This window comes from Actinomycetospora lemnae (genome assembly GCF_028737315.1).
In the GTDB taxonomy this organism is placed as follows: domain Bacteria; phylum Actinomycetota; class Actinomycetes; order Mycobacteriales; family Pseudonocardiaceae; genus Actinomycetospora; species Actinomycetospora lemnae.
Window position 1 is genome coordinate 57,268 of record NZ_JAQZAO010000008.1, and the last position, 225,485, is coordinate 282,752.

At 75.5% G+C, this 225,485-nt stretch carries 227 protein-coding genes and 1 tRNA gene (2 of these 228 only partly in view); 86 read left to right on the forward strand and 142 right to left on the reverse strand.

Annotated elements, in window-relative coordinates; all coding sequences use genetic code 11:
• The 5 genes from PGB27_RS18600 to PGB27_RS18620 all read right to left on the reverse strand — a co-directional run.
• A protein-coding gene (locus PGB27_RS18600; protein WP_274201884.1) for a GAF and ANTAR domain-containing protein crosses the window boundary here: on the reverse strand, positions 1-321 show its 5' end (the start). Its footprint begins 417 nt before the window's first position; the window shows 321 of its 738 coding nt (coding positions 1-321); it begins with the start codon at positions 319-321; its stop codon lies beyond the left edge, outside the window.
• Between the two features lie 280 nt (positions 322-601).
• Entirely contained in the window at positions 602-1,417 is an 816-nt protein-coding gene (locus PGB27_RS18605; protein ID WP_274201885.1) for a GAF and ANTAR domain-containing protein, read from the reverse strand.
• A gap of 58 nt (positions 1,418-1,475) precedes the next feature.
• Positions 1,476-1,772, reverse strand: coding sequence for a hypothetical protein (locus tag PGB27_RS18610; RefSeq protein WP_274201886.1), 297 nt, complete (start codon positions 1,770-1,772; stop codon positions 1,476-1,478).
• 136 nt (positions 1,773-1,908) lie between these two features.
• Positions 1,909-3,012: a mandelate racemase/muconate lactonizing enzyme family protein gene (locus tag PGB27_RS18615; RefSeq protein WP_274201887.1), complete on the reverse strand. Its 1,104-nt coding sequence runs from the start codon at positions 3,010-3,012 to the stop codon at positions 1,909-1,911.
• A gap of 151 nt (positions 3,013-3,163) precedes the next feature.
• Positions 3,164-3,934 (reverse strand): SDR family NAD(P)-dependent oxidoreductase, encoded by a 771-nt coding sequence (locus PGB27_RS18620; RefSeq protein ID WP_274201888.1) that lies wholly within the window; start codon positions 3,932-3,934, stop codon positions 3,164-3,166.
• A gap of 119 nt (positions 3,935-4,053) precedes the next feature.
• On the opposite strand from PGB27_RS18620, the gene PGB27_RS18625 reads away from it, so the two are divergent.
• Complete coding sequence (locus tag PGB27_RS18625; protein WP_274201889.1) at positions 4,054-4,728, forward strand: TetR/AcrR family transcriptional regulator; 675 nt, start codon at positions 4,054-4,056, stop codon at positions 4,726-4,728.
• A gap of 2 nt (positions 4,729-4,730) precedes the next feature.
• On the opposite strand, the gene PGB27_RS18630 is transcribed toward PGB27_RS18625, so the two are convergent.
• A tRNA-Thr gene (locus PGB27_RS18630) sits at positions 4,731-4,806 on the reverse strand.
• Between the two features lie 323 nt (positions 4,807-5,129).
• Here PGB27_RS18630 and PGB27_RS18635 point away from each other — a divergent pair.
• Positions 5,130-6,518, forward strand: a complete 1,389-nt coding sequence (locus tag PGB27_RS18635; RefSeq protein WP_274201890.1) for a threonine/serine exporter family protein — start codon at positions 5,130-5,132, stop codon at positions 6,516-6,518.
• Positions 6,484-7,914, forward strand: coding sequence for an alpha,alpha-trehalose-phosphate synthase (UDP-forming) (locus PGB27_RS18640; protein WP_274201891.1), 1,431 nt, complete (start codon positions 6,484-6,486; stop codon positions 7,912-7,914). The genes PGB27_RS18635 and PGB27_RS18640 overlap by 35 nt, the downstream gene beginning before the upstream one ends.
• Here the strand turns inward: PGB27_RS18640 and PGB27_RS18645 are convergent.
• A complete protein-coding gene (locus PGB27_RS18645) occupies positions 7,911-8,999 on the reverse strand; it encodes a LacI family DNA-binding transcriptional regulator (RefSeq protein ID WP_274201892.1) in 1,089 nt (362 codons plus the stop codon). The two genes, PGB27_RS18640 and PGB27_RS18645, sit on opposite strands and share 4 nt — an antisense overlap.
• 168 nt (positions 9,000-9,167) lie before the next feature.
• Here PGB27_RS18645 and PGB27_RS18650 point away from each other — a divergent pair, with 168 nt between their 5' ends.
• The 4 genes from PGB27_RS18650 to PGB27_RS18665 are packed head-to-tail and all read left to right on the forward strand — an operon-like array spanning position 9,168 to position 13,466.
• The gene (locus PGB27_RS18650; protein ID WP_274201893.1) at positions 9,168-10,127 is read left to right on the forward strand and encodes a metal ABC transporter solute-binding protein, Zn/Mn family; all 960 of its coding nucleotides are present in this window, start codon (positions 9,168-9,170) and stop codon (positions 10,125-10,127) included.
• A complete protein-coding gene (locus PGB27_RS18655; RefSeq protein WP_274201894.1) occupies positions 10,105-10,947 on the forward strand; it encodes a metal ABC transporter ATP-binding protein in 843 nt (280 codons plus the stop codon). Before PGB27_RS18650 ends, PGB27_RS18655 begins: the two co-directional genes overlap by 23 nt.
• The gene (locus PGB27_RS18660) at positions 10,944-11,789 is read left to right on the forward strand and encodes a metal ABC transporter permease (protein WP_274201895.1); all 846 of its coding nucleotides are present in this window, start codon (positions 10,944-10,946) and stop codon (positions 11,787-11,789) included. Before PGB27_RS18655 ends, PGB27_RS18660 begins: the two co-directional genes overlap by 4 nt.
• A 42-nt stretch (positions 11,790-11,831) precedes the next feature.
• Positions 11,832-13,466, forward strand: a complete 1,635-nt coding sequence (locus PGB27_RS18665; protein ID WP_274201896.1) for an adenylate/guanylate cyclase domain-containing protein — start codon at positions 11,832-11,834, stop codon at positions 13,464-13,466.
• 31 nt (positions 13,467-13,497) lie between these two features.
• Here the strand turns inward: PGB27_RS18665 and rlmB are convergent, their stop codons facing one another.
• Together rlmB and cysS are read right to left on the reverse strand one after the other, a co-directional pair.
• Positions 13,498-14,529, reverse strand: a complete 1,032-nt coding sequence (rlmB, locus tag PGB27_RS18670; protein WP_274201897.1) for a 23S rRNA (guanosine(2251)-2'-O)-methyltransferase RlmB — start codon at positions 14,527-14,529, stop codon at positions 13,498-13,500.
• 4 nt (positions 14,530-14,533) lie between these two features.
• Positions 14,534-15,934, reverse strand: a complete 1,401-nt coding sequence (gene cysS / locus PGB27_RS18675) for a cysteine--tRNA ligase (protein ID WP_274201898.1) — start codon at positions 15,932-15,934, stop codon at positions 14,534-14,536.
• Between the two features lie 163 nt (positions 15,935-16,097).
• Here cysS and PGB27_RS18680 point away from each other — a divergent pair, with 163 nt between their 5' ends.
• Genes PGB27_RS18680 through PGB27_RS18690 form a run of 3 tightly spaced genes read left to right on the forward strand, consistent with a single transcriptional unit; the run spans position 16,098 to position 19,251 of the window.
• Positions 16,098-17,222, forward strand: coding sequence for an NDMA-dependent alcohol dehydrogenase (locus tag PGB27_RS18680; RefSeq protein ID WP_274201899.1), 1,125 nt, complete (start codon positions 16,098-16,100; stop codon positions 17,220-17,222).
• 14 nt (positions 17,223-17,236) lie between these two features.
• Positions 17,237-18,262, forward strand: a complete 1,026-nt coding sequence (locus PGB27_RS18685) for an AAA family ATPase (RefSeq protein ID WP_274201900.1) — start codon at positions 17,237-17,239, stop codon at positions 18,260-18,262.
• Between the two features lie 59 nt (positions 18,263-18,321).
• Positions 18,322-19,251 carry a VWA domain-containing protein gene (locus tag PGB27_RS18690; protein WP_274201901.1) on the forward strand — a complete coding sequence of 310 codons (930 nt, stop codon included), beginning with the start codon at positions 18,322-18,324 and terminating at the stop codon, positions 19,249-19,251.
• A gap of 136 nt (positions 19,252-19,387) precedes the next feature.
• Here the strand turns inward: PGB27_RS18690 and PGB27_RS18695 are convergent, their stop codons facing one another.
• The 5 genes from PGB27_RS18695 to PGB27_RS18715 form a co-directional block, all read right to left on the reverse strand.
• Positions 19,388-20,209: an ESX secretion-associated protein EspG gene (locus PGB27_RS18695; protein WP_274201902.1), complete on the reverse strand. Its 822-nt coding sequence runs from the start codon at positions 20,207-20,209 to the stop codon at positions 19,388-19,390.
• Positions 20,206-21,885 (reverse strand): PPE domain-containing protein, encoded by a 1,680-nt coding sequence (locus tag PGB27_RS18700; protein WP_274201903.1) that lies wholly within the window; start codon positions 21,883-21,885, stop codon positions 20,206-20,208. Before PGB27_RS18700 ends, PGB27_RS18695 begins: the two co-directional genes overlap by 4 nt.
• Positions 21,886-21,948: 63 nt before the next feature.
• Positions 21,949-22,413, reverse strand: a complete 465-nt coding sequence (ispF, locus tag PGB27_RS18705) for a 2-C-methyl-D-erythritol 2,4-cyclodiphosphate synthase (RefSeq protein ID WP_274201904.1) — start codon at positions 22,411-22,413, stop codon at positions 21,949-21,951.
• Positions 22,410-23,114, reverse strand: coding sequence for a 2-C-methyl-D-erythritol 4-phosphate cytidylyltransferase (gene ispD / locus PGB27_RS18710; protein WP_274201905.1), 705 nt, complete (start codon positions 23,112-23,114; stop codon positions 22,410-22,412). The genes ispF and ispD overlap by 4 nt, the downstream gene beginning before the upstream one ends.
• A gap of 19 nt (positions 23,115-23,133) precedes the next feature.
• Positions 23,134-23,616, reverse strand: coding sequence for a CarD family transcriptional regulator (locus tag PGB27_RS18715; protein ID WP_116707106.1), 483 nt, complete (start codon positions 23,614-23,616; stop codon positions 23,134-23,136).
• Between the two features lie 218 nt (positions 23,617-23,834).
• On the opposite strand from PGB27_RS18715, the gene PGB27_RS18720 reads away from it, so the two are divergent.
• Both PGB27_RS18720 and radA read left to right on the forward strand, forming a co-directional pair.
• On the forward strand, positions 23,835-24,377 hold the full coding sequence (locus PGB27_RS18720) for a copper chaperone PCu(A)C (RefSeq protein ID WP_274201906.1): 543 nt from the start codon (positions 23,835-23,837) through the stop codon (positions 24,375-24,377).
• 49 nt (positions 24,378-24,426) lie between these two features.
• Positions 24,427-25,842 carry a DNA repair protein RadA gene (gene radA / locus PGB27_RS18725; protein WP_274201907.1) on the forward strand — a complete coding sequence of 472 codons (1,416 nt, stop codon included), beginning with the start codon at positions 24,427-24,429 and terminating at the stop codon, positions 25,840-25,842.
• On the opposite strand, the gene PGB27_RS18730 is transcribed toward radA, so the two are convergent.
• A complete protein-coding gene (locus PGB27_RS18730) occupies positions 25,826-26,794 on the reverse strand; it encodes a DUF4232 domain-containing protein (RefSeq protein ID WP_274201908.1) in 969 nt (322 codons plus the stop codon). The genes radA and PGB27_RS18730 overlap by 17 nt on opposite strands.
• Positions 26,795-26,905: 111 nt before the next feature.
• Here PGB27_RS18730 and PGB27_RS18735 point away from each other — a divergent pair, with 111 nt between their 5' ends.
• The 3 genes from PGB27_RS18735 to PGB27_RS18745 all read left to right on the forward strand — a co-directional run bounded on the left by PGB27_RS18735 (position 26,906) and on the right by PGB27_RS18745 (position 29,123).
• On the forward strand, positions 26,906-27,898 hold the full coding sequence (locus tag PGB27_RS18735) for an HhH-GPD family protein (protein WP_274201909.1): 993 nt from the start codon (positions 26,906-26,908) through the stop codon (positions 27,896-27,898).
• A 5-nt stretch (positions 27,899-27,903) separates the two neighbouring features.
• Positions 27,904-28,224 (forward strand): antibiotic biosynthesis monooxygenase family protein, encoded by a 321-nt coding sequence (locus PGB27_RS18740; RefSeq protein ID WP_274201910.1) that lies wholly within the window; start codon positions 27,904-27,906, stop codon positions 28,222-28,224.
• Positions 28,225-28,337: 113 nt separating this feature from the next.
• Positions 28,338-29,123 carry an SIR2 family NAD-dependent protein deacylase gene (locus PGB27_RS18745; RefSeq protein ID WP_274202152.1) on the forward strand — a complete coding sequence of 262 codons (786 nt, stop codon included), beginning with the start codon at positions 28,338-28,340 and terminating at the stop codon, positions 29,121-29,123.
• Positions 29,124-29,178: 55 nt separating this feature from the next.
• Here the strand turns inward: PGB27_RS18745 and PGB27_RS18750 are convergent, their stop codons facing one another.
• The gene (locus PGB27_RS18750) at positions 29,179-30,327 is read right to left on the reverse strand and encodes a DNA glycosylase AlkZ-like family protein (RefSeq protein ID WP_274201911.1); all 1,149 of its coding nucleotides are present in this window, start codon (positions 30,325-30,327) and stop codon (positions 29,179-29,181) included.
• 60 nt (positions 30,328-30,387) lie between these two features.
• Here PGB27_RS18750 and PGB27_RS18755 point away from each other — a divergent pair, with 60 nt between their 5' ends.
• The 3 genes from PGB27_RS18755 (at position 30,388) to PGB27_RS18765 (ending at position 33,671) form a co-directional block, all read left to right on the forward strand.
• Positions 30,388-31,473 (forward strand): YihY/virulence factor BrkB family protein, encoded by a 1,086-nt coding sequence (locus tag PGB27_RS18755; protein ID WP_274201912.1) that lies wholly within the window; start codon positions 30,388-30,390, stop codon positions 31,471-31,473.
• Positions 31,474-31,506: 33 nt separating this feature from the next.
• Positions 31,507-32,502 carry a helix-turn-helix transcriptional regulator gene (locus PGB27_RS18760; RefSeq protein ID WP_274201913.1) on the forward strand — a complete coding sequence of 332 codons (996 nt, stop codon included), beginning with the start codon at positions 31,507-31,509 and terminating at the stop codon, positions 32,500-32,502.
• Positions 32,503-32,654: 152 nt separating this feature from the next.
• The gene (locus PGB27_RS18765) at positions 32,655-33,671 is read left to right on the forward strand and encodes a hypothetical protein (protein WP_274201914.1); all 1,017 of its coding nucleotides are present in this window, start codon (positions 32,655-32,657) and stop codon (positions 33,669-33,671) included.
• Positions 33,672-33,793: 122 nt separating this feature from the next.
• Here PGB27_RS18765 and PGB27_RS18770 read toward each other — a convergent pair whose 3' ends face one another.
• Entirely contained in the window at positions 33,794-36,331 is a 2,538-nt protein-coding gene (locus PGB27_RS18770; RefSeq protein ID WP_274201915.1) for an ATP-dependent Clp protease ATP-binding subunit, read from the reverse strand.
• Positions 36,332-36,694: 363 nt separating this feature from the next.
• On the reverse strand, positions 36,695-37,954 hold the full coding sequence (locus tag PGB27_RS18775; protein WP_274201916.1) for a M23 family metallopeptidase: 1,260 nt from the start codon (positions 37,952-37,954) through the stop codon (positions 36,695-36,697).
• Positions 37,955-38,154: 200 nt separating this feature from the next.
• Between PGB27_RS18775 and PGB27_RS18780 the strand changes: the two genes are divergently transcribed.
• Entirely contained in the window at positions 38,155-38,847 is a 693-nt protein-coding gene (locus PGB27_RS18780) for a Crp/Fnr family transcriptional regulator (protein WP_274201917.1), read from the forward strand.
• 5 nt (positions 38,848-38,852) lie between these two features.
• Here the strand turns inward: PGB27_RS18780 and PGB27_RS18785 are convergent, their stop codons facing one another.
• The 4 genes from PGB27_RS18785 to exaC form a co-directional block, all read right to left on the reverse strand.
• Complete coding sequence (locus PGB27_RS18785) at positions 38,853-39,221, reverse strand: histone-like nucleoid-structuring protein Lsr2 (protein WP_274201918.1); 369 nt, start codon at positions 39,219-39,221, stop codon at positions 38,853-38,855.
• Positions 39,222-39,345: 124 nt separating this feature from the next.
• Entirely contained in the window at positions 39,346-39,957 is a 612-nt protein-coding gene (locus PGB27_RS18790) for a cysteine hydrolase family protein (protein ID WP_274201919.1), read from the reverse strand.
• Between the two features lie 122 nt (positions 39,958-40,079).
• A complete protein-coding gene (locus PGB27_RS18795; protein ID WP_274201920.1) occupies positions 40,080-40,517 on the reverse strand; it encodes a DUF779 domain-containing protein in 438 nt (145 codons plus the stop codon).
• 37 nt (positions 40,518-40,554) lie between these two features.
• A complete protein-coding gene (gene exaC, locus PGB27_RS18800) occupies positions 40,555-42,078 on the reverse strand; it encodes an acetaldehyde dehydrogenase ExaC (RefSeq protein ID WP_274201921.1) in 1,524 nt (507 codons plus the stop codon).
• Between the two features lie 234 nt (positions 42,079-42,312).
• On the opposite strand from exaC, the gene PGB27_RS18805 reads away from it, so the two are divergent.
• Positions 42,313-43,803: a helix-turn-helix domain-containing protein gene (locus tag PGB27_RS18805; RefSeq protein ID WP_274201922.1), complete on the forward strand. Its 1,491-nt coding sequence runs from the start codon at positions 42,313-42,315 to the stop codon at positions 43,801-43,803.
• On the opposite strand, the gene PGB27_RS18810 is transcribed toward PGB27_RS18805, so the two are convergent.
• The 21 genes from PGB27_RS18810 to dacB form a co-directional block, all read right to left on the reverse strand.
• Positions 43,800-44,633 carry a type III pantothenate kinase gene (locus tag PGB27_RS18810; RefSeq protein ID WP_274201923.1) on the reverse strand — a complete coding sequence of 278 codons (834 nt, stop codon included), beginning with the start codon at positions 44,631-44,633 and terminating at the stop codon, positions 43,800-43,802. The genes PGB27_RS18805 and PGB27_RS18810 overlap by 4 nt on opposite strands.
• 24 nt (positions 44,634-44,657) lie before the next feature.
• Positions 44,658-45,242 carry an aspartate 1-decarboxylase gene (gene panD, locus PGB27_RS18815; protein ID WP_274201924.1) on the reverse strand — a complete coding sequence of 195 codons (585 nt, stop codon included), beginning with the start codon at positions 45,240-45,242 and terminating at the stop codon, positions 44,658-44,660.
• Between the two features lies 1 nt (position 45,243).
• Positions 45,244-46,143, reverse strand: a complete 900-nt coding sequence (panC, locus tag PGB27_RS18820) for a pantoate--beta-alanine ligase (RefSeq protein WP_274202153.1) — start codon at positions 46,141-46,143, stop codon at positions 45,244-45,246.
• Between the two features lie 14 nt (positions 46,144-46,157).
• Positions 46,158-47,132: a Rossmann-like and DUF2520 domain-containing protein gene (locus PGB27_RS18825; protein WP_274201925.1), complete on the reverse strand. Its 975-nt coding sequence runs from the start codon at positions 47,130-47,132 to the stop codon at positions 46,158-46,160.
• Positions 47,133-47,347: 215 nt separating this feature from the next.
• Complete coding sequence (locus tag PGB27_RS18830; protein WP_274201926.1) at positions 47,348-48,580, reverse strand: PrsW family intramembrane metalloprotease; 1,233 nt, start codon at positions 48,578-48,580, stop codon at positions 47,348-47,350.
• A gap of 135 nt (positions 48,581-48,715) precedes the next feature.
• Positions 48,716-49,642 (reverse strand): hypothetical protein, encoded by a 927-nt coding sequence (locus PGB27_RS18835; RefSeq protein ID WP_274201927.1) that lies wholly within the window; start codon positions 49,640-49,642, stop codon positions 48,716-48,718.
• Positions 49,643-49,713: 71 nt separating this feature from the next.
• Positions 49,714-50,196, reverse strand: a complete 483-nt coding sequence (locus PGB27_RS18840; protein ID WP_274201928.1) for a DUF3180 domain-containing protein — start codon at positions 50,194-50,196, stop codon at positions 49,714-49,716.
• A complete protein-coding gene (gene folK / locus PGB27_RS18845) occupies positions 50,193-50,690 on the reverse strand; it encodes a 2-amino-4-hydroxy-6-hydroxymethyldihydropteridine diphosphokinase (RefSeq protein ID WP_274201929.1) in 498 nt (165 codons plus the stop codon). The genes PGB27_RS18840 and folK overlap by 4 nt, the downstream gene beginning before the upstream one ends.
• Positions 50,687-51,043 (reverse strand): dihydroneopterin aldolase, encoded by a 357-nt coding sequence (gene folB, locus PGB27_RS18850; RefSeq protein ID WP_274202154.1) that lies wholly within the window; start codon positions 51,041-51,043, stop codon positions 50,687-50,689. Before folB ends, folK begins: the two co-directional genes overlap by 4 nt.
• Positions 51,044-51,114: 71 nt before the next feature.
• Positions 51,115-51,933 carry a dihydropteroate synthase gene (gene folP / locus PGB27_RS18855; protein WP_274202155.1) on the reverse strand — a complete coding sequence of 273 codons (819 nt, stop codon included), beginning with the start codon at positions 51,931-51,933 and terminating at the stop codon, positions 51,115-51,117.
• 60 nt (positions 51,934-51,993) lie between these two features.
• Entirely contained in the window at positions 51,994-52,578 is a 585-nt protein-coding gene (gene folE / locus PGB27_RS18860) for a GTP cyclohydrolase I FolE (RefSeq protein ID WP_274202156.1), read from the reverse strand.
• 160 nt (positions 52,579-52,738) lie between these two features.
• Positions 52,739-55,360: an ATP-dependent zinc metalloprotease FtsH gene (gene ftsH, locus PGB27_RS18865; protein ID WP_274201930.1), complete on the reverse strand. Its 2,622-nt coding sequence runs from the start codon at positions 55,358-55,360 to the stop codon at positions 52,739-52,741.
• A 182-nt stretch (positions 55,361-55,542) separates the two neighbouring features.
• Entirely contained in the window at positions 55,543-57,108 is a 1,566-nt protein-coding gene (locus tag PGB27_RS18870) for a helicase HerA-like domain-containing protein (RefSeq protein WP_274201931.1), read from the reverse strand.
• 20 nt (positions 57,109-57,128) lie between these two features.
• Positions 57,129-57,791 carry a hypothetical protein gene (locus PGB27_RS18875; RefSeq protein WP_274201932.1) on the reverse strand — a complete coding sequence of 221 codons (663 nt, stop codon included), beginning with the start codon at positions 57,789-57,791 and terminating at the stop codon, positions 57,129-57,131.
• Between the two features lie 19 nt (positions 57,792-57,810).
• The gene (locus tag PGB27_RS18880; protein ID WP_274201933.1) at positions 57,811-59,022 is read right to left on the reverse strand and encodes an ABC transporter permease; all 1,212 of its coding nucleotides are present in this window, start codon (positions 59,020-59,022) and stop codon (positions 57,811-57,813) included.
• Positions 59,019-59,786: an ABC transporter ATP-binding protein gene (locus PGB27_RS18885; protein WP_274201934.1), complete on the reverse strand. Its 768-nt coding sequence runs from the start codon at positions 59,784-59,786 to the stop codon at positions 59,019-59,021. The genes PGB27_RS18880 and PGB27_RS18885 overlap by 4 nt, the downstream gene beginning before the upstream one ends.
• Positions 59,783-61,396, reverse strand: a complete 1,614-nt coding sequence (locus tag PGB27_RS18890; protein ID WP_274201935.1) for an efflux RND transporter periplasmic adaptor subunit — start codon at positions 61,394-61,396, stop codon at positions 59,783-59,785. Before PGB27_RS18890 ends, PGB27_RS18885 begins: the two co-directional genes overlap by 4 nt.
• A 73-nt stretch (positions 61,397-61,469) precedes the next feature.
• A complete protein-coding gene (hpt, locus tag PGB27_RS18895; RefSeq protein ID WP_274201936.1) occupies positions 61,470-62,015 on the reverse strand; it encodes a hypoxanthine phosphoribosyltransferase in 546 nt (181 codons plus the stop codon).
• Between the two features lie 14 nt (positions 62,016-62,029).
• On the reverse strand, positions 62,030-63,079 hold the full coding sequence (tilS, locus tag PGB27_RS18900) for a tRNA lysidine(34) synthetase TilS (RefSeq protein ID WP_274201937.1): 1,050 nt from the start codon (positions 63,077-63,079) through the stop codon (positions 62,030-62,032).
• Between the two features lie 21 nt (positions 63,080-63,100).
• On the reverse strand, positions 63,101-64,180 hold the full coding sequence (locus tag PGB27_RS18905) for a zinc-dependent metalloprotease (RefSeq protein WP_274201938.1): 1,080 nt from the start codon (positions 64,178-64,180) through the stop codon (positions 63,101-63,103).
• A gap of 38 nt (positions 64,181-64,218) precedes the next feature.
• Positions 64,219-65,685, reverse strand: a complete 1,467-nt coding sequence (dacB, locus tag PGB27_RS18910) for a D-alanyl-D-alanine carboxypeptidase/D-alanyl-D-alanine endopeptidase (protein WP_274201939.1) — start codon at positions 65,683-65,685, stop codon at positions 64,219-64,221.
• 189 nt (positions 65,686-65,874) lie between these two features.
• Between dacB and PGB27_RS18915 the strand changes: the two genes are divergently transcribed.
• A complete protein-coding gene (locus tag PGB27_RS18915) occupies positions 65,875-66,375 on the forward strand; it encodes an inorganic diphosphatase (RefSeq protein ID WP_274201940.1) in 501 nt (166 codons plus the stop codon).
• A gap of 48 nt (positions 66,376-66,423) precedes the next feature.
• Here PGB27_RS18915 and PGB27_RS18920 read toward each other — a convergent pair whose 3' ends face one another.
• On the reverse strand, positions 66,424-69,141 hold the full coding sequence (locus PGB27_RS18920) for an MFS transporter (RefSeq protein ID WP_274201941.1): 2,718 nt from the start codon (positions 69,139-69,141) through the stop codon (positions 66,424-66,426).
• Positions 69,138-69,647 carry a MarR family winged helix-turn-helix transcriptional regulator gene (locus tag PGB27_RS18925; RefSeq protein WP_274201942.1) on the reverse strand — a complete coding sequence of 170 codons (510 nt, stop codon included), beginning with the start codon at positions 69,645-69,647 and terminating at the stop codon, positions 69,138-69,140. The genes PGB27_RS18920 and PGB27_RS18925 overlap by 4 nt, the downstream gene beginning before the upstream one ends.
• A 185-nt stretch (positions 69,648-69,832) precedes the next feature.
• Between PGB27_RS18925 and PGB27_RS18930 the strand changes: the two genes are divergently transcribed.
• The gene (locus PGB27_RS18930) at positions 69,833-70,612 is read left to right on the forward strand and encodes an enoyl-CoA hydratase/isomerase family protein (RefSeq protein WP_274201943.1); all 780 of its coding nucleotides are present in this window, start codon (positions 69,833-69,835) and stop codon (positions 70,610-70,612) included.
• A gap of 788 nt (positions 70,613-71,400) precedes the next feature.
• On the opposite strand, the gene PGB27_RS18935 is transcribed toward PGB27_RS18930, so the two are convergent.
• The 3 genes from PGB27_RS18935 to PGB27_RS18945 are packed head-to-tail and all read right to left on the reverse strand — an operon-like array spanning position 71,401 to position 74,142.
• Entirely contained in the window at positions 71,401-72,612 is a 1,212-nt protein-coding gene (locus PGB27_RS18935) for an acetyl-CoA C-acetyltransferase (protein ID WP_274201944.1), read from the reverse strand.
• A gap of 10 nt (positions 72,613-72,622) precedes the next feature.
• Entirely contained in the window at positions 72,623-73,075 is a 453-nt protein-coding gene (locus PGB27_RS18940; RefSeq protein WP_274201945.1) for a MaoC family dehydratase, read from the reverse strand.
• An 11-nt stretch (positions 73,076-73,086) separates the two neighbouring features.
• The gene (locus PGB27_RS18945) at positions 73,087-74,142 is read right to left on the reverse strand and encodes an LLM class F420-dependent oxidoreductase (protein WP_274201946.1); all 1,056 of its coding nucleotides are present in this window, start codon (positions 74,140-74,142) and stop codon (positions 73,087-73,089) included.
• A 57-nt stretch (positions 74,143-74,199) separates the two neighbouring features.
• Between PGB27_RS18945 and PGB27_RS18950 the strand changes: the two genes are divergently transcribed.
• Positions 74,200-74,637 carry an acyl-CoA thioesterase gene (locus PGB27_RS18950; protein WP_274201947.1) on the forward strand — a complete coding sequence of 146 codons (438 nt, stop codon included), beginning with the start codon at positions 74,200-74,202 and terminating at the stop codon, positions 74,635-74,637.
• On the opposite strand, the gene PGB27_RS18955 is transcribed toward PGB27_RS18950, so the two are convergent.
• The 3 genes from PGB27_RS18955 to PGB27_RS18965 form a co-directional block, all read right to left on the reverse strand.
• Positions 74,601-75,236, reverse strand: coding sequence for a flavin reductase family protein (locus PGB27_RS18955; protein WP_274201948.1), 636 nt, complete (start codon positions 75,234-75,236; stop codon positions 74,601-74,603). The two genes, PGB27_RS18950 and PGB27_RS18955, sit on opposite strands and share 37 nt — an antisense overlap.
• Before the next feature lie 4 nt (positions 75,237-75,240).
• Entirely contained in the window at positions 75,241-76,074 is an 834-nt protein-coding gene (locus tag PGB27_RS18960) for a hypothetical protein (protein ID WP_274201949.1), read from the reverse strand.
• Between the two features lie 803 nt (positions 76,075-76,877).
• A complete protein-coding gene (locus PGB27_RS18965) occupies positions 76,878-77,048 on the reverse strand; it encodes a hypothetical protein (protein WP_274201950.1) in 171 nt (56 codons plus the stop codon).
• A 229-nt stretch (positions 77,049-77,277) separates the two neighbouring features.
• On the opposite strand from PGB27_RS18965, the gene PGB27_RS18970 reads away from it, so the two are divergent.
• The 4 genes from PGB27_RS18970 to PGB27_RS18985 are packed head-to-tail and all read left to right on the forward strand — an operon-like array spanning position 77,278 to position 79,319.
• A complete protein-coding gene (locus PGB27_RS18970) occupies positions 77,278-78,366 on the forward strand; it encodes a sulfite oxidase (RefSeq protein ID WP_274201951.1) in 1,089 nt (362 codons plus the stop codon).
• A 57-nt stretch (positions 78,367-78,423) separates the two neighbouring features.
• Entirely contained in the window at positions 78,424-78,591 is a 168-nt protein-coding gene (locus PGB27_RS18975) for a hypothetical protein (RefSeq protein WP_274201952.1), read from the forward strand.
• An 18-nt stretch (positions 78,592-78,609) separates the two neighbouring features.
• Positions 78,610-79,002, forward strand: coding sequence for a YidH family protein (locus PGB27_RS18980; protein ID WP_408630094.1), 393 nt, complete (start codon positions 78,610-78,612; stop codon positions 79,000-79,002).
• A complete protein-coding gene (locus tag PGB27_RS18985) occupies positions 78,999-79,319 on the forward strand; it encodes a DUF202 domain-containing protein (RefSeq protein ID WP_274201954.1) in 321 nt (106 codons plus the stop codon). Before PGB27_RS18980 ends, PGB27_RS18985 begins: the two co-directional genes overlap by 4 nt.
• On the opposite strand, the gene PGB27_RS18990 is transcribed toward PGB27_RS18985, so the two are convergent.
• The gene (locus PGB27_RS18990) at positions 79,291-80,202 is read right to left on the reverse strand and encodes a DMT family transporter (RefSeq protein WP_274201955.1); all 912 of its coding nucleotides are present in this window, start codon (positions 80,200-80,202) and stop codon (positions 79,291-79,293) included. The two genes, PGB27_RS18985 and PGB27_RS18990, sit on opposite strands and share 29 nt — an antisense overlap.
• Before the next feature lie 53 nt (positions 80,203-80,255).
• The gene (locus tag PGB27_RS18995; RefSeq protein ID WP_274201956.1) at positions 80,256-81,536 is read right to left on the reverse strand and encodes an acyl-CoA dehydrogenase family protein; all 1,281 of its coding nucleotides are present in this window, start codon (positions 81,534-81,536) and stop codon (positions 80,256-80,258) included.
• Positions 81,537-81,706: 170 nt separating this feature from the next.
• On the opposite strand from PGB27_RS18995, the gene PGB27_RS19000 reads away from it, so the two are divergent.
• Together PGB27_RS19000 and PGB27_RS19005 are read left to right on the forward strand one after the other, a co-directional pair.
• The gene (locus PGB27_RS19000; RefSeq protein WP_274201957.1) at positions 81,707-82,687 is read left to right on the forward strand and encodes an MSCRAMM family protein; all 981 of its coding nucleotides are present in this window, start codon (positions 81,707-81,709) and stop codon (positions 82,685-82,687) included.
• A complete protein-coding gene (locus PGB27_RS19005; protein ID WP_274201958.1) occupies positions 82,684-83,523 on the forward strand; it encodes a YceI family protein in 840 nt (279 codons plus the stop codon). The genes PGB27_RS19000 and PGB27_RS19005 overlap by 4 nt, the downstream gene beginning before the upstream one ends.
• Before the next feature lie 9 nt (positions 83,524-83,532).
• On the opposite strand, the gene PGB27_RS19010 is transcribed toward PGB27_RS19005, so the two are convergent.
• Positions 83,533-84,624, reverse strand: a complete 1,092-nt coding sequence (locus tag PGB27_RS19010) for a DUF1275 family protein (protein ID WP_274201959.1) — start codon at positions 84,622-84,624, stop codon at positions 83,533-83,535.
• 90 nt (positions 84,625-84,714) lie between these two features.
• Positions 84,715-86,736 carry an MFS transporter gene (locus tag PGB27_RS19015; RefSeq protein WP_408630097.1) on the reverse strand — a complete coding sequence of 674 codons (2,022 nt, stop codon included), beginning with the start codon at positions 86,734-86,736 and terminating at the stop codon, positions 84,715-84,717.
• Positions 86,737-86,905: 169 nt separating this feature from the next.
• On the opposite strand from PGB27_RS19015, the gene PGB27_RS19020 reads away from it, so the two are divergent.
• The gene (locus PGB27_RS19020; protein ID WP_274201961.1) at positions 86,906-87,418 is read left to right on the forward strand and encodes an FBP domain-containing protein; all 513 of its coding nucleotides are present in this window, start codon (positions 86,906-86,908) and stop codon (positions 87,416-87,418) included.
• A 14-nt stretch (positions 87,419-87,432) separates the two neighbouring features.
• On the opposite strand, the gene PGB27_RS19025 is transcribed toward PGB27_RS19020, so the two are convergent.
• The 6 genes from PGB27_RS19025 to PGB27_RS19050 form a co-directional block, all read right to left on the reverse strand.
• Positions 87,433-88,092, reverse strand: coding sequence for a hypothetical protein (locus tag PGB27_RS19025; protein ID WP_274201962.1), 660 nt, complete (start codon positions 88,090-88,092; stop codon positions 87,433-87,435).
• A gap of 110 nt (positions 88,093-88,202) precedes the next feature.
• Positions 88,203-88,607 carry a 4-carboxymuconolactone decarboxylase gene (gene pcaC / locus PGB27_RS19030; RefSeq protein WP_274201963.1) on the reverse strand — a complete coding sequence of 135 codons (405 nt, stop codon included), beginning with the start codon at positions 88,605-88,607 and terminating at the stop codon, positions 88,203-88,205.
• Positions 88,604-90,019: a lyase family protein gene (locus tag PGB27_RS19035; RefSeq protein WP_274201964.1), complete on the reverse strand. Its 1,416-nt coding sequence runs from the start codon at positions 90,017-90,019 to the stop codon at positions 88,604-88,606. Before PGB27_RS19035 ends, pcaC begins: the two co-directional genes overlap by 4 nt.
• Before the next feature lie 22 nt (positions 90,020-90,041).
• A complete protein-coding gene (locus PGB27_RS19040) occupies positions 90,042-90,626 on the reverse strand; it encodes a type 1 glutamine amidotransferase domain-containing protein (RefSeq protein WP_274201965.1) in 585 nt (194 codons plus the stop codon).
• A gap of 86 nt (positions 90,627-90,712) precedes the next feature.
• The gene (locus PGB27_RS19045; protein WP_274201966.1) at positions 90,713-91,180 is read right to left on the reverse strand and encodes a DUF309 domain-containing protein; all 468 of its coding nucleotides are present in this window, start codon (positions 91,178-91,180) and stop codon (positions 90,713-90,715) included.
• A gap of 9 nt (positions 91,181-91,189) precedes the next feature.
• Positions 91,190-92,329, reverse strand: a complete 1,140-nt coding sequence (locus PGB27_RS19050) for a TerC family protein (RefSeq protein WP_274201967.1) — start codon at positions 92,327-92,329, stop codon at positions 91,190-91,192.
• A 248-nt stretch (positions 92,330-92,577) separates the two neighbouring features.
• Between PGB27_RS19050 and PGB27_RS19055 the strand changes: the two genes are divergently transcribed.
• The gene (locus PGB27_RS19055) at positions 92,578-93,804 is read left to right on the forward strand and encodes a phosphodiester glycosidase family protein (protein ID WP_274201968.1); all 1,227 of its coding nucleotides are present in this window, start codon (positions 92,578-92,580) and stop codon (positions 93,802-93,804) included.
• A 346-nt stretch (positions 93,805-94,150) separates the two neighbouring features.
• On the opposite strand, the gene PGB27_RS19060 is transcribed toward PGB27_RS19055, so the two are convergent.
• The 3 genes from PGB27_RS19060 to PGB27_RS19070 form a co-directional block, all read right to left on the reverse strand.
• Positions 94,151-94,717 (reverse strand): DUF4190 domain-containing protein, encoded by a 567-nt coding sequence (locus tag PGB27_RS19060; RefSeq protein WP_274201969.1) that lies wholly within the window; start codon positions 94,715-94,717, stop codon positions 94,151-94,153.
• Between the two features lie 239 nt (positions 94,718-94,956).
• On the reverse strand, positions 94,957-96,957 hold the full coding sequence (locus tag PGB27_RS19065) for an acyl-CoA dehydrogenase family protein (protein WP_408630095.1): 2,001 nt from the start codon (positions 96,955-96,957) through the stop codon (positions 94,957-94,959).
• An 80-nt stretch (positions 96,958-97,037) separates the two neighbouring features.
• On the reverse strand, positions 97,038-97,766 hold the full coding sequence (locus PGB27_RS19070) for a TetR/AcrR family transcriptional regulator (protein ID WP_274201970.1): 729 nt from the start codon (positions 97,764-97,766) through the stop codon (positions 97,038-97,040).
• Between the two features lie 120 nt (positions 97,767-97,886).
• Here PGB27_RS19070 and PGB27_RS19075 point away from each other — a divergent pair, with 120 nt between their 5' ends.
• The 4 genes from PGB27_RS19075 to PGB27_RS19090 all read left to right on the forward strand — a co-directional run bounded on the left by PGB27_RS19075 (position 97,887) and on the right by PGB27_RS19090 (position 102,116).
• The gene (locus tag PGB27_RS19075; protein WP_274201971.1) at positions 97,887-99,218 is read left to right on the forward strand and encodes an acetyl-CoA C-acetyltransferase; all 1,332 of its coding nucleotides are present in this window, start codon (positions 97,887-97,889) and stop codon (positions 99,216-99,218) included.
• Between the two features lie 20 nt (positions 99,219-99,238).
• Positions 99,239-100,612, forward strand: coding sequence for a 3-oxoacyl-ACP reductase (locus tag PGB27_RS19080; protein WP_274201972.1), 1,374 nt, complete (start codon positions 99,239-99,241; stop codon positions 100,610-100,612).
• Entirely contained in the window at positions 100,612-101,514 is a 903-nt protein-coding gene (locus PGB27_RS19085; protein ID WP_274201973.1) for a MaoC family dehydratase, read from the forward strand. Before PGB27_RS19080 ends, PGB27_RS19085 begins: the two co-directional genes overlap by 1 nt.
• 146 nt (positions 101,515-101,660) lie before the next feature.
• Positions 101,661-102,116: a winged helix-turn-helix transcriptional regulator gene (locus tag PGB27_RS19090; protein WP_274201974.1), complete on the forward strand. Its 456-nt coding sequence runs from the start codon at positions 101,661-101,663 to the stop codon at positions 102,114-102,116.
• A gap of 71 nt (positions 102,117-102,187) precedes the next feature.
• Here the strand turns inward: PGB27_RS19090 and PGB27_RS19095 are convergent, their stop codons facing one another.
• Together PGB27_RS19095 and PGB27_RS19100 are read right to left on the reverse strand one after the other, a co-directional pair.
• Positions 102,188-103,024 (reverse strand): MBL fold metallo-hydrolase, encoded by an 837-nt coding sequence (locus tag PGB27_RS19095; RefSeq protein WP_274201975.1) that lies wholly within the window; start codon positions 103,022-103,024, stop codon positions 102,188-102,190.
• A gap of 28 nt (positions 103,025-103,052) precedes the next feature.
• Complete coding sequence (locus tag PGB27_RS19100) at positions 103,053-104,234, reverse strand: zinc-dependent alcohol dehydrogenase (protein WP_274201976.1); 1,182 nt, start codon at positions 104,232-104,234, stop codon at positions 103,053-103,055.
• Between the two features lie 188 nt (positions 104,235-104,422).
• Between PGB27_RS19100 and PGB27_RS19105 the strand changes: the two genes are divergently transcribed.
• On the forward strand, positions 104,423-106,474 hold the full coding sequence (locus PGB27_RS19105) for a PhoX family protein (RefSeq protein WP_274201977.1): 2,052 nt from the start codon (positions 104,423-104,425) through the stop codon (positions 106,472-106,474).
• Positions 106,475-106,544: 70 nt separating this feature from the next.
• Here the strand turns inward: PGB27_RS19105 and PGB27_RS19110 are convergent, their stop codons facing one another.
• A complete protein-coding gene (locus tag PGB27_RS19110; RefSeq protein WP_274202158.1) occupies positions 106,545-107,570 on the reverse strand; it encodes an NADP-dependent oxidoreductase in 1,026 nt (341 codons plus the stop codon).
• A 207-nt stretch (positions 107,571-107,777) separates the two neighbouring features.
• Between PGB27_RS19110 and PGB27_RS19115 the strand changes: the two genes are divergently transcribed.
• The gene (locus PGB27_RS19115) at positions 107,778-110,339 is read left to right on the forward strand and encodes an ATP-dependent Clp protease ATP-binding subunit (RefSeq protein ID WP_274201978.1); all 2,562 of its coding nucleotides are present in this window, start codon (positions 107,778-107,780) and stop codon (positions 110,337-110,339) included.
• 115 nt (positions 110,340-110,454) lie between these two features.
• On the forward strand, positions 110,455-110,790 hold the full coding sequence (locus PGB27_RS19120; RefSeq protein WP_274201979.1) for a DUF1918 domain-containing protein: 336 nt from the start codon (positions 110,455-110,457) through the stop codon (positions 110,788-110,790).
• A 71-nt stretch (positions 110,791-110,861) separates the two neighbouring features.
• Here the strand turns inward: PGB27_RS19120 and PGB27_RS19125 are convergent, their stop codons facing one another.
• Positions 110,862-112,298 carry a hypothetical protein gene (locus tag PGB27_RS19125; RefSeq protein ID WP_274201980.1) on the reverse strand — a complete coding sequence of 479 codons (1,437 nt, stop codon included), beginning with the start codon at positions 112,296-112,298 and terminating at the stop codon, positions 110,862-110,864.
• 243 nt (positions 112,299-112,541) lie between these two features.
• On the opposite strand from PGB27_RS19125, the gene PGB27_RS19130 reads away from it, so the two are divergent.
• A complete protein-coding gene (locus tag PGB27_RS19130) occupies positions 112,542-112,832 on the forward strand; it encodes a hypothetical protein (RefSeq protein ID WP_274201981.1) in 291 nt (96 codons plus the stop codon).
• 3 nt (positions 112,833-112,835) lie between these two features.
• Here PGB27_RS19130 and PGB27_RS19135 read toward each other — a convergent pair whose 3' ends face one another.
• The 3 genes from PGB27_RS19135 to PGB27_RS19145 are packed head-to-tail and all read right to left on the reverse strand — an operon-like array spanning position 112,836 to position 115,920.
• Positions 112,836-113,600 carry a DUF1707 SHOCT-like domain-containing protein gene (locus tag PGB27_RS19135; protein ID WP_274201982.1) on the reverse strand — a complete coding sequence of 255 codons (765 nt, stop codon included), beginning with the start codon at positions 113,598-113,600 and terminating at the stop codon, positions 112,836-112,838.
• Positions 113,597-115,165 carry a sensor histidine kinase gene (locus PGB27_RS19140; RefSeq protein ID WP_332843833.1) on the reverse strand — a complete coding sequence of 523 codons (1,569 nt, stop codon included), beginning with the start codon at positions 115,163-115,165 and terminating at the stop codon, positions 113,597-113,599. Before PGB27_RS19140 ends, PGB27_RS19135 begins: the two co-directional genes overlap by 4 nt.
• Positions 115,166-115,176: 11 nt before the next feature.
• A complete protein-coding gene (locus PGB27_RS19145; RefSeq protein ID WP_274202159.1) occupies positions 115,177-115,920 on the reverse strand; it encodes a response regulator transcription factor in 744 nt (247 codons plus the stop codon).
• A gap of 180 nt (positions 115,921-116,100) precedes the next feature.
• Between PGB27_RS19145 and PGB27_RS19150 the strand changes: the two genes are divergently transcribed.
• Positions 116,101-117,642 (forward strand): alkaline phosphatase D family protein, encoded by a 1,542-nt coding sequence (locus tag PGB27_RS19150; RefSeq protein WP_274201984.1) that lies wholly within the window; start codon positions 116,101-116,103, stop codon positions 117,640-117,642.
• Positions 117,643-117,674: 32 nt separating this feature from the next.
• On the opposite strand, the gene PGB27_RS19155 is transcribed toward PGB27_RS19150, so the two are convergent.
• From PGB27_RS19155 to PGB27_RS19195, 7 genes are all read right to left on the reverse strand, one after another.
• On the reverse strand, positions 117,675-118,682 hold the full coding sequence (locus tag PGB27_RS19155) for a hypothetical protein (RefSeq protein ID WP_274201985.1): 1,008 nt from the start codon (positions 118,680-118,682) through the stop codon (positions 117,675-117,677).
• A complete protein-coding gene (locus PGB27_RS19160) occupies positions 118,679-119,704 on the reverse strand; it encodes a hypothetical protein (protein WP_274201986.1) in 1,026 nt (341 codons plus the stop codon). The genes PGB27_RS19155 and PGB27_RS19160 overlap by 4 nt, the downstream gene beginning before the upstream one ends.
• Positions 119,701-120,267 carry a UGSC family (seleno)protein gene (locus tag PGB27_RS29550; RefSeq protein ID WP_456298478.1) on the reverse strand — a complete coding sequence of 189 codons (567 nt, stop codon included), beginning with the start codon at positions 120,265-120,267 and terminating at the stop codon, positions 119,701-119,703. Before PGB27_RS29550 ends, PGB27_RS19160 begins: the two co-directional genes overlap by 4 nt.
• Complete coding sequence (locus PGB27_RS19175; RefSeq protein WP_274201989.1) at positions 120,267-121,091, reverse strand: NAD(P)/FAD-dependent oxidoreductase; 825 nt, start codon at positions 121,089-121,091, stop codon at positions 120,267-120,269. The genes PGB27_RS29550 and PGB27_RS19175 overlap by 1 nt, the downstream gene beginning before the upstream one ends.
• Positions 121,088-122,797: a UGSC family (seleno)protein gene (locus PGB27_RS19180; RefSeq protein ID WP_456298479.1), complete on the reverse strand. Its 1,710-nt coding sequence runs from the start codon at positions 122,795-122,797 to the stop codon at positions 121,088-121,090. The genes PGB27_RS19175 and PGB27_RS19180 overlap by 4 nt, the downstream gene beginning before the upstream one ends.
• Positions 122,798-122,807: 10 nt before the next feature.
• Positions 122,808-124,127: an MFS transporter gene (locus PGB27_RS19190; RefSeq protein ID WP_274201992.1), complete on the reverse strand. Its 1,320-nt coding sequence runs from the start codon at positions 124,125-124,127 to the stop codon at positions 122,808-122,810.
• 104 nt (positions 124,128-124,231) lie between these two features.
• Positions 124,232-124,906, reverse strand: a complete 675-nt coding sequence (locus PGB27_RS19195; protein ID WP_274201993.1) for a GntR family transcriptional regulator — start codon at positions 124,904-124,906, stop codon at positions 124,232-124,234.
• A gap of 139 nt (positions 124,907-125,045) precedes the next feature.
• On the opposite strand from PGB27_RS19195, the gene PGB27_RS19200 reads away from it, so the two are divergent.
• Genes PGB27_RS19200 through PGB27_RS19225 form a run of 6 tightly spaced genes read left to right on the forward strand, consistent with a single transcriptional unit; the run spans position 125,046 to position 131,626 of the window.
• Positions 125,046-127,175, forward strand: coding sequence for an acetate--CoA ligase family protein (locus tag PGB27_RS19200; RefSeq protein ID WP_274201994.1), 2,130 nt, complete (start codon positions 125,046-125,048; stop codon positions 127,173-127,175).
• On the forward strand, positions 127,175-127,924 hold the full coding sequence (locus PGB27_RS19205; protein WP_274201995.1) for an enoyl-CoA hydratase-related protein: 750 nt from the start codon (positions 127,175-127,177) through the stop codon (positions 127,922-127,924). The genes PGB27_RS19200 and PGB27_RS19205 overlap by 1 nt, the downstream gene beginning before the upstream one ends.
• The gene (locus PGB27_RS19210) at positions 127,921-129,066 is read left to right on the forward strand and encodes an acyl-CoA dehydrogenase family protein (RefSeq protein WP_274201996.1); all 1,146 of its coding nucleotides are present in this window, start codon (positions 127,921-127,923) and stop codon (positions 129,064-129,066) included. Before PGB27_RS19205 ends, PGB27_RS19210 begins: the two co-directional genes overlap by 4 nt.
• On the forward strand, positions 129,063-130,133 hold the full coding sequence (locus PGB27_RS19215) for an acyl-CoA dehydrogenase family protein (RefSeq protein ID WP_274201997.1): 1,071 nt from the start codon (positions 129,063-129,065) through the stop codon (positions 130,131-130,133). Before PGB27_RS19210 ends, PGB27_RS19215 begins: the two co-directional genes overlap by 4 nt.
• A 16-nt stretch (positions 130,134-130,149) precedes the next feature.
• On the forward strand, positions 130,150-130,935 hold the full coding sequence (locus PGB27_RS19220) for an enoyl-CoA hydratase/isomerase family protein (protein WP_274201998.1): 786 nt from the start codon (positions 130,150-130,152) through the stop codon (positions 130,933-130,935).
• Between the two features lie 52 nt (positions 130,936-130,987).
• Entirely contained in the window at positions 130,988-131,626 is a 639-nt protein-coding gene (locus tag PGB27_RS19225) for an NAD(P)-dependent oxidoreductase (protein ID WP_274201999.1), read from the forward strand.
• A gap of 4 nt (positions 131,627-131,630) precedes the next feature.
• Here the strand turns inward: PGB27_RS19225 and PGB27_RS19230 are convergent, their stop codons facing one another.
• The 4 genes from PGB27_RS19230 to meaB all read right to left on the reverse strand — a co-directional run bounded on the left by PGB27_RS19230 (position 131,631) and on the right by meaB (position 134,253).
• Positions 131,631-132,008, reverse strand: coding sequence for a hypothetical protein (locus PGB27_RS19230; RefSeq protein WP_274202000.1), 378 nt, complete (start codon positions 132,006-132,008; stop codon positions 131,631-131,633).
• A gap of 128 nt (positions 132,009-132,136) precedes the next feature.
• Entirely contained in the window at positions 132,137-132,514 is a 378-nt protein-coding gene (locus tag PGB27_RS19235; protein ID WP_274202001.1) for a hypothetical protein, read from the reverse strand.
• Between the two features lie 20 nt (positions 132,515-132,534).
• Positions 132,535-133,176 (reverse strand): SRPBCC family protein, encoded by a 642-nt coding sequence (locus PGB27_RS19240; RefSeq protein ID WP_274202002.1) that lies wholly within the window; start codon positions 133,174-133,176, stop codon positions 132,535-132,537.
• 33 nt (positions 133,177-133,209) lie between these two features.
• Entirely contained in the window at positions 133,210-134,253 is a 1,044-nt protein-coding gene (gene meaB, locus PGB27_RS19245; protein ID WP_274202003.1) for a methylmalonyl Co-A mutase-associated GTPase MeaB, read from the reverse strand.
• 131 nt (positions 134,254-134,384) lie between these two features.
• On the opposite strand from meaB, the gene PGB27_RS19250 reads away from it, so the two are divergent.
• Entirely contained in the window at positions 134,385-135,590 is a 1,206-nt protein-coding gene (locus tag PGB27_RS19250) for a MarP family serine protease (protein WP_274202004.1), read from the forward strand.
• 18 nt (positions 135,591-135,608) lie between these two features.
• On the opposite strand, the gene PGB27_RS19255 is transcribed toward PGB27_RS19250, so the two are convergent.
• The 4 genes from PGB27_RS19255 to PGB27_RS19270 all read right to left on the reverse strand — a co-directional run bounded on the left by PGB27_RS19255 (position 135,609) and on the right by PGB27_RS19270 (position 141,985).
• Positions 135,609-137,105, reverse strand: a complete 1,497-nt coding sequence (locus PGB27_RS19255) for a carotenoid oxygenase family protein (protein WP_274202160.1) — start codon at positions 137,103-137,105, stop codon at positions 135,609-135,611.
• 65 nt (positions 137,106-137,170) lie between these two features.
• Entirely contained in the window at positions 137,171-139,372 is a 2,202-nt protein-coding gene (gene scpA / locus PGB27_RS19260; protein ID WP_274202005.1) for a methylmalonyl-CoA mutase, read from the reverse strand.
• The gene (locus tag PGB27_RS19265; protein WP_274202006.1) at positions 139,369-141,279 is read right to left on the reverse strand and encodes a methylmalonyl-CoA mutase family protein; all 1,911 of its coding nucleotides are present in this window, start codon (positions 141,277-141,279) and stop codon (positions 139,369-139,371) included. Before PGB27_RS19265 ends, scpA begins: the two co-directional genes overlap by 4 nt.
• 124 nt (positions 141,280-141,403) lie before the next feature.
• Positions 141,404-141,985: a helix-turn-helix domain-containing protein gene (locus PGB27_RS19270; RefSeq protein ID WP_274202007.1), complete on the reverse strand. Its 582-nt coding sequence runs from the start codon at positions 141,983-141,985 to the stop codon at positions 141,404-141,406.
• 58 nt (positions 141,986-142,043) lie between these two features.
• On the opposite strand from PGB27_RS19270, the gene PGB27_RS19275 reads away from it, so the two are divergent.
• Together PGB27_RS19275 and PGB27_RS19280 are read left to right on the forward strand one after the other, a co-directional pair.
• The gene (locus PGB27_RS19275; protein ID WP_274202008.1) at positions 142,044-143,000 is read left to right on the forward strand and encodes an NAD(P)/FAD-dependent oxidoreductase; all 957 of its coding nucleotides are present in this window, start codon (positions 142,044-142,046) and stop codon (positions 142,998-143,000) included.
• On the forward strand, positions 142,997-143,629 hold the full coding sequence (locus PGB27_RS19280) for an SAM-dependent methyltransferase (RefSeq protein WP_274202009.1): 633 nt from the start codon (positions 142,997-142,999) through the stop codon (positions 143,627-143,629). The genes PGB27_RS19275 and PGB27_RS19280 overlap by 4 nt, the downstream gene beginning before the upstream one ends.
• A gap of 49 nt (positions 143,630-143,678) precedes the next feature.
• Here PGB27_RS19280 and PGB27_RS19285 read toward each other — a convergent pair whose 3' ends face one another.
• From PGB27_RS19285 to PGB27_RS19305, 5 genes are read right to left on the reverse strand one after another with little or no spacing between them, the layout of a single operon-like run.
• Positions 143,679-145,106: an acyl-CoA synthetase gene (locus PGB27_RS19285; protein ID WP_274202010.1), complete on the reverse strand. Its 1,428-nt coding sequence runs from the start codon at positions 145,104-145,106 to the stop codon at positions 143,679-143,681.
• 39 nt (positions 145,107-145,145) lie between these two features.
• The gene (locus PGB27_RS19290; RefSeq protein ID WP_274202011.1) at positions 145,146-145,355 is read right to left on the reverse strand and encodes a hypothetical protein; all 210 of its coding nucleotides are present in this window, start codon (positions 145,353-145,355) and stop codon (positions 145,146-145,148) included.
• 59 nt (positions 145,356-145,414) lie between these two features.
• Complete coding sequence (locus tag PGB27_RS19295; RefSeq protein WP_408630096.1) at positions 145,415-146,287, reverse strand: ABC transporter permease subunit; 873 nt, start codon at positions 146,285-146,287, stop codon at positions 145,415-145,417.
• Positions 146,284-147,240, reverse strand: coding sequence for an ABC transporter ATP-binding protein (locus tag PGB27_RS19300; RefSeq protein WP_274202012.1), 957 nt, complete (start codon positions 147,238-147,240; stop codon positions 146,284-146,286). The genes PGB27_RS19295 and PGB27_RS19300 overlap by 4 nt, the downstream gene beginning before the upstream one ends.
• On the reverse strand, positions 147,237-148,307 hold the full coding sequence (locus tag PGB27_RS19305) for a LolA family protein (RefSeq protein WP_274202013.1): 1,071 nt from the start codon (positions 148,305-148,307) through the stop codon (positions 147,237-147,239). The genes PGB27_RS19300 and PGB27_RS19305 overlap by 4 nt, the downstream gene beginning before the upstream one ends.
• 93 nt (positions 148,308-148,400) lie before the next feature.
• Here PGB27_RS19305 and PGB27_RS19310 point away from each other — a divergent pair, with 93 nt between their 5' ends.
• Both PGB27_RS19310 and PGB27_RS19315 read left to right on the forward strand, forming a co-directional pair.
• Positions 148,401-149,063: a response regulator transcription factor gene (locus PGB27_RS19310; RefSeq protein ID WP_274202162.1), complete on the forward strand. Its 663-nt coding sequence runs from the start codon at positions 148,401-148,403 to the stop codon at positions 149,061-149,063.
• Positions 149,060-150,370: a sensor histidine kinase gene (locus PGB27_RS19315; protein ID WP_274202014.1), complete on the forward strand. Its 1,311-nt coding sequence runs from the start codon at positions 149,060-149,062 to the stop codon at positions 150,368-150,370. The genes PGB27_RS19310 and PGB27_RS19315 overlap by 4 nt, the downstream gene beginning before the upstream one ends.
• A 274-nt stretch (positions 150,371-150,644) precedes the next feature.
• Here the strand turns inward: PGB27_RS19315 and PGB27_RS19320 are convergent, their stop codons facing one another.
• Positions 150,645-151,778 carry a DMT family transporter gene (locus PGB27_RS19320; RefSeq protein ID WP_274202015.1) on the reverse strand — a complete coding sequence of 378 codons (1,134 nt, stop codon included), beginning with the start codon at positions 151,776-151,778 and terminating at the stop codon, positions 150,645-150,647.
• An 80-nt stretch (positions 151,779-151,858) separates the two neighbouring features.
• On the opposite strand from PGB27_RS19320, the gene PGB27_RS19325 reads away from it, so the two are divergent.
• A complete protein-coding gene (locus tag PGB27_RS19325; RefSeq protein WP_274202016.1) occupies positions 151,859-152,347 on the forward strand; it encodes an Lrp/AsnC family transcriptional regulator in 489 nt (162 codons plus the stop codon).
• Positions 152,348-152,366: 19 nt separating this feature from the next.
• On the opposite strand, the gene PGB27_RS19330 is transcribed toward PGB27_RS19325, so the two are convergent.
• Genes PGB27_RS19330 through pcaH form a run of 4 tightly spaced genes read right to left on the reverse strand, consistent with a single transcriptional unit; the run spans position 152,367 to position 156,285 of the window.
• Entirely contained in the window at positions 152,367-153,743 is a 1,377-nt protein-coding gene (locus PGB27_RS19330; RefSeq protein WP_274202017.1) for a glycosyltransferase, read from the reverse strand.
• A gap of 51 nt (positions 153,744-153,794) precedes the next feature.
• Positions 153,795-154,988 (reverse strand): 4-hydroxybenzoate 3-monooxygenase, encoded by a 1,194-nt coding sequence (locus PGB27_RS19335; protein ID WP_274202018.1) that lies wholly within the window; start codon positions 154,986-154,988, stop codon positions 153,795-153,797.
• Entirely contained in the window at positions 154,985-155,593 is a 609-nt protein-coding gene (gene pcaG, locus PGB27_RS19340) for a protocatechuate 3,4-dioxygenase subunit alpha (protein WP_274202019.1), read from the reverse strand. Before pcaG ends, PGB27_RS19335 begins: the two co-directional genes overlap by 4 nt.
• Positions 155,593-156,285: a protocatechuate 3,4-dioxygenase subunit beta gene (gene pcaH / locus PGB27_RS19345; RefSeq protein ID WP_274202163.1), complete on the reverse strand. Its 693-nt coding sequence runs from the start codon at positions 156,283-156,285 to the stop codon at positions 155,593-155,595. Before pcaH ends, pcaG begins: the two co-directional genes overlap by 1 nt.
• Before the next feature lie 134 nt (positions 156,286-156,419).
• Between pcaH and PGB27_RS19350 the strand changes: the two genes are divergently transcribed.
• Positions 156,420-157,247, forward strand: coding sequence for an IclR family transcriptional regulator (locus PGB27_RS19350; protein WP_274202020.1), 828 nt, complete (start codon positions 156,420-156,422; stop codon positions 157,245-157,247).
• Between the two features lie 2 nt (positions 157,248-157,249).
• Here the strand turns inward: PGB27_RS19350 and PGB27_RS19355 are convergent, their stop codons facing one another.
• Positions 157,250-157,534: a DUF6343 family protein gene (locus PGB27_RS19355; RefSeq protein ID WP_274202021.1), complete on the reverse strand. Its 285-nt coding sequence runs from the start codon at positions 157,532-157,534 to the stop codon at positions 157,250-157,252.
• A 94-nt stretch (positions 157,535-157,628) separates the two neighbouring features.
• Here PGB27_RS19355 and PGB27_RS19360 point away from each other — a divergent pair, with 94 nt between their 5' ends.
• The 3 genes from PGB27_RS19360 (at position 157,629) to PGB27_RS19370 (ending at position 160,095) form a co-directional block, all read left to right on the forward strand.
• Complete coding sequence (locus tag PGB27_RS19360) at positions 157,629-158,510, forward strand: Rieske (2Fe-2S) protein (protein ID WP_274202022.1); 882 nt, start codon at positions 157,629-157,631, stop codon at positions 158,508-158,510.
• 78 nt (positions 158,511-158,588) lie between these two features.
• Positions 158,589-158,876 carry a hypothetical protein gene (locus PGB27_RS19365; RefSeq protein WP_274202023.1) on the forward strand — a complete coding sequence of 96 codons (288 nt, stop codon included), beginning with the start codon at positions 158,589-158,591 and terminating at the stop codon, positions 158,874-158,876.
• Positions 158,877-159,228: 352 nt separating this feature from the next.
• Complete coding sequence (locus tag PGB27_RS19370; protein WP_408630098.1) at positions 159,229-160,095, forward strand: acyl-CoA desaturase; 867 nt, start codon at positions 159,229-159,231, stop codon at positions 160,093-160,095.
• 16 nt (positions 160,096-160,111) lie between these two features.
• On the opposite strand, the gene PGB27_RS19375 is transcribed toward PGB27_RS19370, so the two are convergent.
• The 3 genes from PGB27_RS19375 to PGB27_RS19385 all read right to left on the reverse strand — a co-directional run bounded on the left by PGB27_RS19375 (position 160,112) and on the right by PGB27_RS19385 (position 162,547).
• Positions 160,112-160,987 (reverse strand): DUF1206 domain-containing protein, encoded by an 876-nt coding sequence (locus tag PGB27_RS19375; RefSeq protein WP_274202025.1) that lies wholly within the window; start codon positions 160,985-160,987, stop codon positions 160,112-160,114.
• Between the two features lie 62 nt (positions 160,988-161,049).
• Positions 161,050-161,373 (reverse strand): YrhK family protein, encoded by a 324-nt coding sequence (locus tag PGB27_RS19380; RefSeq protein WP_274202026.1) that lies wholly within the window; start codon positions 161,371-161,373, stop codon positions 161,050-161,052.
• A gap of 34 nt (positions 161,374-161,407) precedes the next feature.
• On the reverse strand, positions 161,408-162,547 hold the full coding sequence (locus PGB27_RS19385) for a hypothetical protein (RefSeq protein WP_274202027.1): 1,140 nt from the start codon (positions 162,545-162,547) through the stop codon (positions 161,408-161,410).
• 155 nt (positions 162,548-162,702) lie between these two features.
• On the opposite strand from PGB27_RS19385, the gene PGB27_RS19390 reads away from it, so the two are divergent.
• Complete coding sequence (locus PGB27_RS19390; RefSeq protein ID WP_274202028.1) at positions 162,703-163,929, forward strand: FUSC family protein; 1,227 nt, start codon at positions 162,703-162,705, stop codon at positions 163,927-163,929.
• A 198-nt stretch (positions 163,930-164,127) separates the two neighbouring features.
• Positions 164,128-164,313, forward strand: coding sequence for a hypothetical protein (locus PGB27_RS19395; RefSeq protein ID WP_274202029.1), 186 nt, complete (start codon positions 164,128-164,130; stop codon positions 164,311-164,313).
• Positions 164,314-164,395: 82 nt separating this feature from the next.
• Here PGB27_RS19395 and PGB27_RS19400 read toward each other — a convergent pair whose 3' ends face one another.
• The 5 genes from PGB27_RS19400 to PGB27_RS19420 all read right to left on the reverse strand — a co-directional run bounded on the left by PGB27_RS19400 (position 164,396) and on the right by PGB27_RS19420 (position 171,057).
• Positions 164,396-165,979, reverse strand: coding sequence for an FAD-dependent oxidoreductase (locus PGB27_RS19400; protein ID WP_274202030.1), 1,584 nt, complete (start codon positions 165,977-165,979; stop codon positions 164,396-164,398).
• A gap of 79 nt (positions 165,980-166,058) precedes the next feature.
• A complete protein-coding gene (locus PGB27_RS19405) occupies positions 166,059-167,174 on the reverse strand; it encodes an FUSC family protein (protein WP_274202031.1) in 1,116 nt (371 codons plus the stop codon).
• A gap of 29 nt (positions 167,175-167,203) precedes the next feature.
• Positions 167,204-167,995, reverse strand: a complete 792-nt coding sequence (locus PGB27_RS19410) for a SigB/SigF/SigG family RNA polymerase sigma factor (protein WP_274202032.1) — start codon at positions 167,993-167,995, stop codon at positions 167,204-167,206.
• A gap of 177 nt (positions 167,996-168,172) precedes the next feature.
• The gene (locus PGB27_RS19415; RefSeq protein ID WP_274202033.1) at positions 168,173-169,045 is read right to left on the reverse strand and encodes an alpha/beta fold hydrolase; all 873 of its coding nucleotides are present in this window, start codon (positions 169,043-169,045) and stop codon (positions 168,173-168,175) included.
• Between the two features lie 320 nt (positions 169,046-169,365).
• The gene (locus tag PGB27_RS19420) at positions 169,366-171,057 is read right to left on the reverse strand and encodes a CocE/NonD family hydrolase (protein WP_274202034.1); all 1,692 of its coding nucleotides are present in this window, start codon (positions 171,055-171,057) and stop codon (positions 169,366-169,368) included.
• 142 nt (positions 171,058-171,199) lie between these two features.
• Here PGB27_RS19420 and PGB27_RS19425 point away from each other — a divergent pair, with 142 nt between their 5' ends.
• Positions 171,200-172,168 (forward strand): patatin-like phospholipase family protein, encoded by a 969-nt coding sequence (locus tag PGB27_RS19425; protein WP_274202035.1) that lies wholly within the window; start codon positions 171,200-171,202, stop codon positions 172,166-172,168.
• Here the strand turns inward: PGB27_RS19425 and PGB27_RS19430 are convergent.
• From PGB27_RS19430 to PGB27_RS19460, 7 genes are all read right to left on the reverse strand, one after another.
• Positions 172,158-172,487, reverse strand: a complete 330-nt coding sequence (locus tag PGB27_RS19430) for a glycerol dehydratase reactivase beta/small subunit family protein (protein ID WP_274202036.1) — start codon at positions 172,485-172,487, stop codon at positions 172,158-172,160. The two genes, PGB27_RS19425 and PGB27_RS19430, sit on opposite strands and share 11 nt — an antisense overlap.
• 101 nt (positions 172,488-172,588) lie before the next feature.
• Entirely contained in the window at positions 172,589-174,448 is a 1,860-nt protein-coding gene (locus PGB27_RS19435) for a diol dehydratase reactivase subunit alpha (RefSeq protein ID WP_274202037.1), read from the reverse strand.
• 103 nt (positions 174,449-174,551) lie between these two features.
• The gene (locus PGB27_RS19440; protein WP_274202038.1) at positions 174,552-175,145 is read right to left on the reverse strand and encodes a propanediol/glycerol family dehydratase medium subunit; all 594 of its coding nucleotides are present in this window, start codon (positions 175,143-175,145) and stop codon (positions 174,552-174,554) included.
• Complete coding sequence (locus tag PGB27_RS19445) at positions 175,142-176,854, reverse strand: propanediol/glycerol family dehydratase large subunit (RefSeq protein ID WP_274202039.1); 1,713 nt, start codon at positions 176,852-176,854, stop codon at positions 175,142-175,144. The genes PGB27_RS19440 and PGB27_RS19445 overlap by 4 nt, the downstream gene beginning before the upstream one ends.
• A 1-nt stretch (position 176,855) precedes the next feature.
• Positions 176,856-177,281 (reverse strand): diol dehydratase small subunit, encoded by a 426-nt coding sequence (locus PGB27_RS19450; protein WP_274202040.1) that lies wholly within the window; start codon positions 177,279-177,281, stop codon positions 176,856-176,858.
• A 73-nt stretch (positions 177,282-177,354) separates the two neighbouring features.
• Positions 177,355-177,759, reverse strand: a complete 405-nt coding sequence (locus tag PGB27_RS19455; RefSeq protein ID WP_274202041.1) for a GlcG/HbpS family heme-binding protein — start codon at positions 177,757-177,759, stop codon at positions 177,355-177,357.
• Positions 177,760-177,963: 204 nt separating this feature from the next.
• Positions 177,964-178,617 (reverse strand): GntR family transcriptional regulator, encoded by a 654-nt coding sequence (locus PGB27_RS19460; protein ID WP_274202042.1) that lies wholly within the window; start codon positions 178,615-178,617, stop codon positions 177,964-177,966.
• A gap of 94 nt (positions 178,618-178,711) precedes the next feature.
• On the opposite strand from PGB27_RS19460, the gene PGB27_RS19465 reads away from it, so the two are divergent.
• Positions 178,712-180,139: a LuxR C-terminal-related transcriptional regulator gene (locus PGB27_RS19465; RefSeq protein WP_274202043.1), complete on the forward strand. Its 1,428-nt coding sequence runs from the start codon at positions 178,712-178,714 to the stop codon at positions 180,137-180,139.
• A gap of 70 nt (positions 180,140-180,209) precedes the next feature.
• Here PGB27_RS19465 and PGB27_RS19470 read toward each other — a convergent pair whose 3' ends face one another.
• The 5 genes from PGB27_RS19470 to PGB27_RS19490 are packed head-to-tail and all read right to left on the reverse strand — an operon-like array spanning position 180,210 to position 184,416.
• Positions 180,210-181,202 carry an aldo/keto reductase gene (locus PGB27_RS19470; RefSeq protein ID WP_274202044.1) on the reverse strand — a complete coding sequence of 331 codons (993 nt, stop codon included), beginning with the start codon at positions 181,200-181,202 and terminating at the stop codon, positions 180,210-180,212.
• 9 nt (positions 181,203-181,211) lie between these two features.
• Complete coding sequence (locus PGB27_RS19475) at positions 181,212-182,207, reverse strand: glycosyltransferase family 9 protein (RefSeq protein ID WP_274202045.1); 996 nt, start codon at positions 182,205-182,207, stop codon at positions 181,212-181,214.
• Positions 182,204-183,370 (reverse strand): glycosyltransferase family 4 protein, encoded by a 1,167-nt coding sequence (locus PGB27_RS19480; protein WP_274202046.1) that lies wholly within the window; start codon positions 183,368-183,370, stop codon positions 182,204-182,206. Before PGB27_RS19480 ends, PGB27_RS19475 begins: the two co-directional genes overlap by 4 nt.
• A 25-nt stretch (positions 183,371-183,395) precedes the next feature.
• On the reverse strand, positions 183,396-183,557 hold the full coding sequence (locus PGB27_RS19485) for a hypothetical protein (protein ID WP_274202047.1): 162 nt from the start codon (positions 183,555-183,557) through the stop codon (positions 183,396-183,398).
• Entirely contained in the window at positions 183,550-184,416 is an 867-nt protein-coding gene (locus PGB27_RS19490; RefSeq protein ID WP_274202048.1) for an MBL fold metallo-hydrolase, read from the reverse strand. The genes PGB27_RS19485 and PGB27_RS19490 overlap by 8 nt, the downstream gene beginning before the upstream one ends.
• Before the next feature lie 38 nt (positions 184,417-184,454).
• Between PGB27_RS19490 and PGB27_RS19495 the strand changes: the two genes are divergently transcribed.
• The 3 genes from PGB27_RS19495 to PGB27_RS19505 are packed head-to-tail and all read left to right on the forward strand — an operon-like array spanning position 184,455 to position 186,363.
• Positions 184,455-185,546, forward strand: a complete 1,092-nt coding sequence (locus PGB27_RS19495; RefSeq protein WP_274202049.1) for a glycosyltransferase family 9 protein — start codon at positions 184,455-184,457, stop codon at positions 185,544-185,546.
• The gene (locus tag PGB27_RS19500; RefSeq protein WP_274202050.1) at positions 185,546-185,863 is read left to right on the forward strand and encodes a hypothetical protein; all 318 of its coding nucleotides are present in this window, start codon (positions 185,546-185,548) and stop codon (positions 185,861-185,863) included. The genes PGB27_RS19495 and PGB27_RS19500 overlap by 1 nt, the downstream gene beginning before the upstream one ends.
• A 53-nt stretch (positions 185,864-185,916) precedes the next feature.
• A complete protein-coding gene (locus tag PGB27_RS19505) occupies positions 185,917-186,363 on the forward strand; it encodes a DUF2267 domain-containing protein (protein WP_274202051.1) in 447 nt (148 codons plus the stop codon).
• A gap of 78 nt (positions 186,364-186,441) precedes the next feature.
• Here the strand turns inward: PGB27_RS19505 and PGB27_RS19510 are convergent, their stop codons facing one another.
• Both PGB27_RS19510 and PGB27_RS19515 read right to left on the reverse strand, forming a co-directional pair.
• Positions 186,442-187,122: a hypothetical protein gene (locus tag PGB27_RS19510; RefSeq protein ID WP_274202052.1), complete on the reverse strand. Its 681-nt coding sequence runs from the start codon at positions 187,120-187,122 to the stop codon at positions 186,442-186,444.
• A gap of 67 nt (positions 187,123-187,189) precedes the next feature.
• Positions 187,190-188,578, reverse strand: a complete 1,389-nt coding sequence (locus PGB27_RS19515; RefSeq protein WP_274202053.1) for an aldehyde dehydrogenase family protein — start codon at positions 188,576-188,578, stop codon at positions 187,190-187,192.
• A 105-nt stretch (positions 188,579-188,683) separates the two neighbouring features.
• Between PGB27_RS19515 and PGB27_RS19520 the strand changes: the two genes are divergently transcribed.
• The 4 genes from PGB27_RS19520 to PGB27_RS19535 all read left to right on the forward strand — a co-directional run bounded on the left by PGB27_RS19520 (position 188,684) and on the right by PGB27_RS19535 (position 191,041).
• Positions 188,684-189,430 (forward strand): SDR family oxidoreductase, encoded by a 747-nt coding sequence (locus PGB27_RS19520; protein ID WP_274202054.1) that lies wholly within the window; start codon positions 188,684-188,686, stop codon positions 189,428-189,430.
• Between the two features lie 116 nt (positions 189,431-189,546).
• Positions 189,547-189,972 carry a helix-turn-helix domain-containing protein gene (locus tag PGB27_RS29375; RefSeq protein ID WP_332843836.1) on the forward strand — a complete coding sequence of 142 codons (426 nt, stop codon included), beginning with the start codon at positions 189,547-189,549 and terminating at the stop codon, positions 189,970-189,972.
• 99 nt (positions 189,973-190,071) lie between these two features.
• Positions 190,072-190,461, forward strand: coding sequence for a hypothetical protein (locus tag PGB27_RS19530; protein WP_274202055.1), 390 nt, complete (start codon positions 190,072-190,074; stop codon positions 190,459-190,461).
• A gap of 199 nt (positions 190,462-190,660) precedes the next feature.
• Positions 190,661-191,041, forward strand: a complete 381-nt coding sequence (locus tag PGB27_RS19535; protein WP_274202056.1) for a hypothetical protein — start codon at positions 190,661-190,663, stop codon at positions 191,039-191,041.
• On the opposite strand, the gene PGB27_RS19540 is transcribed toward PGB27_RS19535, so the two are convergent.
• The 4 genes from PGB27_RS19540 to PGB27_RS19555 are packed head-to-tail and all read right to left on the reverse strand — an operon-like array spanning position 191,032 to position 193,637.
• Positions 191,032-191,727 carry a CPBP family intramembrane glutamic endopeptidase gene (locus PGB27_RS19540; RefSeq protein WP_274202057.1) on the reverse strand — a complete coding sequence of 232 codons (696 nt, stop codon included), beginning with the start codon at positions 191,725-191,727 and terminating at the stop codon, positions 191,032-191,034. The genes PGB27_RS19535 and PGB27_RS19540 overlap by 10 nt on opposite strands.
• On the reverse strand, positions 191,720-192,124 hold the full coding sequence (locus PGB27_RS19545) for a ChaB family protein (RefSeq protein WP_274202058.1): 405 nt from the start codon (positions 192,122-192,124) through the stop codon (positions 191,720-191,722). The genes PGB27_RS19540 and PGB27_RS19545 overlap by 8 nt, the downstream gene beginning before the upstream one ends.
• Before the next feature lie 29 nt (positions 192,125-192,153).
• Positions 192,154-192,933, reverse strand: a complete 780-nt coding sequence (locus tag PGB27_RS19550) for an HAD-IIA family hydrolase (RefSeq protein ID WP_274202059.1) — start codon at positions 192,931-192,933, stop codon at positions 192,154-192,156.
• Positions 192,930-193,637 carry a dienelactone hydrolase family protein gene (locus tag PGB27_RS19555; protein ID WP_274202060.1) on the reverse strand — a complete coding sequence of 236 codons (708 nt, stop codon included), beginning with the start codon at positions 193,635-193,637 and terminating at the stop codon, positions 192,930-192,932. The genes PGB27_RS19550 and PGB27_RS19555 overlap by 4 nt, the downstream gene beginning before the upstream one ends.
• Positions 193,638-193,725: 88 nt before the next feature.
• Between PGB27_RS19555 and PGB27_RS19560 the strand changes: the two genes are divergently transcribed.
• From PGB27_RS19560 to PGB27_RS19575, 4 genes are all read left to right on the forward strand, one after another.
• A complete protein-coding gene (locus tag PGB27_RS19560; RefSeq protein ID WP_274202061.1) occupies positions 193,726-194,142 on the forward strand; it encodes an organic hydroperoxide resistance protein in 417 nt (138 codons plus the stop codon).
• A 24-nt stretch (positions 194,143-194,166) separates the two neighbouring features.
• Complete coding sequence (locus PGB27_RS19565; RefSeq protein WP_274202062.1) at positions 194,167-195,135, forward strand: alpha/beta hydrolase; 969 nt, start codon at positions 194,167-194,169, stop codon at positions 195,133-195,135.
• A gap of 84 nt (positions 195,136-195,219) precedes the next feature.
• A complete protein-coding gene (locus PGB27_RS19570) occupies positions 195,220-195,870 on the forward strand; it encodes a hypothetical protein (RefSeq protein ID WP_274202063.1) in 651 nt (216 codons plus the stop codon).
• Positions 195,810-196,439, forward strand: coding sequence for a copper resistance CopC family protein (locus PGB27_RS19575; RefSeq protein ID WP_274202064.1), 630 nt, complete (start codon positions 195,810-195,812; stop codon positions 196,437-196,439). Before PGB27_RS19570 ends, PGB27_RS19575 begins: the two co-directional genes overlap by 61 nt.
• A gap of 117 nt (positions 196,440-196,556) precedes the next feature.
• Here PGB27_RS19575 and PGB27_RS19580 read toward each other — a convergent pair whose 3' ends face one another.
• On the reverse strand, positions 196,557-197,021 hold the full coding sequence (locus PGB27_RS19580) for a L,D-transpeptidase (protein ID WP_274202065.1): 465 nt from the start codon (positions 197,019-197,021) through the stop codon (positions 196,557-196,559).
• 224 nt (positions 197,022-197,245) lie between these two features.
• Positions 197,246-197,770 (reverse strand): O-acetyl-ADP-ribose deacetylase, encoded by a 525-nt coding sequence (locus tag PGB27_RS19585; RefSeq protein ID WP_274202164.1) that lies wholly within the window; start codon positions 197,768-197,770, stop codon positions 197,246-197,248.
• Between the two features lie 57 nt (positions 197,771-197,827).
• On the opposite strand from PGB27_RS19585, the gene PGB27_RS19590 reads away from it, so the two are divergent.
• Positions 197,828-198,277 carry an SRPBCC family protein gene (locus tag PGB27_RS19590; protein WP_274202066.1) on the forward strand — a complete coding sequence of 150 codons (450 nt, stop codon included), beginning with the start codon at positions 197,828-197,830 and terminating at the stop codon, positions 198,275-198,277.
• A gap of 52 nt (positions 198,278-198,329) precedes the next feature.
• Here the strand turns inward: PGB27_RS19590 and PGB27_RS19595 are convergent, their stop codons facing one another.
• Both PGB27_RS19595 and PGB27_RS19600 read right to left on the reverse strand, forming a co-directional pair.
• Positions 198,330-199,037 (reverse strand): RluA family pseudouridine synthase, encoded by a 708-nt coding sequence (locus PGB27_RS19595; RefSeq protein ID WP_274202067.1) that lies wholly within the window; start codon positions 199,035-199,037, stop codon positions 198,330-198,332.
• Positions 199,034-200,209 (reverse strand): isochorismate synthase, encoded by a 1,176-nt coding sequence (locus tag PGB27_RS19600; protein WP_274202068.1) that lies wholly within the window; start codon positions 200,207-200,209, stop codon positions 199,034-199,036. The genes PGB27_RS19595 and PGB27_RS19600 overlap by 4 nt, the downstream gene beginning before the upstream one ends.
• 183 nt (positions 200,210-200,392) lie before the next feature.
• On the opposite strand from PGB27_RS19600, the gene PGB27_RS19605 reads away from it, so the two are divergent.
• From PGB27_RS19605 to PGB27_RS19635, 7 genes are all read left to right on the forward strand, one after another.
• Entirely contained in the window at positions 200,393-201,778 is a 1,386-nt protein-coding gene (locus tag PGB27_RS19605) for a cytochrome P450 (protein ID WP_274202069.1), read from the forward strand.
• A 20-nt stretch (positions 201,779-201,798) separates the two neighbouring features.
• Complete coding sequence (locus PGB27_RS19610; RefSeq protein ID WP_274202070.1) at positions 201,799-202,194, forward strand: VOC family protein; 396 nt, start codon at positions 201,799-201,801, stop codon at positions 202,192-202,194.
• Positions 202,195-202,383: 189 nt separating this feature from the next.
• The gene (locus PGB27_RS19615; protein WP_274202165.1) at positions 202,384-203,061 is read left to right on the forward strand and encodes an energy-coupling factor ABC transporter permease; all 678 of its coding nucleotides are present in this window, start codon (positions 202,384-202,386) and stop codon (positions 203,059-203,061) included.
• Complete coding sequence (locus tag PGB27_RS19620; RefSeq protein ID WP_332843837.1) at positions 203,058-203,489, forward strand: PDGLE domain-containing protein; 432 nt, start codon at positions 203,058-203,060, stop codon at positions 203,487-203,489. Before PGB27_RS19615 ends, PGB27_RS19620 begins: the two co-directional genes overlap by 4 nt.
• A 2-nt stretch (positions 203,490-203,491) precedes the next feature.
• Positions 203,492-204,256, forward strand: a complete 765-nt coding sequence (gene cbiQ / locus PGB27_RS19625) for a cobalt ECF transporter T component CbiQ (protein ID WP_274202071.1) — start codon at positions 203,492-203,494, stop codon at positions 204,254-204,256.
• Between the two features lie 35 nt (positions 204,257-204,291).
• Positions 204,292-205,023 (forward strand): energy-coupling factor ABC transporter ATP-binding protein, encoded by a 732-nt coding sequence (locus PGB27_RS19630; RefSeq protein ID WP_274202072.1) that lies wholly within the window; start codon positions 204,292-204,294, stop codon positions 205,021-205,023.
• A 21-nt stretch (positions 205,024-205,044) separates the two neighbouring features.
• Positions 205,045-205,476: a TIGR03618 family F420-dependent PPOX class oxidoreductase gene (locus PGB27_RS19635; protein WP_274202073.1), complete on the forward strand. Its 432-nt coding sequence runs from the start codon at positions 205,045-205,047 to the stop codon at positions 205,474-205,476.
• A 50-nt stretch (positions 205,477-205,526) separates the two neighbouring features.
• Here the strand turns inward: PGB27_RS19635 and PGB27_RS19640 are convergent, their stop codons facing one another.
• Both PGB27_RS19640 and PGB27_RS19645 read right to left on the reverse strand, forming a co-directional pair.
• Positions 205,527-206,039, reverse strand: coding sequence for a hypothetical protein (locus PGB27_RS19640; protein WP_274202074.1), 513 nt, complete (start codon positions 206,037-206,039; stop codon positions 205,527-205,529).
• A gap of 31 nt (positions 206,040-206,070) precedes the next feature.
• Positions 206,071-206,808 (reverse strand): Clp protease N-terminal domain-containing protein, encoded by a 738-nt coding sequence (locus PGB27_RS19645; RefSeq protein WP_274202075.1) that lies wholly within the window; start codon positions 206,806-206,808, stop codon positions 206,071-206,073.
• Positions 206,809-206,897: 89 nt separating this feature from the next.
• On the opposite strand from PGB27_RS19645, the gene PGB27_RS19650 reads away from it, so the two are divergent.
• Positions 206,898-208,118: a MerR family transcriptional regulator gene (locus PGB27_RS19650; protein ID WP_274202076.1), complete on the forward strand. Its 1,221-nt coding sequence runs from the start codon at positions 206,898-206,900 to the stop codon at positions 208,116-208,118.
• On the opposite strand, the gene PGB27_RS19655 is transcribed toward PGB27_RS19650, so the two are convergent.
• Positions 208,040-208,873 carry a GNAT family N-acetyltransferase gene (locus tag PGB27_RS19655; protein ID WP_274202077.1) on the reverse strand — a complete coding sequence of 278 codons (834 nt, stop codon included), beginning with the start codon at positions 208,871-208,873 and terminating at the stop codon, positions 208,040-208,042. The genes PGB27_RS19650 and PGB27_RS19655 overlap by 79 nt on opposite strands.
• A 28-nt stretch (positions 208,874-208,901) precedes the next feature.
• On the reverse strand, positions 208,902-209,486 hold the full coding sequence (locus tag PGB27_RS19660) for a GNAT family N-acetyltransferase (protein ID WP_274202078.1): 585 nt from the start codon (positions 209,484-209,486) through the stop codon (positions 208,902-208,904).
• A gap of 118 nt (positions 209,487-209,604) precedes the next feature.
• On the opposite strand from PGB27_RS19660, the gene PGB27_RS19665 reads away from it, so the two are divergent.
• Together PGB27_RS19665 and PGB27_RS19670 are read left to right on the forward strand one after the other, a co-directional pair.
• Complete coding sequence (locus PGB27_RS19665) at positions 209,605-210,351, forward strand: tyrosine-protein phosphatase (RefSeq protein ID WP_274202079.1); 747 nt, start codon at positions 209,605-209,607, stop codon at positions 210,349-210,351.
• 131 nt (positions 210,352-210,482) lie between these two features.
• Entirely contained in the window at positions 210,483-210,737 is a 255-nt protein-coding gene (locus tag PGB27_RS19670; RefSeq protein ID WP_274202080.1) for a hypothetical protein, read from the forward strand.
• Here PGB27_RS19670 and PGB27_RS19675 read toward each other — a convergent pair.
• Both PGB27_RS19675 and PGB27_RS19680 read right to left on the reverse strand, forming a co-directional pair.
• Positions 210,727-212,652 (reverse strand): homocysteine S-methyltransferase family protein, encoded by a 1,926-nt coding sequence (locus PGB27_RS19675; protein ID WP_274202081.1) that lies wholly within the window; start codon positions 212,650-212,652, stop codon positions 210,727-210,729. The two genes, PGB27_RS19670 and PGB27_RS19675, sit on opposite strands and share 11 nt — an antisense overlap.
• Complete coding sequence (locus PGB27_RS19680) at positions 212,649-213,968, reverse strand: PucR family transcriptional regulator (RefSeq protein ID WP_274202082.1); 1,320 nt, start codon at positions 213,966-213,968, stop codon at positions 212,649-212,651. The genes PGB27_RS19675 and PGB27_RS19680 overlap by 4 nt, the downstream gene beginning before the upstream one ends.
• 125 nt (positions 213,969-214,093) lie before the next feature.
• Here PGB27_RS19680 and wrbA point away from each other — a divergent pair, with 125 nt between their 5' ends.
• Positions 214,094-214,711, forward strand: coding sequence for an NAD(P)H:quinone oxidoreductase (wrbA, locus tag PGB27_RS19685; RefSeq protein ID WP_274202083.1), 618 nt, complete (start codon positions 214,094-214,096; stop codon positions 214,709-214,711).
• A 50-nt stretch (positions 214,712-214,761) separates the two neighbouring features.
• The gene (locus PGB27_RS19690; protein WP_274202084.1) at positions 214,762-215,370 is read left to right on the forward strand and encodes a maleylpyruvate isomerase N-terminal domain-containing protein; all 609 of its coding nucleotides are present in this window, start codon (positions 214,762-214,764) and stop codon (positions 215,368-215,370) included.
• Positions 215,371-215,423: 53 nt separating this feature from the next.
• Here the strand turns inward: PGB27_RS19690 and PGB27_RS19695 are convergent, their stop codons facing one another.
• The 6 genes from PGB27_RS19695 to PGB27_RS19720 form a co-directional block, all read right to left on the reverse strand.
• A complete protein-coding gene (locus PGB27_RS19695; protein WP_274202085.1) occupies positions 215,424-216,137 on the reverse strand; it encodes a DUF2267 domain-containing protein in 714 nt (237 codons plus the stop codon).
• Positions 216,138-216,181: 44 nt separating this feature from the next.
• The gene (locus tag PGB27_RS19700) at positions 216,182-216,751 is read right to left on the reverse strand and encodes a dimethylsulfonioproprionate lyase family protein (protein WP_274202086.1); all 570 of its coding nucleotides are present in this window, start codon (positions 216,749-216,751) and stop codon (positions 216,182-216,184) included.
• 149 nt (positions 216,752-216,900) lie between these two features.
• Positions 216,901-217,707 (reverse strand): ABC transporter permease, encoded by an 807-nt coding sequence (locus PGB27_RS19705; RefSeq protein ID WP_274202087.1) that lies wholly within the window; start codon positions 217,705-217,707, stop codon positions 216,901-216,903.
• Positions 217,704-218,717, reverse strand: coding sequence for an ABC transporter ATP-binding protein (locus tag PGB27_RS19710; RefSeq protein ID WP_274202088.1), 1,014 nt, complete (start codon positions 218,715-218,717; stop codon positions 217,704-217,706). The genes PGB27_RS19705 and PGB27_RS19710 overlap by 4 nt, the downstream gene beginning before the upstream one ends.
• Positions 218,718-218,859: 142 nt before the next feature.
• The gene (gene mdlC, locus PGB27_RS19715; protein WP_274202089.1) at positions 218,860-220,476 is read right to left on the reverse strand and encodes a benzoylformate decarboxylase; all 1,617 of its coding nucleotides are present in this window, start codon (positions 220,474-220,476) and stop codon (positions 218,860-218,862) included.
• 105 nt (positions 220,477-220,581) lie between these two features.
• Entirely contained in the window at positions 220,582-220,809 is a 228-nt protein-coding gene (locus tag PGB27_RS19720) for a hypothetical protein (protein ID WP_274202090.1), read from the reverse strand.
• Positions 220,810-220,987: 178 nt separating this feature from the next.
• On the opposite strand from PGB27_RS19720, the gene PGB27_RS19725 reads away from it, so the two are divergent.
• Positions 220,988-222,163, forward strand: a complete 1,176-nt coding sequence (locus PGB27_RS19725) for an epoxide hydrolase family protein (protein WP_274202091.1) — start codon at positions 220,988-220,990, stop codon at positions 222,161-222,163.
• Positions 222,164-222,216: 53 nt separating this feature from the next.
• On the opposite strand, the gene PGB27_RS19730 is transcribed toward PGB27_RS19725, so the two are convergent.
• On the reverse strand, positions 222,217-223,278 hold the full coding sequence (locus PGB27_RS19730) for a zinc-binding dehydrogenase (RefSeq protein ID WP_274202092.1): 1,062 nt from the start codon (positions 223,276-223,278) through the stop codon (positions 222,217-222,219).
• Positions 223,279-223,346: 68 nt separating this feature from the next.
• Here PGB27_RS19730 and PGB27_RS19735 point away from each other — a divergent pair, with 68 nt between their 5' ends.
• On the forward strand, positions 223,347-223,913 hold the full coding sequence (locus PGB27_RS19735) for a TetR/AcrR family transcriptional regulator (protein WP_274202093.1): 567 nt from the start codon (positions 223,347-223,349) through the stop codon (positions 223,911-223,913).
• Between the two features lie 32 nt (positions 223,914-223,945).
• Here PGB27_RS19735 and PGB27_RS19740 read toward each other — a convergent pair whose 3' ends face one another.
• Entirely contained in the window at positions 223,946-225,301 is a 1,356-nt protein-coding gene (locus tag PGB27_RS19740) for a DNA polymerase IV (RefSeq protein ID WP_274202094.1), read from the reverse strand.
• 4 nt (positions 225,302-225,305) lie between these two features.
• A protein-coding gene (locus PGB27_RS19745; protein WP_274202095.1) for an HAD family hydrolase crosses the window boundary here: on the reverse strand, positions 225,306-225,485 show its 3' end. It continues 288 nt past the right edge of the window; only the last 180 of its 468 coding nucleotides appear in the window; its start codon lies off the right edge, out of view — the gene reads right to left on this strand; it ends in the stop codon at positions 225,306-225,308.

The window sequence follows — 225,485 nt, forward strand, 5'->3', positions numbered from 1 at the left end:
CCACCGCGCGCCGTCCGATCCGGCGAAGTCCGCGGCGACCACGGTGCCGTCGGGCGGGGGGTCGTCGAGGACCTCCATCGCCGGCCCCTCGTGCAGCTCCCGTTGCAGCGCGTCGAGCTCGCCGATCGGCGCGGTGACACCGTCGAGGGTGGAGGGGTGGGTGTCGGCCGGGGTCAGACCCACGGTCGACGCCTCGGGCACCGCAGCGACCGCGGCGGCCACGATCCGCTCCACGGCCTCGGCGTGGTCGCGCACACCGGACCGGCAGTTGAGCTCGCGGCAGGCGCGGCGCAGGTGCGCGACGAGGGCATCCGCGGTCATCGTGACCGCCTCCGTCCGCTGGGAGCGGCGGACCACGCGGGGTGGTCCCGGCAGAGCCGAGCGACATGCGCTGCGTTCTGCCCCAGGCCGTCTGTCGGCGGTCGAGGACGCACATGAAGGACGATCTGTCGGGGCGACGGCCCCAGTACGCCGTGCGCCCCGCCCTGATGGTCGAGACATCGAACGAACGCCTTGTTCATTCGCCGATGGGAACCGACTGTCCTCGGCCCGTGACGGTCGGGTCAAGGGCCCGCGCGGGCTGTTCATCGCCCCGTGGGCCTCAGCGTGCCCGGCCGCGCTCGTCCCCGAGACCCCCGCGCGCGCCCCCGCCGCCCGCCGAGCGCGTCGAGGCCGGGTGTCCTCGACGGTGGCTGCGCGGCGCCCGGGCGCGGCGGCGCTCGACGGCCTCGCTCGTGAGCCACGCGGCGACGTCGACGAGCTCCGTCTCCGTGTCCCGGGACGAGCGGACCAGCATGCGGAAGGCCTCCTCGCCGTCGACGGCGAAGCGTTCCATGAGCATGCCCGTGGCCTGGCCGATGACGTCGCGGGTGTCGATCGTCCGCTGCAGGTCGGAGGCCTGCCGGCTGCCGTGGAGCAGCAGGGCGGCCTGGAGACCGAAGAGGCCGGCGGTCAGGCGCGCCGCGTCGTCGAAGGTGTGCGGGCGGCCGGCGTAGAGGTTGAGCGCGGCCCGGGTGTCCTCGACGCCGACGAGCTGGGTCGACAGGACCGAGCAGTAGCCGGCCTCGACCGCCGCCGGGGCGAAGTGCGGCCATCGGGACGCGTCGGGTCCGGCGAGGTCCTCGGCGGTGACGACACCGTCGTCCGGGGCGTGCTCCATGGCGTCGATGCACGGACCCTCGTGCAGCTCGCTCTGCAACCGGTCGAGCTTGCTGATCGTCTCGGTCGTGGGGCTGCGGGAACTGGTCCTGCCGTCCTCGGTCATCGAGATGCCGCCGGCGTCGGCGCCGGGCACGGTGGCGACCGCGGTGAGGACGATCCTGGTCAGGGTCGTCTCCAGGTCGCGGATGGAGCACCCGCCCACCAGGTCGTGGGCGGCGGTGCGCAGGGTGACGACGAGCCGGTCAGGGCTGGACACGACGGGCCTCCAACGGCCAGGCGGAGCACACGGGACGGCCGATGACGATCGCCCGCTCCTACCCGGGCGGCCGCCCGCCCAACCGTCGTCGCAGCGCGGCCTCGGTGGCGTCGTCGAGGGCGACGACCTCCCGGGCGGGCACGAGGAGCGGGGCCTCGCCCCTCTGCGGTGGGGGCTCGTGGTCGCCCGCGGCCGCCGGTGCGCCCGTCGGGAACCGGCCCAGCGCGAGCCGCCGCTGGAGCGCCAGGCGTCGCCGCCGGTCCCGCGAGCACTCGCGGACCAGCTCGGCCTCGGCGACGGTGTGGCGCGCCGCCTCGAGCGCGTGGTCGACGTCCGCGAAGTCGGCTCGGTGCACGGCGGGTGGTCCTTCCCTGAGCGTGTCGTCGCGGGGTCACCGGGATGGTGCAGCACCGCGACGCTCCGCGCTGACCGGTCCGCGCGCCACCGCGCGGCTCGCTCGACGAGTCCCCACCCGGACAGGCTCGGCCGGCCTAGGCGAACGAGGCGACGGGATCGCCGACGGCGCCGTCGTCGGGGACCACGCCGAGCCCGGGACCGGTCGGCACCCGGATGCGGCCGCCCTCGACCCGGACCGGGTTCGCCGAGTCGTAGTGCAGGCCCACGTAGGGTTCGGCGAGCCACACGCCCTCGAGCAGGCGGGGGTGCACGGTCGCGGCGACGTGCACGCAGGCCGCCGCGATGAGGTCCCCGCCCCAGGAGTCGTCGCAGGTGTGGGGCAGCGACCGTGCCTCGCAGACGTCGCGGACGGTGGCCATGGTCCCGAGGCCGCCCAGCCGGGTGACCTTGAGGCCGAACCCGTCGCACACCCCGAGCGAGATCGCCCGCAGCACCTCGCCGAGGCCCTCGGCGCTCTCGTCCAGGTAGACCGGGTGGTCCAGCTGGGCGCGGATCGCGGCGATCTCCTCCACGGTGTGGCAGGGCTGTTCGAACACGAACGGGATGTCGGCGCACTCCCGGTCGATCCGCAGGACGTCGCGGGTGAGCAGCGCCCGGTTGGCGTCGACGACGAGCCGTGGGCAGCCGGTCGCCTCCCACACCTTCCGGATCACCTCGATGTCGATCTCGACCGGCCGTCCACCGATCTTCACCTGGAGCCGGGGGTAGCCCTCGGCGATCTTCTGCGCGGCGACGCGGGCGGTCTCGTCGGGGTCGTCGAGCGTCAGCGACCAGTACGAGTCGACCCGATCGGTCGTCGCGCCGCCGAGCATGTCGCACACCCTCAGGCCGTGGGCCTTGCCGAGCAGGTCGTGCACCGCGATGTCGATCGCGGCCTTCGCGTAGTCGTGGCCGTGGAGCAGCCCGTGCAGCGCGCGCCGGACCGCCGCGGGCCCGGTCACCGTCCGGCCGATCAGCCCCGGGGCCATCTGGGTCAGGGCCGCGCGGGCGCCGAGGGCGTGGGCCGGGGCGTGGGTCGGGCCGATGGGGCACGTCTCGCCCCATCCGGAGAGCCCGGTGTCCGACACGACCTGCACGACCGTCGAGTCCAGGGCGGTGGGGGCGCCCTCGGACATCCGGTAGGCGGGGCCGTTCGACGGCAGGTCGACCTGGTAGAGGTGGATCTCGGCGATCCGCACGGTGCTCCTCCCGATCCGCGTGTCGGTGTCGTCGATCGCCGGCGAGGCGTGACGCCGGTCCGGTCACTCGACGCACGCCTGATGGCCCCTGTGCCCCGAGGCGTGGTCCCAGGACCTCGAGAGCGAGGCCGACCAACACACCCTTCCGTGTTCAGGCGCGCAGTGCCGGGCCGAGCAGTAGCCCGCCGTCGATGACGAGCTCGGAACCGGTGACGAAGGCGGCGTCGGGGGAGGCGAGGAACAGGAGTGCGCGGCTGATCTCGTCCGGCTCACCGAGCCGCGGGACGGCGAACGGCTCGGGGTCGAAGACCTCGGCGATGGCCGGCACCCCGTCGGCGAGCGGCTCGGTGATCAACGGTGTGGCCACCACTCCCGGCGTCAGCGACACGACGCGGATGTCGTCGCGTCCCAGCTCCAGCGCGGCGGTCCTGGTCAGTCCGCGCACGGCCCACTTCGCGGCGACGTACGGTCCGAAGGCAGCCGTGCCGACGTGGCCCATCGTCGAGGCGACGGTGACGATCACCCCGCCGCCACCCCGGCGCATCGAGGGTGCGACGGCTCGGATGCCGAGCGCGGTGCCCGTGACGTTCACGGCGGTGACGGTGTCCCACAGCCTGCGGCCGGCGTCCTCGAGCAGCGTCGGCGGGTGCTGCACCCCGGCGTTGGCGACCAGGACCGAGACGGGCCCGAATCGCTGCTCGGCCGCCGCGACCGCGGCCGCCCACTGCTGCTCGTCGGTGACGTCGAGTCGGACCGCGAGCGCCCTCTCCCCGAGCTGCTCGGCCAGCGTGACCCCGGCCGCCTCGTCACGCGCAGCGATCACCACGGCCGCACCCTCGCGGTGGAACGCCTGCACGTGGCTACGCCCCATCCCGCCGGTCGCCCCGGTCACGAGCACCGTCCGTCCCTCGAAGCGTCGCATCGTGCCCTCCTCGATCCACGAGGTGAGTCGGTCCGCTCGCCTCATGTCGAGGCAACCATGCCCAGAGAGGTGAGTCAAGCGGCTCGCCTCTCGGGCCGGCTCCCGGCAGGATGGTCGCCATGCACGGGAACGAGTCGGCGCCGGCAGGATCGTCGGGAGCGGCGCGCTACCACCGTGACCTGGCCCGGAGGAATCGGGAGGCGCTGCTGGGCGCTGCTCGTCGGCTCTTCCTCGATCTCGGTTACGACGGCACCTCGCTGGCGAAGGTGGCTGCCGAGGCCGGGGTCTCGCGGGCCACGCTGTTCAAGCAGTTCCCGACCAAGGCCGAGCTGTTCAGCGCCATGGTGACCACGTCGTGGGCCATCGAGGACGAGCAGGCCCCTCCCGTGCCCGGTGACCCCGTGGCCGCGCTGACGACGCTCGGCACCCGGTACGCGGACCTGTTGACCCGGCCCGGCATGGCCGACCTGTTCCGCATCGTCATCGCCGAGCTCCCGCGCTTCCCCGAGCTCGGGCGCACGCACTTCGACCTGGGCAAGATGCCGTTCTTCGACTCGGTGCGCGACCACCTGCTCGCCGAGCAGCACGCCGGCACCCTGCAGTTCGAGGACGCCGACCTGGTGACCACCCAGTTCCTCGGCATGATCGCCAACTACGTCCTCTGGCCCCGGATGTTGCTGCTCGACTGGGACCCGGACGCGGCGAGCGTGGCGCGTGCGGTCGAGGAGGCCGCCCTGACGGTGCACGCGCGGCACGCGGTGCCGGAGGAATCACGCAGCGCGTCTCCCCGTTGACCTGGAGCCGGCGCGGGGAATCGAACCCCGGACCTTTCGCTTACAAGGCGAGCGCTCTGCCGATTGAGCTACGCCGGCACGCGGGCCATGGTACGGAAGCCGGGCCCGCACGGAGACCCCGCCCACAGGGGCGGGGCCGTAGCCTCGTGCGTCGGTCGGTGGGTGGGCGGGGGCCCCGGCGGGCCGGGTCGGGTGGGACGTGACGCACGCTCCCGCCCGGCAACCACGATCCACTCCCACACGTCTGCGCAGGTGGCTGGATGAGGATTCCCGGCGTGCACCGTCCGCGGCCCGAGCACACCGGAGAGCAAGGAGAGGAAGGTCCGCCCGTGGGGGTGGCCCAGCGAGCACGAGGCTCGCTCCGTCGACAGTTCCCCGTCACACCCGACCTGCGGCGCGCCGTGGACGCGCCGACGGTCCGCGACAACCTCCTGCCGGCCGTCCCCGGCCCGCAGGTCGCCGAGGACGCGCTGGTCCTGCGCGTGCTCGACCTCGCCCTGCGCATCGGCGAGGTCCAGCTCGCGACAGGCGCCGGCGCGGCCGTCGCGCACGACACGATGCTCGCGATCGCGCGCGCCTACGGTCTGCCGACCTGCGACGTCGACATCGCGTTCTCGACGATCACCATGTGCTGTCACCGCGGCAACGAGGCCGGCCCGGTGACGACGATGCGCAACGTCCGCTACCGGACGCAGGACTACACGCGCCTGACCGAGGTCGACGACATCATCACCGCCATCGTCGACCGCGAGGAGCCCACGCCCGTCGAGGAGGCGAGCACCCGCCTCGGCAACGCCGTGCGCGCGAACCACCCGTACCCGCGCTTCGTCGCCGGGATCGCGCGGTCGCTGTTCGCGGGCGCGGTCGCGTTCTTGCTCGGTGGCGGCTTCGTCGTCGCCGCGCTCGCCACCGTCGCCACGGGCGTCATCTGGGCGGTCGCGCGCTGGCTGGGCCGCCGTGGGGTGCCGATGTTCTTCCAGCAGATGGTCGGCGCGGCCATCGTGACGCTCAGCGCGACGTCGCTGGCCTGGACCGGCACGCTCGACGACTCACCGGTGTTCGTCATCGCGGCCGGGATCGTCGTGCTGCTCTCGGGCCTGTCGCTCGTGGGTCTCGTGCAGGACGCCATCACGGGCTTCCCGTTGACGGCCGCGGGGCGCGTCGTCGAGGTCGTCATCGCGTCGGCGGGACTGCTGGTCGGCGTCGTCGTCAGCATCAAGCTCATCGGCACGGTGCTGGGGACCGACGCGGGCGCCTACGCCGCCGTCGTGCCGCCGGGGCCGCTGCCGTCGCTGCACCCGCTCTCGCTGGTCGCGGCCGCGGCGGCCGGGATGTTGTTCGCGCTATCGGCCTACGCGCCGTGGCGGTCGCTGCCGCTCGCGGCCCTGGCCGGGGCGACGGCGTGGGCCGCCTACGCGGTCCTCGGCCTGGTCGGGGCCGGCGAGGTCGTCGCCGCCGCCCTCGCCGCCGCGGCGCTGGGCCTCGTCGCGATGCTGCTGCCCCGCGCACTGGGTACACCCCCGCTGGTGCTGGTGATTGCCGGGATCACGCCGCTCCTCCCAGGTCTGACGATGTACCGCGGGTTCTCGCAGCTCGCGTACGGCAGCGTCGCCCAGGGGGCGGTGACGATCCTGCTGGCCCTGACCTTCGGTCTCGCCCTCGCGGCCGGGGTCTCGGTCGGGGAGCAGATCGGCTGGCCCCTGCAGCGGCTGGTCCGCCGTCTGCTGTTCGGAGTCACCGCGGAGGACAGAGCACGTGACGCACACCGAGGACGCCCCCGGGTCTTCTGACCTGCTGGTGGTGGCCAACCGGTTGCCCTTCGACCTCGACGACGACGGCGAGTGGCGCCGCGCCCCGGGAGGCCTGGTCACCGCACTCGAACCCACGCTGCGCTCCCGTGGCGGCGCGTGGGTGGGGTGGCCGGGCAAGCCCGACGCGGCGCCGGCGCCGTTCGACGACGAGGGCATGGCCATCCGCCCGGTGTCGATCAGCGCCGACGAGGTCGCCGCCTACTACGAGGGCTTCGCCAACGCGACGCTCTGGCCGCTCTACCACGACGTCGTGGCCCGGCCACGCTTCGAGCGCTCGTGGTGGGAGGCCTACCGGACGGTCAACGAGCGCTTCGCGGAGGCCGCCGCCGACGCCGCCGCGGAGGGGGCGACGGTGTGGGTGCAGGACTACCAGCTCCAGCTCGTCCCGCGGATGCTGCGCGAGCGGCGCCCGGATCTGCGGATCGGCTTCTTCCTGCACATCCCCTTCCCGCCCGCCGAGCTGTTCGCCCAGCTGCCGTGGCGGCGCCCGGTGGTCGAGGGCCTGCTGGGGGCCGACGTCGTCGGGTTCCAGACGGTCGGGGGCGCCGAGAACTTCCGCCGCGTCGCCGCCCTCCTCACCGACGCGACGGCCGACGACGCCCCGATCACCGTCGACGGCTCGGCGGGGCACGTCACCGCGCCGGACGGGCGCACGATCACCATCGGCGCGCACCCCATCTCCGTCGACGCCGGGCACCTCGACGAGACCGCCCGCGACGAGGCGGTGGCGCAGCGGGCCGAGGCCCTGCGCCACGAGCTGGGCGACCCGCGCACGGTCCTGCTCGGCGTCGACCGCCTCGACTACACCAAGGGCATCGACGTCCGCCTGCAGGCGTTCGCGGAGACGCTCGAGGACGGGCGGCTCGACCCCGCCGAGACGGTGCTCATCCAGGTGGCGACGCCGAGCCGCGAGCGCGTCGAGCACTACGCCGAGATGCGCGACGACATCGAGCTCACCGTCGGGCGCGTCAACGGCGAGTACGGCTCGATCGGGCACCCGGTGATCCACTACGTGCACCAGTCGACCCCGCGCGACGAGCTCGTCGCCTTCTACCGGGCCGCCGACGTCATGCTCGTGACGCCCTACCGCGACGGCATGAACCTCGTCGCCAAGGAGTACGTCGCGTCCCGCCCCGACGGCGACGGCGCGCTGGTGCTCTCGGAGTTCACCGGCGCCGCGGACGATCTGGGCGCGGGCGCGTTCCTCGTCAACCCGCACGACATCGACGCCGTCGGCGACGCGATCGTCACCGCGGCGTCGCTGGACCACGAGGAGGCCCGCCGGCGCATGGGCCTCATGCGCGAGCAGGTGCTGACGCACGACGTCGAGCGCTGGGCCGCCGGGTTCCTCGAGGCGCTGGGCGTCGGGTCCTAACCCTCGCGGGCCGGGCCCGACGTTGCGCGGGCGAGCAGCTCGGTGGGCAGCAGGAGGGTCCGGGAGCGCTGGCGGTCGCCGCGGTCGAGCAACAGCTCGCCCGCGGCGCGGCCCTTGTCCAGGGTCGGCTGGCGGATGGTCGTCAGCTCGGCGCGCTCGGCGGCCGGGACACCGTCGAAGCCGGTGATGCTGAGGTCGCCGGGCACGGAGCGGCCGGCCTGGCGGGCGTGGCGGAGCGCGCCGAGGGCCAGGATGTCCGACGTGCACACCAGCGCGGTGACGTCGTGCTGGGCGAGCAGCTGCTCGGCGGCCGAGGCGCCGGCCGACTCGCTGTGGTCGTAGCGCTCGACCACCGGGACCGTCGACCAGTCCACGCCGGCCTCGCCGAAGCCCTCGCGCAGGCCCGCGAGGCGGCGGCGCTGGACCTCGTAGCGGGCGCGCTGCTGGCGCTCGACGCTCGCGAAGCCGTCGTTGCGCTCGGTGGACAGGCGCATGCAGAGCACGCCGATCCGCCGGTGGCCCAGCCCCGCGAGGTGGCGGGCCATGTCGACCATCGCGGCGTGGTCGTCGATGCCGACGCGGTCGACGTCGGGGACGGCCGTCGGCTGGTCGCAGACGACGACGGGGACCGGGCGCTCGAGCACCGCGTGGAAGTTGTCGTCGTCGTCGGGCATCGAGTACACGACGAACCCGTCGACGCCCGCGCGCGCGACCGCGCCCGGGTCGTCGGCCTCCGGGCTCACGGGGACGAGCAGCAGGCCCGAGCCGTTGTCCTCGCAGGCCAGCGCGAGCCCCTCGAGGAACTGGACGGCCACCGGGTCGCGGAACGCGTACGACAGCGCCTCGGTGAGCAGCAGGCCGACCGCGCCGGCCTTGCGGGTGCGCAGCGAGCGGGCGACGGGGTCCGGACCGGGGTAGCCGAGGCGGCGCGCGGTGTCGAGCACGCGGCGGCGCAACGCCGGCGAGAGCTGGTCGGGGCGGTTGTAGGCGTTCGACACCGTCGTGCGCGACACGCCCAGCTCCGCGGCCAGCGAGGCCAGCGTGGCGGTCCGCCGCGAACGGCGCCCCTCGAGTGCCTCGGCCACCACCCGACGGTAGCGACTGTTTCGATCTAGGGCCACTCCACGCGACCGATGGGCGCCCCGATGCGCCGGGTGTGACCTGCTCGGAGGACACCGAGGGTCCCACCCGCAATCGATAACCGTTATCGTTTGCGATCGACCGACCCGGTTCCGACCGATGAGGAGCGCCCCGTGCCCGTCCGTGCCCGTCCCGTGTCCCTGGTGGCCGCACTGCTCGGAGCGTTGCTGGTGCTGGTCGCCTGCGGCGGCGGGTCCGGAGGGAGTGCCCCCGCGGCGGCACCCGCGCCGGCGCAGACTCCGGGGTCGCCCGCACCGGCCCCGGGGCGCACGCTGACGGTCGTGGCCACGACGAACGTCTGGGGCTCGGTGGCGAGCGCGATCGCCGGCCCGGGCGTCGAGGTGCGGTCGATCATCCAGGACCCGGCCGCCGACCCGCACTCCTACGAGAGCACCCCGGCCGACGCCGCGGCCCTGGCGAACGCCGACCTCATCGTGGTCAACGGCGGGCACTACGACGACTGGGTCGAGCAGATCCTCGCGTCCGACCCGGCCCTGCAGGGCCGCGCGATCGAGGCGTTCGCGCTGCGCGGCGACCAGGCGCAGGAGAACGAGCACGTGTGGTTCGACCCGACCGCGGTGAAGGGCGTCGTCAGCCAGGTGGCCGAGCGCCTCGCCGCCGCCGAGCCCGCTCAGGCCGCCGCGCTGCGCGAGCGGGCGACCGCGTTCTCGGGTCGCGTCGACGAGCAGGCCGCGCGCCTCGCCGCGATCGGGCAGGCGCGCCCCGGCACCCGCGTGGTCGCCACCGAGCCGATCGCGCAGTACCTGCTGGCCACCGCGGGCGTCGCCGACGCCACCCCGCCGGCGTTCAGCGAGGCGATCGAGAACGAGACCGACCCGCCGGCCGCCACCCTCGCGGAGACGAACCAGCTCGTCGCGTCGCGGGGCGTGGACGCGCTGGTGTTCAATCCGCAGACCGAGACCCCGATCACGACCCAGCTGCGCGACGCCGCAACGGGTGCGGGGGTGCCGGTGGTGAACGTGACCGAGACACTGCCCGCCGGGCAGGACTACCTGACCTGGCTCGACGCCACCCGCGCCGAGCTCGCCCGTGCCCTGGGGGCCCCTGCGTGACCTGTTCGTCGAGGTACTGCTCGTGACGCCGTCGATCCGCCTGACCGACGCAGAGGTCCGCCGCGGGGGTCGCACGCTCTGGACCGGGCTCGACCTCGACGTCGAGCCCGGGGAGTTCGTCGCCGTGCTGGGCCCGAACGGCTCGGGCAAGACGACGTTGCTGACCGTGCTGCTGGGGCTGCTGCCGCTCGCGGTGGGGACGTGCGAGGTGGCCGGGCGCGCCCCGCACCGGGGCAGCGCGGACGTCGGCTACGTCCCGCAGCAGACGAGCATGGACGCGCTCACCCCGCTGCGCGGACGCGACCTCGTCGGGCTGGGGCTCGACGGGCACCGCTTCGGCCTGCCGTTCCGCGGCCGGGCCGAGCGGGCCCGGAAGGTGCGCGAGGCGTTGCTGCAGGTCGACGCCCTGGACCTCGCCGACGCGCCGGTCGGCGCGCTGTCCGGCGGGGAGCAGCAGCGGCTGCGGATCGCGCAGGCGCTCGTCGGGGACCCCGGCCTGCTGCTCGCCGACGAGCCGCTGCACTCGCTCGACCTGGCCCGCCAGCGCGCCGTCGTCGAGCTGCTCGAGCGCCGCCGCCGCGAGCACGGCACCGCCGTGGTGTTCGTGACCCACGAGCTCAACCCGGTCCTGCCCGTCACCGACCGGGTGCTCTACCTGGTCGACGGCCGGTTCCGGATCGGCACGCCCGACGAGGTCATGACCTCCGAGACGCTCTCCGAGCTCTACCGCACCGACGTCGACGTGGTGCGCGTGCGCGACCGCATCGTCGTCGTCGGCGCCGAGGACCGCCTCGTGCACACGGGGGGCGGGCCGCGGTGACGTACTCGCTGCTCGACCTGCTCGCGCTCGACTTCGTCCGCAACGCCCTCGTCGCGGGCGTCGTCCTGGCCGTGCTCGCGGGGCTCCTCGGGCCGCTCGTCGTCGGCCGCGGGATGGCGTTCTCGGTGCACGGCACGGCCGAGCTCGCGTTCGCCGGCGGGGCGGGGGCGCTGCTCGTGTTCGGCACCGAGGCGATCGGGTGGGGCGCGCTGATCGGTGCGGTGCTGGTCGCGCTGCTCTTCGGCGCGCTCGGGCGGGCGCAGCGCGAGCGCGACTCGGTGATCGGCGTGCTGCTCTCGTTCGGCCTCGGGCTCGGCGTGCTCTTCCAGGCGCTCTACACGGGGCGGTCGGCGAACAAGTTCGGCCTGCTCGTGGGGCAGATCGTCGGGGTCGACGTCGGCGACGTGCTGACGCTGACCGTCGTCGGGGTGGTCGTGCTGGTGGTGCTGGCGGTGGTCCGCCGGCCGCTGCTGTTCGCGAGCCTCGACCCCGACATGGCCGCCGCCCGCGGGGTGCCGGTGCGGGCGCTGTCGATCGTCTTCGCGGTGCTGCTGGGCGTCACGGTCGCGCTCGGCGTGCAGATCGTCGGCGCCCTGCTCGTGCTCTGCCTGCTCATCACGCCCGCGGCCGCGGCCGCCCAGGTGACCGCCTCGCCGACGCTGGCCTCGGTGCTCGCGGTGGTGTTCGCCGAGATCGCGGTGGTCGGCGGGATCGTGGCGTCGCTCGACGCGGGGCTGCCGATCAGCCCGTTCGTCGCCTCGATCGCGTTCGTGATCTACCTGGTCTGCCGGGCGCTCGGCGCGCTGCGGACCCGGCGACGCGTCGCCGTCGCCACACCGTGAGCTGCGCTGTCCGGGTGACACCGCGCCGCTAGAGTCCGCCGCATGTCCCAGGGCGGCCGGGGTGCCGAGGACGCCGAACACACGCGTCGCACCGCACGCGCCGGGGGATCCGAGGACCGCGGCCTGCGGCTGGTGACGCGGGTGGCGCTCGCGCTCGTCGTCGTCACCCCCAACATCGTCGGCGCGGGCGTCGTGCTCGTCGTCGCGGCCTGGGTGCTCCCGCTCGGCGAGCTGGTCGAGGACGACCCGGGCGCGCTGATGCGCAACCTCGTCGCGTTCGGCGCCTACCTGCTCGCCGCCGTCGTCGTCGGCTCGATCTGGGGTCACCTCCGGATGCGCGTGCCCCGCGCGCCCGGACCGGGGGCCGACGACGCCGCCGTGCGCCGCCACCGCAAGCGTGTGCGCCGCGTGGTGCTGCGCGGGCCGCTGCGGCTCGCGACGGTGCAGACGGTGCTGTGGATCGCGGCGCTCGTGCTGTTCGTGCTCCTCAACGTCTTCTCGAGCCCGCGGCTGGGGCTCTCGGTGGGCATCACCGTCGGGCTGGGCGGCGTCGCGACCGTCGCCGTGACCTACCGGCTGGTCGAGCGGGTGCTGCGCCGCGAGGTCGCGCGCGTGCTCAACGACAAGCCGCCGGCGGGCCGCGTGCTGCCCGGCGTCGCGCTGCGGTCGGTGGGCTCGTGGGCGCTCGGCACCGCGGTACCGCTGGTCGGCGTGCTGCTGGCGGCGGCGGCGTCGCTGGCGTTCGGCGGCTACACCACCGAGCGGCTGGCGCTGGTGGTGCTCGTGCTGGGCGGGGTCGCGCTCGTCGTCGGCTTCCTCGTCACCGTGCTCACCGCGGCCTCGACCGCCGCGCCCGTGCTCGCCGTGCGCCGCGCCCAGCGCCGCGTCGAGGACGGCGACTACGACGCCGAGGTGCCCGTCTTCGACACCACCGAGCTCGGGCTGCTCCAGGCCGGCTTCAACACCATGGTCTCGGGCCTGCGGGAACGGGAGCGGGTGCGCGACCTGTTCGGCCGCCACGTCGGCGAGGACGTCGCGCGCACGGCGCTGGAGAACGACGTCGAGCTCGGCGGCGAGGTCCGCGAGGTCGCGGTGCTGTTCGTCGACCTCATCGGGTCGACGCGCCTCGCCGCCTCCCGCCCGCCGCAGGAGGTCGTCGAGATGCTCAACGCGTTCTTCGCGGTGGTCATCGACGTCGTCGAGCAGCACGACGGCTGGATCAACAAGTTCGAGGGCGACGCGGCGCTCGCGGTGTTCGGGGCGCCGACCGCGCTCGACGACGCCGCCGGCTGCGCCCTGCGCGCCGGGCGGGAGCTCTCGCGGCGGATCGCCACCGAGCTGGACGGGATCGCGGCGGGCATCGGGGTGTCGGCGGGCGAGGCGGTCGCGGGCAACATCGGCGACACCCGCCGCTACGAGTACACGGTGATCGGAGACCCGGTGAACGAGGCGGCCCGGCTCACCGAGGCGGCGAAGGAGATCGACGGCTGCGTGGTGGCCTCGGGCGCGGCACTGTCCCGGGCCGGCGACGAGGCCCAGCGCTGGCGGGTCATCGACGCCCGCGTCCTGCGCGGCCGCGAGGGCGAGACCGACCTCGCCGTGCCGCGCGAGCACGCCGGGGCCTGCGCGGACGAAGGTGGCGAGCTGCTCGAGCGAACGGGGAGTTCGGGCGCGTAGAAGCAGCGAACAGCACGTTCGCTGCTCCTGGTCAGGCGCGCCGGCGCCGCGCCACCTCGGCCAGGGCCACGCCCGCGGCCACCGAGGCGTTGAGCGACTCCACGTCGCCCGCCATGGGGATGGACACCACGCCCGTGCAGGTCTCGCGCACGAGGCGCGACAGGCCCTTGCCCTCCGAGCCCACGACCAGCACCAGCGGACCCCGGGCCGCGTCCGGGCCGGCGACGTCGTCGAGGTCGTCGATGTCGGTGCCCGCGTCGCCGTCGAGGCCCACCGCGACGAGGCCCTCGTCGAGCCAGCTGGTCAGGGTCCGCGACAGGTTCGTCGCGCGCCCGACCGGAATGCGCGCGGCAGCCCCCGCCGAGGTGCGCCAGGCCACCGGCGTCACGCCGACCGACCGACGCAGCGGCAGCAGCACGCCGTGCGCGCCGAACGCCGCCGCCGAGCGCAGCACCGCGCCGAGGTTGCGGGGGTCCTGCACGCCGTCGAGCGCCACGAGCAGCGGCTCGACCCGCGCCAGGTGCGCCCGCTGGCGTGCCTCCTCGAGGAGGTCGTCGGGGTGCCGGTACTCGAACGCCGGCACCGCGAGCGCGAGCCCCTGGTGCAGGGCGCCGTCGGCCATCCTGTCGACGTCGCCGCGCGGCACCTCGAGCACCGAGACGCCCCGCTCGGAGGCCATCTTGATCGCCTCGCGGACGCGGTCGTCGACGTCGATGTTCTGCGCGACGTAGAGCGCGGTCGCCGGGCTGTGCGCGCGCAGGCTCTCGACCACCGGGTTCCGCCCGAGCACGGTCTGCGGGCCGTCCGGGTCCTCCCGCCGCGACGGGCCCCGGCGCGCGGTCCCGCGCTCGTCACCCGCGGGACGGCGGGCCCCCGGGCTGCGCGACGTCGACGCCGACGCGCCGTCCGAGCGGTAGGCCTTGTGGTTCGGGCGCTTCTCGGCGGGCGGCGTCGGGCCCTTGCCCTCGAGGCTGCGGCGGTTCTTGCCGCCGGAACCCTTCGTCGGGCCCTTCTTCGAGCCCGGGTTGCGACGGGCCCCCGGGCGGCGGGAGTTGCCGGCCATGGCGCTACGCACCGTCCTTGAGGGTCCAGGTGGGTCCGTCGGCGGTGTCCTCGACGACGACGCCGGCGGCGGTCAGTTCGTCGCGCAGGGCGTCCGCGCGGGCGAAGTCGCGCTCGGCCCGCGCGCGGGTGCGCTGCTCGAGCAGCGCGTCCACCAGCGACCCGAGGGCCTGGCGGGCGGCGTCGCCCGAGCCGCCGGCGCCGGAGGTCTCCGCCCAGACGACCGGGTCGAGCCCGAGGACGCCGGTCATCGCCCGGACCGCGCCCGCGAGCGCCAGCGCCTGGTCGCGCGCCCCGGCGTCGAGGGCGGCGTTGCCCCGGCGCACGGTCTCGTGGACCTCGGCGAGCGCGGCCGGCGTCGCGATGTCGTCGTCGAGGGCGGCGGCGAACGCGTCGCTCACCCGGCCGACCTCGACCGCGCCGACCCGGTCGTGCACGCGGTGCACGAACGACTCGATGCGGTGGTACGCCGCGGCCGCCTCGGCCAGGGCCTCCTCGGAGTACTCCAGCGTCGAGCGGTAGTGCGGCGCGACGAGGTAGTAGCGCAGCTCCACCGGGCGCACCCGCTGGAGCACGGCCGGGATGGTCAGCGTGTTGCCGAGCGACTTCGACATCTTCGCCCCGGCCATCGTCACCCAGGCGTTGTGCAGCCAGTACTCGGCGAACCCGTCGCCCGCGGCGCGCGACTGCGCGAGCTCGTTCTCGTGGTGCGGGAAGACGAGGTCGAGCCCGCCGCCGTGGATGTCGAAGCGCGGGCCGAGGTAGCGCGTGGCCATCGCCGAGCACTCGAGGTGCCAGCCGGGGCGTCCGCGTCCCCACGGCGTCGGCCAGTCCGGCTCGCCCGGCTTGGCCGCCTTCCACAGCGTGAAGTCGCGGGGGTCGCGCTTGCCGCGCGGGTCGCTGCCCTCGCCCTGCTCCATCTCCTCGAGGCGCTGACCGGACAGCTCGCCGTAGGACGGCCACGTCGACACCGCGAAGTAGACGTCGCCGCCGGCCGAGTAGGCGTGCCCGCGCTCGATGAGCCGCTCGATGAGCTCGATCATCTCGGTGACGTGGCCGGTCGCGCGCGGCTCGATCGACGGCGGCAGGCAGCCCAGCGCGTCGTAGGCCGCGGCGAACGCCCGCTCGTGCGTCGCCGCCCACTCCCACCAGGGCCGGCCGGCGGCCTCGGCCTTGGTGAGGATCTTGTCGTCGATGTCGGTGACGTTGCGGACCAGCAGCACGTCGTAGCCGCTGTGCGTCAGCCAGCGGCGGAGCACGTCGAAGTCGAGACCCGACCGCACGTGCCCGACGTGGGGCACGCCCTGGACGGTGGCCCCACACACGTAGATCGACGCCGTGCCGGCGCGCTGCGGCCGGAACTCCCGCAGCTCGCGTCGTGCGGTGTCGTACAGGTGCAGGCTCACCGCCCGGATCCTACGGAACGCTGGATCCGCCCTGACCGGCCCGTCGGGGGAGCGCTCCTCGCCAACCGATCGATCGTTCGGGAAGCCCCTTCCCAAGGTGTGAGGACGGACATAGAGTCGCGCCAGTCATTCGACGATTTCGCTACGCGAGGAGTGGTCAGCGTTGTCCATCACGTGCCGGACGTCTCTCGTCCGTCAGGCCCCGGGCAAGTACGAGACGGCGACGGTCGAGGTCGACGACCCGCGTCAGGGCGAGATCCGGGTCAAGATGGTCGCGTCGGGTCTGTGCCACTCCGACGACCACATCGCGACCGGTGACATCCCCGTCGGCACCTACCCCTTCGCCGGGGGCCACGAGGGTGGCGGGGTCGTGGAGTCGGTCGGCCCGAACACCCCGGGCTGGGAGGCCGGCGACAAGGTCGTCTTCTCCTTCCTCCCCGCCTGCGGCAAGTGCCGCTGGTGCGCCACCGGCCACTCGAACCTCTGCGACCTCGGCGCCGGCCTCCTCGCGGGCACCCGCTGGACCGACCCGTCGACCCGTCTGCACCTCGAGGACGGCAGCAACGTCGGCCAGATGTGCGGCATCTCGACCTTCTCCGAGTACACGACCGTCGCCGTCGACTCGGCGATCAAGGTCCCGCAGGACACCAAGCTCGAGGTCGCCTGCCTGCTCGGCTGCTCGGTGGGCACCGGCTGGGGCACCGCCGTCAACACCGGCGACGTGGCCCCCGGCGACACCGTGATCATCCAGGGCATCGGCGGCATCGGCGCCAACGCCGTCCAGGGCGCCGCGCACGCGGGCGCCGCCAACGTCATCGCCGTCGACCCGGTCGCGTTCAAGCGCGAGAAGGCCCTCGAGCTCGGCGCGACCCACGCGGTCGAGTCGATGGAGGAGGCCACGGAGATCGCCAAGGGCTTCACCAACGGCCAGGGCGCCGACGTCGCGCTCGTGACCATCGGCATCACCAAGCCCGAGCACGTCGGCGAGGCGTTCGCCGCGATCCGCAAGCAGGGCACCGTCGTCGTCACCGGCCTCGGCGACATCACCGAGATCGGCGTGCCGATCCCGATCGGCGAGCTGACCCTGTTCGAGAAGAAGCTCAAGGGCTCGCTGTTCGGGTCGTCGAACCCGCACGCCGACATCCCGAAGATGCTCGACCTGTACAACCACGGGAAGCTCAAGCTGGACGAGCTCGTCACCAAGCAGTACAAGCTCGACGAGGTCGCCCAGGGCTACGAGGACATGCACGCGGGCAAGAACATCCGCGGCGTCCTGATCTTCGACTGAGGTACACACATCCCGTGACGAACGGTTCCGCGGCCCCGGTGTCCACCGAGCCCGAGGGCGCAGCTCCGCTGCGCTCCGTGCACCAGGACACCGGGGCCGCCCCCGGTCTGCCCACCGCCGGCCCCCTCCCGGTACGCGCGATGATCGACGCGTCCCGCGCCCGCGTCGTCGGGCGCGTGCGCGAGTCGGAGGTCATCGCCGCTGCGCTCGCCGCCGGGCGCAGCATCCTGCTGGAGGGGCCGCCGGGCACCGGCAAGACGACCCTGCTGCGCGCGCTCGCCGAGGGCGCCGGCGTCGGCCTCGAGCTCGTCGAGGGCAACGCCGAGCTGTCCCCGGCGCGCCTCGTCGGCCACCACGACCCCTCCCGCGTGCTGACCGAGGACTACCGGCCCGAGAACTTCGTGCCCGGCCCCCTGGTGCGCGCGCTGACCTCGGGGGCCCTGCTCTACGTCGAGGAGCTCAACCGCGTCCCCGAGGAGACGCTCAACGTGCTGCTCGGCGTGCTCTCCGAGCGACGCCTGCACGTGCCGCGCCTCGGGGTCGTCGACGCCGCGCCGAGCTTCCGGCTGGTCGCGGCGATGAACCCCTCGGACGCCGTCGGCACCGGGCGCATCACCCCGGCGCTCTACGACCGCTCGTGCCGCGTCGGGTTCGCGCACCAGAGCGCCGACGAGGAGACCGCGATCGTGCGCCGGGACCACGGCGTGGTCGACGCCGCGTTCGTCGAGCGGGCCGTGCGCGCCACGCGGGCGACGCGCGAGCACCGCGACCTGCGGCTGGGCTCGTCGGTGCGCGGTGCGCTCGACCTCGTCGCCGTCGCGGCGTCGCTGGCCGAGCTGCGCGACGTGCCGCTCGCGGGCCGGCTCGCCCCGGCCGCCGAGACGACGGGCACCGACGCCGCGCTGGCCGCGCTGTCCGGGCGCGTGCAGATGCTCGAGGGGTCGACGCGGACGGTCGAGGAGGTCGTCGCCGAGCTGTGGGCGGCGAGCGCCCCGGTCGACGAGCCCGGCGCCGAGGACGGTGACCCGGGAAAAGCCTGAGCCCCGACGGGTCGCCGCCCCCGCCGGGGTCGGGACGCTCGCCCGGGGCCCCGCCGCGCGTGGTCACCGACCCCAAGGAGGTCGAGCAGCTCCTGCGCGACCAGGCCCGGCGCACCGAGACGCGCGCCGACCTGCAGCGACGTCACGACGACCTCGAGCAGGTCACCCCGACGGTCGGGGTGCTGGACGAGGCCGCCGTGTCGGGCGCCTACGAGGAGGACCCGGACGCGACCGTCGACCTCCTCGCCGACCTCGCCCGCGCCACCGATCCCGCCCTGCGCGCGGCGGCCCGGAGGCTCGCGGTGCGCCTGCTCGTGCCGCCGGCGCGCGCGGGCGAGACCGAGCGGCGGGGCTCGAGCCGGCTCGCGACCGTCGCCGGCGACGGCCTCGACCTGGACCTCGACGCCACCCTCGAGCGCTCCCTCGAGCACCGCCCGATCCGCGCCGAGGACCTCCGCTGGCGCGGCTGGCGCTCCCCGGGGCGGGCGATCGTGCTGCTCGTCGACGCGTCGGGGTCGGTGGCCGGCAAGCCGCTCACCACCGCCGTGACGACGGCCGGCGCCCTCGCCGCGGGGCTGCGCACCGACGACGAGCTCGCGGTCGTGGCGTTCTGGTCGCGGGCGGTGCTCCTGCGCCACCTGCACTCCCCCGCGCCGGCGTCGCAGGTGCTCGACTCGCTGCTCGACCTGCGCGGCGGGTCCACCACCGACCTCGCCCTCGGCCTGCGCACCGCGCTCGCCCAGGCCACGGCGGCCCGGGTGCCGCACGCCGACGTCATCGTCCTCACCGACGGGGCGTGGAACGAGGGCGAGGACCCGGCACCCGTCGCCGGCGCGTCAGGGCCCGCGCGCGTGCACACGCTCGTGACGGTCGACGACGACGAGGCCCGGATCTCCTGCGCGCGCCTCGCCGCGGCCGGGGGCGGGCGGTCGGTGCCGCTGTTCAAGCCTTCCGACGCCCCGGCCGCCGTGCGGGCGGTGCTGCGGTAGAGCCTGCTGCTCGCCGCGGGGCGGACTCTTCGTGGTGGATGCTTCGGCTTTCGAAGCATCCACGGTGGGGCCACCTCCCGACCCGACCCACCGCCGCAGATCACCCGACACTTCGGGCGCCGCGACGGCCGACGCCCTACGCGGAGCCGCGACGCCGCGCGACATCCGTGGCGTGGCCGTCGAGCAGGGCCGCGAGCTCGTGGCGCAGGCGCGACCGGTCGATCGGGTGGACGAGGACCCGGCGCCCCGTGCCGTCGAGGCCCCACGCGACGCGCCCGACCTCGGTGTCGAGCACGGTGACGGTGCGCGGGCCGCGCCGCGGCACGCCGTCGGCGTCGCGAGCGGTCACCCCGAAGGTCATCGCGCGGTCCGGGGTGCGCGCCCACATCGCCCGCAGGCGCTCGACGTGGTGCGCGGACGCGCCGGCGCGCCGGACCCGGCGGCAGCGGTCGCCGAGGGTCAGGCCCCGGCCGAACAGGGCGTCGGCGGGCAGCGACATCGGCACCCCGGGCGCGGCGCGCACGTCGGGGAGGCGGGCGAGGAGGGCACCGGCGAGGTCGTGGGGGTCGACGGTCTCGAGGAGCAGGCCCTCGGTGTCGAGACGGGCGACGACGCCGAGCGTCCCGCGGGCGGCCGCGAGCGTCGGCTGGGGCGCGCGCCTGTCGGCGAGCACGACGACGTCGAGCTCGCAGGCCGGGCGCGCGAGGACCCCGAGGGCGTCGGCCAGGCCCGGGTCGGGCGCACCGCGGTCGTCGAGCAGCCCCTGCGCGGCGAGGCCTCGCCAAGCCGCGGCGTCGAGGGCGTCGCGCTCGGCGTAGGTGCGGCCGTGGTCGAGGACGTGCAGGGCGGCCGGGCGCGCGTCGAACCCGAGGTGGCGCCAGAGCGCGACGTACTGACCCACGTCGAGCCGGGCGCCCGCGAACCGCGAGCCCAGCGTCATCGGCAGGACGCCCCTCACTCGCCGATCACCGGAGGCGTGGTGGCGGGGAGCGCGCCGGCGATGGCGTCCGGGTCGTCCTCGGAGAGGTAGTCGGGCCGGCGTCGCTGACCGTCGCCGCCCTGCCCACCGACGACGCCCGCCGGCGGGATCATCGGCACCGCGCCGCCGCGACCTTCGGCCGCGGCCGCCCCGGCCGTACGGGCGACGGCGGCCTCCGCGGCTGCCCCGCCACCGGCGCCGACCCGCGCGCCCGGTCCCGGCTCGCCGCCCCCGGCGCCGCCGCCCACCCCGCCGGCTCCACCACCCGAGCCGCCGAGACCTCCCCCGAGCCCACCGCCGGGGCCACCGCCCAGACCTCCCCCGGGACCACGGCCGGACCCCCCGCCCGCTCCACCGCCCAGGCTGCCGGCGCCGCGGCCGCCGGGCGCCTCGCCGGCGCCGACCGCCGTACCCGGTCGCGGACCGCCGACCCCGCCCGAGCCCCCGACCCCGCCCGACCCCGCAGCTCCGCCCGACCCCGGCACGCCGGCGCCCGGCGCGCCGCTCGTCCCCGGGAGACCGTTCGCACCCGGGACCACGCCCGATCCACCGGGGCGCCCGGCGCCCGTCTCGCCCGGCGTCCCCGGCAGACCCGGCACGCGACCGGCGCCCGTCGACCCCGGCGCGCCCGGCCCGCGCCCGGCACCCGTCGGCCCCGGGACGGCGCCCGGCGTCGCCCCGGGCCGTGCCCCCGGCGGCACGCGTCCCGCGCCCCCGGCACCACCGCCCGGCACGGCACCCCCGGGCGGCACCACGCCACCCCCGGCCCCTGCGCCACCCGTTCCCGCGCCGCCGGGACCAGCACCGCCGGGACCAGCACCGCCGGGACCAGCACCGCCCGGCACGCCGGCCGAGCCGGCGCCGCCGGTCGCGGGGCTCCCCGGCGCGCTCGGGCTGCCGGGCACGCCGGTCGTCGTCGCGCCGGGAGGCACGCCCCCGGCCCCCGCACCCGCCCCACCACCGGCCCCGCCGGCCCCGACGGGAACGCCGAACACGCCCTCCGCGCTGGCCGCGACCGGCGGCGCGGGCGGCAGCCCGGCCGGCGTCACACCGGTGCCCTGCGGTCCTGCGAACTGGGGCAGCGTCGCCATCGAGCCGCCGCTCGCGCCCTGGTACTCCTCCATCGCCTGTTGGGCCCGGCGCTCGGCGATCTGCTGCTGGGCGATCTGCGCGAGCGCGTCGGCGCCCCCGAGGGGCACCGAGAGCGGGGAGGCGATCCCGACGTCGGGCACCGTGCCGAACAGGGTCGAGCCCTCGAGGTAGCCGTCGACCCCGGCCTCCCAGGCCGACCCGAACTCGGGGCGTTCCTTGCCCGCCAGGACCTCGCGCTGGGCGACCTCGAGGTGCGCCCCCTGCTGGTCACCGATGCCCCGCACCGCCGTGGCGAGTCCCCGCGCCTGGTCGACCCACGGCCGCAGCGGCTCCACGCGCTCCTGCGCGGACGACGCCGAGTCCCCCGTCCACGCGACGCCGAGCGTGGTGTTGGCGCGGCCGACGGCGTCGGTGACCGCGACCATCCGGTCGGCCAGCTCGTGCCAGCGCGCGCCCGCGTCGTGGAAACCGGGTGAGCCGGGGCCCGTGCTCAGGGCGTCCCAGATCGCCTGGTGCGGCACGCCGTACCAGTTGGTCTGGAACGGTGGGTCGGACTGGGCCACCGGTCACCTCCTCGCGGCGATCGTAGGAAGACGCCGCGCGGCGTGGGTGCCGTTCCGCAGAACTCAGGCAGGCCGCAGCATCGCCGTCGCGACGGCCGCGAGACCCTCGCCGCGCCCGGTGAGCCCCAGCCCGTCGGACGTCGTCCCCGAGACGGCGACCGGACCGCCGAGCGCCGCGGACAGCGCCGCCTGCGCCTCATCGCGGCGCGTGCCGATCTTCGGGGCGTTGCCGATCACCTGGACCGCGGCGTTGCCCAGCACCCAGCCCTCCGCGCCGACCAGCGCGCGGACCTCCTCCAGCAGCCGCACCCCGGACGCGCCGGCCCACTCCGGGCGGCCCGTGCCGAACACCGCACCGAGGTCCCCGAGCCCGGCGGCCGAGAGCACCGCGTCGCACAGCGCGTGCGCGGCGACGTCGCCGTCGGAGTGCCCCGCGCAGCCGTCGACGCCCTCCCAGTACAGCCCGGCCACCCAGCACGGCACGCCGGGACTCACCGGGTGCACGTCGGTGCCGATGCCGACCCTCACGAGGGCGAACCCGTCGCGACCGTGCCCACCAACGCCTCCGCCATCGCGAGGTCCAGCGGCGTCGTCACCTTGAACGCCCGCGGGTCGCCGGGCACCGTGACGACGCCCACCCCGAGGTCCTCGGCGAGGCCGGCGTCGTCGGTGGCGACGACCGGCCCGCCCGCCGCGCGCTGCTCGCCCGCGCGGGCGTGGGCGGCGCGCAGCGTCGCCCGGTCGAAGCCCTGGGGCGTCTGGACGGCGGCGAGCCCGGTGCGGTCGACGAGGCCGGTGACGACGCCCGCCCGGTCGGTGCGTCGCAGGGTGTCGGCGACGGCGGTGACCGGTACCACCGCGCGGTGCCCGGCGCGCACGGCGTCGACGACGGCGCGCACCACCTCGGGCGGGCACAGGCACCGGGCGGCGTCGTGCACGAGCACCACGTCGGCGTCGACGGGCAGGGCCTCGAGACCCGCGGCCACGGAACCGACGCGGTCGTCGGCGCCGGGCACCACGACGGCTCGCCGCGACCCGAGCGCCGCGCGCATCGCGTCCTCGTCGCCGGGCGGGGCGACGACGACGACCGTCTGCACCCCGCCCTCGACGAGCCCGTCGACCGCGCGCGCCACCAACGTCAGACCACCCACGACCGCGAGCGCCTTCGGCCGGCCGAGACCGAGCCGTTCACCGCGTCCCGCCGCCGGCACGATCGCCGCGACGGTCACCGCCCCGGGACGCCCGTCGTCAGGAGGCCAGGACCTGGTCGAGCAGCGACTCGGCGGCCACCTCGTCGGTGCCCTCCGCCAGCGCCAGCTCGCTGACCAGGATCTGGCGTGCCTTCGCCAGCATCCGCTTCTCGCCCGCGGACAGGCCGCGGTCCTTCTCGCGGCGCCACAGGTCGCGCACGACCTCGGCGACCTTGTTCACGTCACCCGACGCGAGCTTCTCGAGGTTCGCCTTGTACCGGCGCGACCAGTTGGTCGGCTCCTCGGTGTGCGGCGCACGCAGCACCTCGAACACCCGGTCCAGACCCTCCTGGCCCACGACGTCGCGGACACCGACGATCTCGGCGTTGTCCGCGGGGACCCGGACGGTCAGGTCGCCCTGGGCAACCTTGAGGACGAGGTACTTCTTCTCCTCGCCCTTGATCGTCCTGGTCTCGATGGCCTCGATGAGTGCGGCACCGTGGTGCGGGTAGACGACGGTCTCGCCGACCTTGAAAACCATGTGTCCCGAGCCCCTTTCGCTGCATCCAGATTAACACGTCCGACGCACGGGCATTGCAGGGGATTGCGCCGTCTTCGCAGGTCAGGGACTTGACAACTCGGCGGGGGCCGTGCATGTCCAGGTCACGGCCCGCGCCCGGACGGCCGGGGCGCGGCGCGGGTACTAGGGTGTCGCTCGCCGTCTGGAGACCGCCCCCACCCGAGAGGACACCCGGACCCATGAGCCGCCGCCCGCGCGGGCCCCGACCCGGGCTCGTCGTCGCGACCCTGCTCACCGCGGCGCTGGCGCTCGCCGGGTGCAGCGCCGGGGCCGTCACCCAGACCGACACGATCGTCTCCCAGGCCGCCGGTGCGCGCGGCCAGGTGGGGGACATCGTGCTCCAGGACGTCTCCCTCGACGCCGGCCCGGCCGAGTCCGTGCCGGCGGGCGGCGAGATCTTCGTCCGCGGCACGATCATCAACCAGGGTCCGACGGCTGACCGCCTGGTGTCGGTGTCGACGCCGTACGCGGTCGGCGCCCGCCCCGAGGGCCAGCTCGCGATCCCCGCCGAGAACGCCGTCCGGATGGTCGGTGCCGAGCCGGTCCCGGTCGGCCCCGGCAGCATCGACGCCCGCGTGGCCGGCGCGATGCGGGTGGCGCTCACGGGCGTGACCCAGCAGCTGCGCCCGGGCCCGACCTACGCGGTCACCTTCACCTTCGAGCGCGCCGGGGCCGTCACCGTGCCGACGATCGTCGTCGGCGTCGGCCCGTCCGTGGGCTGACACCCGCGCGCCGTCCGGCGCTGTCGGGGCCCCGTCCTACGGTGCGCTCGTGACGTCACGCGCCCGCGCCGCCCGCTTCGAGTGCACCGCCTGCGGCCACACCGCCGCCAAGTGGGTCGGCCGCTGCCCGGACTGCGGGGGCTGGGGCACGGTCGAGGAAGCCCCCGACACGTCCCCCGCGGCGGGGCGCAGCGGACGCCCCGGCGTCGCGCCGACGCCCGCGGCGCGTCCGGCCAGCCCGGTCCGCCAGATCGGCCAGGTCGATCTCGAGACCGCCACGGCCCGGCCGACGGGGGTCGGCGAGCTCGACCGCGTGCTCGGCGGAGGCCTGGTGCCCGGCGTGGTGGTGCTGCTCGCGGGCGAGCCGGGGGTGGGCAAGTCCACGCTGCTGCTCGAGGTCGCGGCCCGACGGGCGCGTGACGGGGCCACGGTGCTGTACGTCACGGGCGAGGAGTCGGCGGGTCAGGTGCGCCTGCGCGCCGAGCGGACCGACGGTCTCGCGCCGCACCTGTTCCTCTCCGCCACCGGCGACCTCGAGGAGATCGCGGCGCACGTCGAGGCCGTCGACCCCGAGCTGCTGGTGGTCGACTCGGTGCAGACGGTCGGCACCGCGACGGCGGAGGGCTCGCCCGGCGGCGTGTCCCAGGTGCGCACGGTCACGACGGCGCTCGTCGCCCTCGCCAAGCAGCGCGACCTGCCCGTGGTGCTCATCGGCCACGTCACCAAGGACGGCGCGGTGGCCGGGCCGCGCACGCTCGAGCACCTCGTGGACGTCGTGCTCTCCTTCGAGGGCGACCGGCACTCCCCGTTGCGGCTGGTCCGCGGCCTGAAGAACCGCTTCGGCGCCACCGACGAGGTCGGCTGCTTCGAGATGAACGACCGCGGGATCGCCGAGGTCGCCGATCCGTCCGGGCTGTTCACCGGCGGGCTCGAGCGCACGGTGGCCGGGCAGGCGGTGACCGTGGCGATGGAGGGCCGCCGCCCGCTCATGGCCGAGGTGCAGGCGCTCGTCGCCACCCGGCCGTCGGACACCCCGCCGCGCCGCGTGGTGTCCGACCTCGACAGCGGCCGCGTCGCCAAGATCCTCGCGGTGCTCCAGGAGCGCTGCAAGCTGCGCCTGCACGACAAGGACGTCTTCGTCGCCACGGTCGGCGGCATGAAGCTGCGCGAGCCGTCGGCCGACCTCGCGGTCGCCATCGCGATCGCCTCGGCCTACCACGGCGAGGCGGTGCGCTCCGGGCTCGTCGCCATCGGCGAGGTCGGGCTGGGCGGCGAGGTCCGCCGGGTGGTCGCCCTCGAACGTCGCCTCGCCGAGGCCGGCCGGCTCGGCATCAGCCGCGCGATCGTGCCGCCGGGCGAGGTCCGCACGCCGAAGGGCCTGACGGCGGCGCCGGTCGACGACCTCCGCGGCGCCCTGATGCGCACCACCCTCGAGAAGGACCCGGACCTCAGCCTGCGAGGGTGAACGACACCGGCTCGCTGATGATCCCGTCGAGTCGCGCGAGCAGCTGGTAGGTGCCCGGCGGCACCACCGTCCGCTCCCCCGCGCAGCCCGGCATCGACGTCTTCCCCGACCAGCGCACCGAGAACACCGCCTCCTCGCCCGGGGCGAGGGTGCGGACGTCGTCGGTGTCTCCGGGCGAGCAGTCGTTGCTGCCCCACAGGCCGTCGCCTGGCGTGCGGACCACGGCCACCGCCTGCTTCGCGGCGTCCAGGTCGCGCACGCAGGGGGCGTCGCCGGTGTTGGTGACGACGAGGCTGAGCACGGGCTTGCTCCCTGCCGGGTAGCTCGTCGCGTCGGTGCGGGCGGTGATGCTCAGGTCGCCGTCGGCGCACGGTCCGGGCTCCGGGGCGCTCGCGGTCGACGACTCCGGAGGCGTGGTCGTCGGCGTGGTCGTGCTCGGGGGCACCGAGGTGCCGGGGGCGGGCGTGGTCGTCGGGGTGGCGAGCAGCGGTCCGGCGGAGCCCGTCGGGACGCCGGGCGGCAGGAAGCCGCGGAAACCCGTGCCGCCCGGGGGCACGAGCAGCGCGCCGTCGGGCACCGGCGTGGGCGCGAGCCCCGGCCCGTCGCCGGGCGGGACGACGGTGGGTGGCGCGCCGGGCTGCCCGACCGTCGGGGGCGCGGGCAGGGCGCCGGGCGGGGTGTCGGGGAGCGCGGCCTCGATCGGCCCGCGCGTGTCCGTGTCGGCGCCGGCCGGTGCGGCGCGGCTCTCCGGGTCCGCCCCGGCCATCGCCGCGGCGCGGGCGCGGGCCTCGACGGTGGCGGGCTCGGGCTCGCCGCCGGCCAGACCGACCAGACCGACCAGACCGACCAGGGCCCAGACGAACCCCCCGAGCACGAAGGTCACGACGCCGAGCGCGAGGACCCGGCGCCGCCAGTAGACCGACGGCGCGAGCGGTCCGACCGGCTCCCACACGTCACGGAAAGTAGGTTCGCGATCGCGCTGGGCGATCCTCCACCACGCGGTCGCCGGTCCGTTTCACCCGACGGTGGCGACGGCGGGGGGCCGGGGCAGGATCGGCGGTCGATGGGCACCACCACGTCCGCCGGCGGCACGCCGACCGCCGTCGACACCACGCTCGCCGACGTCCTCGTCCCCTGGTTCCGCGCGCACGCCCGCGACCTGCCCTGGCGCCGTCCGGGCACGACGCCGTGGGGCGTGCTCGTGTCCGAGATCATGCTCCAGCAGACGCCGGTCGCGCGGGTCGAGGACCCGTGGCGCACGTGGCTCGAGCGCTGGCCGCGGCCCTCGGCGATGGCCGCCGCACCCGCCGCCGACGTGCTGCGGGCCTGGGGCAGGCTCGGCTACCCGCGGCGCGCGCTGCGCCTGCACGCGGCCGCACAGGCCATCGCCGCCGACCACGACGACGTCGTCCCCGCCGACGTCGAGACCCTCGAGTCGCTGCCCGGGATCGGGACCTACACCGCCCGCGCGGTCGCGGCGTTCGCGCACGGGCAGCGGGTGCCGGTCGTCGACACCAACGTCCGTCGCGTCGTCGCCCGCGCCGTGCACGGGCGCGCCGAAGCCGGCCCGGCGGCGTCGCGGGACCTGGCGGACGTCGAGGCCCTGCTGCCGGGCGGCGACCCGGGAGCGAGGGACGCCTCGGCTGAGTCGGACGCGGCGGCGGTCACCCTCGCCGGACACCACGAGGACGCCGCCACGATGTCGGCGGCGCTCATGGAGCTCGGGGCGACGGTCTGCGTGGCCCGCGGGCCGCGGTGCGGGGGCTGCCCCGTGGTGGAGCTGTGCGCCTGGCAGCGGCTCGGGCGCCCGGCGTGGGACGGTCCGGTGCGCAAGGCCCAGACCTGGGCGGGCACCGACCGCCAGGTGCGCGGACGGCTCCTCGACGTCCTGCGCGGCGCGCCGGGCCCGGTGACCGCGGAGGCGCTCGAGAAGGCCTGGCTCACCGATCCGGCGCAGCGCGCGCGCTGCCTCGACTCGCTGCTCGTCGACGGCCTCGTCGAGCAGATGGCCGACGGTCGCTTCGCGCTGCCGGGCGAGGCGGGCGACGTAGGCTGACGGCCATGGCCGTCGTGAAGATCAACGCCATCCACGTCCCCGAGGGCAGCGGCCCCGAGCTCGAGAAGCGCTTCGCCGCGCACGGCGACAGCATGCTCGACACCCCGGGCTTCCTGGGCTACGAGCTGCTGCGCCCCATCGAGGGTGAGCACCGCTACTTCGTCTACACGCGCTGGGAGTCCGACGAGGCGTTCGAGGCGTGGCGCGGTGGCGGTGCCGCCGAGGCCGCGCACGCCGGGCAGCGCCAGCAGCCCGTCGCGACGGGTGCGGATCTGCTGCAGTTCGAGGTCGCGCTGTCCGTCGGCAAGGGCGGCGGCGAGTCCTGAGCCCGGCCTCCGATCGCGGGTCGCTGCTCGCCCAGCCCGATCCGGCCGCCGTCTCCGCGGCGGCGGAGGCGGTGGCCGGCGCCGGCGCGCTGCTCGTGTGCGCGGGTGCGGGGATGGGCGTCGACTCGGGGCTGCCCGACTTCCGCGGCCCCGAGGGCTTCTGGCGCGCCTACCCGCCCTACCGGCGCCTCGGGCTGCGGTTCGAGGAGATCGCCGACCCCGAGCACTTCGACGCCGACCCCGAGCTGGCGTGGGGCTTCTACGGCCACCGCCTGGCCCTCTACCGGCGCACCGTCCCCCACGCCGGGTTCGCGGTGCTCCGCCGCTGGGCCGGATCGCCGGACACGCAGCGGAGCGGAGCCGGCCCACCGGGACTGCCGATGCGCGTCTTCACGTCGAACGTCGACGGCGCGTTCCAGGCGGCGGGGTTCGCCGACGCGGTCGTCACCGAGTGCCACGGGGCGATCGGGATGCTCCAGTGCACCCGGCCCTGCCACGACGGCACGTGGCCGGCCGACGACGTCGACGTGGTGATCGACGAGGACACCATGCGTGCCCGCCCGCCGCTGCCCGCGTGCCCCCGCTGCGGCCGCGTCGCGCGGCCCAACATCCTCATGTTCGGTGACGGCGCCTGGGTGCCCGGCCACCACGGCGACAAGGCGGCCGAGCACCGGGCCTGGCTGCGCGCGCAGGACGCGTCGCGGCTCGTCGTCCTCGAGCTCGGCGCGGGCACCGCGGTGCCGACCGTCCGCCGTCACGCGGAGCTCGCGTCCGCGGCGTCGGGCGCGCTGGTGAGGATCAACGTCCGCGAGCCGGACATCCGCCACGGCCGCGGGATCGCCCTCGCGGCCGGCGCCCGCGCGGCCCTCGAGGCGATCGACGCCGCGCTCCACGGGTGATCAACGGGGACTTTGCGCGCGTAGAAGCAGCGAACAGCGCGTTCGCTGCCACCCGTCAGACGCCCGTGATCCCCGCCAGCCGCAGGCCCCGGGCGGCGGCGACGCGCTCCGCCTCGTCGTCGAGGCGCGCCCGCACGTCCGGGGCGAGCGGCACCACCGGCGCGACCTCGAGCGTCAGCTTCTTCCCCGACGCGCGGGGCCGCCAGGTGCCGACGACCTCGCCGTCCGCCAGCAGCGCTCCCGGGTTGCCGATGATCTTGTACAGGTCCTTGCGCAGCGCCTCGTCGGGCACGAGGAGCGGGCGGTCGCGGGCCTGGAGCATCGGGTCGAGCGGGGGCAGGAAGCGCACGACGTCGGGGTCGGGCGCGCCCAGCGCGGCGTCGAGCTCGTCGGCGGGCAGCCACGCCGGGTGGACATCCCGGGTCGAGCTCCGCTGCGCTCCGTCGCCCGCCTCCACCTCCACCTCCACCAGCCCCGGCAGCGCCGCCTCCCACGCGGGCGCGAACGCCGCGGCCGACGTCCCGACGAAGTCGGCGACCTCCCGCGGCCCGGCCGGCCCCAGCACCCGCAGGTAGTCGAGCACCAGGCGCGCCGCCCGGCCCGGGTCGCCCTCGACGGGGCGCTCCCATCCCGCCGGCGGTGGGATCAGCAGCAGCGTCCGGCCCGTCGGGTCGAGCCCGACGCCGACCGGGAACGCCGAGAGCCGGAAGAGCTGCTCGTTGACGTGGACCGTCGCGCACCCGCGACAGTCGCGCAGCAGGGCGTCGGGCAGCAGCTTCGTCACGGCGCCGCTGGCCGCGCCCTTGGTCAGGGGCTCGGTGACGACCTCGGCCAGCGCGTCCGCCGCCCGGTCGATCGCCTCGCGGGCGGGGATGCCCACCCGGCGCTGCTCGGGCCCGCTCCAGTTCAGGCGCGCCGCGGCGTCGGCGTCGTCGAAGGGACGCGCGGCGGCGGCGATGGCGTTGCGCTCGTCCGGCGGGTGGTGGTGCGGCGCCCCCCGGTGGGTCCAGCCGTCGACGAGCCCGCGCGCCACGGGGTCGGGGTCGCCGTCGCTGCGCGCCGCGAGGGCGAGCCGGGCCGTCGGACCCGCGTCCTGCAGGCCCAGCGAGGCAAGCGCGGCGATCGCCGCGGGGCGGTCGCGGTGCAGCCCCTGCGCCGCGATGCGGTGCGCCATGACCTGCTCGCGGGTCAGCGTCTCGACCATGCGGTGAGCCTGCCCTACCGACGCTGACATCCTCGGTCAGGATCCGGGGAAGATGACGTCGTGAGCTCGGTGCGCGCGGTCCCCGTCACCACGGACATGGACGGAGACCTGCTGTCGGCCGACGACGCCTGGCACACCGCACGCCGGATCGGGCTCCGGACGCTGCTGCGCGACGCGCTGATGCGCTTCCGGTACGGCGACGGCTTCAGCCACGCACGCGGGTTCGCGCTGCAGCTGGCGCTCGCCGTCGTCCCGCTCGTCATCGCCGGCAGTGGGCTCGCGACGGCCGTCGGCGCCGAGTCCGTGGCGCAGGTCGTGGCGCGCACCGTCGTCGCGGTCTCCCCCGGCGCGGGCGACCAGCTGCTCGCCGACGTCGTCGCCCGCGGCCCGGCCGAGCTGCCCGACGAGGCGGGCGACGACACCGACGGGGACACCCGCAACGAGAACGTCGGCGAGCTCGCCGTCGCCCTCGGCCTGACGACGGCGTTCCTGGCCATGACGAGCGCGATCGCCCAGCTCGAGCGCGGCACCAACCGCATCTACGGCACCGAGCGCGACCGGCCGTTCGTGCGCAAGTACGCCCGCGCGGCCGTGCTGACGCTGACGGCGGGGTCGGCGCTCGGCCTCGGCCTGGTGCTCATCATCGCGGGCGGTCCGCTCGGTGACGCCGTGGAGGACGTCTACCGCTGGGGTGACGTGGCCGAGACGGTGTTCGACGTCCTGCGCTGGCCCGTGGGCCTGGCCTCGCTCGTCATCGCCGTCACCGTGCTCTTCCGTTACGCACCCCGGCGCCACCAGCCGGGCCTGTCGTGGCTCGCGCTCGGTGCCGGGCTGACGGTCGTCCTCTGGCTCGCGGCGTCGGGGTGCGTGGCGCTCTACGTCGCGGTCTCCGGCGACTTCAGCCAGACCTACGGCCCGCTCGCCGGGATCATGGCGCTGCTGCTGTGGGCGACGGTCACGGGCGTCGCGCTGCTGCTCGGGGTCGCGGTCGCGGCGCAGCTCGAGGGCGCGCGGGCGGGCATCGGCGATCCGCTGCTGCGCGACGAGGACGCCGACGGCATCCCCGACGAGCTCCAGCCCGAGCAGCCCCAGCAGACCGACGAGCAACCGGTTGAACCCGTCGGCCCGGACGGGGGACGTGCCTGACAGCTCCTGTCAGGGATGGGGTACGACTGACCTGTGCGCGCCAGCCGGCTCCTCTCCGTGCTCCTGCTGCTGCAGAACCGCGGCCGTCTCACGGCGCGGGAGCTCGCCGACGAGCTCGAGGTCTCGATCCGGACGATCTACCGCGACATGGACGCGCTCTCGGCGTCCGGGGTGCCCGTCTACGCCGACCGCGGCCCGGACGGCGGTTACTCGCTGCTGGAGGGCTACCGGACCCACCTGACCGGGATGACCGCCGAGGAGGCCGACGCCCTCGCGCTGTCGGGGATGCCCGAGGCGGCCGCGGAGCTCGGCCTCGGCCGCGTCCTCGCGGCGGCGCAGCTCAAGGTGCAGGCGGCGCTGCCCACCGAGCTCTCCGACCGTGCCGGGCGGATCGCCGAGCGCTTCCACCTCGACGCCCCCGGCTGGTTCCGCGAGGCCGACCACGTCCCGACGCTGACCGGGGTCGCCGACGCCGTGTGGAACCAGCGGGTGCTGCGCGTGCGCTACCGCCGCTGGGCGACCGGCGGGCGGGAGCCGGAGGTGGACCGCGAGCTCGAGCCGCTCGGGCTCGTGCTCAAGGCCGGCACCTGGTACCTCGTCGCCGTGCCGAGCGGGGAGCCCGGGGCCCAGCCCCGCACCTACCGCGTCGCGCGCATCCTCGACCTCGAGACCCTCGACGTCCGCTTCGAGCGCCCCGAGGGCTTCGACCTGTGGAAGTACTGGCACCAGCGCACCCAGGAGCTCACCGACGCGCTGTACCAGGCCGAGGCCACCGTGCGCTTCTCGCCGCGGGCCCTCGAGCTCGCGCCCGTGGTCCTCACGCCCCACACCGCCCGCGCGCTGGCCGAGGGCACCTGGCCGACCGACGCCGACGGCTGGGTGGAGGCCGTGATCCCGATCGAGTCGATCGCCCACGCGCGCCACGAGCTGCTCGCCCTCGGCGCCGACGTCGAGGTCCTCGCCCCCCTCACCCTGCGCGAGCAGATGGCCGGCGTCGCCCACGCCCTCGCCGGGATGTACGGCGGCTGAGGTTGTCAGCGAAGTGCCGTTGCAGACGTTGAGTGTCCGTATCGGTACTTCGATCACCGCGCCGCGACGGATTGGTCGCCGGCCAAGGCAGGCGAACGTGCCGCGCGTCCGTCCACAACGGTCTCGTCGATCCACAGGTGAGCGACGGCGGCGTGACCGTGGACGGGACCCACCGGATGCTCCTGGCCATGCGACGGGGGATGTGGGCGCGGGACCTCGAGGCGCTCCGGATCGCCAGCTGGGAGGACGTCATCTCGGCGCGGCACCTCGTCGAGCTCGGGGTGCCCGAGCGAACCGTCTATCGACGAACGCAGCAGGACGGGCCCTGGACGCTCCTGCTGCCGGCCACGATCATGCTGACCAAGGGGACGCCGACGCCCCGCCAGTGGGAGATCGCTGCGCTCGTGTACGCCGGCAACGGCGCGATGCTCACCGGCCTCAGCGGGATGCGCCACCACGGAATGCGGCGCGGCGGAGACCCGATCTTCGACCACGTCCTGATCACGCTCGGCCGACGGGCGCAGAGCTCGGGACGAGCCACGATCGAGCGCACGGTCCGGCTGCCGTGCCCCGTCGCACGCGACGGACTGCCGGTGGCGCCGCTCGCGCGGTGCGTCGTCGACCACGTCAGGCGGCTCAAGGACCCGGAGGCGATCGCGGCCGTCGTCACCGAGCCCGTCCAACGCCGCATGGTGACGGTCGAGGCGCTGTGGCGAGAGCTCGAGGTCGGCACCCGCAAGGGGACGGCCGCGCCGCGACGTGTGCTCGAGGCAGCGCGCGCCGGTGTCCTCTCCCCGGCCGAGTTCAACGCGCGGTCGTTGTGGGAGTCGTTCGACGACCTGCCGCCGATCGAGTGGAACGTCGACGTGTTCGACGAGCGCGGCCGCTTCGTCGCCACCGTCGACGGCCTCGTGCGGGAGCACGACTTCGTCTGGGAGATCGACTCCGTGGAGCAGCACTTCGCCACCCCGGAACAGGTACGAGCGACCTCGGAGCGCCAGCGTCGACTCCGTGCGGTCGGGCTACATGTCCTCAGCACCCGTCCGACGCAGGGTCGCGAGGACCCCGACGGGGTGCACGACGACATCTGCGCGAACCTCCGGATCGCCGCGGCCCTACCCCAGGCGCCGGTGGTCTACGGCGTCGGCATCGGGCGCAGCCCGCAGTGATCGAAGTACCGATACGGACACTCAACGTCTGCAACGGCACTTCGCTAACACCCCGGACACGCCGAAGCCCCGGCCCCCTTGCGAGGAGGGGACCGGGGCTCCGGTGACGTGCAGCGGGCGGATCACTCCGCCGCGGCGACCTCCGGGGTGTCCGGCACCGGGGTCGGCTTGGCCTCACCGCGGAAGGTGAAGGTGGCCGACTCGGGAGCGGGCTTGGTGACCCCGTTCTCGTCGGGCTCGGGCGTCCAGCCCTCGACGTCGACGAGCACGATCTGGCCGGACTCGACCTCGCCGAAGAGGATCTTCTCGGAGAGCTGGTCCTCGATCTCGCGCTGGATCGTGCGGCGCAGCGGACGGGCGCCGAGCACCGGGTCGAAGCCGCGCTGCGCGAGCAGCTTCTTCGCGGCGTCGGTGAGCTCGATCGACATGTCCTTGTTCTGCAGCTGCTTCTCGGTGCGGCCGATCATCAGGTCGACCATCTGCACGATCTCGTCCTCGCGCAGCTGGTGGAACACGATGATGTCGTCGATGCGGTTGAGGAACTCGGGGCGGAAGTGCTTCTTCAGCTCGTCCGTCACCTTGTTCTTCATGCGCTCGTAGTTCGAGCCCGAGTCCTGCCCGGACTGGAACCCGAGGCCGACCGCCTTCGAGATGTCCTGCGTGCCGAGGTTCGACGTGAACACGATGACCGTGTTCTTGAAGTCGACGATGCGGCCCTGACCGTCGGTCAGGCGGCCGTCCTCGAGCACCTGGAGCAGCGTGTTGTAGACCTCGGAGTGGGCCTTCTCGATCTCGTCGAAGAGGACCACCGAGAACGGCTTGCGGCGCACCTTCTCGGTGAGCTGGCCGCCCTCCTCGTAACCGACGTACCCGGGGGGCGCGCCGAAGAGCCGCGAAGCGGTGTAGCGGTCGTGGAACTCGCCCATGTCGATCTGGACGAGCGCGTCGTCGTCGCCGAAGAGGAACTCCGCGAGCGCCTTGGTGAGCTCCGTCTTCCCGACGCCCGAGGGGCCGGCGAAGATGAACGAGCCCGACGGACGCTTCGGGTCCTTGAGGCCGGCGCGCGTGCGCCGCATGGACTGCGACACGGCCTTGACCGCGTCCTCCTGCCCGATGATGCGCTTGTGGAGCTCGTCCTCCATGCGCAGCAGGCGGGTGGTCTCCTCCTCGGTCAGCTTGAACACCGGGATGCCGGTCCAGTTGGCCAGCACCTCGGCGATCTGCTCGTCGTCGACCTCCGCGACGACGTCGAGGTCACCGGACTTCCACTGCTTCTCGCGCTCGGTCTTCTGCCCGATGAGGTTCTTCTCCTCGTCGCGCAGGCGCGCCGCCTTCTCGAAGTCCTGCGCGTCGATCGCGGACTCCTTCTCGCGACGGACGTCGGCGATCTTCTCGTCGAACTCGCGCAGGTCCGGCGGCGCGGTCATGCGGCGGATGCGCATGCGGGCGCCGGCCTCGTCGATGAGGTCGATGGCCTTGTCCGGCAGGAAGCGATCGTTGATGTAGCGGTCGGCCAGGGTGGCCGCCGCGACCAGCGCCGGGTCGGTGATCGAGACACGGTGGTGCGCCTCGTAGCGGTCGCGCAGCCCCTTGAGGATCTCGATGGAGTGGGCCACCGAGGGCTCCCCCACCTGGATCGGCTGGAAGCGGCGCTCGAGCGCGGCGTCCTTCTCGACGTGCTTGCGGTACTCGTCGAGCGTGGTGGCACCGATGGTCTGCAGCTCGCCGCGGGCCAGCATCGGCTTGAGGATCGACGCGGCGTCGATCGCGCCCTCGGCGGCACCCGCGCCGACGAGCGTGTGGAGCTCGTCGATGAACAGGATGATGTCGCCGCGGGTGCGGATCTCCTTGAGGACCTTCTTGAGGCGCTCCTCGAAGTCACCGCGGTAGCGCGAGCCCGCCACGAGCGACCCGAGGTCGAGCGTGTAGAGCTGCTTGTCCTTCAGCGTCTCGGGGACCTCGCCCTTGACGATGGCCTGGCCGAGGCCCTCGACGACGGCGGTCTTGCCGACGCCGGGCTCGCCGATGAGGACCGGGTTGTTCTTGGTCCTCCGGGAGAGGACCTGCATGACCCGCTCGATCTCCTTCTCCCGGCCGATGACCGGGTCCAGCTTGCCCTCGCGGGCCGACTGGGTGAGGTTGCGACCGAACTGGTCGAGCACCAGCGAGGACGACGGCGTCCCCTCGCCGCGCTGGCTGCCGGACTCCGCGGGCTCCTTGCCCTGGTAGCCCGAGAGCAGCTGCAGCACCTGCTGGCGCACACGGTTGAGGTCCGCGCCGAGCTTGACGAGCACCTGGGCGGCGACGCCCTCGCCCTCGCGGATGAGCCCGAGCAGGATGTGCTCGGTGCCGATGTAGTTGTGCCCGAGCTGCAGCGCCTCGCGCAGCGACAGCTCCAGCACCTTCTTGGCGCGGGGGGTGAAGGGGATGTGGCCGGAGGGCGCCTGCTGCCCCTGGCCGATGATCTCCTCGACCTGCTGGCGCACGCCCTCCAGGGCGATCCCCAGCGACTCGAGGGCCTTGGCGGCGACGCCTTCGCCCTCGTGGATCAGCCCGAGCAGGATGTGCTCGGTGCCGATGTAGTTGTGGTTGAGCATCCGGGCCTCTTCCTGGGCCAGGACGACCACCCGCCTCGCGCGGTCGGTGAACCTCTCGAACATTCGTCACTCCTGACTGCTGCGCCGGCGGTCCTCCACCGAGTGTCCCCGAGGGAACGGCCCGGTGGCCCCTTGGCTGGTGCCCGATGACGGATCGGGACCCCCACGGTGCCCGAACTGCCCTTGCACCGTAAGGCCATCCTAGTCGTCGCGCGTGACGTCACGGGACGGCGACGGTTGCACCACCGTGACGGCGGACACGCAGCGACGGTCCGTCGTGGGACCTCCACGTTCCGTCCTGTCCAACCATCCACGACGCCCGGGTCATCCCGCCGAGGTGTTCGCCACCGGTGAACCACCCGGCCGGGCAGAGCCGGGTGGTCCACCGCGGCTCCCCCCGGTCGGGTGGGCGGGCCGAGACCCCGCTCAGGGCGCGGCCGGATAGCCCATGACGTCGAGGCTCAACGGCGAGACCCCGGTCCGCGGGCCCGCCCCCGCCCGGTCCATCGGGAACGGCACGGGCTGCTCCGATGCCTGGACGACCGCCTCGTCCGAGGTGACGCGGGCCTCGAGGGTGAAGGCGTCGAACGCGAACGGCACCCCGTTCGCGGCCAGCGGGTCGGTCCGGTCCATGACGTGGAAGTGCAGGTGGGGGGCGCTGGTGTTGCCGGAGTTGCCGAGCTTGCCGATCACCTGGCCCCGGCGCAGCTGCTGCCCGATCGCGAGGCCCATCGGGTTCCCCGGCTGCAGGTGGGCGTAGAAGGCGTAGCGCCCGCCCCCGAGGTCCTGCACCACGTGGTTGCCGCCGTACTGCTGGAGCGTGAGGCCGCTCGGGTTGGCGCCCGGCGGCTGCTCCGGCAGGTCGCTGACCAGGCCGACGACCGGGCCGTCGGCGACGGCCAGGACGTCCGCCCCGTGGTACGGGTAGCTGGCCATGTCCGTGGCGGGCCCGACCAGCATCCGGCCCGAGGCGTCGGCCTGCACGTAGTCGATCGCGAACCGCTCCGGCGCCCACAGCCGCCCGTCGATGGGGCTGACCGCGCCCCGGTGTGCGCCGAGGGTGCAGCAGCTGTCGCCGTCGACCCACCCGGACCCCGCGAGCGGCGGGGAGATGCGCATCGGCGGTGTCCGGTCCACCGTCGTCGGGGCCACCGTGGCGGACAGGGTCGGCGGGACCAGGGGCGGGGACGGCTGGGCGAACGCCACGTCGAGGCGGTGCTCGAGGCGCGCCGGCACGGGATCGGTCGCCGCGAGCGACACGTCCAGCCAGATCAGCCCGCCCTGGCCCGCCTGGAGGTCTCGCGTACCGGGGCTCCCGCCGAACGGCTTGACCCAGGCGGCGAGGGCCTCGCCGTCCAGCCGCAGCAGCGACCGGCCGTCGCCGACGACCTCGACGGCGGTGAGCGTGGCCGGCGAGCTCAGGATGTTGTCCACCTGGAGCTCGTAGGCCAGGTGGACACGGCCGTCCGTGGCCGGCACCGGGATCGGCGCGGCGAGGACGGACGCCGCGACCGGCGTGAACACCGACACACCCCCGGCCGGGGCGTCGGCGGCCGAGGGGCCGCCGAAGGGGCCCTCGGCGGTCGCGGCGCCGGCCGCGGTCGACGCGGACGGGGGTGGCGTGGCCCCCGCGCCCGACCCGCCGCAGGCCGTCAGGACCGTCACCGCCACGAGCAGGGCGCCCACGACCGCCGCCCGCCCACCTCTCCGCACGCCCACTGCCGTCTCCCGGGGCTCGATCCGTGCGGCCCGAGATGTCGGAGTTCCGACCGGACCGTCGACGGCGGACGCTAGGCCGCCACATGATCGACGCGCTGTCATGGCGACGACAGCACGGCTGGGCCGGACAGGTGAACCACGGAGCTGAAGCACCAGGGGGTCGCGGGATGACGGTGACGGTCTCCGCTCCGGACGCGCGCGCCGAGCGGGTCCTGCGGGCGTGCCCGCAGCTGCGCGACCTCGACGACGCGACGATCCGGGCGCTCGGCGCCGCCTCGGTCGTCCGGCACTACGCCGCCGGCGAGCCGGTCTTCCTCGAGGGTGCGCCCGGCGACGCCATGTTCGTCCTGCGCCACGGCTCGGTCGTCGCGCGCATCAGCTCGGTGGCCGGCGACGTCATCGACCTCGGCGTCGCGGCGGAGGGGCACGCGTTCGGCTACTTCGAGGTCCTCCGGCCCGGTCCGCGCACCGAGGACGCAGTGGCTGTCCGCGACTCGACGGTCGTCGTCGTCCCGGCCGCGGCCGCTCTGCGCGCCTTCCGGTCCAGCCCCGACACCCTGCTCGCCCTCGCCCGTGACCTCGTCCGGATCGTGAGCCTGCAGAACCGCGCGCGCAGCGGGCTGCGCCGGCCCGTCGACCGGCGCCTCGCCGCCCTCCTGCTCGAGCTCGCGGCGGGGCGCCACGTCGTCGACTTCGGCGGGCCGCAGACCCTGCTCGCCCAGCGCCTCGGCATCGCCCGCCAGACGTTGAACACCGCGCTGCGCACGCTGGCCGACCGGGGCCTGGTCACCGTGCACCCCGGCGGCCGCGGCGTGACGCTGGACCGCGCGGCGCTCACCGCCTACGCGGGCGACGCCTGAGGATCTCAGTGGGCCTTGTGGTAGGCCTCACTGACCTCGCTGGGGATGCGCCCGCGCTCCGAGACCGTCATGCCCTGCTTGCGCGCCCACTCGCGGATCGCCTGGTTCTGCTCGCGGTCGACCGCGGCGCGGCCGCCGCCCCCACCGCCGCGGCGGCCACCGGAGGACGACGAGCCCGTCGACGACGACCGGCGCCGGCCGCCGCTACGGCGGGCGTGGGCGACGTAGTCGGCGAGCTTGTCCCGCAGCGCCGAGGCGTTGGCCTCGGACAGGTCGATCTCGTACGTGGCGCCGTCGATCCCGAACTCGACGGTCTCGTCGGCTTCCGACTGGTCCAGATCGTCGACGAGCGACACCACGACTTTCTGCGCCATCACGCGACCTCCGCACACCGACCGGGAATGTGGCCGGACCCTATTTCCGCGATCACGCGTTTGTCGAGTGATCCACGCCGCGATTTTCCGACCTCACACGGGTCACATCCGCGACAATTGCGCGTCAGTCCGGTATCGCGGCGCTGTCGGGGACCACGACGGCGAACATGTCCGCGAGTGCCGCGAGGCTCGCACTCTGCAGTGCGGAGGCGGACACCGTGCCGTCGGGACCGGGCAGGGCGCGGGTCGCGGTCGCCCCGGCCACCACCGCGGGTGCGAATCCGGCATTGAACGCGCCGCGCGCGGTGGAGTTCACACACATGTGTGTCATGAACCCGGCCAGCACCAGGTTCGACGCCCCCACCCCGCGCAGGTGCGCCTCGAGGTCGGTGCCGACGAACGAGTTCGGGAAGTTCTTGACGACGACGTGCTCGCCGGAGCGCGGGGCGACGCGGTCGACGATCGCCCCGATCTCGGCGCGCACGTCGTAGGGCGTGCCCTCCCCCGCGTCGTGCTGCACGTGGACGATCGGGATGCCGGCACTGCGCGCGCGGTCGAGCAGGGCGGCGGCCTCGTCGATCGCCGGCTCCACGTTCTCGAGGGCCATGACGCCGCGCGTGTAGGTGTTCTGGAGGTCGATCATGACCAGGGCGGAGTCGCGCAGGGACGCGGGCGTGGCGGGCATGCCGGTCAGCTCGCGCAGGGTCGTCGAGGGTGTGGTGGACGGGGTGCTCATCGTCGGCTCCTTCGCCGCCGGGTGGACTCGGACGGACGTGCGAGGGGCGCCCCCGCTGCGTCGTGCGCAGCCGGGGCGCCCCTCGGTCCTACTCGGTCGAGCTCGAGCCGTACAGCGACCGGTTACCGGTCGCCCAGCTCGCGCATCTCCTCGTCGGTGAACAGCCGCGAGCGGATGATGAAGCGCACGCCCTCCGGCGCCTCCACCGAGAACCCGCTGCCGCGACCCTTCACCACGTCGACGGTGAGGTGCGTGTGCTTCCAGTACTCGTACTGCGAGGCGGACATGTAGAAGCCGATCGGCTTCTCCAGGCCCTCCACGCTCAGGTCACCGAGGTGCACGTCGGAGCCCCCGATCTTGAAGTCCCCGTCCGGGTAGCACATCGGCGCGCTGCCGTCGCAGCACCCGCCGGACTGGTGGAACATCAGGGGCCCGTGGATCCCGGTGAGCGACACCAGGAGCTCGGAGGCCTGCGGCGACAGGGCGACGCGCCCGGTGCCCGAGCACGGCACCTCCGGCACCTGCTCGGTGACGTCGGTGCTGGTGCTGATCTCGCTCATGGCGACACCTCCACTCCCGCGTCCGACCGCGGACCGATCAGAAGAATCCCAGGGCGTTGTCCGAGTAGCTCTGGAGGATGTTCTTGGTCTGCTGGTAGTGGTCGAGCATCATCTTGTGGTTCTCGCGGCCGATGCCCGACTGCTTGTAGCCGCCGAAGGCCGCGTGGGCCGGGTAGGCGTGGTAGTTGTTCACCCAGACCCGGCCGGCCTGGATGTCGCGGCCGGCGCGGTAGGCGGTGTTCGTGTCGCGCGACCACACCCCGGCGCCGAGGCCGTAGAGGGTGTCGTTGGCCTGCGTCATCGCGTCGGCGTAGTCGGTGAACCGCGCCACCGAGAGCACCGGCCCGAAGATCTCCTCCTGGAAGATCCGCATCGAGTTCTGGCCCTCGAAGACGGTCGGCTGGACGTAGTAGCCGCCCGAGAGCTCGCCGCCCAGGTCGGCGCGCTCCCCGCCGGTGAGGACCTTGGCGCCCTCCTGCCGGCCGATGTCGATGTAGGACAGGATCTTCTCGAGCTGGTCGTTCGAGGCCTGGGCGCCCATCATCGTCTCGGTGTCGAGCGGGTTGCCCATCTTGACCTGCTCGGCGCGCTTGACGCCCTGCGCGACGAACTCGTCGTAGATGCCGCCCTGGACGAGCGCGCGCGACGGGCAGGTGCAGACCTCGCCCTGGTTGAGGGCGAACATCGCGAAGCCCTCGAGGGCCTTGTCGTAGAACGCGTCCTGCTGCGCGGCGACGTCGTCGAAGAAGATGTTCGGGCTCTTGCCGCCGAGCTCGAGGGTGACCGGGATGAGGTTCTCGGAGGCGTACTGAGAGATCAGGCGCCCGGTCGTCGTCTCGCCGGTGAACGCGATCTTGCGGATGCGGCTCGACGACGCCAGCGGCTTGCCCGCCTCGACGCCGAAGCCGTTGACGACGTTGAGCACGCCGGCGGGCAGGAGGTCGCCGATGACGTCCAGGAGGACGTGGATCGAGGCCGGGGTCTGCTCGGCGGGCTTGAGGACGACGGCGTTGCCGGCGGCGAGGGCCGGGGCCAGCTTCCAGATCGCCATGAGGATCGGGAAGTTCCAGGGAATGATCTGGCCGACCACGCCCAGCGGCTCGTGGAAGTGGTACGCGACCGTGTCCTCGTCGATCTGGGAGAGGTGGCCCTCCTGCGCCCGGATCGCGCCGGCGAAGTAGCGCAGGTGGTCGATCGCCAGCGGGATGTCGGCGGCGAGCGTCTCGCGGACGGCCTTGCCGTTCTCCCAGCTCTCGGCGACGGCGATCCTCTCGAGGTTCGCCTCGATCCGGTCGGCCATCGTGGTGAGGACGTTCGCGCGCTCCGTGACCGCGGTCCTGCCCCACGCGGACGCGGCGCCCTCGGCAGCGTCGAGCGCCTTCTCGACGTCGTCGGCCGTGCCGCGGGCGACCTCGGTGAACGTCCGGCCCGTGATCGGCGTCGGGTTCTCGAAGTACTGGCCCTTCGCCGGCGCGACGTACTCGCCGCCGATGTAGTGGTCGTACCGGGGCTTGAACGAGACGACGCTGTCCGGCTGTCCCGGGGCCGCATAGGTGGCCATCTGTGTCCCTCCACGTCGTGGGCTGCGTGAGCGCGGACACTAGGGACGCCGGGGTTGCACGGGCGTTGCAACGCATCTGCGGCGCAGGACTCGGCATCCACGCGCACACGAGGATTCAGTGTAGGGTTGCCTTACCCGGACCGATGGACCACGATCGACCGACGGGGACGCGCGTCCCCGGCGGGACGCCCGTGCCACGACGGCACCTCCCGTCCACGGGTCCAGGGGGCGCCGATGCCGGGGAGCCAGCGTCGCGCGCGCGGCACGCCGCGCCTGACGGTGCCCGGCACGCTGCCGCTCGGACCCTCCGACCCGGTCGAGCGCGCGCGCCTCCTCGAGCGCATCCGCGACGCCGTGCTCTCGGGCACCGCGAGCCCCGCCTCGCCCCGCGACGTCGTGTCGGCGTCCTGGCAGCGCTCGCTCGAGGCCCACGTCGACCCCGACCACGGTCGGCCGCGGCAGGTGTTCGCCACCCACGAGCTCGACGACGTCCGCGGCGGGCACGTGCTCGCCCCGGTGCTGCCGCTGCTGCGGCGCACGCTGCTCGACGTCGCCGACGAGGCCGTGCACATGATGATCGTGACCGATGCGCGCGGGCACATCCTGTGGCGCGAGGGCCACGCCGACGTCCTGCGTCGCGCCGACGACGTCGCGCTCGTCGAGGGCACGCGCTGGAGCGAGGACTCGATCGGCACCAACGCCATGGGCACCGCGCTCGCCTCGGGCCGGGCGGTGCAGATCCACTCCGCCGAGCACCTCGTGAAGCTCTACCACGCGTGGACGTGCGCGGCGGCCCCGATCCACGACCCGGACAGCGGCGAGGTGGTCGCGGCCATCGACCTCACCGGCCCGCTGCGCACGTTCCACCCCAGCACGCTCGCGCTGGTCAAGGCGGCGGCCGAGCTCGCCGAGGTGCACCTGCAGGCCCGCCTGGTCGAGCGCGACGAGCGCCTGCGCACCCGCAACCGGCCCCACCTCGACGGCCTGCGCGGCGCGCCCGGCGCCCTGCTCGCGCCCGGCGGCCGCGTCCTCTCCGCGCAGCCAGCCGACTGGCTGGGCGAGCGCGTCCCGATCCCCGAGGGCGGCGGGCGCGTCGACCTCGGCGAGCGCGGCGAGGGCGTCCTCGAGCCCCTCGCCGAGGGCTGGCTCCTGCGCCTGGCGCCGCGCGCGTCGTCGGGGCCGAGCCTCGTGCTGCCGTTCCTCGGGGCCGAGCGCCCGGTCGCGCGCCTCGACGGCCGTCCGGTGCGCCTGGGCCTGCGCCACGCCGAGATGCTCGTGGTGCTCGCCCTGCACCCCGACGGGCTCACGGCCGACGGGCTCGCCCAGGCGCTCTACGGCGACGCCGGCAACCCGGTGACCGTGCGCTCGGAGGTGCACCGGCTGCGTGCGGTGCTCGGGTCCTCGATCATCAGTACCCAGCCCTACCGGCTGCGCGCCCGCGTCGACGCCGACTTCCTGCACGTCCGCGAGGCCCTGCGCGCGCGCCGCCTGCCGCCGCCCGAGGTCCTGCGCCGCGGTGCCCTGCTGCCCGTCTCCGACGCCCCGGGCGTGCGCGAGGAGCGCGACCACCTCGAGGTCGCCGTGCGCGGGGCGGTGCTGCGCCGGGGCGACGCCGAGGCGCTGTGGGCGCTGGCGCACGCCACCGGCCCGGACCCGGAGATCGCCGAACGCCTGCGCCACCTCCTGCCCGCCGGCGACCCCCGGCGCGACGAGCTGGCGGTCTAGGGGCCGGCGGACCGCGCGGCCCGCTTCGCGGCGCGGTCGTCGCGGCGCTCCTGCCAGCGCCGATGCACCGTGCGCAGGCCCAGCAGGGTCAGGTCGGGCACGTGGTCGGTGATCGTCGCGCACTCGTCGACGACGACCGGCGCGAGCCCGCCCGAGGCGACGACGGCCACCGGTGCGCGGCCGTCGGGGTCGCGGACGGTGATCTCGCGGCCCACCCGGGCGACGAGCCCGTCGACCTGTGCGGCGGCGCCGAGGACGAGCCCGGCCTGCATGCTCTCGACGGTGTTGCGGCCGAGCACCGAGCGCGGCACGACGAGCTCGACGGGGCGCAGGGCCGCGGCGCGGACCGCGAGGGCCTCGGCGGACACGGCGACACCCGCGGCGATCGCTCCGCCCAGGAACTCCCCGCGTGCCGACACCCCGTCCACCGTCGTCGAGGTGCCGAAGGTGACGACGACGCACGGCCCGCCGTGGCGCTCGAACGCGGCGAGGGCCTGGACGACGCGGTCGGCGCCGACCTCCTTGGGGTTGTCGACCAGCAGCGGCACCCCGGTGCGCACCCCGGGCTCGACGAGCAGGTGGTCGAGACCCGCGAAGTGCCGGGTGACCATCCCCCGCAGTTCGCGCATCAGCGCCGGCACCGTCGACAGCGCGGCGACGGCCGACACGTCACCGACCCGGGCGCCGAGCAGGCCCCGGACCAGCAGCGCGATCTCGTCGCCGGTGGCCCGGGGCTCGGTGCGCAGGCGCGCGTCCCACACCGCGGGCCCCTCGGGCGGGTAGAGGGCGAGCGCGGTCTGGGTGTTGCCGACGTCGACGCAGAGCAGCACTGGTGGTCCCGTCTGCCGTGCCCCTCAGTGGTCCGCGGAGAGCAGCGCGTCGAGCCGCCGGGCGTCGGTGGTCTCGGCGGCGTCGCGACGCCGGGTGGGCCGCTCCTCGCGGACCGGCTCGGCGCCCCAGCTCCCGCCGACCGTCGTCATCGCCGGACCGGCGGCGGCCTCGTGACGGCGGGCCGGGCGGGCGTCCGTGCCGGGCCGCAGGAGCGACGTCGTCGGCGCCGCGGCGGGGACGTGGGCCGGATCGGCACCGCGGTCGAGGACGCGGTTCTGCTCGTCGACGAACACCACCCGCGGCTGGTACGTGCGGGCCTCGGCGTCGTCCATGACGCCGTAGGAGATGAGGATGACGAGATCGCCGGGCTGCACGAGGTGCGCCGCGGCGCCGTTGATCCCGATGACGCCGGAGCCTGCGGGCCCGGTGATCACGTAGGTCTCGAGGCGTGCGCCGTTGGTGACGTCGACGATGGCGACCTGCTCGCCGGGCAGGAGGTCGGCGGCGCGCATCAGGTCCTCGTCGACCGTCACCGACCCGACGTAGTGGAGGTTCGCGTCCGTCACCGTCGCCCGGTGGATCTTGGACTTCAGCATCGTGCGCTGCACGTCAGACTCTCCTCACGAGGGACACCGCGGCGTTGTCGATCAGACGGGTCGTGCCGGCCCGGGCGGCGACCAGGAGCCGCGCCGGACCGATGTCGGGGGTGGGACCGAGGTCCTCGTCGCGCAGCTCGAGGTAGTCGACCTGCAGCGACGGCTCGGTGGCCAGGACCGCGCGGGCGGCGTCGAGGACGGCCGCCGCGCCCTGCTCACCGGCGTGCTGACCGGCCGACAGCGCGGCGGACAGCGCGACCGCGGCGTGCCGCTGGTCGTCGGAGAGGTAGGCGTTGCGGCTCGACAGGGCCATGCCGTCGGACTCGCGCACGGTCGGGACGCCGACCACGTGCACGTCCATGTCGAGGTCGCGCACCATGCGGCGGATCAGCGTGAGCTGCTGGTAGTCCTTCTCGCCGAAGAACGCGACGTCCGGCGTGGTGATCGCGAAGAGCTTGTTGACGACGGTCAGCATCCCCGCGAAGTGACCGGGACGGACCGCGCCCTCGAGCTCGTCGCCGAGCGGGCCGGGGTGGACCGACGTCGCGAACCCCGGGGGGTACATGTCCTCGACCTCGGGCGCGAAGACCAGCTCGACGCCCTCCTCGCGGCACATCTCGAGGTCGCTCTCGAAGGCGCGCGGGTAGCGGCCGTAGTCCTCGTCCGGCCCGAACTGCTTGGGGTTGACGAAGATCGACACGACGGTCGACGCGCCGGGCACGCCGCGGGCGCGGCGCATCAGCTCGCGGTGGCCCTCGTGCAGGGCGCCCATGGTCGGTACGAGCGTCACACGCCGCCCGCCGCCGCGCAGCGCCTTGGTGACGCGGCGCAGGGCGTTGGGGTCGCGGTGCACCGTGAGGCGCCCGGCGTCGTACTGCGGGCGCGCGCGACCGACGAGGTCGTGGGTGCGCAGGCTGGAGGGTCGGGTCACGGGAGAGGCCTCTCGAGGGCGGCCACCACGTCGGCGGCGGCGACCGGGTCCACCAGTCCGCCGGCGCGGGCGCGCTCGGCGGTGCGCCGGGCCAGGGCCCGGTAGAGCGGGGCCGCGTCGGGGGCGCGGTCGTCGAGGTGGCGCACGTGCATCGCCACCGTGCCGGCGTCGCCGCGGACGACGGGGCCGGTCAGCGCGCGGTCGCCGTGGCGCAGGGCGTTGTCCAGCGCCGCCGACAGCAGCGGGGCGAGGACCCGCTCGGCGGGCTCGATGCCGGCGCCGGAGAGCAGGTCGGCGGCCTCGCGCACGAGCGTGACCAGGTGGTTCGCGCCGTGGGCGAGGGCCGCGTGGTAGAGCGGGCGCACGGCCTCGGGGATGCGCACGGGCTCCGCACCCATCTCGACGACCAGGGCCTCGCCGACGAGCCAGGCGGCGTCGGTGTCCTCACTGGTCTGCTCCGGGCCGGTCACGCCGATGCAGGCACCGGTCAGGCGCGCGACGTCCTCGCGGCGCCCGGTGATCGTCATCGCGGGGTGCAGGGCGATCGGCAGCACGTCGTGCTCGGCGGCGGGGGCCAGCACGCCGACCCCGGCCGCGCCGCAGGTGTGGACGACGATCTGCCCGGGCCGCAGGCAGTCGGACGCGGCGAGCCCGCGCACCAGGCCCGGGAGGACGTCGTCGGGAACCGCGAGCAGCGCCAGGTCGGCGCGGCGCACGACCTCGTCGGGCGGCAGGATCGCGGCGCCGGGCAGGAGCTCCTCGGCGCGGGCCCGCGAGGCGCGGGAGACGGCGGAGGCGGCGACGACCTGGTGCCCCGCCTGCGCGAGCGCGGCGCCCAGCACCGCGCCGACCCGCCCGGCGGAGACGACGCCGACCGCGAGCCGTGAGCCTTCCCGAGGGGTGGGGGACGGCCCGGGGTCGCCGGTCGTCTGCTCCCACCGCCCGGCGTCCTCGCCGGCGTCGGTGCCCACGCGCCACCTCACTCGTTCGGCTCGTTCCCGTCCCGCTCGCGCGGGTACCGGACGATCACTGGCGCCCACGGTAACCGCCTGCGGGCCCCGCCGCCGTCGCGGTGAGCGGGTTCACGCGTCCTCGTGACCGCGCGTGCGCGGGCCCGGTGTGGCAGCGAGGGCGTCCCTCGCTGCGTCCGGGGCGGTCGGGGCGGGCCTCGCTGCTCCGTCGCGGTTCACCAGCGCGCGGGCGGGGGCGGTCCCTGGGCCGGTGGGCCGCCGGGCCAGGACGGCGAGGGCCCGCCGGGTCCGGGCGGCGGGCCGGTCGGACCCTGGACGCCCGGCGCGTTGACCGCCGCGAGGCGCGTGCGGACGACGGCGTCGAGGAGCTCCGCGTGCCAGTCGGGCCGCGGCGGCAGCGCCCCCCGCTCGGCCCGCGCGCGCAGGAAGGCGAGCTCGGTGACGGCGTGCTGGTAGTCCTCGACGGCGCGGGCGGCGGTGGAGCCGGCGCGGCGGTGCACCGCGGTCCGCCAGCGGCGCCGGCCCGCGAGGCTCGAGAGCAGCGGCACCTCGCTCGGCGCGATCCAGCCCGCGGCGGCGAACCCCGGCATCTGGCGCGCGAGGACGTCGGCCTCCCGGCGGCGCTGCCAGACGACGAGCCCGATCATCCCGGCGAACAGCGGCAGCATGATCAGCACGTAGACGCCGAAGAACCCGGCGCCGAGCTGGGTCGAGGAGTTCCACAGCGCGTGCAGCATCACCGCGAGCACGTAGCCGCCCAGCACCGCCGCGGTGCCGACGACCCGCGAGCGGGCCTGCGAGGCGATGCCGACGCCGATCCCGATCATCGCGGTGAACAGGGGGTGCGCGAACGGCGAGAGCACACCGCGCAGCACGAACGTCGCGAGCACCGCGCCCCCGGGCGCGCCGTCGGACGCCTCGGCGAACGCCCGGCCGAAGTAGATGATGTTCTCGGTGAAAGCGAAGCCGGCCGCCGTGATCCCGGCGTAGACGACGCCGTCGACGATCCCGTCGAACTCGCGACGGCGCACCAGCAGCAGGCCGACGACGAACGCGCCCTTGACGAACTCCTCGACCAGCGGCGCCGAGATCACCGCGCCGATGACGTCGCCCTGGCCCCGACCGAGCAGGAGCTCCGCGGCGATGATCGCGCTGGAGTTGATGACGACCGCGACCAGCGCCGACAGCCCCGCACCCCACAGGAAGGCGCCGAGCAGCAGGCGCGGCGGCTCGGGCTCGAAGCGGTCGATCCACAGGAACGCCGCGACGACCGGCGCCACCGGCACGAGCGCGAGGACGACGCCGACGACCACCCCGACCGCGCCGATCTCGGTGCTCGCGAGGCCGACGGTGATCAGCGCGCAGATGCCGAGGAGGATCAGGCCGAGCACCGGCCACACGAGCGTCCGGCGCTGCTGCGGCGCCAGGCGGACCGGAGGGGCGATCACCCTGCCGGAGGGTAACGACACCCGGCCCGTCGGGCCCGCCGACGGGTCGCCTCTCCGGTGATCAACGGGCGCTTCGTGCGCCTAGAAGCAGCGAGCAGCGCGTTCGCTGCGGACCCGGGCGAGGCGCCGCGGCGCTCAGGGGTCGCGGCGGCGGCGGCCCACCGTGCCGCCCGAGGCGGCGTGGGCGGCGAGGAGCTCGGCCACCGTGCGGCCGCCGGACGGGGCGTCGGTCGGCGCGCGGCGGGGGCGGCGGTCCTCGGGCCCGTCGGACGGCTCGGGGGGCTCCGGGAGGGTCTCGTAGCCGGCCGCGCGCACGTAGTTGTCGACGAACGACCCGGCGGCGAGCACGGCGGGGTCCGACGGCGGGCCGTCGCTCGGCGGCGGCGCCGGGCGCAGGGGCCGGGCCGTGTGCTCGGTGGGCGGTTCGACGCGGCGACCCGCGACCGACCCCGGCGTGCGCGGCGCGGGCGCGGAGGGCAGGGCCGGCCGTCGGGGCGCGGGCGGCGGGCCCGGCGGCCCGGACGGCACGCGCGGCTGCGGGCCCGAGTCGCCGACGACCCGCAGGCGCGGGCCCCGGGGCCGCGGCGGGGCGGCGGGCACGGCCGGCACGCCGACCGACTGCAGGGTCACCGCGTCGGCCTCGCGGCGCGTGCGGTCGAGCTCGTCGCGCAGGGACGCCACCTCCTCGCGGGCCCGCTCCGCGGTCTGCTCGGCCTCCTCGCGGGCCGCGACCTCGCGCGCCACCCGCCGGTCGAGGTCGCGGTGCAGCGCGGCGACCCGCTCCTCGGCCTCCTCCTCGGCCGCGGCGCGCCCCTCCTCGGCCTCGCGGGCCTCCTCGGCGATCTCGGCGAGCTCCGCGTCGCTGCGCCCCCGGCGGGCGAGGACGAGCACCACGAGCACCACGGCCCAGAGCGCCGCCACGACGGCCAGGCGCAGCCAGCGGGCGTCGTCGGCGAGCACCACGGCCGCGCCGGCGGCCACGGCGAGGACGCCCGCGCCGCTCAGCAGCGCGGCGCGTCGGCCGTCGGGGCCGGCGCGTCCGACCCCGTCCGGGGTGCTCATCGCTGCAGGATAGCGAGCGGCCCCGACCGCCGATCGCCCCCTGCGCGCGAGGGCGGGCGCGGCGACGTCCGTCACGCCCGGCGGTCCCGCGGGTCGCGCCCGGCGTCGCCGCCGGGATCGTCCGGGGTGCGCAGGCTGTGCTCGAGCCACAGGCCGGCGCCGACGAGCACCGCCGACCCGACCACCCCGACGACCGCGCTCGCGGTGTCGCCGCCCGCGGCATCGACGCGGCCGCTCAGCGGGAGCACGTAGGCGAGCAGCCCGAGCCACGCCCCGCCGACCAGCGCCCCGGCCAGCGACGACGCCTTGGCGAGCGCGACCGCCCGGGCGGCGGCCAGTGCGTCGACCGGGCGCGCGCCGGGGCGGCGCCGGATCCGGGCGCGCAGGACGAAGGCCAGCACCAGCTCCGCGATCCCGAGCACGAGCGGGGTGAGCCCGGCGAGCAGGGGCAGCGGCGGCAGCTCCCCGTACGCCGCCTGCACGAGCACGTTGGCCGCGAGCCCCGCGGCGACGGCCGCGACGATCAGCAGGGAGGGGCTCGTCCGCGTCCTCACAGCGCGGCCTCGTCCCGTCGCACGCCCGCGCGCTCCTCCGCGGGCAGCGCGGCGAGGAGGTCCGCGACCCGCCCCCGCCCGGCGACCTCCGCGTCGGGGTCGACGTCGAGCCACGGGACGAGGACGAAGGCGCGCTCGTGGGCGCGCGGGTGCGGGAGGGTGAGCGCGGGGTCGTCGCTCGTCGTACCGTCCACGTCGAGGACGTCGACGTCCAGGGTCCGCGGGCCCCAGCGCACGTCGCGGGTCCGGCCCGCGCGGCTCTCGGCGGCGCGGGCGCGGGCGAGCCAGGACCAGGGCTTCGCGTCGGGGTCCTCGGCGACCACGACCGCGTTGAGGAAGTCGTCCTGCTCGACCCCGCCCCACGGCGCGGTCGCGTAGACCGGCGACACGGCGACGATCCACGCGCCGGCCGCGCGCAGCGTCGCCACGGCCCCGCGGAGGTTGGCCGCGCGGTCGCCGATGTTCGAGCCCAGCGAGAGCACCGCGCGGCTCACGCCCGGCTCCGCTCCCGCCGCACCGTCACCGCGACGTCGTCGAACGGCACCGTGATCGGCGCCTGCGGCTTGTGCAGCGTGACCTCGACGGCCGCGACGCGCTCGTCCGCCAGCACCCCGTCGGCCACCTCGCCGGCCACCGCCTCGATGAGCTGCCGCGGCGGGCCCGCGACCACGGCGGCCGCGCGCTCGGCCAGCCCGCCGTAGTCGACGGTGTCGGCGAGGTCGTCGGACGCCGCCGCCGGGGCGAGGTCGACCTCCAGGACCAGGTCGAGGACGAAGTCCTGGCCGTCGCGACGCTCGTGGTCGAACACGCCGTGGTGCCCGCGGACCCGCAGCCCGCGCAGGGCGATCCGGTCCCGCTGACTCGACGGGCCGGCCCCCCTGTCGGCGTGCTCCCCTGACTGCTGCGTGGATGGGGAGCTCACGGCTCGATCTCCGCCGGCGAGGTGCCCCAGCTCCACGCCGCGGCCACGGCGACCGCGTCCAGCGACGGGCCCACCTCGTGCACCCGCACGCCCCAGGCACCGTTGGCCGCCGCGAGCGCGGACACCGCCGCGGTCGCCACCTCGCGGCCGTCGGGTGGGCGGGGGGTGCCCTCGTCGTCGGCGAGCAGCGCGCCGAGGAATCGCTTGCGCGACGCCCCGATGAGCACCGGGAAGCCGAGGCCGGTGAACACCGGCAGCTTGCGCAGCAGCGTCCAGTTGTGCGCCGCGGTCTTCGCGAACCCGAGCCCGGGGTCGAGGACCAGCAGCGACGGGTCGACGCCGGCGAGCACCGCACGGTCGACCTGCTCGACCATCTCGGCGCGCACCTCGCCCACCACGTCCTCGTAGGAGGCGAGCGCGGACATCCGGTTGCTCGGCCCGCGCCAGTGCATGATCACCCAGGGCACGCCGGCCTCGGCCACGGTCCGGGCCATGTGCGGGTCGGCGAGGCCCCCGGACACGTCGTTGATCATCGTCGCGCCGGCCGCGACGGCGGCGGCGGCGACGGCCGCGCGGGTGGTGTCGACGCTGACCCGCACCCCGGCGGCCACGAGGTCGCGGATCACGGGCACGACGCGCTGCGTCTCGGTCGCCGCGTCGATCCGCTCCGCGCCGGGGCGGGTGGACTCGCCGCCGACGTCGACCAGGTCGGCGCCGCGCCCGTGCAGCGCGACGCCGTGGGCCACCGCGTGGTCACGGTCGAGCCAACGCCCGCCGTCGGAGAACGAGTCGGGCGTGACGTTGAGGACGCCCATGACGACGCAGCGCCCGGGGTCGGGCAGGGCGTGGGACGGCCCGGGAGGCGCGCCCACTCCTCAGCCGCTCCGGATCAGGTTGATGGCCTCCGCGCGCGAGCTCGCCGACGACTTGAGGATGCCGCGGACCGCCGAGGTGGTGGTGCGTGCGCCGGGCTTGCGGACCCCGCGCGCCGACATGCACTGGTGCTCGGCGTCGATCACCACGAGGGCGCCCCGGGTGTCGAGGCGCGATTCGAGGGCGTCGGCGACCTGGCTCGTCAGGCGCTCCTGCACCTGCGGGCGGCGCGCGTAGAGGTCCACGAGCCGGGCGAGCTTGCTCAGTCCCGTGACCAGGCCCTTCGACCCCGGGATGTAGGCGACGTGCGCGACCCCGTGGAAGGGCAGCAGGTGGTGCTCGCACATCGAGAACAGCGGGATGTCGCGCACGAGCACGAGCTCCTCGTGGCCCTCGTCGAAGGTGCGCTCGAGCACGTCGGCCGGGTCGGCGCGCAGGCCGGCGAACAGCTCCTGGTAGGCCCGCGCGACGCGCGCCGGCGTCTCGCGCAGCCCTTCGCGATCCGGGTCCTCGCCGATGGCGAGCAGCAGCTCGCGCACGGCGGCCTCGGCGCGGGGGGCGTCGAACCCCGGCCACTCCGGGGCCACCGCCGTGCCGACCGGGCCGCCCTTGCCGTCGTCGGTGGGACGGACCCGGGACTCGTCCAGGTCGGTCTCGACGTCGCCGTCCAGTTCCTGAGAGGTCGTCACGTCTCCCTCGCGGTCGTCCTCGCCGGCCGGACCCCGTCGCGCGGGGGCGCCGGCCTCCTCAGCCCTGGCCGCGGGGGGTGTCGCGGCCGTCCGGGCCGGTGCTCCCGGTGCCGCCGTCCGTGCCGGTGGTGCCGTCGTGGCCCCAGCTCGGAGAGCCGGAGTGCCGGCCCTCCGACCAACCGTCACGGGTACGGCCATCCGGGTCACCGTACGGGTTCCCGCTCGTCTCGCCAGCGGAGCGTGACGAGCCGGACGGCGCACTCCCGTACGGGCTGGTGCTCCCGGAGCGGCCGGCGCCGCCCGGGTTCCAGGTGGTGCCGTGCGGGACGGTCGCCGGGGTCCACCCAGGCGGGGCACCGTAGTTCGGCGCCACCGACGACGGCTTGTCGCCGGACTCGGCGCCGCGACGCCCGTTGGCGCCGGTGCGGTAGACGTCCGGGATACCCGTCGCCGGCATCCCGGCCGGCGGCGTCGGGGTGGAGCCGCCGTCGGGACCCTGCGGGGTCGCGCCGTAGCCCTGGCCACCGTAGCCCTGGTCGCCGTAGCCCTGGTCGCCGTAGCCCTGGTCGCCGCGTCCGCCCTCGCCGTGGCCCGCGTCGTGGCCGTTGCCGGCCGCGTGGGACGGACCGGTCCTGTACGCGCCGTTGGTGTGCACGACGTGGCCGTTGGAGGCCCCGGCGCCGACTGCCGTGCGCTCGCCTGCGCTCTCCTCGCCGGGCGGGGGCCAGGGCTCGCCGCGCTCGGTCGCGAGCTCGCGCCGCGTCTTGATCGGCGGGCGGTCCGACGGCACGCGCTCGCCGAAGTCGTTGAACGCGGTGATCCGCGGGCGCTTGGTGACCGACGCGAAGATGCGCTCGAGGTCGCGCCGCTGCAGCGTCTCGTGCTCGATGAGCTCGCCGGTCAGCGCGTCGAGGGCGTCGCGGTGGGTGCTGAGGATCTCCCACGCCTCGGTGTGCGCCGCCTCGATGAGCTTGCGCACCTCCTCGTCGATCTCGTGGGCGACCTCGAGCGAGTAGTCGGCCTGACGCCCCGCGGTGCGGCCGAGGAAGGGCTCGCCCTGCTCCTGGCCGTACTTCACGGCGCCGAGCTTGGCGCTCATGCCGTACTCGGTGACCATCGCGCGCGCGATCTTGGTGGCCTGCTCGATGTCCGACGACGCGCCGGTGGTCGGCTCGTGGAACACCAGCTCCTCGGCCGAGCGCCCACCCATCGCGAACACCAGTCGCGCGATCATCTCCGAACGGGTCATGAGCTCCTTGTCGTCCTCGGGGACGACGAGGGCGTGCCCGCCGGTGCGGCCGCGCGGCAGGATCGTGACCTTGTAGACCGGCTCGATGTCCGGCATCGCCCACGCGGCCAGGGCGTGCCCCGCCTCGTGGTAGGCCGCGACCTTCTTCTCCTGCTCGGAGATGATGCGGCTCTTGCGCGCCGGGCCGCCGATCACGCGGTCGACCGACTCCTCGAGCGCGCTGCCGGTGATCTGCTGCTGCCCGAGCCGGGCGGTCAGCAGCGCGGCCTCGTTGATGACGTTCGCGAGGTCGGCACCGGAGAACCCGACGGTGCGCTTGGCCAGCCCGTCGAGGTCGGCGTCGGGCGCGAGCGGCTTGCCCGCGGAGTGGACCTGCAGGATCGCGCGGCGGCCAGCGAGGTCCGGCGCGGCGACGGGGATCTGCCGGTCGAAGCGGCCGGGGCGCAGCAGCGCCGGGTCGAGGATGTCGGGCCGGTTGGTGGCGGCGATGAGGATGATCCCGCCGCGCGAGTCGAACCCGTCCATCTCGACCAGCAGCTGGTTGAGCGTCTGCTCCCGCTCGTCGTGGCCGCCGCCCATCCCGGCGCCGCGGTGGCGGCCGACGGCGTCGATCTCGTCGACGAACACGATGCAGGGCGAGTTCTGCTTGGCCTGCTCGAACAGGTCGCGCACGCGGGACGCGCCGACGCCGACGAACATCTCGACGAAGTCCGAGCCCGAGATCGTGTAGAAGGGCACGCCCGCCTCGCCGGCGACGGCGCGCGCGAGCAGCGTCTTGCCGGTGCCGGGCGGGCCGTAGAGCAGGACGCCCTTGGGGATCTTCGCGCCGAGCTGCTGGTAGCGCGACGGGTTCTGGAGGAAGTCCTTGATCTCGTAGAGCTCCTCCACCGCCTCGTTCGCGCCCGCGACGTCGGCGAAGGTGGTCTTCGGCATGTCCTTGTTGAGCTGCTTGGCCTTGGACTTGCCGAAGGACAGGACGCGGTTGCCCCCGCCCTGGGAGTTCATCATCCAGAACAGCAGCAGCAGGACCAGGCCCAGCGGGATCAGGTAGATCAGCATCTGGGTCAGGAACGAGTCCTGCGTCACCCGCGTGTCGAAGCCCGAGGGCGCCGGGTTCTCGCGGACCAGGGCGAACACCTGGTCGGTCGCGGCCGCGGGGTACTGCGCATAGATCTGGTTGGTCGTGGTGGGCTGCGCGCCCTCGACGCCGGGGACCTGGACCGGGTTGGTGAGCGTCAGCCGGAGCCGCTGCTCCTTGTCCTCGATCGTGATCTCGGACGCGTTGCGCGCCTCGACCTGCGCCAACGCGAGCGACGTCGGGGCCTCGGTGTACCCGCGGGTGTCGCTGAGCAGCGACGACACCCCCAGGTAGACCAGGAAGAACACCACGATCCAGATGAGTGGATTGCGGAGAAGGCGCTTGCGGTCCATGCGGTTGCGGCCTCCAGGCGGCCCTCGACCCTCCCCGGGTGGACCCTGCGGTCGGTGTCTGTCGTCTCGGCTCGGGGTCCGCGCACGCACGGACGTCCGTGGGGCCCTGATCTGCTCAAGCGTACCCCCCGGTCACGACACCGGACCGGGCACGCGGGAGCGATCGGACGGGCGAGCGGGCGTCACCGCCGGCGACGCGCCGTCCCGAACAGGCCGCGGCTGATCTCGCGACCGAGCTGGCTGGCCAGCGAACGCACGAACGACTTGACCACGGGGTTGCTCGCGGCCTTCTCCAGGAAGCCCGGGCCCTCGTCCGGCGCGGGCGGCGGCGCCTGCGGCGGCGCCTCCTGCGGGGGCTGCCCGGCGGGCACGGGCTCGGCCGGCGTCGGCGCGTTCGTCGCCCCGGTGCTGGCCGACAGCTTCTCGTACGCCGACTCCCGGTCGACGGCCTGCCCGTACTTCGGCCACAGCGGCGAGGTCCTCGCCGCCTCGGTGACCGCGGGCTCGCCGATGGCCGCCATCAGCGAGCGCGGCGCCCGCACCCGCGTCCAGGCCACCGGCGTCGGCGCCCCGCGCTCGGAGAGCACCGTCACGATCGCCTCGCCGGTGCCGAGCGAGGTCAGCGAGGTCTCGATGTCGTAGACCGCGCTCTTCGGGTAGGTGCGCGCGGTGCGCGTCAGCGCCTTCTGGTCGTCCGGGGTGAACGCCCGCAGCGCGTGCTGCACCCGGGCGCCGAGCTGGCTGAGCACGTCGTTCGGGACGTCGGTGGGCTGCTGGGTGCAGAAGAAGACACCGACGCCCTTGGAGCGGATGAGCTTGACCGTCTGCTCGATCCGGTCGAGGAACGCCTTCGACGCGTCGGTGAAGAGCAGGTGGGCCTCGTCGAAGAAGAAGACGAGCTTCGGCTTCTCGACGTCGCCGGCCTCGGGGAGGTCCTCGAAGAGCTCGGCGAGCAACCACATGAGGAACGTCGAGTACAGCGTGGGGTCGGCCTGCTGGTCGGCGAGCTCGAGCAGCGTCACCCGGCCCGTGCCGTCGGGCTCGACGACGAGCAGGTCGGCGGGCTCGAACTCGGGCTCGCCGAAGAACTCGTCGCCGCCGCGGGCCTCGAGGTTGACCAGCGCGCGCAGGATGACGCCGGCCGTCGACGACGACACCCCGCCGATGCCCTTGAGCTCGGCCTTGCCCTCGTCGGAGAGCAGGTGCTGGATCACCGAGCGCAGGTCCTTGGTGTCCAGCAGGGCGAGGCCCTGCTGGTCGGCCCAGTGGAAGATCAGCCCGAGCGTCGACTCCTGGGTCTCGTTGAGGCCCAGCACCTTGGCCAGCAGGATCGGGCCGAAGCCCGTCATCGTCGCGCGCACCGGCACGCCGATGCCCTCCCCCAGCGACAGGAACTGCACGGGGTAGGCCGTCGGGGCCCAGTCGTCGCCGGTGTCGGTGGCGCGCTGGGTGACGCGGTCGCTCTGCTCCCCCGGGCGTGCGAGACCGGACAGGTCGCCCTTGATGTCCGCGAGCAGCACCGGCACGCCGTTCGCCGAGCACTGCTCGGCGAGGTTCTGCAGGGTCTTCGTCTTGCCGGTGCCGGTCGCGCCGGCCACGAGGCCGTGCCGGTTCAGGGTCGCGAAGGGGATCCGGACCTTCGCCGTCGGGTCGACGGTCCCGTCCACGACGACGGTCCCGATCTCGAGGGCCGCACCCTCGGTCGCGTACCCGGCGGCGATCTCTGCTGCAGCACCCTGGTCGGCCACACCGGGCAGGCTAGCGGTGGTCAGGAGCCCGCGGGCACGTCGACGCGGACCGCGGTGACCGCGCCGTCGGCGCCGCGCTCGGCGTGCACCGTGACCTGCTGGCCGACCCGCAGGCCGGCCGGCCCGTCGGGGCGGGGCACCGCGACGCTCGTCCCCGCCGTCGTGCGCAGCGGGGTGAGGGTGCCGTCGCCCGCGCGGACCGTGATGATCGGGAAGCCGCCGCCGGTGGGCTGCACGGACTCGACGACGCCGAGCAGGTCGGGCACCGAGCCCGGGCCCGTGTCCGGTGCGGTGACACGGCCGATGAGGGTCCCGAGCGCCACGCACGCCACGGCGCCGAGCACGAGCAGCAGGATCCGCGTCGAGCGCGCCAACCCGGGGCGGCGCAGCCGCGTCGCGAGGTCGATGTCGTCCACGGGGCGGTCGAGCACCGTCGCGGCGTGGTCCTGCTGGGTACGGTCCTCGTGCGCGCGCTCCGGGTCGGGCCGCTGGTCGGGGCCACTCGGTCCCCGCGGGGGCGGGTCGGACCGGCGCGCCGGCGGCGGGGGCACCGGGAACTGCTCGGTCTCGGCGCTGTCGCTCCTGCTCGACGTCTCCACCGCGCGGGTGTCGGTGTCCGACGGGTCGTGGGTGTCCGGCCCGGACCGGTCGGCCTGGTCGGACGGGTCTGATGGCTGGGTCACGAGGTCCTCCCGGGGGTCCTCACTCGCGGCGCAGGGCCTCGATGGGTCGCAGGCGGGCGGCGCGGCGGGCGGGGTAGGCGCCGAAGAAGATGCCGATGGCGGCCGAGACCCCGACCGCCGCGACGACGGCCGAGGGCAGCACCACCGGCCGGAAGTCGCCGAGCGGCACGAGCGTGCCGGCGTAGCCCACCGCGACGCCGAGCACGCCGCCGACCACGCTGAGGATGATCGACTCGACGAGGAACTGGCCGAGGATGGCCGACGGCGGCGCGCCGAGGGCCTTGCGGATGCCGATCTCACGGGTCCGCTCGGTGACGGACACGAGCATGATGTTGGTGATCCCGATGCCGCCGACCACCAGCGAGATCGCCGCGATCGCCGCGAGGAGCAGCGTGAACGCGCCGAGGGTGTCGTCGAGGACGTCGGCGAGCTGGCGGGCCGAGAGCACCTGGTAGTCCCGGTTGTCCGGGTCGTCGATGCCGTGCCGGCGGTCGAGGATCGAGTTGATCTCGCTCTCGGCCGCGGCCTGCGCCTCGGTCGAGCGCGCCTGCACGACGATCTGGGTGAGGTCGCCGAACCCGGTCAGCGAGCCCTGGACCGCGGTCAAGGGCGCGAGCACGTTCTCGTCGGGGTTGGACAGGCCCTGGCCCTGCCCCGCCGGCGCGAGCGTGCCGATCACGTCGAACGGCACCCCGCGCACCAGCACGTCCCGGCCCACGGGGTCGGAGCCGATGCCGAAGAGCTCGTCGGCGACCGTGCGCCCGAGCAGGACGACCTTGCGCCCGGCCGTCACGTCGGCCTCGGTGTAGGTGCGGCCCGTCCCGAGCTGGACGTTGGCGCCGGGGAAGTAGGACGGCGTGCTGCCGATGATCGTGGCGTCGGTCCGCGCCCGCCCGGCCTCGACCGTCGTGTCCTGCACCGAGACCACCGGCGACACCGACGCGACGTCCGGGGCACCCTGCGGGTCGGCGAGCGCGCGCACGTCGCCCTGGGTCAGCGGGCGGCCGTCGGTGCCGACGGTGTCGGGCGGCTGGCGCGGCAGCACCGTGATGCTGTTGGCACCGAGGCCCGCGATCTGGCCCTGGATGTACTGCGACGCCCCGTTGCCCAGCGCGGTCAGCAGGATGACCGCGGCGATGCCGATGATGATCCCGAGCATCGTCAGCAGCGAGCGCAGGCGGTTCGCGATGAGCCCGCGGACGGCGAACCGGACGATCTCGACGACGCTCATCGCGGGGCCCGGGCCGTGCCCGGCCTCCGGGGCGGCAGCTCCGCTGCGCTGGGTGCCGCCTCGGTCAGGCGCCCGTCGCTGACCACCACGACCCGCTCCGCGCGCTCGGCGACCTCGTCGTCGTGGGTGATGAGCACGATCGTGCGGCCCGCGGCGTGCAGGCGGTCGAACAGACCGAGGACGTCGGCGGTGCTCGCGGAGTCGAGGTTGCCGGTGGGCTCGTCGGCGAGCAGCAGGGCCGGCGTGGTGACGAGCGCGCGCGCCACCGCGACGCGCTGCTGCTGGCCGCCGGAGAGCTGGTTCGGGCGGTGGTCCTCGCGGCCCTGCAGACCGACGAGCGAGAGCGCGGCCTGGGCGCGCTCGCGGCGCACCCGCCGGCCCACCCCCGCGTAGACCAGCGGCAGCTCGACGTTCGCGAGCGCCGACGTCCGCGGGATGAGGTTGAACGCCTGGAAGATGAAGCCGATCTGCCGGTTGCGCAGCACGGCCTGCTGGCGCTCGTCGAGGTCCGCCACGTCGAGGCCCTCGAGCAGGTAGCGCCCGGAGGTCGGGGCGTCGAGGCAGCCGAGCATGTTGAGCAGCGTCGACTTGCCCGACCCGGACTGGCCGATCACCGCGACGTACTCGCCCCGGCGCACCGTCAGGTCGACGTCGCGCAGCGCGTGCACCGCGGTCTCCCCCGACCCGTAGACCTTGGAGAGCTTCCGCACGTCGAGGACGTGCGGGACCTGCTCGAGGGGCGCGGTGCCGAGGCCGGCGGTCATCCGCCGCCGCCACCGCCGCGGTTGCCGCCACCGTCGGTGCTCGGGGGCGGACCCTGGCCGGGGCCGAACGGGTTCGCGGTGTTCGGGTCGGGCAGGACGACGAGCTCGCCGGGCGCGAGGCCCGAGCGGATCTCGGTCACCGTGTCGGAGCTCAGCCCCAGCCCGACGGTGCGGGGCTGCGGGACGCCGTCGGGCCCGAGGACCTGCACGGTCCCGTCCGTCGCGCCCTCCCCGCCGATCGGGGTGACCGCCACCGACGGCAGGAACGAGACGTTCGGCGCCTGCTGCACGGTGACCGCGACGCTCGCCGACATCCCGGGCCGCAGGTTCGGCGGCGGGCCGGTGAGCGTGACGTTGGTGCCGTACTGGACCGACGAGCCGGAGCCGGGCAGCAGGTCGACGCCGCTGACGATGCCCGGCAGCGCCTGCCCGGGCAGCGCGTTGACCGACACCTCGACCGGCTGGCCGACCGCGAGCCGGCCGACGTCGAGCTCGGGGACGTCGGCGCGGATCTGCAGCGTGGTGAGGTCGAGGACGGTCATCGCCGCAGGGGTCGTCGGCGAGCCGGTGACCTGGGAGCCGCCGGTGGACCCGCTCGCCGCGCCCGCCCCGGCGCCGGCACCCGCCGCCGCGCTCGCGGCGCCGCTGCCGCCGGCCGTGCCGTCGGGCAGCGTGCCGCCGGTCGGGTTGCCCGAGCCCGTCGAGCTCGTCGTCGTGCCGCCGGCCGGGACCAGCTGGCCCGGGCCGATGTCGAGGCTGACGACCGTGCCGTCCTGCGGCGAGGAGAGCTCGAGGTCCTCGGTGGCGTTCTCGGCCTGGATCACCGACGCCTCGGCCTGGGCCAGCGACGCCTCGGCCTGCGCGACCTGGCCCTCGGGCGTGGTCGCCGCGGCGCCGCCGCCGGAGGCGCCGGCACCCGCCGCGCCGCCGGCCCCCGTGCCGTCGCCCGCGGGCGGGGTCGTCGTCGGCGGTGCCGGAGCCTCGGCGGGCGCGGCCTTCGGATCCGCGGCGGGCACGCTGCGCAGGCCGTTGACCTCGACGAGCGGGGCGTTCCGCTGCTGCGGGCCCTGCTGGTTCGCGTTCTGGGGCGCCGCCGTCGTCGGCGCGACCGGGGCGGTCGACACGGGCGCGGGTGGCGCCGACGGCACCGGGGTCTGGACCGGGGCAGCCGGGGCGGTGGGTGCCGCCGGCTGCTGCGCCGGCGCCGCGGCGCTGGTCTGCGGGTTGTCCCGCGCCTCGCGGGCGTCGCGGAGCGACTGGCGCGCCGCGTCGCGCTGGGCCCGGGCGGCATCCAGGTTGGCCTCGGCGTACTCGGGGTCGAGGGTCGCGACGACGTCGCCCGCCTCGACGCGGTCGCCGACCGCCACGCGCACGTCTTCGACGCGGCCGCCGACGGCGAAGTTCAGGGTCGAGCTGCGGGCGCTGGTGACCGCGCCGGAGGCGGTGACCGTCTCGGCGACCGTGCCGCGTCCCACCGGGGTGGTGCGCAGGCCGCTGTCGTCCGCGCCGCCGGTGGTCGTCAGGCCGATGACCGTTCCGCCGATCGCGAGCAGCACGACCAGCACGATCAGCCCGTTGACGAGCCACAGAGAGCGACGCGCACCCGCCATGTGGCGGACGGTAGCGGGCCCTCAGGGACCGGGGACGGGCGGGGTCGTGTCGACTGAGTGATCGTTCAGCGAGTCACGCGTAGACGTGCGGGTCGAGCGTCCCGATGTAGGGCAGGTCCCGGTAGCGCTCCGCGTAGTCGAGCCCGAAGCCGACGACGAACTCGTTCGGGATGTCGAACCCGACGTAGGCGACGTCGACGTCGAGCTTCGCGGCCTCGGGCTTGCGCAGGAGCGTGACGACGTCCAGCGACGCCGGGCCACGGGACTCGAGGTTCTTGCGCAGCCAGGACAGCGTGAGCCCCGAGTCGATGATGTCCTCGACGATGAGGACCCGGCGCCCCGAGATGTCGCGGTCGAGGTCCTTGAGGATGCGCACCACGCCCGACGACGAGGTCGACGAGCCGTACGAGCTGACGGCCATGAACTCGAGCTGCGTCGGCATCGGCAGGCGGCGGGCGAGGTCGGTCATGAACATCACCGCGCCTTTGAGGACGGTGACGAGCACGAGGTCCTGGTCACGCTCGCCGTAGTCGGCGCCGATCTGCTCGGCCAGCTCGCCGATCTTGTCCTGGATCTGCTCCTCGGTGATCAGTACGGACGCGATGTCGCCGTCGTACACCGTTGTCGGGCTCCTCACCGGATCGGGGGCGGCCCGTCGGGGCGGGCCGGAGCTCGCACGCCGTGGTGGGACGCCTCGAGCACTCGCAGCCTGCCATGCGCCCGCACCACCTCCAACCCGCCCGCGAGCGGCGGCACACCCTGACCACGCCAGCGGGCGACGACGGCGTCGACGGCCCGCACGTGGGCGTCGGTGAGCTCCCGCGCACCCGCCGCGACCAGCCACGACCGCAGCACCCGCCGCCGCACCGCGGGCACCTCGCCGGCGAGGCCGACCGCGTCGAGGGCGCCGTCGGGGTCGACGAGCCGGATCAGGCGCTCGTGCGCCAGCGCGGTGAGCGCGGCGTCGTCGTCGGCGAGCTGTGCGGCCGTCCGGGCCAGCGCCGGCGCCACCCCGCCGGCGAGCACGTCCTCGAGCAGCGGCAGGACCTCGTGGCGCAGCCGGGCGCGGGTGTAGCGCGGGTCGGCGTTGTGGGGGTCGTCCCAGACCGGGAGCCCCGCGGCGGCGCAGGCCGCGCGCGTCGTCGCCCGCCGGACGCCGAGCAGCGGGCGGCACCACGGCGGGTCCCACGCCGCCATCCCCGCGAGCGAGCGCGCCCCGGAGCCCCGGCCCAGCCCGAGCAGCACGGTCTCGGCCTGGTCGTCGAGCGTGTGGCCGAGCAGCACCGGCGCGTCGCCGTGCGCCCGCGACGCCGCCCGCAGCGCCGCGTACCGGGCGTCGCGCGCCGCGGCCTCCGGTCCGCCCGCGGTGCCCACCTCCACGGCGACGACCTCCGCGTCCGCGCCCAGCTCCCGCAGCAGCGCGGCCGTCGCCGCGGCTTGCTCGGCGGAGCCGTCCTGCAGGCCGTGGTCGACGACGACGCCGTGGACCGCGGGTGCCACGTGCACGGCCGCGGCGGCCAGCGCGAGCGAGTCGGCGCCGCCCGAGCAGGCGAGGACCACGGGAGCGAACGCGTCGTTCGTGCGCCTAGAAGCAGCGAACCGCCCGTTCGCTGCAGCAGGCAGGCCGGTCAGGGCCTCGCGCACCGCCCGGCGGAGCTCGGCGACGGGGTCGGGCACGCGCACGGCCGGGGCCTCGGGGCGGCGTCAGCCGTGGACGCGCGCGACCCAGGCGTTCGGGTCGGTGATCTCGGCGCGGCGGGGCAGGGTGTCCGGCGAGGTCCAGACGGCGTTGAGGCCGTCGAGGCCCACCCGGTCGACGACGTGGTCGACGAACACCCGGCCCTGCTCGTACTGCCGGATCTTGGCGTCGACGCCGAGCAGCGTGCGCAGGAGCCGGTCGACGAGGCTGCCGCCGCGCCGGCGCGTGGTGAACCGCGCCCGGATCGACGCCACGGACGGCACGACGGCGGGGCCGACGGCGTCCATGACGTGCTCGGCGTGGCCCTCGAGCAGCGTGGTCAGGGCGAGCAGGCGGTCGAGGACCGCGCGCTGCTCGGGCCCCTGGAACATCTCGACCAGCGCCAGCCCGTCGCGCGGCGGGTCGTTCCGGACGGCCTTGACGATCTCGGGGAGCCGGTCGACGGTGCCCGAGGCGGTGCGGTCGAAGCCGCCGGCGAACGCCGCGACCTCGCCCTGGAAGTGGTCGCGCAGCCAGTCGACGGCGGTGAACTGCAGCCGGTGGGTGGCCTCGTGCAGGCACACCCACAGCGCGAAGTCGTCGGCGTCGACGTCGAGCGCCTGGCGGGCGGCGACGACGTTCGGCGCGACGAGCAGCAGGCGGCCGGCGCGCTCCGGCCCGCCGAACGGGTCGTACTGCCCGAGCACGCGGCTGCCGAGGAACGCCAGCAGCGTCCCCATCTGCACGCCGGCGGCCGTGCGGGTCACGCGCCCGACGGCGTTGCCGACGATCCCGGCGGGCGGGCCGGGCAGCGGCGCGTCCTCGAGGAGCGCGGCGATCCCGTCGACCGCGGAGCGGACCCAGCGCGGCCGGTCGACGACCTCGGCCTCCGGCACCGGCAGGCCCGCGCCGAGCCCGGTCAGCTCGCGCACGTGGTCCTCGCCGACGCGGGCGCCCTCGCGCAGCCGGGCCACCTCGGCGGCGGCCTCGGCGGGCGAGACGGCGGGTCCGGCGGGCACCAGGCGCGCGCCGGTGGCGGCGGCGAGGCCCCAGTCGACGGGCAGGCCCGTGCCGCCACGGGGCGCGGAGGTCAGCTCGACGGACACGGCTCCACCGTACGTCCCGGCCTGCGGGACCCCCGCGCTCAGCGGCAGCCGCACTCGTGCAGGGCCGCGGCGAGGGCGTCGAGGCGGGGGCGCGCGGTGCCCGGGTCGACGCCGTTGCTCATGAAGGAGAAGACGAGCACCCGGCCGTCCGCGGTGTCGACCACGCCGGCCAGCGCGTTGGCGGCGGTCAGCGTCCCGGTCTTCGCCCGCACCCAGCCGCGGCCGTCGGCGCTCGGGGTGCCGGGCGCGTACCGGTCGGCGAGCGTGCCGCCCCCGCCCGCGACCGGCAGGCCGTCGAGCAGCGGGCGCAGGGCCGCGGTGCGCGGGTCGGGGCCGGCCGGCGCTGCGGCCGGTGCGAGCACGCCGGACAGGGCGGTGGCGGGCACGCGGTCGTTCACCGACAGCCCGCTGGTGTCGGCGAGCGTGACGCCGGTGGTGTCGATGCCCGCCTCGTCGAGCACCCGCGTCACCGCGCGCGCGGCGCCGTCGAAGGTCGTCGGCTCGCCGACCGCCCGGGCGACCTCGCGCCCGAGCGCCTCGGCCAGCACGTTGTCGGAGTTCTGCAGGGCGGTGCGCACCAGCTCGGTGGTCGGCGGCGAGACGACCTGCCCGAGCACCGGGGCGCCCGGCGGTGCCGGGCCGACGGCGACGGTCGGGGCGGCCCCGCCGCCGGCGAGCCGGGCGCCGAGCTCGCGGGCGGCGTCGGAGGCGGGGGTGGCGGTGCGCGGGACGTCGAGGACCGTCGGGTCGCTGCGCCCGCCGTCGAGCATCACCGGGACGATCGGCGCGACGAACCCGCTCGCGACGTCGGTGGGGTCCCAGCCCGGCGCGACGCCGTTGCCGCCCCCGTTCTCGTAGCGCGAGACGTCGACGTAGACCCGCTCCACCGCGGGCTGCCCGGCGCGCGCGGCGCGCACCGCGGTGACGAGGTCGTCGAGGCGGGCCGCGTCCGGGTAGACGGTCTGCCGGCCGGCGGGCAGCGACGAGAGCGTCGGGTCGCCGCCGCCGACCAGCACGACCGAGTCCGGGGTGGGGCCGGCGACGACGGTCGTCGTCCAGCGCATCGTCGGGTCGAGGCGCAGCAGCGCCGCGGCTCCGGTGAGCAGCTTGGTCACCGAGGCCGGCACCTGGGGCTCGGCGGGCCGCCGGCTCCACAGGGTCGCGCCGGTGGCGGGGTCGACGACGGCACCGGTGACGTCGCCCAGCGCCGCGACCCGGGCGTCGAGCGCGGTCGCGAGGCCGGCCTCGGTCGGGGCCGGGGCGTCGGCGCCGACCGCGGCGAGGCGCAGCCGGGGTGTCGCGGGGTCCGGCGGGTCGGCGGCCGCCCCGCCCAGCAGGCCCACGGGCAGCCCCACGGCGCGGGCGAACGAGGGCGCCGAGAGGGTGACGCCGACGCCGAGGCCGGCGAGCAGGGCCACGACGACCGTGACCGTCAGCACCCGCAGGCCCCACCGGTGAACGGTGGACGACGATCCGGGGACAGCGCGGTGACCCTCGCCGCTCACGACCCCGCACCCCTCCTCACCTGCTGTTCACCTGACCCGGACGAGGCCCGGGTCACCCCACGGTGTGCCGGGTCACCCCGGACGTTGCCCCACACTAGAGGCGGGCGAGGACCTCCGGCCGACCCGCGGGGCGGGTCGGGGCGGCCGGGACCGGAACGCGGACGAGCGAGAACAGGGAGCGGTGTCGCCGTGGAGTTCGACGTACTGATCGAGATCCCCAAGGGGAACCGGAACAAGTACGAGATGGACCACACCTCCGGGCGCCTGCGCCTGGACCGGACCCTCTTCACGGCCACGCAGTACCCCGCCGACTACGGCTACATCGAGGACACCCTCGGCCAGGACGGCGACCCGCTCGACGCGCTCGTCCTCGTCCAGGAGCCGACGTTCCCCGGCTGCGTGGTGGCCGCGCGCGCCATCGGCATGTTCCGCATGACCGACGAGGCCGGCGGCGACGACAAGGTGCTCTGCGTGCCCGCGGGCGACCCGCGCCAGGAGCACCTGCGCGACATCCACCACCTCTCCGAGTACGACCGCCTCGAGATCCAGCACTTCTTCGAGGTCTACAAGGACCTCGAGCCCGGCAAGAGCGTCGAGGGCGCGCAGTGGGTCGGGCGCGCGGACGCCGAGCTCGAGATCAAGGCCTCCCGCCAGCGCGCCGAGGAGAAGGGCCACGGCGGGGCCCACTAGCTGCCCGCGACCGGCCGCCGGGACGGACGTGCCGTCCCGGCGGCCGGGTCAGCGGGTCGTGCCCGACAGGTCGACCGGCGGCGCCGCCTCGTGCCGGCCGGCCCGCTCGCCGCCCGGCGCCGCGACGGCCGGGCGGGGAGGCGTCACGGTCAGGGTCACGTCGGACGCCCCGTCCACCACGACCTGCTCGCTGACCGGCGCGAACCCGCTCGCGGTGAGCATGTGCCGCCCGGGCGCGAGGTCGTCGAAGCGGAACCGGCCGTCGGCACCCGTCACCGCGGAGGCGACGACGCCGCCGTCCCGGCCGACGAGCACCACCAGCGACTCCGGCACCGGCGTCCCGCCCGCGGCGCGCACGGCCCCGGCGAGCGTGTAGCGGGCCGGCGCGACCGTGACGTCGGCACGCGCCCCGTCCTCGCCGGCCACGACCCGGACCGCCTGCGGGGCGCGCCCCGGGGCGAGCACGGTGACGGTGTACTCGCCGGGCTCGACCTCACCCGTCTCCCACCTGCCCTCGGCGTCGCTGCGCCGCACGCCCACGACGCCGCCGGCGGTGTCGGTGACGGTCACCGTGGCCCCGCCGACCGGGGTGCCGTCGGCCTCGGCGACCCGCCCGCCGAGCGTCACCACGCGGGACAGCGCGACGTCGCGGCGCACGGGCGTCCCGTCGACCGTCACGAGCTCCGCGAACGGCCGGCGCCGCGGCGAGCTGGCGATGAGCACGTAGGTGCCGGCGGCCGGCGCGACCAGCGAGTAGCCGCCGCGCTCGTCGACGCCCGCCCGCTCCACCGGGGCCCCGTCGAGGCCGTGCAGCGAGACCGTCACCTCGTCACGGGCCCCGACGGGGCTGCCGCCCGTGCCGGAGACGCGGCCGTGGACCGTGGGACCGGTCCGGCGGACGGGGCTCGGGTGTCCGTTCGTGGCCGTGGCCGGCGGTCCCCAGCCGGGGGTCGCCGGCGACGCGTCTGCGTCGCTGGCGGGCGCCGCGGGTGCGGCCTGGACGGCGTGCGCCGTCGCGGGGACCGGCGGGTTCGACGCGGTGCCGATGGCCGCGGCGCCGCCGGCGGTCTCGGTGGCCGGGGTGGTCCCCGGGGCGGCGTCGGCGCCCTCGGCGCTGCGGGCCTGGATGCCCGACTGGGTGCGCAGCGGGACCTCGCGCAGGAACCAGATGAGCACGAAGCCGACGGCGATCACGCAGCCCGCGATGAGGAACACGAGGTCCATCGCGTCGGAGAAGCCGACGAGGAACGGCTCGGCCAGGCGGGGGTCCATCCGCTGCAGCACCGAGGAGTCCTGGGCGACCTGCGCCGCGCCGGTCACCGGGTCCATCGCGACCTGGTTGGCGGGGTTGGCGAGCGCCGCCGGGTCGGCGAGCGCCGCCCGGAAGCCCGGCGTCGGGGCGATGGCGGCGAAGGCGTCGCGGATGTAGTCGCCGACCGTCGAGAAGAGCACCGAGAGGAAGACCGCGACGCCGAGCGTGCCGCCCATCTGCCGGAAGAAGGTCGCCGACGCCGTGGCCACGCCCATGTCCTTGGCCGGCACGGCGTTCTGCACCGCGAGCACGAGCGTCTGCATGCAGTTCCCGAGCCCGAGGCCGAAGACGACCATGAGCAGCGCGACCTGCCAGTACGGGGTGTCGGCGTGCAGCAGGAAGTGGAACAGCAGCATGCCGACCGTCATCAGCCCGAGGCCGATCACCGGGAAGACCTTGTAGCGCCCGGTCCGGCTGGTGAGCTGACCGGAGATGATCGAGGCGACCATGATGCCGCCGACCAGCGGGATCATCTGCAGGCCGGCCTGCGTCGGGTCGGACCCGGTCACGATCTGCAGGTACTGCGGGACGATCGCGATGCCGCCGAACATCCCGACGCCGGTGATGATCGCGATGATCGAGGTCAGGCTGAACACGCCGTTGCGGAACAGGCGCAGTGGCAGGAGGGCGTCGTCGCCGTAGGCCCGCTCGGCGAGGTAGAAGGCGACGAGCCCGACCGCGCCGACGGCGTAGCAGATGATCGCCGAGGTCGAGGCCCAGCCCCACTCGCGGCCCTGCTCGGCGATGATGAGCAGCGGCACGAGGCCGACGGCGAGCGCGGCGGCGCCGGGGAAGTCGAGGCGGTGCTCGCGGCGGGTGTGGGGCAGGCGCAGGACGTTCCAGACGACGAGGAACGCGATGGCACCGATCGGGACGTTGACGAGGAAGACCCAGCGCCAGCCGGTGATGCCGAGGATCGTGTCCTGGCCGGCGAGGAAGCCGCCGACGACCGGGCCGATGACGCTCGACGTGCCGAACACGGCGAGGAAGAAGCCCTGGTACCGGGCGCGCTCCCGCGGCGGGACGATGTCGCCGATGATCGTCAGGGCCAGCGACATCAGGCCGCCGGCCCCGAGACCCTGGACGGCGCGGAAGGCCGCCAGCTCGTACATCGACGTCGAGATCGTGCACAGCACCGAGCCGACGACGAACAGCCCGATCGCGAGCAGGAAGAACGGCCGGCGCCCGTACAGGTCGGAGAGCTTGCCGTAGAGCGGGGTCGTGATCGTCGCCGTGATCAGGTACGCGGTCGTCGCCCACGCCTGGAGGTTGAGGCCCTGCAGGTCGTCGGCGATCGTGCGGATCGACGTCGAGACGATGTTCTGGTCGAGCGCGGCCAGGAACATGCCCAGCATCAGGCCCGAGAGGATCACGAGGATCTGGCGGTGCGTGAAGCCGGTGCTCCCCGTGTCGGTGGCGGCCGCCGGTCGTGTCGGGGCGGCGGGCGTGCTCATGAGGCCTCCGGGGGAGCCAGCGGTGCGGGGTGGTGGCGGTGCTCGAGGTCGACGGCCAGCTGCTCGAGCAGCTCGGCGAGGCGCACGCGGTCGGCCTCGTCCCAGTGCGCGGTCATGGCGCTGATCTCGCGGTTGCGGCGGTCGCGGTTGGCCTCGAAGACGCGCAGGCCCTCGTCGGTGGGCGCGAGGAGCGTCGCCCGGCCGTCCTCGGGGTCGGGGCGGCGCTCGACGAGCCCGGCGCGGACCAGCCCGGCGACCTGCCTGCTGACCGTCGACGGGTCCGAGTGCACCGACTCGGCGAGGGCGTTCGACCGGCGCGGACCCTCCAGGACGAGCCGGGCGAGCAGCACGTAGGCAGCGCGCTCGACGCCGTCGGGGCCGACGGCCTTGCCGGCCTTGGCCCGCTCCACCGCCCGCATGACGCGGATGAGCTGGTGGCCGAGACGGTCCGAGACCCGCCAGCGGTCGTCCACCCCCGGCGGGAGCGGGAGCCGCGAGGATTCCATTGCATGCTCCGTACAATCGGTTGCTGCGTACAAGCATGCGCCTGCCGCCGCTGTTCCCGCCACCGGGGTCCACGATCGCGCGCGTCACGGCCGCCCCGGGGTCTTGAGCGAAGGGCACCTTCGGTCGGGTAGACGGGCGACGGGCGCCCTTCGCCGGAACGCCGACCGCCCTACGGTGTCGGATCGTGGAGAGCGAGCGCGTCACCTACGAGCGCGACGGGCACGTCGCGACGATCACGTACTCCCGGCCCGAGAAGCTCAACGCGATCGACGGGGCGATGCGCGCCGGCCTCAATGAGGCGTTCGACCGCTTCCGCGCCGACGACGACGCGTGGGTCGGGATCGTCACCGGCGAGGGGCGCGCGTTCTGCGTGGGCGCCGATCCCGGCGGCGAGGGCAACCCGGCCGGCGACTTCCCCGGCTCGTTCTGGGAGCGCCCGACCGTCAACTCCTTCGAGAGCGGCTGGGAGATCTACAAGCCGGTGATCGCCGCGGTCAACGGCCACTGCCTGGGCTACGGGCTGACGCTGGTGACCTGGTGCGACCTCGTCATCGCCAGCGAGCGCGCGACGTTCGGCTTCCCCGAGGTCCGCCTGGGCATCCCGACGATCGTCGGCGCGCTCCGGCTGCCCCAGCGGATCGGGTGGCAGCCGGCGATGGAGCTGCTGCTGACCGGCGAGCGCGTGGACGCGGAGCGGGCGCGCGAGATGGGCCTGGTGTCGCGGGTGGTGCCGCACGACGACCTGCTCACCGAGGCTCGAGCACTCGCCGACCGCCTGCTCGCCGGCGCGCCCCTGGCCCAGCGCGCGATCAAGGAGATGGCCCGGCGCGCGCCGAACCTGCCCGAGACCGAGGCCATCCGCTTCGGCGAGACCATGCGCCGCGTCGCCGGAGCGACGCAGGACGCGGCCGAGGGCATGGCCGCCGCCCGCGAGAAGCGCGAGCCCCGCTGGGAGGGCCGGTAGCGCCGGGGGTCAGCGAAGTGCCGTTGCGGACGTCCAAAGTCCGTATCGGTACTTCGATCATGCCGCGAGCAGCGCGTCCGCCAGCGCCCGCCCGGAGCCACGCCTCGTACTCGTCGGGCGACCAGCCGCGGGCCGAGGGTCAGCAGGTGGTGCGCCTCGGGCGAGTTGAGCGTTCAGACCGCGTCCGTGGCGACCCGTTCCTCGAGCCGGAGGCCGCCGCGCTCGACGACGAGCCGGCCGACCCGCGCCGACCCGCGCCGACCCGACGAGGAGAAGGCCATGGACCACACGTCCGAGGGCGTCCGCGCGCCCCTCGACCTCGCGCACGAGCGCACGCTCGACAGCGACCCGGGGCCGTGGAAGGAGCTCACGTCGCACCGCGACGACGTCACGCTGCTCGGCGCATACGGCGACGTGGTCGTCGGATGGCCCGAGGTCTCGGCCTGCTCGCTTCGACCGGGTCGCCCGGGCTACACCGGCGGCGAGGCGACGACGCGCGAGCACGTCGCCACGGGGCTCGACGGGGACCTCGCCTGTCTCGTCGACGTCGAGCACCACCGCTCGCGGGTCGAGCGCCACGACGAGCCGGTGACGTTCAGTACCGCACCACGCACGTGCTGCGACGCGAGGACGGCACATGGCGCGTCGTCCTGCGCGACGCCGTCCCGCTCGCCGGCTTCCGCGGGCCGGAGTTCGCGCACGTCGAGGCGGGGGCGACGTCCCTGCTCAAGCATGATCGAAGTACCGATACGGACACTCAACGTCCGCGACGGCACTTCGCTGGTAGCTCAGGCGACCCGCTCGAACACCGCCGCGAGGCCCTGGCCGCCGCCGATGCACATGGTCTCGAGGCCGTAGCGGGCCTCGCGGCGGGCCATCTCGCGCAGCATCGTCGCGAGGATGCGCACGCCGGTGGCGCCGACGGGGTGGCCCAGCGAGATGCCCGAGCCGTTGGGGTTCACGCGCTCGTCGGTGACGAGGTCGATGCCCCACTCGCGCCCGACGCCCAGCGCCTGGGCCGCGAAGGCCTCGTTGAGCTCGATGACGTCGATGTCCGCCAGCGACAGGCCCGCCCGCGACAGCGCCGCCGCGGTCGCCGGCACCGGCCCGATGCCCATGACCTCCGGGCCCACGCCCGCGAGCCCCCACGACACCAGCCGCGCCAGCGGCCGCAGCCCCAGCTCGGAGGCCTTCTCCGGCGTCGTCACGATGCACACCGCCGCGCCGTCGTTCTGCCCGGAGGCGTTGCCCGCGGTCACGGTCGCCTCGTCGTCCTGCTTGCCCATGATCGGGCGCAGCTTCGCCAGCGACTCCAGCGAGGCGTCGGGGCGGATGTGCTCGTCCTGGTCCACCACGGTGTCGCCCTTGCGGCCCGGGATGGTCACCGGCACGAGCTCGTCGGCGTAGCGGCCCTCCTTGACCGCCGCCGTCGCCTTCTCGTGCGACCGCACCGCCAGGCGGTCCTGCTCCTCGCGCGGGATGTCGTAGCGCTTCCGCACGTTCTCGGCGGTCTCGATCATCCCGCCCCACACCGGGTGGTTGCGCCCGCCCGCGTGCACGCGGCCCTCGGCCAGCGCGTCCTTCATCTGGAAGCCGCCGGCCTTGGTGCCCCAGCGCGGCGCCTGGCTGTAGTACGTGGCGCCGGACATCGACTCCGCACCGCCGGCGAGCACCAGCGACGCGCCGCCGGTCTGCACCGCCATCGCCGCGTAGAGCACCGCCTGCAGCCCCGACCCGCAGCGCCGGTCCACCTGGATGCCCGGCACCGTCACCTCGAGGCCCGCGTCCAGCGCCGCCACCCGGCCGATCGCCGGCGCGTCCATCGTCGGGTAGCAGTGCCCGAACGCGACGTCGTCCACGTCCTCGTCCTGCAGACCGGTGCGCGACACCAGCTCCCGGATCACCGTCGCCGCCAGCTCCTGCGGCGCCACGTCCCGCAACGCGCCCCCGAAACCACCCACCGGGGTCCGCAGGGGCTCACAGATCACCGCATCCGGCACAGCCGACCTCCTAGAGCACGTAGCGCAGGATGACCTCGGCGACGCACGCCGGCTTGGGCCACCCCTCGATCTCGACCGTCCCCCCGATGGTGGCCTGCACACCGTTCGCGACGTCGGTGACGTCCACCAGGCGGCAGTGACCTCGCACACGGCTGGGCACGGGGACCGGTGACGGGAACCGGACCTTGTTCAGCCCGTAGTTCACCGTCATCGAGACGCCCTCCACCTGGAAGGTGTCCCACCCGAACTTCGGCATCAGGGCGACCGTCAGGAAGCCGTGGGCCACCGTCCGTCCGAACGGCCCGTGCTGGGCGCGCTCGGGATCGACGTGGATCCACTGATGATCGTCGGTGGCGTCGGCGAAGATGTCGACGCGGTGCTGGTCGACGGTCACCCACTCGCTGGTGCCGAGGTCCTCCCCCACCGCACCGCGCAGCTCCTCGACGTCGGCGAACACTCGCATCCGGGGCTCCTCTAGAGGTCGGCGGCCAGTTGCTTGACCTGCCCGACCAACGACACCCGCTCGGCGGCCGTGCCCGCGAGCGGCGTGACGTTGATCGTGGTGACGCCGGCGGCGGCGAAGGCCTGCAGGCGCTCGGCGACGTACGAGCGCGACCCGATCAGCGACATCGCCTTGACGAGGTCCTCGGGCACCGCCGCGGCGGCCTGGTCCTTCTTGCCGTCGAGGTAGAGGTCCTGGATCTGCTCCGCCTCCTCCTCGTAGCCGTAGCGCCGGGCGAGCTCGTTGTAGAAGTTCTTGCCCTTGGCGCCCATGCCGCCGACGTAGAGCGCGACGAACGGACGCATGCCGTCGAGCATCTGCTGGGCGGTGTCGGCGTCCTCGGTGATGCACAGCGACGCCTGCAGGTAGGTCTGCAGGTCGCCGAGCGCGGGGTCGCGCTTGGCCTTGCCGGCCTCGAGCGACTCGCCCCAGACCTCGTGCGCGCGCTCGGGCACGAAGAGGATCGGCAGCCAGCCCTCCGCGATCTCGGCGGTCAGCGCGACGTTCTTGGGGCCGATCGCGGCGAGCACGATGGGGATGCGATCGCGCACCGGGTGGTTGATGATCTTCAGCGGTTTGCCGAGCCCGGTGCCCTCCTCGGCGGGCAGTGGGATCCGGTAGTAGCGCCCGGAGTGCTGCACCTTCTCGCGGCGCCACACCTGCCGGCAGATGTCGACGATCTCGCGGGTGCGGGCGAGCGGGGCGTCGTAGCGCACCCCGTGGAACCCCTCGATGACCTGCGGGCCGGACGCGCCGATGCCGAGGGTGAAGCGCCCGCCCGAGACGTAGTCGAGGCCCGCGGCGGTCATGGCGGTCAGCGACGGGGTGCGCGTGTAGATCTGCAGGATCCCGGACGCGATCTCGACACGGCTGGTGCGCGCGGCGATGAACCCGAGCTGGCTGACCGCGTCGAAGCTGTAGGCCTCGGGCACGAAGACGATGTCCAGGCCCGCCGCCTCGTGCTCGGCGAGCTCGGCCACCGTCTCCTCGAACCCGCCGCTGTAGTTCAACCCCATCCCGATGCGCACGCCGCGCAGCCTGTCACGATCGCGATGATCACGGCAGTACGGCGACGGGAGACGGGCGTGTTCACGACGACGGTGACGGTGCGCGGCTACGAGTGCGACGCCAACGGGCACGTCAACCACGCCGTCTACCACCAGTACGGCGAGCACGGGCGCACCGAGGCGCTGCGGGCGGCGGGCATCGACGTGCCGGACCTGACCGCCGTCGGTCTCGGCCCGGTCATCCTCGAGTCGACGGTGCGCTTCCTCGCCGAGCTGCGGGTCGGCGACGAGGTCGAGGTGGCCCTGGACGTGCGCTTCGGGGAGGGCAAGACCTTCCGCATGGACACCGAGCTGCGCCGCGGCGAGCAGGTCTGCGCCACGCTCACCGGCGTCATGGGGCTGCTCGACCACGGCACGCGCCGGCTCGTCGCCGACCCCCGCGGCAAGCTCCTCGCGCTCGGCGACCCCCAGCGCGCGCCTCAGGTCCTCGGCGAGGCGTCCCCGTCGGAGAAGTGACCCGGCCAGTCGTCGTACCGGATGCGCGGGGTGGCGAGCACCTCGCCGACCGTCGACCACTGGTTGCCGCCGAGACGCGCGAGCGGCGCGAGCCGCTTGACGTCCGGGCGCCCGTCGACGAGCACGTCGTCGGCCACCGCGGCGTGCACGACCCGCCCCAGCACCAGCACGGAGTTGCCGACCTCGATCGTGCGCTCCAGGCGGCACTCGAGCGCCACCGGTGACTCCGCGATCCGCGGGGTCGCGATGCGCAGCGAGGGCTCGCGGGTCAGGCCGGTCGCGTCGATCTCGCTCTCGTGCGGCGGGAAGTCGGTGGCCGTCGCGTTGATGTGCTCGAGAAGCGGCTCCGGCGTCAGGCACACCGTGAACTCGCCGGCCGCGACGGCGTTGCGCAGCGAGTCCTTCTCCCCGACCGAGGTGAACTGCACGACCGGCGGGTCGGTGCTCGCGACGGTGAAGAACGAGTGCGGGGCGAGGTTGTCGACGCCGTCGGCCGAGCGCGTCACCACCCAGGCGATCGCGCGCGGCACGATCACCGAGGTCAGGAACTTGTAGAAGCCGCCGGACCCGATCGTGTCGGGGTCGAAGTCGGTGCGCACGGACTCAGTTGTTCCCCGGCAGCAGCTCGCTCGGAACCAGCTGGGGCGCCCGTGTCGTGGTCGTCTCGCTGGGCTCGGGCTCGTCGGCGGTGCTGCTCGCCGGCGCCTCGGACGTCGAGGTGGGCGCCTCGTCGCCGGCGGGGGCCTCGGAGGTCGTCGCCGGGGCCTCGCTCGACTCCTCGGCGGGCTCGGCGGTCCCGAGCACCGAGCCGACGCTGGTGCCCGAGTCGCCGCCGGACAGCGGCGACCCCTTGACCCGCTCGATACCGGTGATCGCCAGCATCGCGATGAGGAAGATCAGCAGGGCGGTGGCGCCGAGCAGGGCGTAGCGCCGCCACGGGGTGCGGCGCGGGGGCTCGCCGCCGTCCGGGTCGTCCGGGTCGCCGTCCGGCGGGGGTCCGCCGGGCGCGCCGACCAGGGCCGTCTCGTCGTCGCCCGCGGTCATCACCGTGGTGCCCGGACCGGTCACCCGGGTGCGGTCGGCGTCGCCGGCGCCGAAGGCCCGGGTCTCCCCGGCCGGCGCGACGCGGGTGGCGTCGCCGGAACCGATCACCATCGTCGGTTCGTCGTCCGGCGCCGATCCGTCCGACCGGCCACCCGCGGACGCGACGACGGCCGTGCGCCCGTCGGCGGGGGTACCGACGGTCCTCGCGTCCCGACGGGCGGCCATCCGCGACCGCACGTGGTGGCGGGTGCGCTCCACCGAGCGCTGGTACGCCGCGTCCCCGACCGTGGTGATGACGGCCGCGATCCCGGCGCCGACCACCGTGCCGGCCGCGCCACCCATGAAGGACCCCGCCCCGGCGGTGACGATGGCGGCGAACGCCTGCCCGGACACCTTGGTGACCGACAGACCCGACGCGGCGCCGTCCGCGGTCGCGTCCGCACGACCCGTGGCGGCGGCGGGCGCCGCACCCGCCCGGTGGCTCGTCGGTGCCGCATCGTCCGCGCCGGACGCGTGACGCGTCGGCGTCTCGAACGGACGCTCCTCGGCCGGCCCCGCTCCGCGGCCGGGCGCCTCACCCGGTGCCGGACCGGTCTCCGGACGCCCCGGGGCACCGGGCGGTCCCGACGGGCCACGCGAGTCGGACGACCCCGGGGCGGCGTACGGGCCGGGGGCTCCGGCCGGAGGCCGGCCGGGCGGGCCGGGCGGGCCGGAAGGCGGGAGAGGGCCGGCCGGCTGTCCGGGCGCGCCACCGGGGCCTGCGCCGGGACGGCCGTGGGGCCCGGGCTGCGGCGGCGGGCCCTGCCCGGCGGGCGGTCCCGGCGCCCCCTGCGCGGGCCCCTGGGTGCCGGGCGGACGATGGGCGCCGGGTGGAGGTCCGTAGGCGCCGCGCGGACCCTGCACCCCGGGGCCGGGAGCCTGGTCCTCGGGCCCGGCGGCGTGCCGACCGGCGGGGGCGTCGTCGGGGTCCGGGCCGGGCGCGGCGTGCCGCCCGCGGCCGGGCCCGGGCGGGCCGGGGGGTCCGGACTGCTCGCTCATCCCTGCCCTCGCTGACCTCGACAACCGGCCCGCCGGCGCCGGGCGGACCGGGTCCAACCCTGCCCCACGGCCCTCGGGCGCTGCGGTCGGGGGCCCGGGAGGCCACCGGTCCGGGACCTCCGCAGGGGGTCACGCACGGGGTCGGGGGCCTCGCGGGATCAGTCGCCCGAGCGCCGGTGGCGGCCGCCGTTGCCGCGGAGCATCACGGGCCGGGCGGGACGCTCGTCGCCCCCGGCGGCCGCGTCCGCGCGGAACGCGCGACGCTCGACGCCTCGGTCGGCACGACCGAACGCCCGGCGGACTTCCTCGTAGATCGGCGTCTGCGTCATGTGGGCACCCTACGACTCCGGCCGGGGGCGCCGACGGGCACTCCAACGATCCTTCTGGAGGCTTCCGAACCCGCTCCGAGCAGGGCACACGACGCCACCGGCCGGGTGGTCCGCGATCTTCGGCACCGAGTCCGAGGGGTCCGGTCACGAACCCGACAGCGAGGTCCACCCGGTCGGATCAACGGGCCCCGGACGGTCCTCACCCCCCGTCGCCGACCCCCGGAGAACCATGACCACCCAGCCGGTCGAGCTGACCGTCCACTCGTCGCAGCCGTACAACGCAGAGCCGCCGCGGAGCGCGCTCGCCGACCACGACCTCACCCCCCTCGACGCCTTCTACCACCGCAACCACGCCCCGGAACGACCGCGGATCGACCCCGCGACGTGGACGCTGCGGGTCGACGGGATGGTCGAGCGGCCGGCGACGTTCTCGCTCGGCGCGCTGCGCGAGCGGTTCCGCGAGCACACCGAGGTCGTGACGCTGCAGTGCGCGGGCAACCGGCGCGCGGGGCTCATGGCGGTGGCCGACCTGCCCGGCGAGACGCCGTGGGGTCCGGGCGCCACCGGCACCGCACGGTGGGCCGGCGTGCGCCTGGCCGACGTGCTGCGCGAGGTGGGCGTCGAGCCCGGCGCGAGCGACGTCGTCCTCGCCGGCGCCGACCTCCCGGAGGAGTCCGACGGCGGGCCCTACGAGGTCTCGGTCCCGCTGGAGAAGGCGCTGGCGCCGGAGGTGCTGCTGGCGTGGTCGATGGACGACGCGCCGCTGCCCGCGGCGCACGGCGCCCCGGTACGCGTCGTCGTCCCCGGCTGGATCGGGGCGCGCAGCGTCAAGTGGCTCGAGCGCGTCACCGTCACCGACGGGCCCTCGCACGGCCACCACCAGGCCGTCGCGTACCGACTGCTGCCCGCGGACGCGTCCCCCGCGCCGGGCCGCGGCGTGCCCCTCGGACCGATCGCCGTGAACGCCGACGTCCTCGCCCCCGACGACGACGCCGAGGTCGCGGCCGGCCCGGTCCGCGTCTCCGGCTACGCGTTGGCCGGCGGGGAGCGCACCGTCGTGCGCGTCGACGTCTCCGTCGACGGCGGGGCGACCTGGCGGCAGGCGGACCTCGAGCCGCAGGCCGGCCGCTGGAGCTGGCGGCTCTGGCACACCGAGCTGGACCTGCCCGCCGGCACGACCCGGGTCACCGCGCGGGCGTGGGACTCCGCCGCCGGCGTGCAGCCCGCGGATCCCGCCGAGCTGTGGAACCCGAAGGGCTACGTGAACAACGCCTGGGCGCACGTGACGTTGCACGCGTCCGCCCGCGACGACGGGTGAGCGGACGCGCACCGGGCATCCGCCGGGGTCCCGACGAGGTGACCCCGGAGGTACCCCTTGAGCTCGACGAAACGCCGCCCGTCCATCGGTGTCCTGGTGGGCGTGCTGGTGGCCGCGCTGGTCGTCCTGGCCATCGTGCTGTTCCTGCTGGCGCAGAACCAGGCGGCGCCCACGAGTCCGCAGACCAACGGCATGATCGCGCTGCTCGCCCCCGCCCTGCTCTGACCCCGTCGACCCGGCACCATGCGCGGGTCAGCGTGCGTGTCACCGGAGGGAGGGCCCGTGCCGGGCGACGACGAGGAGCACGAACCGGACTACCGGTTCACGCTCGCCAACGAGCGGACGTTCCTCGCGTGGCTGCGCACGTCGCTCTCCCTGCTGGCGGCCGGGGTGGCCGTCGTGCAGCTGCTGCCCGAGTTCGCCGTGCCGGGCACGCGCGGGGTGGTCGGCGGCCTGCTCGCGGCGCTGGCCGTCGTGACCGCTGCCGGCGGGGTCCTGCGCTGGCGCGGGGTGGAGGCCGCCATCCGCCGGGGGCGCCCGCTGCCCCGCCAGCGCCTGCCCTGGGTGCTCGCCGCCGGGCTCGTCGTCCTCGCCCTGTTCGGGCTGGTGCTCGTGGCCCTGCGGACAGCGGCGTGACCTCCCCGTCCGACGCCGGGCTCCAGGCCGAGCGCACCGGTCTCGCGTGGAGCCGGACCTCGCTGGGCGTCGCCGCGAACGCGGTGCTGCTCGCGGTCCGTGAGCTCACCCACGACGGTCTCGGTCCCTCGCTCGTGCTCGCGGTCGCCGCGAGCGTCCTCGCCGTCGTCGTCGCCCTCTACGGGCGCCGCCGCACCCTGCGCCTGCGGCACGCCCCCTTGCCCTCGCCGCTGGCCGCCGACCGCGCGGTGCCGTTGCTCGGGGGCGCGGTGGCGCTGCTGGCGCTGGTCACCGGGGTGGTACTGGCGCTGCGGTAGCCGCGGCGAGCTCCCGGCGCTGCTCGGGCGTGGGACCCGCGCGGATGAGCACGACCAGGCCGACGAGCGCGACGACCGCGCACACCGACGCCAGCGCCGCGCCGGCCGCGCCGAGGGTGTAGCGCTCCCCCAGCACGACGATGCCGATCGCCGCCGCCGCGGCCTGGTCGACGGTGATCTGGGTGGCGAGCCCGGCGTCGAGGCCGCCGTCGCGGAAGGCGGTCTGGATCAGCAGGATCGACGCCACCGGCAGCACGAGCGCCGCCGCCACCACCACGCCGACGAGCCACCACGAGCGGTCGTCGGCGATCAGCTGGATGATCAGGCGCACCAGGCCCGACGTCGCCCCCGCGCACAGCCCGGAGGCCGCCGCACGGATCACCGCCCGGACCACCGGGCGGCCCTTCGCCCCCGCGGCGGCGAGCAGGGCGGACGCGACGAGGACCACCGCCACCGCGCCGAGCACGACCGTGGCCGACGGGGTCCGGGACGGCGGCCCGTGCGCGGCGAGGGAGAGCAGCCCGACGAGGCCGACGACGAGCACCACCGCGCCGACCCACTCCCCCGGGCGGATCCGCCGCTTCTCCAGCCACGAGTCCAGCGGCAGCGCGAGGATCAGGGTGGTCACGCCGATCGGCTGCACCAGCGTGATCGAGCCGAACCCCAGCGCGCCGACGTGGATGATCGCGCCGGCGACCATGCAGGCCACGCCGCCCCACCACCACCGCCGGCGCAGCAGCGCCCCGAAGAACCGCCAGCCGCCCGACGTCTCGACGGGCTCGGACGCGCGCGCCGTCTCGCGCCGCTGCAGGGCCGCGGAGAAGGCGTAGGCGACGACCGAGCACAGCGCCAGGGCGACGGCCACCGTGGGGTTGCTGGTCACGCGCGCTCACGCTCGATCGGGGCCGGCATCACGGCTCCAGTCCTACCCGGACGTCAGCGGACGAACGCGCTGTGACCCGTGATCGCCTTGCCGACGATCAACGTGTTCATCTCGCGGGTGCCCTCGAAGGAGTAGAGCGCCTCGGCGTCCGCGAAGTAGCGGGCGACGCCGTTGCCGAGGATGACCCCGTTGCCGCCGACGAGCTGGCGGGCCCACGCGACGGTCTCGCGCATCCGGCTCGCGCAGAACTCCTTGGCCAGCGCCGAGTGCGCGTCCGAGCCGCGCCCGGCGTCGAGGAGCTGGGCGTTGCGCGACGCCATGCCGAGCGAGGCGGTGACGTTGCCCAGCATCTGCACGAGCAGCTCCTGCATGAGCTGGAACCCCGCGATCGGGCGCCCGAACTGCTCGCGCTGCCGCGCGTAGGACAGCGCGAGCTCGTAGGCCGCCATCTGCGTACCGGTCGCGCCCCAGGACGCGTTGCCGCGCGTGACCCGCAGGACCCCGCCCGCGTCGGCGAAGGTGCCGGCGCCCCCGGCGAGCCGGTCCTCGTCGGGGACCCGCACGCCGCGCAGGGCGATGTCGGCGTTCTGGACGATGCGCAGCGCGGTCTTGCCCTCGATCTTCGCGATCGTCATGCCCTCGGCGTCACCGGGGACGACGAACCCGCGGACCTCGTTCGTCTCGAGGTCCCGCGCCCAGATGACGATGACGTCGGCGAACGGCGCGTTGCCGATCCAGCGCTTGTCGCCCTCGAGCACCCAGTGGTCGCCGTCGCGGCGCGCCGTGGTCTCCATGCCGCCCGCGACGTCGGACCCCCCGTGCGGCTCGGTGAGCCCGAACGCGCCGATCGTCTCCATCCGCGCCATCGCCGGCAGCCAGCGCTGCCGCTGCTCCTCGGTTCCGCCCGCCCAGATCGAGCCCATGGCGAGCCCCGTGTGGATGCCGAAGAAGCTGTTCACCGACGGGTCGACGCGTGCGATCTCGGCGTGCAGGAAACCGGTGAAGACGCGGCGCGCGGGCTCGTCGCCCATCCCGGCGAGGCCGTAGGGCAGGCCGGCGAGGTCGAGCTCGGCGAACCCCTTGACCAGCTGCATCGGGAACTCCGCGCGCTCCCACGCGTCGTCGACCAGCGGCGCGACGTCGCGCGCCAGGTACGACCGCAGCCGGCGCAGCGTCGCGACCTCGTCGCCGGTGAGCAGGTCGGCGTAGTCGTAGAAGTCGGCGATCGCGTCCCGGTCCGGGTCGAGGTCGAGCGCGGGCCGCGGCAGGGCGGAGAAGTCGGACGGGAGCTCGGGCATGTCCCCACCCTGGCGCGCGACGGCGGGGTCTGCCATCCGATCACCGACGCGCTGTCGCCAGATGATGCTTGTACTATCCAAGCAATGCGGCGAACGGCCCTCACGGTGGAGGGACCGCCCGGGCGGCCGGGTGCGCGAGCGGTGGACGATGGACGTGGGGCCGGCCCCGGCGGCGCCCCGCGCTGCGGGCAGAGAGGTGGACGTCGGTGGACGGACAGGAACCGATCATGATCTTCGGTCGGGTGACCCGCAGCGACGGTGCGCCGGTGCCCGGCGCGGCGCTGACGCTGTGCGACCTCTCCGGTGACCAGCTCGACCGCGCCGCCGCCGACGACGGCGGGCACTACCAGCTCGTGCCGCCGACCGGCGGGACCTACCTCGTCATCTGCGCCTCGTCGACCCACCAGCCGCAGGCCTCGCTCGTCGCCGTGGCCGACCGGCCGCTGCGCCACGACGTGGGCCTCGCGGGCGGCGGGGCCTCGCTGGGCGGCACCGTGGGGGTGCGCCACGGCAGTGCTCCCCCCGGCACCAACGGCGACGGGTCGGGCGTCAGCGGCTGGGGCGACGTGGTGCTGACCCTCACCGACGTGCGCGGCACCGTCGTCGCCGTGACCCGCTCGGGCCCCGACGGCACCTACCGCTTCGCCGACCTCACCGAGGGCACCTACACGCTGACGGCCGCCGCCGCGCGCCTCACGCCCGTCGCCGAGACCGTCCGCGTGCCCGCCGAGGGCCACGTGACCCACGACGTCGCCCTCGCGACCCGCACCCGGCTGCACGGCACCGTGCGCTCCGCCGGCGCCGGCCGTCCGGTCGCCGAGGCCCTCGCGACGCTGGTCAGCGAGGACGGGCACGTCGTCGGCTCGCGCGTCACCGGCGAGGACGGGTCGTTCCGCTTCGACGACGTCCCGCACGGCGTCTACACGATCACCGCGAGCGGCTACGCCCCGGTGGCCTCGGAGATCGAGATCGGCCCCGGGCACCCGTCGGACGTCGTGCTGAACCTCGTGCCGCCGGCCGTGGACGGTGCCGGCGGGTCGCCCGCCCGTCCCGACGCCCCGCGGGGCGACGACGGGGCGATGGCGGGCAACGGGTTCCCGGACGGCTTCGCGGGCGGGCGCCACGGTCACCACCTCGAGTCCGACGACGCGACCGAGCCGCGGACGCAGTCCGGCGAGCGCTGGTGACGGCCGACCCCGCCCGCGGCGCCGGGGTGACGGCGACGCCACGCGGCGGCTGGGTGCGCGGCGCAGCGGTGACCAGCGACGGCTGGCCGGTGCCGTTCGCGGTGGTCACGGTGATCGACGCGTCCGGCCACCAGGTCGGCGGCACCGCGGTCGGCGGCGACGGGTCGTTCCTGGTCGAGGGGCTGCCCGAGGGCCCGGCAACGGTGATCACCTCGGCGGTCGGGCACACGCCGGCCGCGCGGCCGCTGTCGGCTCCGGGCGACCTCGGCCGGGTGGTGCTGACGCGCACGGGCGCGCTCGGCCTTCCGGCACCGGGTCGCTGGGACATCGACCCGGTGCACTCGCGGATCGCGGCGTCGGCGTTCCACCTCGGCATCACCAAGGTGCACGGGCGGCTGCGCCGCTTCTCCGGGGCGATCGAGATGGGCACCGACCTCGCGAGCACCCGCGTCCACGCCGCCATCGACCCCGCCAGCGTCGACACCGACGACGAGACCCGCGACCAGCACCTGCGCGCCGGCGACTTCCTCGACGTCGTCGCGTTCCCGCGGATCGAGTTCACCTCGACCGCGGTCGTCGGCCACACCCCCGACCACTGGACGATGCACGGCGACCTCGTGCTCAAGGGCGTGCGCAACACCGTCGCCCTCGACGTCGTCTACCACGGCGCGGGCCCCGACCTCTGGGGCTGCGAGCGCGCCGGCTTCTCGGCGACGACCCAGCTCTCCCGCGACGACTTCGACATCCACTGGAACCAGTCGGTCATCGCCGGGATCTTCGCCGTCGGCCGGACCCTGCGGATCGAGATCGACATCGAGGCCGTGCGGGCGGCCTGAGCCGCGCCCTCACACCGGCGCCGGCTGGTGCCCCGCCTCGCCCGGCGCGGCGCCCAGGACGAGGTCGTGCAGCACCGGACGCCCGTCCACCGCGACGAGCACCGCGTGGGGACGGGCGGCGCGCCCGCCCATGCGGTGCGGGGTGCAGATGAGCATGAAGTCGCCGGACTCCGGCGGGTCGAGGCGGTAGGTGCCGTCGGTGCCGGTGTGCACGCGTCCGACCTGCTCGCCCTCCCCCGAGACCAGCGTCAGCACCGCCGGGCGGGCGCCACCGTCCGTGCCGAGCACGCGCCCGTGCACGGGGCCGACCTGCGGGGACGCCTCGACCGCCTCCTCGTCCGCGCCCGCGTCCGGCACCTCCTCGCGCGGGTCGGCCGTGAACTGGGGGTCGCCGCGCGTGAGGCCCCCGCTGTTGGCGCGGGTCACGATCGCCATGAGCACGATCGCCACCGCGACCAGCACCACCGGCGCCACGAACGACCAGTCGGGCGCGACGCGCTGGACCACCGCGTTGCCCGCCGCGGCGACGACGAGCGCGCCGAGGCGCAGCGGCGAGTTCCAGGTCCAGCGGAACGGCTTGTGCAGCTCGACGAGGCTCGAGACCCAGTTCGTCACCGTGCCGGACAGGAAGCTCGTCGGCGTGCCGGCCGGGCCGACGTAGCGCAGCGCCGCGGCCTGCACGCCCATGGCGAGCCCGGCGCCGAGGACGAGCACGACCACCTTCCACGGCGCGAGCGGACCGTCGTCGACGCCGTACCAGAACGCGCCGAGCAGGAGCAGCAGCGCGAGCTCGGCCGTCAGCGTCGCCCCGACCGCGTTGCGCCAGGGCCAGCGGCGCATCGCGAGCCCGCAGGCCACGGTGCCGGCGATCAGCCCGCCGCAGTAGCCGGCGATCGCGCAGACGTTGTCGACGACCTGTCCGACGTCGCCCTCCCCCAGCCCGAGGCCGAGCAGGACCAGGTTGCCGGTCATCGTGCTGGCGAAGACCTGGTTGAAGGCGAAGTAGGTCACGACGTCGATCGCCCCCGCGGCGGCGGTGAGCACCACGGTCACGGCGCCGAGGGTGCGCGGGCGCCGCTCCGGTTCGTCGAAGCCGGTCATGCGTTCCGACGCTCGCAGCGGTCCTTGACGATGGGATTACCTGCGTGCTCCGTCTGTGTGTGCCCACTGCGACGAGCGGCACAGTCGCGGTCAGCGCACGGCCGCGCGCTCCCCCAGCACGACGTCGATGTGCACCGGCGAGCCGTTGACGCTGACGCGGGTGACCGCCGGGGCCGCCGTCCCGCGCCCGCGCGGGCTCGCGATGACGAGGTAGTCGCCGGGCCGGCCGTCGGCGCTCAGCGCGAAGCGGCCGGCGTCGTCGGTGGTGGCGCGATCGGCCTCGTGCCCGCGGGCGTCGACGAGCGTCAGGACGGCCGCCACCGATCCCTCGCCCGGCCCGAGGACGCGGCCCGCCACCGCGACGGGACGCTCGGGTGCGGCAGGCGCCGTGCTCGCCGCCGCCGGCCCCCAGGAGTCCCGCTCCCCCGGCGCCTCGATGTCGGCCACGGACGGCTTGCCCCCGTCGAGCAGCGACGCGACGGCCGCGACGAGGCAGCACACCGCGGCGAAGCCGAGCGCGAGGAACAGGCCGTCGGCGAACGGCCCGGAGATCAGCTCGGGGAAGAAGCTGCGTCCGGTGAGGAACGCCGCCTGCTGCGGCCCGACCTGGGCCAGGACGTCGGGGCCGAGCAGCGTCTCGATCGGGTTGTAGCCGAGCAGGGCGGCGAAGAGCGTGCTCACCGGCGGGAGCCCGGCGATGCGCCCCGCGACGTCGGCCGGCACGCCCTGCCCGGTCAGCCCGCCGTAGAGCGCCGACGGCAGGGTCGAGGCGAGGCCCAGGATCAGCATCGAGAAGAAGATGCCGATCGAGAGCACGGTCGCGCCGTTCTGGAAGGTCGCGGTCATGCCCGCGGCGGCGCCGCGCTGGCGGGCGGGGACGCTGTTCATGATCGCCGCGCGGTTGGGCGAGGAGAACAGGCCCATCGCGAGCCCGTTGACCGCCAGCAGCACCGCGAACAGCGGGTACGGGAAGTCGACCGGCAGGAACCCCATGAGCAGGAAGCTGATCGCGGCGACGGCCATGCCGCCGCCCGCGTACCAGCGTGCGCCGTGCCGGTCGGAGAGCACGCCCGACAACGGTCCGGCGACGAGGAAGCCGATGGTCAGCGGCACCATGTAGATGCCGGCCCACAACGGCGTCGACTCGTAGTCGTAGCCGTGCCGGGGCAGCCAGATGCCCTGCAGCCAGATGATGAGGATGAACTGCAGGCCGCCACGCCCGAGCGCCGAGAGCAGGTTCGCGATGTTGCCGGCGGTGAAGGCGCGGATCGAGAACAGCGACAGGTGGAACATCGGGTGCGGGATGCTGCGCTCGATCGCCACGAAGACCGCCAGCACGACGACGCCGCCGATGAGGCAGACGAGCACGGTCGGGCTCGTCCAGCCCATGACGTGCCCGCCGTAGGGCTGGATGCCGTACGTGATGCCCATGAGCACGGCGACGAGGCCGACGGCGAAGGTGACATTGCCCCACCAGTCGATACGGCCCGCGTGGCGCTCGCTGGTCTCCTGGAGCTTCGCCCAGGCCCAGATCGTGCCGAACACGCCGATCGGCACGGACACGACGAACACCAGGTGCCAGGCCAGCGGTGCGAGCACGCCGCCGATGATGAGGCCGAGGAACGAGCCGGCGATCGCGGCGATCGAGTTGATGCCGAGCGCGAGCCCGCGCCGGGAGGACGGGAACGCGTCGGTGAGGATCGCCGTCGAGTTCGCCAGCAGCAGCGCCCCGCCGATGCCCTGCAGCACCCGCATGACGATCAGCCAGATCGCGCCCGCGTCGCCCTGCAGCCAGGTGACGGCGAGCAGGATCGAGAACACGGTGAACACCGCGAACCCGAGCGTGTACATCCGCGTCCGCCCGAACATGTCGCCGACGCGCCCGAAGGTGACGACGAGGACCGCCGTCACCACCAGGTAGCCCATGATCAGCCAGAGCAGGTAGCTGATGTTCTCCGGGCGCAACGGGTCGAGCGCGATGCCGCGGAAGATGTCGGGCAGCGCGATGAGCAGGATCGACATGTTGATCGTCACGATCAGCACGCCGAGCGTGGTGTTGGTCAGCGCGATCCACTGGTAGCGGGGTCCGGGGTGCGCCACCGCCGGCGCCACCCGCCCCTCGGACACCCTGCTGGTCACGTCGCCTCCGCCGAACTCGTTAGGTTCGGACAACTATAAGCACGCACGCCGGACGGCGGCGGTGTGACCTCGTCGTGCGGGAAACCGCTCGCGGCGACGATTACCGTGCCGGACGGCCGCACTCGTCCCGGGAGGCTGAGGAATGACCACCGTGCTCACGGCCGACGCCGTGCGCCGCTCGATGATCAACTGTTCGAAGGGCGACGCGAAGCGGATGACCGTCGTCGACGCCGTCGTCGGCACCGACCTCGACGAGGTCGAGTTCGTCGGCTGGCACGACCCGCGCATGCCGCAGCGCGCGTACCTCGTCACCGTCCACGAGGGCGTGGTGACCGGGGTGCTGCTGCGCCCGGCCGCCGGTGGCGGCGGCGTGCGGCGCACGGCGATGTGCGCGCTGTGCCGCACCACCCACACCGACGGCGACGTGACCCTCTACACCGCGCCGAAGGCGGGCGCGGCGGGCCGCGACGGCAACAGCGTCGGCACCTACGTCTGCGACGACCTCGCCTGCCCGACGACGACGCGGCTCGAGAGGAAGCCGAGCCCGAGCGTCATGCCGGACCTGAGCCTGCCGGTCGCGGAGCGGGTCGCCGGACTGCGTGTGCGCATCGACGGCTTCCTGGCGGCGGTGCGCGGCCGGGAGGACGCGGCGTAGGTCGGCTCCGCCGGTCAGGAGCCGGAGGTCGGGACCAGCACGGGCAGGGCCCGCAGCGCGAGGTCGACGAGGACGGGCTGGGCCTGGTCGAAGGGCACCGGCCGGTCGGGGGTGAGCGTGAAGCTCGCCGTCACACGGCCGTAGACGACGACCAGCACCGGACCCTCCGGGTCGGGGTAGTAGATCGCCTCGGCGGCGCCGAACGGCACCGGCTGGGAGGGCACCCCCGAGCTCGCCTGGGCGTCCCGGTTGACCCGCGACTGCGCGGTGGCCGCCCCCGGGTCGGTGTAGCCGCTCATCAGCACCTTGAGCACGAGGGTGTTCGGCGGTGGTGCGCCGGGACCGCCCTGCGAGGTGTAGTTGCAGGTCACGCGCTCGAGGCGACCGACCTGCGGGGCCGGCACGTCGCGCAGCGAGGTGACGCGCACCGAGCCGAGCGGCAGGCCGAGGTAGTTGGGCAGCTGGTCGGACGCCAGCACCTGGTCGCACTCCGTGGGCAGGATGCTGTTGCGCGGCGGCGGGGCGCTCGTCACCGGCGCGGCCCCGGGCCCGGGGAACGTCGGGATCGGCGGGGTGCCCGCGGACGGGCCGGACGAGCAGGCGCCGACGACGAGCCCCAGCGCCGCCAGGGCGAGGCCGAGACGTCGTGGGCCGCAGCGCGGGGGTGGCCGCACCCCCGGTGGAGTTCCCGCGCGCCCCATCGCCCCCGCCCGTCGTCTCGCCGTGTGCCTGCCGGACCGTACTGCCCGGCCGCCCACGGTAGTCGGCGCCCGCGCCGCGTGACTCAGTCCGTCCCGTCCTCGCCGAGCTCCGCGAGGACGCGCTGGGCCACCGCGAACGCCCGGTTGGCCGCCGGCACCCCGGCGTACACCCCGACCTGGAGGAGCACCTCCTGGATCTCCTCGCGCGTCAGGCCGTTGCGACGGGCCGCGCGCACGTGCATGCCGAGCTCGCCCTCGTGGTGCAGCGCCGCGAGCACCGACAGGGTGACGACGCTGCGGTCGCGGCGTGTCAGGCCCGGGCGTGTCCAGATGCCGCCCCACGCGTAGCGGGTGATGAAGTCCTGGAAGTCGGCGGTGACGTCGTCGGTGGCCGCCGCGGCGCGGTCGACGTGCTCGTCGCCCAGCACCGCCCGCCGGACCTCCTCGCCGGCGGGGTCCCAGTGCTGCGTGGACGGGTGCTGGGTCACGGGTGGTCCTCTCGCTTGTCGGGTGGAGCTCCCCTGTCGGCGTGCTCCCCTGGACGCTGCGTCTCCCGCGAACGGCTCGCCAGCAGGTCGTCGACCAGCGCGGCGGCCTCGCCCACCGCGCGGGACGGGTCGAGGAGCGCCCGGACCTCGGCCGCGGGGTCGGCGGGCGGGTCGTCGAGCGCGGCCAGGGCGTCGGCGAGGACGTCGGCGAGGACGTCGGCGAACGGCCGGCCCTCGTCCTGCGACCGCGACGCGGCGTCGGTGACGAGGTCCTTCGCCGCCGCGTGCCCGAGCCGCGCGCGCAACCCCGTCGTGGCCTGCTCGGCCAGCAGCAGCCCGCCGGTCACGTCGAGGGACGCCGCGACGCGGTCGGGGTCGACGACGAGGTGGCCCAGCGCGTCGGCCAGCCACGAGGCGCCGGACCCGACGGTGCGCAGGAGCTCGGACAGCGGGCGCCACTCGGCGTGCCAGGGACCGGCGGCGCGCTCGTGCTCGTGCAGCGACGCGGCCGTGAGCAGCGAGGCGACGAGACCCGGGGCGGCCACCGCGGCGGCGCGCGCGGACACGGCGGCGACGGGGTTGCGCTTGTGCGGCAGCGTCGACGACCCGCCGCGGCCCGGCACGTCCTCGCGGACCTCCCCGACCTCCGTCTGCGCGAGCAGCACGAGGTCCGTCGCGACGGACCCGACCGACGCGCCCGCCCGGCCCAGCAGTCCGGCGAGCTCGGCGATCCGCCCGCGCTCGGTGTGCCAGGCGAGCACGGGCTCGACGAGGTCGAGGCGGCGGGCCAGCGCGGCGCGCACCGCCCGTCCGTGGCCGTCGAACGCCGCGAGCGTGCCGACTGCGCCGCCCAGCTGCACCGCGGGTCGCCACGCCGCGAGGGCGTCGGCGGCGGCGTCGAGGCCGGCGCACCAGCCCGCGCACCGCAGCCCGGCGGTGATCGGGGCGGCCTGCTGGAGCAGGGTGCGCCCGGCCGCGGGGCGGTCGCGGTGGGCCGCGGCGAGGTCGGCGGCGGCGTCGGCGCCCGTCCGGAGGTCGGCGCTGATCGCGGCGACGGCGCGGCGCGCGACCAGCATCGCCGCGGTGTCCACGACGTCCTGGCTGGTCGCGCCGCGGTGCACGCCCGACGCGGCGGACCCGTCCAGCCCGCGGCGCAGCCGCGCGACCAGGGGGACGACGGGGTTCCCCGACGCGGCGGCCTCCTCGCCGAGCGACGTGGCGTCGACGGGTCGGCGGCAGGCATCGGTGATGGCGTCGGCGTCGGCACGGTCGAGCGTGCCGGCGTCGGCGCTCGCCTGGGCGAGGGCCGCCTCCACCTCGAGCAGCGCGGCGACCCAGGCCTCGTCGGCGACCGCCGCCCGGGCCTCCCCGCGGGCGAGCACGGGGTCGAACAGGCCGGGGCGGTCGGTCACCGGGGCATCATGCCCGGTGCGCTCAGGCCTGGGCGGTCGCGCCCTCGTCGTGGACGCTGTGGGAGCCCTCGCCGAACTCCTCGACGATCTTGGCGCAGAACGCGTCGAGGTCGCCGGGGTTGCGGCTGCTCACCAGCCCGTTGTCGACGACGACCTCCTCGTCGACGACGTGGCCGCCGGCGTTGCGGATGTCGGTGCGCAGGCTCGGGTACGACGTCAGCGTGCGGCCGCGCACGAGGTCGGCCTCGACGAGCGTCCAGGGCCCGTGGCAGATGACCCCGACCGGCTTCCCGGCCGCGAAGATCGACTGTACGAACGAGACGACGTCGCCGCTCTGCCGCAGCTGGTCGGCGTTGATCGTGCCGCCGGGCAGCACGAGCGCGTCGAAGTCGTCGGCCGAGACGTCGGAGATGGCCTTGTCGGGCGTGAACGTGTCGCCCTTGTTGATGTCCGAGTTCATCGCCTGGATCGCGTCGGTCGACAGCGAGATCAGCGTGGACCGCGCGCCGGCCTCGTCGATCGCCTGGCGGGGCTGCTCGAGCTCCGCCTGCTCGACGCCGTTCGTGGCGATGATCGCGACCCGCAGTCCGTCCAGTTGCCCGGCCATGTCGGACCCTCCTCGATGCGTCGACGGCGGCACGGTGGCCGCCCGGTCGACGACCGGGTCCCCGACGACGGCGTCGCCCGAAACGGTCAGCGACGTGCGCGGAGCACCAGACCCGGGGCGAGCGGCCCCGACGCCTCGCGGGCGGCGGCCCACCCCGCGAGCGCGCTGAGGTCGACGCCGTGGCGGGACGCCGCCTCGGGCGCCTGGGCCGCGGTCTCGGCGCCCCGGCGCAGCAGCGCGGACGCGCCACGGGGGTTGCCGCGCTGCTCGTGGGTCAGGCCCACCGCGAGCTGGGCGAGGCCCTTCCACAGCAACCGCTCGTCGGACGGCGCGGCCTTCCACGCGCCCTCGAGGACGTCGTGGGCGTCGAAAGGCCGGTCCTGGTCGAGGAGGTCCTGCGCGCGGCGCAGCACCTCGTCGGGCGGGAGGTCCTCGTCCTCGTCGTCGCTGCGCGGGACGCCCGCCGCCCCGTAGGGCAGCGGGCGTCCACTCGCGTCGCGGGGTCGGGCGCTGCGGGCACGGCCCTCGGCGTCCCGGTCGCGGTCGGCGGCCATGGCCCGACCCTAGGACGAGGAGCGCGAGCCCGTCTGCTCGGAACCCGCCGTCGACGACCCGGTCGTGCCCGTCGTGCCGGTCGTGCCCGTGCCGTTGCCGCTCGGGCCCGACGACTCGACCTCCGACGGTCCGGTGCCCTGCTCGGCCTCGCCCTGGTCGTCCGACGACGAGGAGCCGTGGGCCGAGGCCGTCCCGTTCCGCGTGGACATCAGGCTCGTGACCGTCACGATGGCGAGCGTCACCACGATGACCACGAGCGAGAGCCAGGTGGGCACCTCGGGGATCGCCGGGTTCACGTCCTCGTGCAGGTAGAGCAGGATCAGCTTGACGCCGATGAAGGCGAGGATGAACGCCAGGCCGTAGGACAGGTGCACGAGGCGGTCGAGCAGTCCGACGAGCAGGAAGTACAGCGCCCGCAGACCGAGCAGCGCGAAGGCGTTCGCCGTGAACACGATGTAGGCGTTCTGCGTGATCCCGAAGATCGCGGGGATCGAGTCGAGGGCGAACACGAGGTCCACCGACAGGATCACGGCCACGACGATGAACAGCGGGGTCACGCCCCACTTGCCGTTGACCCGCGCGGTGAGCTTGCCGTCGTCCTTGTAGCCCTCGTGGTCGCCCGCGTCCTCGTGCACGGTGACGAACCGGCGGACCAGCTTGACCGCCCGGTTGTCGTGCATGTCCTTCGGTTCCTCGCCGTGCTGCTTGATCAGCGTGTACGCCGTGTACAGCAGGAACGCGCCGAAGATGACGAAGACGAACGCGAACGCGGAGATCACCGCGGCACCGATGGCGATGAAGATCGCGCGCATGACGAGCGCGCCGATGACGCCCCAGAGCAGCACCTTCTGCTGGTGACGCTTGGGCACCGCGAACTGGCCCAGGATCACCGCGAAGATGAACAGGTTGTCGACCGAGAGGCTCTTCTCGACGAGGTAGCCGGCGAAGTACTCGGTGCCCGCCTGCGTCCCCATCGTGAACAGCAGGATCACGCCGAAGACCACGGCGACGGCGATGTAGATGACCGACCAGAGGGTGGCCTCGCGGAAGCTGACCTCGTGGGGCGACCGGGCGTGCCAGATGTCGATCGCCACGAGCACGGCGATGCCGCCGACCGTGGCCGCCCAGACCCAGAAGGGGACCGTCACGCCTGCTCCTCCACGTCGCCGATCAAGTCGAGAGCGACGGTTGTCGCTGTTCGGGGCGCCAACGGGCCGCCCCCGGGGAGGGTTCCCCGGTGTGACGATACCGACGCCGGGGCGGTTCGTTCCCCGATGTCGGATTCCTCCGACCCTCACTCGTCCGGGCGGTGCCGCGCGCGGGCCCGTGTGTCGGGCGGTGGTCCGTCGCGGCCCGACCCCAGGCTCGCCCGTCGGTCGAGGGTCGGGGAGGCGCTGTGGGGCGGTCTCCGGCCCGGTGGCGCGCCGCCCTCGTGCTGGCGGTGGGCGCGGCGCTGACGCTCGGGGCGGGACCGGTCCCGCCACCACCGCCGTCGGACGGCCGGGTGCTCGGCGAGCTGCTCGTCCCCCGCGGCGCCCCGGACCTGCCCGGGACGACGCACCGCGAGTTCACGACGACGCTCCCCGACCCGCGCGGCGGGCCCGTGCGCGGCGACGTCGTCGAGGTCGACCTCACCTCGCCCGCCGTGCGCGTCGACCTGCTGACCCCGCCGGTCGTCGCCGCCGTGGCGACCGTGCCCGAGCTGGCCGCGCGCGCCGGGGCGATCACCGCGGTCAACGGCGGGTTCTTCGACCAGGGCGGGACCGGCGCGCCGGTGGGCGTGCAGATCGTCGACGGGGCCGCACGCGCGTCGGGGGTACCGGTGGGCCGCCGCCCGGCCCCGCCGGTGCCGCCGGGCGAGTCCCCGGACGCGGTCGTGGGCCTCGACGCCGAGGGCCGGGCGCACCTCGCGCGGGCGCACTTCCAGGGGCGGGTCAGCGACGGGGAGCGCACGGTCGCGCTCACGGGCCTCGACGGCTACGCGGTGCCCGTCGACGGCGTCGGCGTCTTCGACCCCGCCTGGGGTGACGCGCCCCGCGCGCCCACGACCTGCGGCACCGACACCGACCCCGGCGCCGGGTGCAGCGCCGAGGTGCTCGAGGTCCGCGTGGCCGACGGGCGGGTCGTCGCCGCCGGCGCGCCCGGTGCGGGACGGCTGCCGCGCGGAACCGTCGCGCTCGTCGGGCGCGACCGCGGGGCGGTGGCCCTGCGGGGCCTGCGGGTCGGGGCGGCGGTGACGCTCGAGTACGGGCTCGACGCCGTCGGCGCCCCGCCGCTGCGCGTGGCCGTCGGCGCCCTGCCACTGGCCCGTGATGGGCGCCCGCTGCCCGGGCTGCAGGACACCGAGCGGGCCCCGCGGACGGCGGTGGGCCTGTCGGGCGACGGGCGGCGGCTGTGGCTGGTGACGGTCGACGGGCGCCAGGACGCGAGCATCGGGACGACGCTCGCCGAGCTCGGCCGCCTGCTCACCGACCTCGGCGCGCCGGTCGCGGCGTCCCTCGACGGCGGGGGGTCGACGACGATGGTGCACCGGGGCCGTGACGAGGACCTCACGATCGTCAACGCCCCCTCCGCCGACCCCCTCCGCGCCGTCACCGACGCCCTGGCCGTCGTACCCCGCTGACCTGCAAGCCTGGCGTCCACGCTGGCACTCGACGTCAGAAAAGCCCCCAGCTCGGCCGTCGCGGGCGGCCCTTCGTCCACCGACCTGTCACGCCGCGTCGCGGCCAACCCGGACGATCCGACCCCCGCCCCCGGGAACAGACCGCACCCGCGTGGGGTTCAATGAGGTGTCCGGGCCGGGCGTCATGTGCCCCCGGGTCTCATATCGAAAGGCCTCCAGGGACGATCGTTCGGCTGAAGCCCTGTTGTGCCACGCGCCGCGAGGCGGCCATCGCCCGGTCCGGACACCTGACACACGGCGGCCCCGCACCCGACCAGGGTGCGGGGCCGTCGCCGTCCGGAGCGGCTCAACCGCCCTCGCCCTCACCCACGCCCTCGGGCTGGGTGCCCGGCAGCTGCTGGCCGAACTGCTGGCCGCACTGCTCGTACGCCTGCTGCACCGCTGCCGGGTTCGGCTGCTGGTTGGCGTTGTTGATGCAGTCCTGCAGCTGCTGCAGCGAGTTGCCGCCGCCGAAGTTGAGGAAGGCGATCCCGGCGACGAACACCAGGATGCTCAGGATGATGTTGAGGATCAGACTGATGATCCCCAGCACGAGGCCGGTCGTGGCCACGCCCTTGTTGTTCGCCTCGAGCCGCTTCGCCCGCCCGCGGCCGACGACGCCGAGGATGATCGCGACGATGCCGAGGATCCCGCCGACGACCGGCAGCCACCAGCAGGTCAGCAGCGCCAGGATGCCGAAGACCAGCGCCGCGATGCCCATGCCGTTGCGCGGCTTGGGAGGCATCGCCGGCTGCCCCCACGCGGGCGACGTGCCGCCGGGACCGGCGTAGCCCGGCTCGCCGGGCGGTTGCTGGCCGTAGCCCGGCTGCTGCCCGTATCCCTGCTGGCCGTAGCCCTCGCCCGGAGTGCTCACGTCGAACGTCCTCTCGCCCTCGGTCCGGCCCGCCGCCGGGGCGGCCATCGTGCCACCGGTACCCGTTCCCGACGGAGTCCACCGAACGGCGCGTCCGAGCTGGGGGATTCCCTGACGTCCGGTGACAGCGTGGACGCCAGGCTGGAACACCTCGTGTCCCAGCCGGGCTCGGCGCGTCGTGCGGGCCAGGATGCGGCAATCCTGGCGACCGGCGCCAGGAGAGCCGCTTCGCTCGTGGGTCAGACGAGGGAGGCGGCGTGGGCGCGGGCCTCGTCCTGGCGGCGCTGCTCGGCGCCGGTGGCGATGGGCGCGCCGATCCACTCCTCCGGGATGCCGAACGCGTCGACGAGCGCGCGGGCGTGGGGGCGCAGCTCCAGGCACAGGCGGTTGACCTCGGCCGTGATCGCCTTCGACCGCGCCGCCGAGATGCGCCCGTGCTCGAGGAACCAGCCCTTGTCCTCCTCGATCAGCGACAGCGCGTAGAGGTCGCAGACCTTCTCCAGCAGCGCCCGCGCCGACGGGTCGACGCACGTGTCGATCCCCCGCACGAAGGCGTCGAGCACCAGCCCGTCGAGGTGGGCCCGCGCCGCGCGCAGGAGGTGGTCCTGGGCGCTGTTGAAGATCGCGAACTGGCGCTCGGCGGAGATGCCCTTGTCGCGCGCCGGACGCAGCCGGCGCACCAGCCCGTCGAGCGTGTGCTCCTCGCGGTCGTCGAGGAGCTTGACCTGCCACGACCGCTCGCGCACGTCGTCCTCGCCCCCGGGCCCCACGGCGCGCAGGCGCTCGGCGAGCTGGCGCAGCGAGGTGCGCTCGGCGACGGTGTCGAGCACCTGGTCGGCGACGAAGCGCACGGTGCCCAGCGTGTCGAGGTTGCCGAAGTCGTCGGCGTAGCCCGAGATCAGGCCCTTGGCGACGAGCTGGAGCAGGACGGTGTTGTCGCCCTCGAACGTCGTGAACACGTCGGTGTCGGCGCGCAGCTGGCCCAGCCGGTTCTCCGACAGGTAGCCCTGGCCGCCGCACGCCTCGCGGCAGGCCTGGATGGTCGCCGTGGCGTGCCAGGTCGTGAGCGCCTTGGTGCCCGCGGCGCGCGACTCGAGCTCGCGCTGGCGCTTCTCGTCGACGTCGCCGCCGGCCTCCCGCGTCGTCTGGATGTCGTGGAGCATCTCGACGAGCTCGTTCTGCGCGAACCGCAGCGCGTAGGTGCGCGCGAGCCCGGGCAGCAGCTTGCGCTGGTGGGCGAGGTAGTCGAGGACCGTGATCTCCTCGTCGCCGCCGGGCGCCGCGAACTGGCGGCGCGCCTCGCCGTAACGCACGGCGATCGTCTGGGCCAGGGACGCCGCCCCCACCGCGCTGCCCGAGACGCTGACGCGCCCGCGCACGAGCGCGCCGAGCATCGTGAAGAAGCGGCGGTTCTCGCTCTCGATCGAGCTCGAGTACGTCCCGTCCTCGGCGACCGAGCCGTGGCGGTCGAGCAGGTTCTCGCGCGGGACGCGGACGCCGTGGAAGGCCAGGCGCCCGTTGTCGACGCCGTTGAGCCCCTCCTTGTGCCCGTCGTCGGTGATCTCGACGCCCGGCAGCACGTTCCCGTCGTCGTCGCGCAGCGGCACCAGGACGGCGTGCACCCCGTGCCGCTCGCCCTTGCTGTAGAGCTGGACGAACACCGCCGCCATCCGACCGTCCCGCGCGGCGTTGCCGATGTAGTCCTTGCGCGCCGACTCGGTGGGGGTGTCGACGACGAACTCCCGGGTGTCCGGGTCGTACGTCGCGGTCGTGTGCACCGACTGGACGTCCGAGCCGTGGCCGGTCTCGGTCATCGCGAAGCAGCCGGGGAGCGTCAGGTCCATGACCGCGGGCAACCAGCGCGCGTGCTGCTCGGGGTTGCCCAGCGCCTGGATCGCCCCGCCGAACAGACCCCACTGCACCCCGCTCTTGACCTGCAGCGACAGGTCGGCGAACGCGAGCATCTCGAACGAGACGACCGAGCCGCCGATGTCGCCGCGCCCGCCCACGGCGGTCGGGAAGCCGTGCACCGCGTGCCCGTCGGCCGCCAGGCGCCCGAGCATGTCCCAGACCGCCGCGCGGTAGGCCTCGACGCCGGTGGCCGGGTCGACGCGCAGCTCGGCGAAGTCCTCGCGGGACCGGATCTCGTCCCGCAGCGTGTGCCAGCGGCCGTCGAGGGTGCGCCGGACGGCGGCCACGGTGGCCGGGGTGACGTCGTCGATGGACGGGCGGGAACTCACGGATGCCTCCGGGAGACGGATCGGCGCTCGACCCCGGTCAGCCGACCGGTGGAGCGGTGTGGTGAACGGGTCATGCCCCGTCAGGACGCGGACGACGCCGCGGCGGGCGTCACCGTGCGGGAGAGACCCGACCAGGCGAGGTCCGCGAGCTGGCCGGCGAGCGTCTCGCGCTCCAGCTCCGGGCGGGCGGCGAGCCACTGGTCGCCGGCCGCGCGGACCATGCCGACCAGCGCGTGACCCCACGTCTGCGCCGGCGCGGTGTCGCGGTCCTGCCGGCGCAGCTCGGTGGAGATGATCTCGGCGATGTGGTCGCCGATGACCGTGCAGAGGTCGCTGACCGGATCCTCGCCCTCGGGACGGTCGAGCTTGGGCGGGCGCATCACGTAGCGGTAGACCTCGGGATCGGCCTCGATCAGCCCGAGGTAGGCGTCGATGCCGGACACCAGCGTCCGGCGGGGGTCCTCGCTGGCGTCGCGCATCGCGCTCTGCAGCTGCCCGACGAGGACGGCCGCCACCCAGTCGCACACGGCCAGGTAGAGGTCGTTCTTGTCGGTGAAGTGGCGGTACACCACGGTCTTGCTGGTGCGCGCCTGGGCCGCGACCTGGCTCATGCCGACGTCGGCGCCGTGGGCGCGGATGGCCACGATCGTGGCCGCGGTGAGCTCCTGCCGCCGGGCGCGACGATGCTCGTCCCAGCGACTGGACCGCCGGTCACGGCGGGGACGCGAGGCGTCGCGCTCGCCGTCGCGACCGGCGCCGGGCCCGGAGGCCCGGCCGGCATCGACGTGATGCGTGGAACGACGGCTCACGTTACCGACGGTACCTGATACTTTCGGGTAACTCCGGTGGGAACGGCGCACGTCACGCAGCCGTGACCGCCTCGCGGACCCGCCACCCACGACAGACCACGCCCGACTCCGGGAGGAATCGTGCCCTCGGCTCCATCGTCCCGCCCGACACCGCCCCGCCGCGCCGCCATCGTCGGCGCCAACCGCATCCCGTTCGCACGGTCGAACGGCGCGTACGCGCGGGCCTCCAACCAGGACATGCTCACCGCCGCCCTCGACGGTCTCGTGGCCCGCTTCGGCATGGCCGGCGAGCAGGTCGGGGAGGTCGTGTCGGGTGCGGTGCTCAAGAAGAGCAGCGACTTCAACCTCACCCGCGAGGCCGTGCTCGGCAGCCGGCTCGCCGCGTCGACCCCGACCTACGACGTCCAGCAGGCCTGCGGCACGAGCCTGCAGACCACGCTGCTGATCGCCAACAAGATCGCGCTCGGCCAGATCGAGAGCGGCATCGCCGCGGGCGTCGACACCACCAGCGACGCGCCGATCGAGGTCAACGAGGGCCTGCGCAGCGTCCTGCTGGCCGCCAACCGGGCGAAGTCCACGGCGGGCGTCCTCAAGGCGCTCGCGGGCCTGCGCCCGGGGCAGATCGTCCCCGAGATCCCGGCCAACCGGGAGCCGCGCACCGGCATGTCGATGGGCGAGCACGCGGCCCAGACCGCCGCGGCGTGGGGCATCACCCGCCAGGCCCAGGACGAGATCGCCGCGGCCAGCCACCAGAACCTGGCCAAGGCCTACGACCGGGGCTTCTTCGACGACCTCATGACGCCCTACCTCGGGCTCACCAAGGACAACAACCTGCGGCCCGACTCCACGGTCGAGGGGCTGGCCAAGCTCAAGCCGGTGTTCAAGCCGGCCGGCTACCCCGACACCGAGGCCACGATGACCGCGGCCAACTCCACACCGCTCACCGACGGCGCCGCGACCGTCCTGCTGGCCAGCGACGAGTGGGCCGCCGAGCGGCAGCTCCCGGTGCTGGCGCACTTCGTCGACGCCGAGACCTCCGCGGTCGACTACGTCCACGGCGACGAGGGCCTGCTCATGGCGCCGGCCTACGCCGTGCCGCGCCTGCTCGAGCGCAACGGGCTGACGCTGCAGGACTTCGACTTCTACGAGTTCCACGAGGCGTTCGCGTCCACCATCCTCGCCACCTTCGCCGCGTGGGAGGACCCGATCTTCTGCAAGGAGAAGCTCGGGTACGACGAGCCGCTGGGCTCGTTCGACAGGTCCAAGCTCAACGTCGTGGGGTCGTCGCTGGCCACGGGCCACCCGTTCGCCGCCACCGGCGCCCGCATCGTCCCGACCCTGGCGAAGCTGCTGCACGAGAAGACGGACCAGGAGGGGTCGGGCACAGCCCGCGGCCTGATCTCGATCTGCGCGGCCGGGGGCCAGGGCGTCGTCGCGATCCTCGAGGCCTAGGGAACAGGAGACACAGCGCGATGAGCAACGACTGGTACTCCGACTTCGTCAACTCCTCGTTCGGCCGCACCATCGCCGGCCAGGTCGGGCTGCCCCCGGTGCCGCGGCTGCGTCGCTGGGAGCCCGGGCAGCCGCTGCTGTCCGGCCCGGCCCTGCTCGGCACCGCCACCCCGGACGGCCGCGTCGCCAAGGTCGTGCGCTCGCTGCTGACCGACCTGGGCATCGAGGTCCACGACGACCCGCACGCGCCCGTCGGCGGCGGCAGCTCGACCTCGAAGGTCGCCGCCGGGATCGTCGACGCGACCGGCCTGTCGTCGCCGGCCGACCTCGCCGAGATCCAGGGCTTCCTCACGCCGGTCATGCGCCGCATCGGGCCGTCGGGGCGCATCCTCGTCATCGGCGACGTGCCGGCCGAGGCCACCTCGCCGGCCGTGCGGGCCGCGCGCCGGGCGCTCGAGGGCCTCGTGCGCTCCGCGGGCAAGGAGGCGCGCTACGGCGCGACGGTCAACCTCGTGCACGTCGCCGCCGGCGCCGAGAACGACATCGAGTCGACGCTGCGCTTCTTCCTGTCGTCGCGCTCGGCGTTCGTCCACGGCCAGCGCCTCGACGTCGGGACGGTGCCCGGGTTCGCGGGCTCGAGCCAGGGTGTCGACTGGGACAGGCCGCTCGCCGGGCGCACGGCGGTCGTCACGGGCGCCGCGCGCGGCATCGGCGCGACCGTCGCCAAGACCCTGCGCCGCGACGGCGCGACCGTGATCTGCGTCGACGTCCCGTCCGCCGGCGACGCGCTCGCGCGCACGGCCAACGACGTCGGCGGCAGCGCGCTGCAGCTCGACATCACCGCCGACCACGCGCCGGCCACGCTGCTCGACCACGCCGCGCGCCACGGCGGGCTCGACGTCGTCGTGCACAACGCCGGCATCACGCGCGACAAGCTGCTGGCCAACCAGGACCGGGACCGCTGGAACTCGGTCATCGACGTCAACCTCAACGCGCAGCTGACGATCAACGACGCGCTGCTGGGGTCCGACGTCTTCCACCGCGGCGGGCGCATCGTCACCGTCTCGTCGATGGCGGGCATCGCGGGCAACCGCGGCCAGACCGCCTACGGCGCGTCGAAGGCGGGCGTCATCGGGATGGTGGAGGCGACCGCCCCGCTGCTGGTCGAGAAGGACGCGACGATCAACGCCGTCGCGCCCGGGTTCATCGAGACCGCGATGACCGCGGCCATGCCCGTCGGCACCCGCGAGGCCGGGCGGCGGCTGTCGTCGATGGCCCAGGGCGGGCTGCCCGTCGACGTCGCCGAGACGATCGCGTGGTTCGCCCAGGCCGCGTCCTACGCCGTCAACGGGCAGGTGCTGCGCGTCGACGGTCAGAACTACCTGGGGGCGTGATGACGGCGACCGACACGGAGCGCAGCGGAGCCGGCGGCACCAGGACCGAGACCCTGGACAGCGCGCCGACCCTCGGCGTGCTCTACGGGCGGGCGCTGCTCACGGCGCGGTCGGGCGGCTCGACACTGCCCGACCGCCGCCTGGAGCTCGTCAACGTGCGGATCGACCCCGACGCGGTCGCGGACTACAACCACGTGTGCGGGTTCTCCGTCGGCGGCGACGTGCCGCCGACCTACCCGCACATGCTGGCGTTCCCGCTGCAGATGCGGCTGATGACCGACCGCGAGTTCCCCCTGCCCGCGCCGGGCATGGTGCACCTGCGCAACGTCATCTCCCAGGTGCGCCCGCCGGGGGTCGGCGAGCCGCTGCGCGTGGCCGTGCACGCCGACCGGCTGGCCGCGCACCCCAAGGGCGCGCAGGTCGACCTCGTCACCACCGTGACCGACGAGGACGGCAGCACGATCTGGGACTCGCGCAGCACCTACTTCGTGCGCGGTGCCCCGGCGCCCGCGGGTGCCGACGACGCGCCCGCCGCCCCGCCCGAGCCCGACCCGCACGTCGGGCGGCTGCCGCACGCGATCTGGACGGTCCCGGGCGACATCGGGCGCCGCTACGCCGCGGTGTCGGGCGACGTGAACCCGATCCACGTCAACGGCCTCGCGGCCAAGGCGTTCGGCATGCCGGGCACGATCGCGCATGGGATGTGGACGAAGGCCCGTGCCCTCGCGGCGCTCGCCGGGCGCCACGGGCCGGCGTTCACCGTCGACGTCGTGTTCAAGGCGCCGGTGCGCGCGCCGTCGAAGGCGTACTTCCACACCGCGGCCGTCGACGGCGGCTGGGACGCGAAGCTCGTGAGCACCAAGGGCCGCGACCACCTGCTGCTGACCCTGCGCGAGGGCTGAGGGCGCCGCGTGGACGCTTTCGCCGCGTGGACTCGCGCCGCGTGGACGCAGCGAACGTGCTGTTCGCTGCGTCTACGCGCGCGAAGTCCCCGTTCGCGCGGCGTCGACCGCGCAGAAACTTGCGTCATGCAAGTATGCTCGGGGTCGTGCTGGGGAAGACCTACGACCGCGAGGTGTGCTCGGCCGCGCGGGCGCTCGAGCTCGTCGGCGAGCGGTGGAGCCTGCTGATCGTGCGCAACGCCCTGTTCGCGGGCGCGACGCGCTTCGGCGACTTCCGCTCGCTCGGCATCGCCACCAATGTGCTGACCACACGCCTCGAGGGCTTCGTCGCGGCCGGGATCATGGCGCGCGACGGCGACGAGTACCTGCTCACGCCGCAGGGGCGCGAGCTCGTGGCGGTGGTCGTGGCGCTGACCGCGTGGGGCGATCGCTACCTCGCGCCCGACGGGCCGCCGATCCTCTACACCCACGCGACCTGTGGGGGCGCGGTCGCCCAGCACCTCGTCTGCGCCACCTGCGGCGAGGTGGACGACGCGCGCGAGGTCGTCGCCCGCCCGGGGCCGGGCATGCCGGCCGAGATCGCCGCGCGCATGACGTCCTGAGGTCGCCGCGAACGGGGCTTTCGCGCGCGTAGAAGCCGCGAACAGCGCGTTCGCTGCGACACCCGAGCCGCCTAGAGCGGGATCGTCCCGCCCCGGTCGACGACGTCGACGCGGTCGTCCCAGCCGCGGCGCTCGACCTCGGCGAGGAAGTCCGACAGCGGCGAGCGGAAGACGCCGTAGTCGTCGAAGTGCACCGGCGTCGCGCGCCGCGGTGCGATCGTCTCGAGCACGTCGGCGCCCATCCGGCCGTCCATCGTGACGACGAGCCCGCCCGGCAGGGTCGTGCCGCCGAGGTGCAGGACGGCGCGGTCGACCTCGCCGATGTGCTCGCGGATGAGCGGGATGCCCTCGAACGGCAGGGTGTCGCCGGACAGATAGATGCGCCGCAGGACCTCGCCGGACGGGTCGGCGAACTCCAGCAGGCTGCCCATCACCGGCGGCAGCAGGCGGGTCAGCGGCCGGGGGCTGTGCCGGCCCGGCAGCGCCGTCACGCGCAACGTCGCCCCGTCCCACTCGGAGGGTCCGGCTCCGCCGCGCTCCGCGTCCCGACGGACGATCGTGTGCGACTCCCACACCGCGAGCCCCAGCGCCCGCCGGAAGCGTTGGCGCGACTGCAGCGTCCGCGCCGCCTCCGGCGTCGTGATCACCGGGACCGACTTGTCGAGCCCCCGCCGGGCCACCCGGTCCCAGTGGTCGCCGTGCAGGTGCGAGAGCACCACGGCGTCCAGGGCGGGCAGCTCGGCCGGGCTCAGCGCCGGCTCGGTGAGGCGCGTCGACCACAGGCCCTTGCCGAGGTAGGCCCGCTGGCCGCGGTGCAGGAAGTTCGGGTCGGTGAGGACCGTGAACCCCCCGCACCGCAGCAGCGTCGTCGCCGTGCCGACGAAGAAGAGCGAGGAGTCCGCGCTCATGGTCCGGCTCCGCTTCGCGTCGCGTCCGTCACGGCGCCAGGACGACCTTGATGCACTCGTCCTGCTTCTTCTGGAAGATCTCGTACCCGTGGGCCGCCGACTCGAGCGGCAGGCGGTGGGTCTCGAGGTCGTGGACACCGAGCGGGTCGTCGTCGGTGAGCAGCGGCATGATGTCCGGGATCCACCGCTTCACGTGCGCCTGGCCCATCTGCAGCGTGACGCCCTTGTCGAAGAGCTTCAGCATGTTGATCGGGTCGGCGGTGCCGCCGTAGACGCCCGAGAGCGAGACGACGCCCGCGCGGCGCACCGCGTCGACGCAGCCGACCAGCGCCGCGGTGCGGTCCACACCCGCGACCTGCATCAGCGGCGCGGAGATCGCGTCGGGCAGCTTGCTGGCCATCTTCTGCGCGAGCTGCGGGATCACCGAGCTGCCGTGCGCCTCCATCCCGACCGCGTCGATCGCCGAGTCGGTGCCGCGGCCGTCGGTGAGGTCGCGGATCGCGGCGCCCACGTCGTCGACGGTCCGGGAGTCGACGACCTCGACGCCGTGGCGACGGGCCATGGCCAGCCGCTCGGGGACGCTGTCGACGGCGATCACCCGGAAGCCCTGGTGGCGGGCGATGCGCGACGCCATCTGACCGATCGGGCCGAGCCCGAACACCACGACGCTGCCGCCCTCGGGCACGCGGGCGTAGGCGACGGCCTGCCACGCGGTGGGCAGCACGTCGGACAGGTAGAGGAAGCGCTCGTCGACCGGGCCCTCGGGGACCTTGATCGGGCCGAACTGGGCCTGCGGCACGCGCAGGTACTCGGCCTGCCCGCCCGGGACCTGCCCGTAGAGCTTCGTGTAGCCGAAGAGCGAGGCCCCCATCCCCTGGTCCCGGTTCTGGGTGGTCTCGCACTGCGCGAACCACTGGTGCTCGCACATCCAGCAGTGCCCGCACGAGATGTTGAAGGGGACGACGACGCGGTCGCCGACCTTCAGGTCGCCGGTCTCGGACCCGACCTCCTCGACGACGCCCATCGGCTCGTGGCCGAGGATGTCGCCCTGGTCCAGGAACGGGCCGAGCACCTCGTAGAGGTGCAGGTCGGACCCGCAGATCGCCGTGCTCGTGACCTTGATGATCGCGTCCGTCGGCTGCTGGATCGTCGGGTCCGGGACGGTCTCGACGCGGACGTCCTGCTGCCCCTGCCACGTCAGTGCCCTCATGCTGCTCCTCACATCGTCGAAGGCCCGGGGCTGCCCGTCGGCGTTCCGACCCGAAACGGGGGCGACGACGATCACGGTCGGGAGCTGCGGCTGTTCGGCCCCCGTTCATCCTGGAGGTGCCGCCACGACGCCCGACCGCCCTAGCGTCGCCGCCCGACCACCACGATCGGACACCACCGGGAGACTCCGTGCGCCTGCTCCCCCTCGCCGTGCACCGGCCCCACGGTCGCCCGGCGATCTCCTGCCGCTACCGCTGCAACGACGCCTGCTCCCGCCCCGCGCCCAACCCCACCGACACGACACCGTTCCGCGAGGTCGCGGCCGCGGCGCTGAGCCGGCGGCGCGTCCTGCAGGCCGGGCTCGTCGCGGGCATCTCCGGGACGCTGGCGGCCGCGTGCGGGACCGGTGGCGGGGCGGGTGCCGGTGCGGCCCCTGCGGCCGGTGCGGCCGGGTCGGCGGGGCCGATGCCCTCGCCGTTCGGCTTCGCCGCGGTGGCGCCCAACACCGAGGACGCCGTGCGCGTCCCCGGGGGGTTCGAGCAGCAGGTCGTCATCCGGTGGGGCGACCCGGTGCTGCCCGGCGCGCCCGCGTTCGACGCGAACGCCCAGACCGCGGCGGCGCAGGCCCAGCAGTTCGGGTTCAACAACGACTTCCTCGCGCTGCTGGACGACCCGGCGAGCCCCGGACGGGCGCTGCTCGTCGCGAACCACGAGTACACGACCGAGCCGTTCATGATCCCGGGCTACGACCCCGACGCGCCGACGCCCGAGCAGGTCGCCATCGGGATGGCCGCGCACGGCATGTCGGTCGTCGCCGTGCAGCGCGACGGCGCGTCGGGACGGCTGACCCCGACGATGGACGCGGTCAACCGGCGGATCACCGCGAGCACGCCGATGACGCTCACCGGCCCGGCCGCCGGCGACGCGCTGGTGCGCACGAGCGCCGACCCCGAGGGCCGCACGGTGCTCGGCACCCTCAACAACTGCGCGGGCGGGGTCACCCCGTGGCGCACCGTGCTCACCGGCGAGGAGAACGTCGACCAGTACTTCGCGAACGGCGAGGCGGTCGCCGACCCGGCGGCCAGGGCGGCGCTCGCCCGCTACGGCATGGACGGCGGCGCCACCGACCGCAGGTGGGAGGCCGTCGACCCGCGCTTCGACCTGACCCGCGAGCCCACCGAGCCCAACCGCTTCGGCTGGATCGTCGAGGTCGACCCGTTCGACCCCGCCTCGACCCCGCGCAAGCACACGGCGCTGGGCCGCTTCAAGCACGAGGGCGCGAACGTGCGCGTGGGTCCCACCGGCACCGTCGCGGTCTACATGGGCGACGACGAGCGGTTCGAGTACCTCTACAAGTTCGTCTCGTCGCGCACCCACCGCGCGGGCGACGCCCCCGCCGACCGCGCATCGAACGCCCGCCTGCTCGACGAGGGGACGCTGTTCGTCGCGCGCTTCTCGGGCGACGCGCCGACCCCGGGCCCCGACGGCGGCGGCGAGTGGCTGCCGCTCGTGGAGTCGCTCGCCGGCGGCACCGGGCGCTCGTTCGTGCCGGGCATGACCGCCGCCGAGGTGCTCGTGCACACGCGGATGGCCGCCGACACCGTCGGCGCGACGCCCATGGACCGTCCCGAGGACGTCCAGCCGCACCCGACGACGGGACGCGTCTACGCCGCGCTGACCAACAACGACGAGCGCGGCACGCCCGGCAAGCCCGGCGTCGACGCCGTCAACCCGCGTCCGGAGAACACCAACGGCCAGGTCCTCGAGCTCACCGAGACCGGCGACGACCCCGCCGCGCGGACCTTCGGCTGGTCGCTGCTGCTCGTCTGCGGCGACCCGGCGGCCGCCGACACCTACTTCGGTGGCTTCCCCAAGGACCAGGTCTCGCCGATCTCGTGCCCCGACAACGTCGCCTTCGACGCCGTCGGGAACCTCTGGATCGCCACCGACGGCAACGCGCTGGGCAGCAACGACGGCCTGTTCGCGGTGCCGCTGGAGGGCCCGCAGCGCGGCCGCGTCCAGCAGTTCCTCACCGTGCCGCGCGGCGCGGAGACCTGCGGCCCGGTGGTCGAGGAGCGGCTCGCGCTCGTGTCGGTGCAGCACCCGGGGGAGGCGGACGACGCCAGCCTCGCGAACCCGATCTCGCACTGGCCCGACGGCGGGACGAGCATCGCCCGCCCCGCCGTCGTCTCGGTCTGGCGCGCCGGCGGCGGGCCGCTGGTGGCACCCGGGTCGGCGTGATCAACGGGGACGTCGAGCGCACAGGAGTCGAGCGTGGGAGCAGCGAACAGCACGTTCGCTGCTCCCACGCTCAGACCTTGACGATCATCTTCCCGGTGTTCTCGCCGCGGAGCATGCCGCGGAAGGCCTCGACGGCGTTGTCGATGCCCTCCACGGTGGTCTCGGCGAACTTGAGGCGGCCCTCGACGACCCACGGCGTGACCTCGTCGAGGAACGCGCGCATGCGGCCGATCGAGTCGGTGACGATGAAGCCCTGGATCGAGAGCCGCTTCTTGACGATCTGGAAGAGGTTGTTCGGGCCCGGGGTCGGGTCCTCCGCCGTGTCGTTGTAGTGCGCGATCGCCCCGCAGGCGGCGACGCGGGCGAAGTCGTTGGCACAGGCGATGGCGGCCTCGAGGTGGTCGGCGCCCACGTTGTCGAAGTAGACGTCCACGCCGTCGGGCATGGCCTCGCGGAGCTGGTCCACGACACGGCCAGAACCGGATGAGGACGAGTCCTTGTAGTTGAACGCGGCGTCGAAGCCGAGCTCCTCGGTGAGCCAGCGGACCTTGTCCGCGCTGCCGGCGCTGCCCACGACGCGCGACGCGCCCTTGATCTTCGCGAGCTGCCCGACGACGCTGCCGACCGCGCCCGCGGCGCCGGAGACGAAGACGCTGTCGCCCTCGCGGAACGCGGCCTTGTCGAGCAGGCCCACCCACGCGGTGAGGCCGGGCGCGCCGAGCACGCCGAGGTAGGCCGACGGGTTGACGCCCTCGGGCGCGGCGACCTTCTGGACCTGCTTCGCCGGCACGATGCCGTGGGTGCGCCACGCGAGGTTGGTCGTCACCACGTCGCCGACGGCCACGTCGTCGCTGTTGCTGGCGACGACCTCGCCGACGGCACGCCCGTCCATCGCCTCGTTCAGCCGGAACGGCGGCACGTAGGACGGCACGTCGTTCATCCGGCCCCGCATGTACGGGTCGACCGAGAAGTCGTGGTTGGCGACGAGCACCTCACCGTCGCCGGGCTCACCGAGGTCGTGGTCGACGAGGGCGAAGTCGTCGGGATCGGGCATCCCCTGCGGGCGGCGGACGAGGTGGACCTCGCGGGCGGTCACGGTGCTCATAGATGCCGCGTGCCCGCGCGGGCGCGTGGCCATGCCGTGACGCGGGTAGTCCGCCGCCTGAGCGGGGTCGACTCATGGCCCGCGTCACGACTTGAGTCACAGTTGCTCAGGAATGAATGAGACCCGCCCGTTGCTGATCCGGTCAGTGCCGGCGTCCCCCGCCGGCTCGAACTCTTGCTAGACCCACTGAGGAGCTTCATGACCAGCGCCTTCGGGCCCGGTGGTCCCGGGTCCGGCCCGTTCGACGACTTCCTCGCCCGCTTCCTGGGCGGAGCGTCCCCGCGCGGCGTCCAGCGCATCGACATCACCCAGCTCATGACCGAGCCGGCTCGCCAGCTGGTCGGCGCCGCGGCGCAGCAGGCCGCCGAGCGGGGCAATGCCGACCTCGACGCGTGGCACCTCCTGCTCGTCGTCACGCAGGTCCCGCCGCTGCGCCAGCTCCTGGCCGGTGCGGGGGCCGACGTCGACGCGCTCGCGCGCACCGCCGACGAGCAGCTGCCCCGCGACGAGGCGCGCACGGAGCCGCCGTCCCTGACGCCGACGGCCAAGCGCACCCTGCTCGACGCGCACCAGATCTCGCGGGCGCTCGGCTCGAGCTACATCGGCCCCGAGCACATCGTGCTCGCGCTGGCCGCGAACAACGACAGCCCCGTCGGCCGCGCGCTCGGCCAGCAGGGCGTCACCCCGCAGTCGCTGCAGCGCTCCGCCGCCACCGGTGGCCAGCGCCCGAGCGGCGGCGGGCAGGGCGGTCCCGGCGGCCCGACCGGTGACTCCAGCACCCCGACCGTCGACCAGTTCGGCGTCGACCTGACCGCGAAGGCCCGCAACGGCGAGCTGGACCCGGTCGTCGGCCGTGAGGACGAGGTCGACCAGACCATCGAGGTCCTGTCGCGGCGCACCAAGAACAACCCCGTCCTCATCGGCGAGGCGGGCGTCGGCAAGACCGCGGTCGTCGAGGGCATCGCCCAGCGCATCGTGTCCGGCGACGTCCCCGAGCAGCTCGAGGGCAAGCGCATCGTCCAGCTCGACCTGTCGGGCATGGTCGCGGGCACCCGCTACCGGGGTGACTTCGAGGAGCGGATGACCAAGCTGGTCGCCGAGGTCCGCGAGCACTCCGACGAGCTGATCGTGTTCATCGACGAGCTGCACACCATGGTCGGTGCGGGCGGGTCGTCCGAGGGCGGCATGGACGCCGGCAACATCCTCAAGCCGGCCCTGGCCCGCGGCGAGCTGCACATCGTCGGCGCGACGACGCTCGACGAGTACCGGCAGTCGATCGAGAAGGACGCCGCGCTCGAGCGCCGGTTCCAGCCGGTGATGGTCCCCGAGCCGTCGGTCGCGGACACGATCGCGATCCTGCACGGCCTGCGTGACCGGTACGAGGCGCACCACCAGGTGCGGTTCACCGACGAGGCGCTGACCGCGGCGGCCGAGCTCTCCGAGCGCTACGTCACCGACCGGTTCCTGCCCGACAAGGCCATCGACCTCGTCGACCAGGCGGGTGCGCGCAAGCGGCTGCAGGCGAAGGGCCCGCACACCGACTCGCGCGACCTGGAGCGCAAGCTCGAGTCGCTGACCCGCGACAAGGACCAGGCCGTCGCCGATGAGGACTACGAGCGCGCCGGCGCGCTGCGGGACGAGATCGCGCAGACGCAGGCGCAGCTCGAGCAGGCCCGGACCGACCGCCGGTCGGACCACCCGAGCGTGCTCGAGGTGTCCGTCGACGACATCGCCGAGATCGTCGCCCGGTCGACCGGCATCCCGGTCAGCCAGCTCACCGAGACCGAGCGGGACCGCCTGCTCAAGCTCGAGGAGCAGCTGCACGAGCGGGTCGTCGGCCAGGACGACGCGGTCACCGCGATCGCCGAGGCCGTCCGCCGCTCGCGGGCCGGCCTGGACGACCCGGACCGCCCGATCGGCAGCTTCCTGTTCCTCGGCCCGACCGGTGTCGGCAAGACCGAGCTGGCCAAGGCCCTGGCCGCCACGATGTTCGGCGACGAGGACCGCATGGTCCGCGTCGACATGAGCGAGTACTCCGAGCGGCACACCGTCTCGCGGCTCATCGGGTCGCCCCCCGGCTACGTCGGGTACGGCGAGGCCGGTCAGCTCACCGAGGAGATCCGCCGCCGGCCGTACTCGGTGGTGCTGCTCGACGAGATGGAGAAGGCCCACCCCGACGTCTTCAACACGCTGCTGCAGGTGCTGGACGACGGGCGGCTGACCGACTCGCAGGGCCGCACGGTCGACTTCCGCAACACGGTGCTGATCATGACCAGCAACGTGGGCTCGGAGCTGATCACCACGAACACCCAGGCCCTGGGCTTCGCCCCGTCGTCGGCGAACCCGGACCAGTCCCTGCAGGAGCGGCTCATGCCGCGGCTGCGGGAGTCGTTCCGGCCGGAGTTCCTCAACCGGATCGACGAGGTGATCGTCTTCAAGCGCCTCGACGCGGGTCAGCTGCGCCGGATCACCGACCTGATCCTCGACGAGACGCGCGAGCGCCTCGCCGCGCAGGACATCGGCATCGCGGTCACCGAGGCCGCCGTCGATCGCCTGGCGGAGCTCGGCTTCCAGCCCGAGTTCGGGGCCCGGCCGCTGCGCCGGACCATCCAGCGCCAGGTCGGCAACCGGCTCTCGTCGATGCTGCTCGGCAACGAGCTGCACGGGGGCCAGACGGTGACGGTCGACGTGGCCGACGGCGAGCTGACGTTCGCGGTCGCGGACAACCCGTCCGCGGCGACGCCGGTGGCCACCGGCTGACGCGAGCTGTCCCGGGCTTCACCGGGCGGAGGGCACCTTCGATCGAGCAGATCGAAGGTGCCCTTCGTGCGTTCCGGGTACCTGTGCGCCGATCCCGTCGAAGGAGGAGGACCCCGTGAGCGCGTCCGTGGGCGACCGCATCCGCATGCACTCCAACCACACCGACGTCCCCGACCGGGTGGGCACCGTCGTGGCCGTGCTCGGCGAGGACGGCCCGCCCTACCGCATCCGGTTCGACACCGGCGAGGAGACGATCGTGACGCCCGGCCCGGACGCGACGTTCGAGTCGGGCTCGGTCACGGACAAGGTCGGCCTCGCCGCCGAGCAGGCGGGCGCGAAGGCCGCCGAGGTCGCCGGCGCGGCGAAGGAGCAGGCCGAGGGCGCGGCGGGCACCGCCGCGCGCGTCGTCTCCGACCTCGCCGACGACGTCGCCCAGCGCTTCGAGCGCTGACCCGCTCCGACACCAGCGCCACGACCGGCGACCGCCCCTCGCGGCTGGTCGCCGGTCGTGTCGCGCCGCGGTCAGCGACCGCTCTGGTCCTGCCCGCCCGAGGAGGTCCCGGAGCTGCTCGAGCTGCCCGAGGTCGAGCCCGAGCCCGAGGTCGAGCCCGAGCCCGAGGTCGAGCCCGATCCGCTCGAGGTGCCGGTGCCCGACGTCGTGTCGGGGTCGGTCCCGGTGCCGGTGCCGGTGCCGGTGCCGGTGTCCGTGTCGGTGCCGGTCCCGCTGCCGGCGGTGGTGCCGGTGCCGGTGCCGGTGCCGGTGCCGGTGTCCGTCACGGTGCCGGTGCCGGTTCCCGTGCCAACGGTCGTGCCGGTCCCCTCGGTGGGCGTCGACGCGTCGGCGCCGGCCGCGGTGGCGCTCTCCGGCTGCGTGTCCGGCGCCGGGTGGGCGGGGTCGCCGGGCTGGGGGTCGTCCGTGGCCGGGTGGCGCGGGTCGACGGTCGTGCCGTCGGGCAGGCGCACCGGCTCGCGGGTGGTGGAGCCGTCGGGGTTGGCGACGGTGCCGTCGGCGCGGGTCACCGACCCGTCGTGGTTCACCGTCTCGCCCGGCTTCGCGTCGTACCGGGATGCGAAGGTCCCGTCCTTCCGCCACACGTCGACGTGCCCGCCGGTGACGACCGTGGCCGTGCCGTCGTAGTTCCACACGACGCGCGCGTCGGCGTTCGCCGGGGTCAGCGTGCCGTCGGCGTTGATGGTGAAGCCGGGCACCTCGATCGTACCGCCCTCCGGCGTGGTGATCGTGCCCGGCGGGACGACGATCGCCGTGCGCGGGCTCCCGTCCGCGTTGAGGACCGTGCCGTCGGCCAGGACGATCGACCCGTCGGGCGCGCGCCGCGCGCCGTGCGGGAGCGGCACCGCAGGCACGCGGACGGTGCCGTCGGGCCCGACGACCCGCCCGTCGGAGAGCAGGATCGTGCCGTCGTGGTTGTAGCGGCCGGTGAGGGCGTGGACGGGCGTGCCGCCGTGGTGCCCGCCGCCCGACGGGCCACCACCCCAGCCACCGCTCCCGCCACCGCTCCCGCCACCGCTCCCGCCACCGCTCCCGCCACCGGTCGGGGTCGCACCGGGCGCGCCGGGACCGTCGGCGCCGCCCGCACCGCCCGCACCGCCCGCACCGCCCCCGTCGCCCGAGGTCCCGGCGACGCCGGGCTCGTCACCCAGCGCCTCGGACGAGCCCTCGCCGGGTTCCGCGGGCGCGCCGCTGGACGACGGCGCGGGGGTGAACGCGCCGGCGATGGTGCCGTCGGGGCTGGTCGCCAGGGCCACGAGCGCCCCGAGGCCGAGCCCGGTGGTCACCGCGGCGACCGAGGCCACGACCATCGTCGCCACCCGGCGCCCGCGACCGCCCGGACGTCTCTGGGGTGGGCGTCTCGGCGGCGGGCCCTCGGTCATCGCCACCGTCGCACCGTCCGCCTCGCCGACGGGCGCGGAGCCGGTGGGCTGCGGGGTCGTGACCATGGCGGGCTCCTCGGGGGACGGGGGGGCGTCGGCCGTCCCACGAGCCTCCGGTGGCGCCCAGGCCGCGGCGATCACGCACGCCCTACCTCGGCGGGGGAGAACCCCACCGCTCCCGATGTGGATCACCCGGCCGGACCCGCGCGCCCGCCTCGTGAACACCGACGCCGACGGCGTCGCGCAGCGCTCTTGAACGCCGACGCCGACTCGGTCGTCGTCCGTCGGTGATCGCCTACGGTGACGCCCATGGGCGACGACATGCGCGAGTGGGTCCGCAACAAGTACGGCGTCAACATGACCGTCGGCGACCTGCTGTCGTGGCTGGACTACCGCGTCAACGAGCTGCACGCGGCGGTGCTCGAGCCCGAGCGCCACGCGTCGCGTGTGCCGGGGTCGCCGGTGCGGATGTCGGGTCTCGACGCGCTGCTCAACACCGACGCGACGACGTTCCGCACGCTCACCGAGCTCGGGGCACGGATGGACCGTCTCGAGGAGAAGCTCGACCGGGTCCTCGCCCGGCTCGACGAGCGACGCTGATCCTCAGCCCTCGATCGCCGACGGCCCGCCGTCGCCCTCGATCGCGAGCGGCTTGCGGGCGACCGACACCCCGCCCATCAGCGCCAGCCCGGTGACGCGCACGCGGGCGCCGTCGGTGCGCTGCGGGCCGCCCGAGCCGTCCTCGAACGCGCCCATGAACCCGAAGCCGTCCTCGACGACCGTGGTGTCCGGGTCGACGGTGACGTCGATGCCGCCCATGATCGCCACGGCCTGGATGGTGACCTCGACGCCGGCGGGGATGCCGCGCAGGTCGATCGAGACGCCGCCCATGATCGCGATCGCGCCGATGGTCAGGCCCGCCTCGTCGAGGCGCGCGTCCCGGAAGGACAGCTCGGCGCCGCCCCAGAACGCGACGACGCGGTGGGTGTGGCCGGGCGTCCACTCCCCGCGCTTCTGCACCCCGGACAGCACGGCCACCGACAGCGTCGACGACGGCCGGTCGACGTGCCCGAGCGGGCGGCGGGACGGCGTCGCGGCCGTGGTGGAGCGGGCCTCGACCGGCTGCAGGTCCGCGGTGATCGGCACGAGGTCACGGCGGAAGACCGCGGCGTAGACGTCACGCAGGCGCTCGTCGCCCTCGACGATCGTGAGCCGCCCGTCCGACACGGCCTGTCGCACGACCTCGGCGACCTCCTCGCGCTCGGCGTCCGAGGCCCGGATGGCCGGCGGCTCGGGCTTCGCGGGGAGCCGCTCCGCCCCGGCCCCCTGGTCGTCGTCCCCCTGCTCGTGCGGCGGCGGCTGGCTCATGGTCGGGAGGATAGGCCGACGCCCGGGTTCGCCGGGGCCGCGACGGTGGTCTCCCCGCTGGTCCCGGTCGTCGTGTCCGCGGTGGTGTCGGCGGTGGTGTCCGCGGCCGGCAGCTCGACGGCGAACCGGGTCTCCCCCGGCCGGCTCGCGATGTCCAGCCGCCCGCCGTGCTCGGCGACGACCGCCGCCACGATCGACAGCCCGAGCCCGGTGCTGCCCGTGGTGCGGGCTCGGCCGGTGTCGCCGCGGGCGAAGCGCTCGGCGACGTGGGGCAGCAGGTCGAGCGGGATGCCGGGGCCGTCGTCGACGACCTCGAGGCGCACCACCGCCCGGCCCTCGGCGGTCGCGGCGCGCAGCGTCACGGTGACGAGGGTGCCGGCGGGCGTGTGGGTGCGGGCGTTGGCGAGGAGGTTCGCGACGACCTGGTGCAGGCGCTCGGGGTCGCCGACGACCCCGAGCAGGGTGCCGTCGTCCTCGTCCCCCGCCGGCAGGTCCAGCGACCACCGGTGGCCCGGGGCGGCGACGTGGGCGTCGGCGACGGCGTCGGCGACGAGGCGGGCGAGGTCGACGGGCTCGCGGGCCAGCGGCCGGCCGGCGTCGAGGCGGGCGAGCAGGAGGAGGTCCTCGACGAGCGCGGTCATGCGCTGGGTCTGGGAGCCCATGCGGTCGAGCAGCCCGGCGACCTCGGGCGGCAGGTCCTCGGCGCGCCGGGCGGCGAGCTCGTTGTAGCCGCGGATCGCCGCGAGCGGGGTGCGCAGCTCGTGGCTGGCGTCGGCGACGAAGCGCCGCAAACGCGTCTCGCTGTCCTGGCGGGCGGCGAGCGCCGCACCGACGTGGCCGAGCATCCGGTTCAGCGCGGCCCCGACCTGCCCGACCTCGGAGCGCGGGTCGGCGTCGGCGGCGGGCACCCGCTCCGCGAGCTCGACCTCGCCCGAGGCCAGCGGCAGCTCCGAGACGCGCCGCGCGGTCGCCGAGACCCGGTGCAGCGGGCGCAGCGTCCGCCGCGTGGTGAACGCGGCCGCGACCCCGGCGAGTCCCACCCCGATCCCGAAGATCACGGCCTCGCGCACGACGAGCTCGGCGACCGTGTTCTCCAGCGCGCCGGTCGACAGGCCCACCACGGTGACCGTGCCGTCCTCGCCGGTCGCGGCGGCGAAGCGGAAGCTGCCGAGCCCCTCGATGTCGAGCGTGTGCGGCGGCCGGCCGGGCGTCGTCGCGATCGCCGGCGCCACCTGCGCGGGGTCGACCGGCCGGCTCGTGCCGGGCCGTCCGAGCAGCACCGCGCGCACGATCCGCCCGTCGTCGACCGTCACCTCCAGCGTGTTCGCCGGGCGGTCCGGCCCGCCGCCGACGAACCCGCCGCCCGCGTCGGGCGGGGGCGGGCGACGGTCGGGGTCGCCCGGCGGCGGGTCGCTGCGGAAGCGGGCGATCTCGGTGACCTGGTCGTCGAGCTGGCGGTAGAGGTAGCCCCGCAGCGACAGCGCCGCGCCCACCCCGACCACCAGGGAGACGACCGTGAGCAGCAGGACCGTCGACACGACGAGACGGCTCTGCAGCGAGGGCACCCAGGAACGGGTCATCCGGCGGCCGGCTTGAGCACGTAACCCGCCCCGCGGACGGTGTGGATCATGGGCGTGCGGCCGGCGTCGATCTTCTTGCGCAGGTAGGAGATGTAGAGCTCGACGATGTTCGACTGCCCGCCGAAGTCGTAGTTCCAGACGCGGTCGAGGATCTGGGCCTTCGACAGCACCCGGCGCGGGTTGCGCATGAGGAAGCGCAGCAGCTCGTACTCGGTGGCCGTCAGCTCGACCTGCTCGCCGCCGCGCGTCACCTCGTGGCTGTCCTCGTCGAGGGCGAGGTCCCCGACGGTCAGGGTCGCGTCCTCGCGCGCCGCCGTCGTCACCGCCGCGCGCCGCAACAGCCCCCGTAGCCGGGCGACGACCTCCTCGAGGCTGAACGGCTTGGTGACGTAGTCGTCGCCGCCCGCGGTGATGCCCGCGACCCGGTCCTCGACGGCGTCCCGCGCGGTGAGGAAGAGGACCGGCACGTCCGGGCTCTCGGCGCGCAGGCGGCGCAGCACCTCGAACCCGTCGATGTCGGGGAGCATGACGTCGAGCACCACGACGTCCGGGCGGAACTCGCGGCCCTGCCGCACCGCGCCCAGCCCGTCCGCCGCACTGCGCACGTCCCAGCCCTCGTAGCGCAGCGCCATCGACAGCAGCTCGGCGAGCGTCGGCTCGTCGTCGACGACCAGCGCGCGCACCGGGGTGCCGTCGGGTCGGCGCAGGTCGGCGCGGGTGGCGGCGTTCACGCTCCTCAGCGTGGCACCCCGTCGTCGGTCCGCGCTGGGTGCTCCCTGTGTGCCGGCTGTGCGCGGCGCGGTGACACCAAGGAACGATCCGATCACGGAAGGTTCCGAACCGGTCGTGACGGGTCATCCGATGGTGGAGCAGGCGTCGCCCGTCGGCGCTCCCCCGGTCCGGACGGCCAGAGGAGACCCGTGAGCGGAGCCCCGGTGTCCCGCCGCACGTTGCTCGGGGGCGCCGTGGCGCTCACCGGCGCGGCCGTGGCGCTCGGGGCGCCGTGGGTGTCGGCCGCGGACGCGGCCCCGCCGCGCTCGGACCCGTTCACGCTCGGCGTCGCGTCCGGCGACCCGGCGCCCGACGGCGTCGTGCTCTGGACCCGCCTCGCGCCCGACCCCGTCGCGGCGGACGGCCGCGGCGGGATGGGCGACCGGCCCGTGCTCGTGGACTGGGAGGTGGCCGAGGACGCGGCGTTCGCGCGGGTCGTCGCGCGGGGCGGCGTCGTGGCGCGGCCCGAGGACGCGCACGCCGTGCACGTCGAGGTCGGCGGCCTGCGTCCGCGCGCCGACCTCTTCTACCGCTTCCGGGCCGGGTCGGCGATCAGCCCGGTGGGGCGGACCCGGACCGCGCCGGCTCCCGGAGCCCGCGTCGAGCGGTTCGCGCTCGCCGCCGCGAGCTGCCAGTGCCGCCAGGACGGCTTCTACACCGCGTACGCGGCGATGGTGCGCGACGACCTCGACCTCGTCGTCTTCCTCGGCGACTACGTCTACGAGAGCCCTGCGACCAGCTTCTTCGACCGCGACCACCTGCCCGCGGGGGAGGTGTCGACGCTCGCCGGCTACCGCCTGCGCCACGGCCAGTACCGGACCGACCCCGACCTGCAGGCCGCGCACGCCGCGTTCCCGTGGGCGGTCACGCTCGACGACCACGACGTCGAGAACAACTGGGCCGGCGACGTCTCCCAGCGCGACGGGGAGCCCGACGCCGACCCGGCGATGTTCCGGCGCCGGCGCGCGGACGCGTTCCGCGCGTTCTGGGAGCACATGCCGCTGCGCCGCGCCCAGCGCCCGTCCGGGCCGGCGATGGTCGCGCACCGCCGGCTGACGTTCGGCGACCTCGTCGACGTGCACCTGCTCGACACCCGCCAGCACCGCAGCGACCAGGACCCCGCCCACGCGCACGACCCGACGCGCACGATGCTCGGCGCCGCGCAGCGCGCCTGGCTCTGGGGCGGACTCGCCGGCCCGACGGCGCGCTGGAACGTGCTGGCCCAGCAGGTGTTCTTCGCCCCCCGAGACCTCGCGGGCGGCCCGGCGGTCGCCCTCGACGAGGAGTCCTGGGACGGCTACGCCGCCGAGCGCGACGCCCTGCGCGGCCACCTCCTCGCCGCCCGCACGCCGAACCCCGTGATCCTCACCGGCGACGTGCACGCCCACCACGCCGCCGACGTGCTCGCCGACCCCGCCGACCCGGCGTCGCCGCGCGTGGCGACCGAGCTGGTCACGACCTCGATCACCTCCGGCGGCGACGGTGCCGCGCGGGGCCCCGGCGACGCCGCGCTGCTCGCCGCCAACCCGCACCTGCGCGTGCTCGACCGACGTCGCGGCTACCTCCGCAGCACGGTGACCCCGCGGGAGTGGCGGGCAGACTTCCAGGTCGTCGACCGCGTGACGGTGCGCGGCGCGCCCGTGCGCACGGCCGCGACGGTGGTGCTCCCCGACGCCCCGCCCCGTACGTGAGCGAACTCTCGAGCTATAGCTCGAAAGTCCGCTCACGTGGGGACGGTGACCGCGCGGCTGCCGCCCGTCCAGCCAGGCAGGTGGAGCATCTTGATCCCCGGTCCGCCGGCGACGATCGCGAGGACCTCGGCGGCGCTCGCGTGGTCGGCGCCGGTGCGGGCGCGCAGGGCGGCGTCGGCGCGCTCGCGCAGGGCGGTCCTGGGGTCCCCGAACGGGGCGAGGCGGGCCGCGACCTCGGGCGGGAGCACGACGGCCTGGGTCATCCCGCGCCCGCGGGCGGGATCGCCGGCGGCGAGGACCGCGCCGGCGAGGGCGTCGGCGAGAGGGTCGAGCACCGCGTCCGGGTCGGGCCGGTCGTCGCGCGGCAGCACCTCCGCCGTCCCGCCGATCGGCAGCACCGTCACGGCGTTCGGGGCAGCGGGGTGTGGCAGCGAAGTGCCGTTACGGACGTTGAGTGTCCGTGACGGCACTTCGCTGACACGACGGGCCAGCGTGCCCCAGGGGCCGTCGGGGTCCTCGGCGAGGCAGCAGGTGTAGCGGGCGGGCTGGGCGGTGGTGGCCATCGCGGTGACGCCGGGGGCCGCGCCGCCCGCGGTGGCCAGCGTGAGGGCGAGCGCGCGACCGACCGCGCCGTTGCTGTGCGTGCCGGGCCCGAGCATGCCGGTGCCGTGGGTGAGGCCCAGCCGGTGCGCGACCGGGCCGGTGACGATCAACGCGATCGCGGCCGTGCCGGTCGTCGTCGCCACCCCGAGCATGTTGACCTCCGGCGCCAGGCACGCCGACGCCGCGGCGAGCACGACGGGCAGGGCCGCCGGCGGGGCGCCCGCGAGCACGCAGCAGGTGGCCGCCAGCCGTGGGGTCAGCTCGCCGAACAGCGGCGGCACCGCGCCGAGGACCGCGTCCGGGTCGGCGGTGCCGCCCAGCACGGCGTCCACCCGCGACGGCGTCGGCGGCACCACGGGCAGCCCGTCGCCGATCCCCGCGGCGAGCAGCGTCGCCGTCGCGTCGACGACGTCGGTGCCCTCGGGGACCGTCCTCACGGCACCCGGCGCGACACCAGCGCGGTGCCGCCGAACGACGGGATCCACGCCGAGTGCTTGCCGGCCCCGCCCGCGACGGCGATGTGCAGGTTCGCGGGGTCGTCGCTGACCGTGTACGCCCTGTCGTGCGGCGGGCCGTCGGGCTCGACGCCCCACTCGACGAACTGCCGCCGGTTGCCCGGCGAGACGTGCTCGACCGGGATGCGGGCGTGCTCCCACAGGTGCGCGCGGATGGTCTCGGGCGTCCAGCCGTCGCGGTGCAGCGTGGCGGCGTGCTCCGGGCCGAGCAGCAGCAGGTGCGGGCCGCGCACGTAGACGTTGTTCGAGCCGGGCTGGGCCATGGTCCCGGCGACGGTCAGCAGGATCTCGGCGCCGGTGGTGCTGCCGTGGTCGTTGACGTTGTGCGGCGGCTCGGCGGCCATGACGGACACGACGCCCTCGTCCGCGCCGAACCCCCGGCGGACCGCGAGCGACGGCCACGGCGAGTCGTCGGACTCCCCGCAGCAGTACGTGTACTTCGCCGGCGACCCCTGCGTACTGCGGTCCAGCACCCCGGGCCGCGCGCCGCCGACGTGGAGCAGCACGAGCGAGAGCGCCCGCCCGATCACCGCGTTCGCGCGGGTGCCCTGCCCGAGGCAGTTGCCGCCCGCGTTGATCCCCAGCGCGTCGCGCACCGGGCCCGAGACCAACACCATCGGCGCGCACGGGTGCGTCGTGGCGAGCGTGCCGTGCAGGTTGTACGCCTCGTCCTGCACGGCGGCGAGCGCCGCGAGCAGCACCGGCAGGTCCGCGGGCCGGCACCCGGCCATCACCGCGTTCGCCGCGACCGAGCGCAGCGTCGGCGTCACCCCGCGCGGCGGCAGGGGTCCGAGGTCGACGCGCGGAGCGCCGGCCAGCATCGCCGCCACCCGCTCCTCGGTCGGCGGCACCATCGGGAGCCCGTCGCCCCAGCCGCGCTCCTCGCAGGCGGCCATCCAGTCCCAGGCGTCGTCGACGTCGGGCAGGTCCAGGACGTCGCTCATGACAGCTCCCCCATCGACCGCAGCTCCGCGACGACCCCCGCGTAGGCCGTGTCCGTCCGCCCCGCGAGCTCGTCGGGCGAGAGACCGCCGACGGGGTGGTCGACGACGACGAGCCGCGGCTCGGCGCGCCGGGCCGTGGCCTGCGCCTGCACCAGCGGCAGGAACGACGACGTGACGACGAGGATCGAGCGCACGCCGCGGCGCTCGAGCTCCAGCGAGTCGTGGAGACTCCACGACGAGCACGAGCCTCAATCGCCGATGGCGACGACGGCGAGCCGGTACTGCGCGGCGAGGTGGTCGAGCAGCTCCGGGTCGGCGCCGACCGCCGCGCTCGGCTTGGCCTCCAGCCCGTTGGGCCCGAGCCCGTGGTCGTCGGCGAGGCGGCGCCCGATGGCGTCGAGGATGTCGTGGGCGCCGGGCTTGGAGTTGGAGAGCCCGCACACGGCACGCGACGCAGCGGAGCTGCCGTCACCGCGCCGGGTCCCGGCCGGGGCGTCCGCGGCAGTCGTGACCGCGGCGGTGTCCTCCGGCGCGGTCCCGGACGTCGGGTCGACGATGCGCATCAGGCCTCCTCGAGGTGGGCGACGACGGCGCGCCCGGCGCGCAGGCCGTCCGCGGCGGCGGTGAGCAGGTAGCGCTCGGCGCCGGTGACGTCGCCCGCGGCCCACACCGGGGCCTCGGCGGGCAGCCCGTCGAGCAGCTCCCGGCGCGGGTCGGCGTGGGTGTAGACGAAGACCCCCGACGCCTCGAGGACCTCGCCGTCGTCGAGGCGCACGCCGCCGAGCGTCCCGTCACCCTCGAGCGCGGTGATCGCGGCCGACCGCACCTCCACGGCGTCGGCCAGGCGGCGGGTCAGCGCCGCCGACCACGCCGGCGCGGTGCTCACCAGCGTCACCCGCTTCGCGATCCCGGCGAGCTCGAGCGCCTCGTGCGCGGTCCACTCGTCGTCGCCGACGACCACCACCTCGCGCCCGGCGTGCAGCGGCCCGTCGCAGGTGGCGCAGTGCGACAGGCCGCGACCCTCCCACCCGTCGGCGCCGGGGACGTCGAGACGACCGGGCGTCCGACCGGTGGCGACGACGACCGCCCGCGCCGTCACCGGGCCCTCGGCGCCGTCCACGGTGAGCGGGTCGGTGCGCAGGCCCGTGACCTCGCCGTAGGCGATCTCGACCCCGCGCTCCACCACGTCGGTGAGCAGCGCGCCCATGAGGTCGGGGCCGCTGGTGGGCGGGCCCGGCCAGTCGGCGAGCGTGCCGAGGTTGATGAGCTGCCCGCCCGGCGCGAGCGCGTCGTGGGCGACGACGGCGAGCCCCCGCTCGGCGCAGGCCCGGGCCGCCGTCAGACCGGCGATGCCGGCCCCCACCACGACGACGTCGACATCGGTCACGGCGACCCCTCCTCGATCCGCCGGCTCACCGGCACGCCCTGCACGTGGTTCTGCACGAAGCCGCGGGACTGGTTCCGGCTCGCGTTGCCCGCCAGCACGATCCCGATGTCGGCCGCGCGCGGCACCATCGGCACGAGCCGGTCGGGGTCGTCGCCGGCGTAGCGCTCGTCGAGCTCCCCGGCGGCGACGACCGCGTCGAGGTCGAAGCTCGTCGAGCCGACGTTCCACGCACACGCCTGGAGCTGGCGCACCGGCACCCGCATGTGCTCGGCGAGGTGGCGGCGCAGCGCGTCCTTGTCGACGCCGAAGCCCGCGAGCGCCCGCGCCACCGCCGGCCCGAGCACGAGCAGCGGGTGGAAGGCGCCGAACTCGATCCCGGTGTACGCCCAGGGCCCGATCGCGTTGCCGAAGATCGTGGTCAGCGCGTCGAGGTGATCGGCCGCGCTCTCGCCGCCCGAGTAGATCGGGGCGCTGACGGCGACGACGCTCTGCACCGTCACGACGCTGTCGCCCTCGGCGAAGCCCCGGTCGACGCGGAACGGCGGCCAGCCGAGGTCGCGCACCGCGGCGTCGTCCTCGGCCAGCGCGACGTGCCAGGTCGAGGCGATCGCGCCCTGGTCGGTCTGCCCGGGCGGGATGCGCAGGCCCGCGACGTTGCGCAGGTAGAGCCGCAGGAACCGCCCGACCGCGGTGTTCGCGCGCCGCCCGACCCGTAGCGCGCCCGTGCCGCTGTGGAACCCGAGGCGCTCGACGACCGGCCCCGAGAGCACCACGAGGGGCTCCCACCCCGGCGTCGAGCCCGCGTCCTGCACCCGGAACACCGGGTCCGCGACGCACGCGACGATCGCGAGCAGCACCGGCAGGTCCTGCGGGCGGCAGCCGGCCATGACGCCGTTGACCGCGACGCTGCGCACCGTCGCCCGCCGCAGCTCGGGGGCGAGGACGCCGAGCACCTCGTCGGGGTCCCGGCGCGTGTGGTCGAGGAACGCGGCGACGCGCTCCGGGGTCGGCGGGACGATCGGCAGGCCGTCGGTCCAGCCGCGCGCCTCGAAGGCGTCGGTGATCGCGTCGAGGTCGCCGCGCGCGACGACCTCGGTGGGGCCGTGGTCGGTCGCGTCCGGCTCCTCCTGGACGGCCGTGGCCGAGCCCGCCACCAGCGCGTCCACCACCGCCGGCGCGACCTGCTCGCGCATCTTCGTCCGGAACACCTCGCCGGTGTCGGTGAGGATCACGCCCGGGTAGCTGACGATCGGGACGTGCCCGACGCCGAGCGACCTGCCGACCGCCCGGCCCATCCCCTCGAACCCCGCGCCGCCGATCGCGACCGCCGGCACCCCGGCGCGCTCGGCGGTGGCCGCTGCCCGCATCACGGCAGGCATGCAGGAGCCTCAAGCACCGACGGCGGCGACGACGAGGTCGACGCGGTGGGCGCGCAGCAGCTCGGGCAGCGCGTCGAGCACCCGGCGCTCCTCGGCGGCCGAGGCGTGGAAGTTGCCGAACTCCTCCCACCCGACGAACTCGACCTCGCCGTGCCGCTCGCGCGCCACCTGCGAGATCACGTCGAACATCTCCGGGCCGCGGAAGAGCTCGTCCCAGAGGTAGGCGACCCGCCGGCCGCGCAGCGTCTCGGGACGCTCGTGCTCGGCGACGTCGCCGACCTCCCGCGGACCGAGCGGACCCAGGACCTCGTAGCGAGGCTCGCTCACGGTGCTCCCCCTACTCGTCCGCGGTGATGACGCGACCGGCGCGGTCGCGCAGGAACAGGGCGGCGACGGTGACGATCGCGGCGCCGACGACGGCGATGCCGACCGCGATGCCGTAGCCGGCGCTCGTCGCGACGACGCCGCCGATGATCGTCCCGATGCCGGACAGCCCGCGGCCGACGTTGTAGGCCGCCGCCGACCCGAGCGAGCGGATGCGGGTCGGGAACAGCTCGCCGAACCACACGCCGAAGATGCCGAAGTAGCCGAGGAACAGGCTGGACGCGAGGTAGAGCCACACGAAGTTGCCCAGCCCCTCGCCGCCCAGGGCGAGCACGAGCATCACGGCGAACGTGACGGTCTGCAGCGCGGCGAACGCGACGAACACCGGGCGTCGGCCCCAGCGGTCCGAGAGCCAACCCGCGAGGATGAACCCGACGAACGAGATCGCGGCGGCGACGTAGAGCACGGTGCTGGCGGTGCCCGCGTCGAAGCCGAGGTCGGACTTGAGCATCGAGGGCATCCAGGCCGTCGCGGTGTAGGGCACCCACTGCGCGCCGAACGCGACGACCAGCCCCACCAGCACGATCGGCAGCGAGTCGCGCGCCACGAGCTGGCGCCACGTCGAGCGGGCCGCCTTCGCCGCGGTCGCGTCGGTGAGCAGGCCCTCCGCCTTGCGGCGCTGCAGCTCCTCCCACTGCCGCGACTCGCGGCAGGCGAAGCGGATCCAGACGCACGCGAGCGCCGGCAGGACGCCGATGAGGAAGGCCACGCGCCAGTCGACGACGAGCTGGGCGACGAGCACCGCCAGCGCGTACGCCGGCCACAGCGAGGCCTGCACCAGGCCGCCGCCGAGGCCCCGGCGCTTCGGTGCCCACGCCTCGTTGAGCCACGCGAACCCGACCGCCCACTCGCCGCCGGTGCCGACGCCGGTGAGCACCCGGAGCACGACGAACACCGCGAAGTTCGGGGCGAAGAACACGAGGCCCGTGGCGACCGAGTAGATCAGGATCGACCAGATCAGGGTCCGGCGGCGGCCGTAGCGGTCGCCGAGCCAGCCGAAGAGCACTCCCCCGATCGCCGAACCGACGAGCTGGCCCGCGATGGCCACCCCGAACACGCCGGCGGAGACGCCGTAGTGCGCCATGATCGCGCCGGCGAGCAGCGTCGGGAGCATGAAGTCGAAGTACTCCATGCCCCAGCCGAGGCAGGCCGCGCCGAGGATGCGGCGGCGCTCGCCGGGGGTGTACTCCGGCGACTCGGCGACGGAGGCCGTCGCCCCGGTGGTCGTGGTGGTGCCGCCCCGTGCCGGCGGACGGTCCTGCTCGGCGGTCATCGGCTCCTCCGCTCCCGACCGCGCGTCGGTGCGCGCCGGTCTCCGCGGCGGAGGTTAGGTGGATCACACCGCGGAAGTCCAGAGCGGATTGGATACGATCTCGGCTACGACCGGGGCGGTAGCCCCAGCGCGGCGTGGAGGTCGGCGACGGTGTGGTCGCGGTGCGCGTCCATGAGCGCGACCACCGCCTCGAGGTCCCCGCGACGCAGCGCGGTGATCATCTTGCGGTGCTCGCGGACGACCCGGGATCGGCCGGCGGAGTCGTAGAGGTGCACGGTCCGGTAGGGCTCGCTGCGCCGCCAGAGCCGGGCGATCTCGTCGACGACGAGGTCGAGGCCCGACAGCCGGAACATCGCGAAGTGGAAGGCCTGGTTGGCCGCGACGATGCCGGCGACGTCGACCCGCTCGACCTGCTCGCCGATCGCCTCGTTGAGGCCGGTGAGCTCCCGGAGCTGGTCCGCGGACAGCTTGGGCAGCGCACGCAGCACCTCGGTCTCCAGGGCCCGGCGCATGAGGTAGACCTGCGCGAGCTCGTCGGCGTTGAGCCGCGCCACGGCGTAGCCGACGTGCGGCTCGTGGCGCAGGACACCCTCGGCCTCGAGCGTCTTGAGCGCCTCGCGCACCGGGATGCGGCTCACGCCGAGGCGCGCGGCGAGCGTCTCCTGGCGGACCTGCTGGCCGGGCACGAGCTCGCGCGAGCGCAGCATCCGGCGGATCTCCTCGACCGCGCGCTGCACGCTCGTCGCCCGCCGCGCGGGCTCCGTCTCGGTTGTGACCACGCCCCCACCTCCCGGGACGCAGCGTAACGAGCGCCGCGTCCGGCCCCGGTGTGCCGCGATTGGATACGAAGTGGTGTTCGATCGGTTGTGCCGCCCCGGCCGGTCGACCTAGGTTCGGCGCGTGAGGTCCGAGAGCCCCGTGAGCCGTGCGGGCCGTGTGGGCGCCGCTGCCACCGACTGGCACCGGGTGCTCGCGCCGCGCTCGGTCGCCCTCGTGGGCGCGACCGGGCGCGCGGACAACCCCATGGCGCGGCCGCTGCGCTGGCTCACCGAGCGGGGCTTCGCGGGCCGGGTGCACCCGGTCAACCCCAAGTACGACGAGCTGGGCGGCGTGCCCTGCGCGCCCTCGCTCGCCGACGTGCCGGGCGGCGTCGACCTCGTCCTCGCCCTCGTGCCCGCCGAGCGCGCCGCGTCGACCGTGACCGAGGCCGGGGCGGCCGGCGCGGCCGCGGTGGTCGTGTTCGCCTCCGGTTTCGCCGAGGTCGGCGAGGCGGGCCGCGCGCGCCAGGAGGAGCTGGTCGCGGCGGCGTGGGCGGCCGGCACGCGCGTGCTCGGGCCCAACTGCCAGGGGCTCTACGACGCCCGCAGCCGCCTGTTCGCGACGTTCACCGGGGCCGGCGAGCGCCCGCTGACCGGGTCCAGCGGCATCGCCTACGTCGGGCAGAGCGGGGCGATCGGGGGCGCGGTGCTCGACGTCGCCGCCGAGCGGGGGCTGGACCTGTCGGCCTGGGTGAGCACCGGCAACGAGGCCGACGTGACGCTCACCGAGGTCGGCCGCCACCTCGTCGCCGACCCCGACATCTCCGTGCTCACCGTCTACGCCGAGTCGCTCCCGGACCCGGACGACTACGCCGCCCTCGCCGCCGAGGCCGCGGCCGCCGGCACCGCACTGGTGGTGCTGCGGTCGGGACGCTCGGCGCCCGGACGCCGGGCCGCCGTCTCGCACACCGGCGCGATGCTCGGCGACGACACCGCGTTCACCCTCGTCTCACGGCGGTACGGCGTCGTGCTGGTCGACGACGTCGAGGAGCTGCTGGCCGCGGCGACGATGCTGCGGGGGCGCCGGGGTCCCGCCGGACGCGCGCTCGGGCTCGTCACCAGCTCCGGCGGCGCCGGCATCCTCGCCGCCGACCGGGCCAGCGAGGCCGGGCTCGCGGTCCCCGAGCTCGACGAGCGCACCCGGGAGAAGCTCGCGCGCCTCGTCCCCGACTTCGGTGCGGTGGCGAACCCGGTCGACGTCACCGCGCAGCTGTTCAACGACGGCGGCTCGTTCGGCGAGGTGTGCGGGATCGTGCGCGCCGACCCGGGCGTCGACGCGGTGCTCGTGCTGCTGACGATGCTGGTCGGCGAGACCGCCGACGCCCTGGCCCGCGACCTCGCCGCCACCGTCGCCGAGCAGGGTCCCGACGCCCCGCCCGTCGCCGTCGTGTGGATGGCGGGCGAGGACGGCACCGCCCCCGCCCGGGCGGTGCTGCGCGAGGCCGGGGTGCCGGTGTTCTCGTCGATCGCGCTCGCGGTGCGGGTGCTCGACGCCGTCGCCGCCGGGCCCGGAGCCGCGCCGGCGCCACGGGAGCCCCTCGACCCCGTGCCCGGCGACGGCTGGGAGCTCCTCGACGCCCTCGGCGTGCGCCGGCCCTGGGCCGCGATCAGCACCGACCCCGCGCACACCACCGCGGCCGTCGCCGAGCTCGGGGGCCGGGCGGTGCTCAAGGTCGAGGGGCTCGAGCACAAGACCGAGGCGGGCGCGGTGCGCCTCGACGTGCCGACCGACACCGCCGCGGCCGTCCACGCCGAGCTCGCGGCCCTGCCCGGCGCCACCGGCGTGCTCGTGCAGGAGCGGGTCCCGGGCGGGGTGGAGCTGCTGGTGTCGGTCGACGGCGGGCGCGACGGCTGGCCGCCGGTGCTGACCGTCGGCCACGGGGGCACGGCGACCGAGGTCCACCGCGACGTCGTCCACGCCCTCGCCCCGGTGACGCCGGAGACGGCCCGGTCGATGCTGGGCTCGCTGCGCTGCTGGCCGCTGCTCGCCGGGCACCGCGGCGTCCCGGGCGTGGACCTCGACGCGGCCGTCGACGCGATCGTCCGGATCTCCCGCGCCGCGGCCCTCCCCGGCCTCGGCGAGCTCGAGGTCAACCCGCTGGTCCTCCCGCCACCGAGGAGTGCCAGCGTGGCGTCCACGCTGGCACCGGACGACAGGATCGCCACCCGCTCGGATCCGCGACACGCCGAGGGAGCGATCGCCGTGGACGTGCTCAGGACGGAGACGTAGTGGGCGGCATCGGGCTGGAGATCACCGACGGCGTGGCGCTGCTGACCGTCGACGCGCCCGAGGTCCGCAACGCCCTGACGCCAGCGATGGGGCGCGAGCTCGCCGAGGCGTGCGACGCCGTCGACGCCGACCGCTCGGTGGGCGCCGCCGTCGTCCGCGGCGCGAACGGCACGTTCTGCTCGGGCGCCGACCGCCGCACCTGGAACCCCGGCGCCGACCAGGCCGAGGACACCGCCTTCCGTGACACCGGCGCGGTCTACGGCGCGTTCCGGCGCGTCGGCACCCTGGCCGTCCCGACGATCGCCGCCGTCCGTGGCGCGGCGGTGGGCGCCGGGCTCAACCTCGTGCTCGCCACCGACCTGCGCGTCGTCGCCCGCGACGCGCGCCTGCTCGCGGGCTTCCTGCGCATCGGCCTGCACCCCGGCGGCGGCTTCTTCACGATCGCCTCGCGCACCGCCGGACGGGAGGCGACCGCGGCGATGGGCCTGTTCGGCGAGGAGATCGACGGCACCCGGGCGGCGGAGCTCGGCCTGGCCTGGCGAGCGGTCGACGACGCCGACGTCGAGGACACCGCGCTCGCGCTGGCCGCCGTCCCCGCCCGCGACCCCGACCTCGCCCGCGAGGCCGCCCGCTCGTTCCGCACCGAGACCGGCCCGCCCGGCCTGCCGTGGGACGCGGCCGTGGAGTTCGAGCGCGCCACGCAGATGTGGAGCCAGCGCCGGCGGGCGTCCCGGGAGGACAGCCGATGATCTTCGACCCGACCCCGCTCTCCCCCGCCGAGGAGGAGCTGCGCGCCGAGGTGCGCGCCTGGCTCGCCGACGTCCTGCCCGCCGACTTCCGCCCCGGCCTGGGCCTCGGCGGGCGCCACGACCCGGAGTTCACCCGCGCGCTCGCGCGGCGCGGCTGGATCGGCATGTCGATCCCGACCGGGTACGGCGGCGCCGGCGCCAGCACGGTGCGGCGGTTCGTCGTCGTCGAGGAGCTCCTCGCCGCGGGCGCCCCGATCGCCGCGCACTGGATCGCCGAGCGCCAGACCGCCCCCGCCCTGCTGCGGTTCGGCACCGAGGAGCAGCGGCGCTGGTTCCTCCCCCGCATCGCGGCCGGCGAGTGCTGGTTCTCCCTCGGCATGAGCGAGCCCGACGCCGGCTCCGACCTCGCGTCCGTCCGCACCGCCGCCAGCCGCGTCGAGGGCGGCTGGCGCGTCACCGGCACCAAGGTCTGGACCACCAATGCCCACCTCAACCACTTCGCCGTCGTCCTGTGCCGCACGAGCCCGCAGGGCGACGGCGACCGCCACGCCGGGCTGTCCCAGCTGATCGTCGACCTCGGCGCCGACGGCGTGCAGGTCTCGCCGATCCCGCTGATCGACGGCGAGGAGCACGTCAACGAGGTGGTGCTCGACGGCGTGTTCGTGCCCGACGAGCGCGTCCTCGGCGAGGTCGGGCAGGGCTGGCGGCAGGTGACCGCCGAGCTCGCCCACGAGCGCTCCGGTCCCGACCGCTACCTCTCGGTGCTCGGGCTCTACCGCGCGTTCCTCGCGGTCCACGGCAGGGAGCCCGACGACGTCCGCGCCGCCGCGATCGGCCGCATCGGCGCGCAGCTCTGGGCGATCCGCCAGCTCTCGCTCGCCGTCGCGCGCTCGCTGGAGCAGGGCGAGGCGCCCGCCGTGGAGGCGTCGCTGGTCAAGGACGTCGGGACGACGTTCGAGCAGCAGGTCGTCGAGACCCTGCGCGACGTCGCCGGCGGCGAGATCGACCCGGGAGGCCCGACGATGTTCGACCGGCTGCTCGCCGAGTGCGTGCTCAACGCCCCGACGTGGACGCTGCGCGGCGGCACCACCGAGGTCCTGCGCGGCATCGCGGCCAAGGCCCTGACCAGGAGCGCGCGGTGACGGCGATCCTGGACGTGACCGAGGTCCGCGACGCCGTCGCCGACCTGCTCGCCGACCGCGTGGACCCCGCCGTCCTCGAGGCCGCCGAGCGCGACGGGTGGGCCGCCGGGGTGTGGGAGCCGCTGCACGCGGGCGGGTTCACGACGGTCGGCGTCCCCGAGAGCGCCGGCGGCGCGGGCGGGTCGGTGGCCGAGGCGTGCGCGGTGCTCGAGGCCGCCGGGGCGGCGTCCGCGCCCGTGCCGGTGGCCGAGACCGGGCTGCTCGCCGGGCGCCTGCTCGCCTCGGCGGGGCTCGCGCTGCCCGACGGGCCGCTGACTACCGGCACGGGCGAGGTCTCCCTCCGCGACGGCACGCTCGCCGGACGCCTCGCCCGCGTGGCGTGGGCCCGGCAGGCGGCGCGGATCGTGCTGGTCGCCGACGACGCCGACGGCGCGCCCGTCGTCGCCGTCGTCGACCCGGCCTCGGCCCGGATCGCGCCCGGCAGGAACCTCGCCGGCGAGCCCCGCGACGCCGTCGACCTCGACGGCGTGGTCCCCGAGACGACGGCCCCGGCGCCCGCCGACGCCCGCGACGCCCTCGCGCGCCGCGGAGCGCTCGCGCGCGCGGCGATGATCGCGGGCGCCGCTCGGCGGGTCGGCGAGCTGACCGTCGCCTACACCGGCGAGCGCGTGCAGTTCGGACGCCCGGTGTCGCGGTTCCCCGCCGTCGCCGACCACCTCGTGCGCATCGCCGAGCAGGCCGAGATGGCCGCGATCGCCGCCCGGTCGGCGGCGGCGTCGGCCGGCGACGGCGAGCCCGCGGCCCTGGAGGTGGCCGCGGCGGCGGCCGTCGCGTCCGAGGCGGCGGGGCTCGTCGCCGCCGCCGCGCACCAGGCGACCGGCGCGATGGGCGTGACCCGGGAGTTCGCGCTCGGCGTCCTCACCCGCCGGCTGTGGTCGTGGCGCGACGAGTGGGGTGGCGAGCGGGCGTGGGCGACGCGCCTGGGCCACACTCTCGCGGCGGGCGGCCCGGAGGCGCTGTGGCCGACGCTCTCGCGAGGGCTGCGACACGCGGCGGAGCGGAGCTGACGCGATGGAGGAGCCGGTGAGGACGGAGAACGGACTGGTCGTCGAGGTCGCCGACCGGGTGGCGAGGGTGACCCTCGACCGCCCCGAGCGCCTCAACGCGCTGTCGACCGGGCTCCAGCGCGACCTCGTCACCGCGTTCGACGGCTTCGTCGACGACCCCGACGTGTGGGTCGTCGTGCTCACCGGCGCGGGCGAGAAGGCGTTCTGCGCGGGCGTCGACCTGCGCGAGATCCGCGAGAACGACGCGGACAGCGACCGCGGCTTGCGCCCCATGGGCGGGGCCTCCCGCAACGTCTTCGAGACCGTGCTCGAGTGCACCAAGCCGACGATCGCCGCGATCAACGGCTGGGCCCTCGGCGGCGGCTTCGAGCTCGCGCTCGCCTGCGACATCCGGCTCGCCGCCGACCACGCGCGCGTGGGGCTCCCGGAGGCGAAGCGGGGCATGGGCGCGAACTTCGGCGCCCACCTCGTCGGCCGGATGCTGCCGCCGGGCATCGCCTACGAGCTGCTCTACACCGGCGACGACCTCGCCGCGGCCGACGCCGCACGCTGGGGCCTGGTCAACCGCGTGGTGCCCGCCGCCGACCTCGCAGGCGATGCGGCATCGCTGGCGGCTCGGATCGCCGCCAACGCCCCGCTGACCGTGCGGCGCTACAAGGCCGCGCTCGGCAAGGGCGGCTCGCTGCCGCTGTCCGCCGCGCTGCGCCTCGACGTCGGCCCCGACCCGTACACCAGCGAGGACCGCGTCGAGGGCGTCGCGGCGTTCGTCGAGAAGCGCGACCCGGTCTGGCGCGCCCGCTGAGCCGTGTGATCCACGCGACGCGCGCCGCCCGGAGGAGCGGGTATCCGACCGGGTGGACGTCACCGTGTTCGGCGGCACCGGCAAGATCGGGCGCTTCGTCGTTCGCCGCCTCCTGGACGAGGGTCACCACGTCACCGCGCTCGTCCGGTCGCCCGAGAAGCTGACCGTCGAGAGCGATCACCTCGAGGTGATCGTCGCGGAGCTCGACGACGAGCCCGCCATCCGCAAGGCCGTCGACGGCGCGGACGCGGTGATCAGTGCGCTCGGCCCGGCCGTCGACCCGTTCCTGCGCAGCGGCCCGCTCACCCGGGCGATGCGCACGATCGTCGCGGCGATGCACGACGCCGGCGTCCGCCGCCTCGTCGCGCTGAGCACCGTCAGCGTCCCCGACCCCCGCGACCGCCCGAGCCTCGTCGAGCGGCTCGTCCCGGTCGGGATCGGGCTGCTGATCCCGGGGGCGCTCGAGGAGGTCCAGGGCATCAGCGAGGCCGTCACCACCTCGGGGCTCGACTGGACCCTGGCGCGGATGACCGCGCCCATCGACATCCCGTCCAACGGCACCCTGCGGGCCGGCTTCCTCGGTCGTGACGGGGTCGGGACGCCGATGGCGCGCACCGACGTCGCCGCGTTCCTCGTCGACCAGCTCACCGACGACCGCTTCGTCGGCGCGGCGCCGGCCATCAGCAACTAGTCACTCACCGGCGGCCCTCGGCGCCCCGGCGGAAGTCGTCCTCGAGGTCCTCCTCCCGCCGTCCCCGGCGCGCCCTCTCGAGCGCCAGCACCGCCACCCCGTACACCCCGCCGAGGACCAGCAGGAAGATCCCGACCCGGACGACGACCAGCTGGACGCCGGCGAGGCCGAGGTCCGCGCCCGCCACCAGGGTCAGCAGACCGAGGGCGAACAGGTAGTAGAGGGTGACGAGCAGGTAGTTCAGCGAGGTCGAGAGCGACCGGTCGCCGTACACCTCCGCGAGGAAGTCGCGTCCGATCCGGCGCAGGAGCACGCCCACCACCAGCGTGATGACGATGCCGACGACCACCGTCGTCACGAAGCTCGCCGTCGAGGCCCCCATCGGTGACCGCCCTCGTCGATCCGGTGCGCGATGGGTCCGGCACCGGTGTGGGGGCTCAGAGCGCGCGGCGTACCGGTCCGACTACCCGAGTCCCGCCCGCCACCAACCCGGATGGCGAGGACGGGCGCCTAACCCTGGTCGGCGTCGTCCTTGCCCGGCCGGCCGCCGGGGATGACGCGGCTCTCCAGCCGCGCCCAGGTCGCGCTCCACTCCGCGAGCGGGACGAGCAGTCGTTGGAGGACCTCGAGCTGCTCGTCGAACGCCGCGAGCTGGCTCTGCATCGCGGCCACCGCGTCGCGCTGGGCCTGGATCGCCGAGCGCATGGCCCCGAGCTGGGCCGCCGACATCGCCCCGGGGTGCGTCGCGACCTCCGGCAGCGCCGGCAGCTCGCTCAGCGGCGCCGCCGATCCCGCGGCCTTGACCACGTTCTCCGCGAGCCCGCGCAGGCCGCTCACGACGCTCCACAGCGGATTCTGGCCGCCCGCAGGCTCCGGTGCCTCGCTCATGGTCACGGTCTACCCCGGTGTCAGACCTCCGCACCCGTGTAGAACGCGACCGTGCGCGCGGCGCGGGCCTCGGCGTCGTCGACCGGCATCCCCGCCTCGGCGCTCGCGGCCGCCCAGGCCTCGCCCGACGCCGCGATGAACGCACGCCCCTCGTCGGACACCGACCAGGCCTCGGCCTGCTCCGGGGACACCCCCGCGCCCGTCCCGAGGTGCAGACCCAGCCCCAGCAGTCCCAGGTCCCAGCCGATCCCGGCCGCGCCCGGGCCGTAGGTGCGCCAGTGGTCGTCGTCGACGTGCGCGATGTGGGTCAGGGTGAAGCGCGCCGCAGCCGGGTCACCGGCCCCCTCCGGATCGAGCCGCACCTCGATCCAGCTGACCCCGCCCCCGAACTCCCAGGTCGCGTCGAAGCCGCGCGGCGGGTCGCAGGCGGTGACCGTGCCGCCCGCGTTGCCCTCGAGCTGGTACCGCCCGCCGAGGCGCAGCTCCCCGCTGACCGGCAGGAACCACCGGGCGATGCGGTCGGCCTGCGTGCAGGCGCACCAGAGGTCGTCGACGTCGGTGGGGAACGCCCGGCTCACCGTGACGAGGGCGGCCTCCCCCGCCTCGAGGGTGCGGGAGCCGACGGTGCGGCGGGTCGCGGAGATCTCGTGCTGTACGTCCACGCTGGATAAGCTAGCGCTTCTATAAGCAGTGACTCAAGAAGGGTCGAGGAACGCGGTGAGGATGCGGTCGGCGGCCAGCGCCGGGGTGAGCTCCCCGGCCCGGACCTCGTGCTCGAGCTCGGCGCGCATGCCCTTGACCTGCGGGTGGTCCTTGAGCCGCCCGAGCAGCCGGTCGCGGACCATCTGCCAGGTCCAGTCGACCTGCTGCTGGGCGCGCTTCTCGGCCAGCCCGCCGCCGGAGTCGAGGTGCTCCTGGTGGCGCACCAGCGCCGACCACACGTCGTCGAGCCCGGTCCTCTCCGCCGCGCTGCAGGTCAGGACCGGGACCTTCCACGTCTCGCTGCCAGATCCAGGTTCTTGGCTGCCCCGCAGCATCGCGAGCGCCTGCTCGAGCTCGCGCGCGGCCCGCTTCGCCTCGCGCGCGTGCGGCCCGTCGGCCTTGTTGACGGCGATGACGTCGGCGATCTCGAGGATGCCGCGCTTGATGCCCTGTAGCGAGTCACCGGTGCGGGCGAGGGTCAGGAAGAGGAACGAGTCGACCATCTGCGCCACGGTCGTCTCGGACTGCCCGACGCCGACCGTCTCGACGATGACGACGTCGTAGCCCGCGGCCTCCATGACGACCATCGTCTCGCGCGTCGCCTTCGCGACCCCGCCGAGCGTGCCGGCCGTCGGTGAGGGGCGGATGAAGGCGTCGTCGTCGGTGGCGAGCTCGTTCATCCGCGTCTTGTCGCCGAGGATCGAGCCGCCGCTGCGGGTCGACGACGGGTCGACGGCGAGCACCGCGACCTTCGAGCCCTGGGCCGTCAGCGTCGACCCGAGCGCCCCGATGAACGTCGACTTCCCGACCCCGGGCACCCCGGAGATGCCGATCCGCCGCGCCCCGCCGGCGTGGGGCAGGAGCTCGACGAGCAGCTCCTGGGCGGCCTCGCGGTGGTCGGGTCGCGTCGACTCGACGAGCGTGATCGCCCGCCCGATCCAGAGCCGGGAGCCGGAGCGGACGCCGTCGACGTACTTCTCCAGGTCGATGTCGCTCACGTCGCCTGCCCGATGACCCCGCACGACACGGTCGGTCATCTTACGGACACGGGTCGCGTCGTCGGCGAGATCGCCGCGACTCCTCCGCCGCTGCGGTGCGCAGCACACCCCGCCGCCATGGTCGAGGGCGGAGAGTGGGGACAGCCATCGCAGACACGGAGGTGCGGCACGTGCCCGGGCAGGGGCTCTCCCCGAACATCCTGGACGGCGTCCTCGTCGTCGTCGCCCTGCTCGCACTGCTCCGGGGCTGGCGTCAGGGCGCGCTCGTCCAGCTGCTCTCGCTCGGCGGCCTGGTCCTCGGCCTGCTGGCGGGTGCGTGGGTGGCGCCCCGGATCACGGCGTGGTTCCTCGACGACCCGGGCGCCGGGGCCGCCCTGCTGAGCCTCGGGCTGCTCCTCGTGGCCATCCTCGTCGGGCAGGGGATCGGTCTGCGTCTCGGTCTGGCGCTGCGACGCGGCGTCGTCCGGGCCGGCGCCGGGACCGTCGACCGGGTGCTCGGGCTGGGGGTCGGTCTGGCCGGCACCGCCCTCGTCGTGTGGCTCCTCGCGGGGGTGCTCGCGCAGGGCCCGATCCCGGCGGTGGCCCGGCAGGTGCAGGGCTCTGAGATCGTCGGCGCCCTCGACCGGTCCCTGCCCCCGACCCCCGCGGTCGTCGGCGAGGTCGCGGCCTACCTGGACCGGCAGGGCTTTCCCGCGGTGTTCGCCGGGGTGGGCGGCGGGATCACGGCTCCGCCGGTCCCGGCGACCGCCGACGCCGCGGTGGCGGCGGCGGCCCGGGCCGGGCAGCCGAGCACCGTCCGGGTCCGGGGCGTGGGCTGCGGCACCGCGATCGGCTTCGGCTCCGGCTTCGTGACGGCGCCCGGCTTCGTCGTCACCAACGCCCACGTGGTGGCGGGCTTCGACCGGCTGACCGTCGAGGACACGACGGGCCGACACACCGCGGAGGCGGTCCTCGTCGATCCCGCGATCGACGTGGCCGTGCTGTCGGCGCCCGGGCTCGGCGCGCCCCCGCTGGCGTGGAGCGAGGCGACCGTGGGGCGGGGCGACGAGGGCGCCACCCTCGGCTTCCCGGGTGGGAGCACTGACCTGGTGGTGGAGCCGGCCACCGTCCGCACGCGGATCGACGCCGTCGGACGCGACGTCGACGGCGACGCGTCGGTGCGTCGCGAGGTGCTCGTCCTCGCCGCCGCGGTCGAGCGCGGCGACTCGGGCGGGCCGTTCGTCACCGCCGACGGCCAGGTCGGTGGGGTGGTGTTCGCCGGCGCCCCCGACGGCAGCGCCACCGGCTACGCCCTGACCGTCGAGCAGGTGCGCCCGGTGGTCGTCGAGGCCGTCGCCCGCGACACGGCGGTCGACACCGGGGCCTGCCGGTTCTGAGCCGGCCTCAGCCCGCCCTCACGCCGCCGGCCCCTCCGCCGACGGCTCGGGGATCCAGGAGCCGTGGAAGCCCGAGGGCACGCCACGGGGCAGGGTGACCGTGGCGACGGTCCGGGTCACGTCGGTGGCGTCCAGCACGAGCAGCCGCGAGGCCGAGCCGTCGGCGCGCGTGGTGATCGTCAGCAACCAGCCGTCGTCCTCGCCCCGACCGGCGCACCCGGACGGGACGAACACGGCCTCCCCGGCCTTGACCTCGGGCCCGAGCTCGTGGGCGAGGGTCCTCCCGGTCGCCAGGTCCATCTTGAGGATCGCGTTGGTGGCCGGCGACGAGGTGACGCCGTAGCGGTAGCGGGCGGCGCGGCCGACGCGCTCCGGGTCGACGGTGGGGAACTCCACGGGACGGTCGTCGAGCGGGCCCTCGGACACCCGACCGGTGGCGGGGTCGAGGACCCAGCGGTGCATCCGGGCCGCGCCGGTGCCGGCCGCCCGGCCCGCGGGGTCCGCGCCCGCGGCTCCCGCCGCGGCACGCGTCGCCTCCGGGTCGTCCCGGGCGCCGGGCCGGCGGAGGCCCCGGCGGAGGCTCTGGCTGAGGCTCTGGCTGAGGCTCTGGCTGAGGCCCCGTCGCCGTCGCGTCGGCGGCGCCCACTGCGCCGCCATGTCCGCGGCGTCGTAGCGGGATCCGTCGACGACGATGCGGCCGTCGGCGTCCTCGTGGGCGGTGCCCACGTGGAAGACGTAGCAGGGGTCGATCTCGAACCACCGCACCGTCGCGGTCGGGTCGTCGTGGCGCATCACGCCGAGGCGCGCGCCGTAGGACTCGTCCCAGACGAACGGGAAGCCGGCCCGGATGTGCCGCAGCGAGAACGTCAGCGGGAGGTCCAGCCAGACCGTGTGCCGCGCCGTGATGGCGGCGTCGTGCATCAGGGTCGGGCGCCGGACCGAGACCCGACGGCTGACCACGAGCTCCCCCGCGGCGGAGAGCCGGTGGTAGGTCAGGAACGGGGGCACCGGCGAGTAGCCGTAGAAGTGCAGCTCGCCGGTGACCGGGTCGGCCTTCGGGTGCGCGGTCATCGCCGTGCGCAGCCGCCCGCCGAAGTCGCAGGGGCCCACGGATCCGAGGTCGCGGTCGACCTCGTACGGCAGGCCCTGCTCCACGAGCGCGAGCAGCTTCCCGCCGTGCTCGATGACGTGGGTGTTGGCCGGCACCGCCGTGAGGTCGACCCCCCGCCAGGTCAGGTAGCGGCGGCCGGCCAGCGCGCCGGTGCGGACCCAGCGGTTGCGGTACCAGAGCGCCCGCCCGCGCTGCAGGCGCACGCCGTGCAGCATCCCGTGGCCCCGGAACCAGTGCCCCGGGTCGGCTCCGGGCAGCGGGTTCGGCCCGTTGCGGACGTAGCGCCCGTCGAGCTCCGGCGGCAGCGTGCCCTCGACGGGCAGGTCGACAGCGTCGATCTCGTCGGGTACCGGCGCGTAGTGACCGGACAGGTGGAGAGGGCGGGCGTCCTCGGCGGCGGTCAGGAGAACCTCCGTGCTCGACTCCCCCGAGCCTCCCCCGTGCGACCCGGGCCTGCCACGCGAGCGGGCTAGGCGTGCCCCAGCCGCTCGGACAGCGTGCCGAGCAGCTGGGTCGCGGCCTCGGCGATCACCGTGCCCGGGCCGAAGATCGCGGCGGCGCCGTTGTCGAGCAGCTCCTGGTGGTCGCCGGGCGGGATGACGCCGCCGGCGACGATGAGGATCTCCTCGGCACCGGCCTGCGCGAGCTCGTCGCGCAAGGCCGGGACCAGCGACAGGTGCCCGGCCGCGAGCGACGAGACGCCGACGACGTGCACGTCGGCCTCGACGGCCTGGCGCGCGACCTCGGCGGGCGTCTGGAACAGCGGGCCCACGTCGACGTCGAACCCGAGGTCGGCGAACGCGGTGGCGATGACCTTCTGCCCCCGGTCGTGGCCGTCCTGACCCATCTTGGCGACGAGGATGCGGGGCCGGCGGCCCTCGGCCTCCTCGAAGCGCGCGGCGGCCTGCCGGGCCTGCTCGACCGCGGAGTTCTCGCCCACCTCGTCACGGTAGACCCCGGAGATCGTCCGGACGTCCGAGCGGTGCCGGCCGTAGACCTCCTCCAGCGCGTCGGAGATCTCCCCGACGCTGGCCTTCGCGCGGGCCGCGTCGATGGCGAGCTTGAGCAGGTTGCCGTCGAGGCCGGCCTCCCGCGTCCCCTCGGAGGCGGCGCGGGCGGCGTTGGTCAAGGCCTCGAGGGACGAACGCACGGCGTCGTCGTCGCGGTTCTCCCGCAGCTCCTTGAGCCGCTCGACCTGCTGGCGCAGCACGTCCTTGTTGTCGACCTTGAGCACGTCGACGTCCTCGCCCGAGGTCAGCGGGTACTTGTTGACGCCGATCAGCGGCTGGCGCCCCGAGTCGATCCGCGCCTGGGTGCGGGCCGCGGCCTCCTCGATGCGCATCTTCGGCAGGCCCTCGTCGATCGCCTGCGCCATGCCGCCGGTGGACTCGACCTCCTGGATGTGGGCCCAGGCCCGGCCGGCCAGCTCGCGGGTCAGGCGCTCGACGTACGCCGAGCCGCCCCACGGGTCGACGGTGCGCGTGGTGCCCGACTCCTGCTGGAGCAGCAGCTGGGTGTTGCGGGCGATGCGCGCGGAGAAGTCGGTGGGCAGCGCCAGCGCCTCGTCGAGCGCGTTGGTGTGCAGCGACTGGGTGTGCCCCTGGGTGGCGGCCATCGCCTCGACGCAGGTGCGGACGACGTTGTTGTAGACGTCCTGGGCGGTCAGCGACCAGCCGGAGGTCTGCGAGTGCGTCCGCAGCGAGAGCGACTTGGGGTTCTCCGCCCCGAAGGAGTGCACGAGCTTCGCCCACAGCAGCCGGGCGGCCCGGAGCTTGGCGATCTCCATGAAGTAGTTCATGCCGATGCCCCAGAAGAAGGACAGCCGCGGCGCGAACTCGTCGATCGTCAGACCGGAATCACGGCCGGCCCGCAGGTACTCCACCCCGTCCGCCAGCGTGTAGGCCAGCTCCAGGTCGGCCGAGGCCCCGGCCTCCTGGATGTGGTAGCCGGAGATGGAGATCGAGTTGAACTTCGGCATCTTCTCGCTGGTGTAGCTGAAGATGTCCGAGATGATCTGCATCGACGGCTTCGGCGGGTAGATGTAGGTGTTGCGGACCATGAACTCCTTGAGGATGTCGTTCTGGATGGTCCCGGCCAGCTGCTCCGGCGACACCCCCTGCTCCTCGGCGGCGGCGACGTAGAGCGCCATCACCGGGAGCACGGCCCCGTTCATGGTCATCGACACCGACATGCGGTCCAGCGGGATGCCGTCGAACAGCTGGCGCATGTCGAGGATCGAGTCGATCGACACCCCGGCCATCCCGACGTCCCCGGCGACGCGGGGGTTGTCGGAGTCGTAGCCGCGGTGGGTGGGCAGATCGAACGCGACCGAGAGGCCCTTCTGCCCGGCGGCGAGGTTGCGCCGGTAGAAGGCGTTCGACTCGGCGGCCGTCGAGAAGCCCGCGTACTGGCGCACGGTCCAGGGCTGGGTCACGTACATCGTCGGGTACGGCCCGCGCAGGTACGGCGTGATGCCCGGGTAGGTGTGCAGGAAGTCGAGGCCCTCGAGGTCCGCGTCGGTGTAGAGCGGCTTGACCCCGATGCCCTCGGGGGTCTCCCAGACCAGGTCCTCGGCGCCCTTGCCGGTGGCGGCCTCGAGCGCTGCTTCCCAGTCCTGCGACGGGCCCTCGGGCGTGCCGAGCTCGACGTCACCGAAGTTCGGGATGGTCATGCCGGGTCCTCTTCCGTCTTCTCCTGGGCAAGGGCCTCGAGGGTGTCGCGGAGAACGGCGGCGGCGTCGCACCCGGCGTAGAGGGTGGCGTCGACGCCCTCGACGTCCTTCTTCCCCGCCAGCAGGATGCGCGTCGCGCCGGCCTCGCGCAGGGCCGCGGCGACGTCGGCGGCGTGCTGGTCGTAGACCTTGTCCGACGACGCGATCACCGCCACCGGGGTGCCCGCCTCGCGGAACGCGCTCGCGATCTCCTGCGGATCGGTCCCGCCGGGCCCGTCGACGGTGGCCACGCCGCCGGCGTTCAGCAGGTTCGTCGTGAACGACGCGCGGGCGGTGTACTCGGCGAGCCTGCCGATGGTGGCGAGGAAGACGGTCGGCCTGCTCTCGGCCGCGTCGGCGCGGTCGCGGAGCTCCTCGAAGACCTGCGCGTAGCGCCGCCGGGGCAGGCCGCCCTCGTGCTCGGTGATCGGGAGCGGGTCCCGTCGCGGCAGCTCCTCGTGCAGGTTCGGGAACTCGCTGACGCCGGTGATGGGGTCCTGGCGCCGGGCGATGCGCGCGGCGCGCTGGTGCCAGGTCTCGTCGAGGCGGGCGGCCAGGCTCCCCTCGTCGAGGACGGCCGCGACGCCGCCGTCGCGCTCGATGCGCGTGAACTCCTCCCAGGCGGCGTGGGCCAGGGCGTCGGTCAGCGACTCGACGTACCAGGAGCCGCCGGCCGGGTCGATGACGTGCGCCAGGTGCGACTCCTCGAGCAGCAGCGCCTGGGTGTTGCGCGCGAGGCGGCGGGCGGCCTCGTCGGGACGCCCGAGCTCGCTGTCGAAGGGCAGCACGGTGACCGCGGCGGCCCCGCCCAGCCCGGCGCCGACGGCGGCGACGGTGGTGCGCAGCATGTTCACCCACGGGTCGCGCCGGGTGATCATGGCGGGGCTCGTGACGGCGTGCTGGTGCATGGCGCGGGCGCTCTCGGAGGCGCCGGACACCGCACCGATCCGCTCCCAGCAGCGCCGCGCGGCGCGGAGCTTGGCGAGCGTCGCGAACTGGTCGGCGGTGGCCGCGAACCGGAACTCGATGCGGCGGAAGGCGTCGTCGGTGTCGAGGCCCCCGCCCCCCTCGTCCTGGCCCTCGGTGAGCAGCCGCAGCGCGTGCACCCCGGCGGCCAGCGCGGCGCCGAGCTCCTGGGCGTCGCTGCCGCCCGCGCGGTGGTAGGGCAGGGCGTCGGCGACGACGGTGCGCAGCTCGGGGTGGCTCGCCGCGGCGGTCCGGCTGTGCTCGACGAGGGCGTCGCGGTAGGCGTCGGTCAGGGCGTCGCCGCCCTGGGTGCGGTCGAGCAGCGGGTCGTAGCCGAGCGACCCGCCGATGGCTCCGGAGCCGGCCTGCTCGGCGAACCGCAGGAGCGCGGCGGCGGCGTCGGGGGTGTCGCGGCCGGCCTCGAGCGCGATCGGCGCGAGGTCGACGAACACGCCCTCGAGCAGCGTCGGGAGCGCGTCGACGGGCGGGCCGCCGGCGTCGCCGAGGACGAGCCACAGCGACGAGACGCCGTTCTCCAGCTCGGCCATGAGCACGTCGTGGGCCTCGCCGAGGTCGCCGTCGGCCGGGAACGCATGGCGCTGGCGGACCAGCCAGCCCTCGGCGACCTGGCCCTCGGCGCGGGCGCCGCGCACGAACGGCGGCAGGCCCGGCACGCCGACGGGGACGTGCGGGGCGTCTTCCTCGGCGTAGAGGCCGGCGATGGTGATGCCGTCGTCGGTGACGGTCGCGAGCGCCGCCTCGGCCTCCTCCGGGGACAGCTCGCGGCCCGACTTCGCCAGCACGCCCGCGACCAGCTCGCGCCACTGCTCGCGGGTCGGCGCGTCGAACTCGCCGGCCAGCGTCAGGTCCTCCGGGCTCTCGGTGGGCTCCGCTGCGGTCATGCGCGGGATCGTAGGACGGTCAGGCCCGACCGGTTCGCCTCCGTGCGCCAGGCCACCGGTGCGGGCGAGCGGAATCGGTCGAGTCGGGGTCCGGGGGTTGCAACGAACGGGCGGTTCGCTGCCTCTACGCGTCCGAAGTCCCCGTTCGCGACCCGCGCATGTGCACCCGCTCGCCCTGGCGCCCGAAGAGCGCGAGGACCTCGACCGGGCCGTCGCCGGTGCTCCCGAGCCAGTGGGGGCGGCGGGTGTCGATCTCCGTCGCCTCGCCGGGACGCAGGACGAGGTCGCTGTCGCCGTTGATGACCCGCAGGCGCCCGGCGAGGACGTAGACCCACTCCCAGCCCTGGTGGGTCGGGAGCTCGGCGGGCGGGGTGTGCCGCGCGGGCGAGAAGACGAACTTGTAGGCCGCGGGCTGGCCGGGGCTGCGCGAGAGCCGGTACATCACCGTGTCCTCGCTGCGCGAGACCGGCGCGTCGCGGGCGGGCCGGGCCTCGCGCAGCCCGACCAGCTCGTCGAGCCCGGTGCCGTAGACGGTGGCCAGGGGCAGGAGCAGCTCGAGGGTGGCGCGCCGGCCGCCGTGCTCGAGGCGCGAGAGGGTGCTGACCGAGATGCCGGTGCGCTCGGAGAGCTCCGCGAGGCCCAGGCCCTCGCGGCGCCGCCGCGTCGCGAGGCGGGCGCCCAGGTCGTCGAGGACGTCGGTGGACATGTTTGCCACTATGGCAAGAATCCTCGTCGTGCGTGCCCCGTCGGCGGACGCTCGGGTCATGACCGATGAACCCCTCGACGTCCTCGTCCTCGGGGGCGGCGCGGCCGGACTGTCCGGCGCGCTGACCCTCGCCCGTTCCCGCCGCTCGGTGCTCGTGCTCGACGCCGGCGAGCCCCGCAACGCCCCCGCCGACGGGGTGCACGCCTTCCTCACCCGCGACGGCCTGCCGCCCGCCGAGCTCGTGCGCCTCGGGCGTGCGGAGGTCGAGTTCTACGGCGGCCGGATACGCGCCGGCTCGGCGATCGCGGCCCGGCGCGACGGCGGGCTGTTCGCCACCGACACCGCCGACGGCGACACGCTGCACGCGCGCCGGCTGCTCGTCGCGACCGGCCTGGTCGACGAGCTGCCCGACCTGCCCGGCGTGCGCGAGCTGTGGGGCCACGACGTGCTGCACTGCCCGTACTGCCACGGCTGGGAGGTGCGCGACCAGCCCGTCGCCGTCCTGGGCAGCGGTCCGAACAGCCTGCACCAGGTCAAGCTCTTCCGGCAGCTCACCGCCGACCTCGTCTACCTGCGCCACCACGCGCCCGCGCCGACCGACGAGGAGGCCGAGCAGCTCGCCGCGCTCGGCGTCACGGTGATCGACGAGGAGGTCGCCGGCCTGGAGACCGCCGACGGCCGCCTCACCGGCGTGCGCCTCGCGGGCGGGCGGATCGTGCCGCGCACCGCGCTGGTGGTCGGGCCGCGGTTCGTCGCGCGCAGCGCGGTGCTCGAGGACCTCGGCGTCCCGGTCGTCGACCACCCGTGGGGCGGGCGCTACGTCGCGACCGTCGACACCACCGGGCGGACCGAGGTGCCCGGCGTCTGGGTCGCGGGCAACGTCGCCGACCTGTCCGCCCAGGTCGTCGCCGCCGCCGCGGCGGGCACGATGGCGGGCGCGCGGATCAACGCCGACCTCGTCGAGGAGGACACCGCGCGGGCCGTCGCCCGCCTGAGGGAGGGAGCACTCGCATGACCACCCACGAGCAGTACACCGCCGCGTTCTGGGACGAGCGCTACGGCGCCACGGAGCGGGTGTGGAGCGGCGAGCCGAACGCGGTGCTCGTGGCCGAGGTTGCCGACCTCGCGCCGGGCACGGCCCTCGACGTCGGCAGCGGCGAGGGCGGCGACGCGATCTGGCTCGCGGTCCGCGGGTGGCGGGTCACGGCGATCGACGTCTCCGGCGTGGCCCTCGAGCGGGTGGCCGCGCGGGCGGCGTCCGAGGGCGTCGCCGAGCGGGTGACGACGCGCGCGGTCGACCTCTTCGCCGACGACCTCCCGGGCGGGTTCGACCTCGTGACGATGCACTTCATGCAGCTGCCGGGCGCCGAGCGGCCGCGCCTCTACCGGGCGGTCGCGGGCGCCGTCGCGCCCGGGGGCACGCTGCTCGTGGGGCACGACCCGGAGGGCATGCCGCCCGAGGCCGCCCACCACCACCCGCCGGACATGTTCGCGACCGCCGAGGAGCTGGTCGACGAGCTCGGGGACGCGATCGCGGGCTGGACGGTCGAGGTCGCCGAGCGCCGGGGCCGGGACGCCGTCCAGCCCGACGGTCGCCCGCGGTTCCTCTACGACGCGGTGCTGCGGCTGCGCCGGCCGATGTGAGCGAACGGGGACTTCGCGCGCGTAGAAGCAGCGAACAGCGCGTTCGCTGCTACGACAGGCGCGCCTTCTGGACCTTGCCCATGGCGTTGCGGGGCAGGGCGTCGACGACGCGGACCTCGCGGGGCCGCTTGTGCGCCGAGAGGCGGTCGGCGACGAAGGCGATGACCTCCTCGGGGTCGACGGGGTCGCCGGCGAGGACGACGTGGGCGACGATCCGCTGGCCCAGGTCATTGTCGGGCTCGCCGACCACCGCCGCCTCGCGGATGCCCTCGTGCTCGAGCAGCGCGGTCTCGATCTCGCCGGCGCCGACGCGGTAGCCGCCGGTCTTGATGAGGTCGACCGAGCGTCGGCCGACGATGCGGTGGTAGCCGCCCTCGTCGATCACCGCGGCGTCGCCGGTGCGGAACCAGCGGTCCGGGGTCCAGGTCGCGGCGGTCGCCTCGGGCCGGCCGAGGTAGCCGTCGAACAGGCCGGGGCCGCGCAGCTGCAGCTCGCCGATCGTCTCGCCGTCGTGCGGGAGCAGCTCGCCCTCGTCCTCCTCGTCGGTGGACGCCAGCCGCGTCTCCACCCCGGCGACCGGCACGCCGACCCAGCCGGGCCGACGCTCGCCGTCGGCCCGCACCGACAGGGTGATCATGGTCTCGCTCATCCCGTAGCGCTCGACCGGCGCCTGGCCCGTGAGCTCGCGCAGCTGCTCGAACACCGACACGGGCAGCGGCGCGCTGCCCGACACGAGCAGGCGGGCCGGGCGCAGGGCGGCGGCGGCCTCCGGGTCGGCGGCGATGCGCGACCAGATCGTCGGGACCCCGAACAGCAGCGTCGCGCCGTGGTCGCGGACGGCCGCCGCGTACGCCGACGGCTTGGGCCGCCCGACGTGCACCAGCGGCGAGCCGATCCGCAGCGCGCCGAACACCCCGAGCACCAGCCCGTGCACGTGGAACAGGGGCAGGCCGTGGGCGAGGGTGTCCTGGGCGGTCCAGTCCCAGGCGTCGGCGAGCCCGTCGAGCCCGGCCGCCATCGCTCGGCGCGAGAGCAGCACGCCCTTGGGCGCGCCGGTGGTGCCGGACGTGTAGAGCACCAGCGCGGGGCCGTCGTTGGGCGCCTCACGGGCGACGTCGCCGCTGCGGCGGTTCAGGTCGATCTTGCGGGATGGCAGCGCGACGTCGTGCGGCCGGTCCCCGATCCACAGCGTGGCGCCGGAGTCGGCGATGACGTGACCGCGCTCGCCCGGACCGGTGTCGGGCGGCACCGGCACGACGGGCACGCCGGCGAGCAGGCCGCCCACCATCCCCACGACCGTCTGGGCGGTCGGTTCGGCGAGCACCGCGACCGGGTTGTCGTCGGACCGCTCGCGGATCTGGTCGGCGACGACGGCCGCCGCGCCGAGCAGCTCGGGACCGGACATGGCGGTGTCGCCGACACGGATCGCGTCGGGATCGTCGAGGGCCCCCTCGGCCAGTGCCCGCAGCAGCGTCATGGCCCCAATGATGGGCAAGGCCCCGGCGGTCGCGCGCGGCTACCCCGGCGGTCGGCTCCGCGCCAGCAACCCGTCGACGATCACCCGCAGCTTCCAGGCGTCGCGCTCGTCGCCCCCGCCGGTCGTGAGCAGCGGGCGGAGGGCCGTGATCGTCGGGAACACGGTCGGGTCGAGTCCGGCGTGGACGGTGCCGTGACGGCCCTTCGTGGGCGCCGGGGTCGTGGAGGACGTCGCCCCGGTCCTCGGCAAGCCCGGGCGCACCTTCGCGCAGTGGGCGCACGAGCACCGGGCCGCGTTCGTCTGAGGCGCTACCCGTCCCGGCGCCGCATCCGCCACACCGTCACCGCGGCGCCGAGGACGACGTAGACCAGCGCGCGCCCGGTGCTCGAGGCCAGGTCGTCGAGCGGCAGCGGGTCGCGCAGGGCGTCGGCCCCTGCGGTCCAGCCCGAGGTCAGCAGCAGGGGCTGGAGCCACTCGAGCGAGGGCACCGCCGCGAGGACACCGAAGACGATCAGGCCGCCCAGGACGGCGGCGAGCACGACGAGCGGGTGCTCGGTGAACGCCGAGACCGCGAGGGCGACCGCGGCGACCGCCAGCAGCTGCACGATCGTCCAGCCCGCCACGAGCGCGACGCGGCCGAGGGCCTCGCCGAGCCCGAGCGTCGTGCCGGAGAGCGTGATCATGGTGCCGCCGGGCCCGCCGACGACGACCATGCCCGTGACGACGCCGACCACGGCGACGACGAGGACCGCCAGCACGGCGACCGTGAGCACCCCGGCCGCCTTCATGACGACCAGGCGGACCCGCCCGACGGGGGCGAGCAGGAGCCCGCGCAGCGTGCCGTGCGCCGCCTCGCCGGCCAGGGCGTCGGCGGCCGCCGTGGCCACCGTCAGCGGGAGCAGGAGCGAGAGCGCGAGGCCGAGGGCGGCGATGGGCAGCACCAGGCCGTTGCCGGCCACCGCCGCGACCAGGCCCGGGCCGTCGCCGTCGCCCGGGCCGCCGGTGAGCGCGATGCCGATCCCGAGCGCGACGGGCACCAGCGCCAGCAGCCCGAGCAGGACCAGCGTGCGGGGCCGGCGCAGGACCCAGCGGACCTCGGCCGCGGCGAGCCGCCCGAGCGGGGCGACCGAGCGGGTCGACGCCGGCGTCGCGGCGGGCGCGCTGGTGGACACCGTGGTCACGCGTCCTCCTCGGTCAGGCGGGCGAAGAGCTCCTCGAGGTGGGCGCGGCGGCGGTGGACCTCCCACACCGCGACCCCGGCCCCCACGAGCGCGGCCACGATCTCCGGGGCCTCGAGCGCGCCCGGCGGGACCGCCACGCCGCCCTCGGCGCGGTAGGACGGCGCGCCGGCCTCGCGCAGGGCGAGGATCGCGTCGTCGACGTCGGGCGTGCTGACGACCAGGCCTCCCGCGTCCGCCTCGAGCAGCGCCCGCAGCTCGCCGGACACCAGCAGCGTCCCGGTCTGCAGCACCGCGACGTGGGTGCAGACCGCCTCGACCTCGGCGAGCAGGTGCGACGACAGCAGGACCGTGGCGCCGGCGTCGCGCAGCTCGGCCACCACCCGCCGCACGTCGCGCGTGCCGGCCGGATCGAGCCCGTTCGTCGGCTCGTCGAGCACGACCAGCCGGCGCGGGACCAGCAGCGCCGCCGCGAGCCCGAGCCGCTGCTTCATCCCGAGCGAGTAGCCGCGGTAGCGCCGGCGGGCGGCGTCGGCGAGCCCGACCCGCTCGAGCGCCGCGTCCACCGGCCCGCGCAGGTCGCCGTCGAGGCGGGGCTCGGCGGCCGCGGCACGCAGCAGGTTGTCGCGGCCGGACAGGAACGGGTGGAAGCCCGGCCCCTCCACCAGGGCGCCGACGTCGGGCAGCGCCGCGGTGAGGTCGTCGCCCGCGTGCCCGAGGAGCTCGACCGTGCCCGCGGTCGGGCGGGTGAGCCCGAGCAGCATGCGGATCAGCGTGGTCTTGCCCGAGCCGTTGGGACCGAGCATCCCGAGCACCGCGCCGGCGGGGACGTCGAGGTCGACGTCGTCGACGGCGACCGTCGACCCGAACGTCTTGCGCAGGCCCCGGACCCGGGCGGCGACCGCATCCGGGGCGGCGGCGGTGGCCGGCGCGGCCACCGACGGGGCGGCCGTCACCGGGCCAGGGCCTCGGTGAGCACCTGCTGCGGCACGGCGCCGGCGGCGATCCGGCCGTCGTCGGTGACGATCACCGTGGCCACGGCCGTCGTGATCACCCGGCCGCTGCCCCACGGGCCGGACACCGGCGTGCCCAGCGCGGACAGGTCCGGGGCGCCCTCGGGCCGTTGCGGATCGTCCTGGCCCTCCTGGCCGTCCTGGCCGTCCTGGGGCCCGCCCTCGCCGGGCCGCGGCGCCTGGCCGATCACCACGGTGTCCCAGCCGTCACCGACGGTGGTGCCCTGCCGGTCGCCGTCGGGACGCTGCTCGCCGTCGCGGGCCGGCGCGTCGCGCACCGTCGTGCCCGGCGGCGGGGTGAAGGTGAACAGCGACGGATCCTGCGGCCCGTAGGTGATCTCGGAGAAGCCCACCCGCAGCGCCGGCTCGCCCGACCCCTGCGCGAGCACGGTGAGCTGCAGCGGCTGGCGGGTCTCGGCGTCGACGGCGACGCGCACCTCGCGCAGGAGGGTGCGCTCGGTGGGCTGCGGCGTCAGGACCAGCTGGTAGACCGGACGCCCCGCGACCTCGGCGGTGCCGTCGACCGCGACGGTGCTCGTCTGCCGCAGCGTCGCCACCGCCTGGGTCGCGGCGGCCGTCGGGTCCTGCGCCACCTCGCCGGGCGGCCCGTCGCGACCCTCCCCGGCGGGCGCGCGGGTCGCGGTGCGGTCGCGGGAGTCGTACGACCAGCGCGTCGTGCCGTCCGAGACGAGCGTGCGCTCGCCGTCCGGCGACGGGAGCGCCACCCGGCCGCGGCCCTCGCCGCCGGACCACACCCGCACCGTCGACGTCCCGTTCGCGAGCTGCGGCACGCCCGGGACGGCGGGCAGGCCCAGGGCGTTGTCGACCTCGACCTCGCCGGCGAACGCCCCCGGCTCCGCCCGGATCACCGAGGACACGAGGTCCTCCGGGCTCACCGGCGGCAGCGGCGGCGCCGCGGACGCGCCCGCCGGGGCGACCACGAGCCCCACGCCGACGGCGCCGACGAGCGCCGCCCCCAGCCCTGCCCCGACCCAGCTCCTGCGACCCATGACCCCATCGTGGCCGCGGGATGCTGAGACCGTCTCAGCGTTCGTGCCCACCCCCTGTCCGACCCAGGCCCTACCGTCGGGGGTGTGCCGAAGGTGCTGGTGGTCGACGACGAGCCCGGGGTGCGCGACGCCCTGCGCCGAGGCCTCGCCGCCGAGGGCATGGACGTGCACGCGGTCGGCGACGGCCACGCGGGCCTGCGCGAGGCCGCCACCGGCGCCTACGACGCCGTCGTGCTCGACATCCTGCTGCCCGGTCTCTCGGGCTACCGCGTGCTCGAGGCGCTGCGCGCCGAGGGCGTCGCCACGCCGGTGCTGCTGCTCTCGGCCAAGGACGGGGAGGTGGACCAGGCCGACGGGCTCGACCTCGGCGCCGACGGCTACGTGGTCAAGCCGTTCTCGTTCGTCGTGCTCGTCGCGCAGCTGCGGGCGGTGCTGCGGCGGGCGGGCCCGCCGGCGCCCCGGATCGTGCGGGGCGGGCTGCGCCTCGACCCGGCGACGCGCTCGGCGACGTGGGAGGGCCGGGAGGTCGAGCTCTCGGCGCGCGAGTTCGCGGTGCTGCACGCGCTCGCCGTCCGCCCGGACGCCGTGCTGACCAAGGACGACCTGCTCACCGCGGTGTGGGGCGGGGGCGGGTCGGCGAGCCGCAACGTCGTCGAGGTCTACGTCGGCTACCTGCGGCGCAAGCTCGCGGCGGTCGGCGCGGCCGACCTGGTGCGCACCGAGCGCGGGCGTGGCTACCGCCTGGGCGGGGCGTGAGCGTGGGCCACGCCCCGGGCTGGTGGGCGCGGCGCTCGCTGCGGACGCGGATCACGGTCGTCGTCGGGGTCGTGGCCGTCGTCGCCCTGCTCGCGGTGGGCCGGGTGGCGGGCGGGCTGCTGTTCTCGGCGGTGGTGCGCAGCGGCGACGCCGCGCTCGCCGAGCGGGCCGCCGCCGCGTCGGGCGCCGTGGCGGCGGGGACGGCGGTGCCGCTCGGCGTGCGGGTCGTCGACCTCGCGGGCGCGCCGGTGGACGGACGGGGCCCGGCCCCGGTGGGTCCCGACGCGGTGCGCCGCCTCGCGGCCGGCGAACCGGTGACCGTGCCCGGCCCGGTCGGTACCCAGCGCTGGGTGGCCGTCCCCGTCCCCGCGCCCGACGGGTCCCCGCGCCTGGTCCTGGCCGCGCGCGACCTCGTGGACGCGGCGGCCCTCGTCGCCGAGGCGGCGCGGGTGCTGGCGCTGACGGTGCTGCTGGGCGCGGTGGGGGTGACGGCCGCGGCGTGGGTCGCGGTGCGCGTGGCGTTGCGCCCGGTCGACCGGATGCGCGCCGCGGCCGCGGCGCTGCCGCCGGGCGAGCGCCTGCCCGTGCCGCCCGCCCGCGACGAGCTCGCCGCCCTCGCGGGCGAGATCAACGCTCTGCTGGCGCGCCGGGACGACGCCGTGGCGCGCCTCGAGCGCTTCACCAGCGAGGCCGCCCACGAGCTGCGCTCGCCCATCGCCGCCCTGCGCGCCCAGGCCGACGTCGCCGTCGCGCACCCCGACCAGGCGTCCGCCGACACGACGTGGCGGTCGGTGGCCCGGGAGGCCGAGCGCCTGTCCACGCTGGTCGCGGACCTCCTCGCGCTGGCGCGGGCGGACGCGGGCGAGCGGGTGCCGGCCCGCCCGGTGGACCTCGTCGACGCCGTCGGCGAGGCGCTCGCCCGGCTGCCCGAGGACCTCACCGTGGCGACGACCCTGTGGGCCCCGACGCCCGTCGCGGTCGCGGCGACGCCCGCCGAGGTGGCGATCGTGCTCGACAACGTCCTCGCCAACGCCCGCCGGCACGCCGCGACCGTCGTGCACGTGGCGGTGGTACCCGCGGGGCGGTGGGTGCGGCTGCTCGTCGACGACGACGGGCCGGGCGTGCCGCCCGCGGAGCGCGAGCGCATCTTCGACCGCTTCACCCGCCTGCGGCCCGACGCCGGCGAGGGCAGCGGGCTCGGCCTCGCGCTGGTCGGACGCCTCGTGGCGGGGCGCGGCGGGACGGCCCGGGCCACGACGTCCCCGGACGGCGGGCTGCGGCTGGTGGTGCGCTGGCCGGCGGCCTGAGGGACTCCCTCGCTGCCTCCCACGCACCCGGGGACGCCCTCGCTCCCCCACCGGGAGAGCGCGCAGCTCCCCGCTGTCGGGGGTCGCGGGCAGGATCGGCGGTGTCGCGCTTCCCCCGCGGCGCCGCATCGTCCGCCGTGCCCCGGGGAGCCGCCATGTCCACGCTCGACCACCGCCGCGCCCGCGCGCGCCTCGACGCCGAGACCATCGACCGTGCCGCCGCCGTGCTCCGGCGGCGGGTGGCCGTGGGCCGCTACGCCGGTCTCGCCGGCGACTACGCGGGGTTCGAGGTGTGCGCGCTGCTCGAGGCCGTCGCGCACGCCTCGGCCGAGGACCCGCGGTCGTCGCGCATCCGCGAGGCGGCGCTGCGCGTCGCGCGGGCGGTGCTCGCCGACGAGCCGGGCGCCTCGTGACCGCCGTGATCGTGGGGGCTTTCCTGGCGTCCGGTGTCAGCGTGGACGCCAGGCTGGAACACCTCGGGACCCATGCCGGCGCCGGAGGGGTGGGCGCGCTCCCGCCGCTCGCGGTGGCCGTCGGTGACCACCGCGAGGGCGACGCCCGCCACCAGCGCCACCTCGCCGAGCAGGGCCACCGGGCCGGGCACGGCGCCGGCGAGCACGGCCGCGAACACGAATCCCCAGGCGGTCTCGGTCGCCATCAGCTGGCTGACGAGCACCGGCGACAGGCGGGCGGCCGCGGCGTGCCAGAGCCGCACCGCGAGCCAGGAGGACACCAGGCCGAGGAAGAGCACGACGAGCAGCGCGCGCACCGGCTCGGCCGGCACGCCCTCGGTCGCGATCAGCCAGGCCCCGAGGGGCAGGGCGAGCACGCCCGCCGCGAGGCCCTGGGCGCCCGCGAGGACGGGCCCGAGGTCCGGGCGCGCCGCGAGCAGTCGGTGCGAGTCGAGGCCGTACCAGCTCCACGAGGCCACGGCGATCAGCGCGAGCACCGTGCCCACGACCAGGGACCACCCGCCGGGCCCCGGGGTCGGCGTGAGGTGCACCAGCACCTGCCCGACGCCGACCAGCGCGAGCGCCGGCACGAGGGCGACCAGGCCCGTGCGCCCCCGGTGCCGGGCGGAGATCAGCGCCATGACGACGGGGACGAGGCCGATGGTCGCGACGGCGATCGTCGGGCCGGCGAGGCGGACGGCCAGCGCGACGAGGCCGTAGTAGAGCAGCGAGCCGGTCACGGCGTGGGCGACGACCCGCACCCACGGGACGTCGGCGCGCAGCACCGCGCGCAGCTGGGGCAGCGACACCGCCCCGAACGCCACGAACCGTCCCATCGCCAGCAGCAGGGCGGGGGCGAGCGGCGCCAGCTCCGGCGCCACGAACACCGCACCCCAGCCCGCACCCGCGAGCACCATCGCCACCAGCGCCGTCCGACGCGACATGCCTCCCGTCATGCCTCCACCGTGCGCGCGGGAAGGCGGGCGATGCCGGGCGATCATCGAGAGGAGATCGTCAGGAGGCGCATGATGAGCCCATGACCGCGCCGAAGCGTGCACGATCCGCCCAGCCCTCCCTGGACCGTGTCGACCGCCGCATCCTCGACCACCTCGCGGACCACGGGCGGTCGAGCCTCGCCGACCTCGCGGAGGCCGTGTCGATCTCCCCGTCGTCGGCGCAGCGGCGGTTGCGGCGCCTGGAGAGCGAGGAGGTGGTGCGCGGCTACCGGGCGGTGCTCGACCCGGTCGCGGTCGACCGCGGGCTCGTCGTGCACCTCACGGTCACCCTCGTCGACCACACCGAGAACACCGTCGGTCGGTTCGAGCGCCACATCGTCGACCTCGCGGGCCTCGTGAGCTGCCACCACGTCACCGGCGACGTCGACTACCTGCTGCGCATCGACCTCGCCGACGTCGAGGCCCTCGACGTCCTGCTGCGTCGCACCCTCGCGCGGGTCCCCGGCGTCGCGCGCTTCACGACGATGGTCGCGACCTCGGCCCTGGTGGACCGGGTCACGCGCGTCTGACCGCAGCGAGCTCGGAGATTCAGCCCGCGGTCAGCCGGTCGACCTCGGCGAGCAGGTCCGACACCTGCTTGACGACGCTGAACCCGTCGTGCGCGTAGCGCGCCGCCTCGGGCCCCTTGCTCTGCTTCCAGCCCTCGTCGAGCGCCGTCGTCACCGCGGCGGCCAGGGAGTCGGCGAGGACCGCGCGGTCGTCGGTCTCGGGCACGAGCGTCCCGACGGCGTCGACCACGAAGTCGCGCGGCCCGCCCGAGTCGGCGCCGATGACGGGCGTCCCGCAGGCCATGCACTCGAGGAACACGAGCCCGAACGGCTCGCGGTAGGACGGGAAGACGCCGACGTCCGCGCAGGCGAACAGCGTCGCGAGCTCGCTCTGCTGCCGCGGCCCGACCAGGTAGGTCCGCTCGAGCCCGAGCGTGGCGACGAGCTCGTGCATCGCGACCTGCTGCTCGACGGGCCCCGAGCCCGCGATCACGGTGAGCACGCGCCGGTCCCCGCGCTCGTAGGACGCGGCCGCGGTCAGCAGCGCGTCGAGACGCTTCCAGTCCGCGAACTTCCCGACGAACGCGACGACGGCGTCGAACCCACCAGCCGGCGCGACGGGCTCCGGGGACCGCTCGACGCCGGGCGGGGGCTGGGTGGAGAAGCCGGCGAGGACCTGCTCCCGGTCGTCGTACGTCGCCGGGTCGGGGTGGAAGACCTGCTGGTTGTAGCCGTTGTGCGAGAGCACCATCCGCTCGCGCGGGAACTCGGGGAAGATCGCCGAGAACGCCTCGATCTGCTCCGAGGAGATCGCGGCGACGACGTCGACGCCGTGGTCCGGATCCGCCCAGTCGAAGATCTTCTCCTGCTGGACGAACGGCAGGAACCGCCACGGGAACTCGGTGGGGTCCTCGCCGCGCTGCTCGTGGACGTACATCTTGAGCTCGGTGCCGTGGGCGAAGCAGACCACCGGGACGCGCGAGCGCCCGGCCGCGACGCGGGCGCGGTTCACGTCGCGCAGCACCACGGTGTTCATGAACGCGTGGTGGGCGATGAACAGGCCGAACTCACCGCCGGTGGCGGCCTCGACCTCGTCGACGAAGGCGGTGACCTCGGCGACGAGCCGCGCCCGGTAGGCGTCGACCTCCTCGGGGCTCATCGCGTGCCAGCGGTAGCTGCTGACCGGCGACACCGACTCGCAGATCGGGATGTCGTGGTCGAGGGCGAACACCCGGACGTCGTCCTCGCCCGCGCGCGTGCGCTGCACCCGGGAGGGATACATCGAGTAGGCGCGCACCCCGGGGATCTCGTTGTAGGCGCGGTGGTGCGCCTCGTGGAGGATGCCCGAGCCGGGGGCGAACTCCCCGTCGCGCTGCCAGTTGTTGGTGCCCAGCTGGAAGATCAGCCGGTCGCCCATGCGGTGCTCCCCCGGGTGTGGAGATCGTCGGGCCCGCAGCCTAGGCGTGCCCTACACCGCGCCGAGCGCCAGCCCGCGGTAGTTCTCGGCCAGCGCGCGCCGGGCCGACTCCGAGGTCTCGATGTGGTGCAGGTGGGACAGGGCGAGCTGCTCGTCGAACGGGTCGCCGTCGGGGTCGACGTGCAGCATCGTCGTCATCGTCCAGGAGAAGTGCGACGCCCTCCAGACACGGCGCAGCGCCGTGTCGGAGTAGGCGTCGATGAGCGTCTCGTCCTTGGTGGCGAACCACTCGCCCAGCGCCTCGGCCAGCACGCGCACGTCGGCCACGGCGAGGTTGAGGCCCTTCGCGCCGGTCGGCGGGACGATGTGCGCGGCATCGCCGGCGAGGAAGAGCCGCCCGTGGCGCATGGGCTCGCACACCATGCTGCGCATCGGCGTCACGGACTTGTCGGTGATCGCGCCGCGCCCGAGGGTGAACGACCCGTCGTCGAGCGCGAACCGGGCCGACAGCTCGTCCCAGATGGCCTCGTCGGCCCAGTCGGCGGCGTCGGTGCCGTTGGGCACCTGGATGTAGGCGCGCGTGACGCTCGGCGAGCGCATCGAGGCCAGCGCGAACCCGGTCCGCCCGCGGGCGTAGATCAGCTCGTGCGACGAGGGCGCGACGTCGGCGAGGATCCCCAGCCACGAGTACGGGTAGACGCGCTCGAAGCGGCGCACGAGGGGCTCGGGGATGGCCTTGCGTGCCGGCCCGTACGACCCGTCCGCGCCGACGACGACGTCGGCGTGCAGCACGTGCTCGGCGCCGTCGTGGCGGTAGCGGACCCGGGGCGCGTCCGTCTCGACGTCCTCGACCGCGAGGACCTCGGCCTCGAACAGGAGCGGCTCGCCCTGCTCCAGGCGCAGCGCGACGAGGTCCTTGGTGACCTCGGTCTGCGCCCAGATCATGACGTTGCGACCGGTCAGCGCCTGCATGTCGACCCGCACGCTGCGGCCCGCGAAGCGCAGCTCGAAGCCGTCGTGGGGCAGGCCGAGCTCGTCCATCCGCGCGTCGGCTCCCACCTCGCGCAGCGCGTCGACCGTGCCGTGCTCGAGGATGCCGGCGCGCTGGCGGGTCTCCACCCGCTCCCGCGGGCGGGCCTCGAGCACCACCGAGTCCACCCCGCGCAACCGCAGCAGGTGGGACAGCATCAGCCCGGCCGGCCCGCCGCCGACGATCGCGACCTGGGTCCGCGACGGGGCGGTCATGCCGGGGTCTCCGTCGTCGCCACCGGGGGCTGGGCGAGGCCGTGCGTGGACAGGTCGAGGAAGACCGTCTCGCCGGGGCCCTGCATGCGCACGTCGAAGCGGTAGCCGGGGCCGGTCGGGCCGCCGTCGGGTACCGCGACCAGGGTCGCGCGGCGCTCCTCGTCGAGGACCGAGAGCAGCGGGTCGGCGGCGTTCGCCTCGACGTGGTTCGGGAAGTAGACGCGCGTGAACAGGTGGTGCAGCAGGCCGCGGGCGAACACGGCCACCGCGAGGTGCGGGGCGTGCGGCGAGCCGGACGGGGCCGCCGGGCGCAGCGTGCGGAGGTGGTAGTCGCCGGCGCGGTCGGTGGGCACGCGGGCGAAGCCGGTGAACGACCGCCCGTCGCGGTGCAGCGAGCCCGACCGGGTCGGCAGGCGCCCGTCGGGGCCGGTCTGCCAGAACTCGAGCAGCGCGTCTGGCACCGGCGCGCCGGCACCGTCGCGGACCGTGCCGTGCAGCGTGATCGCGCCGGGCGTCCCGGCCGGGACGACGTCACCGCCGCCGTCGAAGGGCAGCCCAAACGCGAAGAACGGCCCGACGGTCTGGGAGGGCGTGAGCTCGAGCATCAGACTCCGTCCGGATCCGGCGGGGTGGCGTGGGCGCCGTCGAGCACGATGTCCCAGCGATAGCCCAGGGCCCACTCCGGCTCGGTGACGTCGTGGTCGTAGGCGGCGACGAGGCGCTGCTGGGCCTTCTCGTCGGTGACCGACTGGAAGATCGGGTCGAACCCGAACAGCGGGTCGCCCGGGAAGTACATCTGCGTGACGAGGCGCTGGGTGAACGCCGTGCCGAACAGCGAGAAGTGGATGTGCGCCGGCCGCCAGGCGTTGGTGTGGTTGCGCCACGGGTACGCGCCGGGCTTGATCGTGACGAAGCGGTAGCGGCCCTCGTCGTCGGTGATCGCGCGACCGCCGCCGGTGAAGTTCGGGTCGAGCGGGGCCGGGTGCTGGTCGCCCTCGTGGCGGTAACGGCCCGCGGCGTTGGCCTGCCAGATCTCGAGGAGCTGGTGGCGGACCGGGCGCCCGTCGCCGTCGAGCACGCGGCCGGTGACGATGATCCGCTCACCGAGCGGGTCGCCGGTGTGGTGACGGGTCAGGTCCGCGTCGATCGGCGCCACGTCGCGCGCACCGAAGACGGGCGCGGCGAGCTCGGTGAGGCTCGGCGGCGACACGACCAAGGGCTGCTGCGGGGCGCGCAGCGCGGTGCTCCGGTACGGCCCGTAGGCCCGCTCGGGGTGGCCGTCGGCACGCGGCGGCACGCCGGCCGCGGTCGCGATCTCGGCGGACACCTCCCGCTGCGTCGCGGGCTGCTGGGATGCGCTCACCCGCGTCAGGGTGCCTGGTGGTGCCGCCGTGCCAGAATCGAGCTTCCGGCCACCGGAAGGAGCCAGGAGTGAGCCCAGCGCAGGGCGCCCGCAACGGACCGTCGGTGACCGGCCGCGTCCTCGGGATCCTCTCCGCGTTCGGTCCCGGGGCCGAGGCGCTGACGCTCTCGGGCATCGCGCGGGCGGCGGGCCTGCCGCTCTCGACCGCCCACCGGCTCGTCGGCGAGCTCGCGTCGTGGGGCGCGCTGGAGCGGGGCGAGGACGGGCGCTACCGGATCGGCCTGCGGCTCTGGGAGGTCGGCGCGCTCGCCCCGCGCAGCCTGGGCCTGCGGGAACGCGCGATGCCCTACCTCGAGGACCTCTACGAGGCGACCCGGCAGAACGTGCAGCTCGGGGTGCGCGACGGGCACGAGGTCGTCTACGTGGAGCGGCTCGCCCACCCCGAGGCCGTCCGCGTGTTCAGCCGCGTCGGCGGGCGGATGCCGTTGCACGCCACCGGCGTCGGCCAGGTGCTGCTCGCGTACGCGCCGGCCGCCGTGCAGGAGGAGGTCCTCGCCGCGCCGATGACCGCGCTGACCCCGCGCACGATCACCGACCCCTACGAGCTGCGACGCACCCTCGCCGCCGTGCGCCGCGAGGGCGTGGCGGTGTGCGACGGCATGGTCGACCTGCTCTCGCTGTCGGTGGCCGCGCCGGTCCGCGGCGAGGACGAGCGGGTCGTCGCCTCGCTCTCGGTGGTGGTGCCGAGCGCCGGGGCCGAGCCGCGCGCGATCGTGCCCGCCGTGCGCGCCGCGGCCCGCGGGATCTCCCGCGCCCTCGGGGCGCCGTCGGCCCGGCGGCGTCCGGCGGGTGTCGTCAGCCCGCTGCCGGCCGGCGCGTCCCCGACCGGCGGCTGACCTCAGCCCGGCTCGCCGCGGGCCTTGCGGTAGAGCACCCACCCGAGGTCGACCAGGCAGATCAGCGCGACCACCCCGAAGGCGATCGCCGCCCAGGGGAGGTAGAGCACCACGAGGAAGACCACGACGCCCGCGATCGAGCTCAGCAGCCCGAAGGCCGCGAGCACCGCGCGGAAGGTCAGGGCGCTGTAGGTCGGGGCCGCGCCGCCGAAGCCCGCGGTCGGATCGTGGTAGTCGGGCAGCCCCCGCTCGTAGTCCTCGCGGGTGCGCTCGCGCCGGTCGGCCACGGCGTTCCTCCGTCCGGTCGTGGGAAAGGGCGGGGTTTGCCCGGGGCCCGTGATCGGCGAAACCCGAGCACCACCACCGTCCGGGAGGACCCCCATGCGCCCGTTCGACGACATCGACCGTCTCGCGAGAACCCCCGCCCTCGACAAGATCGCGGCGCCCGCGCGCGACGCGGTCCACAAGGTCCTCCGGCGCCAGGACGTCAAGGACGCGCTGCACGGCGTGTGGCTCGGCCACCCGCTGCACCCGGTGCTCGCGCAGCTCTCCGTCGGCAGCTTCGCCTCCGCCGGGATCCTCGACGTCCTGCCGCGCACCCGGCGTCCCGCGACGGCGCTCATCCTCATCGGCATGGTCTCCGCCGTGCCCACGGCGGCCGCCGGGTGGGCGGACTACGCCGACGGCCACGAGGAGCAGCAGCGCGTCGGGGTCGTCCACGCGGCCGCGAACGGCGTGATGCTCGCGGGCTACGCGGCGTCGCTGGCGGCCCGGGCGCGGGGGCGCGGTCTGCGCGGCGCGCTGTGGGGCTGGGCCGCGCTGGCCGTCGGCACGGTCGGCGCCACCCTGGGCGGGCACATGGCCTACCACCAGGCCATGGGCGCGAACCACGCCGAGGGCTACCCGCACATCGGGCCGGGTGACTGGACCGACGTCGGCACCCTGGCCGAGCTGCCCGACGGCGAGCCGACCCGCCGGATCGTCGGTGACGTCGGCGTGCTGGTCGTGCGGCACGGCGACGAGGTGAAGGCCCTCGCCGACCGGTGCGCCCACGCCTCGGCCCCGCTGCACGAGGGCCGGCTGACCGGCACCGACGGGTCCGAGTGCGTCGTCTGCCCCTGGCACGGGAGCGTGTTCCGCCTCGACGACGGCTCGGTCGTCCACGGCCCGGCCACCGCGCCGCAGCCGACGTTCCGCACGCGGGTGCGGGACGGACGCCTCGAGCTGGCGGTCACCGGCTACGAGGGCGTGCCCGCGAGCTGAGCGTCACGCGTGCGCCGGGACCGGCGTCGGGCACCCGACGCCGTCCCGCACCGCACGACCCCGCAGGAGGACCGCCTGATGACCGTGCACGCCCTCGCCGACTTCCCCACCGACGGCTTCGACTACTTCCGCCAGGCCTTCACCGAGGCCGACGGCGCGCGCGAGTGCGAGAGCGCCCGCGTCTTCCGCGCGGACGACGACCGCGTGGTGGTCCTGCTCACCTTCCCGGACGAGGACGCGCTCGCCCGGTTCCGCGCGGAGACCGAGAAGGACATGGCCTCGGGCGGGGACATGGCGCCCGCGGTGTTCACCGAGCTGCACGAGGAGTCCGACCTCACGGCGCCGGCCACGGCCACGGGCCGGTGACGGCTCCGCCCCCGTCACGGCGGTGCGTCGTCCGGGTGAGCGCACGGCGACCGCCGGGCGAACCTCCTCCGGCGGCCGCCGCCCGGAGCGCGGCCCCTCCGATCCCCGTGTCAGGGTTGGGGACGAAGGCATCCCGCCCACTGGTCGACGAGCCCGTCGCCCAGGACCGCCCGCCCCTCGGGAGCATCCCCGCATGACGTCCGGTCCGGCTTCCCCGCCCGCCGACACCCGTCCCGCAGAGCCCGCAGCGCTCAAGCCCGCAGCGCTCACCGAGCCCGCAGCGCCCGCCCCGGCCGAGCCGGCCCGGCAGGGCGACCTGTCCGACCACGAGCGGCACATCGCGCCGCACGTCATGGTCTACCTCTTCGCGTTCGTGCCGTTCGTCGCGCTGATCGCGGCCGTGCCGCTGGCGTGGGGCTGGGGGCTGACCTGGCTCGACGTCGGTCTGACCGCCGGCTTCTACGTGCTGACGATGCTCGGGGTGACGGTCGGGTTCCACCGCTACTTCACCCACGGCGCCTTCCGCGCCGCCCGCGGCCTGCGGATCGCCCTCGGCGTCGCCGGGAGCATGGCCGTGCAGGGCCCGATCCGGCACTGGGTCGCCGACCACCGGCGCCACCACGCCTTCGCCGACAAGGAGGGCGACCCGCACTCGCCGTGGGCGTTCGGGACGTCGCCGGCGGCGCTGGTGCGCGGGTTCTGGCACGCGCACATGGGCTGGATCTTCGACCGCTCGCTGACCAACCAGAAGCGCTTCACCCCGGACCTCATCGAGGACCCGGACATGCGCGCGGTGCACCGCTGGTTCACCCCGCTGACGGTCATCAGCCTGGGCGCGCCGCCGCTCATCGGCGGGCTCGTGACCTGGTCGTGGTGGGGGGCGCTCACCGCGTTCTTCTGGGCGAGCCTGGTGCGCGTCGGCCTGAGCCACCACGTCGCGTGGTCGACGAACTCGATCTGCCACCTCGTCGGCGAGCGGCCCTGGGGCTCGCGCGACCGGTCGACCAACGTCTGGTTGCTCGCCATCCCCAGCATGGGCGAGTCGTGGCACAACCTGCACCACGCCGACCCGACCTCCGCGCGCCACGGCGTCGGGCGGGGTCAGATCGACATCTCGGCGCGGACGATCTGGCTGTTCGAGAAGCTCGGCTGGGCGACGAACGTCAAGTGGCCGACGGCCCGGCGTCTCGACCGGCTGGCGGCCCGCGCGGCGGCGTGACCGTTCCGGGCGGAGCTCAGTAGGCGCGCCGGTAGCGGGCGTCGACGAAGCAGTAGACGCCGAACGCCGCGAGTCCCAGCGAGATGGCCACGAGGGGCGTCACGCCCTGCCACTGGCTGACCAGGACGCGCAGCGCCTCGTCGAGCCCGCCGACCCGGGCGGGGTCGACGTGGTTCGCCGCCACGCCGAACAGGACGCCGACGGCCCCGAAGGCGACGGCGCGGGCGAGGTTGCCGGCCGCGCCGAGCACGACGGCGACGCGCCGGACCCCGCCCGGCACGTCGTCGACGAGGTCGCCCATGAACGTCCGGGCGAGCCCGGTGTAGACCATCGAGCACGCGATGACGACGACGGTGACCGCGACCGCGGCGACCAGGAGCCAACCGAGCGGCAGCCCCAGCAGCCAGACGACGAGCTTCTGCGGACCCGCGCGGCCCCCCTCGCGATCGCCGAGCACGGTGCGGGCCGCGACGACGGCGACGGCCAGGACGGCGATCGCCTTCGCCGCGGCGCCGACCCGCTTGCGGAAGCGCTCCCCGCCCGACACCCAGCGGAACCCGGCGACGGCCGCCGTGACCTGCCACACCGCGAAGGCCACGAGCCCCGCGACGAACAGCACGAGGACGAGCACGCCCGCGAGCCCGACGGCCGCGACCGCCGAGACCGCGCCCTGCTGGTCCACCTCGGAGGCCTGGCCGAACGCCAGCCGCAGCCCCAGCCCGGCGACGAGCAGGTGCACCGCGCCGTAGGCGACCAGGCCCGCCCGCCCGAGCAGCTCCACGAGCCGGCTGGGCGCGTCGCCGCCGCCGTGGACGGCCCGGTCGCCCGCCTCGAGGATGGCGTGCCCGGCGGCCTCCCCGACCGCCTCGACCCTCTCCGACCCCGACGTCATGGCCGCGTGATCGCCGGACGGGCCCGCCGGCGAAACGCGCTGCGACGCGCCTCACCGGCCCCTCAGTAGTCGGGCCCGAAGTCGGTCGGCATGCCCGGCGCCCGCGGCACGCGCTGCAGGTGCACCCGTCGCGAGAACCGGATGACCGGTCGGATCAGCAGCTCGACGCTGCCGATGACGAAGAACCAGGTGCCGACGTAGGTCGTCTCCTCGGAGAAGAACAGGATGCTGCCGACGAGGAACCACAGACCGACGAGGATGTCGTTGACGATCGACAGCACCTCGTAGCGACGTCGGATGACCAGTTCCTCGTGTCCGAGCTTGTAGACCAACGGCGGCAGGTGACCGCCCGGGGTGTCACCGCTGCTCGACGTGCCTGCGCTCATGGGCGCGCAGCTTGCCGCGTCCGGAGGCGCGGCGTCAGGTACGCACCCCGAGCGTGCGAGCGTGCCGCTCGGCGGTGTCGGCGTCCTCGCGGGCCCGGTCGGCCTCGCGGCGGCGGGTGTCGCGCTCGCGCGCGGCGGTGTCGGAGCGGTCCCAGGCGGCGCGGCGGGCGTCCTCGGCGGCGTCGAGCCGGGCGCGCAGGTCGCTGACGGTCTCGTCCGCCTCCTCGGCCTCCCGGGTCGCGGCGTCAGCGGCCTCGGACGCCTCGCGGGCCTGCTCGGCGAGCCCGTCGGCGCGCACCCGGGCCTCGCGCGCGGCCTTCTCCGCGCGCTCGCGCTCCTCCCGCTCGCGGCGCTCCCGCTCCTCCCGGCGCCGGCGCTCGCGCTCCTCCTGCTCGGCGCGCTCACGCTCCTGCGCGGCCCGGTCGCGCTCCTCGCGCTCGCGGGTCTCCTGGTCGTCGCGGATGTCGGCGGCACCGTCGTCGAGCTCGTCGTCGACCTCGTCGTCGACCTCGGCCTCGTCGGCCTCGACCTCGTCGGCGGGCGGGCGGGGACGCTGCGGGCGACGGTCGGGGCGGCGGTGCGACGGGCGGCTCGGCCGCTCGCGACGGGCCGGGCGGGCACCGGAGGCCGGGCCGCCGAGCGCCGCGCTGATGCCGCCCTCACCCAGGCCGGGCCCCGCCTCCATCCCGCCCGCGAGCTGCCCGCCGGCCAGGGCGCGGGCGGCGGCGGGGTCGGCGAGGGCGGCGCCGATGGTGCGCTCGAGCTCGCGGACGGCCGGGTCGCCGAGGCGCACGGCCTCCTCGCGGGCGATGCGCCGGCCGCGTTCGACGAGCGCGTTGATGAGCCCGTGGCGCTGGCGGGACAGCTGGCGCAGCGCGTCGCCCTCGAGCTTCTCCTGGGCGTCGCGCAACGAGGAGCCGAGCTCCTCGAGCGCCTCGACCTCGTCGGGGTACTCGCGGGCCAGCCGGTTCGCGACCCACGCGGCGACCGACGGCTTGCGCAGCGCGGCGATGTCCTTGGCCAGCTCGCGGTCCCCGGCCTGGCGGACCTCCTTGACCATCGCGTCCCGGACGCCGATGAACTCCTCGCGCCCGACCCCGTAGAGCAGGTCGGCGGCGTCCTCGAGCGAGGTGGGGATCTCCTCCTCGGCGGGGTCGTCGGGACCCTGGGACATGCGGGCACCTCGTCGCGGGGTCGTGCGCGCCGGCGGCGCGGAGTGGGCACACCGTGCCCCATCCCGGCGCCTCCGCGCACGCAGGACCCGGCGTGGGCGCGCCGCGACCCCGTGCGGAGTTCAGGGTGCCACCGCGGGTGGGCACACCGTGGTCCATGGGGCCCTCAGTGCGCACGCTCGCCCGCCGGGCACGCCGTCAGCTGCTGCGCCCACCGCGCTTCGTGGCCCGGGCGGCGCAGGCCAGCGGCCCGGAGCGCGAGGCCGTCGTCCAGGCCGTCAAGGCCGCCGCCGCGGCGGGCGTCGCCTGGCTGCTCGCCCGTTGGGTGCTCGAGGCGCCCCAGCCGTTCCTCGCGCCCTACGCCGCGGTGTTCCTCGTGGTGCAGGTGACCGTGTACCGGTCGGTGCGCGACGCCGGGCAGCAGCTCGCGGTCGTGGCGACGGGCGTGGTGCTCGCGCTCGCGGCGACGCTGCTGACCGCGCAGGTCGTCGTCGCGCTCGTCCTCGTCGTGCTCGTGGGGCTGCTGCTCGGGCGGCTGCGCGTGTTCGGGGAGCACGGGCACTGGGTGGCGGTGACGGCGCTGATCCTCGTCGCCCAGGCGGGCCCGGCGGCGAGCTCGCCGGTCGACGCGCTGGTGCGGCTGGTCGAGATCGCGCTCGGGGCGGCGGTCGGCGTCGTGGTCAACATGCTCGTGCTGCCGCCGGTCTACCAGCGCGACGCCAGCGCGGCGCTCCGCGGCGTGACGTCCCGGCTCGCCGACCTGCTGCGCGGCGTCGCCGCCTCACTGCGGGAGGACCAGGCGCCGCGCGAGGACCTCGTGCACGACTGGCTGCACCGCGCCCGCGCGCTCGACGCCGAGGCGCGCCGGGCCCGGGACAGCGTCGCCTGGGCGCGCGAGAGCCTGCGCCTCAACCCGGTGCGGCGCCGCCGGCGGTCCCCCGAGCCCACGGCGGTCCTCACGCCCGCCGCCGACGCGGTGGTCGAGGTCGCGGGGCACGTGGTCGATCTGTGCGAAGCGATCGTCGACGCCGCCGAGGAGCAGGACCACGGCGCCGAGGGCGAGGAGCCGGGCCTCGACCCGTTGTTCGTGGGATCGTTCGCCGACCTGCTCGACCACCTCGCCGAGGCCCTCGAGGAGATCCGCGACGACCCGGGCTCGCTCTCGCCCCAGGCCGACCGCCACCCGCCCGGCTCGGCGGCGCTGGAGCTCATGACCGCGGTGCACCGCGACGCCGCCCGGCGCCTGCCCGGCGCGTCGGGCGAGGTCCGGACGGGCTGGAGCGTCGAGGGCGCGCTGCTCAACGCGGCCCAGCGCGCGGTCGTCGACCTCACCGGCCGCCGCCCCGCCCGCCCCCGCGACGCCCCGCACCCCGACGAGGGCTGATCCCGGTCCGAGCGATGCGGCGTCGCCGGCACCCATCACCGGGAATCGCCACATCCCCGATCGCGCGACACGCCGTGTGCGGGGGGTTCTCCCCCGACGACGTGGGGTCCGCGCGCGGGTCCGCCCCACTCCTCGCGCGTCGCCGGCTCCGTACGTTCCTCCAGCAGGGGACGAGGAGCGGGCGAGGAGGCGGACGGGATGCGGAGCTGGGCAGTCGTGGAGCGGCAGGCCGACGACCCCGGCCGGGTCGACGAGGCGCGGGACGTGTTCGGTGAGCACGAGGCGCGGCACGACCGACCCCGAGCCGTGCCCCGGCGCCGCGTGCCGGAGATGCGGATGCCGCGCGAGCAGTGGCCACGCCGCGCCCGCCGGCGCTCGGCCTGACCCTCGCCGTCTCGCCGACCGACGATGTCGCGATCCGGGCTCTGGACGGCGGCGACGCCGCATCGCTCGTGGGCCGGAACCGTCAGGCGCGGGGGGCCACGACGCGGGCGAGGCCGGGCGGCGAGGCGAGGCCGGCGGTGGCGGGGCCCTCGAGGACGTCGCCGTCGGGCGCGAAGCGGGAGCCGTGCAGCGGGCAGTCCCAGCTCTGCGCCGCGTCGTTCCAGGCCACGATCCCGCCGAGGTGGGGGCACACCGCGCCCCGCTCGTGCTCGACGCCCCCGACGCGACAGCGGGCGATCTTGCCGCGCGTCGTCGTCTCCACGCGGCCCTCGCCCTCGCGCAGCGGCTCGCTCGTGGGCAGGTGCGGCCGGGCCCAGCCGGTGGCCAGGTAGCGGCCGACCTCGCTGTTCGCCCGCGCCAGGGTGGGCAGCGCCGACGCGGTCGGGGCGCGGTCGGCCCGCAGCGCGCCCATCCACGGGTTCTCGCGGCCGACGACGTGGTCGCGCAGCGCCAGCGCGGCCGCGGTGCCGCCGGTCATGCCCCACTTCGCGAACCCCGTCGCGACGAGGATGCGCGGCTGCCAGCGCATCGGGCCGACGAACGGCAGCCCGTCCTCGGGCAGGTAGTCCTGCGCCGACCAGCGGTGGGTGATCTCGCGGACCCGGAAGTGGGCGGCGGTCCAGTCGGCCAGCGCCCGCTCGTGCGACGACGTCGGCGTGCTCGCCCCGACGCGGTGGCCGAAGCCGCCGGTGAGCAGGCGCCGCTCGCCCTCGATCTCCGCCGTACGCAGCGACACCGTCGGCTCGTCGACCGACAGGTACATCGCCTCGGGCAGCGCGCCGTCGACGCGCACCGCCTGCGCGTACGAGCGGCTGGGCTCGACGCGGGCGAAGTACAGGCCGCGGTCGAGCACCGGGATGCCGGTGGCGACCACCACCCGCTCCGCGCGGACCTGCCCGTGGTCGGTGCGCAGCCGCGGGGCGCCGAGCAGGGAGATGCTGCGGACGCGGGTGGCCTCGCAGACCAGGTGGCCGCCCTCGTGCAGCTCCTGGGCGAGGTCGGCGAGGTAAGGCATGGGGTCGAACTGCGCCTGGTCGGCGAGCGTCACGGCCTCGGACACCGCGAACGGCAGGCCGACGTCGGTACCCAGCTCGGCGGGCAGCCCGGCGCGGCGCAGCACCGACGCCTCGTGACGGACGGCGTCGGCGCCCGGGGAGGACCGCCCGGCGGTGCTGAACGTGACGGCGTCGCGGCGCTCCAGGTCGCAGTCGGCGCGGCGGGCCCGGTCGAGCAGCCACGCGAACCCGGCGCGGTGCGCGGACAGGTAGGCCTCGACGGTGTCGTGGTCGTGGCGCCGGTCGAGCGTCGCCGCCCGCGTGCCCTGCAGCAGAGAGATCTTCGCGGTCGTGTTGCCGCTGGCCACGGCCCCGATGCGGCGCGCCTCGAGCAGCGCGACGTGCAGGCCCTCGCGCGCGAGCAGCACCGCCGTCGTCAGCCCGGTGATCCCAGCGCCGACGACCGCCACGTCGACCCGGCGGTCACCGTCGAGGCGCGGGTAGGTGTCGGGCTCCTCGGCGTGCTCGGGGTCGTGCCACGCGGAGAGCTCGCGCGCGGGGAGGGTGAGACGGAGCGGAGCGGAGCTCGACCCGTCGAGGCGTGGCCGCATGCGCACGAGGTGTCCGGCCCGTCGGGGCGGCAAACGGCGGTACGTGAGCACTTTCGTCGGCTATAGCCGACGAAAGTGCTCACGACGGGGACGGGGCGGCCTCCGCCGGTGTCACCAGCGCGGCGACGTCGAGGGCGAGCAGGTGCAGCTGGGCGGCGAGCTGGGCGTCGTGGTCGGCGAGCCCGCCCGGGCGGGTGGCGGCGAGCTCGTCGGCGATCTCGTGCGTCGGGCGCGGGCCGGCGGGGTCGTCGGCGCGCGGGTCGGGCGCGCCCGGGTCGGCGGCCACCGCCCGCACCCCGGCCGCGAGCTCCTCGACGCCCCGCACGAGATGCTCGGGGGTGTCGTCGCCCGAGGTCAGCGCCTCGGTCACCGTCCGCGCGAGCAGCACGCTGCTGGCGTGGACGTACTCGATGCCGCCCAGGCGCGCGCCCAGCTCGGCGACCCGCGCCCGCTCCCGGCGCCCGCGCAGCGTCGTCGTCACCAGGGAGCCGGCCGTCGAGCGGGTGTCGAGGAACGTCGCGAGCGCCCCCTGACCGCCGCGCAGGGCCTCCACCGCCGCCCCGGCCCGCGTCGCCGACCCCTCCCGCAGCGCCGCGGCCACCTCGGCGAGCGCGTCGGCGGGCACCCGCAGGGCGTCGCGCGCGGCCACGACGAGCAGCCGCGTCGGGCTCGGCGAGGCCAGGACCTGGCTCACCAGCAGCGCGAGCACTCCGCCGATGACGGCGCTGAAAAGGCGTGTCCACCCCGACTGCGGCGACGCGAGCCCGACGACCAGCAGCGACGCGATGCCCGCCTGGAGCAGGGTCAGCGAGTTGATGCTGCCGAGCGCGACGACGAACATCCCGGCCGCGACCGCCGCGCCGACCTGCAGCCAGCCACTGCCGGTGACGCGGGTCGCGAGCTCCCCGACCGCGACGCCGACACACACGCCGGCGAGCAGTCGGAGTGCGCGCCGGCCGCGCGTGCCCGGGGCGTCGGTCAGGCAGACGACCGCGGCGATCGGGGCGAAGATCGGGGCGGGCTGGCCCAGCAGGTGCTGGGCGAGGGCCCACGCGACGGTGGCGGTGACGGCGGCGAGACCGATCCGCCACGCGCCATCGCGCAGGCGCCCGCCCGCCCGGCCGACCCACGCCGTGACGGCAGCGGTGACCGCGGTGGTGACGGACGAGACCGGGTCGCTGCTCCGGGTCGACACCCGGAGCAGCTACCCGAACGGTCGGACGCTCAGACCGCGACGAGCTGGTCGGTGGCCATCTCGCGCTCGATCTGCTCCCGCAGCGCGGCGAGCGTGCGGGAGAGCAGGCGCGAGACGTGCATCTGCGAGATGCACAGCACGGCGGCGATCTCGGCCTGCGTCTTCTCGTGGACGAAGCGCAGGGCGAGCATCGTGCGCTCCCGCTCGGGGAGGTCGCGGACCAGCGAGCCCACGAGCGTGCGGACCTCGACACGGTCCAGCTCGCCGTCGAGCACCCCGAGGATGTCGACGAGCGCGGAGTCGTCGCCGTCGCCGAGGGACTCGTCGAGCGACGCGGGCTGGTACGACCCGTGCGCGGCGACGGCCTCGGCGACCTCGTCGCGGGTCATGCCCAGGTGCTCGGCGAGCTCCGCGGCCGTCGGCGCCCGGCCGAGCCGCTGCGAGAGCGACGCGGTCGCCGAGCCGACGGCGACGTAGCGGTCCTTGACGCTGCGCGGCGTGCGCACCGACCAGGCCGAGTCGCGGAAGTGCCGCCGGACCTCGCCCATGATCGTCGGGACCGCGTAGGACAGGAAGTCGCGCTCGCGCCCCGGGTCGAAGCGTTCGAGCGCGTGGAGCAGGCCCAACGAGGCGACCTGCTCGAGGTCGTCGGTGGGCTCGCCGCGCCGCGCGAAGCGGCGGGCGATGTTGCGGGCAACGGGCAGGAACCCGACGACGAGTTTCTCGCGGACGCCTTCACGTCGCGGGTCGTCGTCGGGCAGCGAGGCGTACTCCTCGAGGAGGGGCACGTACTCGTCGTAATCACTGCTGCGGCCGGCCATCGGTCACCCCCGGTGGGGCCCCGGGCACTAGACCGACTCTGCGGACCAGGCGGGGGCTCGTCGTTGTGAGCTGACCCGGCTGGTGTCTGAACCGGAGTTCCTTCGCGAAGAGCTGAGTGCCCCGTGCGGGCCGGACCCACACCTCTCCGCTCACGGGCGGCTACGAGCTGTTCCGGTTCAGCGGTGCCGCAGGCCGTCGACCAGGTCCAACAGGGCCGCGTCGACGATCGCGTGGTGGGTCTGGTTGACGGCGTGGCCCGCGTCCTCGACGAGCACCAGCCGCGCGGTCGGCCCGAGCTCCTCGGCGATGCGACGGCCGTGCGCGGCCGGGGTGAGGCGGTCGTCGGTGGCCGCGACCACGGTGGTCGGGACCCGGGCCAGGGCGGGGAGAGCGGCGCTCTCGTCGTGCGCGAGCAGCGACGACGAGAACGCCGAGGTGACCGGCAGCGGCACGCTCTCCGTCACCGCCTGCAACCGGCGCACCTCCTCGTCGGTCGCGTCGCGGGTGAAGGCCATGCGCCGGACGAACCAGCGCCCGAGCAGGGAGTCGCGCCACGGCAGCTGCTCGGCGAGCGGCGCGGCCAGGCGCGCGCCCTGCAGGACCGCCGGCAGCACGCCGGCGCGCCGCGCGGCCGCGTGCAGGACGCCCAGCGGGCCGTCGGAGAACAGGTCGCCGGCCGAGGTCGCGACGAGGAACACGCCCGCGACCCGCGTCCCGAACCACTCGGGGTGCTGGCGGGCGAGCGCGAGGACCGTCATGCCGCCCATCGAGTGGCCGCCCAGCACGACCCGCCCGGACGGGGCGACGGCCTCCACGACGGTGGCGAGGTCGCGGCCGAGCTGGTCGATCGTGGCGTGCGCGGGGTCGCCCCAGCCGGAGCGGCCGTGGCCGCGCTGGTCCCAGGTGACGACCCGGGCGCGGTGGGCGAGGGCCGCGATCTGCGGCGACCACTCGGCCGAGTCGACCGTGAACCCGTGGCTGAGCACCACCACCGGGCCCTGGTGGCCGCGGATCTCGACGTGCAGCGGCACGCCGTCGCTCGTGCGCACGCCGTGGACGGGGCGCGGGCGCACGGTCGGGTACGGCGCCGACGGCGTTGACGATGACGGCGGCGCCGACCGTGCCGACGGCGTTGACGAGGACGGCGGTGGAGCGGCGGGTGACGGGGCCGGTGCGGGTGCCGACCCCGTCCTCGCGGTGTCGGTCGCCACGCCGGCCGCCGTGGAGGGCAGGACGGCCATGTCCCCAGGATCGGCATCCCGGGCGCCGTCTCCACCCCGCCGCGGCGTGACGTCGACCAAGGGCGGCGGGCACCCGACGGGCGGTGTGAGCCGGGCGACATCCCGCGCGCGTCGGACCGCTCGCCGACTCAGCGGCGGGGTTCCACCGCCAGCGTCACCGCGGTGGGGTGGCCGGCGTCGTGGAGCACCTCGCGGGGCTGGCGCACGAGCGTCGTCGCCTCGCCGAGCGGGTCGCCGGTGCCCGGGTGGCGGGCGAAGCGGGGGTGCGCGCCGCCGGAGAGCTGCAGGCGCAGGCGGTGACCGGCCGCGAAGCGGTGGCCGGTGGGCCACAGGTCGACGGTGACCGCGCGGGTGCCGTCGGCGGCGGTGGCCGGGGCGCCGGGGGCGAGGCGGACGAGGCCGTCGGTGACGTTGATCGAGCGTCCGCGCGGGTCGACGTCGCACACCCGCACGAACACGTCGAGGTGCTCCACCTCGGCGCGCAGGTGCACGGTGGCCGACACGGGCCCGAGGGCGACGAGGTCCTCGGCGAGCACGTCGGAGGTGAACACGGCGACGTCGGCGCGCGACTCGAGCGGGGTCTGGTCGCGGGGCCCGGACTTCCCGGTGAGGATCGGGCCGCCGACGGCGGGCGTGGGGTCGGCCGGGTCGTAGTCGACGAGCGTGCCGGGCCAGCGCACGGCGCCGTCGGTGCGGTCGGGCGGGGGCTGCACCGACAGCGAGTGGTCGGCGCGCAGGAACCAGGTGCGCTGCACGGCGTGCGGCGGGGGCCAGTCGGTGAGGTGGCGGGTGCCGCCGTCCCCGGAGAGCGTGACCGCGACCGGGGCCTCCTCGGTGGTGGCCGCCGCGACGCCGCCGCTGCCGTGGGTGCCGTCGAAGGCGCGCTCGAAGGCGGCCAGCGCCTCGCGCAGCCCGGCCGCGAGCCCCGGGCCGGACGTGTGGACCCACGGCCCGAGTACCAGTCGCGGACGGCCGCCGGCGGCGCGCAGCGCGGCGTGGTCGGCGAGCTGCCAGGGCAGGAAGATGTCCTGGAAGCCGCCCAGCATCGTCACCGCGACGTCCGCGCGGGCCACCTCGGCGACGTCGCCGGTGTGGTCGCGGCGCGCCCAGTAGGCCGAGCCGGGGTCGGTCTCACGCAGCCAGTCCTGGTACCAGTCGACCTCGCCGCCGGTGGCGCGCTGGTCGCCGGTGCGCAGCGGCAGGGCGTCCAGGGCCTCGAGGACCTTCCGCCGGCCGCGCAGCGTCCCGGTGATCCGTGCGAGCCCGCCGGCGGCCGCCGTGCGCATCATCGAGGTCCACGACAGCGCGTTGTCCAGCGAGAACGCGCCGCCGGCGTAGGTCTGGTCGCGGAACGACGACGCGGTCACCAGCGTGCCCATGGCCTTGAGCGAGCGACCCGCGGCAGGCGCGAGGGCCCACTGGGTCAGCCCCAGGTAGCTCGGGCCCAGCGTCGCGAGCCGGCCGTCGCACCAGGGCTGGTCGAGCACCCACGCGACGGTCGCGCGGCCGTCGTCGGCCTCGTCGAACGGTGCGAACCGGCCGCCGGAGCCGGCGGTCCCACGCACCGACTGCACCACGACCTGCAGCCCGCGCTCGGCGACGAGGCGCCCGAAGACCGTGCCGATCCAGCCGGCGCGCCCGTACGGGCTGCGCACGACGACGACCGGGCCCCGGTGCACCCCGGCCGGGCGGTGGTGGTCGTGGCGCAGCACCACCCCGTCGGGCATCGGCACCGCGACGTCGCGGTCCACCGACACCCGCGGCGTGCGCGGCGGGGGCAGGCGCAGGGCCCGGCGCAGGATCCCGGTCACGAGGCTCACGGCGTCGAGTCTCGCCGATCTCCGAGGTGCGCTTCGCGCAGGTGAGCAGAAAGACGTGCCCCAGCACCTCTTTCTGCTCACGTGCGCGCAGCGCACGTAGCCCGAACGGTCGACGAGCGTGTGAAGCGGGCATGATGCTCTGGTGCGCGCCCATCCCGTGCTCGACGTCCTGGCCGCCCGCCGCGCCGAGGGCACCTGCCCGAGCAACCGCCGCGACCCGTACCGCGTCGCGCTCGCCGTGGAGGGCGGCGGCAGCCGGGCGACGTACTCGAGCGGCATGGTGCTGGCGCTCGAGGAGCTCGGCCTCGCCGAGTGCTTCGACGACATCTACGGCTCCTCGGCGGGCGCGCTCGCGGGCAGCTGGCTCGTCGGCGCGCAGGCCGCGCACTGCTGCGCCGGCTGGTACCGGCCCGGGCTGATGGAGCGGGTGACCCGGCCGGGCCGCGGGCTGCGCGGCCAGCCGGTGGTCGACGTCGAGTACCTCATCAACACCGTCGGCGAGGAGATCGTCCCGTTCGACTGGCATCAGGTGCTCGACGCCGAGGTCCCGCTCCACCCGATCGCCACCGACGTCGAGACCGGCGAGGCCGTGGACCTCGCCGACACGATCGTCGACAAGGAGTCGCTGCAGCTGGCCCTGCGGGCGAGCGCCGCGGTGCCGCTGCTCGCCGGGCTGCCGGTGGAGATCGACGGGCGCCGCTACGTCGACGCCGCGGTCGCCGAGCCGATCCCGTTCCACACCGCGCTGCACCAGGGCGCCACGCACGTGCTCGTGCTGCGCACCCGCCGCGCCGACCAGACGGCCATCGACGCGACGCGCCTGGAGAAGGCGCTGGTCTCGCGCCTGGGCGCGGTCAACGTCCCGGGCCTGGTCCACGTCATCGGCAACCGCCTGGAGAACCGGCGCGCCGACGACTCCCGCCTCGCCCACGCCACCGCCTCGCCCGCCGAGGAGGGGCCCCACCTGTTCGAGGTGCGCCCACCCGCCGGCGCGGACACGATCAACCCGCTCGAGACCGACCCGGACGTGCTGCGTCGCGGCATCGAGACCGGGCAGGCGGCGCTGCGCGAGGCCCTGGACCTCGACGAGGACCAGCGCTCTACCGCCTGAGGCTCCGCAGCGGCAGCCCGGCGACGATCCGGGCCGCATCGGCCCCGAGGACGCGCAGGTCCGCGGCCGGGGCGCCCGCGTCGAGGGCCAGGATCGCGTCCGGGACGAGGGCGTGGTGGACGGTCACCGCGCCGTCGGCGGCGATCCCCACCCCGACCTCGAGCCGGGACTCGCGCGCCGCGAACGGGCCCAGCCGCCCGTCGCGCGGCGGGTCGAGCAGCGCCGTCGGCACCCCCTGCTCCTCGGCGCCGGCGCACACCTCGCGCACCACCGCGGGCGGCGCGTCGTGGTGGGCCACGACGAGCACCGCGGGCGGCATGGTGGGGTCAGCCAGATCCCGGGTCGAGAGAGGGCGGTCGATGCGCCCGTGGCAGCCCGGTCCGCCGGAGGCCGAGACGCCCGAGAGCGGGGAGCCCCGGGTCACGACGCCGCCTGCCGCTGGACCTTCTCGGGGGCCGGGCCCGCGGCCGTGCCCGCGTGGACGTCGACCAGCCCGGCGGCCACCGCGTTGCGCGGGCCCTCGGTGCCGTGCACGTTCCCGATGCCGCAGACCACCCCGTAGGGCGCGAGCGCGTCGGCGACCATGCCCGGGATCTCGAAGTCCAGCGCCGACCCGCCGAGCAGCACCACCGACCCGAGCAGGCGCAGCGAGCCCTGCGGGGCCACCTGCGCGAGCGCCCGCAGCGCGTTGACGACGAACACCCGCCGCTTGGCCTCGCGCCGGACCCGTCGCACGGACTCCAGCGAGCCCTTCACGGGCACCGCCGCGAGTCCCTCCGGGGTGACGGTGACGACCTTCGCGAACACGTGCGGGGGCAGCGGCTCGGTGAAGAACTGCACCGTGCCGTCCTCGTGGCGGATGTGGAAGAAGCTCTCGACCTTGGCGAGCGGGTGACGCTTGACCGACTCCGCGGCCTCGCGGTCCTCCAGCCCCAGCTCGGAGTCGATGAGCTTGGTGACGAGCTCGCCCGCGCCCGCGACGTGCACCGCCGACACCGCGCCGTCGCGGTCGAGCAGCGCCGCGTCGGTGGACCCACCGCCCATGTCGATGATCGCGATCGGCACCGACGTGCCCGGCGTGGTCAGCGCGCCGCGCACCGCGACCTCGCCCTCGACCCCGCCGATGATCGTCTCGCACCCGAGCTCGGTGGCCAGCGCGTCGGCCACCGCCTGCATCCGGCTGCGGCTGGTGCGGACCATCGCCGCGAGCGCGACGGCGTTCTCCTGGTGGACCTCGCCGGCGAGCCCCCCGCGGACGGTGGCGGGGACCATGGTGTCGACGGCGAGGACGTCGCGGATGCGGATCTCCGACGCCGGCTGGCCCGTCACGTCGGTCATCGTGTCGCGGACGTTCGCGAGCATGCCGCCGACGTGCGTGCCGGCCTCGCCGTGCACGTCCGACAGCGGCGCGACCCGCCCGATCGCCTCCATGATCGCGTCGGCGCCGCCGTCCACCCCGACGTCGAGCGTGCGCCCGGAGCCGGACAGGTGGAGCGTCCCGACCGGGATGCGCCGGTCGGTGACGTCGCCCGCGGGCGTGCGGACCACGACGGCCGAACGGTTGCCCGACAGCGCCCGGGCGACCGGCGAGACCTTCCGGGTCTGCTCGGCGTCCAGGTCGAACGTCGACGCGAGCCCGTAGGAGTCCGAGAGCGTGCGGATGGTCCGCCCGGGCGCCGCGACCTCCACGGCCGCGAGCATGTCGAGGGGCACCTTCTCCACCGCGGAGACCTCGTCGACCACCGGGATGCGCCGCTGCAGCCGGTTGACCACGAGGACCGCGTCGTCGCCGTGCATCACCCCGGCGACGACGTCCACGCCCCGTTCGAACGCGCGGTTGAGCAGGTGCGCGACGTCGTCGAAGTCGGCGCCCTTGCCGACCACGACGACGACCGTCGTCCCGGGCTCCACCTCGTCGAGCCCGTCCAGGGCCACGGTGGTCCCGACCCCGAGGCCCTCACCGCCCGGCGTGTCCGGGTTGTGCCCGATCATCGTGGACTCGGTGATGATCGTCTCGGTGATCGTCTCCATCGCGAGTCCGCTGATCACCGGGGTGGCCTCGTTGAGCAGCACGGTCGCGAGGGCGTCGGCGGGCCGCCCGGAGACCTCGAGGGCCCGCCGGACGGCCGTGACCGCCCCCGTCGTGTTCTCCGGGGTGCCCTTCACCCCCGTCGTCGCGGTGAGCGACGACGCGAGCCGGCCGACCTCGCCCTGGGTGACCTCGGCGATGCACGCCTCGGTCGTGGAGTTGCCGATGTCGACGCCGATGACCAGCGACACGCCTGTCCTTCCTCGCTCCGACGGTGCCCGCGCACGGAGCTAGGGCCGCCTCCGCTGCGTGGGACGCAGCGGAGGTGACCCTCACTCCACCAGCGGGACCCGCTCAGTCCACCTTCGTGATGACCGGCTCGACCTCCACCGCGTTGCGGGAGTGGTCGATGCAGTCGAACTCCTTGAGGTGCAGCAGGGCCGCCTTGGCCTGCCAGCGCGGGCGGGCCATCTGGTCGTTGCGGGTCGGCACCGGCTTCGGCGACTGGCCCTGCGCGTACTGCGCGGCGTTCGCGCCGATCATGCGGAACACCTCGGCGTCCAGCAACGGCGCCTGCGGGAAGAGCTCGAGGTTCGACAGACGGGCGAGGTCGCGCTGGTGGAGCACCGTGGTGCCGCGCGAGAGCACACCCACCGCGATGCCCGAGCCGGAGATCTTCGCCCCGAAGTGGGCGATCGCCGCGAGGTCGGCGGTCTTGTAGACCTTGATGACCCGCGCCGACCCGCCGCGCTCCTCGATGCCCGCCAGCAGCTGGCGGATCACCTCGGCGTGCGGCACGTCCACGATCGTCTTGGTGAACGGGTCACCGAACGCCGGCGAGAGCGCGATGACGACCTCGTCCGGCTTCGTGCCGCGCTCGGCGGGCCCGATCTCGCGCAGCGACAGGGTGCGGACCGACTCGGTGCTGACTGCTCCTGGCGCGGTCATACGACCTCCTCCTCGGGGTTCTCGGCGGAGGTGACGTGCCGGAGCTTCTTGAGCTCCTCCCACCGCTCGCCGGACAGGCGGTAACCGGTGCCGGGTCCGGCGTAGTCGTTGGCGTCGTTGATGGCCGCCAGCGGGACGAAGTCGCCGGTGAGCACGGCGGCGGTCTGCAGCAGGTCGCCGGAGACGCGCTGGCGCAGCACGTTCAGGTAGTTCTCGGCGACGTCGCCGAAGCCGGTGCGCTCGAGGATCTTCACGAGGTCCAGACCGGTGATCCCCCGGTCCATGACGCTGCGGGCGCCCTCGAGGTCGGCGAGGGCGTCGCGGTCGGGGTAGTCGTCGCTGGAGTCGGCGTACGTCGCCGCCTCCACCTCCTCGTCCGTGATCGCGGGGAGGTCGAGCTCGGCGAACAGGGCCTGCATCGCGCGCGCGGCCTTGTTGCGGACCTGCAGGATCACGTCCTCGCGGACGTGGCGCAGGCCGCCGTCGACCTGCATGTCGCGCTGGATGACGTTCCAGTCGTCGTAGTCCTCGGTGTCGAGGTTGGACCCCGCGAACATGTTGTCCTTGTTCGGCACCCCCGAGTACCCGGAGCACACGAAGTCGGTGCCGGGCAGCATCTGCGGCAGCAGGCGGCTGGTGCGCCGCATCGCCGAGTGCGAGAACGACTGGTCGTTGCCGGACGCGCACTCGAGGTCCATCCAGCTGGCGACGAGGTTCTCCGCCGCCACCGCGCGGATGCCGCCGGGCACCGCGCCGGGCACCCCGATGCACGAGATCGAGCCGTTCTGCAGCCCCTGCACCCCGGCGCCCTTCGCCATGAGGATGCAGCGGATCTCCAGGTACAGCATGGAGCGACCCTCGGCGTTGCCCATCTGCACCTCGGAACCCGTGCCCGAGGTGAAGCGCATCTTGATGCCGCGGGACGCGTACGCCGAGGCGAGGAACGCCTTGGACCACGGGGTGTCGTCGCCGTCGACGAACACCGACTCGGTGCCGTAGATGGAGATCGTCTCGGCGTAGGCGGTGATGCCGCGCATGCCGAGGTCGAGCTCGGTGGCCTCCTCCAGGGCGCACTGGGTGAGCACGCCGCCGCGGCCGACCTGGCCACCGACCTGCAGGCCGATCGCCACCAGCGGCGCGTAGCGCACGACGCCGAGCGTGGTCTCCAGCTCGGCGAAACCGCGCACCGCGGCCTCGGCGGCGTCGGCCGCGACCTGGATCGGGTTGTCCTTGGCGCTGGTCGAGTGGGCCTGGTTGGCGGGCGTGCGCCGCGAGCGGGTCTTCTGGATGCCCATCATGATCTCGACGACGTTCATCAGCTTGACGACGTCGAGGATCTTCGCGGGCGTCAGACCGCGGCCGAGGGCGACCACGTCGGCGCGGGAGGTCCGGGGATCGACCAGCATCCGTGCGATCTCGACCGACGGGGTCGCCATCGCGTCCTCGCAGGTGTCGACGTCGATCGCGTGGTCGGCGATGAACGTGTCCATGAAGTCGAACTGGTCGCGGGTACGACCGTCCAGCTCGACGATCCGGCCGTCCTCGACGCGCACGGACGGCTGCGGGTCGTAGTCCGACTCCATCGCGACGAGGCCCTTCTCGGGCCACTCCTCGACGAAGCCGTCCAGGTTGACCGGCCGGGCCTCGAGGATCTCGGTGCGCTTCGACGTCTGTACCGATGCCCCTGAGCGGGGTGCCACCGCTGTCATGTCAGTCCTCCTCGGCGAGCAGGTTGCGGGCCGCGTAGACCTCGGCGGCCTCACGGACAAGACCGGCGCAGGTGGGGGCTGAGAACGTGTTCTCCAGCCGGGACGCGATCTCCTCGAGCTGCGCGGCGCTGGAGGCCCGGGGGCGCAGCGCGTTGTACATCGCCAGCACCTCGTCGTCGGGGATGGCGGTCATCTCCGCCGCGCGGCGGCAGTTCTCCCCGAGCTGGCGGCGGCCCACCGACTCGGCGATCCGGCCCTGCAGGACGAGCGTGTCGGGGGTGACGCGCAGGTCCTCGTTGGTGACCTCACCGGAGACGACGGCGTCCATCGTGATGTCCGCGAGCGCCTTGCCGGTCGGCGTGTGCAGCAGCTCCGGGCGATTGATCGAGAGCGGGTAGTCCGCGGGGGTCAGTTCGGTGCTGGTCATGCCTTCTCCTCGGCACGGTCGGTGCTGCTGGCGGGGACGACCACGTCGGCGGGCGTCGACCTCGGTGGGGGTGTCAGGCCTTGAGCGCGGCGACCGCGGCCTCCGCGACGCGGACGTCCTGCTCGGCGGAACCGGCACTGACGCCGACGGCGCCCACCAGCTCGCCGTCGCGGTGCACGGGGATGCCGCCGCCGAAGACGACCATCCCGCCGGCGGTCTGCTCGAGCCCGTAGAGCTCGGCGCCCGGCTGGACCAGCTCCATCAGGGCGGCCGTCGGGGCCTCCATGAGGATCGCGGTCGCGGCCTTGCGCTGGGAGATGTCGATGCTGGCGCGGATCGCGCCGTCCTGGCGGGCGAACGCCACCAGGTGGCCGCCGGCGTCGACGATGGCGACGTTCATCGGCTGGCCGATCGCGTCGGCCTCGGCGAGCCCGGCGTCGAGCATCCGACGGGCCTCGGCGAGGGTCAGTCCGGGCATGCGGGAACCTCCGCGCTGGTGGGGCGGCTGGGGACGTGGACGCCCCGCGCCCGACAGGTCGGGGTGTCGCCGGTCGGGCGGGGCGGTCGGGCCTGGACCCGGCGACGCAGGACGCTAGGGAGCGCGGCGACCCCCGGGCCACGGGGACTGTCCCCACCTGGCCCCGTGGGGGATGTCCCCCAGGCCGTTCGGCCCAGCGCCGGGCTACCGGCCCAGCACGGACACGCGGGTCGCGTCGAGGTGGACCCGCAACCGCTCGCGCGCCGCCTCGGCGTCACCGGCGGTCAGGGCGGCGACGATCGCCTCGTGCTGGGCGAGGATCGCGCGCGGGCGTGACGGGCCGCGCTCGAGCGAGCCGAGGTTCATCCGCAGCTGGCGGTCGCGCAGCGAGGCGTAGAGCTCGAGCAGGATCGGGTTGCGCCCGCTCTCGACCACGGTGATGTGGAAGCGCCGGTCGGCCTCGGCGAAGGCCTGCTCGTCCTCGCGGGACAGGGCCTCGCGCTGGACGTCGAGCACCTCGTGCAGGGCGGCGGCCACCACGGCGCGGTCCTCCTCGGGCGCGGCGCAGAGCTTGGTCAGGGCGTGGCCCTCGACCAGCTCGCGCGCCTCGAGGACGGCCTCCACCTCACTGGGGGAGACCGCGACGACGAGTGCGCCGCGCTTGGGGAACAACCGGAGCAGCCCCTCGGCCTCCAGCCGGAGGAACGCCTCGCGGACCGGGGTCCGGCTCATCGCCAGGGTGTCCGCGACCTGCCCTTCGGTGATCAGGTCACCACCGGGCAACGACCCGTCCAGGATGCGGGCCTTCGTGTCACGGTAGGCGCGTTCCTTCGCCGACAGGCTCCCGTTCCCCGTCACCGCACCGCCCTTGCCGTCGAGTCGGCGTGACCCTACTCTCACCACATCGATGCATCTTGTATGCATCGGGTGTCCACGTCGAGGAGGGCAGCCCGTGGTTGCAGCGGCACCGACGTCCGTGCTCCCGACGGACACGTCGACAGGGCCCCGGCACGGCGAGCCCGAGCCGCTGCTGCGACGGATCGCCGACCACCTGGGCACGCTGACCGGCGGCGCCGGCTGGGTCGTCCGCGTCGACGAGGCCGCCCGCTCGTGGGCGGTCGCCGTCGGCGACGGCTCCGTGCCGGGCGAGGCGATCGCGCGGCTGCTGACCACGGGCGAGCCGGTCGTCGACGGGTCGGTGCTCGCCGTCCCCGTGCGCCGGGGGCCGCGCGTCGTCGGGGCCTGCGTGGCGTCCGCGGGGCACGCCGCCGGCTTCTCCGACGCCGACGTCCACCTCGCCGAGCTCTTCGCCGACTACGCCGCCCTCGCGCTCGCCGACAGCGGCGTGCTCGCCGGTCGCACCCTCGAACAGGCCGTGCGCCAGGAGCTCGACTGGGTCGAGGCGCACGCGCCCACGCGCGCCGACCTCGTCACCGTCGGCGCCGGCAGCATCCCCGAGGGCCTCGGCGACGAGGTGTTCCGCATGACCCAGGAGGCGCTGCTCAACGCCGCCGTCCACGCGGACGCGCAGTGCGTGCGGGTCGGCGTGGTGCACGGCCCCGGCACCCTGACCGTGCTCGTCGAGGACGACGGCCGCGGCTTCGACACCGCGGCGAGCGCCCCGCTGGCCGTCGCGACGGCCGGCGCACGCCTCGGGCTGCGCGCCATGGCCGCCCGCGCCCGCCGCCTCGACGGCGAGCTCGAGATCGACAGCGCGCCCGGGCGCGGCACCCGCCTGCGCCTGACCATCCCCTGCACCTCCGCTCCCCCGCCCGTCCCGGGCCGGACCCGGACCGGCGTCCTCGTCGCCGCGGTCCGCCCGGTGGTGCGGGCGGGCGTCGTGCGCATGCTCCAGCTCGGGGCGCCGGACCTCGGGATGGTCTCCGAGGTCTCGGGCGCCGACGACCTCGCCGCGACCTGCCGGCTGCTCGGCCCCGACGTGCTGGTCGTCGAGCACGACCTCCTCGGCGACGACCTCGTCGGCATGCTCGAGCGCCTCGCCGCCCAGCCCGACCCGCCCGCCGTCGTGCTCCTCGCCGACGACTGCCCCGACGAGCGGCTGCGGGTCGCCGTCGCCGCGGGCGTCAAGGGCTGCGTCGGCCCGGACGCCGACCGGCTCGTCGCCGTCGTCGCCGCCGCCGGGCGGGGCGAGACGCTCCTGGCCGACGACCAGCTCGAGCGCCTCGCCGCCCCGACCCGCAGCGCGCACGCGATCACCCCGCGCGAGCGGGAGGTCCGCGGGCTCGTGGCCCGGGGCCTCACCGACCGCCAGATCGCCCGTGCCCTCGCCATCTCGGCCAAGACCGTCGAGAAGCACGTGGGCTCGCTGCTGCGCAAGACCGGCACGCGCAACCGGACGATGCTGGCGCAGTTGGGGTGAGCGTGTTTCTGCAGCGAACGCGCTGTTCGCTGCTTCTACGCGCGCGAAGTCCCCGTTCGCGCGGCGCTCGCTAGCGCCCGACGCCGATCTGGGCGCGCGCGATCCCGGCCAGCGCCGAGAGCCCCGACACCGGCTCGAACGACTCGGCGGCCGCGGTCAGCGCGGTGTACTCGTCGTCGGCGAGCGTGATCTCGGCAGCCGCGCAGTTGCTCTCGAGCTGGGCGACGCTGGACGCACCGGGGATCGCGACGGCCACGGGGTGGTGGATCGTCCACGCGAGCGCGACCTGCGAGGGCGTCGCGTCGTGCGCGTCGGCGACCGCGCGCAGCGTCTCCACCAGCGGCGTCGCCCGGCGCAGGCTCTCGGGCAGGAAGAGCGGGTTGAGCGAGCGGACGCGGTTGGCCGGGCGGTGGGTCTCGTCGAACTTGCCCGAGAGCAGACCCTGGGCCAGCGGGCTGTAGGCCAGGATCGCGCGGCCGGCCGTGCGCGCGTAGGGCAGCAGGTCGCGGTCGGGCTCGCGGGCGACGAGGCTGTACTGCACCTGGTTCGAGATCACCTGCGAGCCGAGCGCGGTCTCGGCGCCCTGCCAGCGCTCGAGGCCGTAGTTGCTGACGCCGACCTCGTCCACGACGCCCGCGGCCTGCAGCGTGCGCATCCCGGCCATCGTCGTGCCGTCGCCGATGACGGGGTTGGGCTGGTGGACCTGGTACAGGTCGATCTTGCGGCGCAGCCGCGCGGCGCTGGACGTGCCGCGCTGGACGACGACCTGGTCGACCGGCAGCACCGGGAAGATCTTGGTGGCGACGACGGTGGTCGCGGGGTCCGCGTCGGCGCGGTCGAGGGCCTCGCCGAGGATGCGCTCGCTGCGGCCGAAGCCGTAGGCCTCGGCGGTGTCGAAGACGGTGACGCCGAGCTCGAGGGCGCGGGCGACGATCCTCGACGCCTCGCTGTCCGGGCCCTGCGCGTAGTCGCTGCCGTAGCCCCACTCGCGGGACCCGAACTGCCAGGTGCCCAGGCCGATCGCGGACCACTTCTTGGCCGTGGGGAGGTCGAGGTAGCGCATGACCCCGTTCTACCCGCTCGCGAGGACCTGCTCCCGGACGCGGGCGACGGGGAGATCGAGCAGACAGGCGGGCTCGGTGGCGAGCGGGCAGCGGGCCTCCCACCAGCACACCTGCTCGGTGATGGCGGTCGGCATGCGGTGCGGGCACTCGGGCAGACCCTGCAGGTTGGTGCCCTCCTCCAGGCCGTAGCGCGAGGCCGCGGTCGGGCCGAACAGGGCGATCGTGCGCGCGCCGACCGCGGCGGCCAGGCGCACCGGGCCGGTGTCGGGGCCGACGACGACACCGCCCGCCTCGGCCAGCGCCGCGAAGCGCGCGGCCAGCCCGCGCAGGTCGGTGGGCGGGAGCTCCTCGGCGCCGTCGACCGGGCCGACCGAGAACACCGGACCCGGGAGCGTCGCGGCCAGCGCCGCCCAGCGGTGCGCGGGCCAGCGCTTGACCGCCATGCCGGCGTCGGGGACGAGGACGGTCGGCGGGTGCGGCTGCTCGCGAGGTGGGGGTTTTCCTGACGTTGAGTGCCAGCGTGGACGCCAGGCTGACACAGCCGCCTGCACCTCGGCGGGGTCGAGGACGACGCGCGGGGGGCGGACGCGGTCGGCGATGAGGCCCTCGGCGGCGAGGATCCGCTGGTACCGCTCGCCCACCTTCTCGTCCGCCGGGGGCCGGCGCCACAGGTTCGACACCGCCCGCGTCCCGCGCGCCGCGGCGTCGTCGTCGACGAGGTCGCCGATGCCGTCGAAGCGCGTGGTCGTCACGGTGAGGTCGGGCGCGAGGTCGGCGAGCGCCCGCTCCACCGCCGCCCGCTCGTCGTGCTTCTCGGCCGTGCGCACGGCACCGACCGCCGGGTCGCGGGCGAGCAGCGGGACACCCGGGGCGTGCGTGAGGACGGTCAGCTCGGCGTCGGGGTGCGCCTCGGCCAGCGCGTGCACGGTCGGCAGCACCATGATCAGGTCGCCGAGCCCGCCGAGCAGGTCGATCAGGAGGATGCGGCGCACGCCGGAGGTCACGCCTGCGCCTCGCTGCGCTCGGTCGCCCCGAGCACCTCCCGGTACGTCGCCACGTGCAGCGCGGCGAGGGCGTCCCAGTCGTGCCCGCGCACGAGCGCGTGGCCACCGGCGGCGACGCGTCCGCGCAGGTCGCCGTCGTCCAGCAGGCGGCGCAGCGCGGTGACGAGGACGTCGACGTCACGGACCTCGGGGGCGACGACGACCGTCTCGCCGTCGACGAGGTCGGGGTCGGCGGGGGCGTCGCCGCGGCGGGTCACCAGCGTGGGCAGCCCGTGGTCGAGCGCGGCGAGCAGGGCGCCGCTCTTCAGCGTCGCGCCGGCGGTGAACGGGAAGGCCGCGACGTCGGCGGCCTGCAGCGCCGCGGACACCTCGCGGGCGGGGCGGTGCCCCGTGATCGTCACCCGGTCGCCCGCGCCGGCGCCGTCGATGTGCGCGGTGAGCTCGTCGCGGAACGCCGCCGCCTCGTCCGCGGGCAGCGCGAGCGAGGTGAAGCCGCCGAGGACCAGCAGGTGCAGCCGGGGGTGCTCCTCGGCGAGGCGCGCGACGGCGTCGACGAGGTAGCGCAGACCCTTGACCGGGTGCACGAACCCGAAGAACACGACGAGCTCGGCGTCGGTCGGCACGCCCAACGCCCGGCGGGTGGTGGCCCGGTCCGGCGCGGCGGGGTCGACCTCGACGTTGGGCAGCAGCGGCGCGCGGCGCGCCTCCACGCCGCAGCGGGCGCGCAGGGCGGCGGCGTGGTCGCCGTTGGTCGTCAGCACCGCGGAGCTGCACGGGACGAGCCGGCCGGTCTCGCGGTCGGCCCAGCCGCGGCGCTCGAGGAACCCCCACACCGCGTCCGGCACGCGCGGCGCGCACGACCACCAGCCGTACTCGTGCAGCGTCGTCACCAGCGGGACGCCGCCGAGGTCGCCGAGCAGCCCGGGCGCGGCGGAGAAGCCGAACGCCGACGGGGCGAACTGCACGTGCGCGACGTCGGCGCGGCTCGAGCGCAGGTAGCGGGCGGCCCGGACCAGGCCGCGCGGGCCGGGGTCGACGGGCACGTCGACGACCTCGACGCCCCGGCGGTCGAGGGCCTCGGCCAGGTGCACGGTGTAGTCGGCGACGCCGTCGTGGGCGGGGTCGGCGCGCCCGTGCACCAGCGCGACGCGGAGTCCAGTCACCCGGCGCCGGTACCCGGAACGCCCCTCACCAGAACCCGATCGCTACCCCGACCGGCCAGCACGGGTCCGCCGGCCGGTCCTGCTCGGTGAGCGCCACGTCGACCCGGGTGTCGCCGTGTTCCTCGGGCGCGGCGTCGGGCGTGGCCACGGAGCGCAGCACCACGTCGCCGCGCTCGGGCTCACCCATCGGCGGCCACGTAGATCGAGCAGGCGTCGAAGACGGCCTCGCGCACCGGGTCGTCGTCGCAGTCCCGCGCCGGGCGGACGACGGCCTCCCCGGCCCGCAGCGTCGCGAAGGCGTCGGCGACCTCGCGCAGGTAGCGGCCCTCGGCGACGCCGCGGCCGAAGTGGGACATGAGCACGAGGTGCACGTCGTCGGCGAGCTCGGCCAGCCGCGCGGTGGAGGCGGCGAACGCGGTGAGGTCGGACTCCGGGGCCTGTGCGTAGATCGGGCCGGTGTTGACCGTGTCGCCCGCGAACAGCAGCCCCGCGTGCTCGTCGAGGAAGCACACGGAGTCCGGCGTGTGCCCGGGCGTGTGCAGGACCCGCAGCGTGCGCCCGCCGAGGTCGACGACGTCGCCGTCGTGCAGCAGGTCGGGCTCGGGGCCGGGACACGGGTCCCAGGTGGTGTCGACGTCGGGCGGCAGCGGGCGGGGATCGGAATCACCGGAGAGCAGGTGGAAGAAGTCGCGGTCGAGCGCGCGGTACGCCTCGGCGGCCGCGAGCAGGCGCCGGGCGTGGGCGAGGTAGCGGCGCCGCTCGGCGGGGTCGGCCCCGGCACGGAGCTCGGCGACGCCGGCCGGGTGGATCGCGACGCGGTCGAACTCGGCGTCGCCGCCGACGTGGTCGAGGTGCGCGTGGGTGTGGACGACGTCGACCGGCCGTTCGGTGAGCGCGGCGACGACCGGGCGGACCGGGGCGATCCCGAGCCCCGAGTCGACGAGCACCGCCCGGTCCCGGCCCGCGACCAGCCACGAATTGACGTGACCCGGCTCGGCGACGAGCCACACGTCCCGGGTCACCGGCCGGGTGCGGAACCAGGACACCCAGGTGAGCCTGCCAGGACCGGCGGGTACTCGCCGCCGTGCCCGACCCCGCCACCGCTGACCTGCGCCACCCCGCCGCGCACCGCCCCGGGCAGGGCGACCCCGACTGGGCGTCCGCGCGCCGCGTCCTCGTCGTGCGCCCCGACAACGTCGGCGACGTCCTCATGACCGGGCCGGTCTTCCGCGCCCTGCGCGCCGCGGCACCGGCGGCGACGCTTGACCTGCTCGCCTCCCCCGCGGGCGCGGCCGCCGCGGCGCTGCTGCCCGAGGTCGACGGCGTCGTGACCGCCTCGGTGTCCTGGCAGCAGCTCGACCTCGTCGCGGGCAGCAACCCCACCGACCCCGACGCCGCGCTCGTCGACGACCTCGCCGCGCGCGGCTACGACGCCGCCGTGGTGCTGACGTCGTTCTCGCAGTCGCCGTGGCCCGCCGCCGAGGTGCTGCGCCGCGCGGGCGTGCCGGTGCGCGTCGGGATGTCCAAGGAGTTCGGCGGGGGCCTGCTCACGCACTGGGTGCCGGCGCCGTCCGACGAGGAGCACCAGGTCGACCGCATGCTCGGGCTGCTCGCGGCGGTGGGTGTGCCGTCGCGCGGCGTGGAGCTGGCCGTGCGGATCCCGGACGACGCGGCGACGCCGCTGGCCGTCGTGGGCAGCCGCTACGCCGTCGTCGCGCCCGGGGCGAGCTGCCCGTCCCGGCGCTGGCCGGCCGAGCGGTTCGCCGCCGTCATCGCCGAGCTCGCCGCGGACGGGCTGACGGTGGTGGTCAGCGGCACCGAGCGCGAGGCCGACCTGGTCGAGGCCGTCGCCGGCGACGTCGGCGTGCCGGTCGCGGGCGGGCTCGGGCTCGGCGACCTCGCGGCGCTGCTCGCCGGCGCCGAGGTCGTCGTCGCCAACAACTCCGGGGGCGTGCACCTCGCCGACGCCGTCCGCGCGCCCGTCGTCGAGCTCTTCGCCGGCACCGAGACCGTCGACCAGTACCGGCCCCGCTCCACCCGCGCGGAGGTGCTCACCCGCCCGGTGGCGTGCGCACCGTGCCGCCAGCTCGTGTGCCCGTTCGACCAGGAGTGCCTCGCGGTGACACCCGCCGAGGTCCTCGCGGCGGCGCGGCGGCTGCGGTCGGTGGCGGTGTAGTGGTCGAGCACACCGGGGACGGCCACCACGTCGTCGTCGACGGACGGAAGTGGCGGGCGACCGACCCGCTCGTCCCCGAGGACGACGCCGCGGTGCTGCGCCGGTGGCTCATGGCCGCCCGCCGGGACGTCGGGACGGCGAGACGGGCGGGCGACGAGGAGGGCGAGGCGGCGGCGCGCTCGCGCGTCCACGCCGCGAAGACCGCGCTCGGGGAGCGGGGTCCGGCCTGGTGGGAGCAGGGCGAGGACGAGCGCCGCGACCGCTGGACCGACGGCCTGCGGCGCGCCGCCGACGAGGGGTTTGCGCCCCCGGAGTGAGTGGGTGCCCCCGCTCCGCACGGCCTCCCGAACCCGAAGGAGCGATGGGACCGATGACGACACCGCCGATCCAGGGCGACGAGAACCCGAACGACCCGAACCCGGCGAACTCCAGCCAGACACTCGCCGCGTTCAGCGGGCAGGTGCAGCGGCGCCTGGGGCTGGAGCAGCCGTCGGAGGCCGAGATCCTCGTGCGCAGCACGCTCAACGAGCTCGGCAAGTCGGTCAGCAGCGGCCTCGCGCAGGAGCTGACGATCAGCCTGCCGCCGGAGCTGTCCGCGGAGCTGCGCGCGCAGCGGCCGAAGGACGACGCGGCCCGCTCGGTGAGCAAGGAGTCGTTCGTCGACGCCGTGAGCGGGCACGTGACGTCCGTCGACGCGGACGAGGTCGAGCGTCAGGTCGAGCAGGTCCTGCGGGTGCTGCGCGAGTGGCTGCCGGAGGACCAGGTCGACCGCACCCTCGAGCAGCTGCCCGGCGACCTCGTGGCCCTGATGCGCTGAACGATCGCCGGGCGCCCGAGCGGACGGCGCCTTCACCGCCAGAGTGCAGCGAAGGCGCCGTCCGCTTCGTCTCGCCCGTCAGCCCGCGCTCGTCGAGACGCGTGGCTGCTGATCGTCCTGCCCGCCGCCGTCACCACCGTCACCACCGTCACCACCGGCACCACCGGCGCCGCCTCCGGAACCGTCGCCGGCTCCGCCGCCGCCCTGGTCGCCGCCTCCGCCGCCTCCGCCGCCGCCTCCGCCGCCGGAGCCGCCCCCGGAGCCCCCGCCCGCGTCGCCGGCGCCGCCCCCACCGCCCCCACCGCCGCTACCGGTGCCGCCGTTGCCGCCGCCGACCCCACCCGCGGGCCGGTCGGCCGGGGCCGGCTCGGGCGCCACGACCACCGGCGGCGGGGCCACGCGGGTCGGGGTGCGCCGGGTGGTCGTCTCCGCGACCGTCGTCCGGCGCGGGGCGCGCGAGGTCGTGCGCGTCGTGGTCCCGGTGGTCGCGGCAGCCGCGTCGGTCGTCGACACCGGCGGTGGGCCGAGCGCGGGCACGAGCGGGACCGGCGGGACACCGAGGGTCGCCGACCCCCCGGGCACCGCCGCCACCATCGGCGCCACCCCGGTCGCGACGCCGGCCCCGAGGACGCCGGCCACCACGGTCGAGACGCCCAGCGCCGACCGGGCGACCAGCCCGGGCCATCGCCGGCCCCGCGACGGGACGCGCAGGGCCGACGTCGGGCCGGCGACCGTGATGGCCTCGTCCTCGTTGGTCACCTCGGACCAACGACGCCACCCGTCCGGGGGTGACGCGGAGATCGTCAGTACGTTCTGTCGAACGTCGTTACGGCAACGGGGACCAGTGGACCACCTTCGTGGTGGTCATCTCGTCGAGGAGCTCCGGGCCGTAGCCGAAGCCGGTGCCCGAGGTGCCGCGGGGCTGCGCCGCGCCGCCCGGGGCCCCGCCGAACACCGAATTGATCTTGACGGTGCCGACGGGCAGCTCGCGCCAGGCGTGCTGGGCGTGGGCGATGCTGCCGGTGAGCACGGTGGCGGCGAGGCCGTGCGGGTCGTCGATCGCCTCGGCCAGGCCCTGTGCGAAGTCCTCGACGACGCGCACCGGCGCGACCGGACCGAACGTCTCCTCGCGCAGGATCGTCATCGCGGGCGTCAGCCCGGAGAGCACGGTGGCGGGGTAGAAGGCCCCGTCGCCCTCGGGGAGGAAACCGCCGGCGTGCACCGTGGCGCCGTCGGCGATCGCGGCCGCGACGTGGCCGTGCACGTGCTCGCGGTGGCGGCGGTCGACCAGCGGCCCGAGCGCCTTCTCCCCCGTCGACGCCGGGCGGTACACCCAGCGCGCGGCCTCCTCGGCCAGCGCGTCGAGGAACGGCTCGGCGATCGCGGCCGCGCAGTAGATGCGCTCGACCGACACGCACACCTGCCCGCCGTTCGCGTAGGAGCCCAGGGCGGCCTGCTCGGCGGCCCAGCGCGGGTCGACGTCGGCGTCGATCACGAGCGGGTCGTTGCCGCCGTTCTCGAGCAGCACGTGCGCGCCGGTCCCGGCCGCGGCCTGGCGGATGGCCTGCCCCGCGGCGATCGACCCGACGTGCGCGATGACGTCGATGTCGGCGTGACCGGCCAGCGCGGCGCCCGTGGGGCCCGCGCCGTCGACGATCTCGAGGACGCCGTCGGGGAGGAACGAGGCGACGAGCTCGGCGAACCGCCGCCCCAGGTGCGGGCAGCGCTCGCTGGGCTTGTGCACGACGGTGTTGCCGGTGACGAGCGCGGCCCCGATGAGCCCGCCGGCGACGGCCACCGGGTCGTTCCACGGGGTGAGGACGGCCGCGACGCCGCGCGGCTCGGGGACCATGAGGTCGGTCGCCGACCACGACCCGAGCAGCGACCGGCCGCGGTGCACCGGCCCGAGCTCGGCGTACTGCTCGAGCGTGCCGGCGGCCGCGAGCACCCCGCCGAGCCCGTCGTCGTAGGGCCGGCCGGTCTCGGTCTCGTTGAGTCGCGCGAGCTCCTCGGCGACGGCGCGCAGGGCCTGGGCCGCGTCGCGGACGCAGCCGGCGCGCTCGGCGGCGGGGGTGCGCGCCCACCCGTCGCGGGCGGCGCGGGCCCGGGCGACCGCGGCGTCGACCTCGTCGGGGTCCGCGGGGCGGACGCGTCCCACGAGCTCGCCCGTCGCCGGGTCGTGGACCTGGATGTCGGTGTCGATCGCGGTGCTCACGGACCCCGGGGTTCCACCACGTCCCTCGCGGTACGCCTGCTCGTGAGCGGCTGCTCATCACCGCCGGGGCGTTAGCCCGTCGCCCGCACCGGGGATGCCGGCGGCGTGACGGGACGACTGGACGGGACCACCGCGATCGTGACCGGCGCCTCGAGCGGCATCGGCAACGCCACCGCCCGCGCGCTGGCGGCCGAGGGCGCCGCCGTGGCGCTGTTCGCGCGGCGGCGCGACAAGCTCGAGGACCTCGCCGGCGAGCTCGACGGCGCGACCGTGCACGAGGTCGACGTCGCCGACGCGGACGCCGTGCGCGCCGCGATCGACGAGGTGGCGTCGCAGCACGGGCGCCTCGACGTGCTGGTCAACAACGCCGGCTACGGCTCGATGGACCTCGCGCGCGACGCCGACCTCGGCGAGTGGCAGAAGATGGTCGACGTCAACCTGCACGGGGTGCTGTCGACGACGCACGCCGCGCTCGGTCACCTCGCGCAGGCCGCGCAGGGCCCGCGGGGGATCGCCGACGTGGTCACCGTCAGCTCGGTCGCCGGGCGGACGGTCTCCGGGCCGGGCAGCAACGTCTACGCGGCCACCAAGCACGCGGTCGGCGCGTTCTCCGAGGCCCTGCGCCAGGAGCTCGCCGGCCAGCACGTGCGTGTCGGCCTGGTCGAGCCCGGCCTCGTCGACACCGAGCTGACCAACACCGGCGACGCCAACAAGCCCGACGCCGGCCAGGCCTCGGAGCTGGGCGTGCTGCACGCCGACGACATCGCCGACGCCGTGGTCTACATGGTCACCCGGGCGCCGCGCACCGCGGTCAACGAGGTGCTCGTGCGCCCCACCGAGCAGACCGGCTAGGTGCGCTGCGCGCTCGTGAGCAGAAAGGAGTGCTCCAGCACGTCTTCGTGCTCACCTGGCGGAGCCACCCGGGTAGGTTCGCGGGCCGGGACCCGCCGCGGCCGAGGGAGGAGTGCGTGGCCCTCGACCGTCTCGACGACCCCGACCACCCCGTCTACTCCATGGGCCAGGCCGCCGAGCTCCTCGGGGTGACGCCGGCCTTCCTGCGCAACCTCGACGCGGCGGGACTGCTCAGCCCCGGTCGCTCGGACGGCGGGCACCGCCGCTACTCGCGACACCAGCTCGACCGCGTCGTCGAGCTCCGCCGGCTGGCCGACCAGGGCCACACCCTGGTGAGCGCCGCCGAGATCCTCGACCTGCGCGCCGACCTCGACGGCGAGCGCGCCCGCCACGCGGCCACGACGCGCGAGCGCGACGAGGCCGTCCGCGACCGCGACGCCGCGCTCGACGAGCGCGACACCGCTCGTCGCGAACGTGACCGCGCCCGCGACGAGAGGGACAGCGCGCGCCGCGCGGGACGCGGAGGCGACGTCGGGGGCTGACGAGGACCTGGGTGTTGACCCCCAGAAAACCTCCTCCTAGACTTGGAGATATCCGAGCCACAGTGTCGACGCCCTGGGTGACCGGAGGAGGTGTTCGCCATGACGGTCGAGGTCCTCGATGCGCCCGTGCGCGACATCGCCGTCGACGAGGCGCCCGGCCGCGGCGGGGAGCCGTCCGCGGAGCCCCTGCGGCTGGACCGCGACCCGGACGTCACCGACCAGGCCGTCGTCGACGCCGAGTTCGTGGCCATCGTCCTGTGCGAGCGCCCCTGGGGCGAGCACCTGCCGTCGCCCCGCACACCGCCGCCCGCGGCCGTGACCGGCGCTCGCCGTGATCCCCCGCCGCACGGACCGGGTCCGCGCTCCGGACACCGGGCCGACCCGCTCCCGGCGGTCGGTGCGACCCCGCAGGTCCGGCGACGAACCGGCCCGGGCCCCCGATCACCTCCGCCGCGCCCGACCCCGGTCACCGATCCGACGAGGAGGTGAGCGTCGAGCGCGGAACCCACCCGGGAGGCCGGCGAGCCTCCCGCTCATCCATCTCACCGACCCGGCCCGGGGCCGAGCGGGACGACCGACGAGCGGCCGAACGCCGCGACGAACGAGGACAGGGATCGTCCCCGCTGGGCCCCGGGCCCTCGTACGCCCGGTGCGTCATCCCAGGACGAGGCAGAGGAGAGGAACGGTCATGGGCCTGCAGCGGGTGTGGATCGAGACCCTCGACGGCGGGCTGGTCCGCGCCGACCAGGTCGTCGAGGTCCTCGCCCACCGCACGGCGGCGTTCTCGGGCAAGCCGGCGCGCTGGTTGCTCGACGTCGTGCTGCCCGTCGGGCAGGGCGCCGGCACGGCGGCGCAGTGGAACCTCGGGGCGTCGCACCGCACGCTCACCCAGACCGCCGACGAGCCCGCGGGCGCCGCGGCCAGGCTCGCCCGCCTGCTCTGGGAGCTCGACGAGCGCGACGCCGCCGGCATCGTCACCGTCCGCCGGTCACCCGACGGCCTCGAGCTCGACCTCCAGCCGTTCGCGCCGTCGACGGCTCCCCGGTCACCGGCTCCTGCTCACACCTGAGTGCCGAGGGCGAGCACGAGCGCGAACGAGATGAGGTTGAACGTCGCGTGGGCCGCCACCGGCGGCCAGATCGATCCGGTGCGCTCGTAGAGCAGGGCGTTGACGACGCCCAGCAGGAACGCCGCCGCGAACACCACGTTGAGACCGTGGGCGATCGCGAAGATCCCCGCCGAGAGCACCACCGCGAGCACGCGCCCGAGCCGGCGCAGCACGCCGTAGGCGAGGCCGCGGAACAGCAGCTCCTCGCCGAGCGGCACCACCAGCCCGCCGATGAGCACGACGAGCGTCGCCGCGACCGGACCGCTGAACAGCGTCAGCGCGGCCTGCGGGTCCGAGGTGTCCCCGGTCAGCGCGACGTAGACGACGATGAGGACGCGCGAGACGAGCCAGACGAGGACGCCGATCCCCGCGCCGAGCGCGACGGCGCGGGCAGCGGGGCGGACGAGCCCCACCGCGGCGGGCGAGCGCACCCGCAACGCCAGCGCGATCGCCACCGCGAGCAGGGCCGACGCCCCGGACACGGCGACCAGCGCGGGCGCGGGCGGGCTGCCCTCGCTCAGCAGCCCGAGCGCGACGAACAGCAGCAACTGCAGCGCGACGTAGGCGACCGCCCCGACGACCAGCTCGAGCCAGCCCAGCGACGGCCGGGCGACGGGAGCCGCGTGCTCGACCGGCTGCTCAGTCACCCCGGGCCTTGCGGGTCTCGCGGTCGTTGGCCTTCTGCACGGCCTTCGCGAGCTCGTCCTTGTCCATCTTGGAGCGCCCCGAGACGTCGAGCTGCTGCGCCCGCTCGTAGAGGTGCTCCTTGCTGGCGTTGGCGTCGACCCCGCCGCCGGTCTCACCGCTGGGGTTCGCGCCGCCGCTCTCGGCGCGCGAGTCGGAGGGGCCGTACTCCTCCTTCTGCTCCCAGTGGTCGCCGACCTTCTCGTGCGTGTGCTTCAGCGCCGCGTAGGCCGTCCGGCTCGCGCGCTCGCCCTTGCCGTACGTCTCCTCCGCGGACTCCTTGGCCTTCGCGTAGGTCTCGCGGGCACTCTCCGGCGAGCGCTGCAGCGTCGACGGCAGGTCCTCGTACTTCTCTGGCATGGTCGAGAAGTACCCCGTGGGCGGGGAAATCAGCCCCGGACCCCCACCTCGAGGTCCGCCACGCTCGCCACGACCTGCTGCGGCCGGTACGGGTAGCGGTCCATCTCGGCGGGGTCGGTGACGCCCGAGAGCACGAGGATCGTGTGCAACCCGGCCTCCATGCCGGCGACCATGTCGGTGTCCATCCGGTCGCCGATCATCGCGGTGGTCTCGGAGTGCGCGCCGATGGTGTTGAGCCCGGCCCGGATCATCAGCGGATTCGGCTTGCCGACGAAGTACGGGTTCCTGCGCGTCGCGTGCGTGATGAGCGCGGCCACCGAACCGGCGGCGGGCAGCGTCCCCTCGGGCGACGGCCCGGTCGCGTCCGGGTTGGTGACGATGTAGCGCGCGCCGCCCTCGATCAGCCGGATCGCGCGCGTGATCGCCTCGAACGAGTAGGTGCGCGTCTCGCCGATGACGACGTAGTCGGGGTCGCGGTCGGTGAGGATGTAGCCGACGTCGTGCAGGGCGGTGGTCAGTCCCGCCTCGCCGACGACGAACGCGCTGCCGCCGGGGCGCTGGTCGTCGAGGAACTGCGCGGTGGCCAGCGCCGAGGTCCACAGGTGCCCGGCCGGGATGTCGATGCCGCTGGCGTGCAGGCGCGCCTGCAGGTCGCGCGGCGTGTAGATCGAGTTGTTGGTCAGCACCAGGAAGCGCTTGCCCGCCTCGCCCAGGCGCCGGATGAACTCGTCGGCGCCGGGCAGCGCGTTCTCCTCGTGGACGAGCACCCCGTCCATGTCGATGAGGTAGCTCTCGAGCGGCTCGCTCATGCGGTCGCCTCCCGCAGGTGCATGTCGAAGAAACGCAGGATGCGCCCCCACGCGTCCTCGGCCGAGGGCCGGTGCAGGCCCAATCCGAACACCGCGAGCGGCGCCGGCATCGGCTCGAGGAAGCTGTGGTTGGCGTCGGGGTAGGTCTTCACGTCGTGCTCGACGCCCAGCGCCGTCAGGGCCGCCTCGAGCCGCTCGGGGTGCCCGCGCAGCGACGGGTCCTTGCCGCCGAAGCTCGCGACGACCGGGCAGATGCCGGCGAGCTCGCGCTCCGCGTCGTCGGGGACCCGGCCGTAGTTCGGAGCCGCGGCGGCGTAGTCGTGGCGCGCGGCGGAGAGCAGCGCGAAGCCGCCGCCCTGGCAGAAGCCGATGACGCCGACGCGCCCCGTGCAGTCCTCGCGGGCGGCGAGCCAGGTGCGGGCGGCCTCGATGTCGTCGAACACCGGGCCGGTGCCGGTGGTCATCGACTTCATCGTCGCCGCGATGCAGCGCGGCCCGCCGCCCCGCGCGGTGTACAGGGCCGGCGCCACCGCGAGGTAGCCCGCCGCGGCCAGGCGCTCGGTGTGCTCGCGCAGCGTCCCGCGCAGGCCGAAGGCGTCCTGGAGCACGACCACGCCGGGGAACGGACCGTCACCGACCGGCGGGACGGCGAGGAACGCCGCCTGGTGGCTGCCCGCGGACGCGGGGATGTGCAGGTCGGGCACGGACGCCCCCGGGGGGTCTCGGCGGTGCTGGCGTCGCCGAGCCTCGCAGGAGCGGTGGGCGACGGCCATCGCGGGTACGCCCCATCGTATGGACATCAAGTACACCGCCGAGGCCGTCTCGTCCGGTGACGCGCGCAACGGGCACGTCCGCAGCTCGGACGGCGTCATCGACCAGGACATGACGATGCCGACGGAGCTCGGCGGGCCGGGCGGGGGCACCAACCCCGAGCAGCTCTTCGCCGCCGGGTACGCCGCCTGCTTCCACCAGGCGCTCAAGCTCGCGGGCGGGCAGTCGAACGTGGACATGGACTCCACCAGCGTCGAGGCCAAGGTCGGCATCGGCCCGGACGCCGAGAGCTTCGGGCTCCAGGTGTGGATCACCGCGACGATCCCCGGCACCGACCAGGACACCGCCGACCAGCTCGTCGCCCGCGCGCACGAGCTCTGCCCGTACTCGAAGGCCACCCGCAACAACATCGGGGTCGAGGTCACCGCGAAGATCTGAGGTCGATGCGCCACCCTGCCCGGTGTGCGCCTCCCCCTCGGTCTCCGCGTCGTTGGCACGGCCCGCCGTCTGCTCGGCGGGTCGATCGCCCACCTCGACCCCGCCGACGTCCCCGCCGCCCGGGCCGCCGTCCTGCGCCTGCAGCACGGTCCGCTCGGGCGGGCGGTGATCGGCACCCCGCCGCGTGACGTCGTCGTCGAGGAGACGGCGCTGCCCACCGCATCGGTGCCCGCGGGACTGACGGTCCGCGTCTACCGGCCGCCCTCGACGCAGGCGCCCGCGCCGGTCGTCGTCAACTTCCACGGCGGCGGGTTCGTGCAGGGCGACCTCGACCAGTCCGAGTGGTTCTGCGCGCACGTCGCGCGTGAGTCCGCGGCGGTCGTGGTGTCGGTGGACTACCGCCTCGCGCCCGAGCACCGCTTCCCCGTGCCCGCGCAGGACGCCTACGAGGCCGTGGCGGCGCTCGCGGCCGCCCCCGGGCGCGTCGGGATCGACCCGGCGCGGATCGCGGTCATGGGCGACAGCGCGGGCGGCAACCTCGCCACCGTCGCGTGCCTCATCGCGCGCGACCGCCGTCGCGAGGGTCGTGACGCGCCGGCGATCGCGGCGCAGGTGCTCGTCTACCCGGGCGTGGAGATGGTCGAGGTCCTGCCCTCGGAGCGCGCGATCCCCGTCGCCCCGATCCTGTCCGCCGCCGACATCCGCGGCTTCCACGCGCTCTACCTCGGCGACGCCGACGGCACGCACCCCTACGCCTCGCCGCTGCGCGCCGACCTGCGCGGGCTCCCGCCCGCCCTGGTGCAGACCGCCGATCACGACCCGCTGCGCGACCACGGCGAGCGCTACGTCGAGGCGCTCGACGCCGCCGACGTCCCGGTGCGCCACACCCGCTACCTCGGCGCCGCGCACGGCTACGTGGCCACCGGCGGCCTGACCCCGCGCACCTCGCTCCAGGCGGTCGCGGAGATCGGGGCGTTCCTCCGCGCCATGTGAGCAGTTGGCACGGCTATCGCCGTGGCAACTACTCACATGCGGTCCGGGCCCCGGGCTCACGGGGCGGGGCTACCGTGGAGGCCCGTGACCCCCGACCGAGCCGCACCGGTGCGTGCCGTGCTGCTCGGCGGCTGCGCGGGCGTCGTCGGCGTCGCGGCGCACGGCTCGGCCGGCGGGGCGCTCCTCGTCTCCTCGACGACCGTGCTCGTCACCCTCGCGGTCGCGCTGGTCACGGCCGCGCTCGGGACGCGTCCCCAGCACGCGGGCCGGCTCGCGGCGGTGCTCGCCGCCGGGCAGCTCGCGATCCACCTCGTCCAACCGGCCGACGTGCACGCCGGTCACCACGGGGTGCACGCCGTGTCGGACGCGGGGATGGTGCTCGCGCACGTCGCCGTGGCCGTGCTCGTCGCCCTCGGGTTCGCGCACGCCGACCGCGCCCTCGCGCGCACCGCCCGCCGGCGTGCCGCGGCGTGGGCGCGACGCCTCGCCGGCCCGCCGGTCCCGTCGGAGCCGGCGCGCGCGCCGGTGCCCCCGCCGGCGCCCACGGCCCGGCGGCGCCACGCCGTCGTCACCCACCACCCGCGTCGGGGACCGCCGTCGCCGCCCCGGACCGGACGCGCCACCGCGTCCCCGGTCCGCGCCGCGACACCACCCCGACCCGGAAGGACCCCTCCATGCCCACTCCGCGGACCCCGTCCGCCCGTCCCCGCCGCGGCGTCCTCGCCGCCCTGCTGACCGGCCTGCTCGCGTTCTCCGCGCTGCTCGTCACCGCCGGCACCGCGAGCGCCCACGACGTCGTCACCGGCAGCGACCCCGCGGACGGGGCGACCGTCCCGACCGCGCCGACCAGCGTCTCGGTGACCTTCAGCGACGAGCCGCAGGGCAACCTGTCCACGCTGACCGTCGTCGGCCCCGACGGCGCCCACCACGAGGCGGGGCCGACGACCACGCAGGGCCAGGTCGTCTCGGTGCCGGTGGGCCCGCTGCCGCAGGCCGGCCGCTACGAGATCGGCTACCGCATCATCTCGAGCGACGGCCACCCGACGACCGGCTCCGTGTCGTTCGAGCTGACGACCCCGTCGGCGGGCTCGGCAGCCAGCGCGCCCCCCGGCACCGCGGCGGCCGCGCCGGGCGCCGGGACGGACCACTCCGCCCACGCCGGCCACGAGGCCGCCCCGCCGTCGCCCGCCGCGGCGGCCGGTCCCGACGACGCGGGCGGGGGCGTGCCCGCCTGGGTCTTCGTCGTCATCGCGGTGGTCGTCGTCGGTGGCGCCGTCGCGCTCGTGCTGCGCCGTCGGGTCTGAGCCGGGCGCCGAGTCGGACGCTGGACCGGCCCTGAGCCGGACGGGCGAGGGGCACCCCCCTCGGGTGCCCCTCGCCCGCCGCGCCCGGCCACGGCCGCGCGTCGGGGCCGGGAGGCCCTACTCGACGATCTGGACCCGGTCGTTCGGGTTGAGGTGCTCGAAGAAGCGCTTGGCGTCGTCCTCGCCGAGGCGCACGCACCCGGCCGACTCGCGGTCGGTGCTGCCGCCGTGGAACGCGCGGCCCTCGTTGTCGAAGAACACCGCGTACGGCATCGGCGAGCCCTCGTACTCCTGGCTCACGTGGTGCCGTTCCTTGCGCTGGATGATGTAGTCCCCGGTCGGGGTCTCGTGGCCCTCGGCGCCGTGGCTGTTGCGCACCGGGCCGTGGACGACGTCGCCGTCCCCGTCGAGCAGCCAGGCGCGGTTCTCGGAGAGGTCGACGCACGCCTTGATCCGCGCGTCGGTGCACGGCGTACCGCCGACGCCGCCGCCCCCGGCCGGTGCCGCGACGGCCACACCACCCAGCTGGAGCGCTCCGAGACCGATCGTGGCCACCGAGACCGCGAACCGACCGGACGGCACCCCGCGCTGCGTCCCCCTGCGATGCCTGCCCGCCATACGTCCTGCCCCTCGCTCACGTCCGCGCGGCTCCCACACCGCGCGATCCGACGGGCACAACGAGGCAGTCACGACGGGGTCACGGACCGTTTCCGGTGGTCCGGAGCACGTCACCGGAACCGGTTCGGCGCACAACCTCTGTGGGTTCCGGACGTCGTGGACACAGCGCGTTCAGCGCTAGGGACGATTCACCCACACGATTCCGCCGCGCGGACGAAGGCGTCGAAGACTTGATCGCTGAACAGGATGAACTGTGCCGCGCGCACGGCACTCTCGGTGGTCCGCACGGTCGTCACGGCGATCCGCGCGGCGTCGGCGAGCGGCCACCCGTACACGCCCGCCGACACCGCGGGGAACGCGACGGTCCGCGCGCCGACCTCGTCGGCCACCCGCAGCGACTCCCGGTACGCCGAGGCCAGGAGCTCCGAGCGGTCCTCGCTCTTCGCGTACACCGGGCCGACGGTGTGGATGACCCAGCGCGCCGGCAGCCGCCCCGCCGTGGTGGCGACGGCCTGCCCGGTCGGCAGGCCGTCGGGCAGCGTGGTGCGCCGCAGCTCGCGGCACGCCTCGAGGATGTCCGGCCCGCCGGCGCGGTGGATGGCGCCGTCGACGCCGCCGCCGCCGAGGAGCCCGGAGTTCGCGGCGTTGACGACGGCGTCGACCTGCGCGGCCGTGATGTCGCCCCGGTGCAGCGTGATCTCCGGCGTGCCCATGCGCGCCAGGTACCCGCCGTGGCGGCCGGCCACGACCGTCCCTGACACCATCGCCGTGTGAGCGACACGCGCATCGAGGTCACCGACACCGTCGACGCCCCCGTCGAGCGGGTCTTCGCCCTGCTCGCCGACCCCGACCGGCACCCCGACCTCGACGGCAGCGGCACCGTCCACGCCTCGCACACCCACCTCGCGATCACCGAGGTCGGCGACGTCTTCGTCATGGAGATGGAGCACCCCGCGCGCGGGCGCTACCGGGTCGAGAACCACGTGGTGCGCTACGAGGAGGACCGCGCGCTCGCCTGGACGCCCGCGGCCGTCGGCAAGCCGCCGTCGGGGCACGTGTGGGGCTGGGAGCTGGCGTCGGACGGTGGCGACCGGACCGTCGTGACGCACTACCACGACTGGGCGGACCTCTCCGACCCCGAGATCCTCGGGCGTGTCCGCGAGGTCTCGGCCGACGACATGCGCTCGACGATCGCCAACCTCGCGGCCGCCCTCGCCTAGGTGCGCTGTCGCGCTCGTGAGCAGAGAGAAGTGCTCCAGCACTTCCCTCTGCTCACCTGCCCGGAGGGCACAGGGCGTCGAAGTCGTCGCCCGGTGGGGCCTCGAGGTCGTGGCGGGTGCCGTCGGGGCCGGTGAAGCCCAGGCGCCAGGCGTGCAGGGCGGTGCGGGTGGCCGGGTCCTTCTCGAACAGCGGGTCGCCGACGAGGGCGTGGCCGATCCAGGCGAGGTGGACGCGGATCTGGTGGCGGCGGCCGGTCGCCGGCGTCACCGCCAGCATGGTCCGGTCCTCGCCGCGGCGGAGCACCTCGAACGTCGTCGTCGACGGGTAGACGTCACCGGGCAGCACCGCGTCGTCGGGCACCGACCACACGTCGTCGGTGCACGTGATCGCCTCGCGCGGGGCGGCGATCCGCACCCGGTTCTTGCGGCCCACCGACAGCGGGAGCTCGATCGTGCCCCGCTCGGGCAGGCCGGTGCCGGACGCGACGGCGAGGTAGGTCTTGGCGACGGTGCGGTCGGCGAACTGGCGCGTGAGGTCGCCGTGCGCCTGGAGGCGGCGCGCGAAGAGCACGATCCCCGAGGTCACCTTGTCGATGCGGTGGGCGGGCCAGAGCGTCTCGCCGGCGTCGCGCGCCAGGCGGACGAGGTCGGTGTCGTGGCGCTCGCCCATCACCGACCAGCCCGCCGGCTTGTCGAGGACGAGCAGGTCGTCGTCGCGCAGCAGCTCGCGACCGGCGCGCACCTCGTCCCAGGTGCTCACGCCTCGTCGAGGCCCAGCGCGTCGAGCAGGGTGCGCAGCTTGACCCCGGTCTCGGCGAGCTCGTCGGCCGGCCGCGACGCGGGCACGATCCCCGCGCCCGCCCACAGCCGGACGCGGTCGCCCTGGACCTCGCCGCAGCGCAGCGCCATGACCCACTCGCCGTCGCCGCGGGCGTCGGTCCAGCCGACGGCGCCGGTGTAGAAGCCGCGGTCGAACGGCTCGATCTCGGTGATCGCGGTGTGGGCGGCCGCGCGCGGCACCCCGCAGACCGCGGGGGTCGGGTGGAGGGCCTGGGCGAGGTGCAGCGCCGAGGTGTCGCGGTCGGTCGCGCGGGCGCGCACGGTGGTGGACAGGTGCCAGAGGGTCGGGGTGCGGACCAGCGACGGCGCGGCGGGCACCTCGAGGTCGTCGACGACGGGACGCAGGCGCTCGGCGACGTCGGCGACGACGAGCGCGTGCTCGTGGCGGTCCTTCGCCGACGCGAGCAGCGCCTCGCCCCGGCGGCGGTCCTCCTCGGGGTCCGACGAGCGCGCCGCCGAGCCGGCGAGCGGGTTCGCGGTGACCGTCGCGCCGCGCCGCGAGAGCAGCAGCTCCGGGCTCGCGCCGAGCAGCGTGCGCGGCGTCCCCGCGCGCTCGGGCGGGAGGTCGACGGCGAACAGGTAGCTGCGCGGGTCGCGGCGCGCGAGCTCGCGCAGCATCGGCACCGCGTCGACCGGCCCGTCGGCGACGACCTCGAGCGCCCGGGCGAGCACCACCTTGTCCAGCCCGCCGGCCGCCATGCGCGCGAGCGCCTCGGCGACCATCGCCTCGTAGGCCGCGGGGGCGGGGATCGGGCGGGCGGTGCCGGCGACGGGCGAGCCGCCGGGGCCGGCGACGAGGACCGCGCCGAGGGGGTCGGCGCGCTCGACGTGCTCGGGGACGACGAGGTGCGCGTCCGCCGCGGGGTCGAAGGGCAGCGCGCCCACCGCGACCGCGTCGTCACCGAGGTCACGGAGGCACCGCAGGACCGCGTCGGCGTCGCCGGGGGGCAGACCGGTGAGGACGCCACGGGTGCGCAGGGAGCCGGCGGGCCCGGAGAACCAGGAGCCGCTGCCCGGGGTCCAGGAGCGGAGCAGCCGTACCGGGTCGGCGACGCCGAGCGGCGCGCGCGCAGCCGGGCTGGTGCTCGTCACGTCTCGCTCCCGTCCGCGGGGGGCCGCTGGTGTGCAGCTCTCGGTGGCATCGTGGTCCACGGCACCGGACGGTGCCTGTCGGGCCTGTCCGGGATGTCCCGGACACCATCCACCCTCCGCTCGTGGTGACAGACGGTCCAGCCGGGGAGGGCGTGACACGCCGCACCGTCATACTCTGGGTATGTGACGACCCAGGGGGAGGTCCCGTCCGTGACCACCGACCAGGCGGAGCCGCGCACCACGCCCTTGCCCCTGCCCCGCTGGCGGGCGGACCTGCGCCTGGGCTCGCGGATCGTCGCGATGCGCGCGGGCGGGCTCGCGCTGGCCGTCCGCGGCGATCCCGTCGCGCGCCTCATGCACAAGCCCTGGCGCCTCGATCCGTACCCGACCTACGCGCGCCTGCGCGCCACCGGCGCCGCGACCGGCGGGGTGGCCCGCAGCCGCACCGGCATCCGGGCCGTCGCCAGCCACGAGGCCTGCACGGCCGTGCTGCGCGACCGCCGCTTCGGCGTGCGGCTGGCGGACGGGCGGATGCCGTTCGACCCCACCGACGACGCGAGCACCGCCTCCAGCCACGACCCCACCGACCCCGGCACGGCGCTGATCGAGCCCATCGACCTCTCCCTGCTCGGTCTCGACGCCCCCGACCACACCCGGCTGCGCCGCCTCGCCCAGCCGACGTTCGCGCCGAAGCGCCTCGCGCAGTACCGCGAGACCGCCCGCGCCGTCACCGGCCGCCTGCTCGACGCGGCCCCGACCGACGCCCCGTTCGACCTGGTCGGCGCGCTCGCCGCGCCGCTGCCGATCAGCGTCATCTCCGAGCTGCTCGCGATCCCCGACGTCGACACCCCGCGCTTCGCCGCCTGGGGCCGCGTGGTCGGTGCCGCGCTCGACGGCGTCCGCTCGGTGCGCCACGCCCACGCCCTCTCCCGCGCCACCGCGGACCTGCGGGCCCTGTTCGCCGACCTCGTCGAGCGCCGCCGCGCCGACCCGGGCGAGGACGTGATCTCGCAGCTCGTGCACGCGCTCGACGAGGGCCAGCTGACGCTCGACGAGCTGGTGTCGCTGGCACAGCTGCTGCTCATCGCCGGGTTCGAGACGACGACCAACCTCGTCGGCAACGCCGTGCGCGCGCTGCACACCTCGGGCCCGTGGGAGGACCTCGTCGCCGACCCGGCCCTCGCGGCGGGTGTCGTCGAGGAGACCCTGCGGTGGGACCCGCCGGTGCAGCTCACGGCCCGGTTCGCGCACGAGGACGTCGAGATCGGCGGGCAGCGGCTGCGCCGCGACACCGGGGTGCTCGTGCTGCTGGCGAGCGCGGGCCGCGACCCGGCCGCGCACCCGGATCCCGACCGATTCGACCCGCACCGCGAGCAGGCGACCGCACACCTCGCGTTCTCCGGCGGCGCGCACTACTGCCTCGGCGCGGCGCTGGCGCGCATGGAGGGCGAGGTGGCCCTGGAGATGCTCGCCGAGCGGCTGCCCCGCCTGCGCCCGGCCGGCCGGTTCGTGCCGCGCGTCGCGACGGTCCTGCGCGGGCCCCGGCGCTTCGGCGTCCGCGCCGACTGATCGCGCGCTACCGTTCCCGCGTGCCCGAGCTGCCCTCGATCTCCCACGTCGCGCTGTCGGTGACCGACCTCGCCACCAGCCTGCCCTGGTACCAGCGGCTGTTCGGCGTCGAGCCGGCGATGACGCTGTCCGACGGCCCGTTCGAGCGGAAGGTGTTCGCGCTGGCCGGCGGCCAGCTCTTCGGGCTCACCGCCCACCACGGCGCGCGCTCCGGCGACCGCTTCGACGTCGTCGCGCCCGGCCTCGACCACGTCGGCTTCGCCTGCGCCGACCGCGCCGAGGTCGCCGCGTGGCAGACCCACCTCGACCTCATCGGCGTCGCGCACGGCGGCGTCGTCGAGGCCGACTACGGCTGGGCCCTGTCGTTCACCGACCCCGACGGCAACGCGCTGGAGTTCTTCGCCCTCGCGTCCTGAGGCGCCCACGAGAGGGACCGGCGCACCACGACACCCCTCCCGGCCACACCCTCTCTTCGGCCAGTCCTCGGTTGTCGCAGGACTAGTGCGACAACGCTTCACCTGCGACACACTCGGGGACGCCACCCGACCGGGTGGCCCGCCGAGGCTGGGGGGTGACGCGTGGAGCCGCACACCGGGCTCGTCGCCATGCACATGAGCGACGGGATCGTGGACGCGCCGACGTCGGTGATCTTCGGGTTCGTGGCCGTGCTCGGCCTCGCCGTGTGCGTCGCGCGCGCCCGGCGCGACCTCGACGACCGCACCGCCCCGATGGCCGGGCTCGTCGCGGCGTTCGTCTTCGCCGTCCAGATGCTGAACTTCCCGATCCTGCCCGGGGTCAGCGGGCACCTGCTCGGCGGCGCGCTCTGCGCGATCCTCGTCGGGCCCTACGTCGGCGCGATCTGCGTGTCGATCGTGCTGCTGCTCCAGGCGCTGCTCTTCGCCGACGGCGGGCTCTCCGCGCTCGGCACGAACATCACGAACATGGCCCTGCTCGGCACGTTCGTCGGCTACGGCGTGGCCGTCGCGATGCGCCGGATCGCGACGCGCAGCCGCGGCGGGCTGGTGCTGACGGCGTTCGTCGCGGCCTGGGTGAACACCGTCGTCGCGTCGCTGGGCTTCGTCCTCGAGTACGCGATCGGCGGCGAGGGCCTCGCGCTCGGCACCGTGATCGGGCTGATGGCGGGCTTCCACGCGCTGATCGGGATCGGCGAGGGGATCATCACCGCGCTCACCGTCGGCGCCGTCGCGTCCGTGCGCCCCGACCTCGTCTACCTGACGCGCTCCGCCGCCCCGTCGCTGACGATCAAGGGAGTCTCCGCGTGACCAGCCCTGGATCGGGTCGAGCTCCGCGGCGCTCCGTCTCCCGGCTCCCCGTCGCCTTCTACGCCGGCTTCCTCGTCGTGGCCCTGCTCCTGGCCGGGGTGATGTCCTACGCCGCGAGCGGCAGCCCGGACGGCCTGGACGCGGTGACGCAGACCGGCTGCGAGCTCGACGAGGCCGGCGAGCCGGTCGGCGGGCGGTGCATCGCCCAGAACGCGGGCGAGCACGCCACCGCCGGGAGCCCGCTCGCCGACTACGCCGTCGGCGGCTCCGAGGGCACCACCGGCATCGCGGGCGTCATCGGCGTGCTCGCGACGCTCGTCGTGGCCGGCGGGCTGTTCTGGGTGCTGCGCGGGAGACGCAGCGGAACCGGGCTCGACCCGGGCGACGGGCGCGGCCTGCGCGACGAGCCCTCCAGCCGGGTCGAGTAGCGGTGGCCGCCGGACACGCGCACCCGCTCTACCGCGCCGGCGACTCGGTGGTCCACCGGTTGCCGGCGCACGTCAAGATCGTCGTCGCCTTCCTGTTCGTGCTCGCGGTGGTGGCGACGCCGCGCGAGGCGTTCGCGGTCTTCGGGCTGCAGTTCCTGCTGCTGGTGGGCGTGTGGATCGCCGCCCGCATCCCGCCCGGCTGGCTCGCGACGCGCGCGCTGATCGAGGCGCCGTTCGTCGTGCTCGCGGTGCTGCTGCCGTTCTTCGCCGACGGCCCGCGGGTCGAGTGGTGGGGGATGTCGCTCGCGGTGGACGGCCTGCTCGCGGGCTGGAACATCCTGGTCAAGGGCACGCTGGGCGTGCTGGTGTCGGTGACGCTCGCCGCGACGACCCCGCTGCGCGACCTCGTCTCGGGGCTCTCGCGGCTGCGGGTGCCGTCGATGGTGTGCGTGATCGCGACGCTGATGCTGCGCTACCTCGAGGTGATCGTCGCCGAGGCCCGGCGGATGCGGCTGGCCCGCATCTCGCGGGGCCACGACCCGCGCTTCGCCTGGCAGCTCGGGGCGACCGTGCGCTCGGTGGGCGCGCTGTTCCTGCGCTCCTACGAGCGGGGGGAGCGCGTGCACCTGGCGATGCTGTCGCGGGGCTACACGGGGACCATGCCCGCGTTCACCACCGCGCCCGCGTCGGCGGCGACGTGGTCGGTGGCCCTCGTGCCGGCGATCGCGGCGGCCCTGCTCGCGCTGTCCGGATACTGGGTGGCGTGACCGGCAGGGAGACGGAGCGGAGCGGAGCTCGACCCATGGTCGCCAGTCTCGAGGTGTCGGGCCTGGCGTTCGCCTACCCCGACGGTCACCAGGCCCTCTTCGGCGTCGACCTGCGCATCGAGCGCGGCGAGCGCGTGGCGCTGCTGGGCCCCAACGGCGCGGGGAAGACGACGCTCGTGCTGCACCTCAACGGCGTGCACCGCGCCGGGGCCGGCACGGTGCGCGTCGGCGGGCTCGAGGTCACGCGCGAGAACGTCCAGGAGATCCGCCGGCGGGTCGGCATCGTCTTCCAGGACCCCGACGACCAGCTGTTCATGCCGACCGTCGGCGACGACGTCGCGTTCGGGCCGGCGAACTTCGGGGTCACCGAGCCGGAGCTCTCGCTGCGGGTCAAGGAGGCGCTCGACGCCGTCGGGGTCGCCGAGCTCGCCGACCGCTCCCCCATGCACCTCTCCGGCGGCCAGCGGCGCCGCGCCGCGCTGGCGACGGTGCTGGCGTGCGACCCGGAGATCCTCGTGCTCGACGAGCCGTCGACCCACCTCGACCCGGTCGCGCGCCGCGAGCTCGCGGAGGTGCTGCTCGGGCTGGAGCGGACGATGCTCATGGTCACCCACGACCTGCCCTACGCCCTGCAGCTCTGTCCGCGCTCGGTGGTGATCGACGGCGGCGTGGTGGTCGCCGACGCCCCGACCCGCGAGCTGCTCGCCGACGCGGACTTCCTCGCCGCTCACCGCCTGGAGCTGCCGTTCGGGTTCGCGCCGGGCTGACCCCGTGCCACGCTCGCGGCCATGGACCTCGACGACTTCCGCGAGCGCGCGGCCGGCGAGCAGTTCCTCGTCGTCGTGTCGACGGCCCGGGCGGACGGGTCGATCCAGTCGAGCGTCGTCAACGCCGGCGTGATGGACCACCCGGTGCACGGCACGCCGGTCCTGGCGCTGGTGGCGGCGGGCGGGTCGGTGAAGCTCGCGAACCTGCGCGCGCGACCGTGGACGACGATCACGGTCCGGTCCGGGTGGCGGTGGACCACGGTGGAGGGCGCCGCCGAGATCGCGGGCCCCGACGACCCGCTCGCCGGCGTCGACGACGTCCCGGCGCTGCTGCGCGAGGTCTTCGTGGCGGCCGGGGGACAGCACGACGACTGGGTCGAGTACGACGAGACCATGGCCCGCGAGCGCCGGGCCGCGGTGCTCGTCACCCCGAGCCGGGTCTACGGGGTCTAGGTGCGCTTCGCGCTCGTGAGCACCCTCGCGGGCCGTAGCACCGAAAGTGCTCACCTGCGCGGAGCGCACCAGGTGTAGGCGAGCGCCTCGTCGGGGCCCAGGCGGCGCCAGCGCTCGCGCAGGTCGCGGAGGTCGGTCAGCGCCGCGGCGACCTGCTCGGCGGTGAAGGGGGCGCGGCCGGTCTCGGTGATGCCCCAGGCCTCGTCGAGCTCCGTGACCACCACCGGGGCGCGTCGGTCGATGCCCTGCGCGAGCACGCCGACGACGACCTCGGCGAGCCGCAGGTCCCGGGCGTGGTCCCGGCGCACGCGGTCGGACACCGTGTACCGGTCGTGGCGCGGCTTCCCGCCGATGATCTCCAGGCTGTCGAACAGCGCGCCGGCCCGGATCGAGCCCCAGAGCCCGCGCGCCATCCCGAGCGCGCGCTCGCCGAGGAGGTGGACGGCGTCGTGCGGGACCGTGCCGGTCCGGTCGTAGGAGCGCAGCCGCAGCCGCAGGCCGTCCCCGCGGTCGATGTCCGCGAGCGATCCGCCGTCGGGGCGCCGGGTGAACGCGACGTGCACGCCGCCATCGGACCACGGGCGCGCGCCGGCCTCACTCCGTTTTCGGGTCCTGCGGCGCGCCGGCGAGCGAGGACAGCGTGCGCACGACGTGCCCTTCCACGGCGTCACGACCCAGCCCGAGCCCGGTGAGCGTCCCGGCGCCGTCCTCCTGCTCGAGCAGCGCGAGCAGGATGTGCTCGGTGCCGACGTAGTTGTGGCCGAGGCGCAGGGCCTGGCGGAACGTCAGCTCCAGCGCCTTCTTGCAGGCCGCGTCGAACGGGATCAGCGCCCCGATCTCCGACGCCTTCGGCGGCAGGGTGCCGACCAGGGTGCGGCGCACCGTCTCCGGCGAGACGTCGAGCGCCTTCATGGTCAGGACGGCCAGCGACTCCGGCTCGTGGAGCAGCCCGAGCGCGAGGTGGGCCGGCGTGATCTCGGCGTTGCCCGCGGAGCGGGCCTCCTCCTGGGCGGCGACGACGACGTTGCGGGCGCGCGGGGTGAAGCGTCCGAAGCCCTCCTCCATGTCGATGTCGCCGCTCGCGCCCTTGGGCACGAACCGCTTCTGGGCGGCCTGCTTCGTGACGCCCATGCGCTTGCCGATCTCGGTCCAGGACGCCCCGGAGCGTCGGGCCTGGTCGACGAAGTGGCCGATGAGGTGGTCGGCGACCTCGCCGAGGTGCTCGGCGGCGAGCACGGCGTCCTGGAGCTGCTCGAGGGTGTCGGTGTGGACCGAGGTGATCGCGTTGATGAGGTCGTCGAGTCGGACGGGGGTCGGGGACGTGTCGGCCATGCGTCTACCTTAGGTTGACGAACCCGGTTTTCGTCAACCTTGGATTGACGCTTGCCCCTCCCACGGTGTGAGGTCCTAGCGTCCCCGTCGTGGCCGAGGGACGGACGGTGGGCGAGCTGGCGGAGGCCACCGGGCTCTCGGTGCGCGTGCTGCGGCACTGGGACGAGCGCGGGGTGGTCTCGCCCTCGCGCACCCCGGCCGGCCACCGCCTCTATTCGCCCGCCGACGTCGTCCGGCTGCACCGCGCGATCACCCTGCGCGCGCTGGGCCTGCGCCTCGAGCAGGTCGCGGCCCTGCTCGACGGCGTCGACCCCGACCCGGCCGCGACGCTGCGGGCGCACCTGGCCGGCCTCGACGCCGACCTGCGGCGGCGCCGGACGGTCCGGGACCGCCTCGGCGCGGTCCTCGGCGAGGCCGCGGGTGGCGCCCCCGACGACGTCCTGTCCACCGTGCTCCGGGAGATGACCATGATCGGGTCCTACGTCCACGGCTTCCACGCGAGCGAGGCGACCCGCCTGCGCGACCAGGCCGCGACGCTCGCCGACCTGCTCCACGACGGCGTCTCGTTCCCCGACGGCGCCCACGTCCTCGAGCCCGGCTGCGGCGTGGGCGCGCAGACGGTCGTGCTCGCCGCCCGCAGCCCGGGCGCACGGTTCACGGCCCTCGATCGCGAGCCCGGCCAGGTAGCCGCGGCGCGCGCCCGCGTCGAGGCCGCCGGCATCGGGGAGCGGGTCGACGTGCGGGTCGGCGATGTGCACGACCCGCCCGGACCCGTCGACCACGTCGTCGTGTTCTTCCTGCTCGAGCACCTCCCCCACCCGGTGGAGGCGCTGCGCGCGCTGCGGGGCGCGCTGCGTCCCGGCGGGACGATCACCGTCGTCGAGGGTGACCACGGCGCCACCGCCTTCCACCCCGACAGCGCCGACGCGCGGGCGGTGATCGCGTGCCAGGAGGTGCTCCAGCGCCAGGCCGGCGGGGACGCCGGGATCGGCCGCCGGCTCGCCCCGCTGCTCGCGGACGCCGGGTTCGACGACGTGCGCGTCGAGCCCCGCACCGCCCACGCCCACGCCGGACGCCCCGACCTCACCGACAGCCTCGTGCGCCGGACCTTCACCCCGATGGTCGCCGGCGTGCGCGAGCCGGCCCTCGCGGCCGGGCTGATCACGCCCGAGCGCTTCGACGCCGGCGTCCGCGACCTCTTGCGCACCGCCGAGCCCGGCGGGACCTTCAGCTACACGTTCTTCCGCGCCGTCGGCACCAGGTCGGCGTCCACGAGGTCGGTGAGCCCGACGAACCCGAGCCGGGCGTAGAGCGCGTTGCTCGTGGCGTTCGCGAGGTCGGTGAACAACAGGACCTCGTCGGCGCCCCGTGCCCGCGCCTGCTGCGCCGCGGCCGCGGTGACCGCCGCACCGTGCCCGCGACCGCGGTGCCCCGGACGCGTGTAGACGGGGCCGATCCGGGCGGTCCCGAGCACCACCGGCGACGCCGACGCGTACCCGACCGGCTCGTCGCCGGGCACCGCGACCACCACTCGGGACTCGTCGATCGCGGCGTCCAGCGCGGCGCGCTGTGGCGGTGGATCGTGCGGGGTGGCCTGGTGGTGGAACTCCTGGAGCCACGACCAGAGCAGGTCGCGATCGGCGTCGCCCGCCGGCCGCGTGGGGGTGGGGGCGGCCGGCAGCCGCAGGCGCGCGAGGCGGTGCAGCCGCTCGGTGACCACGGCCTCCCAGGTCGCGTCCCAGGCCGCGGCCAGCTCGGCGACGCTCCCGGGCGGGGCGAGCACGCGGTGGGGGCACGGCCGCTGGGCCGCCCACGCGACGGCGGCCCCGGGCGGCAGGGCCGAGACGACCGGCCGGTGCCGCGGGGTGTGGACGACGACCGCGGAGGCCCCGACCCCGTCGTCCCACCAGGCCAGCGCGCTGGGCCCGCCGAACGCCTCCCGCCCACGGCGGCGCAGGGTGTCGACGATGGTCAGCTCCACCGTGCAGGCGACGCGGTGCGCCGCGAGGAACCCCGCGGCCGCGGCCCAGAACTCGTCGACGTCGTCGGTGACCGTCCAGCCCATGGTCCGAGGATCCCGGGGCTGTCGAGGGTCAGGGGATCCAGAACCGCAGCGTCGCGGGCGCCCCGGCGCCGTGTGGGCGCGACGCCGGCCAGCCGGGGTCGGGCTGCCCGCCGCAGCGGGTGATGACGGCGAGCGAGCCGGGGTTGTCCTCGCGGCACGTCACGAGGACGGGCCCGACGCCGCGGGCGCGCAGCAGCGCGACGCTGCGGCGCAGGATCGCGGTGGCGTGGCCGCGGCGCCGCTCGCCGGGCAGGACCGCGTAGCCGACGTGCCCGCCCTCGACGCACAGGGTGTCGTTGAGCATGTGCCGGATCGAGGTCCGGCCGACGACCCGCCCGGCGACCTCGGCGTAGAGGAAGGTCATGGGCACCCGGCCCGGCGGCAGGTCGAGGCCGCGCTGCTCGCGGTCGAGGCGGTCGAGGTAGGCCAGCCAGGGCTCGCCGTCGGGCCAGAGCCCGAAGTCGAAGCCCTCGGGCGCGAGCGCGGCCTGCGCGTCGCGGGCGACCGGCTCGTCGGACGGGCGCGGGGCGCGCAGGACCAGGTCGTCGGGGCCCGCGGCGGGGCTGGCGTCGGGGCTCGCGTCGGGGCTCGCGTCGGGGTGGGCGTCGGCCACGTCCCCAGCCTGGCCCGGCCGCTCCCGCACGGCACGCCGAGGGTGAAGTGGCCCACGACCCGCCGGGCACCAGGGCGGGATCGGGGGACGATGGAGGTCCCGACGAAGGAGACCCGCGGTGTCCGCGACGCCCACGGACCAGTCCCCCGACACCCACACCGACGTCACGCGGCACCTCGCCAACCTCCGCGACGTGGGCGGGCTGCCGACCCGCGACGGTGGGCGCACCCGCCCGGGCGTGCTGTGGCGCGCCGACGCCCCGCTCGCCGGCGACGACACCGTCGGGCCCGGCGGTCTCGCGTGGCCGCCCGGCAGCGTCGTCGACCTGCGCAACCCCGCCGAGCTCCGCGACCCGCACCCGCTGCCCGCCCTCGGCGCCGAGCTGACGTCCCTGCCGCTCGTCGAGTCCCTGGCGCCGGCCGAGCAGGCCCGCGGGCGCCGCGGGGAGCTGGGCGTCGACGAGCTCTACCTGCTGCTCGTGCGCATCGGCGAGGCGTGGCTGCCCCAGCTGTTCCGGGTCGCGGCGTACGGTCCGGGCCCGGTGCTCGTGCACTGCGCCGCGGGCAAGGACCGCACCGGCGTCGCCGTCGCCCTGCTGCTGCGCGCGGCGGGCGTCGACCGCGCCACCGTGGCCGCCGACTTCGCCGCCACCAACGAGCACCGCGTCGCCCTGCGCGACCGTCTCGTGGCCCAGGGCGCGCTCGACCCGGGCGTCGAGGCGAGCCGGATCGGGGTGACGCCCGAGCACCTCGAGCCGGTGCTCGACCTCGTCGACGACGACCCGCGTGCCCCGCTGCGCGAGGCCGGCGTGCCCGACGCGGACGTCGACGCCTGGCGCGCTCGGCTGGTCGACGGACAGTCCTAGGGCCATCCGGTCGCACCGCGCCGGCACGCTGTGCCGGGCCACAACGGCGCCGTCGTGATCTCTGTGCGCGGGCACAGTGCCCGGCCGGGCTGCGGGCCGAAGACTGGGAGGTACGCCGGGCGGTCGGTCCGGTGGCGCCGAACCAGCTCGAGGTGACGACGATGGAGACCCCGACGACGTGCCCGTGCTGCGGGGTCGTGGTCATGCCCCGCGAGATGTCCTACGACTTCGACGGCGAGACCGTCGCGTCGCTGACGCGCGAGGTGGCCTACCTGCGCGCCACCGTCGCCCGCCTGCGCGGCGTCGCCCGGCCCACGGTGCTGCCGCTGCCGCGCACCGGCCAGGCCCTCGACGCCGACGCCCGCCCCGAGGCCGTCAGCGCCTGACCCGCCCGCCGGCCGCGGCGCGCAGCCGCGCGAGCGCGGTCGCCGGGTCCGGCCCTGGCCAGCGCACGACGACGCCCTCGACGAGCTCGGCGGCCTCGGCGACCAGGTCCGCGGCCAGCGCCAGGCCCGTGTGCGCGGCGTCGGGTCCGTCGCCCGCGCGGCGCATCGGCTCGACCACGGTGTCGGGCACGACGACGTCGGGCACCTCGTGGCGCAGGTGCTCGGCCTGCGCGTAGCCCGTCAGCGCGCCGACCGACGCGAGCACCGGCACGCGACGCCCGGCCGCCTCGAGGGTCTCGACGACCGCCCGCAGCCCCTGCAGCTCGAACACCGGCCGCGTCACGAGGAACTCCGCGCCGGCCTCCACCTTCGCGACGGCCCGCTCGGCCTCGTGCGCGAGGTCGTCGGCGCCGGGGGTGACGCGCGCGCCGAGACGGAACGCGGTCGGCGTGCCCAGCTCCGCGCCGTCGGCGTCGACCCCGCGGTTGAGCCCGGCGGCGAGCCGCAGCAGCGCGAGACCGTCGACCTCCCACACGCCGTCGCGCACCGCCTGCTCCGCGTGCACCGGCGGGTTGCCCGTCTCGCACACGAGCGTGCGCAGGCCCAGCGCGTGCAGCCCGAGCAGGTCGGCCTGCAGCGCGAGCAGGCTCGTCTGCCAGCTCGTGACGGTGAGCGCGGTGTCGACGTCGACGCGGTCGTGCAGGTGCACCCCGAGCGCGGCGGTGCTCGTGCTCGCGCGCCGCGTCCGCGACCGGCTGACCCACAGCACCGACGCGCCGCCGGCGACGGCGCGGCGGGCCCGGGCGAGGTGCTCGTCGGGACCGCCCGCGCCGGCGACCTCGGCGGCGACGAGGAAGCCGCGACCCGAGCGGCGCGGCTGCAGCCAGCGCTCGACCGCGCCGCGCCCGGGGCCGGCGCCGTCGGCGGTGTCCTCGGGGACGGGCGCGGGCACCGACAGCCGCGCGGACCGGCGCGGCGCCGGCAGGGCGTCGGCGTCCGGCGGGCTCGCGGGCGGGGACCAGGCGTCGTGGGTGGTCAGGGCCCGCGCGGCCGCCGCGATGTGCTCGGGCGTCGTGCCGCAGCAGCCCCCGACGAGGCGCGCGCCGGCCTCGACGTAGCGCAGCACGTAGCGCGCGAAGTGCTCGGCGTCGCCGGCGAAGCGCACGCTGCGGTCGGCGACGACGTGCGGCAGGCCGGCGTTCGGCTGGGCGGAGAGCACCGGCCCGTCGGTCGGCCCCATCCGGCGCACGACGTCGAGCAGGCCCTGGGGCCCGAGCGTGCAGTTGGTCCCGATCGCGACCGCGCCCGCCCCGGCCAGGCGCGCGACGACCTCGGCGGGCGACTCGCCAGCCGCGGTGACGTGGCCCGCGTCCTCGTCGACGAACGTGGCCTGCGCGACGACGGGCAGGTCGGTCACCTCGCGCACCGCCCGGACGGCGGCGAGCAGCTCGTCCGCGCGGCTGAACGTCTCGAGCACGACGAGGTCGACGCCGCCCTCGACGAGCGCCTCGACCTGCTCGCGGACCGCGGCCGCGGCGCGCGCGGGGTCGGTCGGCGCGGTCTGGCCGGGCGGGGTCACGGGCGACACGGACCCCCCGACCCAGGCCGGGCGCCCCGCCCCGTCGCGCACCGCCCCGGCCAGACGGGCGCCCGCCAGGTTGATCTCGCGGACGCGGCGGGCGAGACCGTGGCGCTCGAGGCGGGGACGCGAGGCCGCGAAGGTGTGGGTCTGCAGGACGTCGGCGCCGGCGGCGAGGTAGCGCTCGTGCAGCGCCGTGACCAGCTCCGGCGCGAGGACGCAGAGCTCCGCCCCGTGGCCCTCGGCCCGTCCGCCGCTCGCCCGCGCCAGCGTGCCCATCGCGCCGTCGGCGAGCAGCACCCGGCGCGCCAGGGCGTCGGCGAAGGACTCGCTCACGCCTCCATCTCCCCGAGGATCTCCAGGGCCACCTGCGCGGCGAGGCGGTCGCGGTAGGCGTCGAGGTCGAGCCCGCTCTGCTCCTCGGCGCGGCGCAGCCGGTAGCCGACGGTGTTCGGGTGGACGTTGAGGGCCTTCGCGACGCGCTGCGGGCTGCCGTCCTCGAGGAAGTAGCGGGCCAGGGTGCGCAGCAGCTCGGCGGTGCGCTCGGAGCGGTCGGTCGCGAGCCGGCCGAGCACCTCGTGGGCGAAGGCGCGGGCGGCCTCGGGGTCGGGGATCTGGAGCAGCAGGCGGTGCACGCCGAGGTCGTCGAAGCGCAGCACCCGCCCGGTGCGCCCGAGGCGGCGGGCGGCGACGAGGGTCCGCCGGGCCTGGTCGTAGGAGGCGGCGATCTCCGTCGCCTCCCGGACGGGGCCGCCGACGGCCACGGTCACCGGCCAGTGCGCGTCCGGGTCGGGCACGCGGCCGCGGGCGAGCCGGCGCGCGCAGGCGGCCCCGACGGCGGCCGGATCGTCGGGCTCGGGGACGACGGCGACGGTCTCGCTGTCGCGGACGACGGTCAGCGCGGTCGGCGCGGCGGCGAGCAGGTGCTCCTCGGCGTCGCCGAGCAGGCTCGCCGGCCCGGCACCGTGCGCGGCGTCGTCGTCGGGCGACACGACGACCACGCGGTGCGCGACCCCCTGGTCGTAGCCGACGTGCTCCGCCCACTGGGCGGCCTGGTCGGCGTCGCGGGCGCGGTCGAGCAGGAGCCCGGAGACGAGGTCGCCGCGCACCTGCCCGGCCGCGGTGGCGAGCACCCGGTCGCGTCCGGCGAGGACGCCCACCACGGTCGCGGCGTGCTCGGCGACCAGCAGCAGGACGTCGTCGCCGGCGAGGGCGTCGGGGCGGCGGTGACGGGCGGCGCTGTCCTCCTCGGCGAGCACGAACGCGGGCACCTCGCGGCCGAGCAGCACCGGGGCGACGACCTGCACGAGGTGCCCGGCGCCGGGGACCCGCAGCGCGCGGCCGGCGCTCGCGGCGACGTCGAGGGTGCGCGGCCAGACGGCGGTGCGGGCCTCGCCGCGGACGAGGGAGGACGCCTCGGCCGGGCCCGTGCCCGGTGCGGCCGCGGCGAGCACCTCGCCGGCCGGACCGACGACGGCGGCGAGCACCCCGAGCTCGCCGGCCATCACCGCCGTCACCGCCTGGGCGTCCGCGGCGGGCCCGGCGACCAGCCCCGAGAGCCGGCGGTAGAGCCCGACGAGCCCGCGGGGCCCGGCGGCCCGGTCGGTGTCCGGACGTGCCGGGGCGATCGCCCGCGCCTGGCCCGTCGTCACCCGCTCATCCTGCTACGCGGCGCCGTCGCGTGCGTCCCGTCGTCGGCGGCGCCGCGGGACCCCGCGCGGCCGGGCACCCCCGAACGGGTCATGATCGGGGCCCCCACACCGACCCGGGAGGACCCGTGACCGACCCGTCCGGCAGGGCGCCGCGCATCGCCGTCGTCTTCTACTCCGCGACCGGGAACGTGGCCGCGCTCGCCGAGGCCCTCGCCGAGGGCGCGCGGGAGGCGGGCGCCGAGACCCGCGTGCGGCCGGTCGCCGAGCGCGCGCCGCGCGAGGCGATCGAGGCGAACCGGCGGTGGAAGGCGTGGGTCGACGACAACCCGTACGACACCCTCGCCTCGCTCGACGACCTCGAGTGGGCCGACGGCCTCGCGCTGGGCAGCCCCACGCGCTTCGGCAACAGCGCCGAGCAGCTCAAGGCGTTCCTCGACACGACCGGCGGCCTGTGGGCGCAGGGCAAGCTCGCGGGCCTGGTCGGGACCTCGTTCACCAGCGCCTCGACGGGCCACGGCGGGCTCGAGGCGACCATCCTGTCGATGAACAACGTGCTCTACCACTGGGGCGCGCTCGTCATGCCGCTCGGCTACGCCGCCGACCCGTCGCTGATGTCGTCGGGCAACCCGTACGGCGCGTCCTGGGTGTCGCGGAAGTCCGCCGCGCCCGACGACGGCGCCCTGCAGGCCGCCCGCGTCCAGGGCACCCGGCTCGCGCAGGTGGCCGCGAAGCTGATCACCTGACGAGCCGTACGTGAGTGATTTTCTGAGCTGTAGCGCGGAAGATCGCTCACATGCTGGAGGGGTACGCCGAGGCCGCGGAGGCGGTCACCGGGCTGGTCGAGCGGATACCGGACGACGCGTGGGACGGCCCCGGGCTCGGGGAGTGGGACCTGCGGGCGCTGGTCGGGCACACGAGCCGGTCGTTCGTCACCGTGCTGACCTACCTGGACCGGCCCGCCGAGACCGAGGACATCGACTCGCCGGAGGGCTACTACGCCCTGCTGCCGTCGATGACCGGCGAGGGCCTCGACCAGGCCGCGGTCGCGCAGCGCGGGCGGGACGCGGGCGTCGCGCTGGGCGACGACCCGGCCGCGGCGTTCGCCTCGCTCGCGGAGCGGGCGGTGGCCGCGGCCCGGGCGGCCGATCCCGACATGCTCATCGCGAGCATCGCCGGCGGCCTGCGGGTCGCCTCGTACGTGCCGACCCGCACGATCGAGCTCGTCGTGCACGGGAACGACATCGCGGCCGCCACGGGCCTCGACGTCACCTTCTCCACGCACACGACGACCCAGGTGGCGACGGTGCTCGCCCGCACCGCCGTCCGCCTGGGCCACGGTGGGCTGCTCCTGCGCGCCCTCACCGGCCGCGCCGCCCTCCCGCCGGGGTTCTCGGTGGTCTGAGTCCTCGTGAGCACTTTCCACGCCGATAGCCGTGGAAAGTGCTCACACGGGCGTCAGGCCGCCGAGCCCACCGTGCTGACGAGGTCGTCGAAGCGCGCCGCGAGGTCGAGGTCGATCGCCGTGACGACCTCCTGGCGCTCGGAGCGCGCCCGCACCGTCAGCGAGGTCGGCGTGCGGTCGACGATCCGCAGCCGCTGGCCGGTGTCGCGCTCGACGCCGCGCAGGCGCTCGAGCAGCAGGTCGAGGTGCTCCGAGGGCAGCTCGACGGTGCGCTGGATGCCCGACCGGTCGCCGGACCACGAGGTGAGCTCCTGGGCCAGCACCCGCTCGAGCTCGTCGGCGTCGACCGGCTGCGGCCGCCCCTGCGCGCCCTCCGACGCGGCGTCCGGCGGGAGCGTCGGGCCGCCGCCCTGCAGGTCGGCGGGCACCACGCGCGCGATCCGGTCGCCGAGGTCGGCGTCCTCCGCCGCGAGCTGGCCGGTGACCGCGGTCAGCGCGTAGCGGGCCCGCTCGGGCGGCCAGCCGGTGCGGCGGGCCACCTGCTCGACGAGGTCGGCCTCGCTCGGCGTGCCGCCGTGGCTCGGGTGGTCCACGCCGGACTCCTGCTCGAGCAGGTTCGGCAGGGCCTGCGCGAGGGCGTCGCGGTCGTCGTCGGACAGGTGGTCGGCCAGCGTGGCCAGCACGGCGTCGGCGGCCCGGCGGGCGTCGTCGGTGTCGGCGAAGCCACCTCGGGTGGCCACGCCCGCGAGGAACTCCTGGTGTCGCATGGGCCTGGCCTACCCGTCGGTCCGGGGCGGCACGCCCCTCGTGATCAGCAGAAGGCGGACGGGGTGGCGACGTCACCGGTCCAGACGTAGGCGAGCAGGGCGGGACGGTCGCCGGTCGTCATGGCGTGGGGCTGCCACGGCGCGTGGTGGACGAGGACGCCGGCCGGCCCGGCCCCGTGGAGCCACCGGATCGTGGCGCCCGGCAGGTAGAACTCCTCGGCGGGGTGGTGGTGCGGCGGGTAGTGCACCTGCGGCCCGAGCAGCAGGAGCCCGACCGCGACGTCGTCGCCGGACACCAGCGTGGCGTGGGCGTAGCCGTCGAGGAAGCCGGGGCCGGGCGGCTCGCGGACGTAGGACGCGGTCTGCGTCCACCGCGCGCTCGCGGCCACCGACCCGAGGACGGCGGCGAGCTCGCCGTCCACCTCCTCACCGGCCCGGGCGACGGCGTCGTCGAGGTGGGCGAGCACGGGGAGGTCCCCACCGGCGGTGCCCGCCGGGGCGGCCCCGGACAGGACCCCGTCCAGGGCTCCCGCCTGCCCGGCGTACCCCCGGTCCACCAGCGCCGCCCGCAGCCGCCCGACCAGCACCGCGAGCGGCTCGGACCCCGGCGTCACGCGACCCGGCGGTGGGTGGAGACCGGCATGCGCATCGGTTCGAGCATCGCCCTCATCGCGATCGGTCTCATCCTCGCCCTCACCGTCAACTTCTCCCTGAGCGGCATCGACATCCTCCCGCCCACCCGCGGTCTCTGAGCGGGGGGCGGTCAGTCGATCGCCCGCCGCACGAAGCCGCGGATGCCGATCGCCCCGAACAGCGCGCACGCGGCGACGAGGGCGAGCAGGCAGAGCCACCCCGGCAGGTGCGGCACCGACGGCGTCAGCGCGCCGCGCAGGCCCTCGGAGACGTAGGTGATCGGGTTGAGCGCGCAGATCACCTGGAACCAGCGCAGGTTGCCCAGCTGCAGGAACGGGAACTGCGTCGAGCCCGTGAACAGCAGCGGCGTGATCACCACCGCGAACACCACGTTGATCCGCCGGGGCGAGACGAGCGTGCCGATGACGAGGCCCGCCGCGCCGCCGGCCAGCGACCCGAGCACGAGCAGCAGCGCCGCGAACGGCAGCCCCGCGAGATCCCAGGCGACCTCGTCGAGCACCAGGTAGCCGACCGGGATCATCACCAGCGAGCCGAACAGCCCCCGCAGCGCCCCGAACACGATCTTCTCGACGGCCACCAGCCGCGTCGAGAGCGGCGCGAGCAGGCGGTCCTCGATCTCCTTGGTGTACGAGAAGTCGATGACCAGCGGCAGCGCCGTCGCCTGCACCGCGACGAAGAACGCGTTGAGCGCCAGCAGGCCGGGCAGCAGCAGCTGCGCGTACCCCGGCGTGACGTAGCCGAGCTGGCCCAGCACCACGCCGAACACGAACAGCAGGAAGAACGGCTGCACCAGCACCTGGCTGATGAAGCTGCCGAACTCCTTGCCGGTGACCGCGAGGTCGCGGCCCAGCACCCCGAGGAACGCGCGGCCCTGGCCGGGCCCGGCCTGCCTCGGTGCGGTGGTCGGCGCGCTCACCGCAACCCCCTCCCGGTCAGGTCGATGAAGACGTCCTCGAGCGTCGGCTCGCCGAGCTCGACCTGCGACACGGTCGCGCCCGCGTCGGCCACCGCCCCGAGCACCGGGGCGAGCACCGCGCCCGCCTCGCCGTCGCAGCGCACGCGCAGGTGGGTGTCCGGGCGCTCGCCGGTGAGGTCCTCCACGCCCGCGATCCCGCGGACGGCGTCGATGCGGCCGCGCACGGACGCGACGTCGGCGCCGGTGAGCGTCAGGTCGATGGTGGCCTCGCCCGGCAGCGCCGCGACCAGCGCGGACGGGGTGTCGAGGGCGAGCAGCCGGCCGTGGTCGACGATGCCGACCCGGTCGGCGAGCTTGGCCGCCTCGTCCATGTCGTGGGTGGTGAGCACGACCGTCACGCCCGACGCGGCGAGCTCGGCGACCCGGTCGTGCACGAACAGGCGCGCCTGCGGGTCGAGCCCCGTGGACGGCTCGTCGAGGAAGAGCACCCGGGGGTCGTGCATGAGGCCCCGCGCGATGATCAGCCGCTGGGCCTGCCCGCCGGAGAGCTCGTCGGGGTTGGTGGTCGCCTTGTCCGCGAGGCCCATCCGCTCGAGCAGCTCGTCGGCGAGCGCGCGCCGCCGTGCCCGGGGCACCCCGTGGTACGCGGCGTGCCAGACGAGGTTGCCGCGGGCGTCGAGCGAGCGGTCGAGGTTGGGCCGCTGCGGCACGACGCCGAGCACCGCGCGGGCGGCCACCGGGTCGGCGGCGACGTCGATGCCCGCCACCGTCGCGCGCCCCGAGGTCTTGGTGACGCGCGTGGTGAGGACGCCGACCGTGGTGGTCTTGCCCGCGCCGTTGGGGCCGAGCAGCCCGAACACCTCGCCGCGGCGGACCGCGAAGCTCAGCCCGTCGACCGCCGGCGTGCTGCTGCGCCCGTAGCGCTTGACGAGATCGGCCACCTCGACCGCCGGCGCGGCCTCGTCGGCCTCGGCCCCGGTCGACGGCCGCGTGGTGGTCTGCGTGCTCACCGATGGTCCTCCCCCGCGCGCCGAACCGTTCGACGAGCGCCATCGCGACGCTACGCCGGGGGCCCGACACCCCTCTTGTCGGTTTCGGTGCTCCGTGATCGCCGCCATGACCAGCAGCGTGGGACCTCGACGAAGCTCGAGGTCAAGCGCTCCCGGACGACGGCACCCGCACGTGCACCAGGCGCGGTCCCGGGCCCGCGAACCCGCGCCGTACGGCCGCCCGCAGCTCCTCGACGGTGCCGACGCTCTCGGCGGGCACGCCGTAGGCCTGTGCGAGGGCGAGGTGGTCGAGCTCGGGGAGGTCGAGGCCGGGCACCTTGGGCGTCTGCTCGCGCGCCGCGAACCACTTGAGGATCGCGTACTCCTGGTTGTCGAGCACCAGCACGGTCACCGGGACCTGCAGCGAGGCCGCCGTCGCCAGCGCCTGGACCGCGTACTGCAGCGACCCGTCACCGATCGCCGCGAGCACGGGCCGCGCGGGCTCGGCGAGCCCCACCCCGACCGCGGCCGCGAGCCCGAAGCCGAGCCCACCCGAGGCGGTGAAGTACGAGCTGCCGGGCCGGCTGATCGGCAGGCGCGCCTGCTGGGTCGCGCGGTGCGAGGGGGCCTCGCTGACCAGCACCCCGTCCTCCGGCCACTCCTGCGCGAGCGCGGTGAACACCTCGTCGGCGGTCAGGCGCCCCTCGCCGGCGGATCGGGGCGCGTCGAGCTCCGCCGGCTGCGGCGGGGCCGCACGGTCGGCCGGACCGTCGCCCACGCGCTCGAGCAGCGCGCGCAGCGTCAGCGTCGGGTCGGCGACGACGGCATCGCCCATCGGGGCCCGGGCGGCCTGGTCGTGGTCGGCGGTGACGTGCAGCAGCCGCGTCCCCGCGGGCAGGAACGGGCCCGGCACGTAGGGGTAGTAGCGGAACACCGCGGCGCCGACGACGAGCACCACGTCGAACGGCTCGAGGGCCTCGGCGACGGGGGCGATCGCCATCGGCAGGGCGCCCTGGAACAGGCGGTGGTCGGTGGGGAACCCGACGCGACCCTCCACGGGCGGGGCGAACACCGCGGCGTCGAGGCGCTCGGCGAGCGCGACGGCGTCGTGGAAGCCGCCGGTGGCGTCGACGTCACCGCCCACGACGAGCGCCGGCGCCCGCGCCCCGTCGAGGGCCTCGACGAGGACGTCGAGACCGCTCGGGTCGGGCGCGGCGCGCTGGTGCACCCGGCGTCCGGCGACGAGGCCGGCGGGCTCGGTGGAGGGGTCGAGCTCGGCGTCCCAGTCGTCCATCGGGATCGACACGAACACCGGGCCCCACGGCGGGCTGGTGGCGACGTGGATCGCCCGCGCGAGGACGGCGGGGACGTCCTGCGGGCGGGCGGGCTCGAGGGAGAGCTTCACCGCCGGCCGCGGCAGGGTCGTCGCGTCCGGGTTGGTGAGCAGCGCCTCGAGATTGATCATGGGCCGGACCTGCTGGCCGGCGGTGACGACGAGCGGCGCGCCGTTGGCGGCCGCGTTGACCAGCGCTCCCACGGCGTTGCCGACGCCGGGCGCGGTGTGCAGGTTGACCAGTGCCGGACGACCGCTGGCCTGGGCCCAGCCGTCGGCCATGCCCACGACCGCGGCCTCCTGGAGGCCGAGCACGTAGCGGAAGTCGTCGGGGAGCTCGGCGAGCATGGGGAGCTCGGTGGACCCCGGGTTGCCGAACACGGTCGTCATGCCGTGGGCCCGGAACACCTCGAGCGAGGCCTCCCGGACGCTGGGTCCGCTCGCCATCCGTGGGCTCTCCCGTCGGTCGTCCGGCGCGTCCGGACGTGGGAGTACCCCGGTTGCTGAGGGCCATCCCCGTGACGGTGTGGAGGACCGTCCCCGGGACGACCCTCAGCGGGGGCTGTGCAGCCGCGAGATGCGGATGTGCACGTCCGGCAGGCCGTCGCCGTCGAACTCGCGCCGCATCTCCTCCGCGCGCAGGGTCGCCTCGACGCCCTCGTACGGACCGTGCGCGTCGAGCTCGCCGGTCTCCGGGTCGAAGATCAGGACGACGTAGCCGTCGCACTCGTCCAGGTCCGCCGCCGCGGCGAGCAGGGCCGCGGATCGATCGTTCAGCATGCTGATCACCTCCACCTCGTGCATCGCCACCATGAGGCCCCGCGTGACACCTCGGCACGAAGTTGGCTCGTTCGGGTCATGAACTCCAGCCGTCGGCGTGTCGCACCGGTGCGCGGCCATCGCCGGATCGGACGCGTCGCCCGGCGGCCGTCCGGCGGCGTGGATACGGTGATCTCTCGTGGCCGCTGACGCTCCCGTGCCCGCCGGCGATCCGGCCGTCGAGGTCGTGCCGTTCGTGCTCGACGTGCCCGAGGAGCAGCTCGCTGACCTGCGGGAACGACTGCGGCGCGTCCGCCTGCCCGAGCCCGCGACCGATCCGTCGCAGGGCATTGGCCTCGACGCGGTCGGCGAGCTCTGCCGGGCCTGGCTCGAGGAGCACGACTGGCGCCGCGTCGAGGACGAGCTCAACCGTCGTGGTCAGTTCCGCACCGCGATCGATGGTCTCGGCGTGCACTTCCTGCACGTTCGGTCACCGCGTCGTGACGCTCGGCCACTGATCGTCACCCACGGGTGGCCCGGCTCGGTGGTCGAGGTCCTCGACGTCCTGGACGCCCTCGTCGACCCCGGCGACGGTCCCGACGGTCAGCCCCTGCCCGCCTTCCACGTCGTCGCGCCGTCCCTGCCCGGCTTCGGGTTCAGCGACAAGCCGACGGGTCGGGGATGGGGCGTGGAGCGCATCGCGGACGCCTGGGCCGGGCTGATGAGCCGGCTGGGCTACGACCGCTTCCTCGCGCAGGGCGGCGACTGGGGCGCGATGGTCACGACCGCGCTCGCCGTCCGGCACCCCGACCGCGTCGCGATGATGCACACGACGATGCCGATGGTCCGCCGCCCGGAGGGGTTCGACGACGCGTCGATGTCGGAGCTGTCGGACACCGAACGGCGCTGGCTCGCCGGGACCGAGGAGTTCCGCCGGGTCGGCTCGGGCTACTCGGCCCAGCAGCGGACCCGCCCGCAGACGCTGGGCTACGGCCTCGTCGACTCCCCCGCGGGCCAGCTCGCGTGGATCGCCGAGAAGTTCGTCGCCTGGACCGACGGCGACGGCTTCGGCGGCGTGCCCCGCGACCGGGTGCTCGACAACGCGGCGATCTACTGGCTCACCGCGTCCGGGGCCTCCTCGGCGCGGCTGTACTGGGAGAGCTTCGGGGGCACCGACGTCGACTCGCCGGTGACCGTCCCGAGCGCGGTCTCGATCTTCCCGGCGGAGATGGCCAAGCCGCCGCGGGCGTGGGTGGAGGCGCGCTTCCGCGACCTGCGCCACTGGAACGTCCTGCCCACCGGCGGGCACTTCGCCTCCCTCGAGGTCCCGGGCGACTTCGTCGACGAGCTGCGGACGGCGTTCGCGCGCGCCTGAGATCGCAGCGAACGGGTATCTCGCTGCTTCTACGCGCGCGAGGTCCCCGTTGATCACGGGCGCACGACGATCTTCCCGACGCGCTCGGCCGCCGCGAACTCCTCCTGGGCGGTGTGGATCGCCGCCAGCGGGTGGGTCGCGCTGACGAGCGGGCGGACCCGGCCGGCGCGGGCGTCGGCGACGAGCTCGTCGAAGTGCGCCGGCGTGTGCATCGACGAGCCGACGAGGCTGACGTTGTGCAGGTAGAGCCGGCGCAGGTCGAGGTCGACGCGCGCGCCGGCGATGGCGCCCGCCACGACCCAGCGCCCGCCGTCGCGCACGTGCTCGAGCAGAGCCGGCAGCAGCGCCCCGCCGACGACGTCGACGACGGCGTCGAGCGGACCGCCCGCGGCCTCCCGCACGGCCGCCGCGACGACGGACGCGTCGGGGCCCCGGTGCACGACGGCCGCCGCACCGGCCTCGCGCACGGCCTGCTCCTTGGCCGGCGCGGTCAGCGCCACGACCCGCGCGCCCCGGGCCGTCGCGAGCTGCACCGCCGCCAGGCCCACGCCGCCCGAGGCGCCCGTGACGAACACCGTCTCGCCCTCACCGATCCCGCCGCGCGCGAGCATCCCGGCCGCCGTCCCGTACGCGACCGGCAGAGCCGCGAGCTCCTCGTCGGACAGCGGGGAGTCGGTGACGTCGTGCGCGCGCCCGTCGGCGACCAGGGCGTACTGCGCGAACCCCCCGTCGGCCTCGCTGCCGAGCAGGCCGACCGGGCTCGCGTCGGGCCCCGGGCCGTCGTAGAACGCGGGGTCGACGAGCACCCGCCGGCCGACCCGGGCGGGGTCGACGCCGTCGCCGACGGCCACGACCTCGCCGGCGATGTCGCCGCCCTGGATGCGGGGGAAGTCGACCGGCCCGCGCCACCCGGCGAGGGCATCGGGGTCGCCGGGCAGGCCGTACGCGCCCCGGCGGGTCCAGATGTCGGTGTTGTTGAGCGCCGCCGCGCCCACGCGCACGAGCACCTCGCTCGCGCCGGGCCGGGGCACGGGAACTGCGCGGACCTCCAGCACCTCCGGTCCCCCGAAGCCCGTGAGCACCGCGGCCTGCATCGTCTCGGGCACCGCCGTCATGACCCCTCCTCGACTACACTGATCTGTGAACCGCCCCCCACGGTACACAGATCTGTGAGTGCATCCCCATGACGACGACGCTGACGCCCGGTGCCCGGCGCATCCTCGAGGTCGCCTCCGAGCTCTTCTACGCGCGCGGCATCCACGCGGTCGGCGTGGACACGATCGCGGCCGAGTCGGGGGTCACCAAGCGCACGCTCTACGACCGGTTCGGGTCGAAGGACGAGCTCGTCGCCGCCTACCTGCGGGCCCGTGACGAGCGGTGGCGGGAACGGGTGACCGCCGCGGTCGAGGCCGAGACCGATCCGGTGCGCCGGGCCCTGGCGCCGTTCGCGGTGCTCGAGTCGTGGATGGTCGACGCGGAGCGCGGCTGCGCGTTCGTCAACGCCTACGCCGAGCTGGACCGCGCCGACCATCCCGGCCGCGCCGTCATCGACGACGAGAAGCGCTGGCTGCGGGAGCTGTTCGCGACCGAGCTGGCCCGGGCGGGCCTGACCGACCCCGACCTCGCGCTGCAGCTGCTCGTCCTGCACGAGGGCGCGATGGTCGCCTACGCCGCGGCGGCGACGCCGGACGCGCCGCGGGTGGCGACGGCGGCGGCGCGGGCGCTCGTGGAGTCCGCAGCGCGCTCGTGAGCAGTGGGCACGGCTATCGCCGTGCCCACTGCTCACATGGGCGGAGGCACCCGGTCGAGCGCCGCGACCGGGTCGGCACGGGTGAGGGCCGGGTCGGCGGCGCGGAAGGTGCGGGCGCGGCCGGGGCCGGTCGCGGCGGTCTCGAAGCGGACGGTGACGCGACCGTGCCCGGCGCCCTGCACCCAGCCGTGGCCGTGCTCGGGGTGGGCGACGTCGTCGCCGGTGCGCCACTCGCGCCCCGGCTCGGGCTCCTCGGGCGCCTCCACCGGCGCGGGGTCCGGCGCGTGGTCCGGCGCGGGGTCCGGCGCCGGCGACGGGGACCGTGCGGGCGTCCCCGGGAAGAGCGCCTCCTGCACGGCCGTCGTGAGCCCGGAGAACGAGACGCCGACGAGCCGCACGCCGGCGTCGGGCAGGGCGGCGACGGCGAGGCGCTGGGCGGTGTCGGTGAGGGTCGCGAGGTCGGTGGTGGCGTCGGCGTGGGTCTCGGCGCGGCTGGTCGTCCCGAACGACGCGCTGCGGATCTTCACGCTGACGGTGCGGGCGGCCCGGTGCGAGGCGACGAGCCGCCGGTGCGCGCCCTCGGCCAGCTCGGCGACGGCCGCCCGCACCGCGCCGAGGTCCGAGAGGTCGGCGTCGAACGTCGTCTCCGCGCTGACCTGCTTCGCCTCGCCCCGCTCGACCAGCGGCCGGTCGTCCAGCCCGCGCGCGAGCCGGTGCAGCCCGGTGCCGACGGCGCTGCCGAGCAGGGCGGTGACGTCGGCGAGGTCCATCGCGGCGAGCGCGGCCACGGTCTCGACGCCGCTGCGGTGCAGCGTGGCCTCGGCGACCGGGCCGATCCCCCAGAGCGCACGCACCGGCAGCGGGTCGAGCAGCGCCCGCTCCCCGCCCTGGGCGACGACGTGGACGCCGTCCGGCTTCGCCAGCCCTGACGCGATCTTGGCGACCTGCTTGCCCGAGCCCGCGCCGACCGAGACCGCCAGCCCCGTGACCTCGCGGACCTCCGCCCGCAGGCGCTCGGCGAAGGCGCGCACGTCGTCGGCGTCCGCGTCGGCGAGCGCCTCAGGCTCGGCGAAGGTCTCGTCGTAGGCGATCTGCTCGAGCACCGGCGCCCACGCCCGCACGACACCGAAGAACCGCTCGGAGAGCACCCGGTAGAGCGCGGTGCGCGGGGGCAGGGCGGTGGCGTGCGGGCAGAGCCGGCGCGCCTGGCCCATCGGCATCGCCGACCGCGCCCCGCACGCCTTCGCCTCGCCGCTCGCGCCGGCGACGATGCCGCGCGGCCCGAGCCCGCCGACGAGCACCGGGCGCCCGCGCAGCGTCGGACGGGTCAGCTGCTCGGCCGACGCGAAGAACGAGTCGAGGTCGAGGTGCAGGACCCAGCGGGGCACGTGCTCAGCATGCCCCGAGGGCCCACAGCTCGTCCGGGTGCTCGAGCACGACGCGCGCGCCGGCCGCGCGCAGCGCGTCGGGCCGCGAGCCGCCCCAGGCCACGCCGACCGGGACGAGGTCGTGGGCGCGCGCGGCCGCGAGGTCGACCGGGCTGTCGCCGAGCATCGGCGTGCCGGGCTCGGC

Excerpts from the sequence above, each read along its gene's own strand:
- scpA (WP_274202005.1), bottom strand. The coding sequence starts at position 139,372 with ATGACCATCCCGAACTTCGGTGACGTCGAGCTCGGCACGCCCGAGGGC.
- PGB27_RS18665 (WP_274201896.1), top strand. The coding sequence starts at position 11,832 with ATGTCCCAGGGCGGCCGGGGTGCCGAGGACGCCGAACACACGCGTCGC.
- PGB27_RS19735 (WP_274202093.1), top strand. The coding sequence starts at position 223,347 with ATGACGACGACGCTGACGCCCGGTGCCCGGCGCATCCTCGAGGTCGCC.
- PGB27_RS18785 (WP_274201918.1), bottom strand. The coding sequence starts at position 39,221 with ATGGCGCAGAAAGTCGTGGTGTCGCTCGTCGACGATCTGGACCAGTCG.
- PGB27_RS19655 (WP_274202077.1), bottom strand. The coding sequence starts at position 208,873 with ATGGGCTGGACGGTCACCGACGACGTCGACGAGTTCTGGGCCGCGGCC.
- PGB27_RS19560 (WP_274202061.1), top strand. The coding sequence starts at position 193,726 with ATGGACATCAAGTACACCGCCGAGGCCGTCTCGTCCGGTGACGCGCGC.
- PGB27_RS19370 (WP_408630098.1), top strand. The coding sequence starts at position 159,229 with ATGGTCTACCTCTTCGCGTTCGTGCCGTTCGTCGCGCTGATCGCGGCC.
- PGB27_RS19280 (WP_274202009.1), top strand. The coding sequence starts at position 142,997 with ATGACCACCCACGAGCAGTACACCGCCGCGTTCTGGGACGAGCGCTAC.
- PGB27_RS19275 (WP_274202008.1), top strand. The coding sequence starts at position 142,044 with ATGACCGATGAACCCCTCGACGTCCTCGTCCTCGGGGGCGGCGCGGCC.
- PGB27_RS19265 (WP_274202006.1), bottom strand. The coding sequence starts at position 141,279 with ATGACCGCAGCGGAGCCCACCGAGAGCCCGGAGGACCTGACGCTGGCC.
- PGB27_RS19380 (WP_274202026.1), bottom strand. The coding sequence starts at position 161,373 with ATGAGCGCAGGCACGTCGAGCAGCGGTGACACCCCGGGCGGTCACCTG.
- folP (WP_274202155.1), bottom strand. The coding sequence starts at position 51,933 with ATGGGCGTCCTCAACGTCACGCCCGACTCGTTCTCCGACGGCGGGCGT.
- PGB27_RS19360 (WP_274202022.1), top strand. The coding sequence starts at position 157,629 with ATGCGCCCGTTCGACGACATCGACCGTCTCGCGAGAACCCCCGCCCTC.
- meaB (WP_274202003.1), bottom strand. The coding sequence starts at position 134,253 with ATGACCGACCGTGTCGTGCGGGGTCATCGGGCAGGCGACGTGAGCGAC.
- PGB27_RS19430 (WP_274202036.1), bottom strand. The coding sequence starts at position 172,487 with ATGCCGCCCGCGGTGCTCGTCGTGGCCCACCACGACGCGCCGCCCGCG.
- PGB27_RS19385 (WP_274202027.1), bottom strand. The coding sequence starts at position 162,547 with ATGTCCCAGGGTCCCGACGACCCCGCCGAGGAGGAGATCCCCACCTCG.
- PGB27_RS19330 (WP_274202017.1), bottom strand. The coding sequence starts at position 153,743 with ATGGGCGACCGGCTGATCTTCCAGCTGGGCACCAACAACTGGCAGCGC.
- PGB27_RS19010 (WP_274201959.1), bottom strand. The coding sequence starts at position 84,624 with ATGACCGGCTTCGACGAACCGGAGCGGCGCCCGCGCACCCTCGGCGCC.
- PGB27_RS19320 (WP_274202015.1), bottom strand. The coding sequence starts at position 151,778 with ATGACGGGAGGCATGTCGCGTCGGACGGCGCTGGTGGCGATGGTGCTC.
- PGB27_RS18995 (WP_274201956.1), bottom strand. The coding sequence starts at position 81,536 with ATGGCAGACCCCGCCGTCGCGCGCCAGGGTGGGGACATGCCCGAGCTC.
- PGB27_RS19575 (WP_274202064.1), top strand. The coding sequence starts at position 195,810 with ATGCCCACTCCGCGGACCCCGTCCGCCCGTCCCCGCCGCGGCGTCCTC.
- PGB27_RS18880 (WP_274201933.1), bottom strand. The coding sequence starts at position 59,022 with ATGAGCGTCGTCGAGATCGTCCGGTTCGCCGTCCGCGGGCTCATCGCG.
- PGB27_RS18620 (WP_274201888.1), bottom strand. The coding sequence starts at position 3,934 with ATGCGACGCTTCGAGGGACGGACGGTGCTCGTGACCGGGGCGACCGGC.
- PGB27_RS19455 (WP_274202041.1), bottom strand. The coding sequence starts at position 177,759 with ATGCCCGGACTGACCCTCGCCGAGGCCCGTCGGATGCTCGACGCCGGG.
- PGB27_RS19190 (WP_274201992.1), bottom strand. The coding sequence starts at position 124,127 with ATGACCGCCGAGCAGGACCGTCCGCCGGCACGGGGCGGCACCACCACG.
- pcaG (WP_274202019.1), bottom strand. The coding sequence starts at position 155,593 with ATGCTCGAGCTCACGCCCTCCCAGACCGTCGGGCCGTTCTTCGCGTTT.
- PGB27_RS18925 (WP_274201942.1), bottom strand. The coding sequence starts at position 69,647 with ATGGAATCCTCGCGGCTCCCGCTCCCGCCGGGGGTGGACGACCGCTGG.
- PGB27_RS18625 (WP_274201889.1), top strand. The coding sequence starts at position 4,054 with ATGCACGGGAACGAGTCGGCGCCGGCAGGATCGTCGGGAGCGGCGCGC.
- PGB27_RS18715 (WP_116707106.1), bottom strand. The coding sequence starts at position 23,616 with ATGGTTTTCAAGGTCGGCGAGACCGTCGTCTACCCGCACCACGGTGCC.
- PGB27_RS19230 (WP_274202000.1), bottom strand. The coding sequence starts at position 132,008 with ATGGGGGCCTCGACGGCGAGCTTCGTGACGACGGTGGTCGTCGGCATC.
- exaC (WP_274201921.1), bottom strand. The coding sequence starts at position 42,078 with ATGGCCACCTATGCGGCCCCGGGACAGCCGGACAGCGTCGTCTCGTTC.
- PGB27_RS19100 (WP_274201976.1), bottom strand. The coding sequence starts at position 104,234 with ATGAGGGCACTGACGTGGCAGGGGCAGCAGGACGTCCGCGTCGAGACC.
- PGB27_RS18770 (WP_274201915.1), bottom strand. The coding sequence starts at position 36,331 with ATGTTCGAGAGGTTCACCGACCGCGCGAGGCGGGTGGTCGTCCTGGCC.
- PGB27_RS19535 (WP_274202056.1), top strand. The coding sequence starts at position 190,661 with ATGGGCCTGCAGCGGGTGTGGATCGAGACCCTCGACGGCGGGCTGGTC.
- PGB27_RS19335 (WP_274202018.1), bottom strand. The coding sequence starts at position 154,988 with ATGACCGCCCCGTCGCGGACCCAGGTCGCGATCGTCGGCGGCGGGCCG.
- PGB27_RS19470 (WP_274202044.1), bottom strand. The coding sequence starts at position 181,202 with ATGCGCTACCTCGACCTCCCCACGGCCAAGAAGTGGTCCGCGATCGGC.
- PGB27_RS19115 (WP_274201978.1), top strand. The coding sequence starts at position 107,778 with ATGACCAGCGCCTTCGGGCCCGGTGGTCCCGGGTCCGGCCCGTTCGAC.
- PGB27_RS19375 (WP_274202025.1), bottom strand. The coding sequence starts at position 160,987 with ATGACGTCGGGGTCGGAGAGGGTCGAGGCGGTCGGGGAGGCCGCCGGG.
- PGB27_RS19020 (WP_274201961.1), top strand. The coding sequence starts at position 86,906 with ATGACCACCGTGCTCACGGCCGACGCCGTGCGCCGCTCGATGATCAAC.
- PGB27_RS18980 (WP_408630094.1), top strand. The coding sequence starts at position 78,610 with ATGCGCGGGTCAGCGTGCGTGTCACCGGAGGGAGGGCCCGTGCCGGGC.
- PGB27_RS18750 (WP_274201911.1), bottom strand. The coding sequence starts at position 30,327 with ATGGTCGAGACGCTGACCCGCGAGCAGGTCATGGCGCACCGCATCGCG.
- PGB27_RS18745 (WP_274202152.1), top strand. The coding sequence starts at position 28,338 with ATGGGCGTCGACTCGGGGCTGCCCGACTTCCGCGGCCCCGAGGGCTTC.
- PGB27_RS19400 (WP_274202030.1), bottom strand. The coding sequence starts at position 165,979 with ATGCGGCCACGCCTCGACGGGTCGAGCTCCGCTCCGCTCCGTCTCACC.
- PGB27_RS19550 (WP_274202059.1), bottom strand. The coding sequence starts at position 192,933 with ATGAGCGAGCCGCTCGAGAGCTACCTCATCGACATGGACGGGGTGCTC.
- PGB27_RS18940 (WP_274201945.1), bottom strand. The coding sequence starts at position 73,075 with ATGCGAGTGTTCGCCGACGTCGAGGAGCTGCGCGGTGCGGTGGGGGAG.
- PGB27_RS19285 (WP_274202010.1), bottom strand. The coding sequence starts at position 145,106 with ATGACGCTGCTGCGGGCACTGGCCGAGGGGGCCCTCGACGATCCCGAC.
- PGB27_RS19505 (WP_274202051.1), top strand. The coding sequence starts at position 185,917 with ATGACGACACCGCCGATCCAGGGCGACGAGAACCCGAACGACCCGAAC.
- PGB27_RS19325 (WP_274202016.1), top strand. The coding sequence starts at position 151,859 with ATGACCGCGCCGAAGCGTGCACGATCCGCCCAGCCCTCCCTGGACCGT.
- PGB27_RS19720 (WP_274202090.1), bottom strand. The coding sequence starts at position 220,809 with ATGCTGAACGATCGATCCGCGGCCCTGCTCGCCGCGGCGGCGGACCTG.
- PGB27_RS19440 (WP_274202038.1), bottom strand. The coding sequence starts at position 175,145 with ATGACCGCGCCAGGAGCAGTCAGCACCGAGTCGGTCCGCACCCTGTCG.
- PGB27_RS18835 (WP_274201927.1), bottom strand. The coding sequence starts at position 49,642 with ATGAGCACCCCGGACGGGGTCGGACGCGCCGGCCCCGACGGCCGACGC.
- PGB27_RS19695 (WP_274202085.1), bottom strand. The coding sequence starts at position 216,137 with ATGCGACACCAGGAGTTCCTCGCGGGCGTGGCCACCCGAGGTGGCTTC.
- rlmB (WP_274201897.1), bottom strand. The coding sequence starts at position 14,529 with ATGGCCGGCAACTCCCGCCGCCCGGGGGCCCGTCGCAACCCGGGCTCG.
- PGB27_RS18885 (WP_274201934.1), bottom strand. The coding sequence starts at position 59,786 with ATGACCGCCGGCCTCGGCACCGCGCCCCTCGAGCAGGTCCCGCACGTC.
- PGB27_RS19645 (WP_274202075.1), bottom strand. The coding sequence starts at position 206,808 with ATGGCCGACACGTCCCCGACCCCCGTCCGACTCGACGACCTCATCAAC.
- PGB27_RS19450 (WP_274202040.1), bottom strand. The coding sequence starts at position 177,281 with ATGACCAGCACCGAACTGACCCCCGCGGACTACCCGCTCTCGATCAAT.
- PGB27_RS19395 (WP_274202029.1), top strand. The coding sequence starts at position 164,128 with ATGCGGAGCTGGGCAGTCGTGGAGCGGCAGGCCGACGACCCCGGCCGG.
- PGB27_RS19095 (WP_274201975.1), bottom strand. The coding sequence starts at position 103,024 with ATGAGCGCGGACTCCTCGCTCTTCTTCGTCGGCACGGCGACGACGCTG.
- PGB27_RS18970 (WP_274201951.1), top strand. The coding sequence starts at position 77,278 with ATGACCACCCAGCCGGTCGAGCTGACCGTCCACTCGTCGCAGCCGTAC.
- PGB27_RS19040 (WP_274201965.1), bottom strand. The coding sequence starts at position 90,626 with ATGGCCGGGCAACTGGACGGACTGCGGGTCGCGATCATCGCCACGAAC.
- PGB27_RS18735 (WP_274201909.1), top strand. The coding sequence starts at position 26,906 with ATGGGCACCACCACGTCCGCCGGCGGCACGCCGACCGCCGTCGACACC.
- PGB27_RS19410 (WP_274202032.1), bottom strand. The coding sequence starts at position 167,995 with ATGGCCGGCCGCAGCAGTGATTACGACGAGTACGTGCCCCTCCTCGAG.
- PGB27_RS19125 (WP_274201980.1), bottom strand. The coding sequence starts at position 112,298 with ATGGTCACGACCCCGCAGCCCACCGGCTCCGCGCCCGTCGGCGAGGCG.
- PGB27_RS19390 (WP_274202028.1), top strand. The coding sequence starts at position 162,703 with ATGGGGCCCTCAGTGCGCACGCTCGCCCGCCGGGCACGCCGTCAGCTG.
- PGB27_RS19270 (WP_274202007.1), bottom strand. The coding sequence starts at position 141,985 with ATGTCCACCGACGTCCTCGACGACCTGGGCGCCCGCCTCGCGACGCGG.
- ftsH (WP_274201930.1), bottom strand. The coding sequence starts at position 55,360 with ATGGACCGCAAGCGCCTTCTCCGCAATCCACTCATCTGGATCGTGGTG.
- PGB27_RS19530 (WP_274202055.1), top strand. The coding sequence starts at position 190,072 with ATGACGGTCGAGGTCCTCGATGCGCCCGTGCGCGACATCGCCGTCGAC.
- PGB27_RS19305 (WP_274202013.1), bottom strand. The coding sequence starts at position 148,307 with ATGGGTCGCAGGAGCTGGGTCGGGGCAGGGCTGGGGGCGGCGCTCGTC.
- PGB27_RS19135 (WP_274201982.1), bottom strand. The coding sequence starts at position 113,600 with ATGAGCCAGCCGCCGCCGCACGAGCAGGGGGACGACGACCAGGGGGCC.
- PGB27_RS19130 (WP_274201981.1), top strand. The coding sequence starts at position 112,542 with ATGGGCGACGACATGCGCGAGTGGGTCCGCAACAAGTACGGCGTCAAC.
- PGB27_RS19635 (WP_274202073.1), top strand. The coding sequence starts at position 205,045 with ATGGACCTCGACGACTTCCGCGAGCGCGCGGCCGGCGAGCAGTTCCTC.
- PGB27_RS19630 (WP_274202072.1), top strand. The coding sequence starts at position 204,292 with ATGGTCGCCAGTCTCGAGGTGTCGGGCCTGGCGTTCGCCTACCCCGAC.
- PGB27_RS19045 (WP_274201966.1), bottom strand. The coding sequence starts at position 91,180 with ATGGCCGCCGACCGCGACCGGGACGCCGAGGGCCGTGCCCGCAGCGCC.
- PGB27_RS19445 (WP_274202039.1), bottom strand. The coding sequence starts at position 176,854 with ATGACAGCGGTGGCACCCCGCTCAGGGGCATCGGTACAGACGTCGAAG.
- PGB27_RS19160 (WP_274201986.1), bottom strand. The coding sequence starts at position 119,704 with ATGAGCGACGTCCTGGACCTGCCCGACGTCGACGACGCCTGGGACTGG.
- PGB27_RS18920 (WP_274201941.1), bottom strand. The coding sequence starts at position 69,141 with ATGAGCACGCCCGCCGCCCCGACACGACCGGCGGCCGCCACCGACACG.
- PGB27_RS18965 (WP_274201950.1), bottom strand. The coding sequence starts at position 77,048 with ATGACGCAGACGCCGATCTACGAGGAAGTCCGCCGGGCGTTCGGTCGT.
- PGB27_RS18780 (WP_274201917.1), top strand. The coding sequence starts at position 38,155 with ATGACGGTGACGGTCTCCGCTCCGGACGCGCGCGCCGAGCGGGTCCTG.
- PGB27_RS18890 (WP_274201935.1), bottom strand. The coding sequence starts at position 61,396 with ATGGCGGGTGCGCGTCGCTCTCTGTGGCTCGTCAACGGGCTGATCGTG.
- PGB27_RS18795 (WP_274201920.1), bottom strand. The coding sequence starts at position 40,517 with ATGAGCGAGATCAGCACCAGCACCGACGTCACCGAGCAGGTGCCGGAG.
- PGB27_RS19690 (WP_274202084.1), top strand. The coding sequence starts at position 214,762 with ATGCTGGAGGGGTACGCCGAGGCCGCGGAGGCGGTCACCGGGCTGGTC.
- PGB27_RS19080 (WP_274201972.1), top strand. The coding sequence starts at position 99,239 with ATGAGCAACGACTGGTACTCCGACTTCGTCAACTCCTCGTTCGGCCGC.
- PGB27_RS19235 (WP_274202001.1), bottom strand. The coding sequence starts at position 132,514 with ATGAGCGAGGCACCGGAGCCTGCGGGCGGCCAGAATCCGCTGTGGAGC.
- PGB27_RS19545 (WP_274202058.1), bottom strand. The coding sequence starts at position 192,124 with ATGCCAGAGAAGTACGAGGACCTGCCGTCGACGCTGCAGCGCTCGCCG.
- PGB27_RS19365 (WP_274202023.1), top strand. The coding sequence starts at position 158,589 with ATGACCGTGCACGCCCTCGCCGACTTCCCCACCGACGGCTTCGACTAC.
- PGB27_RS18805 (WP_274201922.1), top strand. The coding sequence starts at position 42,313 with ATGCCGGGGAGCCAGCGTCGCGCGCGCGGCACGCCGCGCCTGACGGTG.
- PGB27_RS18720 (WP_274201906.1), top strand. The coding sequence starts at position 23,835 with ATGAGCCGCCGCCCGCGCGGGCCCCGACCCGGGCTCGTCGTCGCGACC.
- PGB27_RS18790 (WP_274201919.1), bottom strand. The coding sequence starts at position 39,957 with ATGAGCACCCCGTCCACCACACCCTCGACGACCCTGCGCGAGCTGACC.
- PGB27_RS19730 (WP_274202092.1), bottom strand. The coding sequence starts at position 223,278 with ATGACGGCGGTGCCCGAGACGATGCAGGCCGCGGTGCTCACGGGCTTC.
- PGB27_RS19585 (WP_274202164.1), bottom strand. The coding sequence starts at position 197,770 with ATGGGCACGCCGGAGATCACGCTGCACCGGGGCGACATCACGGCCGCG.
- PGB27_RS19485 (WP_274202047.1), bottom strand. The coding sequence starts at position 183,557 with ATGGGTGAGCCCGAGCGCGGCGACGTGGTGCTGCGCTCCGTGGCCACG.
- PGB27_RS19085 (WP_274201973.1), top strand. The coding sequence starts at position 100,612 with ATGACGGCGACCGACACGGAGCGCAGCGGAGCCGGCGGCACCAGGACC.
- PGB27_RS19210 (WP_274201996.1), top strand. The coding sequence starts at position 127,921 with ATGATCTTCGACCCGACCCCGCTCTCCCCCGCCGAGGAGGAGCTGCGC.
- PGB27_RS19615 (WP_274202165.1), top strand. The coding sequence starts at position 202,384 with ATGCACATGAGCGACGGGATCGTGGACGCGCCGACGTCGGTGATCTTC.
- mdlC (WP_274202089.1), bottom strand. The coding sequence starts at position 220,476 with ATGGCGAGCGGACCCAGCGTCCGGGAGGCCTCGCTCGAGGTGTTCCGG.
- PGB27_RS18740 (WP_274201910.1), top strand. The coding sequence starts at position 27,904 with ATGGCCGTCGTGAAGATCAACGCCATCCACGTCCCCGAGGGCAGCGGC.